Source organism: Streptodolium elevatio (assembly GCF_053592165.1).
In genome coordinates this window covers 155060-383818 of sequence record NZ_JBSFVE010000003.1, presented here as the reverse complement: position 1 = coordinate 383818, position 228759 = coordinate 155060, and the positions used below count along the sequence as shown (strand labels likewise).

The 228759-nt window shown below is 71.7% G+C and carries 203 protein-coding genes, 2 tRNA genes and 3 pseudogenes (2 of these 208 only partly in view); 140 read left to right on the top strand and 68 right to left on the bottom strand.

The window, feature by feature from the left end; translation table 11 throughout:
• From recR to ACWD12_RS09270, 7 genes are all read left to right on the top strand, one after another.
• A protein-coding gene (gene recR, locus ACWD12_RS09300) for a recombination mediator RecR (RefSeq protein ID WP_358350587.1) crosses the window boundary here: on the top strand, positions 1–188 show its 3' end. 412 nt of this gene lie to the left of the window's left edge; the window shows 188 of its 600 coding nt (coding positions 413–600); its start codon lies beyond the left edge, outside the window; the stop codon is at positions 186–188.
• Positions 181–810 (top strand): DUF5063 domain-containing protein, encoded by a 630-nt coding sequence (locus ACWD12_RS09295; RefSeq protein ID WP_358350585.1) that lies wholly within the window; start codon positions 181–183, stop codon positions 808–810. The genes recR and ACWD12_RS09295 overlap by 8 nt, the downstream gene beginning before the upstream one ends.
• Positions 811–1097: 287 nt before the next feature.
• Positions 1098–2366 (top strand): aspartate kinase, encoded by a 1269-nt coding sequence (locus ACWD12_RS09290; RefSeq protein ID WP_358350582.1) that lies wholly within the window; start codon positions 1098–1100, stop codon positions 2364–2366.
• A complete protein-coding gene (locus ACWD12_RS09285; RefSeq protein WP_358350580.1) occupies positions 2363–3439 on the top strand; it encodes an aspartate-semialdehyde dehydrogenase in 1077 nt (358 codons plus the stop codon). Before ACWD12_RS09290 ends, ACWD12_RS09285 begins: the two co-directional genes overlap by 4 nt.
• A 565-nt stretch (positions 3440–4004) precedes the next feature.
• Positions 4005–4523, top strand: a complete 519-nt coding sequence (locus tag ACWD12_RS09280) for a SigE family RNA polymerase sigma factor (RefSeq protein WP_358350577.1) — start codon at positions 4005–4007, stop codon at positions 4521–4523.
• Positions 4520–5611 (top strand): hypothetical protein, encoded by a 1092-nt coding sequence (locus tag ACWD12_RS09275; RefSeq protein WP_450098994.1) that lies wholly within the window; start codon positions 4520–4522, stop codon positions 5609–5611. The genes ACWD12_RS09280 and ACWD12_RS09275 overlap by 4 nt, the downstream gene beginning before the upstream one ends.
• 49 nt (positions 5612–5660) lie before the next feature.
• Positions 5661–6551, top strand: coding sequence for an SURF1 family protein (locus ACWD12_RS09270; RefSeq protein WP_450098993.1), 891 nt, complete (start codon positions 5661–5663; stop codon positions 6549–6551).
• A 64-nt stretch (positions 6552–6615) separates the two neighbouring features.
• On the opposite strand, the gene ACWD12_RS09265 is transcribed toward ACWD12_RS09270, so the two are convergent.
• Complete coding sequence (locus ACWD12_RS09265; protein ID WP_450098992.1) at positions 6616–8496, bottom strand: prolyl oligopeptidase family serine peptidase; 1881 nt, start codon at positions 8494–8496, stop codon at positions 6616–6618.
• Positions 8497–8762: 266 nt separating this feature from the next.
• Between ACWD12_RS09265 and ACWD12_RS09260 the strand changes: the two genes are divergently transcribed.
• Together ACWD12_RS09260 and ACWD12_RS09255 are read left to right on the top strand one after the other, a co-directional pair.
• Positions 8763–9875, top strand: coding sequence for an MBL fold metallo-hydrolase (locus ACWD12_RS09260; protein WP_450098991.1), 1113 nt, complete (start codon positions 8763–8765; stop codon positions 9873–9875).
• A 192-nt stretch (positions 9876–10067) separates the two neighbouring features.
• Positions 10068–10877 (top strand): SDR family NAD(P)-dependent oxidoreductase, encoded by an 810-nt coding sequence (locus ACWD12_RS09255; RefSeq protein ID WP_450098990.1) that lies wholly within the window; start codon positions 10068–10070, stop codon positions 10875–10877.
• Here ACWD12_RS09255 and ACWD12_RS09250 read toward each other — a convergent pair.
• Both ACWD12_RS09250 and ACWD12_RS09245 read right to left on the bottom strand, forming a co-directional pair.
• A complete protein-coding gene (locus ACWD12_RS09250) occupies positions 10867–11043 on the bottom strand; it encodes a hypothetical protein (protein WP_450098989.1) in 177 nt (58 codons plus the stop codon). The genes ACWD12_RS09255 and ACWD12_RS09250 overlap by 11 nt on opposite strands.
• 8 nt (positions 11044–11051) lie before the next feature.
• The gene (locus ACWD12_RS09245; RefSeq protein WP_450098988.1) at positions 11052–11504 is read right to left on the bottom strand and encodes a DUF6247 family protein; all 453 of its coding nucleotides are present in this window, start codon (positions 11502–11504) and stop codon (positions 11052–11054) included.
• A gap of 187 nt (positions 11505–11691) precedes the next feature.
• On the opposite strand from ACWD12_RS09245, the gene ACWD12_RS09240 reads away from it, so the two are divergent.
• On the top strand, positions 11692–12135 hold the full coding sequence (locus tag ACWD12_RS09240) for a PaaI family thioesterase (protein ID WP_450098987.1): 444 nt from the start codon (positions 11692–11694) through the stop codon (positions 12133–12135).
• A 152-nt stretch (positions 12136–12287) separates the two neighbouring features.
• Here the strand turns inward: ACWD12_RS09240 and ACWD12_RS09235 are convergent, their stop codons facing one another.
• On the bottom strand, positions 12288–13004 hold the full coding sequence (locus tag ACWD12_RS09235) for a TetR/AcrR family transcriptional regulator (RefSeq protein WP_450098986.1): 717 nt from the start codon (positions 13002–13004) through the stop codon (positions 12288–12290).
• 118 nt (positions 13005–13122) lie between these two features.
• On the opposite strand from ACWD12_RS09235, the gene ACWD12_RS09230 reads away from it, so the two are divergent.
• Positions 13123–13857 carry an SDR family oxidoreductase gene (locus ACWD12_RS09230; RefSeq protein ID WP_450098985.1) on the top strand — a complete coding sequence of 245 codons (735 nt, stop codon included), beginning with the start codon at positions 13123–13125 and terminating at the stop codon, positions 13855–13857.
• Positions 13858–13923: 66 nt separating this feature from the next.
• Here the strand turns inward: ACWD12_RS09230 and ACWD12_RS09225 are convergent, their stop codons facing one another.
• The 3 genes from ACWD12_RS09225 to ACWD12_RS09215 all read right to left on the bottom strand — a co-directional run bounded on the left by ACWD12_RS09225 (position 13924) and on the right by ACWD12_RS09215 (position 16213).
• The gene (locus ACWD12_RS09225; RefSeq protein ID WP_450098984.1) at positions 13924–14598 is read right to left on the bottom strand and encodes a GlxA family transcriptional regulator; all 675 of its coding nucleotides are present in this window, start codon (positions 14596–14598) and stop codon (positions 13924–13926) included.
• 572 nt (positions 14599–15170) lie between these two features.
• Positions 15171–15244, bottom strand: a tRNA-Pro gene (locus ACWD12_RS09220).
• Positions 15245–15316: 72 nt separating this feature from the next.
• On the bottom strand, positions 15317–16213 hold the full coding sequence (locus ACWD12_RS09215; RefSeq protein ID WP_450098983.1) for a metallophosphoesterase: 897 nt from the start codon (positions 16211–16213) through the stop codon (positions 15317–15319).
• A 111-nt stretch (positions 16214–16324) separates the two neighbouring features.
• On the opposite strand from ACWD12_RS09215, the gene ACWD12_RS09210 reads away from it, so the two are divergent.
• Positions 16325–16780, top strand: coding sequence for a GatB/YqeY domain-containing protein (locus ACWD12_RS09210; protein ID WP_358350530.1), 456 nt, complete (start codon positions 16325–16327; stop codon positions 16778–16780).
• A 92-nt stretch (positions 16781–16872) separates the two neighbouring features.
• Here the strand turns inward: ACWD12_RS09210 and ACWD12_RS09205 are convergent, their stop codons facing one another.
• Positions 16873–19197, bottom strand: coding sequence for a transglycosylase domain-containing protein (locus tag ACWD12_RS09205; RefSeq protein WP_358350527.1), 2325 nt, complete (start codon positions 19195–19197; stop codon positions 16873–16875).
• Between the two features lie 356 nt (positions 19198–19553).
• Between ACWD12_RS09205 and ACWD12_RS09200 the strand changes: the two genes are divergently transcribed.
• Positions 19554–19877 (top strand): WhiB family transcriptional regulator, encoded by a 324-nt coding sequence (locus ACWD12_RS09200; protein ID WP_358350524.1) that lies wholly within the window; start codon positions 19554–19556, stop codon positions 19875–19877.
• A gap of 266 nt (positions 19878–20143) precedes the next feature.
• Here ACWD12_RS09200 and ACWD12_RS09195 read toward each other — a convergent pair whose 3' ends face one another.
• The 4 genes from ACWD12_RS09195 to ACWD12_RS09180 form a co-directional block, all read right to left on the bottom strand.
• A complete protein-coding gene (locus ACWD12_RS09195; RefSeq protein WP_450098982.1) occupies positions 20144–21631 on the bottom strand; it encodes an ArsA family ATPase in 1488 nt (495 codons plus the stop codon).
• Positions 21628–22578 (bottom strand): ArsA family ATPase, encoded by a 951-nt coding sequence (locus tag ACWD12_RS09190; protein ID WP_450099067.1) that lies wholly within the window; start codon positions 22576–22578, stop codon positions 21628–21630. The genes ACWD12_RS09195 and ACWD12_RS09190 overlap by 4 nt, the downstream gene beginning before the upstream one ends.
• A gap of 345 nt (positions 22579–22923) precedes the next feature.
• Positions 22924–24159 carry a kynureninase gene (gene kynU, locus ACWD12_RS09185; RefSeq protein ID WP_450098981.1) on the bottom strand — a complete coding sequence of 412 codons (1236 nt, stop codon included), beginning with the start codon at positions 24157–24159 and terminating at the stop codon, positions 22924–22926.
• A 186-nt stretch (positions 24160–24345) separates the two neighbouring features.
• A complete protein-coding gene (locus ACWD12_RS09180) occupies positions 24346–25296 on the bottom strand; it encodes a tryptophan 2,3-dioxygenase (RefSeq protein WP_450098980.1) in 951 nt (316 codons plus the stop codon).
• A gap of 153 nt (positions 25297–25449) precedes the next feature.
• Between ACWD12_RS09180 and ACWD12_RS09175 the strand changes: the two genes are divergently transcribed.
• From ACWD12_RS09175 to ACWD12_RS09155, 5 genes are all read left to right on the top strand, one after another.
• Positions 25450–25905 carry an Lrp/AsnC family transcriptional regulator gene (locus ACWD12_RS09175; RefSeq protein WP_358350513.1) on the top strand — a complete coding sequence of 152 codons (456 nt, stop codon included), beginning with the start codon at positions 25450–25452 and terminating at the stop codon, positions 25903–25905.
• A gap of 11 nt (positions 25906–25916) precedes the next feature.
• Entirely contained in the window at positions 25917–26075 is a 159-nt protein-coding gene (locus ACWD12_RS09170) for a DUF4177 domain-containing protein (protein ID WP_231773247.1), read from the top strand.
• Entirely contained in the window at positions 26072–26545 is a 474-nt protein-coding gene (locus tag ACWD12_RS09165) for a RidA family protein (RefSeq protein ID WP_450098979.1), read from the top strand. Before ACWD12_RS09170 ends, ACWD12_RS09165 begins: the two co-directional genes overlap by 4 nt.
• A 403-nt stretch (positions 26546–26948) precedes the next feature.
• The gene (locus tag ACWD12_RS09160) at positions 26949–27794 is read left to right on the top strand and encodes an NUDIX hydrolase (RefSeq protein ID WP_358350507.1); all 846 of its coding nucleotides are present in this window, start codon (positions 26949–26951) and stop codon (positions 27792–27794) included.
• Between the two features lie 61 nt (positions 27795–27855).
• Positions 27856–28674, top strand: coding sequence for an MBL fold metallo-hydrolase (locus ACWD12_RS09155; protein WP_358350504.1), 819 nt, complete (start codon positions 27856–27858; stop codon positions 28672–28674).
• 184 nt (positions 28675–28858) lie between these two features.
• Here ACWD12_RS09155 and ACWD12_RS09150 read toward each other — a convergent pair whose 3' ends face one another.
• Positions 28859–29533: a Crp/Fnr family transcriptional regulator gene (locus ACWD12_RS09150; protein ID WP_235053408.1), complete on the bottom strand. Its 675-nt coding sequence runs from the start codon at positions 29531–29533 to the stop codon at positions 28859–28861.
• Between the two features lie 440 nt (positions 29534–29973).
• Between ACWD12_RS09150 and nth the strand changes: the two genes are divergently transcribed.
• The 3 genes from nth (at position 29974) to ACWD12_RS09135 (ending at position 32922) form a co-directional block, all read left to right on the top strand.
• The gene (gene nth, locus ACWD12_RS09145) at positions 29974–30777 is read left to right on the top strand and encodes an endonuclease III (RefSeq protein ID WP_358350501.1); all 804 of its coding nucleotides are present in this window, start codon (positions 29974–29976) and stop codon (positions 30775–30777) included.
• Complete coding sequence (locus tag ACWD12_RS09140) at positions 30774–31514, top strand: NUDIX hydrolase (protein WP_358350499.1); 741 nt, start codon at positions 30774–30776, stop codon at positions 31512–31514. Before nth ends, ACWD12_RS09140 begins: the two co-directional genes overlap by 4 nt.
• 223 nt (positions 31515–31737) lie before the next feature.
• Entirely contained in the window at positions 31738–32922 is a 1185-nt protein-coding gene (locus ACWD12_RS09135; protein ID WP_450098978.1) for a MarP family serine protease, read from the top strand.
• 634 nt (positions 32923–33556) lie between these two features.
• Here the strand turns inward: ACWD12_RS09135 and ACWD12_RS09130 are convergent.
• The 5 genes from ACWD12_RS09130 to ACWD12_RS09110 form a co-directional block, all read right to left on the bottom strand.
• Positions 33557–34477, bottom strand: a complete 921-nt coding sequence (locus tag ACWD12_RS09130) for an alpha/beta fold hydrolase (protein ID WP_358350494.1) — start codon at positions 34475–34477, stop codon at positions 33557–33559.
• Positions 34478–34602: 125 nt separating this feature from the next.
• The gene (locus ACWD12_RS09125) at positions 34603–35022 is read right to left on the bottom strand and encodes a phage holin family protein (protein ID WP_450098977.1); all 420 of its coding nucleotides are present in this window, start codon (positions 35020–35022) and stop codon (positions 34603–34605) included.
• Positions 35023–35137: 115 nt separating this feature from the next.
• Positions 35138–36484 (bottom strand): Na+/H+ antiporter NhaA, encoded by a 1347-nt coding sequence (gene nhaA / locus ACWD12_RS09120; RefSeq protein WP_450098976.1) that lies wholly within the window; start codon positions 36482–36484, stop codon positions 35138–35140.
• Positions 36485–36931: 447 nt separating this feature from the next.
• Positions 36932–37597, bottom strand: a complete 666-nt coding sequence (merB, locus tag ACWD12_RS09115; RefSeq protein ID WP_450098975.1) for an organomercurial lyase — start codon at positions 37595–37597, stop codon at positions 36932–36934.
• A gap of 116 nt (positions 37598–37713) precedes the next feature.
• Positions 37714–38250 carry a GNAT family N-acetyltransferase gene (locus ACWD12_RS09110; RefSeq protein ID WP_450099066.1) on the bottom strand — a complete coding sequence of 179 codons (537 nt, stop codon included), beginning with the start codon at positions 38248–38250 and terminating at the stop codon, positions 37714–37716.
• A 98-nt stretch (positions 38251–38348) separates the two neighbouring features.
• Here ACWD12_RS09110 and ACWD12_RS09105 point away from each other — a divergent pair, with 98 nt between their 5' ends.
• Positions 38349–38861 (top strand): protein-tyrosine phosphatase family protein, encoded by a 513-nt coding sequence (locus ACWD12_RS09105; protein ID WP_450098974.1) that lies wholly within the window; start codon positions 38349–38351, stop codon positions 38859–38861.
• Between the two features lie 100 nt (positions 38862–38961).
• On the opposite strand, the gene acs is transcribed toward ACWD12_RS09105, so the two are convergent.
• The 6 genes from acs to ACWD12_RS09075 all read right to left on the bottom strand — a co-directional run bounded on the left by acs (position 38962) and on the right by ACWD12_RS09075 (position 48938).
• Positions 38962–40932 (bottom strand): acetate--CoA ligase, encoded by a 1971-nt coding sequence (gene acs / locus ACWD12_RS09100; RefSeq protein WP_450098973.1) that lies wholly within the window; start codon positions 40930–40932, stop codon positions 38962–38964.
• Positions 40933–41038: 106 nt separating this feature from the next.
• A complete protein-coding gene (locus ACWD12_RS09095; protein ID WP_450098972.1) occupies positions 41039–41464 on the bottom strand; it encodes a hypothetical protein in 426 nt (141 codons plus the stop codon).
• 67 nt (positions 41465–41531) lie between these two features.
• Entirely contained in the window at positions 41532–43223 is a 1692-nt protein-coding gene (locus ACWD12_RS09090; RefSeq protein ID WP_450098971.1) for a HoxN/HupN/NixA family nickel/cobalt transporter, read from the bottom strand.
• Positions 43220–44719, bottom strand: a complete 1500-nt coding sequence (locus tag ACWD12_RS09085; RefSeq protein ID WP_450098970.1) for a tetratricopeptide repeat protein — start codon at positions 44717–44719, stop codon at positions 43220–43222. The genes ACWD12_RS09090 and ACWD12_RS09085 overlap by 4 nt, the downstream gene beginning before the upstream one ends.
• Before the next feature lie 70 nt (positions 44720–44789).
• Complete coding sequence (locus ACWD12_RS09080) at positions 44790–46286, bottom strand: DUF4331 domain-containing protein (RefSeq protein WP_450098969.1); 1497 nt, start codon at positions 46284–46286, stop codon at positions 44790–44792.
• A 192-nt stretch (positions 46287–46478) separates the two neighbouring features.
• Positions 46479–48938 carry a SulP family inorganic anion transporter gene (locus ACWD12_RS09075; protein ID WP_450098968.1) on the bottom strand — a complete coding sequence of 820 codons (2460 nt, stop codon included), beginning with the start codon at positions 48936–48938 and terminating at the stop codon, positions 46479–46481.
• Between the two features lie 508 nt (positions 48939–49446).
• Between ACWD12_RS09075 and ACWD12_RS09070 the strand changes: the two genes are divergently transcribed.
• Positions 49447–50766, top strand: a complete 1320-nt coding sequence (locus tag ACWD12_RS09070; RefSeq protein ID WP_450098967.1) for a hypothetical protein — start codon at positions 49447–49449, stop codon at positions 50764–50766.
• A 98-nt stretch (positions 50767–50864) separates the two neighbouring features.
• On the opposite strand, the gene ACWD12_RS09065 is transcribed toward ACWD12_RS09070, so the two are convergent.
• Positions 50865–51848 (bottom strand): ATP-binding protein, encoded by a 984-nt coding sequence (locus tag ACWD12_RS09065; RefSeq protein ID WP_450098966.1) that lies wholly within the window; start codon positions 51846–51848, stop codon positions 50865–50867.
• 185 nt (positions 51849–52033) lie between these two features.
• Here ACWD12_RS09065 and ACWD12_RS09060 point away from each other — a divergent pair, with 185 nt between their 5' ends.
• On the top strand, positions 52034–52855 hold the full coding sequence (locus ACWD12_RS09060) for an oxidoreductase (protein WP_450098965.1): 822 nt from the start codon (positions 52034–52036) through the stop codon (positions 52853–52855).
• Between the two features lie 595 nt (positions 52856–53450).
• Here ACWD12_RS09060 and ACWD12_RS09055 read toward each other — a convergent pair.
• A complete protein-coding gene (locus tag ACWD12_RS09055) occupies positions 53451–54269 on the bottom strand; it encodes an HAD family hydrolase (protein ID WP_358364410.1) in 819 nt (272 codons plus the stop codon).
• 1042 nt (positions 54270–55311) lie between these two features.
• Between ACWD12_RS09055 and ssd the strand changes: the two genes are divergently transcribed.
• The 7 genes from ssd (at position 55312) to ACWD12_RS09020 (ending at position 61945) form a co-directional block, all read left to right on the top strand.
• On the top strand, positions 55312–56412 hold the full coding sequence (gene ssd / locus ACWD12_RS09050) for a septum site-determining protein Ssd (RefSeq protein ID WP_450098964.1): 1101 nt from the start codon (positions 55312–55314) through the stop codon (positions 56410–56412).
• A gap of 783 nt (positions 56413–57195) precedes the next feature.
• A complete protein-coding gene (locus ACWD12_RS09045; RefSeq protein ID WP_450099065.1) occupies positions 57196–58359 on the top strand; it encodes a TadA family conjugal transfer-associated ATPase in 1164 nt (387 codons plus the stop codon).
• Positions 58360–58696: 337 nt separating this feature from the next.
• Positions 58697–59740, top strand: a complete 1044-nt coding sequence (locus ACWD12_RS09040; RefSeq protein WP_450098963.1) for a type II secretion system F family protein — start codon at positions 58697–58699, stop codon at positions 59738–59740.
• Positions 59728–60504: a type II secretion system F family protein gene (locus ACWD12_RS09035; protein WP_450098962.1), complete on the top strand. Its 777-nt coding sequence runs from the start codon at positions 59728–59730 to the stop codon at positions 60502–60504. Before ACWD12_RS09040 ends, ACWD12_RS09035 begins: the two co-directional genes overlap by 13 nt.
• Before the next feature lie 127 nt (positions 60505–60631).
• Entirely contained in the window at positions 60632–61156 is a 525-nt protein-coding gene (locus ACWD12_RS09030; protein WP_450098961.1) for a DUF4244 domain-containing protein, read from the top strand.
• Complete coding sequence (locus tag ACWD12_RS09025; RefSeq protein WP_450098960.1) at positions 61143–61559, top strand: TadE family type IV pilus minor pilin; 417 nt, start codon at positions 61143–61145, stop codon at positions 61557–61559. Before ACWD12_RS09030 ends, ACWD12_RS09025 begins: the two co-directional genes overlap by 14 nt.
• Positions 61560–61624: 65 nt before the next feature.
• Complete coding sequence (locus ACWD12_RS09020) at positions 61625–61945, top strand: Rv3654c family TadE-like protein (protein WP_450098959.1); 321 nt, start codon at positions 61625–61627, stop codon at positions 61943–61945.
• 434 nt (positions 61946–62379) lie between these two features.
• Here ACWD12_RS09020 and ACWD12_RS09015 read toward each other — a convergent pair whose 3' ends face one another.
• Positions 62380–64791: a DEAD/DEAH box helicase gene (locus tag ACWD12_RS09015; protein ID WP_450098958.1), complete on the bottom strand. Its 2412-nt coding sequence runs from the start codon at positions 64789–64791 to the stop codon at positions 62380–62382.
• A 108-nt stretch (positions 64792–64899) separates the two neighbouring features.
• Between ACWD12_RS09015 and bldG the strand changes: the two genes are divergently transcribed.
• The 5 genes from bldG (at position 64900) to ACWD12_RS08990 (ending at position 71287) form a co-directional block, all read left to right on the top strand.
• Entirely contained in the window at positions 64900–65241 is a 342-nt protein-coding gene (bldG, locus tag ACWD12_RS09010; RefSeq protein WP_358357365.1) for an anti-sigma factor antagonist BldG, read from the top strand.
• Positions 65242–65356: 115 nt separating this feature from the next.
• The gene (locus ACWD12_RS09005; protein ID WP_450098957.1) at positions 65357–65833 is read left to right on the top strand and encodes an ATP-binding protein; all 477 of its coding nucleotides are present in this window, start codon (positions 65357–65359) and stop codon (positions 65831–65833) included.
• A 535-nt stretch (positions 65834–66368) separates the two neighbouring features.
• Complete coding sequence (locus tag ACWD12_RS09000; protein ID WP_358357360.1) at positions 66369–68762, top strand: sodium-translocating pyrophosphatase; 2394 nt, start codon at positions 66369–66371, stop codon at positions 68760–68762.
• 189 nt (positions 68763–68951) lie between these two features.
• Positions 68952–69737 (top strand): hypothetical protein, encoded by a 786-nt coding sequence (locus ACWD12_RS08995; RefSeq protein ID WP_450098956.1) that lies wholly within the window; start codon positions 68952–68954, stop codon positions 69735–69737.
• A 65-nt stretch (positions 69738–69802) separates the two neighbouring features.
• On the top strand, positions 69803–71287 hold the full coding sequence (locus ACWD12_RS08990; RefSeq protein WP_450099064.1) for a DUF7059 domain-containing protein: 1485 nt from the start codon (positions 69803–69805) through the stop codon (positions 71285–71287).
• A 62-nt stretch (positions 71288–71349) separates the two neighbouring features.
• Here the strand turns inward: ACWD12_RS08990 and ACWD12_RS08985 are convergent, their stop codons facing one another.
• Positions 71350–72954 (bottom strand): MDR family MFS transporter, encoded by a 1605-nt coding sequence (locus tag ACWD12_RS08985; protein WP_450098955.1) that lies wholly within the window; start codon positions 72952–72954, stop codon positions 71350–71352.
• Positions 72955–73419: 465 nt separating this feature from the next.
• Between ACWD12_RS08985 and topA the strand changes: the two genes are divergently transcribed.
• From topA to ACWD12_RS08940, 9 genes and pseudogenes are all read left to right on the top strand, one after another.
• Complete coding sequence (gene topA / locus ACWD12_RS08980) at positions 73420–76281, top strand: type I DNA topoisomerase (RefSeq protein ID WP_450098954.1); 2862 nt, start codon at positions 73420–73422, stop codon at positions 76279–76281.
• 168 nt (positions 76282–76449) lie between these two features.
• On the top strand, positions 76450–79794 hold the full coding sequence (gene tmk, locus ACWD12_RS08975) for a dTMP kinase (RefSeq protein ID WP_450098953.1): 3345 nt from the start codon (positions 76450–76452) through the stop codon (positions 79792–79794).
• Positions 79795–79866: 72 nt separating this feature from the next.
• Positions 79867–81054 carry a DNA polymerase III subunit delta' gene (locus tag ACWD12_RS08970; RefSeq protein WP_450098952.1) on the top strand — a complete coding sequence of 396 codons (1188 nt, stop codon included), beginning with the start codon at positions 79867–79869 and terminating at the stop codon, positions 81052–81054.
• Positions 81055–81351: 297 nt separating this feature from the next.
• Positions 81352–82947 carry an alpha/beta hydrolase-fold protein gene (locus ACWD12_RS08965; protein ID WP_450098951.1) on the top strand — a complete coding sequence of 532 codons (1596 nt, stop codon included), beginning with the start codon at positions 81352–81354 and terminating at the stop codon, positions 82945–82947.
• Positions 82948–83064: 117 nt separating this feature from the next.
• Positions 83065–84678, top strand: a complete 1614-nt coding sequence (locus tag ACWD12_RS08960) for an alpha/beta hydrolase (protein WP_450098950.1) — start codon at positions 83065–83067, stop codon at positions 84676–84678.
• A 43-nt stretch (positions 84679–84721) separates the two neighbouring features.
• The gene (locus tag ACWD12_RS08955) at positions 84722–86389 is read left to right on the top strand and encodes an alpha/beta hydrolase (protein WP_450098949.1); all 1668 of its coding nucleotides are present in this window, start codon (positions 84722–84724) and stop codon (positions 86387–86389) included.
• A 172-nt stretch (positions 86390–86561) separates the two neighbouring features.
• Positions 86562–88073 (top strand): alpha/beta hydrolase, encoded by a 1512-nt coding sequence (locus ACWD12_RS08950; RefSeq protein ID WP_450098948.1) that lies wholly within the window; start codon positions 86562–86564, stop codon positions 88071–88073.
• Positions 88074–88128: 55 nt separating this feature from the next.
• Positions 88129–88202: transfer RNA gene (locus ACWD12_RS08945), tRNA-Thr, on the top strand.
• 125 nt (positions 88203–88327) lie between these two features.
• Positions 88328–88540, top strand: a pseudogene (locus tag ACWD12_RS08940) (hypothetical protein); the annotation flags it as partial.
• 107 nt (positions 88541–88647) lie between these two features.
• Here the strand turns inward: ACWD12_RS08940 and ACWD12_RS08935 are convergent.
• Positions 88648–88869 carry an NAD-dependent epimerase/dehydratase family protein gene (locus ACWD12_RS08935; protein WP_450098947.1) on the bottom strand — a complete coding sequence of 74 codons (222 nt, stop codon included), beginning with the start codon at positions 88867–88869 and terminating at the stop codon, positions 88648–88650.
• A gap of 49 nt (positions 88870–88918) precedes the next feature.
• A complete protein-coding gene (locus tag ACWD12_RS08930) occupies positions 88919–89875 on the bottom strand; it encodes an alpha/beta hydrolase family protein (RefSeq protein WP_450098946.1) in 957 nt (318 codons plus the stop codon).
• Positions 89876–90072: 197 nt separating this feature from the next.
• On the opposite strand from ACWD12_RS08930, the gene ACWD12_RS08925 reads away from it, so the two are divergent.
• Positions 90073–90663, top strand: a complete 591-nt coding sequence (locus ACWD12_RS08925) for a TetR/AcrR family transcriptional regulator (RefSeq protein WP_450098945.1) — start codon at positions 90073–90075, stop codon at positions 90661–90663.
• 12 nt (positions 90664–90675) lie between these two features.
• Here ACWD12_RS08925 and ACWD12_RS08920 read toward each other — a convergent pair whose 3' ends face one another.
• Both ACWD12_RS08920 and ACWD12_RS08915 read right to left on the bottom strand, forming a co-directional pair.
• A complete protein-coding gene (locus ACWD12_RS08920; protein WP_450098943.1) occupies positions 90676–90897 on the bottom strand; it encodes an excalibur calcium-binding domain-containing protein in 222 nt (73 codons plus the stop codon).
• A 362-nt stretch (positions 90898–91259) separates the two neighbouring features.
• Complete coding sequence (locus ACWD12_RS08915) at positions 91260–92897, bottom strand: ABC-F family ATP-binding cassette domain-containing protein (protein ID WP_450098942.1); 1638 nt, start codon at positions 92895–92897, stop codon at positions 91260–91262.
• A gap of 484 nt (positions 92898–93381) precedes the next feature.
• Between ACWD12_RS08915 and ACWD12_RS08910 the strand changes: the two genes are divergently transcribed.
• From ACWD12_RS08910 to ACWD12_RS08900, 3 genes are all read left to right on the top strand, one after another.
• Positions 93382–93912 (top strand): hypothetical protein, encoded by a 531-nt coding sequence (locus ACWD12_RS08910; protein WP_450098941.1) that lies wholly within the window; start codon positions 93382–93384, stop codon positions 93910–93912.
• Between the two features lie 193 nt (positions 93913–94105).
• Positions 94106–94444, top strand: a complete 339-nt coding sequence (locus tag ACWD12_RS08905; RefSeq protein ID WP_450098940.1) for a PadR family transcriptional regulator — start codon at positions 94106–94108, stop codon at positions 94442–94444.
• Positions 94444–95202, top strand: a complete 759-nt coding sequence (locus ACWD12_RS08900; RefSeq protein WP_450098939.1) for a SoxR reducing system RseC family protein — start codon at positions 94444–94446, stop codon at positions 95200–95202. Before ACWD12_RS08905 ends, ACWD12_RS08900 begins: the two co-directional genes overlap by 1 nt.
• A gap of 147 nt (positions 95203–95349) precedes the next feature.
• Here the strand turns inward: ACWD12_RS08900 and ACWD12_RS08895 are convergent, their stop codons facing one another.
• Positions 95350–96132 (bottom strand): SDR family NAD(P)-dependent oxidoreductase, encoded by a 783-nt coding sequence (locus tag ACWD12_RS08895; protein WP_450098938.1) that lies wholly within the window; start codon positions 96130–96132, stop codon positions 95350–95352.
• A gap of 42 nt (positions 96133–96174) precedes the next feature.
• Positions 96175–96957, bottom strand: coding sequence for a glucose 1-dehydrogenase (locus tag ACWD12_RS08890; RefSeq protein WP_358357319.1), 783 nt, complete (start codon positions 96955–96957; stop codon positions 96175–96177).
• Between the two features lie 284 nt (positions 96958–97241).
• Here ACWD12_RS08890 and ACWD12_RS08885 point away from each other — a divergent pair, with 284 nt between their 5' ends.
• Both ACWD12_RS08885 and ACWD12_RS08880 read left to right on the top strand, forming a co-directional pair.
• Positions 97242–97865: a TetR/AcrR family transcriptional regulator gene (locus tag ACWD12_RS08885; RefSeq protein ID WP_450098937.1), complete on the top strand. Its 624-nt coding sequence runs from the start codon at positions 97242–97244 to the stop codon at positions 97863–97865.
• Between the two features lie 130 nt (positions 97866–97995).
• Positions 97996–98403 (top strand): methyltransferase family protein, encoded by a 408-nt coding sequence (locus ACWD12_RS08880; RefSeq protein ID WP_450098936.1) that lies wholly within the window; start codon positions 97996–97998, stop codon positions 98401–98403.
• A gap of 98 nt (positions 98404–98501) precedes the next feature.
• Here ACWD12_RS08880 and ACWD12_RS08875 read toward each other — a convergent pair whose 3' ends face one another.
• Complete coding sequence (locus ACWD12_RS08875; RefSeq protein WP_450098935.1) at positions 98502–98936, bottom strand: hypothetical protein; 435 nt, start codon at positions 98934–98936, stop codon at positions 98502–98504.
• 300 nt (positions 98937–99236) lie between these two features.
• Between ACWD12_RS08875 and ACWD12_RS08870 the strand changes: the two genes are divergently transcribed.
• From ACWD12_RS08870 to ACWD12_RS08855, 4 genes are all read left to right on the top strand, one after another.
• Complete coding sequence (locus ACWD12_RS08870; RefSeq protein WP_450098934.1) at positions 99237–100184, top strand: hypothetical protein; 948 nt, start codon at positions 99237–99239, stop codon at positions 100182–100184.
• Between the two features lie 32 nt (positions 100185–100216).
• The gene (locus ACWD12_RS08865; RefSeq protein ID WP_450098933.1) at positions 100217–101104 is read left to right on the top strand and encodes a TIGR03854 family LLM class F420-dependent oxidoreductase; all 888 of its coding nucleotides are present in this window, start codon (positions 100217–100219) and stop codon (positions 101102–101104) included.
• A gap of 83 nt (positions 101105–101187) precedes the next feature.
• Positions 101188–101862: an HAD-IA family hydrolase gene (locus ACWD12_RS08860; RefSeq protein WP_450098932.1), complete on the top strand. Its 675-nt coding sequence runs from the start codon at positions 101188–101190 to the stop codon at positions 101860–101862.
• 133 nt (positions 101863–101995) lie between these two features.
• Entirely contained in the window at positions 101996–102718 is a 723-nt protein-coding gene (locus tag ACWD12_RS08855; protein ID WP_358357304.1) for a L,D-transpeptidase, read from the top strand.
• 175 nt (positions 102719–102893) lie between these two features.
• Here ACWD12_RS08855 and ACWD12_RS08850 read toward each other — a convergent pair whose 3' ends face one another.
• A complete protein-coding gene (locus ACWD12_RS08850; protein WP_450098931.1) occupies positions 102894–103814 on the bottom strand; it encodes a TIGR03619 family F420-dependent LLM class oxidoreductase in 921 nt (306 codons plus the stop codon).
• A gap of 58 nt (positions 103815–103872) precedes the next feature.
• Positions 103873–104757, bottom strand: a complete 885-nt coding sequence (locus tag ACWD12_RS08845; protein ID WP_450098930.1) for an SDR family NAD(P)-dependent oxidoreductase — start codon at positions 104755–104757, stop codon at positions 103873–103875.
• Between the two features lie 115 nt (positions 104758–104872).
• Here ACWD12_RS08845 and ACWD12_RS08840 point away from each other — a divergent pair, with 115 nt between their 5' ends.
• Positions 104873–105460, top strand: a complete 588-nt coding sequence (locus ACWD12_RS08840; protein ID WP_450098929.1) for a MarR family winged helix-turn-helix transcriptional regulator — start codon at positions 104873–104875, stop codon at positions 105458–105460.
• Between the two features lie 162 nt (positions 105461–105622).
• Positions 105623–106609: an LLM class flavin-dependent oxidoreductase gene (locus tag ACWD12_RS08835; RefSeq protein WP_358357293.1), complete on the top strand. Its 987-nt coding sequence runs from the start codon at positions 105623–105625 to the stop codon at positions 106607–106609.
• A 33-nt stretch (positions 106610–106642) separates the two neighbouring features.
• Here the strand turns inward: ACWD12_RS08835 and ACWD12_RS08830 are convergent, their stop codons facing one another.
• On the bottom strand, positions 106643–107401 hold the full coding sequence (locus ACWD12_RS08830; protein ID WP_450098928.1) for a hypothetical protein: 759 nt from the start codon (positions 107399–107401) through the stop codon (positions 106643–106645).
• Positions 107402–107554: 153 nt separating this feature from the next.
• Here ACWD12_RS08830 and ACWD12_RS08825 point away from each other — a divergent pair, with 153 nt between their 5' ends.
• The 3 genes from ACWD12_RS08825 (at position 107555) to ACWD12_RS08815 (ending at position 110434) form a co-directional block, all read left to right on the top strand.
• The gene (locus ACWD12_RS08825; protein WP_450098927.1) at positions 107555–108466 is read left to right on the top strand and encodes a metal-dependent hydrolase; all 912 of its coding nucleotides are present in this window, start codon (positions 107555–107557) and stop codon (positions 108464–108466) included.
• 135 nt (positions 108467–108601) lie between these two features.
• Positions 108602–109312, top strand: coding sequence for a DedA family protein (locus ACWD12_RS08820; protein ID WP_450098926.1), 711 nt, complete (start codon positions 108602–108604; stop codon positions 109310–109312).
• 168 nt (positions 109313–109480) lie between these two features.
• The gene (locus tag ACWD12_RS08815; RefSeq protein WP_450098925.1) at positions 109481–110434 is read left to right on the top strand and encodes a YncE family protein; all 954 of its coding nucleotides are present in this window, start codon (positions 109481–109483) and stop codon (positions 110432–110434) included.
• A 177-nt stretch (positions 110435–110611) separates the two neighbouring features.
• On the opposite strand, the gene ACWD12_RS08810 is transcribed toward ACWD12_RS08815, so the two are convergent.
• A complete protein-coding gene (locus ACWD12_RS08810; protein ID WP_231773328.1) occupies positions 110612–111103 on the bottom strand; it encodes an inorganic diphosphatase in 492 nt (163 codons plus the stop codon).
• Between the two features lie 303 nt (positions 111104–111406).
• Here ACWD12_RS08810 and dacB point away from each other — a divergent pair, with 303 nt between their 5' ends.
• The 11 genes from dacB to ACWD12_RS08755 all read left to right on the top strand — a co-directional run bounded on the left by dacB (position 111407) and on the right by ACWD12_RS08755 (position 122440).
• Positions 111407–112909 (top strand): D-alanyl-D-alanine carboxypeptidase/D-alanyl-D-alanine endopeptidase, encoded by a 1503-nt coding sequence (gene dacB / locus ACWD12_RS08805; protein WP_450098924.1) that lies wholly within the window; start codon positions 111407–111409, stop codon positions 112907–112909.
• A 103-nt stretch (positions 112910–113012) separates the two neighbouring features.
• Positions 113013–114122: a zinc-dependent metalloprotease gene (locus ACWD12_RS08800; RefSeq protein WP_450099063.1), complete on the top strand. Its 1110-nt coding sequence runs from the start codon at positions 113013–113015 to the stop codon at positions 114120–114122.
• A gap of 253 nt (positions 114123–114375) precedes the next feature.
• Entirely contained in the window at positions 114376–115356 is a 981-nt protein-coding gene (gene tilS, locus ACWD12_RS08795) for a tRNA lysidine(34) synthetase TilS (protein ID WP_450098923.1), read from the top strand.
• A 71-nt stretch (positions 115357–115427) separates the two neighbouring features.
• Entirely contained in the window at positions 115428–115994 is a 567-nt protein-coding gene (gene hpt, locus ACWD12_RS08790) for a hypoxanthine phosphoribosyltransferase (protein ID WP_358350229.1), read from the top strand.
• A gap of 439 nt (positions 115995–116433) precedes the next feature.
• Positions 116434–118509, top strand: a complete 2076-nt coding sequence (gene ftsH / locus ACWD12_RS08785; protein WP_358350227.1) for an ATP-dependent zinc metalloprotease FtsH — start codon at positions 116434–116436, stop codon at positions 118507–118509.
• A gap of 2 nt (positions 118510–118511) precedes the next feature.
• On the top strand, positions 118512–119120 hold the full coding sequence (gene folE / locus ACWD12_RS08780; RefSeq protein WP_435838997.1) for a GTP cyclohydrolase I FolE: 609 nt from the start codon (positions 118512–118514) through the stop codon (positions 119118–119120).
• Positions 119121–119443: 323 nt separating this feature from the next.
• A complete protein-coding gene (gene folP / locus ACWD12_RS08775) occupies positions 119444–120274 on the top strand; it encodes a dihydropteroate synthase (protein ID WP_450099062.1) in 831 nt (276 codons plus the stop codon).
• Complete coding sequence (locus tag ACWD12_RS08770; protein ID WP_358350224.1) at positions 120271–120738, top strand: nuclear transport factor 2 family protein; 468 nt, start codon at positions 120271–120273, stop codon at positions 120736–120738. Before folP ends, ACWD12_RS08770 begins: the two co-directional genes overlap by 4 nt.
• 300 nt (positions 120739–121038) lie before the next feature.
• A complete protein-coding gene (gene folB / locus ACWD12_RS08765) occupies positions 121039–121398 on the top strand; it encodes a dihydroneopterin aldolase (RefSeq protein WP_358350257.1) in 360 nt (119 codons plus the stop codon).
• Positions 121399–121421: 23 nt separating this feature from the next.
• Positions 121422–121952 (top strand): 2-amino-4-hydroxy-6-hydroxymethyldihydropteridine diphosphokinase, encoded by a 531-nt coding sequence (gene folK, locus ACWD12_RS08760; RefSeq protein WP_358350254.1) that lies wholly within the window; start codon positions 121422–121424, stop codon positions 121950–121952.
• Positions 121949–122440, top strand: a complete 492-nt coding sequence (locus ACWD12_RS08755; protein ID WP_358350221.1) for a DUF3180 domain-containing protein — start codon at positions 121949–121951, stop codon at positions 122438–122440. The genes folK and ACWD12_RS08755 overlap by 4 nt, the downstream gene beginning before the upstream one ends.
• 43 nt (positions 122441–122483) lie before the next feature.
• Here ACWD12_RS08755 and ACWD12_RS08750 read toward each other — a convergent pair whose 3' ends face one another.
• Entirely contained in the window at positions 122484–123650 is a 1167-nt protein-coding gene (locus ACWD12_RS08750) for an ABC transporter ATP-binding protein (RefSeq protein WP_450099061.1), read from the bottom strand.
• A gap of 200 nt (positions 123651–123850) precedes the next feature.
• On the opposite strand from ACWD12_RS08750, the gene ACWD12_RS08745 reads away from it, so the two are divergent.
• From ACWD12_RS08745 to ACWD12_RS08730, 4 genes are all read left to right on the top strand, one after another.
• A complete protein-coding gene (locus ACWD12_RS08745; protein WP_450099060.1) occupies positions 123851–124624 on the top strand; it encodes an ABC transporter permease in 774 nt (257 codons plus the stop codon).
• Positions 124621–125286 (top strand): ABC transporter permease, encoded by a 666-nt coding sequence (locus ACWD12_RS08740; protein ID WP_358350219.1) that lies wholly within the window; start codon positions 124621–124623, stop codon positions 125284–125286. The genes ACWD12_RS08745 and ACWD12_RS08740 overlap by 4 nt, the downstream gene beginning before the upstream one ends.
• A 12-nt stretch (positions 125287–125298) precedes the next feature.
• The gene (locus tag ACWD12_RS08735) at positions 125299–126246 is read left to right on the top strand and encodes an ABC transporter substrate-binding protein (protein ID WP_358350217.1); all 948 of its coding nucleotides are present in this window, start codon (positions 125299–125301) and stop codon (positions 126244–126246) included.
• A gap of 107 nt (positions 126247–126353) precedes the next feature.
• Positions 126354–127892: a hypothetical protein gene (locus ACWD12_RS08730; protein ID WP_450098922.1), complete on the top strand. Its 1539-nt coding sequence runs from the start codon at positions 126354–126356 to the stop codon at positions 127890–127892.
• A gap of 37 nt (positions 127893–127929) precedes the next feature.
• Here the strand turns inward: ACWD12_RS08730 and ACWD12_RS08725 are convergent, their stop codons facing one another.
• Positions 127930–129081: an NADH-quinone oxidoreductase subunit D gene (locus tag ACWD12_RS08725; protein ID WP_358350213.1), complete on the bottom strand. Its 1152-nt coding sequence runs from the start codon at positions 129079–129081 to the stop codon at positions 127930–127932.
• An 82-nt stretch (positions 129082–129163) separates the two neighbouring features.
• Here ACWD12_RS08725 and ACWD12_RS08720 point away from each other — a divergent pair, with 82 nt between their 5' ends.
• From ACWD12_RS08720 to ACWD12_RS08710, 3 genes are read left to right on the top strand one after another with little or no spacing between them, the layout of a single operon-like run.
• Positions 129164–129652 (top strand): PH domain-containing protein, encoded by a 489-nt coding sequence (locus ACWD12_RS08720; protein ID WP_450098921.1) that lies wholly within the window; start codon positions 129164–129166, stop codon positions 129650–129652.
• A 13-nt stretch (positions 129653–129665) separates the two neighbouring features.
• A complete protein-coding gene (locus ACWD12_RS08715) occupies positions 129666–131144 on the top strand; it encodes a PH domain-containing protein (RefSeq protein WP_450098920.1) in 1479 nt (492 codons plus the stop codon).
• A gap of 36 nt (positions 131145–131180) precedes the next feature.
• Positions 131181–132419 (top strand): CaiB/BaiF CoA transferase family protein, encoded by a 1239-nt coding sequence (locus ACWD12_RS08710; RefSeq protein ID WP_358350204.1) that lies wholly within the window; start codon positions 131181–131183, stop codon positions 132417–132419.
• 281 nt (positions 132420–132700) lie between these two features.
• Here the strand turns inward: ACWD12_RS08710 and ACWD12_RS08705 are convergent, their stop codons facing one another.
• The gene (locus tag ACWD12_RS08705) at positions 132701–133603 is read right to left on the bottom strand and encodes a hypothetical protein (RefSeq protein WP_450098919.1); all 903 of its coding nucleotides are present in this window, start codon (positions 133601–133603) and stop codon (positions 132701–132703) included.
• Between the two features lie 20 nt (positions 133604–133623).
• Positions 133624–134595, bottom strand: a complete 972-nt coding sequence (locus tag ACWD12_RS08700; protein WP_450098918.1) for an SAM-dependent methyltransferase — start codon at positions 134593–134595, stop codon at positions 133624–133626.
• 78 nt (positions 134596–134673) lie between these two features.
• On the opposite strand from ACWD12_RS08700, the pseudogene ACWD12_RS08695 reads away from it, so the two are divergent.
• The 3 genes and pseudogenes from ACWD12_RS08695 to ACWD12_RS08685 form a co-directional block, all read left to right on the top strand.
• Positions 134674–135021 (top strand): annotated as a pseudogene (locus ACWD12_RS08695) (DUF7134 domain-containing protein); the annotation flags it as partial.
• Between the two features lie 350 nt (positions 135022–135371).
• The gene (locus ACWD12_RS08690; protein ID WP_450098917.1) at positions 135372–136691 is read left to right on the top strand and encodes a sensor histidine kinase; all 1320 of its coding nucleotides are present in this window, start codon (positions 135372–135374) and stop codon (positions 136689–136691) included.
• The gene (locus ACWD12_RS08685; RefSeq protein WP_450098916.1) at positions 136688–137383 is read left to right on the top strand and encodes a response regulator; all 696 of its coding nucleotides are present in this window, start codon (positions 136688–136690) and stop codon (positions 137381–137383) included. The genes ACWD12_RS08690 and ACWD12_RS08685 overlap by 4 nt, the downstream gene beginning before the upstream one ends.
• A 48-nt stretch (positions 137384–137431) precedes the next feature.
• Here ACWD12_RS08685 and ACWD12_RS08680 read toward each other — a convergent pair whose 3' ends face one another.
• Positions 137432–138286, bottom strand: a complete 855-nt coding sequence (locus ACWD12_RS08680; RefSeq protein ID WP_358350190.1) for an SDR family NAD(P)-dependent oxidoreductase — start codon at positions 138284–138286, stop codon at positions 137432–137434.
• 172 nt (positions 138287–138458) lie between these two features.
• Here ACWD12_RS08680 and ACWD12_RS08675 point away from each other — a divergent pair, with 172 nt between their 5' ends.
• The 9 genes and pseudogenes from ACWD12_RS08675 (at position 138459) to ACWD12_RS08635 (ending at position 146939) form a co-directional block, all read left to right on the top strand.
• Positions 138459–138923 carry a 2,4'-dihydroxyacetophenone dioxygenase family protein gene (locus tag ACWD12_RS08675; RefSeq protein WP_358350187.1) on the top strand — a complete coding sequence of 155 codons (465 nt, stop codon included), beginning with the start codon at positions 138459–138461 and terminating at the stop codon, positions 138921–138923.
• Positions 138924–138985: 62 nt separating this feature from the next.
• Positions 138986–140212, top strand: coding sequence for a cytochrome P450 (locus ACWD12_RS08670; RefSeq protein ID WP_450098915.1), 1227 nt, complete (start codon positions 138986–138988; stop codon positions 140210–140212).
• A gap of 220 nt (positions 140213–140432) precedes the next feature.
• Positions 140433–140966 carry a hypothetical protein gene (locus ACWD12_RS08665; protein ID WP_450098914.1) on the top strand — a complete coding sequence of 178 codons (534 nt, stop codon included), beginning with the start codon at positions 140433–140435 and terminating at the stop codon, positions 140964–140966.
• A 60-nt stretch (positions 140967–141026) separates the two neighbouring features.
• The gene (locus ACWD12_RS08660; RefSeq protein WP_450098913.1) at positions 141027–141965 is read left to right on the top strand and encodes a Rossmann-like and DUF2520 domain-containing protein; all 939 of its coding nucleotides are present in this window, start codon (positions 141027–141029) and stop codon (positions 141963–141965) included.
• The gene (panC, locus tag ACWD12_RS08655; protein ID WP_358350177.1) at positions 141965–142897 is read left to right on the top strand and encodes a pantoate--beta-alanine ligase; all 933 of its coding nucleotides are present in this window, start codon (positions 141965–141967) and stop codon (positions 142895–142897) included. Before ACWD12_RS08660 ends, panC begins: the two co-directional genes overlap by 1 nt.
• Positions 142894–143289: pseudogene (gene panD, locus ACWD12_RS08650) on the top strand (aspartate 1-decarboxylase); the annotation flags it as partial. The gene panC and the pseudogene panD, both read left to right, overlap by 4 nt.
• Positions 143290–143504: 215 nt before the next feature.
• Positions 143505–145133 carry an L-aspartate oxidase gene (locus ACWD12_RS08645; protein ID WP_450098912.1) on the top strand — a complete coding sequence of 543 codons (1629 nt, stop codon included), beginning with the start codon at positions 143505–143507 and terminating at the stop codon, positions 145131–145133.
• Positions 145130–146011 carry a carboxylating nicotinate-nucleotide diphosphorylase gene (gene nadC / locus ACWD12_RS08640; RefSeq protein ID WP_450098911.1) on the top strand — a complete coding sequence of 294 codons (882 nt, stop codon included), beginning with the start codon at positions 145130–145132 and terminating at the stop codon, positions 146009–146011. The genes ACWD12_RS08645 and nadC overlap by 4 nt, the downstream gene beginning before the upstream one ends.
• Before the next feature lie 142 nt (positions 146012–146153).
• A complete protein-coding gene (locus ACWD12_RS08635) occupies positions 146154–146939 on the top strand; it encodes a type III pantothenate kinase (protein WP_358350168.1) in 786 nt (261 codons plus the stop codon).
• Here the strand turns inward: ACWD12_RS08635 and ACWD12_RS08630 are convergent.
• Positions 146915–147112 (bottom strand): DUF397 domain-containing protein, encoded by a 198-nt coding sequence (locus ACWD12_RS08630; protein WP_358350165.1) that lies wholly within the window; start codon positions 147110–147112, stop codon positions 146915–146917. The two genes, ACWD12_RS08635 and ACWD12_RS08630, sit on opposite strands and share 25 nt — an antisense overlap.
• The gene (locus tag ACWD12_RS08625) at positions 147109–147960 is read right to left on the bottom strand and encodes a helix-turn-helix domain-containing protein (protein WP_358350162.1); all 852 of its coding nucleotides are present in this window, start codon (positions 147958–147960) and stop codon (positions 147109–147111) included. Before ACWD12_RS08625 ends, ACWD12_RS08630 begins: the two co-directional genes overlap by 4 nt.
• Positions 147961–148082: 122 nt before the next feature.
• Between ACWD12_RS08625 and ACWD12_RS08620 the strand changes: the two genes are divergently transcribed.
• The 4 genes from ACWD12_RS08620 to ACWD12_RS08605 all read left to right on the top strand — a co-directional run bounded on the left by ACWD12_RS08620 (position 148083) and on the right by ACWD12_RS08605 (position 153039).
• On the top strand, positions 148083–148502 hold the full coding sequence (locus tag ACWD12_RS08620; protein ID WP_450098910.1) for an ATP-binding protein: 420 nt from the start codon (positions 148083–148085) through the stop codon (positions 148500–148502).
• Positions 148503–148734: 232 nt separating this feature from the next.
• Positions 148735–149352, top strand: coding sequence for a hypothetical protein (locus tag ACWD12_RS08615; RefSeq protein WP_450098909.1), 618 nt, complete (start codon positions 148735–148737; stop codon positions 149350–149352).
• A 200-nt stretch (positions 149353–149552) separates the two neighbouring features.
• A complete protein-coding gene (locus ACWD12_RS08610) occupies positions 149553–151271 on the top strand; it encodes an LAETG motif-containing sortase-dependent surface protein (protein WP_450098908.1) in 1719 nt (572 codons plus the stop codon).
• 307 nt (positions 151272–151578) lie between these two features.
• Positions 151579–153039 carry an LAETG motif-containing sortase-dependent surface protein gene (locus ACWD12_RS08605; RefSeq protein ID WP_450098907.1) on the top strand — a complete coding sequence of 487 codons (1461 nt, stop codon included), beginning with the start codon at positions 151579–151581 and terminating at the stop codon, positions 153037–153039.
• Positions 153040–153141: 102 nt separating this feature from the next.
• Here the strand turns inward: ACWD12_RS08605 and ACWD12_RS08600 are convergent, their stop codons facing one another.
• The gene (locus ACWD12_RS08600; RefSeq protein WP_450098906.1) at positions 153142–153993 is read right to left on the bottom strand and encodes an NAD(P)H-binding protein; all 852 of its coding nucleotides are present in this window, start codon (positions 153991–153993) and stop codon (positions 153142–153144) included.
• Positions 153994–154081: 88 nt separating this feature from the next.
• Between ACWD12_RS08600 and ACWD12_RS08595 the strand changes: the two genes are divergently transcribed.
• The 3 genes from ACWD12_RS08595 (at position 154082) to ACWD12_RS08585 (ending at position 156351) form a co-directional block, all read left to right on the top strand.
• Complete coding sequence (locus ACWD12_RS08595; protein WP_450098905.1) at positions 154082–154579, top strand: MarR family winged helix-turn-helix transcriptional regulator; 498 nt, start codon at positions 154082–154084, stop codon at positions 154577–154579.
• Positions 154580–154669: 90 nt separating this feature from the next.
• A complete protein-coding gene (gene lysX, locus ACWD12_RS08590) occupies positions 154670–156199 on the top strand; it encodes a bifunctional lysylphosphatidylglycerol synthetase/lysine--tRNA ligase LysX (RefSeq protein ID WP_358350146.1) in 1530 nt (509 codons plus the stop codon).
• A gap of 5 nt (positions 156200–156204) precedes the next feature.
• The gene (locus ACWD12_RS08585) at positions 156205–156351 is read left to right on the top strand and encodes a hypothetical protein (RefSeq protein ID WP_358350143.1); all 147 of its coding nucleotides are present in this window, start codon (positions 156205–156207) and stop codon (positions 156349–156351) included.
• Between the two features lie 202 nt (positions 156352–156553).
• On the opposite strand, the gene ACWD12_RS08580 is transcribed toward ACWD12_RS08585, so the two are convergent.
• Positions 156554–157591, bottom strand: a complete 1038-nt coding sequence (locus ACWD12_RS08580) for a M23 family metallopeptidase (RefSeq protein ID WP_450098904.1) — start codon at positions 157589–157591, stop codon at positions 156554–156556.
• Positions 157592–158084: 493 nt separating this feature from the next.
• On the opposite strand from ACWD12_RS08580, the gene ACWD12_RS08575 reads away from it, so the two are divergent.
• From ACWD12_RS08575 to ACWD12_RS08560, 4 genes are all read left to right on the top strand, one after another.
• Positions 158085–158465 (top strand): BlaI/MecI/CopY family transcriptional regulator, encoded by a 381-nt coding sequence (locus ACWD12_RS08575; protein ID WP_450098903.1) that lies wholly within the window; start codon positions 158085–158087, stop codon positions 158463–158465.
• Positions 158466–158681: 216 nt separating this feature from the next.
• The gene (locus tag ACWD12_RS08570; protein ID WP_450098902.1) at positions 158682–160217 is read left to right on the top strand and encodes a hypothetical protein; all 1536 of its coding nucleotides are present in this window, start codon (positions 158682–158684) and stop codon (positions 160215–160217) included.
• A 153-nt stretch (positions 160218–160370) separates the two neighbouring features.
• On the top strand, positions 160371–160874 hold the full coding sequence (locus ACWD12_RS08565; protein WP_358350134.1) for an amino-acid N-acetyltransferase: 504 nt from the start codon (positions 160371–160373) through the stop codon (positions 160872–160874).
• A gap of 144 nt (positions 160875–161018) precedes the next feature.
• Positions 161019–161357, top strand: a complete 339-nt coding sequence (locus ACWD12_RS08560; RefSeq protein WP_358350131.1) for a histone-like nucleoid-structuring protein Lsr2 — start codon at positions 161019–161021, stop codon at positions 161355–161357.
• Positions 161358–161467: 110 nt separating this feature from the next.
• On the opposite strand, the gene ACWD12_RS08555 is transcribed toward ACWD12_RS08560, so the two are convergent.
• Entirely contained in the window at positions 161468–162148 is a 681-nt protein-coding gene (locus ACWD12_RS08555) for an SCO3374 family protein (protein ID WP_450098901.1), read from the bottom strand.
• A 503-nt stretch (positions 162149–162651) separates the two neighbouring features.
• On the opposite strand from ACWD12_RS08555, the gene ACWD12_RS08550 reads away from it, so the two are divergent.
• Positions 162652–165183, top strand: coding sequence for an ATP-dependent Clp protease ATP-binding subunit (locus ACWD12_RS08550; RefSeq protein ID WP_358350125.1), 2532 nt, complete (start codon positions 162652–162654; stop codon positions 165181–165183).
• 109 nt (positions 165184–165292) lie between these two features.
• On the opposite strand, the gene ACWD12_RS08545 is transcribed toward ACWD12_RS08550, so the two are convergent.
• Positions 165293–165703: an ATP-binding protein gene (locus ACWD12_RS08545; RefSeq protein WP_450098900.1), complete on the bottom strand. Its 411-nt coding sequence runs from the start codon at positions 165701–165703 to the stop codon at positions 165293–165295.
• A 179-nt stretch (positions 165704–165882) separates the two neighbouring features.
• Between ACWD12_RS08545 and ACWD12_RS08540 the strand changes: the two genes are divergently transcribed.
• Both ACWD12_RS08540 and ACWD12_RS08535 read left to right on the top strand, forming a co-directional pair.
• Entirely contained in the window at positions 165883–166737 is an 855-nt protein-coding gene (locus ACWD12_RS08540; protein WP_450098899.1) for a DUF5753 domain-containing protein, read from the top strand.
• A 29-nt stretch (positions 166738–166766) separates the two neighbouring features.
• Entirely contained in the window at positions 166767–166961 is a 195-nt protein-coding gene (locus tag ACWD12_RS08535; RefSeq protein ID WP_358350118.1) for a DUF397 domain-containing protein, read from the top strand.
• Here the strand turns inward: ACWD12_RS08535 and ACWD12_RS08530 are convergent.
• Both ACWD12_RS08530 and ACWD12_RS08525 read right to left on the bottom strand, forming a co-directional pair.
• On the bottom strand, positions 166930–167853 hold the full coding sequence (locus ACWD12_RS08530; RefSeq protein WP_450098898.1) for an AMP-binding protein: 924 nt from the start codon (positions 167851–167853) through the stop codon (positions 166930–166932). The two genes, ACWD12_RS08535 and ACWD12_RS08530, sit on opposite strands and share 32 nt — an antisense overlap.
• Positions 167854–167995: 142 nt before the next feature.
• A complete protein-coding gene (locus tag ACWD12_RS08525) occupies positions 167996–170155 on the bottom strand; it encodes an MMPL family transporter (RefSeq protein WP_450098897.1) in 2160 nt (719 codons plus the stop codon).
• 111 nt (positions 170156–170266) lie between these two features.
• Here ACWD12_RS08525 and ACWD12_RS08520 point away from each other — a divergent pair, with 111 nt between their 5' ends.
• Together ACWD12_RS08520 and ACWD12_RS08515 are read left to right on the top strand one after the other, a co-directional pair.
• On the top strand, positions 170267–171106 hold the full coding sequence (locus ACWD12_RS08520) for a TetR/AcrR family transcriptional regulator (protein WP_450098896.1): 840 nt from the start codon (positions 170267–170269) through the stop codon (positions 171104–171106).
• Positions 171107–171255: 149 nt separating this feature from the next.
• Positions 171256–171636 carry a tetratricopeptide repeat protein gene (locus ACWD12_RS08515; protein ID WP_358350107.1) on the top strand — a complete coding sequence of 127 codons (381 nt, stop codon included), beginning with the start codon at positions 171256–171258 and terminating at the stop codon, positions 171634–171636.
• A 41-nt stretch (positions 171637–171677) separates the two neighbouring features.
• Here the strand turns inward: ACWD12_RS08515 and ACWD12_RS08510 are convergent, their stop codons facing one another.
• The 3 genes from ACWD12_RS08510 to ACWD12_RS08500 form a co-directional block, all read right to left on the bottom strand.
• The gene (locus tag ACWD12_RS08510; protein ID WP_450098895.1) at positions 171678–172421 is read right to left on the bottom strand and encodes a lysoplasmalogenase; all 744 of its coding nucleotides are present in this window, start codon (positions 172419–172421) and stop codon (positions 171678–171680) included.
• Positions 172418–173344, bottom strand: coding sequence for a sterol desaturase family protein (locus tag ACWD12_RS08505; RefSeq protein WP_450098894.1), 927 nt, complete (start codon positions 173342–173344; stop codon positions 172418–172420). Before ACWD12_RS08505 ends, ACWD12_RS08510 begins: the two co-directional genes overlap by 4 nt.
• Positions 173345–173506: 162 nt before the next feature.
• Positions 173507–174397, bottom strand: coding sequence for an A/G-specific adenine glycosylase (locus ACWD12_RS08500; RefSeq protein ID WP_450098893.1), 891 nt, complete (start codon positions 174395–174397; stop codon positions 173507–173509).
• Positions 174398–174579: 182 nt separating this feature from the next.
• On the opposite strand from ACWD12_RS08500, the gene ACWD12_RS08495 reads away from it, so the two are divergent.
• Positions 174580–175437, top strand: a complete 858-nt coding sequence (locus tag ACWD12_RS08495; RefSeq protein ID WP_358350098.1) for a hypothetical protein — start codon at positions 174580–174582, stop codon at positions 175435–175437.
• A gap of 60 nt (positions 175438–175497) precedes the next feature.
• On the opposite strand, the gene disA is transcribed toward ACWD12_RS08495, so the two are convergent.
• A complete protein-coding gene (gene disA / locus ACWD12_RS08490; RefSeq protein ID WP_358350095.1) occupies positions 175498–176604 on the bottom strand; it encodes a DNA integrity scanning diadenylate cyclase DisA in 1107 nt (368 codons plus the stop codon).
• Positions 176605–176711: 107 nt separating this feature from the next.
• Complete coding sequence (gene radA, locus ACWD12_RS08485; protein ID WP_358350092.1) at positions 176712–178091, bottom strand: DNA repair protein RadA; 1380 nt, start codon at positions 178089–178091, stop codon at positions 176712–176714.
• Positions 178092–178312: 221 nt separating this feature from the next.
• Here radA and ACWD12_RS08480 point away from each other — a divergent pair, with 221 nt between their 5' ends.
• Both ACWD12_RS08480 and ACWD12_RS08475 read left to right on the top strand, forming a co-directional pair.
• Positions 178313–179980, top strand: a complete 1668-nt coding sequence (locus tag ACWD12_RS08480) for a BACON domain-containing protein (protein ID WP_450098892.1) — start codon at positions 178313–178315, stop codon at positions 179978–179980.
• 234 nt (positions 179981–180214) lie between these two features.
• Positions 180215–181912 carry a BACON domain-containing protein gene (locus ACWD12_RS08475; RefSeq protein WP_450098891.1) on the top strand — a complete coding sequence of 566 codons (1698 nt, stop codon included), beginning with the start codon at positions 180215–180217 and terminating at the stop codon, positions 181910–181912.
• Positions 181913–181993: 81 nt separating this feature from the next.
• Here ACWD12_RS08475 and ACWD12_RS08470 read toward each other — a convergent pair whose 3' ends face one another.
• Complete coding sequence (locus ACWD12_RS08470; RefSeq protein ID WP_450098890.1) at positions 181994–182749, bottom strand: hypothetical protein; 756 nt, start codon at positions 182747–182749, stop codon at positions 181994–181996.
• A 365-nt stretch (positions 182750–183114) separates the two neighbouring features.
• Between ACWD12_RS08470 and ACWD12_RS08465 the strand changes: the two genes are divergently transcribed.
• The 8 genes from ACWD12_RS08465 to ACWD12_RS08430 all read left to right on the top strand — a co-directional run bounded on the left by ACWD12_RS08465 (position 183115) and on the right by ACWD12_RS08430 (position 192507).
• On the top strand, positions 183115–184047 hold the full coding sequence (locus tag ACWD12_RS08465) for a Ppx/GppA phosphatase family protein (RefSeq protein WP_358350081.1): 933 nt from the start codon (positions 183115–183117) through the stop codon (positions 184045–184047).
• Between the two features lie 227 nt (positions 184048–184274).
• Positions 184275–185093: a sugar phosphate isomerase/epimerase family protein gene (locus ACWD12_RS08460; protein ID WP_358350245.1), complete on the top strand. Its 819-nt coding sequence runs from the start codon at positions 184275–184277 to the stop codon at positions 185091–185093.
• Positions 185083–185736 (top strand): TetR/AcrR family transcriptional regulator, encoded by a 654-nt coding sequence (locus ACWD12_RS08455; protein WP_450098889.1) that lies wholly within the window; start codon positions 185083–185085, stop codon positions 185734–185736. The genes ACWD12_RS08460 and ACWD12_RS08455 overlap by 11 nt, the downstream gene beginning before the upstream one ends.
• A gap of 181 nt (positions 185737–185917) precedes the next feature.
• A complete protein-coding gene (gene ilvD / locus ACWD12_RS08450) occupies positions 185918–187771 on the top strand; it encodes a dihydroxy-acid dehydratase (protein ID WP_358350075.1) in 1854 nt (617 codons plus the stop codon).
• A 276-nt stretch (positions 187772–188047) separates the two neighbouring features.
• The gene (locus ACWD12_RS08445; protein WP_450098888.1) at positions 188048–189901 is read left to right on the top strand and encodes a TIGR03767 family metallophosphoesterase; all 1854 of its coding nucleotides are present in this window, start codon (positions 188048–188050) and stop codon (positions 189899–189901) included.
• A 137-nt stretch (positions 189902–190038) separates the two neighbouring features.
• Positions 190039–190968, top strand: a complete 930-nt coding sequence (locus tag ACWD12_RS08440; protein WP_450098887.1) for a proline dehydrogenase family protein — start codon at positions 190039–190041, stop codon at positions 190966–190968.
• 73 nt (positions 190969–191041) lie between these two features.
• Entirely contained in the window at positions 191042–191851 is an 810-nt protein-coding gene (gene proC / locus ACWD12_RS08435) for a pyrroline-5-carboxylate reductase (protein WP_358350063.1), read from the top strand.
• Positions 191848–192507, top strand: a complete 660-nt coding sequence (locus tag ACWD12_RS08430) for an HAD family hydrolase (protein WP_450098886.1) — start codon at positions 191848–191850, stop codon at positions 192505–192507. Before proC ends, ACWD12_RS08430 begins: the two co-directional genes overlap by 4 nt.
• A 144-nt stretch (positions 192508–192651) precedes the next feature.
• Here the strand turns inward: ACWD12_RS08430 and mscL are convergent, their stop codons facing one another.
• Both mscL and ACWD12_RS08420 read right to left on the bottom strand, forming a co-directional pair.
• Positions 192652–193095: a large conductance mechanosensitive channel protein MscL gene (mscL, locus tag ACWD12_RS08425; RefSeq protein WP_358350058.1), complete on the bottom strand. Its 444-nt coding sequence runs from the start codon at positions 193093–193095 to the stop codon at positions 192652–192654.
• A 146-nt stretch (positions 193096–193241) separates the two neighbouring features.
• Positions 193242–193883, bottom strand: a complete 642-nt coding sequence (locus tag ACWD12_RS08420; RefSeq protein WP_450098885.1) for a dihydrofolate reductase family protein — start codon at positions 193881–193883, stop codon at positions 193242–193244.
• Between the two features lie 240 nt (positions 193884–194123).
• Here ACWD12_RS08420 and ACWD12_RS08415 point away from each other — a divergent pair, with 240 nt between their 5' ends.
• Both ACWD12_RS08415 and pdxR read left to right on the top strand, forming a co-directional pair.
• Positions 194124–194327 (top strand): hypothetical protein, encoded by a 204-nt coding sequence (locus ACWD12_RS08415; protein WP_358350023.1) that lies wholly within the window; start codon positions 194124–194126, stop codon positions 194325–194327.
• 56 nt (positions 194328–194383) lie between these two features.
• Positions 194384–195847, top strand: a complete 1464-nt coding sequence (pdxR, locus tag ACWD12_RS08410; RefSeq protein ID WP_450098884.1) for a MocR-like pyridoxine biosynthesis transcription factor PdxR — start codon at positions 194384–194386, stop codon at positions 195845–195847.
• Positions 195848–195967: 120 nt separating this feature from the next.
• On the opposite strand, the gene ACWD12_RS08405 is transcribed toward pdxR, so the two are convergent.
• Both ACWD12_RS08405 and ACWD12_RS08400 read right to left on the bottom strand, forming a co-directional pair.
• Positions 195968–197452 (bottom strand): MFS transporter, encoded by a 1485-nt coding sequence (locus ACWD12_RS08405; RefSeq protein ID WP_450098883.1) that lies wholly within the window; start codon positions 197450–197452, stop codon positions 195968–195970.
• Between the two features lie 157 nt (positions 197453–197609).
• Positions 197610–198134, bottom strand: coding sequence for a cupin domain-containing protein (locus ACWD12_RS08400; protein ID WP_358350014.1), 525 nt, complete (start codon positions 198132–198134; stop codon positions 197610–197612).
• A gap of 238 nt (positions 198135–198372) precedes the next feature.
• On the opposite strand from ACWD12_RS08400, the gene ACWD12_RS08395 reads away from it, so the two are divergent.
• The 7 genes from ACWD12_RS08395 (at position 198373) to ACWD12_RS08365 (ending at position 205104) form a co-directional block, all read left to right on the top strand.
• A complete protein-coding gene (locus ACWD12_RS08395) occupies positions 198373–199686 on the top strand; it encodes an MFS transporter (protein ID WP_450098882.1) in 1314 nt (437 codons plus the stop codon).
• A gap of 9 nt (positions 199687–199695) precedes the next feature.
• Positions 199696–200883, top strand: coding sequence for an acetoin utilization protein AcuC (locus ACWD12_RS08390; RefSeq protein WP_450098881.1), 1188 nt, complete (start codon positions 199696–199698; stop codon positions 200881–200883).
• Positions 200884–200943: 60 nt separating this feature from the next.
• Positions 200944–201762 carry a phosphatase gene (locus ACWD12_RS08385; RefSeq protein ID WP_358350006.1) on the top strand — a complete coding sequence of 273 codons (819 nt, stop codon included), beginning with the start codon at positions 200944–200946 and terminating at the stop codon, positions 201760–201762.
• Positions 201763–201910: 148 nt separating this feature from the next.
• Positions 201911–202114: a helix-turn-helix domain-containing protein gene (locus ACWD12_RS08380; protein ID WP_358350004.1), complete on the top strand. Its 204-nt coding sequence runs from the start codon at positions 201911–201913 to the stop codon at positions 202112–202114.
• 289 nt (positions 202115–202403) lie between these two features.
• Complete coding sequence (locus ACWD12_RS08375) at positions 202404–202502, top strand: 30S ribosomal protein bS22 (protein WP_003948845.1); 99 nt, start codon at positions 202404–202406, stop codon at positions 202500–202502.
• 378 nt (positions 202503–202880) lie between these two features.
• A complete protein-coding gene (locus ACWD12_RS08370; protein ID WP_450098880.1) occupies positions 202881–203921 on the top strand; it encodes an NAD-dependent epimerase/dehydratase family protein in 1041 nt (346 codons plus the stop codon).
• Positions 203914–205104 carry a lysophospholipid acyltransferase family protein gene (locus ACWD12_RS08365; protein WP_450098879.1) on the top strand — a complete coding sequence of 397 codons (1191 nt, stop codon included), beginning with the start codon at positions 203914–203916 and terminating at the stop codon, positions 205102–205104. Before ACWD12_RS08370 ends, ACWD12_RS08365 begins: the two co-directional genes overlap by 8 nt.
• 165 nt (positions 205105–205269) lie before the next feature.
• On the opposite strand, the gene ACWD12_RS08360 is transcribed toward ACWD12_RS08365, so the two are convergent.
• The 3 genes from ACWD12_RS08360 to ACWD12_RS08350 all read right to left on the bottom strand — a co-directional run bounded on the left by ACWD12_RS08360 (position 205270) and on the right by ACWD12_RS08350 (position 208967).
• The gene (locus tag ACWD12_RS08360; protein WP_450098878.1) at positions 205270–206550 is read right to left on the bottom strand and encodes a DUF5667 domain-containing protein; all 1281 of its coding nucleotides are present in this window, start codon (positions 206548–206550) and stop codon (positions 205270–205272) included.
• Positions 206551–206695: 145 nt separating this feature from the next.
• Positions 206696–207478: an ECF subfamily RNA polymerase sigma factor, BldN family gene (locus tag ACWD12_RS08355; protein ID WP_450098877.1), complete on the bottom strand. Its 783-nt coding sequence runs from the start codon at positions 207476–207478 to the stop codon at positions 206696–206698.
• Between the two features lie 466 nt (positions 207479–207944).
• On the bottom strand, positions 207945–208967 hold the full coding sequence (locus tag ACWD12_RS08350) for an HAD family hydrolase (RefSeq protein ID WP_358361462.1): 1023 nt from the start codon (positions 208965–208967) through the stop codon (positions 207945–207947).
• 167 nt (positions 208968–209134) lie between these two features.
• Here ACWD12_RS08350 and ACWD12_RS08345 point away from each other — a divergent pair, with 167 nt between their 5' ends.
• The 7 genes from ACWD12_RS08345 to ACWD12_RS08315 all read left to right on the top strand — a co-directional run bounded on the left by ACWD12_RS08345 (position 209135) and on the right by ACWD12_RS08315 (position 217275).
• Entirely contained in the window at positions 209135–209407 is a 273-nt protein-coding gene (locus ACWD12_RS08345) for a glutaredoxin family protein (RefSeq protein ID WP_358361464.1), read from the top strand.
• A 161-nt stretch (positions 209408–209568) separates the two neighbouring features.
• Positions 209569–210330 (top strand): redox-sensing transcriptional repressor Rex, encoded by a 762-nt coding sequence (locus ACWD12_RS08340; protein WP_450098876.1) that lies wholly within the window; start codon positions 209569–209571, stop codon positions 210328–210330.
• 114 nt (positions 210331–210444) lie between these two features.
• Positions 210445–211833, top strand: coding sequence for a glutamyl-tRNA reductase (locus tag ACWD12_RS08335; RefSeq protein ID WP_450098875.1), 1389 nt, complete (start codon positions 210445–210447; stop codon positions 211831–211833).
• Between the two features lie 64 nt (positions 211834–211897).
• Positions 211898–212845 carry a hydroxymethylbilane synthase gene (gene hemC, locus ACWD12_RS08330; protein ID WP_450098874.1) on the top strand — a complete coding sequence of 316 codons (948 nt, stop codon included), beginning with the start codon at positions 211898–211900 and terminating at the stop codon, positions 212843–212845.
• Positions 212842–214449 carry a bifunctional uroporphyrinogen-III C-methyltransferase/uroporphyrinogen-III synthase gene (locus ACWD12_RS08325; protein WP_358361473.1) on the top strand — a complete coding sequence of 536 codons (1608 nt, stop codon included), beginning with the start codon at positions 212842–212844 and terminating at the stop codon, positions 214447–214449. Before hemC ends, ACWD12_RS08325 begins: the two co-directional genes overlap by 4 nt.
• A gap of 3 nt (positions 214450–214452) precedes the next feature.
• On the top strand, positions 214453–215451 hold the full coding sequence (gene hemB / locus ACWD12_RS08320) for a porphobilinogen synthase (protein WP_435839166.1): 999 nt from the start codon (positions 214453–214455) through the stop codon (positions 215449–215451).
• A 330-nt stretch (positions 215452–215781) separates the two neighbouring features.
• Positions 215782–217275, top strand: coding sequence for a hypothetical protein (locus ACWD12_RS08315; protein WP_450098873.1), 1494 nt, complete (start codon positions 215782–215784; stop codon positions 217273–217275).
• A 52-nt stretch (positions 217276–217327) separates the two neighbouring features.
• Here ACWD12_RS08315 and ACWD12_RS08310 read toward each other — a convergent pair whose 3' ends face one another.
• The gene (locus ACWD12_RS08310; RefSeq protein WP_450098872.1) at positions 217328–218665 is read right to left on the bottom strand and encodes a DUF2786 domain-containing protein; all 1338 of its coding nucleotides are present in this window, start codon (positions 218663–218665) and stop codon (positions 217328–217330) included.
• A gap of 193 nt (positions 218666–218858) precedes the next feature.
• Between ACWD12_RS08310 and ACWD12_RS08305 the strand changes: the two genes are divergently transcribed.
• Both ACWD12_RS08305 and ACWD12_RS08300 read left to right on the top strand, forming a co-directional pair.
• Positions 218859–219764 (top strand): DUF4328 domain-containing protein, encoded by a 906-nt coding sequence (locus tag ACWD12_RS08305; RefSeq protein WP_450098871.1) that lies wholly within the window; start codon positions 218859–218861, stop codon positions 219762–219764.
• A 120-nt stretch (positions 219765–219884) separates the two neighbouring features.
• On the top strand, positions 219885–221111 hold the full coding sequence (locus ACWD12_RS08300; RefSeq protein WP_450098870.1) for a DUF4328 domain-containing protein: 1227 nt from the start codon (positions 219885–219887) through the stop codon (positions 221109–221111).
• A 42-nt stretch (positions 221112–221153) separates the two neighbouring features.
• Here the strand turns inward: ACWD12_RS08300 and ACWD12_RS08295 are convergent, their stop codons facing one another.
• Positions 221154–221588, bottom strand: a complete 435-nt coding sequence (locus tag ACWD12_RS08295; RefSeq protein WP_358361484.1) for a Rieske (2Fe-2S) protein — start codon at positions 221586–221588, stop codon at positions 221154–221156.
• A 186-nt stretch (positions 221589–221774) separates the two neighbouring features.
• On the opposite strand from ACWD12_RS08295, the gene ACWD12_RS08290 reads away from it, so the two are divergent.
• A complete protein-coding gene (locus ACWD12_RS08290) occupies positions 221775–223337 on the top strand; it encodes a class I adenylate-forming enzyme family protein (RefSeq protein WP_358361486.1) in 1563 nt (520 codons plus the stop codon).
• Between the two features lie 210 nt (positions 223338–223547).
• Here the strand turns inward: ACWD12_RS08290 and ACWD12_RS08285 are convergent, their stop codons facing one another.
• Positions 223548–224165, bottom strand: a complete 618-nt coding sequence (locus ACWD12_RS08285; protein WP_450098869.1) for an isochorismatase family protein — start codon at positions 224163–224165, stop codon at positions 223548–223550.
• Positions 224166–224285: 120 nt separating this feature from the next.
• Here ACWD12_RS08285 and ACWD12_RS08280 point away from each other — a divergent pair, with 120 nt between their 5' ends.
• From ACWD12_RS08280 to ACWD12_RS08265, 4 genes are all read left to right on the top strand, one after another.
• Positions 224286–225527 carry an amidohydrolase family protein gene (locus ACWD12_RS08280; protein WP_358361492.1) on the top strand — a complete coding sequence of 414 codons (1242 nt, stop codon included), beginning with the start codon at positions 224286–224288 and terminating at the stop codon, positions 225525–225527.
• Positions 225528–225700: 173 nt separating this feature from the next.
• Positions 225701–226606, top strand: coding sequence for an SDR family oxidoreductase (locus ACWD12_RS08275; protein ID WP_358361494.1), 906 nt, complete (start codon positions 225701–225703; stop codon positions 226604–226606).
• 39 nt (positions 226607–226645) lie between these two features.
• A complete protein-coding gene (locus tag ACWD12_RS08270; RefSeq protein ID WP_450098868.1) occupies positions 226646–227833 on the top strand; it encodes an acyl-CoA dehydrogenase in 1188 nt (395 codons plus the stop codon).
• Positions 227833–228759: the 5' portion of an acyl-CoA dehydrogenase family protein gene (locus ACWD12_RS08265; RefSeq protein WP_450098867.1), read on the top strand. It continues 72 nt past the right edge of the window; the window shows 927 of its 999 coding nt (coding positions 1–927); its start codon is at positions 227833–227835; the stop codon falls past the right edge of the window. The genes ACWD12_RS08270 and ACWD12_RS08265 overlap by 1 nt, the downstream gene beginning before the upstream one ends.

Below are 228759 nucleotides of genomic sequence, written 5' to 3'. Positions count from 1 at the left end.
TCATCTTGGCGACCGACCCGAACCTGGAAGGAGAGGCGACGGCGACGTACCTGGCCCGCCTGTGCAAGCCGATGGGTCTCAAAGTGACCCGGCTGGCCAGCGGGCTGCCGGTGGGGGGTGACCTGGAGTACGCCGACGAGGTGACCCTCGGGCGTGCCTTTGAGGGGAGACGACTGCTCGATGTCTGACGACGACCTGACCGACTTCACCGCGGAAATCGCCGACCAGATCGAGAGCTTCGTGGTGGCCGTCACGGAGGTGGCCCGCGGCGAGGAGCCCGGGGCGGCCGTGTCGATGCTGCTGCTGGAGGTCTCGCAGCTGATGCTCGCCGGCGGCCGACTCGGCGCGATCGCCGACGTCGTGCCCGACGAGCGCTTCGAGCCCGATTCGGGCCCGGACCCCGACGTGGACGCGCTGCGCTCGTCGCTGTCCGTCCTGCTCGAACCGATCGACGTGTACTACGAGGTCTTCGACCCGTACACGCCGCGCCCCAAACCGGTCGCCTTCCGCATCTCCGACGACATGGCGGATGTGGTCACCGACCTGATGCACGGGCTCGCCCACCACCGGGCCGGGCGTACGACCGAGGCGTTGTGGTGGTGGCAGTTCTCCTACCTCGCCAACTGGGGTGCGACCGCCAGCGCGGTGCTGCGCGCGCTGCAGTCCGTCGTCGCGCACGCTCGCCTCGACGCGGCCTCCGCCGAGGGCCTGGAGTCGGCGGTCGACGACGCGCTGGGCGACGAGTTGGCCGACGAGCTCGCGGAGCAGCTGGACGACGCCGTCGTGCTCGGCGGCCCGCAAACTCCCTGAAACTCGCATAAAGCCCGAATAGCTCCCGGACAGCTCCCGAACAGCTCCAACGGCCCCTGACATTCGCCGGCGCGGGCCATCGGGGAACGGGACGGCAGGTCCTGGCAGCGGACGATCGGAACCGCAGCTTTTCGCGGTTTCGGTCGTCCGTACGCCACATTTGGCGGCCTTCACTCCACTCTGTTCAAAAAGTGATACGTACGTCTCACTATGTGAATAGAGGTTGGGTCCCCCGGCCGCCTCGTTAGACTGTGCCGACCGCAGCAAACACGAAACGAGGAGCGCACGTGGGCCTTGTCGTGCAGAAGTACGGAGGCTCCTCCGTTGCCGATGCCGAAGGCATCAAGCGCGTCGCCAAGCGGATCGTCGACACCAAGAAGCTCGGCCACGAAGTGGTCGTGGTGGTGTCCGCCATGGGTGACACGACGGACGAGCTCATCGATCTCGCGCAGCAGGTGAGTCCCATCCCTGCCGGCCGCGAGCTCGACATGCTGCTCACCTCGGGTGAGCGGATCTCGATGGCACTCCTGGCGATGGCGATCAAAAACCTCGGTGTCGAGGCCCGGTCGTTCACCGGCAGCCAGGCGGGTGTCATCACCGACTCCGTCCACAACAAAGCGCGCATCATCGACGTGACGCCCGGCCGCATCCGCTCCGCGCTCGACGAGGACGCCGTGGCGATCGTCGCCGGCTTCCAGGGCGTGTCGCAGGACACGAAGGACATCACCACCCTGGGCCGCGGCGGCTCGGACACCACCGCGGTCGCGCTGGCCGCCGCCCTCGACGCGCAGGTTTGCGAGATCTACACGGACGTCGACGGCGTGTTCACCGCCGACCCCCGCGTGGTGAAGAAGGCCCGCAAGATCGACCGCATCAGCTACCAGGAGATGCTGGAGCTGGCGGCGAGCGGTTCCAAGGTGCTGCACCTGCGGTGCGTCGAGTACGCGCGCCGCTACAACATGCCCGTCCACGTGCGCTCGTCCTTCTCCGGACTCGAGGGCACCTGGGTACGAAGCGAGTCCGAAGGGGACGACGTGGAGCAGGCGATCATCTCCGGTGTCGCCCACGACACCAGCGAGGCCAAGGTCACCGTGGTCGGGGTCCCGGACAAGCCGGGCGAGGCCGCGAAGATCTTCCGCACGGTGGCCGACGCCGAGATCAACATCGACATGGTCGTGCAGAACGTGTCGGCCGCGTCGACGGGTCGCACCGACATCTCCTTCACGCTGCCCATGACCGACGGACACAAGGCGATCGAGTCGCTGACCAAGGTCCAGGAGGGCATCGGCTTCGAGTCCCTCCAGTACGACGACCAGATCGGCAAGATCTCGCTGGTCGGCGCCGGGATGCGCTCGCACCCCGGGGTCACCGCCGAGTTCTTCGAGGCGCTGTCCAACGCCGGCGTCAACATCGAGCTGATCTCGACGTCCGAGATCCGCATCTCGGTGGTCTGCCGCGCCGACCAGGTGCCCACCGCAATCCAGGCCGTCCACACCGCATTCGGCCTCGACGCCGAGTCCGAGGAGGCCGTCGTCTACGGAGGTACCGGCCGATGAGCGCCGCCAGCAGTACCCGCAAGCCCACCCTCGCCCTCGTCGGCGCGACCGGCGCGGTCGGCACCGTGATGCTCGAACTGCTGTCGACGCGCCAGGACGTCTGGGGCGAGATCCGCCTCATCGCCTCCGCCCGCTCGGCCGGCAAGAAGCTCGTCGTACGCGGCGAGGAGGTCGAGGTCCAGGCGCTCTCCGAGGAGTGCTTCGAGGGCGTCGACGTCGCGATGTTCGACGTGCCCGACGAGGTGTCCGCACAGTGGGCGCCGATCGCCGCCGCCAAGGGCGCGGTCGCGGTCGACAACTCGGGCGCGTTCCGCATGGACCCCGAGGTCCCGCTCGTGGTGCCCGAGGTCAACCCGGCCGCGGCGCGCATCCGTCCGCGCGGCATCATCGCGAACCCGAACTGCACGACGCTGAGCATGGTCGTCGCCATCGGCGCGCTGCACGCCGAACTGGGGCTGCGCGAGCTGGTCGTGTCGTCGTACCAGGCGGCGTCGGGGGCCGGCCAGCCCGGCATCGACACGCTGCGCGAGCAGCTCGCCAAGGTCGCGGGCTCGGCCACGCTCGGCACGCAGCCGGGCGACGTACGCCGCGCGGTGGGCGAGTTCGGCCCGTTCCCGGCGCCGCTCGCGCTCAACGTGGTGCCGTGGGCCGGCTCGCTGAAGGACGACGGCTGGTCGTCCGAGGAGCTCAAGGTCCGCAACGAGTCCCGCAAGATCCTCGGCCTGCCGGACCTCAAGGTCTCCGCGACCTGTGTCCGGGTGCCGGTGATCACGACGCACTCGCTGACCGTGCACGCGGTGTTCGAGAACGACGTCACGGTGGCGCGCGCCCACGAGATCCTGGCCGAGGCGCCCGGTGTCGTGCTGTGCGACGACCCGGCCAACGGCGAGTTCCCGACGCCGGCGGACGTCGTCGGCACGGACCCGACCTGGGTCGGCCGCGTACGTCAGGCGCTGGACTTCCCGAACACGCTCGAGATGTTCATGTGCGGTGACAACCTCCGCAAGGGCGCGGCACTCAACACCGCCCAGATCGCCGAGCTGATCGCGGCCGAGCTGAGCGAGCAGGGCTGACCGAGCGGTCCTGCTCCTGACCGAGCGGGCCAGGCCCAGCAGGCCAAGGGCCAAGCCGGCAGGGCCGACCGCGTACGCGCGTACGACCGACGCCCCCGATCCCGCACCCGCGGGACCGGGGGCGTCGCGCGTGTCCGCCCGTCCGCCCGTACCGCGACGTCTCGACCCTCAAGAAGCCCCTCCCTGACGGGCCGTCACGCAGTAGCGTGTCTCCCCAGGCCGACAACCTGATTTTCCCGGAGCGACCCGGTGGTCCCCGACGACTTCCCGGGAACTTTCCGAACAACCTTCCGGGGCGACTGGGTGTCTAACGTTCGTGGCGGAGTTGGTGGGGGTGGAACCACGGGTCAAGCGGGGCGTCCGCCCTGCGCGCCCGCCTGTCGACGTGCCGGTCCCCGGGTCCGCGGCGGTCTTGCCGTCGGCCTCCGATCCGCCGGGGGGCGGATGGGAGTCCATGGACTCGCTGCTCGGGTACGCGGTTTCTGACGTGGCGTCCGACACCGTCCCCGACACCGCGCCGGAGGCCGGCCCCGGCCGATCCGCCGAAAGTCCGGAACGGAGAACCATGTCGGCCGCGGAGGCGTCCGACGGTGCGGGGGTCTCCGTTGATCTGCTGACCGAGACATATCGTGCGCACTACGGCACACTGCTCAGGCTCGCCGCGCTGCTGCTCGACGACCCGCACTCGTGCGAGGACGTCGTGCAGGAGGCTTTCGTCCGCGTCCATGTCGCCCGGCACCGACTGCGGGAACCGGACAAGACGCTGGCGTACCTGCGGCAGACTGTCGTGAACCTCTCGCGGTCGACGCTGCGCCGCAGGCTGATGGCCTTGCGTCTGATGCCCCGGCCCGCGGCGGACGAACCGGCCGCGGAGGAAGGTGCGCACAGTGTGCTGGAGCGCGATGCCCTGGTCAGGGTGCTGCGCGAACTGCCGAGAAGGCAGCGTGAGGTGATCGTGCTGCGCTACTACGCGGATCTGACGGAGGTTCAGGTGGCTGACCTGCTTGGACTGTCGGTCGGTTCGGTGAAGGCATACGGTTCGCGGGGGCTTGAGGCGTTGCGGGCCCGGATGGAGACGTCGTGAGCGCGATGAACGAGGACCGGGGGGCGGCCGGCGGGCGGTCCGGTGACGAGATGCCCGACGACGGCCTGCCCTTCGAGCTGCGCCGCAGACTGAACGACGCGGTGTCAGACATCCGTCCGGCACCCGACGCGCTGGACCGGCTGCGTGCCGCGGTGCCCGCGCGACGCAGGCGGCGCCGTGCGATGGTCCTGACCACGGTCGGCACCGTAGCCGTGCTCGCCGTCGCGACGCCGGTCGTGCGGACCGCGGTCATCACCGACCAGACGACCCAGAAGAGCGGTACGCAGGCCGATGCGGACTCCGGCGAAAACGACGTCGAAAACGCCAACGGCAACGGTGCGGACGACGACGGCGAGGGCAACAAGGACGGCCACGGGTCGCTCGGTTCGAGCAGCTCCGGCAAGGCCGACGGCGACAATCCGCCGGCGAGCGTGTCCACCCTGAACACGCCCTTGACGCCGACCGCGCTGCCCACGTTCGGCCTCATCCCGACACCGCCGGCCTCCGTGCCGTCCGCCACCGCCGGGCCGACGATCACGCCGACCACGGCCACCGCGACCGTCGGGCCGACCGGCGCCACCACGCCGCCTCCGGCACCCGCGTGCACCGTCAACGATCTTGAGCAGGGGCCGGCCACGGTGCTCGGCTCGCCGGGGGCCGACGGCATCGCGTACGGCGTCGTCGAGATCCGCAACACCTCGCGGCGCGACTGCTCGATCGGCGGTCCCGGCAACGTCATGGTCGCGGCCCCGCCCGGCAATCCGCCGATCCAGGTGTCGGTGATCGTGCACCAGAGCTCGGACCCCGCGGTACGCCTGCCGGAGGTGGCCGCTCCGACCGGACCGCTGACGGTGCGCAAGGGCGCGGCGTACGAGTTCCAGTTCGCGTGGCAGCCGACGGCCGGCACCGGCGCCGGGGGCAGCTGTACGCCCGGCGACCCGCCCGGTCCGCCGCCGCCCGTGCCCGCGCTCGGCTACGCCCTCGCGGACGGCGGCGTGAAGCTGGCCGAGGTCCGGCTGACGGCGGCGTGCGGCGGTGTGGTGTACCGCACGGACGTGTACCTGTCCGGGGCGTACCCCAAGGCCTGACCGGGACCCGAGGGACTGCGGACCCTCCCGCCCCGGTTACCGTGGTTGCGTGCACCGCTTCCTCTTGCAGCCGCGCTGGGTGGCCTTCCACGTCCTCGTACTGGTGGCCGTCCCGGTGTGCGCGGCGCTCGGGCTGTGGCAGTTCCAGCGGTACAACGAGCACAGCAAGTCCACCGAGAAGGCCGCCGAGACGAAAGTCTCGGCCGAGCCGGCGGTGGCGCTCGCGGACCAACTGCGCGGCGGCGTACGCGTGACCTCCGACGACCGCGGCCGCAACGTCTTCGTGGACGGCCGCTACGACGCGGCGAACCAGTTGCTCGTGCCGGGCCGCGAGATCGACGGGCGCGACGGCTCGTACGTCCTGACGCCCCTCGAACCGAAGGGCGGCGGCGACCGCCTCCTCGTCGTCCGCGGTTGGGTGCCCGGCGCCCCGCAGCCGGAGACCGTGCCGCCGGCACCGACGGGCGACGTCCGGGTGACCGGGCGCCTCGAACTGTCCGAGACCGAGCACGGGTCCGGGATCGACCGCCAGGTCGGGCTGCCCGCGGGACAGGTCTCCCTCATCAATCCGCCGGACCTGGTCAACATCCTTCCGTACCCGATCTACGACGGGTACGTGGCACTGAGCGCGCAGGAGCCGGCCGCCCCGGCCGGGCTCACCCCGGTGCCGCCCGCCAAGGCGCAGAAGGGCGGCGGCATTTCGGGCCGCGCCTGGCAGAACCTGGGCTACACCGCGCAGTGGTTCGTCTTCGCGGGTGCGTCCGTGTTCCTGTGGTGGCGGGTCGTGCGGCGGGAGATCGAGGAGCGCCGGGAGGCCGAGGAGGCCGCCGTGCTGCGCGAGTTGGGCCTCGAACCGCAGGAACAGGGGCAGGAACAGGGCCAGGGGCGGGAGCAAAGGCAGGACCAGGAGCAGAAGCAGGAGCCCCAGGTCTCCGCCTGACCGTTCCCCGGCGAGCGGTCGGACGGCCGCCGGTCCCGGCAGCCGTCCGCGAACCCCCGTCCGCTCACACGCTCTTGGGCATCTCCAGATGCCGCTTCACGAAGTCGAGTTCCTTGCGCACCTGCCGGATGCGCTCCTCGACGACCGCCGAGCCGTGTCCCGCCTCGTACCGGTAGACCTCGTGCACCGCGCCCAGTTCGCCGAGCCGCGCCACGTAGTTCTCGATCTGCCGGATCGGGCAGCGCGGGTCGTTGATGCCCGCGCTGATGAACACCGGGACACGCACGCGGTCCACGTACGTGATCGGCGACGACGCCGCGTACCGCTCCGGGACTTCCTCGGGAGTGCCGCCGACGAGCGTGCGGTCCATCGCCTTCAGGGCCTCCATCTCGTCCTCGTACGCCGCGACATAGTCGGCCACCGGCACGGCCGCGAGCCCCAGCGCCCAGTTCTCCGGCTGGACGCCCAGACCCAGCAGCGTCAGGTAGCCGCCCCACGAGCCCCCGGACAGCACGAGGCGCTCCGGGTCGGCGAGCCCGGACGACACGGCCCACTCGCGTACCGCGGCGATGTCCTCCAACTCGATGAGGCCGACCCGCTCGCGCAGCGCGTCGGTCCATTCCTTGCCGTAGCCGGTCGAGCCCCGGTAGTTGACCCGGACCACCGCGAAGCCGTGGTCGATCCACACCGCGACACCGGGCGCGAAGTGGTCCTCGTCGTGCGCGGTCGGGCCGCCGTGCACCTCGAACACCGTCGGGTACGGGCCCTCCCCGCCGGCCGGCCGCGACACCAGCGCGTGGATCACCCCGCCTGGCCCCGCCACCCACGCGTCCTCGACCGCCACCGAACCGGGGGCCCGGTCGCCGGGCGGCACCAGTACCGTGCCGCCGCCCGTCGAGCGCAGCTCACTCGGGCGTTCGCCGCTGGACCACAGGTATTCGACGCTCCCGTCCGGGCGCGCGGTGGCGCCCAGCACGGTGCCGGCCGGGGTGGCGAGGCGTTCGAGGGCGCCGGTCGCGAGGTCGTAGCGGTACAGCTCGGACCGTGCCTGGTGGTCGTGCTCGACCAGCAGCGCGCTCGCGTCCGGGTACCAGTCCACCCCCACGTCGCCCGGCAGCCCGAGGTCGATCTCGTGCTCCTCGCCGGTCAGCGGGTTCCAGATCATCGGCTCCCAGCGGCCGCGGCGCTGGTGCGACACGAGCACGCGGGAGTCGCCGAACACCGGGGCGAAGCCGGTGCAGGACAGGCCGGAGGCGGGGGCCTCGCCGGGTGGGCCGTCGTGCAGGTCGGCGACGAGCGACCCGTCCAGGCGTACCGCGCGCAGCGACGGGTGCATCGTGTCACCGTGCTCGCTGTGCTCGATCACGACGAGCGTGTCGTCCTCGGACAGCGCCGAGACGCCCGCCGACTCGCGGTGCCGGTAGATGGTGACCGGCTCGGCCCCGGAGCGTACGACGTGGACCGTCGACCCGTCCTCGTCCGTGGACCGGGCGACGACCGCGAGGCCGTCGGCCCCGATCGCCAGGCCCGCCGGGTACGACGGCTCCAGGCCGGGAGCCGCCTCGACGTCGGGGCCGCCGCCGAACGGCTGCCGCATCCACACGCCGAACTCGTCGCCGTCGGTATCCGCGAACCACCAGATCCATTCCCCGGTCGGATCGATCGAGGCCGTCGTGGTGCCGTTGGCCCGGTCGGTGACCTGCCGCTGCGCCCCGGTGCCGCGGTCCCAGGCGTAGATCTCGTACGTGCCCGACGCGTTCGACAGGAACACCGAACGGTCGGGGGCGTGTTCCGCCCAATCGGGGAGGCTCACCCGAGGAGCCCGGAAGCGCCTTTCCCACGCGGGCGCGGCATCGTCGAGGGGAACGGCGGAATCGGCGGTACCAGGGGTGTCTGCGGAATCAAATGGACCCACGGCAGCGACCGTGGACGCGGAGTCGGACATGCGCTCCATTGAACTACGCCCGCCCGCCGCCCGGCGTGTACCCGGTCCCTCCGGTCGCGACAGCGGCCCCAGGGGCATATCCGCGCACCACGGGCACCGCGGGCACCGCAGTCCGGACGGATGCCGGGAGAGAACGGCAACGACTCCGTGCGGCGCGGCACGGGGGAGCGTACGAAGAACGGGAACTCGGCATAACTGCGGGCACCCGCGGGAACACAGAGCGCCCTGCGGCGGTTGAACATCCAGGCGAACCGAGGAGCGACCCGATGGCAACACGAGCACTGCGCGGCCTGGTCACCGGCGGAGTGGCGCTGGCCGCCGCCGGGTGGGCGCTGCGCGACGTCCCGGCCGAGTTCGGCGGCAAGGCGAGCGGCGAGCGCCTGGCGCGGATGCGGCGGTCGCCGCAGTTCCGCGACGGGTCCTTCCACAACGCGGTGCCCGCGAGTGTGGTGTCCCCGACCAGCGCGCCGCAGATCATGCGCGAGATGGCGCGCAACCGTGCGCTGCGGCATCCGGCCGGCGACGTACCGCTCGTGTCCGCGCCGAGCGCCCCGGCGTCCGCCGACGGCGTGAGCGCGATTTGGTACGGGCACGCCAGTACGCTCGTCGAACTCGAAGGCCGCCGCATTCTGTTCGACCCCGTGTGGAGCGAACGCGTCTCGCCCTCGCAGCTCGTGGGCCCGCGCCGCCTGCACCCGCTTCCGGTGCCGCTCGGCGACCTCCCGGCGCCCGACGCCGTCGTGATCTCGCACGACCACTACGACCACCTCGACCGCGCCACCATCCGGGCGCTCCTCGCGGCGCACTCGGCGCCGTTCCTGGTCCCGCTCGGTATCGGCGCGCACTTGGCGCGCTGGGGCGTCCCGGAGGACCGCATCGTCGAACTGGACTGGGAGGAAGAGGCCGTCGTCGCGGGGCTGCGCTTCACGGCCACCGCCGCCCGCCACTTCTCCGGGCGTACGCTGCGGCGCAACGACACCCTGTGGGGCTCGTGGGTGGTGGCCGGTGACCGACACCGCGTGTTCTACGCGGGGGACTCCGGCTACTTCGACGGGTACGCCAAGATCGGTGCGGAGCACGGGCCGTTCGACCTCACGTTGATGCCGATCGGTGCGTACAGCCCGAGTTGGCCGGACATCCACATGGACCCCGAAGAAGCCGTCGCCGCACACCTCGACCTGGGCGGGCGCCTGCTCCTGCCGGTGCACTGGGCGACGTTCGACCTGGCCCCGCACCCCTGGGCGGAACCGGTCGACCGGCTGCTCCGCGAGGCGAAGGCGACCGGCACGACGCTCGCTCTGCCGCGCCCCGGCGACCGGGTCACGACCAGCCTGCCTGTGCAGACGCCTTGGTGGGAGAGCCTGGTCGCGACTCCCTGAACCGACACGGTGAACCGAGTTCCTGAACCGAGTTCCTGAACCGACTTCCCGAACCGGCACCGGGCGCAGCGCAAGGGCCGACGTTCGTCACCGGCCGCCGGCCCTTGCGCTCTGCGGTCGTGCGCGTCACGCTCCCTGTGGAAATACCGAAAGGCCCTTCGGTATATCAAAACTTACCCCCAGGAGGCGCCCATGACCGGCGGTTCTGACCCCTCGGACGTCTTCACCCTCCCGGGTAAGGCGGCCGTCGTCACCGGCGCCGCCTCGGGCATCGGCCGCGAGACGGCCGTGGTTCTGGCCGAGGCGGGCGCCGCCGTCGTGCTGGCCGACGTCGACGCCGCCGGGTTGGCCGTGACCGCGGAAGCCGTACGCTCCCGCGGCGGCCGCGCCGACGTCGTCCCCACCGACGTCACCGACGCCGCCCAGGTCACCGCCCTCGCGGAGCGCGCGGTCGCCGAGCACGGGCGCATCGACGTTTGGGCGAACGTCGCCGGCGTGATCCGCTCCGCGCCGGTGGTCGACACCTCCGAGGAGACGTTGGACCTGATCATCGGGGTGAACCTGAAGGGCACGTACTTCGGCTGCCAGGCCGCCGCGCGCGTGATGACCGCCCAGGGTTCGGGTGCGATCGTCAACGTGGCATCGGCCGGGGCGGACATGCCGGCGCCGGGGATCTCGGCGTACGCCCTGACCAAGGCGGCGGTGCTCATGCTCACGCGTACCCTCGCCGTCGAGGTCGGCCCGGCGGGCGTACGCGTCAACTCCGTCGCGCCCGGCTTCATCGACACGCCCATGGTCCAGGGCTATTGGACCGCCCCCGACGGCACCGTGGACGAGGACGCGCGCACCCGAACCATCGGGAACCGCGCGGCCCAGGCCCCACTTGGTGTCATCGGCGAGCCCCGCGACATCGCGCTGGCGATCCTCTACCTCGCCTCCGACGCCGCCCGCTTCGTCACCGGGCAGACCATCCGGCCCAATGGCGGCGTCGTCATGCCGTGACGCCCGCGGGTCGCGGGGGCGCGACGATCGCGAGCCCGACGGCGATGCCGGTGAGCGGCGGCAGGATCAGGTCAACCGCGCCGTACTGGACCGGATCTGCGACAAGTGGACGATGCTCGTCGTTGCCACGCTCCACGAACAGCGCGAGCAGGGCCGCCTTCGACACTCCGGCGGCTACTGCGGACCCAGGCGCTCGGTGACCCGGTAACCGAAGGCCAGGTAGCGCAGCGGGAGGTGGTCCAGCGTCACGGCGGCCTCCTCGGCGGCGTTCCGGAACGCCTCCTCGAACCGCACGATGATGGCCATCGCCTGGTTGCCGAAGGCGAACGCCGTGTGCCGGCAACAGGTTTCGTCCTGCGGGACGCAGTGCGCCTGATCGGCGTGTCCGGCCACCGTGTCGCGGTCGATTCGCGCCACGGCGGGGTCGCCGCCGGAGGCGATCCACCACCTTCGGACCACTTCGCTGAGCGGTTCCACGTCGTACGTCACGGCCGCCACGTGCAGCGCGTCGTGGAACTCCCGGTCGAACTTGCGCCGTTCTTCGTCGGGCAGGGCCGCGTACACCGCCGGTCCGGTCATCTCCAGTGGAATTGCCGCACCACGCTCCGTCGAGTGGGTCGCACTCATGGCCACCAGTGTGACCCGCCGCCGCGCCGCACGCGAGGGGGCCTTCCGCATGAGGGAGGTCAAATTCGCGTCGACTGCGGAGTTTCCGCACTCCGGGTCAAGTAGGGGACCCGGCAACGCATTTCGGCACGGCAATTCGCGGCGTCGTCACCCTGCCGGAGAGGGTGCTCGGGACTAGGGTCCCCCCATGACGACTCATGCGGAGAGGCAGGGCCCGTTCTGGGACGTCCTGGCGGGGCGTACCCCACCGCCGCCCGCGGCGGAGACGCTCGGGTGGGAACTGGTCGCGGTCGACCCCGAACAGGGCACCATCGAAGTCGCCTTCCAGGCCACCGAACGCTTCCTCAACCCGGCAGGCGTAGTCCAAGGCGGGTTCCTGGCCGCGATGTTGGACGACACGATGGGCCCGGCCCTCGTCGCGACCCTGCCCCACGGCCAGTTCGCACCGACGCTCGACCTGCACGTGCAGTTCCTGCGTCCGGCCCGCCCCGGCCGCCTGCTCGGCCGCGGGCGAATCGTCCAGCGCGGCAGGGAAGTCTGCTTCCTGGCCGGCGAACTCCTGTCCCCGGAAGGCAAAATCGTAGCCGTGGCGACCGCGACAGCCCGTATCCAGGGCGTCCCGGCGTCCTGAAATTCGACCGACCGGAATTACGACGGGACTTCACGTCGGGAATTCCGCCCACCGCCCGGTTTTCCGCCGGTAGTTGGTGGTCGCGCCGCGAACGTACGGGACGGCACGACCACTCCGCCCCGGATCCGGTCATTCGGTCTCCGGTCATCCGGTCATCGTGATCCGCTGCCCGTCATCCGGTCGAGCCACTTGAGGAGCAGGGCCGACTCCTCGGGCTCCAGTGCGTCGGCAGCGGCCAGTTGCAGTTGCGCGCGGAGTCGCCGCGCGGCCGCGCGTACCGGATCTTCGTCGTCGCGTGCCGCGTCGGACGCCGGGCTCTCGGTGAGGACGCGGGCGAACACCGCGTCGCGGAGTCGGTGCGAGCGTTCGACGCTGTCGAACCGCGCGGGTTCGGCGATGTGGTCGAGCGCGATCCCGACATTCGCGGCGAGCGCCATTGCGGCCGCCGCCCGTGGTTCGATCCGCAGCCTGCCGACCGCCGCACACCGCACCAGGGCCGCGACCAGGAGGTCGAACACCCGGTCGCGCGCTCGGGAGTGCGACCACGGGCGCGGCGCGAACATCAGCTGGTAGAGCGCCGGGTTGTCCCGGGCGAAGGCCATGTGGCCGTCCCAGCCGGCCAGCAGGTCGGCCACGGGATCGCCGGTCTGCTCCTGGGCCGCCTTCAGCTCGGCGTACCGCTCGTAGCCGTGGTCGGCGACCGCGTCGAGCAGGCCGCGCTTGTCACCGAACAGGCGGTACAGCACCGGCTGGGTCACGCCCACGGCCTCGCAGACCGACCGGGTAGCGATGTCGAAGTCCGGCGAGGCCGCCAACTGCCCCTCGGCGGCTTCGATCATCTGCGCCCTGAGCTGCTCCGTCTCCACCATGGAATCAATGATACGTGTCCGCGCTAGCGCCGGTACGAGCGCAGTGCTACCGTCAATACATAACGTCGATACGAGACATTCATATCGCCGATACAGCGGACCGAATCGGAGACTTCCCATGAACAGCGAGCGCGTCGCCGTCGTCAGCGGCGGATCCCGGGGGATCGGACGAGCCGTCGCCCAGACGCTGGGCGGCCAGGGATACGGGGTGGTCGTCGGCTACACGTCGGCGGCGGACGCCGCGGCCGAGGTGGTGGACGCCGTCACGGCGTCCGGCGGCCGGGCCGTCGCGGTTCGGGCCGACGTCGCCGACGAACAGGCCGTGGCGGCCATGTTCGATGCCGCCGAGCGGGAGTTCGGCGGCGTCGACGTCGTCGTGAACTCGGCGGGCCGGATGGCACTTTCGCCAGTCGCCGACCTCGACCTGGCCGACCTGGACGCCCAGTACCGTACGAACGTCCGCGGCGCCTTCGTCATGGCCCGCGAAGCCGCCCGCCGCATCCGGCCCGGCGGTGCCATCGTCACCTTCTCCACGTCGGTCGTCGGGCTGCGCTTCCCCGGCTATGCCGCGTACGCCGCCGGCAAGGCCGCGGTCGAGACGATGACGCAGATCCTCGCCCGAGAGCTCCGCGGCCGGGACGTCACCGCCAACGCCGTCGCCCCCGGCCCGACCGCCACCGACCTCTTCCTCGACGGCAAGGACCAGGACACGATCGATCGACTCGCCAAGCAGCCCCCGCTCGAACGCCTCGGCACACCCGAGGACATCGCCGAGGTCGTCGCCTTCCTCGCAAGCCCCGCCGGCCACTGGGTCAACGGCCAGACCATCCGCGCCAACGGCGGCATCATCTGACGGCAGCCGACAACCACGTCATCGGCGTCACAACCACCAGGAAACCGCCACGCACAACGCCGGCACTCAAGCCGTTTCCGCGCCGGGCGGCAGCGGCACGGACAGGAACGTGTCGCGGTACACGCTGGGCGGTACGCCGACACGGGCCTTGAAGAGCGTCCGGAAGTTGGCGGGCGTGCCCAGGCCGCAACGGCGTGCGACCGCCTCGACTGTCAGGCCACTGGTTGCGAGGAGTTCACGTGCGCGGGCGAGCCGCGCGTCCAGCAGCCACCGCATCGGCGGCAGGCCGGTGTCGGCGTGGAAGCGTCGGATGAGGGTGCGGCGGGACACGCCCGCCCGGCGTGCCAACTGCCCGACGGTCAGGGGATGGTGCAGGTTCTCCAGCGCCCAGTCGTACAACTTCGCGGAGCCGTCGGACGGTTGCGGCCGCATCGGCAGGTCGATGAACTGGGCCTGCCCTCCGGTGCGATGCGGTGCGGCAACCAGCAGGCGGGCCAACTGGTTCGCCACGCGGGGGCCATGGTCACGGTGGACGAGGTGCAGGCACAGGTCCAGGCCGGCGGTCACACCGCCCGAAGTAAGCACCCGCCCCTCGTCGATGTACAACTCCCCAGGGCGGACCGTCACTTGGGGGTACTTCCTGGCCAGCGTCCGCGCGTACAGCCAGTGCGTGGTGGCCCGGCGGCCGTCGAGCACACCGGCGGCGGCGAGGGCGAACGCACCCGTGCAGATGGACACCATGCGGGCCCCGCGCGCTGCCGCGCCGGCGAGTGCGGTGGTGACCGCGGCGGGGGTACGTCCGGCTCCAGGTAGCCGGGGAGGATCACGCTGTCGGCGGACGCCAGGCGGTCCAGACCGTGCGCGACGGACAGCGGCGGGCCGCCGTGCACCGGGACCAGGCCGGGGCGTTCAGCGCAGACCGTGAGCGTGTACGGGCCGTCCCGCCAACTCCCGAAGACCTGCCAGGGAACGGCCGGCGCCCGCTACACCGTCCCAGGCGAATTCCTCCGCGAACGCGGCGAGCCGGGCGCCGTAACAGCCCTCGAACTAGGCGCCCGGGCGGCCCGCTGGGGCTCCTGACGCAACACCGCGTTCCCCGCCGGACGGCAGCGGGCGCCTCTCACACACCAAAGCCCGCATCAGACGCCCAACCCAGCCTGCACGGACGGGAACACGTCGCCGCCACCGTCATGACCAACGCGCCGCCGTCCTCCACCCAGCAGCGACGCGTCCGCCCGCACGACCCACACAATGCACGGCAATACGCCAGAGGCCCTTCCGGAAGATCCGGAAGGGCCTCTGGTACATCAGCGTCGGGGTGGCGGGATTTGAACCCACGACCTCTTCGTCCCGAACGAAGCGCGCTACCAAGCTGCGCCACACCCCGTTGATGCGCGTTTAGCTTAGCGGACGGGGGGGCCCAGGCGAAATCCGGTTTTGGTGGGGGAGAAGGTGCAGGTCAGGCGGGGGTGAGGGTGAGGAGGGTGGCCTCCGGGGGGCAGGCGAAGCGGAAGCGGGCGTAGCGGGAGGTTCCGCATCCGGCGGAGACGTGGAGGTAGGTCTCGTTGCCGGCGGAGTCGTAGCGGGAGAGGCCCTTGGCGCGCTTGCGGTCGAGGTCGCAGTTGGTGGTGAGGGCGCCGTAGAAGGGGACGCAGACCTGGCCGCCGTGGGTGTGGCCGGCGATGACGAGGGGGTAGCCCTCGGCGGTGAAGGCGTCGAGGGCGCGGCGGTAGGGCGCGTGGACGACGGCGAGGGAGAGTTGCGCGGAGCGGTCGGGGCCGCCGGCGACGAGTTCGTAGCGGTCGCGGTCGATGTGGGGGTCGTCGAGGCCCACGAGTTCGAGTTCGAGGCCTTCCAGCTTGAGGCGTCCCCGCGCGTTGTTGAGGTTCTCCCAGCCGGCGCCGTCGAAGCCGTCGCGCAGTTCGGTCCAGGGGTTCTCGACGCCGAAGCGGCGGGTGCCGTCGTCGCGGCGGAGGTAGCTGGTGGGGTCCTTGGGGCGGGGGGCGAAGTAGTCGTTGGAGCCGAAGACGTACGCGCCGGGGAGGGTGAGGAGGGGGGCGAGGGCGTCGAGGGTCTCGGGCACGGCCTCGGGGTCGGAGAGGTTGTCGCCGGTGTTGAGGACGAAGTCCGGCTTCAGGGCGGCCAGTCGGCGCAGCCATTCCTGCTTCTTGCGCTGGCCGCACACCATGTGGATGTCGGACACCTGGAGCACCCGGAGCGGGCGTGTGCCGCGGGGCAGGACTGGGACCTCTACGCGCCGGAGCCGGAACGATCGGGCCTCGTAGGCGGCGGCATAGGTCAGGCAGGCGGCACCCGTGGCGGCGATCCCCAGTGGAAGCGCAAACTTCGTTCGCATTCTTCCCATGGTTCCAGAGGTCGGGCTCGGGCGGGGAGCCGCTGGTCTGTGAGGCGTAACGGGTGGCTAATTGGGTGGGGGCGCGTGCGGGGCGGCTGCGACACTGGGGGCATGGGTACCTTCAAGAGCCGCCTCCAGACCGACCTGACCGAGGCCATTCGCGCACGTGACGAGCTGCGTTCCTCGACGCTGCGCCTCACGCTGACCGCGGTGACCAACGAGGAGGTCGCGGGCAAGGAGGCGCGGGAGCTTTCCGACGCCGAGGTGCTGAAGATCGTGGTACGCGAGGCCAAGAAGCGCCGCGAGGCCGCCGAGGCGTTCGAGCTCGGCGGTCGCGCCGAGTCGGCGGCGCGGGAGCGTGCCGAGGGCGAGATCCTCGCCGAGTACCTGCCCAAGCAGCTCGACGACGCGGAGTTGAAGGGCATCGTGGCGGCGGCGATCGCGGAGACGGGTGCCTCGGGGCCGTCCGCGATGGGCCAGGTCATGAAGGTGGTCCGGCCCAAGGTCGGGGACCGCGCCGAGGGCGGGCGCATCGCGGCGGAGATCAAGAGCCAGCTGGGGAGCTGACAGCGGGGGACAGGAAACGTGTGAGGCCCGCCCCGGGATCGGGGCGGGCCTCACACGTTGTCCGGGACGGGATCAGACGGGATCGGACGGGATCAGCGGTCGTTGCCCGGCGGCCTCGTCGTACCCGGGAATCCGGGGATCCCCGGAATGCCCGGTGTTCCGGGATTGGTGGGCGTGCCGGGTCGGCTCGGGTCGGGCTTGTTCTGGTCGTCGTCCGGCTTGTCCTCGGGCTTCGGCGCGTGCTGCGGCGCGGGCGGCGGGATGACGCCGGCGGCCGGCGGGGTGAACCTCAGCTCCTGCTGGCCGGCCAGGGCCTTGGTCATCGCCTTCTGCCAGATCGGAGCCGGGACCGAGCCACCGAAGACCTGGGTGACGCGCTTGCCGCCGATCATGATGCCGCCGGACGGCTCCATGGTCTTCTGCGTCTTCGGACCGCCGACCCAGACCGCCGTGGACAGCTGCGGCGTGTAGCCGACGAACCAGGCGTTCTTCTTCTCGTCCGTGGTACCGGTCTTGCCGGCCGCCTCGCGCGAGATGTTCGCCTGCTTACCGGTACCGCGCTCGGTCACGCCGTTGAGCAGGAAGTTGATGACGTCGGCGTTCTCGGCCTTCATCACCTGGCGGCAGTTGCTGCCGTCGACCGCCGGGATCGGCAGCTTGGTGCCGTCGAGGCGGGTGACCTCGGTGATGGCGCGCGGCTCGCAGTACTTGCCGCGGGCGGCGAAGGTCGCGTACGCGTTGGCCATCATCAGCGGGGTGACGGTGTTGGTGCCCAGGGTCAGGCCGGGGAGCTGGTCGAGCGGCTTGCCGTTGCCCTGGGTGATGCCCATGCTCGCGGCGAGGGTGGCGACCTGGCAGAGGCCGACTTCCTTCGACAGCATCACGAAGTAGGTGTTGATCGAGAACTGGAGCGCGGTCTGCATGTCGTACGTGCCGAACTCGCTCTTCGACTCGTTCTTCAGACCTCCGCCCTTGATGTCCTTGCCCGTCCACGACTCCGCGTAGAGGGGCTGGTTCTCGCAGTTGGTGAACTTCTCCTTGTCGTACTTGATGATGTACGAGTCGGTCGTGTACGTCTGACCCGGCGAGAACCCGGCCTCCAGCGCCGCCGCGGCCGTTATGGCCTTGAACGTCGATCCCGGCTGGAAGCCGAACGCCGAGCCGCCCAGCGCCTTCTCCACGGAGAAGTTGATGACGGTCTCGTTCTTGACGTCCTCGAAGCCGTACGGCCGGCTCTGCGCCATCGCCTTGATCTTGCCGGTCCCCGGCTCGACCATCACGACCGCGTCGGCGACCTCCTCCTGCTGGAGCACGCCTTCGGTGGCCGCCTTGTACGCCGCCTCCTGCATCTTCGGGTCGAGCGTCGTCTTGATGCGCAGCCCGCCCGCCCGCCACAGGGCGTCGCGCTCTTCCTTCGTCTTGCCGAACACGGGGTCGTTCTTCATGACGTTGCGCACGTAGTCGCAGAAGAACGCCGACCCGTTGAACTTGTTGGCGACCATGCAGCCGTTCTCCAGCGTCTGCACGTTCAGGTTCAGCTCGGTGAGCTTGGCCTGGTCCGCCTCGACCTGCGGGACCGCGCCGACCTCGGCCATGCGCTGGAGCACGATGTTGCGGCGCGTCTTGGCGGCCTCGGGCTGCGCGATCGGGTCGTACTTGGTCGGCGCGTTTACGACGCCGGCGAGCAGGGCCGCCTGAGGCAGCGTCAGGTCGCGGGCCTTGACGCCGAAGTAGCGGAAGGCGGCGGCCTCGACGCCGAAGGCGCGCTGGCCGAACGGGATGATGTTGAGGTAGCGCTCCAGGATCTGGTCCTTGGTGAAGCGCTGCTCCATCCCGATGGCGTACTTGAGCTCCTTGATCTTGCGGGAGAGCTCCTGCTTCGTGGCGTCCGCGACCTTGGCCTGGTCGTCGCCGGCCAGCTCGACGAAGATGTTCTTGACGTACTGCTGGGTCAGGCTGGAGCCGCCCTGGACCTCGCCGCCGGACTGGTTCTTGACGAGGGCTCGCAGCGTGCCCTTGAGGTCGATCGGCCCGTGCTCGTAGAACCGCGAGTCCTCGATGGCCACGATCGCCTTGCGCATGAGCGGCGCGACGTCGTTGATGCCGACGAGGATGCGGTAACGGTCGTAGACGGTGGCGAGCTGGTTGCCCGCGGCGTCGTAGATCGTCGACGGCTGGGCCAGGAACGGCGCCTCCAACTCGTCGGGGAAGTCGTCGAAGTTCTCCGCGCCGGCCTTCGCGGTCAGACCGAGTCCGCCGACGATGGGCAGCGCGATGCCCGCGACGAGGGCGCCGGCCAGGATGCTGGCGCCGATGAAGGCCGTGAGGCGGCCGGTGAATCCTATGAACGACCGCGGGCGCGTGGGACCTCGACCCGGTGCGCCGGGGCGGGTCCTGCCGGAGGGGGTACGGGCCATGCGGGAAAGACTACGTGGCGAAACCGCCCGCAAGTCGGAGGGACTTCGCCTAGTCTGTAACAGCAGCCGGGGGACAGCTCCCCGCACCTCGTTCACCCTTTCGAGTGAATTCGGGTGAAGGCGGGACCTACCCGGCGGACCCCCGGCGGGGGACTACGGGCCATAGCCCCTGGTCGCGCAAGAGTTTTCACCCGGACGGGTGGGCCCATATTTGCGCATAGTCCGTCCGGGTCATTCATGACCGCCCAGTAGGGGCTGTTGCGCGCGCCTGTCTTTTCGTAGCGTCCTGCTTGGCAACGGGATTTCCCCGTTGCCGCCGTAGGGGGAGCCTCGAATCGGGAGAGGACGGCACCAGCATGAGCTGGGTTACCGACTGGAACGCACTGGCAGCGTGCCGCGCCAGCGATCCGGATGAGCTGTTCGTGCAGGGGGCGGCCCAGAATCGCGCAAAGGCCGTATGCACCGGGTGTCCGGTGCGTACCGAATGCCTGGCCGACGCCCTCGACAATCGGGTCGAGTTCGGTGTCTGGGGAGGGATGACCGAGCGGGAACGCCGTGCTCTGCTGCGCCGCAGGCCGACGGTCACGTCCTGGCGCAGGCTCTTGGAAACGGCCCGCGAGGAGTACGAGCGGGACATCCACGCCGACTACGACAACCTGGGGTTGCGCGCGGCAGGCTGACGGGCGCACTTCAGCACCACGCACCATCACCACCACGCACGACCACGACGCACCACAACGAGGCACCACCACCGACGCGCAGGCGTCCGACGCGCACTCATGGTCCACGGGCCCGGGAGTCAGGCCCCGGCTCGGGGACCCGGGTGCCGCGCCAGGCATCCGCGCGCCGGACACCCGCCATCCACCCGGGACTTCGCGGGGCGCGGCCTGTCAGGGGCGGCGCCCGGCACGCTGTCGGAGCGTACGGCCGCCGGCGCGCACGCGGGTCAGCCCAGGTGGCGGCCGATCGTCCGCAGCCCGTCGAGGTCGTGGACGTCGCCCGGCAGCGCGGGTACCTCGACCAGGGGGACGTCCGGGTGGATCGACGTGAAGCGCGTCCGTACGCGCTCCTCGCGCCCGATCATCCGCAGCCGTTCCGCGTGCAAGGTGAGCAGCCCGGCGACCAGCCGAAGGTCCTCCGCCGACGGCCCGTCCGCGCCGGGCTCACTCACTTGCCCGCCCGAGGCCGCGGGGTCGCCCGAGTCGGCGTCGGGGGCGATGTCCGGGTCGGCGTCCGAGTCGGTGTGGGTATCGGTGTCCGTGTCTTGGGGCGCACTGTCGTCCGGGGCCAAGTCGGGATCCGCGTCCGGGTCCAGGTCCGGATCCACGTCCGCGTCCGGGTCCGCGTCCAGCTCCAGGGCTTCTTCCAGCAGCGTTTCGGCCGCGGCCGCGCTGCGCTCCGCGGACAGTTGGCCCGCCGCGGTTTCGTGCACGCGGTTGAGCACCAGCCCCGCGAGCGGCATGGCCTCGGCGTCCAGCCGTTCGACGAAGTACGCGGCCTCGCGCAGCGCGTCCTTCTCCGGCGCCGCCACCACCAGGAACGCCGTGCCGTGCGCCTGCAGCAGCTTGTACGTGGCGTCCGCACGCTTGCGGAAGCCCCCGAACGTCGTGTCGAGCGCGGCCACGAAGGTCTGGATGTCGGTGAGCAGATGCGTCCCGACGACCTTGCTGAGCGCACCCGTCATGAGCCCCATCCCGGCCGACAGGAACTTGAGCGCACCCCGCCCGCCGACCTTCGCCGGCGCGGACAGTATGCGGATGAGGCGCCCGTCGAGGAAAGATCCGAGCCGCTGCGGAGCGTCCAGGAAGTCGAGGGCGGAACGGCTCGGCGGGGTGTCGACGACGATGAGGTCCCACGTACCCCCGGCGTGGAGCTGGCCCAGCTTCTCCATCGCCATGTACTCCTGCGTACCGGCGAAGCTCGACGACAGCGACTGGTAGAAGGGGTTCTCCAGGATCTGCCGGGCGCGCTCGCCGTCCGCGTGCTGTTCGACGATCTCGTCGAACGTGCGCTTCATGTCGAGCATCATCGCGTGCAGGCTGCCGCCCTTGGTCTCGTCGACCCCGGCCACCTGCCGCGGCGTGTTGTCGAGTTCGGTCAGCCCCATCGACTGCGCGAGCCGACGTGCCGGGTCGATGGTCAGTACGACGACGTCGCGCCCGCGTTCCGCGGCACGCAGGGCGAGCGCCGCGGCGGTCGTGGTCTTGCCGACGCCGCCCGAGCCGCAGCACACGACGATGCGCGTGGCCGGGTCGTCGATCAGCGGGTCGATCTCCAGCGTGCGGGTGCGGGCGGCCGCCCGGGTCGCGGCCGGGCTCGCGGAGCGGCTCGTGGGGCGGCTCGTGGGGCGGCTAGTCGAGCGGGTTGTGGACCGGCCTCCGGACTGGCTCGCGGACCGGGTGCCCCGCGCGGAGCCCTTGCTCGCGGAAGTCATGCCACCCCTTGCTCGCGCAGTGCGTCGGCCAGGCGGTACAGGCCGCCCAGGTCGACTCCGTCGGGGAGCAGCGGCAGTTCATACACCGGCAGCCCGAGGCCGCGGACGGTACGCCGCTCCTCGGTCTCCAGCGCGATCCGGCTCGCGTGCTCGTCGGCCTCGTCCAGCAGCGCCGCCACGAGGGCCTTGGTGGGACGTACGCCCGCCGCCCGCAGCCCCGCGTCCAGCAGCTCCGGGCCCAGTCTGCGCCCGGTGTCGGTCTCGTCGTCGGCGCGCAACGGCGGTCGGGCCATGTTGACCACCACCCCGCCGACCGGAAGCCCGGTGCCGCGCAGTTCGGCGACGCCGTCCACGGTCTCCTGCACCGGCATCTCCTCCAGCAGCGTCACCAGGTGCACCGCGGTCTCGGGGGAACGCAGCACCCGCATGACCGCCTCGGCCTGCGAATGGATCGGACCGAACCGGGCGAGCCCGGCCACCTCGGTGTTGACGTTGAGGAAGCGGCTGATGCGGCCCGTCGGGGGCGCGTCCATGACCACCGCGTCGTACGCCCATTGGCCGCGGTCGCCCTTGGCCCGGCGGCGTACCGACTCGCACGCCTTGCCGGTCAGCAGCACGTCGCGCAGGCCGGGGGCGATGGTGGTCGCGAAGTCGATAGCGCCCAGCTTCTTGAGGCCCTTACCGGTGCGGCCCAGGTGGTAGAACATGTCGAGGTAGTCGAGCAGGGCCTCTTCGGGGTCGATGGCGAGCGCGTACACCTCGCCCCCGCCCGGGGCGACCGCGATCTTGCGTTCCTCGTAGGGGAGTTCGGCGGTCTCGAAGAGCTGGGCGATGCCCTGCCGCCCCTCGACCTCCACGAGCAGGGTCCGGCGTCCGTCGTGGGCAAGGGCCAGCGCGAGCGCCGCGGCGACAGAGGTCTTGCCGGTGCCGCCCTTACCGCTGACCACGTGGAGGCGGACGCCCTCCCAATCGGTGTCCCCGTCGGATTTCGGGCCCGCCGTGCGGGGATTGTCCGGTTCAGTCACCTGGCTCACATTGTCGAGACTAACCACCCCTCGGGCGACCGAACCGCCCGCGGTCCGTGCGGGTGACCGGCATCACTCCCCCTGGCGTGCCCGAGGACCGCCGTCGGCTTCGCGCGGGCTCCGCATGCCGCCGCGGGCTTCCGCATGCGTCCGGCGGGCTCCGCACGCTTCCCGCGGGTTCGGTTACGCGTCCCGCGGCTTCTGTGCGGTCCGGCGGCTTTGTGCGCGTCGGGTGGGTTCCGTACGCGTCCGGCCGCTGTACTTCGGTCAGGTGACGGTCGCGCGCACTGCGAAGCGCGGGTCCCGGTGGCTGCCGGAGGCCAGGACGTCGCCGAGTGCGGCGGCGGCGTCGACGACGTCCGAGTAGGAGACATACAGCGCGTTGAAGCCGAACCGCAGGATGTCGGGCGGCCGTACGTCGCCGATCACGCCCCGCTCGATGAGCGCCGCCATGATCGGGTGCGCCTCGTCGTGCCGTACCGCGACCTGGCTGCCGCGGCGGGCGTGCTCGCGCGGGGTGGCGACCTCCAGGCCCAGTTCGTCGACGCACGCGATGAACAGGTCGGTCAGCGCGAGGCTCTTGGCCCGGATCGCGGCCATGCCGGTCTCCCGGAAGACGCCGATCGCGGACTCCAGGGCGAGCATGCCGAGGATCGGGGGACTGCCGATGCGGGCGCGCGCGATGCCGTCGGCGGGCCGGTAGCCGGGCTCCATCGCGAACGGCTCCTGGTGGCCGTGCCATCCGGTGAGCGCGGGGTCGAAGACGTCGTGCAGGCGGTGTGCGACGTACAGGAAGGCGGGGGCGCCGGGACCGCCGGACAGGTACTTGTACGTGCAGCCGACCACGAAGTCCAGGTCGTGCGCGTCCGCGTCGATCGGTACCGCGCCCGCGGTGTGGCAGACGTCCCACAGCGCCAGCGCGCCGGCGTCGTGGGCCGCGCGCGTGATTCCCGCGAGGTCGCGCAGTTCCCCGGTGCGGTAGTCGACGTGGTTGTACGCCGCCACCGCGACGTCCGCACCCTCCGCCCCGCCCAGGACGGCGGCGGCCTCGCCGGCGGGCACACGCCGTACCCTCGCGCCGCACAGCCGTGCCACCGAGTCGGCGAGGTAGCCGTCGGTCGGGAACGTGTCGGGGTCGGTGAGGATCACCGAGCGCCCCGGCCGCAGGCGTACGGCCGCGACCAGGGCGTTGAACAACTGCACCGACGTCGAGTCGCCGCACACGACCTGGCCCTCGGCGGCACCGATGAGCGGCGCGATCGCGGCGCCCACCCGGGTCGGCGCGTTCCACCAGTCGTTGTCGTTCCACGAGCGGATCAGGTCCACGCCCCACTGCCGCAGGACCACGTCGTCGAGGGCGTCCGGCACGTCGTCGGGCAGCGCGCCCAGCGAGTTGCCGTCGAGGTAGACGACACCCTCCGGGAGACGGAAGCGCTTGCGCAGCGGGGCCAGCGGATCGCGGGCGTCGAGGGCCAGGGCGTGGGCGCGGGACGTGTCGGACACGATCGGTTCCCCAAACGGATTCGGCAGGCGATTCGGGAGGAGGTTGCGGCGGACGGGCTCGGCGGGCCGGGTTCGGCGGGCCGGGTTCGGCGGTGCCGGGTTTGGCAGGCGGGTTCGGTGAGCGGATCAGGGAGGAGACTGCGGCGGACGACACGGGTCGTCGAACCCGTGCGGGCCTCGGGCGAATCAGATCACGGACGTGCGCATCGTCCACAGATCCGGGAAGACCCGGTCGCGCACCGTACGCTCCAGCCACTCCGCCCCCGAGGACCCGCCCGTGCCGGGGCGGTTGCCGAGCGCCCGCAGCGTGGCCGCGAGGTGCCGCTCGCGCCAGCGCGTCCAGCGCTCGGAGAGGTCGGTGAGCACCTCGCCCAGGTCGCGCAGGTCGGGGTACGCGGTGCCGGTGGCGAACACCTCGGCCCATGCCGCCTCGACGCCGGGATCCGGCTGGTAGGGGCGGGTCCGGTCGGCCTCCAGCGTGGCGGCGGGCACCGGCAGGCCGCGGCGGTGCAGGGCGGCGAGCGCGGCGTCGTACAGGCTCGGGGCGTGCAGGGCGGCGTCGAGTTCCGCGTGTACGGAGGGCACTCCGGCGTACAGGCGCATCACGTTCGCGCGCTTCAGGCCAAGCAGGAACTCCAACTCGCGGTACAGGTGCGACTGGAAGCCGGACGCCTCGCCCAGCGCCTCGCGGAAAGCCCCGAACTCGGCCGGGGTGAGCGTCGCCAGCAGGTCCCACGAGTCGACCAGGACGTCCGCCTGGCGCACGCTGCGCCGCAGTACGCGCGTCGCGTCGGCCACCTCGTCGCGGTCGAGCAGCCCGCGCGCGACCGTCCACTCGTGCTTGAGCAGCGCGAACAGCAGTTCCATCACCTGCGACGCGATGACGAACGACATCTCGGCCGGCTCGTCGGTGCGCGGGTGCTGGAGGCTGAGCAGGCGGTCCAGGCCGACGTAGTCGGCGTAGGGCGGCTGGTCGGCGTACGCGGTGCGCGGCTGCTGCGGCGTCGGCTGCGGTGGCTGCTGCGGCTGGGCCTGAGCGCGTGGCCCCGCCGTGCCGTTCGCTGCGCTGCTGCCGCCCATTCCCATGGGACAGATCCCGGACATGCCGACCTCTGTTCCCGCGGTCGCGCCGCCCATCACCCACCACCTCGCTGCCGGTCCTCTGCGTGCCTTATATCGAAGCGCCGCATCGAGGAGTTGTGAATGGATGATCCAAGGGCCTGAAGGCCGATCGTCTTACGATAGGAAAGCAAAGCAAACCACTGCTTGACGATCGAAAAGGTGCCTCGCATGGCGCTGGATGCGTCCGACCGGCGGCTCCTCGAGGAGCTCCAGCGAGACGCGCGCGTCTCGTACAACGAACTTGCGCGGCGCGTGGGACTGTCCCCGCCCACCGTCGCCGACCGGGTGCGCCGCATGGAGCGCGCCGGCGTGATCACCGGGTACCACGCGCACGTCGACCCCGCGGCGGCCGGGCGCGGCGTCATCGCTCTCGTACGCATGAACTGCTACGGCCCCGGCTGCCTGCTGCGCCGCGACGCGGACGAGGTGCGGGACTGGCCCGAGCTGCTGCAACTGCACCGGGTCACCGGCGACGCCTGCTGCCTGCTCATGGTGGCGACCCCGACGATGCACGACTTCCAGGTGCTGATCGACCGGCTGGCCGAGCACGGCACACCGTCCAGCACGATGGTCCTGTCGAGCCCCGTCCCGTGGCGTGCGGTCGACACCCCCGAGCCGCGTTAGAGTCCCGTCCCATGAAGAAGTGGGAGTACTTCACCGCGCCGTTGCTGATCCACAACACCAAGCAGATCCTCGACACCTTCGGTGAGGACGGCTGGGAGCTCGTCCAGGTCGTGCCTGGGCCGAACCCGGAGAACCTGGTGGCGTACTTCAAGCGGGAGAAGCAGTCGTGACCGACGAGTTCGTGCACCCGGAGGACCGGCTCGCCCAGCTCGGGCTGACCCTCCCGGGTGTGGCGGCGCCGGTCGCCGCGTACGTTCCGGCGCTGCGTACCGGCAACTACATCCACACCTCGGGCCAGCTCCCGATGGTGGAGGGCAAGCTGCCGCAGACCGGCAAGGTCGGCGCCGAGGTGACGCCCGAGGACGCCAAGGCGCTCGCGCAGCGCTGCGCCCTCAACGCGCTGGCCGCGGTCAAGGCGGAGCTGGGCGACCTCGCGCTGGTACGCCGCGTGGTCAAGGTCGTCGGGTTCGTCGCGAGCGACCCCGGCTTCACCGGCCAGCCCGCGGTGTTGAACGGCGCGAGCGAGCTGCTGGGCGAGGTCTTCGGCGAGGCGGGCAAGCACGCCCGCAGCGCGGTCGGCGTCGCGGTCCTGCCGCTGGACGCGCCGGTCGAGGTGGAGATCGTCGTCGAGGTCGTCTGATCCTTCCGCTTCGCTGACCGGGGACGCATTCCGGCGGTCCGTCGAGCCGGACCGGCCGTGGTGGGGCGTCGGGGCCGAGCTGTGCGGCGGCGCGACGAGGCCGGCTGCGCGGCGGTTCTTCGAGGGGCGGGTGTGTGCGCCGTGTGTTCGGTGCGTGCGCACCCGCCCTTTACGACGTCCTGGCCGTGTGCCTTGATGCCACGCACGATCCTGGGTTCTAGCTCAGGGAGGCTGCTGTGGGGCTTCCAGGGGGTGTCCGGGGGGGCAGTTCAGGACCAGTTCCGGGTCAGTTCCGGGGCAGCTCGGGGGCATTTTCGAGGAAGGCCCGGTGACGCCGGAACAGCGGCGTGCCGGAAAACTGACGACCTGTCAAAAGTTCTCGACGCCGCGTAGCATCCGCCGCATGACATCGCCCGGCTTCCCCGCGTCCTGGCTGGAGCGCGCCCGCGCCATTCTCGACGGTGACCTCGTGCCCGCCGAGCCGCGCCGTGCGGCCACCGTCGTCCTGCTGCGTCAGCGGCCGGAGGGGCCTGAGGCGTACCTGCTCCGGCGGCACGCGGGCATGAAGTTCGCCGCCGGGATGTACGCGTTCCCAGGCGGCGCGGTCGACCCGCGCGACGCCGACCACGAGGTGGGGTGGGCCGGCCCGGCCCCCGAGGACTGGGCGAAGCGCTTCGGGACGTCGCCCGCCGAGGCCCGGGCGATCGTCGCGGCGGCGGTACGCGAGACGTTCGAGGAGTCCGGCGTCCTGCTCGCCGGCCCCGACACCGACTCGGTTGTGTCCGACACCACGGGCGACGACTGGGAGGCCGACCGCGTGGCGCTGGTCGACCGTACGCTCGGCCTCACCGAATTCCTCGACCGGCGCGGCCTAGTGCTGCGCTCGGACCTGCTCGGCGCGTGGTCGCGCTGGGTCACCCCCGAGTTCGAGGACCGGCGCTACGACACGTGGTTCTTCGTCGCGGCGCTGCCGGAGGGGCAGCGCACGCGCGACGTGTCGGGCGAGGCGGACCGCGTGGCCTGGGCCCGGCCCGCCGACGCACTGGTCGGCCTGAAGGCCGGCGAACTCGGCATGCTGCCGCCGACGATCGAGACGCTGCGCAATCTCGCGGCGTACGACTCGCCTGCCGCGGCCAGGGACGCGTCCGCCGACCGCGACCTCGCGCCGATCATGGCCAGGCCGCGGTTGGACGGGGACCGGCTGGTCATCGAGTGGGCCGGCATCGCGGACCCGTTCGGGACGGCTTGAGCGGGCCGTCAAAACCGATCCCGCCCGAACGGACTCGAAAGCACTCGGAAAGACTGGGCACATGGACTCTTACCGCATCCCCGGGGACCCGCGGCAGGTCGTGGCGGGTCCGGCGACCACACGTACGACCTGTGTCCTGGCCCCCAACGCGAACCCGATGACGCTGGACGGCACCAACACGTGGCTGGTCGCCGAGCCGGACGCCGACCGCGCGGTGGTGATCGACCCCGGGCCGCTCGACGAGGGACACCTCGCGGCGGTGCTGGCGGCCGCCGAGCAGCGCGGGGTACGCGTCGCCGAGATCCTGCTGACCCACGGGCACCCGGACCACTCCGAGGGGGCCGCGCGGCTCGCGGAGCTGGCCGGGTGCGGTGTGCGGGCGCTCGACCCGGCCCACCGGCTCGGTACCGAGGGGCTCGTGGAGGGCGACGTGGTCACCACGGGCGGGCTCGAGCTGCGCGTCATGGCGACCCCGGGCCATTCGTGGGACTCGCTGTCGTTCGTGCTGCCCGCCGACGACCTGGTCTTGACCGGCGACACGATCCTCGGGCGCGGCACCACGGTGGTCGCGCACCCGGACGGCACGCTGGGCGACTACCTCGACTCGCTGGCCCGTCTGCGGGCGCTGGTCCAGACGGGTGAGGTGAGCCGTGTCCTGCCCGCCCACGGGCCCGTCCTCGACGACGCCCTCGGCGTCGTCGAGTTCTATCTCGAACACCGCGCGCAGCGCCTCGCCCAGGTCGAGGAGGCCGTGGCCCTGGGCGACACCACCGCCCGCGAGGTCGTCGAGCGGGTGTACGCCGACGTAGACAAGGGCCTGTGGTGGGCGGCCGAGATGTCGGTCCGCGCCCAGCTCGACTACCTCAAGCGACGCCAGTAGCCAGGCAAGGCCCTTAGCCAACAAGCAACACCACTAGCCGCGGCCTGCGGCCAGCGGGAGTGAGGCGTCCGCCCGCGAACGGTCTGGTGTGCCGAGCCTGGGGACATCCCCATGGCCAGGGAGGCGACCCCAAGGCAAGCGCCCCCGAAGCCGGAGCCCGAAACCCCGAAGCCGGACACCCGCCTCAGCGCGAGCGGCGCGAGAGACGCTCGACGTCGAGGAGCACCACGGCCCGCGCCTCCAGGCGCAGCCAGCCGCGGCTGGCGAAGTCCGCCAGCGCCTTGTTGACCGTCTCGCGCGAAGCGCCGACCAACTGGGCCAGCTCCTCCTGCGTGAGGTCGTGCGCCACGTGGATGCCTTCCTCGGCCGGCACGCCGAAGCGGCGTGACAGGTCGAGCAGCGCCTTGGCCACGCGGCCCGGCACGTCCGAGAACACCAGGTCGCCCAGGCTCTCGTTGGTGCGACGGAGACGCCGGGCTATCGCCCGCAGCAGCGACAGCGCGACCTTCGGCCGGCCGTTCAGCCACGGCTGGAGGTCCTGGTGTCCCAGGCCCAGCAGGCGTACGTCGGTCAGCGCCGTGGCCGTGGCGGTACGCGGCCCCGGGTCGAACAGCGACAACTCGCCGAACATCTCGCTCGGCCCGAGCACCGCGAGCATGTTCTCCCGGCCGTCGTTCGAGCTGCGGTGCAGCTTGATCTTGCCTTCGATGACCACGTACAGACGGTCGCCCGGGTCGCCCTCATGGAAGAGCGAGTCACCGCGCTCGAGCCCGACCTCGGTCATGGAGGCACGCAGCTCGGCGGCGTCCTCGTCCTCGAGTGCCGCGAACAGCGGCGCCCGCTGCAGAACGTCGTCCACGAGGGGTCCCTCCTTGCCGGTCCCGATCATCCGATCGGAGCCTGGCGGTCAAACAGTGCGATCGGTCACAGTCTGACGCACGCGGATCAGGTTTGTTCACGCGGGTGGTCCGACTCACTATCCGGAGGCTTCCGGGTGTCTCGGACATATCCCCTTGCGTGATCATGTGTATGCGTGGTGATACGAGGATCTCACCGACTCCGCGACGCCGCCTCCAGGGCCCCGACTCCGCCGCTCCATCAGCCGCCCCCACCCCGAATCGCCGCCGCACACCGCGCCGACAGGCCGCCGAAAGAGCCGCCGAAAAGCCGACGAGAAAGCCGCCGTACGCCGCTCAGCGCTCCTCAACGCCGCAGTACGCCGCGATTCGCCACCGTCCGCCGGAGGCGTCCGAAGGTCGCGCACCCCATGTGTAGCACCCGTCTGCGTACTCTGGCCGGGTGCCCGTGAAAAAGCAGGAGAGCCGCGTCGCTCTCGTCCGCCGCGCCCGTCGGATCAACCGGGAACTGGGGGAGTTGTATCCCGGTGCGCACTGTGAGCTGGACTACGACAACGCCTTCCAACTCCTCGTCGCCGTCGTGCTCTCCGCGCAGACCACCGACCGCAGCGTCAACAACGTCACGCCGACGTTGTTCGCGCGGTACCCGGATGCGGAGGCGCTGGCCAAGGCCGAGCCTGCGGAGCTGGAGGCGATCGTCAAGCCGACCGGGTTCTTCCGGGCGAAGTCCCGCTCGATCATGGGGCTCGCCCAGGCGCTGTGCGACAAGTTCGGCGGCGAGGTGCCCCGCAAGCACGCGGATCTGGTGACCCTGCCCGGGGTGGGCCGCAAGACCGCCAATGTGGTGCTCGGCGAGGCGTACGGCGTGCCGGGCATCAGCGTCGACACCCACTTCGGCCGACTGGCCCGCCGCTTCGGCTGGACCGCCGAGGAGGACCCGGTCAAGGTCGAGCACGAGGTCGGCGCGCTGTTCCCGAAGAAGGACTGGACGCTGCTCTCGCACCGGGTGATCTTCCACGGCCGCCGCGTGTGCCATTCCCGCAGGCCCGCCTGCGGGGCGTGCGGAATCGCGCCGCTGTGCCCGTCGTTCGGGGAAGGGGAGACCGACCCCGACAAGGCACGCAAGCTCTTGAAGTACGAACTGGCCGGGCAACCCGGCCAGCGCCTTCGGCCACCGGCGACGCCGGTGCTCGCGATCGGGGCCGCACCCGCCGACGGGGCGGCACCAGGAGAAGGGACCGTATGACCGAGACCGATCCGGTGACCCGTCAGGACGCGCCGATCGTCGAGGACGGACTGCCCGCGTGGCTCCGTCCGTTCGCCGACGCGGCCCGTGCCGTCAGCCCAGAGCAGCTCAGCCGTTTCCTGCCGCCCGAGCAGGGCGGCCGGCAGTCGGCGGTGCTGATGCTGTTCGGCGAGGGCGAGGACGGCCCCGACGTCCTGCTGCTCGAACGCTCCCACACGCTGCGCAAGCACGCGGGCCAGCCTGCCTTCCCGGGCGGCGCGATCGACCCCGAGGACGCCGGGCCGGTCGACGCGGCGTTGCGCGAGGCGCAGGAGGAGACCGGGCTGGACCCGTCGTGCGTGCAGGTGTTCGGCATGCTGCCGCCGCTCTACATCCCGGTCAGCAACTTCGTGGTGACGCCGATCCTGGCGTGGTGGCGGGACGACTGCCCGGTGGCGCCGGTGGACGCGGGCGAGGTCGCGCGCGTCGTACGGGTGCCGCTCGGCGACCTGACCGACCCGCTGCACCGGGCGCGCCTGCGGCATCCCACCGGCTACCTCGGGCCGGCCTTCCTGGTGGACGGCATGGTCGTGTGGGGGTTCACCGCGGGCCTGCTGGACCGCACCATCGCGCTGGCGGGGTGGGAGCGGCCGTGGGACCACGAGCGCGAGGTCGAACTCACCGAGGCGCAGTGGCGGCTGGCGCGGCGCGGGTACGACCGGTACGAGGAGACCGCGTCCGACCCGGCGTCGGGCTGACATACCCGGCTCTCGTACCAGACCGACGTACCAGACCGACGTATCGGGCTGACGTGTCGGGCACACGTGTCGGGCCGCGTACCGCGCTGACATCCCGTCACGACGGTTGGGGGCGACGGTCCGACGCGACCGCGCGCGGGGCGTGTGCCAGGCACGTCACACCACGTCGACGAGCCCGTCGCCACTGCGGACATCAGGTATCCCGCCGTGAGAACGTGACACGGTGAACGTCCTCGACCTGATCCTCATCGTCGCCGCAGTGGCGTTTGCGGTCTCCGGCTACCGGCAGGGCTTCATCGTCGGCGTGCTGTCGTTCGTCGGATTCCTCGGCGGCGGCGTGCTCGGGATGTGGCTCGTGCCGTACATCCTCGAGCACTTCGAGCCGGGGCTCGGCCCGTCGATCGCGGCGATTTGCGTCGTGCTCGTCCTGGCCACCCTGGCCCAGGCGATGGCGACGGCACTGGGCAGCAGACTGCGTCGCCACCTGACGTGGCAGCCCGCCCGGATCGTGGACGCCGCGGGCGGCGCGGTCGTGAGCGTGTCCGCGCTGCTGGTCGTGGTCTGGCTGATCGGCTCGTCGGTGGCCGGTTCGACGATGCCGACGGTCGCGCGCGAGGTACGCGGGTCGCAGGTGCTCGGCGGCGTGCAGAAGGTGCTCCCGCAAGGCGCCGACACGTGGTTCTCGTCGTTCAGCAACCTGCTCGACAGCAACGGCTTCCCGCAGGTCTTCAGCCCGTTCGTGCACGAGGACATCCCGCAGGTCCCGCCGCCGGACCCGGCGCTGCTCAACTCGCCTGCCGTGCAGAGCACGCGCGACAGCATCGTGAAGATCGTCGGCACCGCCAAGAGTTGCGGCAAGGTCATCGAGGGCTCGGGCTTCGTGTTCGCGCAGAACCGCGTCATGACCAACGCGCACGTGGTCGGCGGCGTGCGCAAGCCGACCGTGCAGATCGGCGGCGAGGGCAAGCAGTACGAGGCCGAAGTCGTGCTGTACGACTGGCGCCGCGACATCGCGGTCCTCGCGGTGCCCGGACTCAAGGCCAAGCCCCTGGAGTTCGAGCAGAAGGCGCCGCCGGGCTCGGACTCCCTGGTGATCGGCTTCCCGGAGAACGGCGCCTTCCACGTCGAGGCGGCGCGCGTGCGGGCGCAGATCAAGGCCGGCGGACCGGACATCTACAAGCGCGGAACGGTCAGCCGCGACGTCTACTCGCTGTACGCCAAGGTCCGCCAGGGCAACTCGGGCGGCCCGCTGATCTCCCCGGAAGGCAAGGTCTACGGCGTGATCTTCGCGAAGTCGCTGGACGACGACTCGACCGGATACGCGCTCACCGCCGAGGAGATCCGCGAGGACATCACGGCCGGCATTCGCAACACCAAGCCCGTCGACACGCAAGGGTGCGCGCTGTAGCGGTACGCACCCGCCGACCGCCGACCCGCCCCCGCGGGTCCGCGGCAGCACGCCCGCGACAGCAATCCGCAGCCGCAAGTCCGCACGCGCGGCTGCGTGGTCGCGGCCGTACGGTCGCCGTGGTGCGTCCGCGCAGGCGTGCATGTACGCCGCCTGGCGGCAGTGGTGTGCGGATGCCTGGGGCCGAGGCCTACCGGGCGCGTATCCGCAAAGAAAGCCAGCGCACGCGCCGGCGCAATATGGCGACCAGTCCCGCGAGATGCCCCGCGCGGTCGGGGGACGTCCAGTGGTACGTCCGGCTCATGTCCCGGCGCCTACCCAGGCGCTTCAGCGGATAACCGCGCGATGCCATGCGCACAGGATTTCACGGGTACGGCTCGTCCTGGTTTGTAGATAACTGCCAGGAATTCCCGCTCAGTTGATCGAGATGATCTAGTGCGGGTGGCGCCCGCCGCACCGCCTCCACCACCCACGGATCACCGTGTCCCGGTTCACCCCGAGCCTTCACCCGACCGGAACGCCCCGACCGGAACGTTCGACCGCCCGGAACGCCCGGCCGCTCTGAACGCCTGCCCGACCGGGAGACCCGATCGGGACACCCGACCGGACCCCGCCCGACCGGCGGCACCGGCACTCAGCGTTCCGGCTCCGGGTCCTTCAGCCAGTTCAGCAGCTCGTGCGTGAACGTGTCCGGGGCTTCCTCGTGCGGGAAGTGCCCGACGCCGTCGAGCAGTCGCCAGCGGTACGGGGCTTCGACGTACCGCCCCGAACCCGCCGCCGTGCGCGGCAGGATGGCGGTGTCGAGCGCACCGTGCAGATGCAGGGTCGGCACCCCGACCGGTGTTTTCATGCGCGCGGCGTACTGCAGGCCGTCGGGGCGCGGCAGAGAGCGCATCAACCACCGGTAGTGCTCGGCGGCGCAGTGCGCGGTGCCCGGGATCAGCATCGCGCGCCGGTAGCGCTCGGCGACCGCGGCGTCCGGCCAGCCGGGCGCCGCCCACTCGCCCATGAGGTCCTCGACCATGGCCGCGTCGTCGCGCACGAGTTGCCGCTCGGGCACCCACGGGCGCTGGAACGAGAAGATGTGCCGGCTCGCGGCGATCTGGTGGCGGTCCGTCAGCAGCGCGGTGCGCAGGCGGCGCGGGTGCGGCATCGAGACGGCGACCAGGCGGCGTACGAGCTTGGGACGCAGCACCGCGGCGGTCCACGCGAGCGAGGCGCCGACGCCGTGCCCGGCGACGATCGCGTCCGGTTCGCCGAGCGAGCGGATGACGCCGGTGACGTCGAGGGCCAGGGTGATGGAGTCGTAGCCGCGCGGCGGCCGGTCACTGCCGCCGTACCCGCGCAGGTCCATCGCGACCGCCCGGAACCCGGCGCGCGCGAGCGCCTCCATCTGGTGGCGCCACGTCCACCAGAACTCGGGGAAGCCGTGCAGCAGCAGGATGACCGGCCCCTCGCCGAGTTCGGCGATATGGAAGCGCGCACCGTTCGCCGAGATGTCCCGGTGTGTCCAGGGACCGTCGATATTGACCGCAGAGCTCTCGGGAACCGTCACGTCAGCAGACTTGCACACATCGCGGCGCGTCCGGTGGAGCCCTGCGCGCCCGGTAGGTCACATGTGTTCCGCGGCCCCGTGCCGCCTCGCCGACCAGGCGCGCTGCCGCCGCGCGTCCCGGCGCATCAGCCGACGTTCTTGAGTGCCGCCACCGTCTCCTGCGTGGACCGGATAGTGCGCTGCGGCGGTCGGACCTTCTTGAACGACATGACGCCGAAAAGCCCCAGCAGGACCGCGAGCAGCAGGTAGGCGCCGCCGACGATCAGGAACGACCAGCCGAGGCCGAGTCCGAGCGCGTGGATGCCGTACGCGATCGCGACGCTAAGGAACGGGAACGCGAAGAACGCCAAGGCGCCCGCGACGATGAACGCCCCGCTTCCCTTGGCCGCGTGGACGACGTTGATCTTGATCTCGCTCTTGGCGAGCTCGATCTCGCTGCGGACCAGCGTGGACATGTCCCGCGTCGCGTCGGAGAACAGCTCGCCCAGGGACCGCTGGCTGTCGACGGGCACGTCCTGCGCGCGGGGCCTCTCGGTGCCTGACATGCTCTCTCCTCGTCGTGCTACCGGCGTGTAGCCCCGATCATGCCCTGCCTCGGCGCCCGCTATCCAGCGGGGCGCGGCGTACGGGTGTGACAGATGTGTCGCGTTTCGCCCGGCGTCAGTCGCCGGAGGTGCCGCCGAACCCCTTCGGCGCCTGTTTGAGCTTCGCGTCGTGGGCGCGGCGGGCGTCCTCCTGGTAGATGTCCGGGATGCCGTCGCCGTCGTCGTCGCGGTCCTCGGCGTCGATCAGCGCGCGGTACCGGTTGTTCCTTATCCGCAGCAGAACGGCGGCGCCGAGCGCGGCGAGCAGCGAACCGGTGAGCACGGCGGCCTTGGCCTGGTCGGTCATCCCGGGGTCGGTGTCGAACGCGAGTTCGCTGATGAGCAGCGAGACGGTGAACCCGACGCCCGCGAGCATCGCGAGGCCGAGGACGTCCGCCCAGGCAAGGTCCTCGTTGAGCTCCGCACGGGTGAACCGGGCAGCCAGATAGGTGCCGCCGAAAATGCCGACGGCCTTGCCCAACACCAGGCCCAGGACGATGCCGAGAGGCATGCGGTGGGTGAAGACGTCGCCGAGCGCGGTCGCCGACACCGCGACGCCGGCGGAGAAGAGCGCGAAGACGGGGACCGCGATGCCGGCCGAGATAGGGCGTACGACGTGCTCCAAGTGCTCGGCGGGCGACGCCTCCTCGTCCTTGTCCGGGAGCACGCGCATCAGCAGGCCCATCGCCACGCCCGCGACGGTGGCGTGCACGCCGCTCTCGTGCACGAGCACCCAGATGACCAGGGCGAGCGGCACGTAGAACCACCAGCCCCGTACCCGGTGGCGCTGCAGCAGGTAGAAGACCACGAGCCCGGCGACGGCGATGCCGAGCGCCCAGAACTTGACCTGCTCGGTGTAGAAGACCGCGATGACCAGGATCGCGAGCAGGTCGTCGACGACGGCGAGTGTGAGCAGGAACGCGCGCAGCGCCGAGGGCAGGTTGGTGCCGATGACCGCGAGCACCGCGAGGGCGAAGGCGATGTCCGTGGCGGTCGGGATGGCCCAGCCGTCGAGGTTGTCGCCGCCCGCGTTGACCGAGAAGTAGAAGAGCGCGGGCATCGCCATGCCGCAGACCGCCGCGATGACCGGCAGTGCGGCGGCCGAGGGCGAGCGCAGTTCGCCGACCACCAGTTCGCGCTTGAGTTCGATGCCCGCCACGAAGAAGAAGACGGCCAGTAGGCCATCGGACGCCCACGATCCGAGCGAGAGGTTCAGGTGCAGCGACTCGGGACCGAGGCGGTAGTTCTTGAGGTCCTCGTAGGCGTCGCTCCACCCGGAGTTCGCCCAGATGAGGGCCACGACCGCGGCGATCAGCAGGAGCGCGCCGCCGACCGTCTCGGTGCGCAGCGCGTCGGCGACGAAGTTCCGCTCTGCGAGGGTGGACGGCCGCCGAAGGAAGGTACGGCGGAGGGCGGAACGCACGGATGGGCCTCCTGGTCGCGACGGCTCGCAGGCCTATACCGCACTGCGAATCGGACAAAACTGGTGGATACGTGATGTATCCCGCCGACCAGGCTTCCCGGCATGCCTCCTGGCGAGGGAGGCCCTTTGTACGTCGGGCGCCGATGCCGCCTCGCGTGCCGACGGCACCGCGCGGGCGGCTGGGGCCACGGTCGTTCGTCCGCACCGTGGGCAGCCCGAAAACAACCCCGAACGCCGTCAGTATATCGACAAGAGTTTCCCCTCAGGCCGATGATCGGCGCCGCGGAACCGGGCGGTGACGCTGGGGCCGTGACGCGGTGGCCGCGCCCGGTGTCTCGCCTGGTGGCCGTGTCCGATCGCTGTGTCCGATCGCTGTGCCCGGTCGCTGTGCCCGGTCGCTTTGCCCCGGCCGGGTCTTCGGTCGAAGCTCCGAGCCGCGGCTTCGGATCACAGGCCCCAGAAGGCGCCTTGCAGGCCGACGCCGCGGAAGTACTCGGCGGCCTCGGCGGGTTCGCGGCGGCGGTAGCCGGGGCCGAGGCGGCCGGCGTACCAGCCGCGTGCGAGCTTCCACAGGGTCGCGAGGTCCATGACGTACCCGCGTGTGTCGCCGGTCGCCTTCAACCACGCGTCGACGCAGAGCGGGCGGCAGAACAGCCGCTGGTTGCCGCATGTGCGGACGACGTCGTCCCACATGCGCGCGGTCGGTACCAGGAAGTGCGCGACGTGGTCGCCAGGTGGGGGCGCGTCGCGGTCGACCACCCAGGCCAGGGCCGCGCCGCAGCCGGGGCAGCGCGTCGAGACCAGGACTTCGGGTTCGCCGCCCACGAGGTGCGGGATCGCGAACGCGTCCCACGCGCAGCCGCCCCACCACAGGGTGTGCGAGCCCATCACGGAGAACCCGAGGGGGATCGAGGAGAACGGGTGCGCCATGGCGATCGTGCCGTCGGAGGCCAGGACGATGTGGCGCTGCTCGTGCAGCGTGCGCAGTCCCGCGCGTACGGCGCCCTGGTCGGTCGCGAAGCGCACGGCCAGTTCGGCGGGGGTCGGCGCGCGGCCTTTTGTGGCGAACGCGTCGTACACGGCGATCCGCAGCGCCTCGGTGTCCGGGGTCATGCCCGGCATTGTGCCCCGCCCGGGCGGGGAACGCCCGTGTTCCGGAGTACTTCTGGTGGTACGTCAGATCCGGAGCGCGGCACTCCGCCCCAGCTCGGGAAACCCCATGCCGGCGGTCACGGCCGCGGGTCGAACGTCAGGATCACCCGGTCCTCGACCGGTTCGTAGCCGATCTTCCGGTAGATGCTGTTGCTCGTCGGGTTTGCGAGATCGGTGAACAACAGGACCTCGTCCGCGCCGGCGGCGAGGGCGGCCTCGGTGCGCGCCGCGGTGACCGCGGCCCCGTAGCCCCGCCCCCGGTGCTCCGGAGGCGTGTATACCGGCCCGATGTGCGCGCATTCACCGAAAGGGCCGCCGGGCCGACCGCCTCGGCGAGCGCGTCCGCGAGCGGCGCGAGCGAGGCGTCGGGGGTGCGCGCGAGGAGGACGGGAAAGGGCGGCGTGTGTACGAACGCCCCTGCGACGGCCCCGGATTCGTCGGTCCACCGGCCGAAGCGCGGGGGTTCGGGAGCGAAGGCGTGCGGGCCGCGCTCGCGCAACGCGTGGAGGACCGTCAGGTTCTGGGTGTGGGTCACCGGATCGGCAAGCAGGAAGGCGTCGGCGGCGGTGTCGAAGGCGCCGAGGTCGTCGGTGAGAGTCCGGGCCATGGACCATCATCACGGGATGAAAGGAAGCCGCGCGATTGTTTTTCCGTCGCCGGGAGCGGTGGTGCGCGGGTAGCGTCGCGAGCGCCGAAGGCGAGGGGAGACGCTGTGAGGGTCCGCCAGAGGGACCGCAACACGCCGGGGCCGGACAGTCCGTGGAACGAGATCATCCACAACCTGTGGATGGGCGGGCACTTCTACCGGTCGCCGTGGGGCGAGTACGAACCGGCCGTCGTACGCAACCAGTTCGACGTGGTAGTCAGCCTGTACGAGGCGGAGGGCCACGGCCCGGCCCCCGGTGTCGACCACCACCGCGCGGTCATACCCGACGACCCGCTCAACCCCGCGCAGATCGCGGTGGTCGAGTCGATGGCTGCCATCGTGCGCGGCGCACTGCGCGACGGCCGGCGTACGCTCGTCCGCTGCCACGCGGGCTACAACCGCTCGGGCCTGGTGGTCGCCCAGACCCTTGTCGAACTCGGCTACGACGCCCCGACCGCGATAAAGATCATCCGTGAGCGCCGTTCGCCGTTCGCCCTCAACAACGAGGTCTTCGTCGAGTACCTGGAGGCCGGCCTGAACGTGGCCCGCCTCCTCACCGGGCTCGACGCCCCGGCGTGACGGCCCGCGGGCGGCAGACGCGGACGGGCCCGGGCGGAGCAACTCCGCCCGGGCCCGCGGCCGTTCCCGGGGGCTGACGTCCGTCAGCCCCCGATTTCCGTCAGTCCTCCGACGCGGCCGACGGCAGCTTGGTCTGGATCAAGTCCATAACGGACGCGTCGGTCAGCGTCTGGACGTCGCCCAGTTCACGGTTCTCCGCGACGTCGCGCAGCAGGCGGCGCATGATCTTGCCGGACCGCGTCTTCGGCAGCTCGGGCACGATCAGGACCCGCTTGGGCTTGGCGATCGGGCCGAGCGTCGCGCCCACGTGGTTGCGCAGTTCGTCGACGATGCCCTCCGCCTCCGCGGCGCTGCCGCGCAGGATGACGAACGCCACGATCGCCTGCCCGGTGGTCGCGTCCGTCGCGCCGACGACCGCCGACTCGGCGACCTTCGGGTGCGACACGAGCGCCGACTCGACCTCGGTCGTCGAGATGTTGTGGCCGGAGACGAGCATCACGTCGTCGACACGGCCGAGCAGCCAGATGTCGCCGTCCTCGTCCTTCTTGGCGCCGTCGCCCGCGAAGTACAGGCCCTCCCAGCGCGACCAGTAGGTGTCCTTGAAGCGCTCGTCGTCGCCCCAGATCGTGCGCAGCATCGACGGCCACGGCTCGGTCAGCACGAGGTAGCCGCCGCCTCCGTTCGGGACCGGCCGGGCGTTGTCGTCCACGACGTCGGCGGCGATGCCGGGCAGCGGGCGCATCGCGGATCCGGGCTTGGCCTCGGTGACACCCGGCAGCGGGCTGATCATCATCGCGCCGGTCTCGGTCTGCCACCACGTGTCGACGATCGGGCAGCGGTCGCCGCCGATGTTCTTGCGGTACCACATCCACGCCTCGGGGTTGATCGGCTCGCCGACCGAACCGAGGACGCGCAGCGACGACAGGTCGAACTTCGCGGGGATGTCGTCGCCCCACTTCATGCACGTGCGGATCGCGGTGGGGGCGGTGTAGAGGATCGTGACGCCGTACTTCTGCACGACCTCCCACCAGCGGCCCTGGTGCGGGGTGTCGGGGGTGCCCTCGTACATGACCTGCGTGGCGCCGTTGGAGAGCGGGCCGTACACGATGTACGAGTGGCCGGTGACCCAGCCGATGTCGGCGGTGCACCAGTAGACGTCGGTCTCGGGCTTGAGGTCGAACACCGCGTGGTGGGTGTACGACGCCTGTGTCAGGTAGCCGCCCGACGTGTGCAGGATGCCCTTCGGCTTACCGGTGGTGCCGGAGGTGTAGAGGATGAACAGCGGGTGCTCGGCAGCGAACGCGCGCGGGGTGTGCGTGTCGGGCTGCGCGTCCACCACGTCGTGCCACCACACGTCGCGGCCCTCGGTCCACGCGACGTCCTCGCCTGTCCGGCGGACCACGAGCACATTGCGTACGTCGGGACACGACGCGAGCGCGTCGTCGATGGCCGGCTTGAGGGCGGAGGGCTTGCCGCGCCGGTAGCCGCCGTCCGCGGTGATGACGATGCGCGCGTCGGCGTCCTGGATGCGCGACGAGACGGCGTCCGCCGAGAAGCCGCCGAAGACGACCGAGTGCGGCGCGCCGATGCGCGCGCACGCCAGCATCGACACGACCGCCTCGGGGATCATCGGCAGGTAGATGGCGACGCGGTCGCCGGCCTCGACGCCGAGCCCGGTCAGCGCGTTGGCGGCCTTGGAGACCTCGCGCTGGAGCTCGGCGTACGTGATGGCGCGGCTGTCGCCCGGCTCGCCCTCCCAGTGGATCGCGACGCGGTCGCCGAGGCCCGCCTCGACGTGGCGGTCCACGCAGTTGTAGGCGACGTTGAGCTCGCCGTCGGCGAACCACTTCGCGAACGGCGCGTTTGACCAGTCCAGCGTCTCGGTCGGGGCGGTCGCCCAGGAGAGGCGCGCGGCCTGCTCGGCCCAGAAGCCCAGCCGGTCGGCGTCCGCCGCCGCGTACGCCGCGGCCGTCACATTGGCCGAGGCTGCGAGCGCGGGGGGCGGCGGGAAGCGGCGCTCCTCTTTGAGCAGGTTGGACAATGCGTCGCGGTTCTCGGCTGCGTCACTCACGCGTTTTCCTCCGTCAAACAGACTTTGCGTGACATCTTCTATCGCCTGTAGCGAATCAGTGACGGGGCGGGGCTGACAAGGGGCCGAAAGAAATTGGTTTAGACCTTTAGGGGGCCGCTGCCTCCGGGTCTTCCATGGGCTCCGCGGGAGGTTGTCCACTGCCCCCGAGATCCGGTGCGATCAGCCCCGGATCGGCGCCGAAGCCGAGGAAGAGATCGGCCCAGCGCTTGTCGAGGTCGGTTGCCGCCTTGCCGTCGCAGAAGGGCTTCAGGCCGTTGGCCGTGTAGTGGCGGAGCATCTCGAACACCTTGCCGGTGTCACCCTCCTCCTCCGACGTGTACTCGACACCGGGCTCGTTGCGCTGGTGCTCCTGGCAGGCGGCGGTGCCGGGCGCGGGAGCGAACGCGCCGTCCCCGGCGGCGGGTGCGGCCTTCTTGCCGCCGCCTCCGGAGCACGCGGTCAGCAGGGCGAGGGCGGACGCCGCGGCGGCTATGGCGAGCCGTCGCCGGATCGTGCTCGTGGTGCGGGTCATGGCTGGTTCCTCTCACTGGAGCGGACGGGTGGGATCCGGTGCCGTGGTCGTCCCGGGCAGGGCCGGTTCATCCGAAGGCGGAGGGTGAAGACAGTCCGCGCCACGCGAGGACGAGCCCCACGGCGACGACGAACAGGGCGGTGAGGGCAGGTGCCCGGCGCAGGACAGGCCGGGTCAGCCGGGCGAGGCGGGAGGTGCCGGGCAGGCGTCGGCGTACGCGCTCGCGCACCCGTACGAGGAGCAGCCCCGCGGCCGTCAGCACTGCCGCCATGCCCAGGCCGTACGCCAGCACGAGCAGCACGCCGAAGGCGGTCCGGCCGAGAGCGATGGCACCCAGCAGGACGACGAGCGCGGACGGGCTCGGTACAAGTCCGCCGGCTATGCCCATGCCGACCAGAAGGCGGCGTCGGGGGCGGGCGGTCGACGTCTCGGGACGTGTCGCAGGCGTGTGAGAGTGGGCCGGGGTCTGGGCGTCGGCGTGCGTGTGACCGTGCTCGGCGGTGTGTCCGGCGGCACTGGGCTGTGCGCCGTGTCCATCGTGGTGCGGCGCGGCAACGGCCGCTGCGACGAGGACGCGTTCGTGCGCGTGGCCGTAGTGCGCGTGGCCGTCGTGCGCGTGGTGGCCGTCGCCGTGCTCGTGCGCGTGGCCATGGGCGAGCCCCTCGCCCCGCAGCGCCGCGCGCAGCAGGCTCACCCCGACCGCCACCACCAGAACGCCGCTTGCGGCGCCCAGGTAAGCGATCACCGTGTCGCCTGTCAGCGATGCCGAACCGGTCAGCAGCAGCCCCAGCACCAGGACCCCCGCAGTATGCGTCAGCGTGACCGTCGCCCCCACGGTCACCGCGTCGCGTACGCCCTGCCGCCGCCCGTCCGCACCCCGCAGTGCCAGGTAGGCGGCCATCACCGTCTTGCCGTGGCCCGGCAGCGCCGCGTGCGAGGCACCGAGCAGCAGGGCCAGCAGTACGGCCGCGACACCCGCGCCCACCGTGATGCGGTCGGCGCCGACCAGGTTGTGGAACGTGTCCTGCACCGCGCCGTACGCGTCCTCGACGAAGACCGGGAGCGGCCCGTCCGGCGCGGCCGCCTTGCCGGGCGCCGCGTCCGTACCCGGACGCGTTTGCAGATCGATCGCGCGTACGTCGAGCGGGGAGCTGAGCAAGTCCGTTGGGTAGGAACGCAGTTGCGTGCTCGCACTGACCCGCGGCGTACCGTCGTCCGGCAGCGCGACGCCGTCTCCGACAGCGGTGAACTCGCGCCACCCCACGCGGTCGCCGAGGTGGGAGGTTGCCACCTTGAGCCGGGCTTCCCGCGTGAGGTCCACCGGCGCGGTCAATTCGCACTCGACTCGGGTTGTGGCCAACCCACCGCTGCCGCGCGGCTGCTCGGCGCGGGCGGCGATGACGCGGACGGAGGACGGGCGGTCGTCGACGGTGATCCGCAGGTCACCCGCGACGCCTGCGCATGTCCGGCCCGCGTACGCGGCGAGTTCCGCGGGTGCGGCGGTGCCGTCGCGGTCGGTGTCGATGCGCTCCCGCTCCTGGAGCGTCGGGATCTCGGCGAGGTCCACCACTGCGAAGTCGTCGACACGGTCCGGCCGCACGGTCAACCCGTGGTACTGGTTGACGCTCAGATTCCCGAGCGGGTGCGCGGACGCGGCCGGACCGGCGGCGAACTGCCCGGTGACGGCCAGTGCGAGGGCCCCGAGGACCACGGCCGCGCGCCGCCGCCATGTCCCCTGCCCGGCAGCCGTGGATGTCATGCCGCACCTCCGCGCGCCTGCGCCTGCGCCTGCGCCTGCGTCTGTACCTGCGCGTGCGCCTGCGCCTGCGTCTGCGTCTGCGTCTGGGCTGGGACTCCGGCCTGCGCCTGCGCATTCGTCGGCTGTGCCCGCCGGGCGACGGCCGCCTCGACGGCTGCCAAGTGCCCGACTGGCAGCGGGTCGCGCCATCCGCCGGAGACCGCGCGCCGGGCGTACTCCAACGCCTCGCCGTCACGGCCGTTGCGGTGCAACGCCCATCCGAGCGCGTCCGCCGCGAAGACGGACGGCGCGCGTCCCCACTCGGCTTCGGCCCGCCGCAGTGCCTCGGCAGGGTCGCCGTGATCGGCTTCGAACTGCGCGCGGGCGAGGTCGTCGCGTGCTCCGTTGGCCTCCAGGAGGGCGAAGGACGCCGCGGCGAGGTCGTATTGCGTACGGGCTTCGGCGGGGCGGCCGGTGGAATCCAGGAGTTCGCCGTACTCGACCAGGAGCCCCGGCACGGGCAGCGCGGCGGTTGCGGCGGCGTACTCCGCGAGCGCCTCTTCGCGGCGGTCGACTGCCGTGAGCGCGGCCGCGCGTCCCGCACGCAGGGCGGGGTCACCGGGTGACGCGAGCAGCCCTGCGTCGAAGTGGGCCACCGCGCCCGCCGGATCGCCGGTACGCCGGGCGAGTTCGCCGAGGTAGCGACGGCAGAACGCGATCTCGTCCGACGTCGCCGCGATCTCCAGCGCGCGTTCCAGCGCGGCTTTCGCGCCGGCCGTGTCGCCTCGCAGTTCGAGGTCGTAGCTCGCCCGCGTGAAGGACGCGACGGACGGGCGCAGATCAAGCATGCGCTGTACTGCGGCCGTCGCCTCGGCGGCGGCCCCCAACTGCGTCAGTGCGTCCGCGAGAGCCCCGTGGGCGGCCGCGTCGAAGGGCTCCGCCGCCACGGCCCGCGCGGCGAACCCCCGTGCCGTCACGAAGTCGTGGCGGGCGTTCGCGAGGGCGGCCAGTCCGACGAGCGCCGGTACGTGCGCGGCCGAACCGGGCGTGCTCGACGCGAGCGCCCGCGTCAGCGCTTCCTCGGCGCGCGGGTAGTAGGCGGGGTCGCCGGTCACGCGGGCCTGCTCGACGTACGCCGCGCCCAGCGTTGCCAAGGTGCGTGCATCGTCCGGGGCGTTCCGCAAGTTGCCCTGCGCCGCCGCGATCACGGCGTCGAGCGAACCGCGGCCGGAGGATGCGTCCGGTACGGGCGGCACCGCGGCGGAGGGCGCCGCCGGGGCCGACCTGCCGTCCGGGAGGGTCAGCAGGGCCGGGACGCCGATCAGGAGGGTCGCGGCGGCGGTGGTCGCGGCCAGCAACCGGAGCGCGCGCGTGCGGCGTTCGCGCGGAGGCGCGTCGGGCTGTGCGGCGGACTGCGCGCCAGGCCGTGCGCCAGGATGCGCGTCGACCGGCCCGCCGGTCCGCGTGGTGGCACGGTTCGTACCGTCGGACCTTGTGGTGGTCACCTGCTCGGTCATGCGTGCTCCCCCCAAGGAGCCCGGCCGGGGGCGGTCGCCCCCGAGCCGGTGTCCGTCGAAGAAAGTCGGGTCAGCTCTTGGGCAGCGCGCGATTGACCGGCCAGTACTCCGGCAGTCCCACGTACGGAAACGAGTTGCCGAAGCCCTTGTTGTTGACGTCGACCATGTCGCCCTTGGCCAGTGCCGGCACGAGCTTGCCGGTGGCCGCGGCGCCTTCCAGGGCCTGGAGTTCGATGTCCAGGACGTCGTCGGTCAGCCTGCGCCCGTTCGGGAAGCCGGCCAGGTCGCCGCCGAGCACGCCGAGCCTGTTGGGCTTCGCGGCGGGCGGCACCGACATGTTCAGCCGCAGTTCCTCCGCGGGCACGAACTTCTTCGGGTCGACGTCCTTGTTGAGGAGCTGGGAGTTGAGGTCCGCCTGGATCGGGCCGTTGGTGGCCTTGGCGATGCCGGTCAGGAAAATCTCCACCAGGTCGGCGCGCGGCGTGGCGGGGGCCTTGAGGCCGTAGATCTTCTCGATCAGCTGCGGCACCTCGGGGTTGTTGACCCGGTCGACCAACTCGGGCACCTTCGCGTCCTGGTCGGGAGTCAGGGCGTTGAAGCGGTCCTTGAGCGCGGCCGGTACGACGACCTCGTTGACCAGCGGGTTGCCGAGCCGGGAGACCTGGACGAACTTGCCCCAGTCGCGGTTCTTGCCGTCCTCGGTGACGATGTCGAAGCCGCGGCGCTCGGTGGTGCTCCAGATGCCGATCACCGGGTTGCGGGCCGCGTCGCCGTTCAACGCGAGGGTGTTCTTGGGGAGTTGCAGCGCGATCGTGTTGACGTTGTAGCCGGCCACGGTGTCCTGGCCGACCTCGCTGAGGTCGCCGCCGTACAGCAGGTCGAAGACGCGCAGGTCGAGGAAGAAGGGGTCCTCGGTCTGACCCGCGAACACCTTGCCTCCGCCGGGCACGTCCGTGAGCGCCGCGTCGCGCAGTGCGCCGTAGTTCGGCATCGACGCCTTGCCGACGTTGGACGGCGCGGCGACCGCGTTCTCGACGAGCTTGCGCGGGGCCTTGCCGGGGCGGATCTCCTCGACGGTGTACGTCTGCCGGAACAGCAGGTTCTCGTCGTCGAGCGAGGTGACCGGCCCGTTGTTGTACAGGAACGTGCTGGTGCCGCGCTTGTCCTGGTTCTTGAAGGTGAAGCGGTACGTCACGTCCGGCTTCGCGTCGCCGTCCGCGTCGACGTTGAGGTTGTAGCGCGCGTCGGCGGCGAACGGGTAGAAGTTCGGCCCGCCGTTGGGCTCCTGGAACGGTACGAAGTTCGCGATCAGCGTGACCGAGTCGGTCTTGTCGGGGCTGACGAACGCGTACACGTCGGTGTTGTCCAGCTGCGGGCTGGTGGCGATCAGCGGCGCCTCGCGGTGGCTGGACGCCCCGGCGGGGCCGCTGCCCGGCAGGGCGACGGTCGCGGTGGCGAGGAACGCCCCGGCGCCCAGCAGCGCGACGGCGGGTGTCAGGCGCCGTCGCGGCGCGGATATGTGCGCGGCCGTGCCGGGACGTCCGGCCGTGCCGGTGGTACGGATCATGTCGAATGTGCCCCTTCGGTCCTGGGGACGGTTCCGCGCCCGCCTCGCGGCAGGCGCGGAACCGTCAGGTCGGACCGGGTCCCCGGTGCGCACCGCCACGACGCCTAGGTCGTCCTGCGTGGCGGTGCGTGTCTGTGCTCACCCCTCTTTCGGAGCCGGACGGCCGGAGGTTGGGCGCGAATTCGGATTTCCTCAGGGCCTTCCCGCGGCGGCCGCTTCGAGGGCCTCCTCAGGCTGTGCGTCGGGCGCATTCCGGCTCGCGGGCCGGTCCAGCGGCGCGACGACGGGCTCGAACTGGCCGGTGGCGGCGTCGTGCACGTACATCTGCGCCGATGCCAGGTCGAAGTACAGCCCGAACAGGCGGAGTTGGCCGTCCTCGACGGCGCGGTGCACGACCGGGTGGCCGAGCAGGTTGTCGAGCTGTTGCAGCACGTTGGTGAGGCAGAGCTGCTCGACGGGCGATGGCGCGTACCCGGACAGCGTCGGGGCCGGCCGCTGCGTGTAACGCTCCACGCTGGTACGGCCGTTGACGAGCCAGCGGCGCAGGTGCGGGGTGTGGTCCGGGAGGCCCTGCGCGGCAGGGGCGGCTTCTGCGTCCTCGGCGTCGCCACGGGACGCCTTGCCCGCGTCCGCGGCTGCCTCCGATGTCGTGGCGGCGGTGTCCGCGGGCACGCGGTCCGCGGCCTCCTCGCCCCGGTCCGACGCTCCCGCGAGGAGCGCCTGCATCGCGCCGCAGCCCGAGTGGCCGCACACGGTTATGCTGCGGACGCCGAGGACCGAGACCGCGTACTCGATGGCGGCGCCCACCGAGTCGTCGGCGCCCCCGTGTGTCTCCGACCCGTGCGGGTGCGGGGGCACGAGGTTGCCCACATTGCGCACGGTGAACAGGTCGCCGGGTCCGCTCGCGGTGATCAGGTTGGGGACGATCCGCGAGTCCGCACAGGTGATGAACAGCTGGGCGGGGTTCTGCCCTTCGAGGGCCAGGCGTTCGAGGAAGGGTTGGACGAGCGGTGCGGTACGCAGCTGGAACTCCCGGGCGCCGGCGACCAGCGGGTGCGCTGGCGGGCGGCCGCGCCGCGGGTGCAGGCGCTGCCAGTGCCACCACGGTGCGAACCAGCGCGCGGACGGGGTCGGCCCGATGCGGCGCGAGCCCGGCTGGCCGCCGGCGGCCCGGCCGTAATGGTCGTCGTGGATCTCCTCGATCTCGACCTGCCCGCCGCGCGCGACATAGGCGTTGCGCCACGTGTGCACGGCCTCGAACGCGGCCTGGTCGAGGTAGTCGACGGTCAGGTCGAGCACGACGTGTTCGCCCGTCGGCAGTTTGTCGAGGACGCGCGAGAGGCGCGGCACCGACAGGAAGGTGAGTGCGCCGTGCACCTCCACGTGCAGCGCGCCGTCGCGCTCGTACGTGTGCACCGTGCTTCGGCTGAGCCGCAGCAGCGCCATTACGACGGCCGCGATGACGCCGAGGGCCACACCCTCCAGCACGCCCGCGACCACGACGCCGACCACGGTCGCGACGTACGCCGGGAATTCACGGTGCCGGTGCACGTGGCGGATGTGCGCGCGGTTGACCATCTGCATGCCGACGACCATGACCAGCGCGGCGAGTGCGGCCAGCGGGATGCGCTCGACCATGCCGCCCAGGAGGCCGACGAACAGGAGGACCCACAGGCCGTGCATGATCGTGGCGGAGCGCGTGGTGGCGCCCGCACGGACGTTGGCCGTGGAGCGGATGGCGCCGCCCGAGATCGGGAAGCCGCCGACCATGCCGGAGACCACGTTGCCGACGCCTTGGGCGGCGAGTTCGCGGTCGAGGTCGGAGCGCTTGCCGTGGTGGAGGCGGTCGGTCGCCACCGCGGACAGCAGGGACTCGACGGCGCCGACGACGGCCACCGTCACCACGGCGGTGACCAGGCCCGCCCAGCCGAAGCCGACCGGGACCGAGGGCAGCGCCAGGGCGGCACCGGGCAGGTCCACGCGTGCGACGTCCAGGCTCGCCAGGGTGGCGACCGCGGTGGCGAGGGCCACGGCGACCAGCGGGCCGGGTACGCGCCGCAGCGCGTTCAGCCGCTTCGGCAGCAGCGGCCAGGCCAGCAGCACGGCCACCGTCAGTACGCCGACGGTCAGTTCGGGCATGCGCAATGCCGCCAGCTGGCCGGGGAGTTCGTGCAGATTGTCGAGCGCCTCGCTCTGCGGCGAGCCGCCGAGGACCACGTGCAGCTGCGCGATGGCGATCACGATGCCGATTCCGGCGAGCATGCCGTGCACGATGGCGGGGGACAGCGCCAGCGCGGCGCGGGCGACCCTGGCGAGGCCGAGCAGGATCTGCAGGAGCCCCGCGACCACGGTGATCGCGCAGGTGACGCGCCAGCCGTAGATCGGGACCAGGCCGGCGACGACGACGGTCAGGCCCGCGGCGGGGCCGCTGATCTGGAGTGGCGCGCCGCCGAGGGTGCCGACGACGAGGCCGCCGACGACCGCGGCGATGATGCCGGAGGTCAGCGGGGCGCCGGCGGCAAGGGCGATGCCGAGCGAGAGCGGGATCGCGATGAGGAAAACGACCAGGGATGCGCCGAGGTCGTGGCGGACTACTGCGTGGGCACGCAGTGCGGTGCGGGCCGCCTTGGGCGGGCGCGTGGGGAGGGTCATGATCCCGTCTCCTCCGGGTGGTCAGCCGCCGCGGCCGGGGATCGGCTCGGGCGGTTGGTCAGGCGGTGGACTGGCGGGTGGCCGGGTGGCGGACGCCTTGTGGGCGGGTGCCTTGAGGGCAGGGTTGCCGTACGGCCGTGTTGCCTGGTGGGGGCGCGTCGGCGTTGCGGGCGGCTGGGCACGCGGCAGCCGAACGCCAAGATTGCACTAAGTAGTCTTTACGCTACCTTCAGTTTCTCATCGAGAAACGGTAAAAATCCCGCTCAAACGGGTGAAACAATTGCGCGCGTCGTCTCCGTGACCTTTCGGTCCACGTGCTAGTTGTCACCTACGGTGATGTGCTTTGCTTCACATCACCCGGTGGTGATCATTGCCATTTGCCGGGTATGCGGCGGTGGTTGCCGATAGTCCGTGCAACCGAAGCGGCTCCGGGGTGCGTGTCTGTGGGCAAGTGGTCGTGCCAGATGCGTCCCAAACCGCGGGGTCCTGCCAACAAATGAGGTGAACTGTGCGTTCTGTCCGAGGTGCCGCCGTCCTTGTGGTCGTGGCGGTGCTGGCCGCCATCGGCTTCGTCGTGTTCGCCAAGAGCGGTGACGACAAGGATTCCGGTGCCTCGCCGGCCAAGAACTCCGGCGCAGGGCCCAACGGCGGCTCCGGTTCGGACTCGCCGTCACCCACCGGCCCCCGCGAGGGCAAGCCGATCGGCGACGGGTCGACGAGCGACACCGGCCCGCAGCCGAACCAGCCCAAGGTGGAGAAGCTGAAGCCGGGGGAGAAGCCGCCGCAGTTCGTGGTCTTCTCGTGGGACGGCGCGGCCGAGATGGACGGTGTGAACCTCGTCTCCCGGTTCCGCAAGGTGGCGCGCGAGAGCAACGCGTACATGACGATGTTCCTGTCCGGGATCTACGTCCTGCCCGAGTCGAAGAAGTCGCTCTACCAGGGACCCAAGCACGGTCCGGGGGCGACCGACATCGAGTTCCTGCTCGACAAGAACGAGCGCGCCACGCTGCAGCAGATGCGTGAGTCGTGGCTCGAGGGCGACGAGATCGGCACCCACTTCAACGGCCACTTCTGCGGCGCCAAGGGCGGCGACAGCTGGTCGGTGGAGGAGTGGAAGAAGGAGATCGAGCAGGCCTACTCCTTCGTGCAGAACTGGCGTACCAACTCCGGCTGGACCGACATCCCGTCGCTGCCGTTCGACTACAAGAAGGAGCTGATCGGCGGCCGGGCCCCGTGCCTGGAGGGGCAGAACACCCTGATCCCCGCCGCGAAGCAGTTCGGCTGGCGGTACGACGCCAGCTCGAAGGGCGGTCTCCAGGTCTGGCCGAAGAAGAAGGACGGCCTGTGGGACCTGCCGCTGCAGTCGCTGCCCTGGCCCGGGCCGGGCGGCAAGTCGCAGCTGTCGATGGACTACAACATCATGTTCCAGCAGACCAACGGCAAGAAGGATGCGCCGCAGTCGCAGTGGCCCGCGCTGGAGCAGCAGGCGACCGACTTCTACATGGGCGGCTTCGACCGCGCCTACAACTCGAACCGCGCGCCGCTGTTCATCGGCAACCACTTCGAGACCTGGAACGGCGGCGTCTACATGAACGCGGTCGAGAACACGATGCGCGGCGTCTGCAAGAAGGACGGCGTGCGCTGCGTCTCCTTCCGGCAGTTCGTCGACTGGCTGGACGCGCAGGACCCGGGCGTCGTCGCCAAGCTCCAGGGCCTCGGCGTCGCCCAGACGCCCGCCGACTGGGGTACGGTCACCGGCGGTTCCCAGGCCCCGGTCAACCCCGCGGGCTCCGCGCCGTACATCGCGCCCCCCGCGCGCCGCGACTGAGCATTCCCGGACGGCCGGGCTACCGGAGTCCCTGCAACGCCGGAGAGGGCGGACCCGCATAGTGCGGGCCCGCCCTCTCCGGTTGCGGGAGGGCGTGGTCAGACCCGCGCCGCAAGCGCCGCCGGGCCGAGCACGAACTCCGGGTCCACCTGGGTCGTCAGGTCGACACCGGTCTTCGAATTGGCCCAGCTGTGCGCGTTCTTGATGTGGAACTCGACCATCTGCGCGGTGTAGCGCTGCCAGTCGCGGTGCTCGTACGTCGCGTCCACCGCCTCGCGCATGCGCTCCAGCGCCGCGCGATTGTCCGCTTCGAGCAGCTCGAAGCCGGGGGCGCGGCCCTTCTCGACCTCGCGCACGAACTCCGACTGCCCGGTCCAGGTCAGCAGGTCGGCGCCGACGTGCTCGCGCAGGAACGCCAGGTCGTCCGGGCCCTGCACCTTGTTGCCGACGACGGCGAGGGAGATGTCCCAGTCGCGCGCGTACTCGCGGTACTGCCGGTAGACGCTCACGCCCTTGCGGGTCGGTTCGGCCACCAGGAACGTCATGTCGAAGCGCGTGAACAACCCGGAGGCGAAGGCGTCCGAGCCCGCGGTCATGTCGACGACCACGTACTCGCCGGCGTCGTCCACGAGGTGGTTGAGCATCAGCTCCACCGCGCCGACCTTGGAGTGGTAGCACGCCACACCCAGGTCGCCTTCCTCGAAGGGACCGGTGGCCATGATGCGCATCCCGCTGCAGCAGCTGCCGACGGGACGGCGGCAGGCGTCGTAGACGGGGTTGTCCTCGTCCAGCCGCAGGAGCCGCGAACCCTGCCCGGGCGGCGTCGTCTTGATCATTTCCGCCGCGGACGCGATGCGCGGGTTGTCGCCGCGCAGGTAGTCCTTGATGAGCCCGAGGTGGGCGCCGAGCGGCGGGATGGCGGCGGCCTTCGCGTCGGTGAGCCCGAGCGCGACGCCGAGGTGCTGGTTGATGTCCGCGTCGACGGCGAGGACCGGGAGGCCGGCGGCGCCCAGGTGGCGGACGAAGAGGGACGAGAGCGTCGTCTTGCCGCTGCCGCCCTTGCCGACGAAGGCGATCTTCACGCGGTCGGTCCTTCCGTGCGGGGAGCCACGTTGTCGAGAGTGACAATCGTTTTCGACAAGGATCATCCGTTGCGCTTCGTGTCCGCGTCAATCGGAGCGTGAGAGCGCCCTCGGAGGGGCCGCCGGGCCCGGCGAGCGCCGGGGGGCGTACGCGCGGGGGCGCGCGTTGCGCGTAGGGTCGGCGGGTGGACACCCGAGACCCGTTCGCCGCCGTCGCCGCGCTGCCCGGCGTGCCCGAGGCCGTCGAGACCGCCCGCAAGGCCGTCGACGCCCTGCTGGGGCACCGCACGATGCGCCGCCGCAGCCCCGAGATCAGCGCCGAGTCCGCCCTGCGCGGGGCGCGCGCGAGCGCCGCACTCGAGGGCGCGGACTGGTCCCTCGAAGAGGTGCGCCGCCGCACCGACTACTCGCGCACCGACGACGCCGAAGCCGGCATCGTCGGGGGCGCACTGCGGCTCTCCGCGGAGTACGGGACCCTCGTCGACATCTGGCGCCGCAGCCCCCTCCAGGTCCTCGCGCGCCTGCACATGGTCGCCGCCGCGGACGTCGTGGCGGCGGACGCGCTCGGCCGCCCGCGCCTGGCCGGGGAGGACGTGGCGGTTCGCCCCGACCCCGGCGTCCTGCCCGGCGCCGACGAGGTGACCGCACGCCTGGACGGCCTGGCACGGCTGCTCATCGAGCCGAGTGAGGCACCGGCGATCGTCGTCGCCGCACTTGTACACGGCGAAATCCTGGCGCTCCAGCCGTTCGTGTGGGGCAACGGCCTCGTCGCGCGCGCGGCGCAGCGCATTGTGCTCATCACGCGCGGGCTCGACCCGAAGTCGGCGGTCGTGCCGGAGGTGGGACACCTCGACCTGGGGGCGGACGCGTACGAAAAGGCGCTGCGTGGCTATGTGTCCGGTACGCCGGAGGGTGTCGCGGGGTGGGTCGGGCACTGCGCGGAGGCCGTGACGCTGGGGGCGCGCGAGAGCGTTGCGGTGTGCGAGGCGGTCATGCGCGGGATGTGAGTGCGCGTGGCGGGTGCGGTCTGTGGTTCGCGGTTCGCGGTCGGTGTCGTGCTGCTGTGCTGCTGTGCTGCTGTGCCACCGTCCCGCAGTGCCACGGTGTCGGCGGGTTGCGGGCGCACAAAAATTGGCGGCGCCCACGGGGAGGACGCCGCCACTCGTCACGTACAACGGGGTACCAGAGCGTGCACCGTTATGACGGCCGGCCCGGGGCGAGCCCCGGTGGTCCGGCGCGTTCGGCCCCTACGAGGGTCGGTCGCGCGTGGGTTCCCGATGTCCGTGCTCGGTCCGTGTGGCCGTCTGCCTCGGTGGGGTGTCGCCACCCCGCCCGGAGGCGGTCCCGCGGGCCGTTGATCCCCTTTCTACTGGGTTGCCGGAGTCAGCGGAACCCTTCGCCCAAGATCTTTACCTTTCGGGTCGAAGGTGATCAATCGGGCGCCGTTGCGGCCTGGTTGCGGCGTGTTTTTGCGGCGTGTTTGCGGCGCGGTTCGGTGTCGCTTCGGCTGCGGTTCGCCGGGCAGTTCGCGCACAGGTGTTGCTTGCCAGTGCCTGCCTGCCGGCCTGCTTGTCTTGCCGGTTCGGCTCGTGCCCGGCCCGGTCAGCGCCTCCGCTTCGCGGCGTACCAGACCAGGCCCGCGGCGGCGGCGCCCGCGCCGAGTGCCGTCGCCGCCAGCACGGACCGGGAGGGGACGGGCAACGTCGGGACGCGCTGGCGCAGTTGCACGGGTCGGTTGAAGGTCAGCACCGGCCAGCCGCGCGCGACGGCCTCGCGGCGCAGACCCCGGTCCGGGTTGACGACGTAGGGGTGGCCGACCGCCTCCAGCATGGGCAGGTCGGTGACGGAGTCGCTGTACGCGTAGGAGCGGGTCAGGTCGTAGCGCTCGCTGTCGGCGAGTTCGCGCACCGCGTTCGCCTTGTTCTCGGCGTACGCGTAGTACTCGATCTCGCCGGAGTACCGCCCGTCCTCGACCACCATGCGCGTCGCGACGACCCGGTCCGCGCCGAGCATCTCCCCGATGGGCTCGACCACTTCGGCGCCCGACGAGCTGACGATCACCACGTCGCGGCCGGCCGCGTGGTGCTCCTCGATCAGCGACGCGGCCTCGTCGTAGATCAGCGGGTCGATGAGATCGTGCAGCGTCTCCGCCACGATCTCGCGCACCTGCTGCACATCCCAGCCGCGGCACAGCGCGGAGAGATACTCGCGCATGCGCTCCATCTGGTCGTGGTCGGCGCCGCCCACGAGAAACACGAACTGGGCGTACGCGCTCTTGAGCACGGCCCGGCGGTTGATCAGACCGCCTTGGTAGAACGATCTGCTGAACGCCAGCGCGCTGGACTTGGCGATGATGGTCTTGTCGAGATCGAAGAACGCTGCGGTCCGCTTGGGTACGTGGTTTTCCACGTACCTGAGGATAGGGGGAGCCATTCGGCGTAAACTCAGGCACACGGGTTTGCCCGAGAAGCCTCTCGGGTACATCCTGGAAGCCACGGATCGTTCTGCGACCGTGCTAACCCGGTCCGGCTCCTCCCCCCCGAGTCGGCCGTGGAGACGACCCCCGCTCTCCCCCCCGGCGGGGGTCGTCGCTTGTCCGAGACGGTTTCGCGCGGACGCTTCGGCGGTGGGTTCCCGTAGTGGTACCGCAGGTGATCCCTGCTTGTCGGGGCGATTTCCGGGCCCTACGGCGGCGGCTTCCGTCCCGAGGAGGAAGACCTTCCGGCCTTGTCGAGCGGGTGCGCGACGTGCGCGCGCGGGGCCGTACGGGGGCTCGTACGCAAGCTTGTGGCGTGGCGCGTCGGCGCGCTCGACCGCTGCTCGCCGCCGACTCTTCCGCTTCGTGCTATCCGCTCGCTAACAGCTTGCCCGCCCCGGACTTACCCGCTTGTGCCATCCGGTGCCCCTCCCCGCGTGGCGACTTGACATCGGCGGCGCGTCGGGCGATCCGGTCGGATTTCTTCGGGTTCTCTTGGGTTCCGTCAAGTTCCTTCTGGTTTCTTCGAGTTGGTTGTTCGTGTCGGTGGATCGGAGAGTTCCGCGCGTAGTTCCGCGATTTCCGTCACATCGCCCGCACATATGCACTCGATCGTTACTTCACCATCCCTCAAAAGGGTGATTCCGTTATCCACAGGGCGGGGTTATCCCCAGCTTTGCTCCACCCGCTCGGCCGAACCCCCGGGGTGCCCGAAGGTTGAGGCAGACCTTCGGGAGGCCGCACACCGGACAGCACCACCGCACCGCGACGCTCCACCGCACGACCGACGCACGACCCCAACGCGCAGCTTTGAGGCCCCGCTTCGAGCCGCCGTCGGAGTCGGGCACCGCGTGGGAGCCGCGCGCCCGGATGACGTGGCCCAAGCCTCTGTGAACCCATGACGCGAACCGACCTCCCGAGCACATCCGACCGAGCCGGCGCGCCTGCGCGTGCGGCGGCCGGTCCACGTACCTCGGGAGCTCGGCCATGTCCTCGTTGTCACCACCACGCCCGGTCGGTCCGCCGCGTCCGCTGCTCGTCACCGGTGATCCGCGCCTCCTGGACGAACTCTTGCGCCTGTGCGCGGTCACGGGCATCGAGCCCGAGGTCTGCGCCGACGCCGGGTCGGCCCGCGCGGCCTGGGGCGCGAGCCCGCTGGTGATCGTCGGCGACGACCTCGCCGACGAGGCCGCCCGCTGCGGACTCCCGCGCCGCGACGACATCGTGCTGCTCGGCTCCGACCTCGACGACGGCGAGGTCTGGCGGCGGGCCGTCGCGGTCGGCGCCGACCATGTCATCTTCCTGCCCGACGCCGAGGCCTGGCTCGTGGACCGCTTCGCCGACATCGCCGACGGGGCCACCAGCGCCGCGCTGTCCGTCGCGGTGGTCGGCGGGCGCGGGGGAGCGGGGGCGAGCACTCTCGCCTGTGCGCTCGCGGTCACGGCGGCGCAACGCGGGCGCACCGCCGCCCTGATCGACGTGGACCCGCTGGGCGGCGGCATCGATGTTCTGCTCGGCGGCGAGGCCGTCGGCGGGCTGCGCTGGCCCGATCTGCGGGGCGCACGGGGGCGCGTCGACGGAGGTGCCCTGTCGGCCGCGCTGCCCCGCCTGCACGGGCTCACGGTGCTGTCCTGGGACCGCGGCGCCCCGGGCGGGGTTCCGCAGGACGCGATGCGCGCGATCGTCGGCGCGGTCCGACGCCGCCACGAGGTGGTTGTCGTCGACATGCCCCGGCGCCCGGACGCCGTATCGGAGGAGGCCCTCGCTCAGTGTGGGACGGGCCTGGTCGTCATCCCGGCCGAGCTGCGCGCGATCGCCGCCGCGGCGCAAGTGGTCTCGCTCGTCCGACCGGTGGTCCGCGATCTGCGCGCGGTCGTCCGTACCCCGTCACCGTCGGGACTCGACCCGGACGAGGTCGCGGCCAACGCCGGTCTCCCGCTGGCCGGCGAACTCCGGCACGAGTCCGGCCTCGTCGAGTCGGTCGAACGCGGTGAAGCCCCCGGCACGAAGTCGCGCAGTCCGCTCGCCCGCTTCTGCCGCGACTTCCTGGACCGGGCCATGCCCACACCCCACTCGGAGGTCGCGTGAACCGCCCCACAGGCAACACGCAGCGCCCCAGCCCCCGTTGCCCCACCCTTCAGTGCGGTGTCGCGGCGACCCTCACTGCGGATCACAGGGTCGGCGGTTCTGTGCAATCCGATCAAGCGATCCGCGCGCAGGTCGATCCGAGCAGAGGTCGATCCGCGGATCGTCCCGCACAGCCGATTCGCATAGGCCGATCCGATGCGCTTGATCCGATGGGCCCGATCTGACCGCCAACGCAGCGACCGCCAACGCAGCCGCTCGCTCGCAGCCACTCACCTGACGCCGCATCCGAAGCCACTCACCTGACGCCGCATCCGAAGCCACATCAACCACAGGTCACTTCCACCGGCTCCGGCGCCTCAGCGGCCGTCTTACTGCCGGCTGTTCCACCACCCCGTGTCCCAGCACCACCTGCCCTACCACCCGTCCGACCGGCACCCGGTCGACCAGCGCCTGTCCCATGCCAAGGAGTCGCTCATGAGCCCCAGCACCGCCGCCCGCGCGCAGACCGGCGTCTACCCCGCACACCCCCTGCTGCCGCCCACGCACACGACGCTCCAGGGCATTCCGACCACACCCGAAGCCGACAGCAGCCGTCCCCGCCCCCGCCCGCTCGCGAGCGCCGCGGCTCCCGTCGCTCCGGCCCCGCGGCATCCGCTCGCGCCGCGACCTCCGAGCGCGCCGCCGCCCCCGACCACACCCTCGGTGCCACCCGTTCCGCCCATGCCGCCGCGGCCGCCCGCACCTCCCGGGCCCGCGGGGCCACCCGACTTCCCGCCCACCGACATGCCGATCGATCCACAGCTTGTCGACGGCGTGCGCGCCCGCCTCGCAGCCGAGGGCCGCGATCCCACGCACGCCGCCGTCGCCGAAGCGCTCCGCGCCCAAGGCCGGGTACTGGGCGACGCGACCGTCATGGCCGTTCTGCGTGCCCTGCGTTCCGAAATCGTCGGTGCCGGCCCCCTCGACGCGCTCCTCGCCGACCCCGAGGTCACCGACGTCCTCGTCAACGCACCCGACGAAGTGTGGATCGACCGCGGCGCGGGGCCGCAGCGTACGCGGGTGACCTTCCCCGACGACGCCGCGGTCCGACGTCTCGCGCAGCGACTCGCCACCTCGGCGGGCCGGCGCCTGGACGACGCCTCGCCCTACGTGGACGCGCGCATGCCGGACGGCGTCCGCCTGCACGCCGTCCTCAAGCCCATCGCGGTCCGCGGCACCTGCCTCTCGCTCCGGGTGCCCCGCCGGACCACGATGTCGCTGAACGACCTGGTCACCTGCGGGGCGTTCCCACCCGAGGCGGCCGAGATCCTGCGGGCGATCGTCGCCGCCCGGTGCGCATTCCTGATCTCCGGTGGCGCGGGAACGGGCAAGACCACGCTGCTCGGTGCCCTCCTGGGGACCGCGCACCCGGCCGAACGCCTCGTCCTGATCGAGGACTCGGCCGAGCTGACTCCCCGACACGCCCATGTCGTCCGACTGGAGTCCCGGCCGCCCAATATCGAGGGGGCGGGCGCCGTCAGCCTCCGGGACCTCGTCCGTCAGGCGCTGCGCATGCGTCCGGACCGCATCGTCGTGGGCGAGGTGCGCGGCACCGAAGTCACCGAGTTGCTGGCCGCTTTGAACTCCGGCCAGGAGGGAGGAGCCGGCACGATCCACGCGAACTCGGCAACGGATGTGCCCGCGCGTCTCGAAGCCCTCGCCTCCCCTGCCGGCCTCACCCGCGACGCCCTGCACAGCCAACTGGCCGCCGCCCTTGACGTGGTCGTCCATCTCGTACGCGACCGGGACGGACTCCGCCGGGTCGCCGAAATCCACGTTTTGGAACGCAATCCGCGAGGCCTCGTGCATCCCGTGCCGGCGCTGCTCCTCGACCGCACGGCCCCACACCGCCAGGGCCCCGGCTTTCCGCGCCTGGCCGCCCGCCTGGCGGGCTGGTGGCGCCCCTGACCACCGCGCCCCGGCCTGTGCGAGGGCGGACCTTCGTGCTCGGTCCCCTCGCGGCGCCGACTCGCGGCCTCGCACCCACGTCGGAGAGCTCCGGCGCCGGGCTGCCTCGCCACACCCAGCGCGTCCGCAACCACAAGGCGCAACCCCGCAGCTCGTCCCCGGTGGCCTTCAGTCACCTTCAGGCGCCTTCGGTCGGGACTCGACAGGGAGTCGGCGACACCGTTCCCCAGAGGGCCGTCGGGGCCCGGCGGTGTGCCAGGCGTCGCGGGCGCGGCGCGAGTTTGAAGACACGCCCATCACCTCGGTCAGCCTTGGCGATCCAGACAGGCGGCTCCACATGACCTACCTCGCAACCTCCCTCACCACTTCGGCGTCTTCGACGCCACCGCCCCTTGCCCCCGCGACGCCGTTCCCGACCTCCTTGGCCGTCGGCACCCTTCTGGCCCCGGTCCTTGCCGCCGGTGCGATCTGGATCGCGGGCACCCGCGTGGGCCGGGCGCGAGTCCGCGACCTCGCGGCCCCCGCGCCGGTCGGGGGCAGGGGACTCGGCGGAGTCCACGAACCTCACGGGCCTGGCGGGTCAGAGGGGCTAGACGGGCCAGACGGGGCACGTGCCTTCACCGTCCCGGCCAGCCGAGCCGCCAAGGCCGGCAACAGACTGCGGGCCGCCGTCCTCGCCCGCGAGGCACGTACGACCGTGGTTCTCCTGGGGTGTTCGATGCTCCTCGCCGCCACGACCGCATCCCTGGTCCCTCTGGTGCTCGCGTTACCGGCGTCCGTGTACTCGGTGCGGCGGCGCGCCCGGGCAGAGGCGTTGCGCGCCGCCGTCGAGCGGCGCTCGGGCATCGCGGAGCTGGCGACCGCGATGGTCGGCGAACTGCGGGCCGGGCAGCCGCCGTCCGAAGCGTTCACGGCGGCCGCCCAGGTCCTGACCGGACCCGTCCGCAGCTGCCTCACCGAGGCGGTGGCCGTCGCCCGCGTCGGCGGCGACGTCCCCGACGCTCTCGTGCGAGCCGCCGCGGCGCCGGGCGCCGACGCCCTCGCGCGCATCGCCGCCTGCTGGCGAGTGGCCGCCGAACGCGGGGCGGGTTTCGCGCCCGCCCTCGACCGGATCGCCGTCGGCCTGCGCGCCGAGGAGTCCGGACACCGTGAATTGGAAGCCGAGTTGTCCGGCGCCCGCACCACCGCCCGCCTTCTCGCGGCCCTGCCGCTCGTGGGCCTGCTGTTGGGGCAGGGCGTCGGTGCGAACCCGCTCGACGTACTCCTGCACACGCCGCTCGGCATCGGCTGCCTCACCTTGGGACTGATCCTCATCGCCCTCGGTCTGGACTGGACGGACCGCATCGCCCGGGACGCCCGGGGACCACGATGGACGGCGTAGCCGCGACGCCGGGTCTGCTGGTCGTCGGCGTACTCGCGGCCTGCGCCGCGTGGTTCGCCGTCCCGGCGCCTCGAACCCGCGGCCGTGATCGATTGAAGGCCGCCGTTGGCACCCGTCACGGAGGGCGGCCCGCCGCGCCGGACACGCGCGAGGCCCGCAAGGCCCGGGTACGCCGCGCAACAGCAGCCGCACTTGCGGGGCTGGCCGCCGCGCTCGTCGTCGGCGGACTCCCCGGAGTCGTCGCCGCACCGCTCGTCGGTCTTGCCGTGGACCGGCAACTCGGGCGCATAGCCCCGGCTGCCGATCGTCTCCGGCGTGAGCGCATGGCGGCCGACCTTCCGACCGCGGCCGATCTGCTGTCGGCCTGCCTGGCCGCGGGTGCGCCTCCCGTCGAGGCGGTGACGGCGGTCGCCGACGCGATCGGCGGTCCGCTCGGCAGCGAACTGCGGGCCGCGGCAGCCTCGGTACGTCTCGGCGGTGATCCGGCGCGCAGTTGGTCGGCCCTCGCGGCGTCCCGCGAACTGGCGCCGCTGGCCCGTGCGCTGTCCCGTTCCGGTGAGGGCGGCGCGCCGCTTGCGGAACGGATCGCGCACGTCGCCGACGAATGCCGCGACCGCCGACGAAGTGACCTGACCGCAGCCGCGAGACGCACGGCCGTACGCGCCACCCTGCCGCTCGGCGTGTGCTTCCTGCCCGCCTTCCTGCTGATCGGAGTGCTTCCCGTCGTCGTCGGCCTGGCGACGCCGTTGCTCGCGCAGACCTGACGCCGACCCCGACGCTGGCTCCCGCCTTGACTCCGACTCCGACTTCGGCTCCCGCCCCGACTCCGAGACCACTCCGACTCCGACCCCAACCCCGGACGCCCGGCCCACGAACAACTGGAGGACCTCCATGTCCGACACCACCACCGTCACACCGACCGACGCAACGACTTCCCCTGTCACGCCGACCGCTACCTCCGCAACCTCCACCGTCTCGACGGCCTTGGCGACGACCAGCGCCGCAACCGCCGCAACCGACGCTGTCCCGGACCCGGTCGCCACGACCCTCGCGGCACCGCCCGCGCCGACCGCGACGCCACCGAACGGCCACCCGGCCGGGGCCGACCACCCGGCCGGGGCCGATTACCCGACGGAAGCCGACCACCCGCAGGCCTTCGCGGAGCCGTCGTCCGCCAAACGGAAGCCCGGTATTCCGCGCGTTCTCGTGCTGCGCATGCGGAAGCGAAGTGGCCCACTGTTCCGCCGACTTGGACGGCTTCTCCGGCGTGACGACGGAATGTCCACGGCGGAATACGCGGTCGGCACCGTAGCGGCGGTCGCATTCAGCGCGGCGCTCTACAAGGTGGTCACCAGCGATGTCGTGACGGACGCGTTGAGCGCGGTCATCGGAAAGGCGCTCAATGCGACTTTCTGACGCGCCCGACCCGCCGGTGGCGCCGACGAAGCGAAAACCAAAACGGAAGTTCGGCTCCTCCGACGGGGGATACGTGACCGCGGAATCGGCAATGGCGCTTCCGGCTATCGCGTTGGTCCTGCTCGCACTCACGACTGTCGTCGGCGCCGTGGCGCTGCAAATCCGTTGTGTCGACGCCGCGCAGGCCGGTGCGCGGGCGCTCGCACGAGGGGAGGCGCCTGCGGATGCCCTGGCTGTTGTGCACGAACTGGCACCACGCAGGGCGGTCACCGAACACACGAAGCGGGACGGGCGTGTGCGGGTCCGCGTGACTGCCGACGTACCGCTTCCCGGGCCGTGGCACCGGCTGCGGATTCCTGTCCATCACACGGCAGTTGCCGTGGACGAGGCGGCACCCCCGTGACGGGGCCCGCGGGACCGGCGCTTCCCGGTCGATTCCGGGTCGAGCGACACGGAGAGGAGGGTTCCGTGACCGTCTGGGTGGCGGTCTGGTCGCTACTACCGGTGTGCCTGGCGATGGTCATGCTGGCGTACGGCGCGGCCGTGGCGACGCGACACCGCGCCGCAGCGGCTGCGGACTCGGCGGCGTTGTCCGCCGCGGCTCACGCGGCAGTAGGGCAGGGCAACGCGTGTGCGGAGGCCCGTCGGACGGCCGAGGAACAGGGGGCATCGCTGGTCATGTGCGTGCTCAGGGGCGAGTTCGTCGACGTCGTCGCCGAGTCACGTCCACCACTGCTCCTTCGTCCGTTCGGCAAGGCTCAGGTAGCCGCGCGCGCAGGCCCCCGGTGACCCGGTTGTGCGGCCCCGGCGAACCGGGGCCGCACAACCCCTGGACCGGTGCTCGGCTCGGACAACGCAGCCCTGCCGCCGCCCCCAGGCCGTGCGGATCACCTGTCGTCGACCGCTCGCGTCGGCTCCGATCCCGATCCCGATCCCGATCCCGATCCCGATCCGATCCCGATTCCAAGTCCGGTTTCCGGTTTCCAGCCCCCGGCCCCGAATGCGAACCCAATCGCAACCCCGACCCCAACCTCAGTCCCGATTCCGGTCCGAGTCCACTGCCGATCACGATCTCGCTCACATGGCCGGACACTCGATCAACACAATCCACCGCACTCGATCCCGAATACACGATGCACAGCCCTGATTCCGCACTCGGTCGGTCGGTGGGCGCGCCAGGGGATCACTTGGTCCCGTCGGTTCCATCGGTCGCGCCCGTCCGCCTACTGCTCGGACTTGTCCGACTCCGCCTGTGCCTGCCCCTCCAACTCGCCCTCGCGGCCCTGCAGCAGCACGGTGAGCAGTCTGATCGCACCGGGCTTGTCGAGCGGGAAGTTGCCGTTCCCGCACTTGGGGGACTGCACGCAACTCGGGCAGCCGGCCTCGCATTCGCATGCGGCGATGGCGTCGCGGGTGGCAGCGAGCCAGGAGGGGGCTGTGGCGTAGGCGCGTTCGGCGAAACCCGCGCCACCCGCGTGGCCGTCGTAGACGAACACCGTCGGCAGGCCGGTGTCCGGGTGCAGGGCGGTCGAGACTCCGCCGATGTCCCAGCGATCGCAGGTCGCGAAGAGGGGAAGGAGGCCGATCGAGGCGTGTTCGGCGGCGTGCGCGGCGCCCGGCAGGTCCGTGTCGTCGAGGGCCGCGTCGGCGACCTGGTCGGGGGTGACCGTCCACCAGACCGCGCGGGTACGCAGCGAGCGTTCCGGGAGGTCGAGCTTGTGCTCGCCGAGCACTTCGCCGGTCATGATGCGGCGGCGCTGGTAGGACACCACGCGGCTGGTGACCTCGACCGAGCCGAAATGCAGGCGGCCTTCGCCCCACGGCTCCGCGCGCACCTCTTCGAGGATCCGGATGTCGGTCGTCTCGCGGGCGGAGGTCGTCCAGTCGGGCGCGGCGCGGCGGACGAGGGCGACGTCGTCCGCCAAGTCGAGCAGACGCACCAGGTACGTGTCGCCCTGATGGAGGTGGACGGCGCCTTGGTGGACCGCGCTGTGCGCGGCGGCGGCGTCGACCGTGCCCAGCACTCGCCCGGTGTCCTCCTCGACGACGCGCACGGCCTGGCCGCCGGCGCCGCGGATGTCGGTGAGATCGGTCGCGCGCTCGGGACTGGTCCAGAACCAGCCCGAGGGGCGTTTGCGCAGCAGGCCGCGCCGGACCAGGCCGGGGAGCAGTTCGGCGGCGACCGGCCCGAAGAGCGGCAGTTCGCTTTCCTCCAGCGGGAGTTCGGCGGCGGCCGCACACAGGTGCGGAGCCAGCACGTACGGGTTGTCCGGGTCGAGGACGGTCGCCTCGACCGGGCGGTCGAAGAGCGCCTCCGGGTGGTGCACGAGGAACGTGTCGAGCGGGTCGTCCCGGGCGATCAGGACGGCGAGTGCGGCCTGCCCGGCGCGGCCCGCGCGTCCGGCCTGCTGCCACAGCGACGCCCGCGTGCCGGGGTAGCCGGCCAGCAGGACGGCGTCCAGGCCGGAGACGTCGACGCCGAGTTCGAGTGCCGTGGTGGCGGCGACACCGAGCAGGCGGCCGTCGTGCAGCGCGCGCTCGAGCCCGCGCCGTTCGTCGGCGAGATAGCCGGAGCGGTACGTCGCGACACGCTCGGCCAGCCCGGGGTCGATGCGTTCGAGTTGGTCGCGGGCCATCACGCGGACCACCTCCGCGCCGCGCCGGGAGCGTACGAAGGCCACCGTGCGCACGCCGTCGACCACGAGGTCGGTCAGCAGGTCCGCCGCCTCCGCGGTCGCGGTGCGCCGCACCGGGGCGCCGCGTTCGCCCTTCAGGTCGGTCAGCGGCGGCTCCCACAGTGCGAAGGTGAGTGCCCCGCGCGGGGACGCGTCGTCGGTCACCGCCACGATGTCGTCCGGCTCAGCGCCGATGAGCCGGGCCGCGGCACCGCCCGGATCGGACACCGTCGCGGACGCCAGGATGAACACCGGGTCGGAGCCGTAGCGGCGACACACCCGGCGCAGACGCCGGATCACTTGGGCGACATGCGAGCCGAACACGCCGCGGTAAGTGTGGCACTCGTCGATCACGACGTACCTGAGTGCCTTCAGGTACGCCGACCACGTGCGGTGCGCCGGGAGCAACGACCGGTGCAACATGTCCGGGTTGGTCAGCACGTACGCCGCATGTCCCCGCACCCAGCGCCGCAGATCGACGGGCGTGTCGCCGTCATAGGCCGCCGCGCGCACCGGATCAAGTCCCGTTTGCGCGGCGCGCAACTCGTCCACAGCCCGGATCTGGTCGGCTGCGAGCGCTTTCGTGGGGGACAGATACAGCGCGGTGGCACCACGGCCGTTCGGAGCCCGGGTACCCTCCAAGAGGGCGGTGAGTACCGGCAGAAGGTAGGCCATGGACTTGCCCGAGGCGGTGCCGGTCGCCAAGACGACTGATCGGCCCGACGCGGCTGCCGATGCGGCAAGCGCCTGGTGTTCCCAAGGGTGGTCGACACCGACCGCCCGAAAAGCGTCCACGACTTCCGGGCGCGCCCAATCGGGCCAGATGGTCGGCCTGCCCCTTCGCGGGGGTATGCGCCGAACGTGTGTCACTCGATCGGGTCGCCCGTGGGCCGCGATCAAGCGGTCCAACAGGTCTTCCTGGGAGTGTGGATTGGGCGACATCGGGCACCAGTCTCGCATCGAAAGTCGTGGGATTCATCGTCCTGTAGCGCCCATAAGTGGTTGAATGCCTTGGCGGCTGCCGATCCTTGGGGGGCGACCGCTCGATAGCAAGGTGCTGGAGGATCCGTGGACCTGTCCCTGTCGACCCGAACCGAGGGCGGCCGTACGGTCGTCGAGGTGGGCGGCGAGATCGATGTGTACACCGCCCCCAAACTGCGCGAGCAATTGGTGGAACTCGTCAACGACGGGAGCTACCACCTGATCGTGGACATGGAGGGTGTGGACTTCCTGGACTCGACCGGTCTGGGCGTCCTGGTCGGCGGTCTCAAGCGCGTTCGCGCGCACGAGGGCTCGCTGCGCCTGGTGTGCACTCAGGAGCGCATCCTGAAGATCTTCCGTATCACCGGTCTGACCAAGGTGTTCCCCATCCACACCTCGGTGGAGGAAGCCGTCAACGCGACGGACTGAGCCGCGCCCGTCCGTCTCGCGGAGGGGCGCTCCGCCCGCCACCGCTTCAACCAGGTAGCGCTTCGCACCGGACAGCCCGCCGGTCGGAACGTCGGCAAGTACGGCTGGGGGATCTATGGCCATCGTCGAGCTGCGCTTCACCGCGCTGCCCGAACACGTCCGTACGGCGCGGCTTGTCGCCGCCGCCGTGGCCCGCCGGGCCGGTGTCGCCGAGTCCGTGCTGGACGAGGTACGCCTTGCCGTCGGCGAGGCGTGCTCGCGCGCGGTCGGTCTCACCCGCCAGGTGGGTGCGGACGAGCCGGTGACGGTGACGCTCGACGACGGCGACGGGCGGTTCTCGATCGAGGTGCGCGACGCCGTTCCACAGCCCGCGGTGGTGGGCGCCGGCGAGCCCGGCGGTTCCGTCGGCCTGCCCGGCCCCTCGGGGACGAACGGCATGAGCCTGGACGTCGCGGAGAGCGAGTTGGGCCTCGCCGTGATCCTGGGCCTGGTCGACGAGTTGGACGTCCGCGCGGGTGCCGACGGCGGCAGTATCCGTATGTCGTGGCCGTCCGAGAAGGGCAAGATCGGGGACGACCCGCTGGGGTTGTGACGCAGGTGGGTGCGCGCTGGGGCGAGCGTCCCGCTGCCGTGCCGGCAGACGCGTCGACCGCTGTGTCCCGCGCTGCTCCGACCGCCGCCCCGACTACTGCTCCAAGCGACTGAATTATCCGCGAACGGCGGGCCTTCCATACGGAAGGCCCGCCGTTCGCTTTCGCTTTCTCCGCTGGTGACCGGCCGCGGCCAGTAGTCGCGACCACTTCGCCTGCACTTCGCCTGCCACTCCGTAGGCAAGTTCGTAGGCCTCCGTAGGCCAGTTCGCCCGCCAGTTCGTCGGCCAGTTGTGGCTTCGACGGGAGGCCGCAACGTCGGCTTCTATCCCGATTCCGGCGGCGCAAAACCTGTTTACCCGGGGATTGCCCCGAATCGCGGCGTAGTGCGCGTATTTTATGCATAATTCGATATGATCATGAAGATTACCGTGGTGTGTTCTTGATCATTTGCATACACTCCCATTCACGTTGTAAAAGATCGTCTAGCGCCCGTCTGAGAAGCCAGTCCGAAACATCCCTCGCGATGGAGGACGCATGTCCGGGCTCCAACTCACCGAACTCGCCACTGTCACCGCAGCACCGGGGACCGCCGAGGTCGCCGGGACCGATCTGACGTACGTCGTGGTGGTCGCGGTCATTGCGCTCGGCGCCCTCGCCGTCGCCGCGGCCCTGGTACGCCAGGTGCTCGCCGCCGACGAGGGCACCGCGAAGATGAAGGAAATCGCCGGTGCCGTCCAGGAAGGCGCCGCGGCCTACCTCACCCGCCAGTTCCGCACCCTGGGGCTCTTCGCCGTCGGGGTCTTCTTCCTGCTGATGCTGCTTCCGGCCGAGGGCTGGGACGAACGCATCGGCCGCTCGGTGTTCTTCCTCGTCGGCGCGGTGTTCTCCGCGATCACCGGCTACACCGGCATGTGGCTCGCGGTCCGCAGCAATGTGCGCGTGGCCGCCGCGGCACGTGCCGGCGGCACCGGCCCCGAGGCCTCGCACACCGCCATGCGGATCGCGTTCCGCACCGGCGGCGTCGCCGGCATGTTCACCGTCGGCCTCGGCCTGTTCGGCGCCGCACTCGTGGTGATCATCTACCGCGAGGACGCGCCCAAGGTCCTCGAAGGGTTCGGCTTCGGCGCGGCCCTGCTGGCCATGTTCATGCGTGTCGGCGGCGGCATCTTCACCAAGGCCGCCGACGTCGGCGCCGACCTGGTCGGCAAGGTCGAGCAGGGCATCCCCGAGGACGACCCGCGCAACGCCGCCACCATCGCGGACAACGTCGGCGACAACGTCGGCGACTGCGCGGGCATGGCGGCCGACCTGTTCGAGTCGTACGCCGTGACGCTCGTCGCGGCGCTCATCCTCGGCAAGGCCGCGTTCGGCGACGCCGGCCTCGTCTTCCCCCTGATCGTCCCCGCGATCGGCGTCATCACCGCGGTCATCGGCATCTACGCGGTGTCGCCGCGCGCCGGGGACCGCAGCGGCATGACCGCGATCAACCGCGGGTTCTTCCTGTCCGCGGTGATCTCGCTCGCACTCGTCGGCGTCGCCGCGTTCGCGTACCTGCCCGACAAGTTCTCCGAGCTCGAAGGCCTGTCCAACACGACCGCCACCGGCAAGGAGATCCTCGAACACTCCGGTGACCCCCGGGTGTTCGCCCTCGTCGCGGTCCTCATCGGCATCGTGCTGGCGGCCGTGATCCAGCAGCTGACCGGCTACTTCACCGAGACGTCGCGCCGCCCGGTCCGGGACGTCGTCAAGACGTCGCTCACCGGTCCGGCGACCGTCATCCTGTCGGGCATCTCGCTCGGCCTGGAGTCCGCGGTGTACGCGGCCGTGCTCATCGGCATCGCGGTCTACGGCGCGTACCTGCTCGGCGGCGGCATCATCATGCTGGCGCTGTTCGCGGTGGCCCTCGCCGGCACCGGCCTGCTCACCACGGTCGGCGTGATCGTCGCGATGGACACGTTCGGTCCGGTCTCCGACAACGCGCAGGGCATCGCCGAGATGTCCGGCGACGTCGAGGGCGAGGGCGCGCAGGTCCTCACCGACCTGGACGCGGTCGGCAACACCACCAAGGCCATCACGAAGGGCATCGCCATCGCGACCGCGGTGCTTGCCGCGACGGCCCTGTACGGCTCGTACCGCGACGCCGTCGAGACCGCCCGGGTGGAGGTCGGGGAGGGCGCGAACGAGAGTATGTCGCGCCTCGAGGCGCTGTCGTTCAACCTCGACATCTCCCAGCCGAACAACCTGTTCGGGCTGATCCTCGGCGCCGCGGTCGTGTTCCTGTTCAGCGGCCTGGCCATCAACGCGGTGGCGCGCGCCGCGGGCGCGGTGGTGTTCGAGGTACGCGAGCAGTTCCGCACGAAGCCCGGGATCATGTCCGGCACGGAGAAGCCGGACTACGGCCGCGTCGTCGACATCTGCACGCGCGACTCGCTCCGCGAACTCGCCACCCCGGGCCTGTTGGCGGTGATGGCACCGATTGCGGTCGGCTTCGCCCTCGGCATCGCACCGCTGGGCGCGTACCTGGCCGGCGCGATCGGCGCGGGCACCCTCATGGCGGTGTTCCTCGCCAACTCCGGTGGCGCGTGGGACAACGCGAAGAAGACGATCGAGGACGGCACGTACGGCGGCAAGGGTTCCGACGCGCACTCCGCGACCGTCATCGGCGACACCGTGGGCGACCCGTTCAAGGACACCGCGGGCCCCGCGATCAACCCGCTCCTGAAGGTCATGAACCTGGTCGCACTGCTGATCGCCCCCGCGGTGGTCAAGCTCACCATCGGCGCGGACGCCAGCGACGGCCTGCGCGCGGGCATCGCGGTCTTCGCGATCGTGGTGATCATCGGCGCGGTCTGGTGGAGCAAGCGCAAGTCCATCGCCGTGGGCACGCCGAACAACGAACCCAAGGACGCCACTCCGGTAGGGGGCTGACCTGCGGCGGGGCGTACCACCCCGCTGACCGGACGGGCCGGGAGACGGTCCGCCGGCATTCGGGACGGAGGGCGATGCGGTGGACCGCGTCGCCCTCCGTCCGTGTCGTATGCCACCCTCGGACTGCCGCGGGGCCCCGCCGCAGGGGCCTTGCAGACGCGGTACGGCGATGCGAACACGGAGACGAGCGTGGCACGTAAGACCCCGGCGATATCCCCCGCACTCGCGGCCCTGGCCGCCGCCGTGGTGGTCGTGACCGCCGGATGCGGCGGCGACGACGGCGACGACAACACCAAGAAACTCGCCGACTGGGCGGGCAAAGTCTGCACCACAGACGTCACCGGCCGCATCGACGCCTCCAAGAAGGCGCTCGACGACATAGGCACCGTGGTTTCCAATGAGACCCCCGAGGCGCTCAAGGCCCGGCTCGCCGCCGATGTCGCCAAACTCGCCGAGGCCAACACCGCGTTCGCCGCCGCCCTCGACCGGGCCGGCCCGCCGGAGATCAAGGACGGCCGGGCCCAGATGCAGGTGCTGACCGGCGACCTGCGCGCCACCGCCGCCGGGTGGACGGCCGTCACCACCAAGCTGGAGGAACTGCCGACCGGCGACCAGAAGGCGTTCGCGGACGCCCTGCGCGCGCTGGAGCCCACCATCTCCAGCTCCCTCACGGTCTCGCGCGCCGCGCTCGACAAACTCCACCAGGGCGCACTGGGCAAGGCCCTGGCCGGAGTTCCGGGCTGCGTGAGCGGCCCCGCCGCGTCGCCCGGCGCGCCGTCCGACGCCACGCCGGAGACGTCGCCCGCCCCGCCGGCGGACCCGGCGACGGCGCCGCCCGCCTCGGCTCCCGTACCGCCCGAGGGCTCACCGTCGGCCTCCGCCTCGGTGTCCGGCTCCACTTCGCCGTCGGCGTCGTCCTCGGCGTCGGCGTCGGCGTCGGCATCGTCGTCCGCCTCGGCGTCCGCGAGGCCTTAACCCCGCCGGACACCCCGTGGCGGTCCGGAAGACCGGTCGGCACAAGGCAGGATGGTCCTGTGACCATGCACGACTCCTCCCAGGTGACCCGGCTCCGCGAAGCGCTGGCCGACGCGGACTACACCGTCGACGGGTGCCTCGACGCGCTCGGGCCGCAGGCGTACGGTGCTCTGTCGCGCAGCGAGACCGTCCCCGCCCTGCGCTCCTTGCGCGGCGACGGCGGGCCGCTCGCGACCTTGATCCGGCTTTTCCTGCTCCAGACGCGGGTGCCCCTCGCGCAGGCGCGCACCGCGCTGCCCTTCGACGAGGCGGTCGCGGGCGGCCTGTTGGCACGCGACGGCGACGAGGTGCACGCGCTCGTCGACATCCGGCCGTACGGCGAGGCCGACACCGACTGGTGGGTCGTCTCCGACCTCGGCAGCGGCATCGGCGGGGTGTCCGGTTCGGTACGCCCCGACCACGTCCTGGGCATCGGCGGCGCCTCGACCACGCTGGCCGGGATCACGGTCCGCGAGCAGGCCGACCGCGTCCTCGACCTCGGAACCGGCTGCGGCGTCCAGGCCCTGCACGCGTCGCGGCACGCCCGAGCCGTCACCGCGACCGACGTCAACCGCCGCGCGCTGGACCTGACGCGCCTGACGATGGCGCTGTCCGGCATCGCCAACGTCGGTCTCGCCGAAGGGAGTCTGTTCGAGCCGGTCGAGCGCGAGACGTTCGACCTCATCGTCTCGAACCCACCCTTCGTGATCTCGCCGAAGGGACGCTTCACCTATCGCGACGGCGGCCTGCCCGGTGACGAGATCTGCCGCCGCCTGGTCGCCGAGGCACCGGCGCACCTCGCGGACGGCGGCTACTGCCAGCTGCTGGCCAATTGGCAGCACGTCAAGGGGGAGGACTGGCAGGACCGCCTCCGCGAGTGGCTGGCGCCCACCGGCTGCGACGCGTGGGTCGTGCAGCGCGAGGTCCAGGACCCCGCGCAGTACGCCGAGTTGTGGCTGCGCGACGCCGGCGACCACCAGAGCGCGGAGTACGCCGCCCGGTATGACGCGTGGCTGGACGCGTTCGAGCGCGACGGCGTGGAAGGTGTCGGCTTCGGCTGGATCTCGCTGCACAAGTCGGGCAGCGAACGGCCGGTGGCGCACATCGAGGAGTGGCCGCACGCGGTCGAGCAGCCGCTCGGCGCCGAGATCGCCGCGTGGTTCCGCCGCCAGGACGCCCTGCGCTCGCACGACGACGCGGCACTCCTCGGCACCGCGTTCCGCCTCGCTTCCGCGGTGCTCCAGGAGCAGACCGGGCAACCCGGCGCCGAGGACCCGGAGTACGTCGTGCTCCGCCAGCAGCGCGGCATGTGCCGCGCGGACCGCGTCGACACGGTCGGCGCCGCGCTGGCGGGCGCGAGCGACGGGCGCCTGACCGCGGGGGCGATCGTCGACGCGATCGCCGAACTGCTCGGCGAGGACCAGGTGGCCCTGCGGGACGCCGTACCCGGTCCGCTGCGGTCGCTGATCGCCGACGGATTCCTGCTGTTTCCGGAGACCCCCGCTCCCTGACCCGAGCCGCACCCGAGCGTCCCTGACCCGAGCCGTCACCCGGGTGCTTCTGACCCGGACCGCTACTTGACCCGCACCATCCGGCGCCGCTTCCCGCGTTCCGCCCGCGCCTCGACCGGCAGGCGCGTGTCGCGCATCGACGCCGCCGCCGCGAGGCCGAGCAGGACGCAGGGGAGCACCACGATGTAGACCGTGCTCATGCCGGCCGAGTACGCGTCGTGCACTGCCCCCTGGAGGCCCGACGCATACTCCCCCACCCGCTCCGGGTGAGCCAGCGTCGCGTCCGCCCCGCCGGGCGGCAGCTGCGCCTCGGCGACCCGGTGCTCGGCCAGCTCGCCGGGCAGGGTGTCGGTGAACCGCCGGGCGATCACCGCCCCGAAGACCGCCGTGCTGATGGTGCCGCCGAGGGTGCGGAAGAAGGCGATGGACGACGTCGCGATGCCCAGGTCGCGGCGTTCCACGGTGGCCTGCGCGGCCAGGATCAGCACCTGCGAGGTGAACCCGATGCCGATGCCCGACACGACCATCGCCGGCCACAGCGCGGGCGCGGGTGCCCCGAGGACCTGCCACGCGAGCAGCGCCGCGGACACCGCCGAGAGCGCCATGCCGATCATCGGGAAGACCTTGACCCGCCCGGTGCGCGCGATGAGCCGCCCCGACGTCGTGGAGCCCACCAGGTTCGCGGCGATGAACGGCAGCATCAGCAGCCCGGCCTCGGTCGCCGTGAAACCGCGCCCGAGCTGGAAGAACTGCGGCAGGAACACCATGGACGCGTACATCGTCGAGCCCATCAGGAAAGCCGCCGCGCACTGCGCCGTGAACGACCGGCTGTGGAACAGCCGCGGCGGCCACAGCGGTTCGCGGGCCCGCCGCTCCCACCACCCGGTCGCCACGAGCAGCGCGACGGCCGCGGCGCCGAGCCCGTACGCCGTCGCCGACGTCCACGCGAAGCGCTGCCCGCCGAACGACACCAGCAGCAGGAGCGCGCTGACGCCGGCGACCAGCAGCAGCGACCCGAGGTAGTCGACCGACACCTGCGAGCGGCGCCGCGGCAGCGTCAGGCTGCGCTGGATCACCACGAACGCGACCGCGGCGAACGGCAGCATGGAGAAGAAGCACCAGCGCCAGCCGATGGTGTCCACGAAGACCCCGCCGAGCAGCGGACCGAGGGCGGTCGACGACGCGAAGGAGGCGCCGATCCAGCCCTGGTACCGGCCGCGCTCGGCCGGCGAGATGATGTCGCCGATCACCGCCTGGCAGAGCGTGATGATCCCGCCGACCCCGGCGCCCTGCACCGCGCGGAACGCGATCAGCTGCCAGATGTCCGTCGCCACCGCGGAAAGCGCGGTGCCGGCCGTGAACACGCCGATGGCGGTGAGCAGCAGCGGCTTGCGTCCGTAGAGGTCGGACAGCTTCCCCCACAGCGGGGTCGCGGCGCAGTTGGTGAGAAGATGCCCGGCGACGACCCACGCCACCTTGTCGACCCCGCCGAGTTCGCCCGCTATGGTCGGCAGGCCGGTGGTGATGATGGTGCTGGCAAGCGCCGCGATGAACATCGAGATGAGCAGGCCGGTGAAGACGGTACGCCGCTGAGCTGCGCTGATGTCGGCGTACGGGGGCGCTGCCGCCGCATCGTCCAGGGGCTCTCCGGCTGTCTCGTGCTCCATGCCTGGCCCCGCTTCCGTGCCGATCTGACGGTCCATCAGAGATAACGACCTGTGGCCGAGGAAGCAAGATGTACCGGGCACTCATCGTTTTGTCCGTCGCCCTTGACCGGCCCCCGCGGCCGTTCGGGAGCGGCTCGGGCGGGGGAGGGTTAGCGGCCCGGGAAGCGGGAACCGTTGGGTGCGCGTTACCGTTCGAGTGGCATCGGGCCGATCCGTGTCGTATACCGGGCAGGGCCGGTTTGACATCGGGGGCTGGGATACCGTCACACTCCGCCACACGGCAGCTACATTCCCTGACGGGCGTCGGCCGCCCGGGCAACGCCGGAGCAAGGCCGGAGAAACGCCGGCGCAAGGCCGGACCGGTACCGGACGGAGCAACGGCGCAGCAGTGCCGCAGCAACGCAGCAACGCCATAGCAGTGCCCCCGCAGTGCCCCACAGCAGCAATCTGGAGAGAAGAGCGAAGGTGTCCCCGAGCAGCGAGACCGCGCGCGAAGGCAGTCGACTCGTCATCGTCGAGTCGCCTGCCAAGGCGAAGACGATCAAGGGCTACCTTGGGCCCGGTTACGTGGTCGAGGCCAGTGTGGGTCACATCCGCGACCTCCCGAACGGCGCTGCCGAGGTCCCGGCCGCGTACGAGGGCCAGTCCTGGGCGCGCCTCGGGGTCAACGTCGAGGCCGACTTCGAGCCGATCTACGTCGTCAACGCCGACAAGAAGCAGCAGGTCGCGAAGCTCAAGAAGCTCCTGAAGGACGCCGACGAACTCTTCCTCGCCACCGACGAGGACCGCGAGGGCGAAGCCATCGCGTGGCACCTCCAAGAGGTCCTTCAGCCCAAGGTGCCGGTGCGGCGCATGGTGTTCCACGAGATCACCAAGGACGCCATCCAGTCCGCCGTCGCCAACCCGCGCGAGCTCAACCAGCGCCTGGTCGACGCCCAGGAGACCCGCCGCATCCTCGACCGCCTCTACGGCTACGAGGTGTCGCCGGTCCTGTGGAAGAAGGTCGGCCCCAAGCTGTCCGCCGGCCGCGTGCAGTCGGTCGCGACGCGCCTGGTCGTGGAGCGCGAGCGCGAGCGCCGCGCCTTCCGCTCGGCCTCGTACTGGGACGTGCTCGGCACGTTCGACACCGGCCGCGCCGGCGACGCCACCGACCCGCGCACGGTCAACGCGCGCCTGGTCAACCTGGACGGCAAGCGTGTCGCCACCGGCCGTGACTTCGGCTCCGACGGGCAGCTGAAGGGCCGCGACGTCCTGCACGTCGACGAGGCCGGCGCCCGCGCGCTCGCCGCGGCACTGGAGTCGGCGCAGTTCGCGGTGCGCGCGGTCGAGCGCAAGCCGTACCGCCGCTCGCCCTACGCGCCGTTCCGCACCACCACGCTCCAGCAGGAGGCCTCGCGCAAGCTCGGCTTCGGTGCCAAGGCGACCATGCAGGTGGCACAGAAGCTGTACGAGAACGGCTTCATCACGTACATGCGTACCGACTCCACGACGCTGTCCGACACCGCGGTCGCCGCGGCCCGGGCGCAGGTCCGCGAGCTGTACGGCGCCGAGTACCTGCCCGACGCGCCGCGCTCGTACGCCGGCAAGGTCAAGAACGCGCAGGAGGCGCACGAGGCGATCCGCCCCTCCGGCGACCGCTTCCGCACCCCCGCCGAGACCGGCCTGACCGGCGACCAGTTCCGCCTCTACGAGCTGATCTGGATGCGCACCGTCGCCTCCCAGATGAAGGACGCGATCGGCCAGTCCGTCACGGTCCGTATCGGCGGCACCGCGGCGGAGGCCCCCGGCCTGCCCGGCCGCGACGCCGAGTTCACCGCGTCCGGCAAGATCATCACGTTCCACGGCTTCCTGAAGGCCTACGTCGAGGGCTCCGACGACCCCGAGGCCGAGCTCGACGACCGCGAGCGCCGCCTGCCGATGGTCGAGGAGGGCGACGCGCTCACCGCCACCGAGCTGACCCCCGAGGGCCACGCCACCAAGCCGCCCGCCCGCTACACCGAGGCGTCGCTCATCAAGGAGCTGGAGGAGCGCGAGATCGGCCGCCCGTCGACGTACGCGTCGATCATCGGCACGATCCTCGACCGCGGCTACGTCTTCAAGAAGGGCACCGCGCTGGTTCCCTCCTTCATCGCGTTCGCCGTCGTCGGCCTCCTGGAGAACCACTTCGGGCGCCTGGTCGACTACGACTTCACCGCGAAGATGGAGGACGACCTCGACCGGATCGCCCGCGGCGAGACCGAGTCGGTGCCGTGGCTGCGCCGCTTCTACTTCGGCGAGGACGCACCCGCGGGCGGCGCGCAGGCGGGCGACCACCTCGAAGGTCTCAAGGACCTGGTGACCGACCTGGGCGCGATCGACGCCCGCGAGGTCAACTCGTTCCCGGTCGGCGACGGCATCGTGCTGCGCGTCGGCCGCTTCGGACCGTACGTCGAGCGCGACGACAAGCGCGCCGACGTGCCCGTCGACCTGCCGCCGGACGAACTCACCGTCGAGAAGGCCGAGGAACTGCTCAACAAGCCGAGCGGCGACTTCGTGCTCGGCACCGACCCGGCCACCGGGCACCTGATCGTGGCGAAGGACGGCCGGTACGGCCCGTACGTCACCGAGGTGCTGCCCGAGCCGGAGACGGCCGCGTCCACGGCCGAGTCCGCCACGCCCGAGCCGGCGGCCCCGGAGGGCGGGACCGGAACGGGCGCGGCGAAGAAGACGACTGCGAAGAAGACCCCGGCCAAGAAGACCGCGAAGAAGGCCGCCGCAAAGGGACCGAAGCCGCGCACGGCGTCGCTGTTCAAGTCGATGGCGCTCGACACGGTCACGCTGGAGGACGCGCTCAGGCTGTTCTCGCTGCCGCGCGTCGTCGGCGTCGACCCGGCGAGCGGCGAGGAGATCACCGCGCAGAACGGCCGCTACGGCCCGTACCTGAAGAAGGGGACGGACTCGCGGTCGCTCACCACCGAGGACCAGCTGTTCACGGTGACCCTCGACGAGGCGCTCGCCATCTACGCGGAGGAGAAGCGGCGCGGCCGCGCGGCCGCCAAGCCGCCGCTGAAGGAACTCGGCGAGGACCCGGTGAGCGGAAAGCCGGTCGTGGTGAAGGACGGCCGCTTCGGCCCGTACGTCACCGACGGCGAGACCAACGCCACCCTCCGGGCCGCCGACAGCGTCGAGGAGATCACTCCCGAGCGCGGCTACGAACTCCTGGCGGAGAAGCGAGCCAAGGGCCCCGCGCCCAAGAAGCGCGCCGCCGCGAAGAAGGCCCCGGCCAAGAAGGCCCCCGCGAAGAAGACCGCGGCGACCAAGAAGGCCCCGGCGAAGAAGGCGACCTGAGGTTCGCTGGTACGAGGGCCGCCGGAACTTCCTCCGGCGGCCCGTCCGCGTTTGCCCGGAACGGCGCCGATTGGTGTGCCCGGGCAACCGCGCGAAGTCCGGCGACGACCGGGAAACGCCGGTTTGAACGTCGTTTCCCTCGGCGCCCACACGGTTAGGGTTGACGGCATGACGCAAGCCGAGCAGCACACGTCCGGGGCGGCGATACCGCCCCGGACCCCGGATCCCGTCACCGGCATCGGGGGCGTCCTCAAGATCGCCCCGTTCCGGCGCTTCTGGACCGCTATCGCCGCGTCCGCCCTGGCGGACTGGCTCGGCCTGCTCGCCCTCACGTCGGCCGCGCTGTGGACCGTCGAGGGCGACTACCTCGACTTCGCGGCGGCGGTCGCCGCGGTCTTCGTGCTGCGCCTGCTGCCCGCCGCGCTCGTCGCGCCGCTGGCCGCGCAGATCGTCGACCACCTCGACCGGCGCTGGACGATGGCCGTCTGCGACATCGTGCGGTTCGGACTGATCGCCTCGGTGCCGTTCGTCGACGAGTTGTGGTGGATCCTCGCCGCGACCGCGCTGGGCGGCATCGCCGGAGCCTTCTGGGGGCCGGCTCGCGACGCGACCGTGCCCAATTTGGTGCCGCGCCAACGCCTCGCGACCGCGGCCCAGTTCAACTTGGTGACCGGCTACGCCGCCGCGCCCGTCGCGGCCGCGGTCTTCATCGTGCTGGCGCTGGTCAACCAGTTGCTCGCGCCGTCGTTCGACACGCTCGCCAAGCACCCGTCCGACATCGCGCTGTTCGCGACGGCCGCCGTGCACCTCATCTCGGCGCTGTACGTGTACATGCTGCGCATGCCTACGCGCGGGCGCTCGGTCAGCACCCGGCGGCCGAACCCCATGCTCGTGGTCGCCGACACGCGCCGCGTCTTCAAGCACTCGCGCACCACGCGCGGCCTCGTCATCGGCATGCTCGCGCTGTTCCTCGGGGGCGGCGTGCTGGTCGGCCTCACGCCGCTCTACACGGCGGAACTGGGCGCGGGGAACGCCGCATACGGCACGGTCTTCCTGACGTTGCTCGCCGGTGCCGCGCTCGGCCTCCTGTGCGGTCCGCGCGTCGTCCCGACGTTCAGCCGCCGGCGCCTGTTCGGTATCGCGGTCGCGGCCGCCGGTCTCGTGCTGCTGATGACCGGACTGTTCGCGAACGTCGCCGTCGTCGTGGTACTCACCGGCGTCCTCGGCGTGCTGTCCGGGATCGCCTGGGTCACCGGCTACACGCTGTTCGGCCTGGAGGTCGGCGAGGACCTGCGTACGCGCGCCTTCGCGTTCGTCCAGGCCGCGGTCCGCGTCGTGATGCTCGTCGGACTCGCGGCGGGTTCGCTCGTCGCGGGGGCGATCGGCCTGCACTCCTGGACGCCCGGCGACCACTACGTCTTCACGTACAACGGCTCGGCGCTGACCCTCATGGGCACCGGCGTGCTGGTGATCGCGATGGGCCTGTTCGTGCTGCGTGCGGTCGACGACCGGCGCGGCGTCCCGCTGGTCCGCGACCTCGTCGAATCGGCCCGCAACGTCGACCACGTCTCGGGCCGCCCGGCGGGCGCGCCCGGCTACTTCATCTCGCTCGAAGGCGGCGAGGGCGTCGGCAAGTCGACCCAGGTCGAGGCGCTGGCCTCCTGGATCCGCAGCAAGGGCCACGACGTCGTGGTGACCCGCGAGCCCGGCGCGACCGAGATCGGCAAGCGCCTGCGCGCGATGCTGCTCGACGTCAACAACACCGGCATCGACCCGCGCGCCGAGGCACTGCTGTACGCCGCCGACCGCGCCGAACACGTCGCCACCGTCATCCGCCCCGCACTCGAACGCGGCGCGATCGTCATCACCGACCGGTACATCGACTCGTCGGTGGCCTACCAGGGCGCCGGGCGCGAGCTGGGCACGCGCGAGATCGCCCGCGTCTCGCGCTGGGCCAGCGACGGCCTGCAGCCCGACCTGACGATCCTGCTCGACCTCGATCCCGAGGTCGGCCACGGCCGCTTCACCGAGGTCCCGGACCGGCTGGAGTCCGAGCCGCAGAGCTTCCACCACCTCGTGCGCGGCGCGTTCCTCGACCTCGCCGCCGCCGACCCCGACCGCTACCTCGTCGTCGACGCCGCCCAGGAACCCGACGCGGTCACCACCGCGATCCGCCACCGGCTCGACCGCGAACTGCCCGTCTCCGAGCAGGAGAAGCGCCAGGCCGAGGAACTGGCCCGCCGCGAGCGCGAGGAGGAGGAGCGCCGCAAGGCCGAGCGCGCCCAGGCCGAGGCCGAGAAGCAGGCGCTGATCGCCCGCCTGCGTGCGGAGAGCGAGGAGCGCCAGCGGTACGCCGAGCAGCAGCGCCTCGCCGAGGAGGCCGCGCACCGTGCCGAGGAGGAGCGCATCCGGGCCGAGGAGGAGGTGCGCCGCCGGGCCGAGGAGCAGGAGCGGCTCGCCGCCGAGGCCGTGCGCCTCGCCGAGGAGGCCAAGCGCCGTGCGGAGGAGGAGCGCGTACGCCTCGAGGAAGAGGCCGCGCGCCGGGCCGCGGAGCAGAGGCGCCTCGAAGAGGAGGCCGCGCGCCGCGCCGAGGAGCACCGGATCCAGGCCGAGGAAGAGGAGCGCATCCGCCGCGAGCAGGCGCGGCGTATCGAGGAGGAGTCCGCGCTGCGGGCCGAGCGCGACCGCGTCGCGGCGGAGGAGGAGCGGGCCGCCGAGTCCGAGCGCCGCCGCCGTGCCGAGGAGGAGCGCCGCCGCCGCGAGGAGGAGGCCGCCGCCGACACCAAGCGCCGCCGCGAGGAGGCCGCGGTCCGGGCCGCCGAGGCCAAGCGCCGTGCCGAGGAGCGGGAGAAGGCCGAGGAGGCGTTGCGCCTCGCCGAGGCGGAGCGCCGCGCGGCCGAGGAGGATGCCGCTCGTGCGGTCGTCGCCGCCGCTGCCGCTCAGGCCCGTGCCGCGAAGGAGGCCGCGGCGCTCGCCGCCGAAGCCGGTGGCGCGGACGCGCCCGTGGCCAACGGCTCGACCCGTGCGTCGGGCGAGGTGCCGTCGGGAACGATCGCCGCCGACGCGCCCACCGCGGCCACCCGGGTCGTTCCCGCGGTCGACCCGCAGGCGGCTGCCCCGACGACGGCTGCCGGGGCCTCGTCCTCGGCGCCCGCGTCGTCCGAGTCTCCGTCGGGCGGGTCTTCGCCTTCCGGTTCGTCCGCGTCGTCGGCTTCGTCGTCGGCCCCCGCGCCGGCCGACGTCGAACCGGACACCGCCGAGCTGGAGATCGTCCGCCCCCGTCCGGTCGAGGAGCCCCCGCCGGGCTCCGAGGACGACACGCAGAAAATCCCCAAGATCCGCATCGACGAGACCACGCGCCTGCCCGTCGTCGCGACCGGCGACGGCCACGACGACCCGCACACGCTCGCCGACGACCTGCTCGGTCCGTGGGCCGGGCAGCCGCCGGAGCCGGACACCCCCGCGGAGCCCGCCCCGGAGGCGCGCAAGAGCCGCTGGCGCCGCAAGCCGTAGGTTGTCCGTTCCGCCCGGTACGGTCGTACTCGTCGGGCCCGAACCATCCGCAACTCCGAGGAGCACGCCGCCGTGACCGTGTGGGACGACCTGGTCGGCCAGGACCGCGTCGTCGGCCAGCTGCGTGCCGCGGCGTCGGCCGGCCGGGCCGTGCTCGCCGGTGAGGCGGGCGGCGGCATGACCCACGCGTGGCTGTTCACCGGCCCGCCCGGCTCCGGCCGGGCCACCGCGGCCCGTGCCTTCGCCGCGGCGCTCCAGTGCGTGAGCCCCGACCTGGCCCTGGGCGCCGAGCCCGGCTGCGGCCACTGCGACGGCTGCCACACCGCGCTGACCGGCACGCACGCGGACGTCGACGTGATCGGCACCGAGCTGCTGTCCATCGGTGTGAAGGAGACACGCGACCTGGTCCGCCGCGCCGCGATGTCCCCGGCGAGCGGACGCTGGCAGGTCATCGTCATGGAGGACGCCGACCGGCTCACCGAAGGCGCCGGCAACGTCCTGCTGAAGGCCATCGAGGAACCGGCGCCGCGTACGGTGTGGATGCTCTGCGCGCCGTCCGTCGAGGACGCGTTGCCGACGATTCGGTCGCGCTGCCGGCACATCGCGCTGCGTACGCCGCCGGTCGACGCGGTCGCCGACATGCTCGCCCGGCGCGACGGGATCGACCCGGCGATGGCCGCGTACGCCGCCCGTGCGACCGGCGGACACATCGGGCGCGCCCGCCGCCTCGCCACCGACGAGCAGACCCGGACGCGCCGCGCCGAGGTGCTCAAGCTGCCCACCCAACTCGGCGACATCGGCAGCTGCATGGCCGCCGCGCAGCGACTGGTCGACGCGGCCGCCGCGGACGCGAAGGAGATCACCGAGGAGCAGGACGCGCGCGAGACCGAGGAGTTGCGCAATGCGCTCGGCGCGTCGACCCCGGGCGGCCGTTTGCCGTCCGGTACGGCGGGGGTCGTCAAGGAATTGGAGAACCGCCAGAAGAAACGCGCGACGCGCACCCAGCGCGACTGCCTCGACTTGGCGCTGATCGACCTCGCGGCCTTCTACCGCGACGTCCTGGCGGTCCAGTTCGGGGCCCAAGTCCCGCTGGACAACGAGCAGATGCGTCCCGCGCTGGACAGCGTCGCGCGCTCGGCGACCCCCGAGACGACGCTGCGCCGCATCGAGGCGATCCTCGCCTGCCGGCGCGCGATCGACACAAATGTCGCGCCGTTGTTGGCCGTCGAGGCAATGGCGCTGACCCTTCGGGCCGGCTGAGCGGGAACCCGGAGCGGCGTCCGAGGCGTCGACATGGGAGAGTTCCCCACGGCGGACCAGCCGCCTCCCGGGTCACTGTGATCCCACCACCGGTCCTCCGGCGGTACTCACGGGCGACCCTTTGCCATTGCTCCAGGGATGTACCCCGGGACGTCCGGCCCGGAGAACCACCGCGGCAACTGCCGCCGGACGTGCAACCGGAAGCACAACCGGAATCACGGCCGGAGACAGAGCAAGAGACAGAGCCGGAAACAGAGCCAGAACTACTGCCAAGGACGGTGCAAGTCGGTGCGACCGGTGCGGAAGGCACTCAAGGCCCTGCTGATCGCGGCGACGACGGGCTTCGCCGTCACGTACCTCCTGCGCACGCAGGGCGCGAAGCTCCAGCGACGCGCGGCCGGCGGGGCCGGGCCGGAACCACGCGTTCCGCAACGCGACTTCGCCGGGGAGCCGGTACGCCCCCCTGCCCTCACCGGGCGCGGTGGCGGCCCGAACGGCGGGTACGGGGGCCGCGGCACGGATGACGCAGACGACACACCTGTGTCGACTCCCGTCGTCCCCGCACCGCACCGCCCGCGCACGGCGCCCATGCCGCCGCCCGCGGTCACGCCGGTCACCCGGGTCGTCCCGGGCGCTCGGGACACTCTGGGTACTTCGGCTGATGCGGCCGCCGGGGCCGCCGCGGCCGGGCCGGTTGCGGCGGACGTACCACCTGGTGCCCGCGAACAGGCCCCCCAGATCGTCGAGATCGACCCCGACGAGCTCACACCGCTCGCGGTTATCGGCCCCGAGCCGGAGCGTCCTGCGCGTACCCGGCGCCCCCAACTCGTGGTCGGCGGCATCGCCTTGGCGTTCGTGGTGGCCGCGGGCGCCGTGGGGGCCCTGGCGTACGACAGCCTGAAGGGCGGGGACGACGAGAAGACGTCCCCCGCCGCCGCCACCAGTTCGGCGGCCACGCCGCGCCCGTCCACCAGTGCCACCACCGGCGCCCTGGCACCGCTCGGCCCCCAGCAGTTCCAGTCGCTCGGCACCCGCTCCGGCGGCGTGCTGAACCACCTCGAACTCGCGGGCCGCCGCTCCGGCGTGACGTCCGACGTGTGGGTCTGGCTCCCGCCGCAGTACTCGCAGGAGAACATGCGGAGCAAGAGCTTCCCGGTTCTCGTCGTGCACTCGGCGTACCCGGGTGTGGGCGCCAACTCGATGCTGGAGCCCGGGATGGGGCTGCTCGCGGACCTGACCGACGGCATCACGAGCGGCACGCTGCCGCCGTTCGTGATCGTGGCACCGGAGTTGACGCCGTATCAGCAGAGCGAGATCAACGCGCTCGCCGACCCGGCCGAGATCGACACCGAGTGCAGCGACATACCGGGCAAGCCGAGCATGGCGACGTTCCACAACGAGGACGTGCGCGAGGCGGTGGCCGCCACCTTCCGTGTGTCGACCGACCGCGCTTCATGGGGACTGCTCGGCGAGGGCGCCGGCGGCCTGTGTGCGACGAAGTACGCGCTGCAGTACCCGCAGTACTACGCCGCTTCGGCCAGCATGTCGGGTCCGCTGGAACTGACTTCGCCGCTGTGGCCGTCGGCGCCGGGCGTACGCGAGGCGCAGCAGCCCAAGGCACTGCTGGCCAAGAACCCCGACGTACGCGTGTTCATCTCCAACGCGACCTCCGCCAACGCCGCCCGCCAGCAGGCGATCTCCTTCAAGGCCGCCGCCAAGGCCCCGACCGTCGTCGAGAACTCCGTCGCGGCCGGCATCGTCGCCAAGCAACTCCCCGCCGCCCTCGAGTTCCTGGACCGCAACGTCACGGACAGCACGGAGAAGTCCCCGTCCTCCACATCGACCGCCACCACAGGCACGGGCACCGGCGGGACGTCGACACGTCGGCCCTGACGGGCCATCAGCACCCTGACCGCGGGGGTGACGGAGCGACGTGATAGTTGTTCCACCGTGACCGCCCCTGACGCGCATAGACGCGCCCTCGTTCGCCGCGGAATACCCGCATTTGCCGTGACCGCGGCCCTACTTGCGGGTTGCAGCCCGGGAGGCGGTGGCACCGCCGGCAACGTCGCCGACGCGAAGCCCTCCGGCTCCCCGGCCCCGGCCGGTACGCCTACCGCCGACCCCGGCACGCCTCTTCCGCCGCCTCCGCCCAAGGGACAGGACGATCCGGCGCTCAAGGACTTCTACGCCCAGAAGTTGGCGTGGAAGGCGTGCAAGGACGACCCGGAGACCGAGGAAAAGGACGAAGCCGAGTTCCAGTGCGCGACGCTCCGCGTGCCGCTGGACTACGCGAATCCCACCGTCCGCTCGATCGAGGTCGCGCTCATGCGCCACCAGGCGGCGAACTCCGAGGCCCGGGTCGGCACGCTGCTGGTGAACCCCGGCGGGCCGGGCGGCTCGGGCAAGGATTGGCTGAAGTACGCGTACGGGCGCTTCGACGGCGCCATGCACGACCGCTTCGACATCATCGGCTTCGACCCCCGCGGCGTCGGAGAGAGCAACCCGATCCAGTGCCTCGACGACAAGGCCAGGGACCGGGACAACGCGGACGACGGGCCGGACCCGAAGGACCACGCGGCGAGCAACGCGTACTCCGAACAGAAGAGCAAGGAGTTCGCCGACGCCTGCCAGGCCAAGTCCGGCGACCTCCTGCCGTTCGTCGGCACCCGCAATGTGGCGCGCGACATGGACGTCCTGCGCGGCGTCGTCGGCGACTCCGAACTGCACTACCTGGGCTACTCCTACGGCACCTACCTCGGGTCCCTCTACCTTGAGGAGTTCCCCGACAAGGCGGGCCGCCTCGTCCTCGACGCCGCCGTCGACCCCGCCGAGGACCCGCTGGAGAAGTCGGTGAACCAGCAGATCGGGTTCGAGCAGGCGTTCACGCGCTTCGCCAAGGACTGCGCCGCGCGCGCCGGCTGCCCTCTCGGTCGCAACGCCGACAAGGCGGCCCTGGTGGGCGTCGACTTCCTCGACGGGTTGCGCACCAAACCGCTGACGACCCGCGAACGGGGTCGCAAGCTGACGTCCAGCCTCGGCTGGACCGGCATGATCAGCCTTCTCTACGGCGACGCGGAGCGCTGGAAGTGGCTGCGGGATGCCTTCACCTACGCGATGCGCGACGGCGACGGATCCGCCCTGCTCTACTACGCCGACAATTACAACGGCCGCAATGAAGAGGGCAAGTACGACGGCTCGATGGACGCCCTCCCGGCCGTCCGCTGCGCCGACGGAGCGGCCGCGGCGCCGTCACCCGAACGGGTCCAAGAGGTCCTCGCCAAACTGCGCAAGGAGGCCCCGCTGTTCTCACGGGACACGGTCGCGGAGGACTTCGACGGTCCCGGGTGCGAGTTCTGGCCTTACAAGACCCCGGAGAAGGCCCACACGATCAAGGCGCCCGCGGACAGCCCGGTGCTGGTGATCGGTACCACCGGCGACCCCGCGACGCCGTACGCGGCCTCCGAGCGCCTCGCAGAGGGGCTCGGCAACGCCACCCTCCTCACCCTTGAGGGTGAAGGCCATGCGGCGTACGGCAAGGGCAACGCGTGCATCGACGACGCCGTCGACAAGTTCTTCCTCGACGGCACGATGCCCCCGGCCGGGACCCGCTGCGTGCAATAGTCCGACCGAACACCAAACCCGGGCGCGTGGTAGGCATGACAGGGTGAGGATCTCCAGCCGCCACGGCGCCCGTCTGCGCGGGGCCATACCCGCCGCCCTCGTCACCGCCGTTCTTGTCGCGGGGTGCTCGTCGGGCGGCGTGGCGTCCAAGGTCAAGGACTCGGCGGGCAACCCGGGGGCAGGCGCTCCCGGGGCGGCCCGCGGGCCCGGCCTCGACACGACGCCGATTCCCGGTGCCAAAGGGCAGAACGACCCGTCGCTGACGGCGTTCTACACGCAGCAGCCGGACTGGAAGGCCTGCGCGGACGACCCGGAGACGGCCGCGGACGAGGGCGAACTCGAGTGCGCGTCGCTGCGCGTACCCCTCGACTACGCGAACCCGGGGACCAAGGCCATCACCATCGCGGCCATGCGTTATCCGGCGAGCGCGAGCGGGAGTGCGCGAATAGGTTCGCTGCTCACCAATCCCGGCGGGCCGGGCGGCTCGGGTCTCGACTACCTCAAGGGCTCGTTCGAGAGCACCGACCCGGCGATCCACAAGGCCTTCGACATCGTCGCCTTCGACCCGCGCGGCGTGGGGGAGAGCTCACAGGTCAAGTGCCTCGACGACGCCGAGCGCGACCGGCGCGACGCGGAGGACGGGCCCGACCCGAAGGACATCGCGGCCAGCACCGCGTTCGACGACCAGCGCAGCAAAGAGTTCGCCGAGGGCTGCGAACGCAACTCCGGCGACCTGCTGCCGTTCGTCGGCACCCGCAATGCCGCGCGCGACATGGACATCCTGCGCGTGATCGTCGGCGACGCGCAGCTGAACTACCTCGGCTACTCGTACGGCACCTACCTTGGGGCCCTGTACGCCGAGGAGTTCCCGAACCGCACCGGCCGCCTCGTCCTCGACGGAGCCGTCGACCCGGCGGCCGATCCGCTCGACGACTCGATCGCCCAGCAGGTCGGGTTCGAAAAGTCGTTCACACGCTTCGCCGAGGACTGCGCGACCCGCCCCGACTGCCCGCTCGGCAGCGACCCCGCGAAGGCCGCCCTGGTCGGCGTCGACTTCCTGGACGGCCTGCGCACTTCCCCGCTGCCCACCCGACTGACCGACGGCCGCCGGCTCACCTCCAGCCTCGGCTGGACCGGCACGATCCGGCTCCTGTACGCCGACGAGGCCCAGGGCTGGCGCGCGCTGCGCGAAGCGCTCACCGCCGCCATGGAGCGCGGCGACGGCACCCCTCTGGTTCTCTACGCCGACGACTACAACGGCCGCGACGAGAACGGGAAGTACGACGGATCGATGGACGCCCTGTCCGTCATCAGCTGCGCCGACGGCATGTCCGAAGCGCCTTCCCCGCAGCGGGTCCAGGAGGTCCTGGACCGGCTGCACCGCGAGGCCCCGCTCTTCTCCCGCGACACCGTCGCCGAGGATCTGGACGGCCCCGGTTGCGAGTTCTGGCCGTTCCGCACGACCGAGAAGCCCCACGCGGTCAAGGCGGCCGGCAGCAAGCCGATCCTGGTGATCGGCACGACCGGCGACCCGGCGACCCCGTACGCCGCCTCCGAACGCCTTGCCGAGGGCTTCGAGAACGCCACGCTGCTGACGCTGGAGGGCGAGGGCCATACGGCGTACGGCCGCGGCAACGCGTGCATCGACGACGCCGTCAACGCCTACCTCCTCGACGGCACGATGCCCGCCCCCGACACACGCTGCTCCTGACCTCTCCCGCGCGCGGGCCAAGCCCCCGGGCACACCCCCGGGCCCCCTCGCACGCCTCACCGCGGCACCCCTCAAGTCGCCGTCAACGCACGGTCCTCAGCCCCCGGCCGGTTACGCTCAAGGCGACGGTCGGCCCCGCGCGGCCGAGGGGCGAGGCAAGGGGCTGGTACGTGTGAGGCGACGCGTCGGCGCGGCATTGGCGGCCGCACTCCTGCTGGCGGGGTGCTCGGACGGCGGCGACGGCAAGAAGGCCGCACCGCCGCCCACCGCGAACGGCGGGGCGACCTCCGTCCCCATGCCGGACGCCGACAAGATCGACTGGGGCCGCTGCCCCGAGGGCGGCAACTTCGAATGCGGCACCCTCTCGGTGCCCGTCGACTACGCCGACGCCGACGGCCCCAAGGTCGACATCGCGCTCCTGCGCAAGAAGGCGACCGGCGACGACCGCATCGGAGCCCTCGTGGTCAACCCGGGCGGCCCCGGCGGCTCCGGCATCTCCTTCGCGCGCTACGCCGCCTCCGCCTTCCCCAAGGACATCCGCGAGCGCTACGACATCATCGGCTTCGACCCGCGCGGCGTCGGACGCAGCGCGCCGGTGAAGTGCCTGTCGGACACCGAGATGGACGCGTACACGCAGATCGACCAGACCCCCGACACCCCCGACGAGGAGAACGCCGCCGTCGACGGCGCCGCCGGGTTCGGCAAGTCCTGCCAGGAGAACACCGACCAACTCCTGGGCCACGTCAGCACCGCCGAGGCGGCCCGCGACATGGACCAGATCCGGGAGGCGCTCGGCGACGACAGGCTCAACTACCTCGGGGCGTCGTACGGCACCTTCCTCGGCGCGACCTACGCCGAACTGTTCCCCGACAAGGTGGGCCGCTTCGTCCTCGACGGCGCGATCGACCCGAGCCAGAACGCCGCGACCGCCAACCGCGTGCAGGGCGGCGGCTTCGAGACCGCGCTCGTCGCGTACGTCGACGACTGCCTGGCCGGCGGCTCCTGCTTCCTCGGCGGCGACCGCGAGGCCGCCCTCGCCCGCATCCGCGGCCTCCTCGCCACCCTCGACGCCAACCCCATCCCCGGCGACGCCAAGCGGCAGGTCAACGAACCGATCGCCACCACCGGCATCCTCTCCCCGCTCTACTCGCGCGACCAGTGGCCCGAACTCACCCGCGCCCTCCAGTCCGCCTTCCGCGGCGACGGCGGCCCCCTCCTCGACCTCAGCGACATGTACTACGAGCGCGGCGCCGACGGCCGCTACGCCAACCTCATGTACGCCAACGCCGCCGTCAACTGCCTCGACAGCCCCCCGGCCGCCACCACCCCCGACCAGGTCAAGGCCCAGGTCGCCGAGTTCGAGGCGACCTCCCCGACCTTCGGCCGCGCCCTCGCCTGGGCCGGCCTCACCTGCGGCACCTGGCCCCTCTCCGCCACCGGCCGCCCCCACGAGATCAAGGCCGCCGGCGCCGCCCCCATCCTCGTCGTCGGCACCACCCGCGACCCGGCCACCCCGTACGCCTGGTCCCAAGCCCTCGCATCCCAGCTCGAGTCCGGCCACCTCCTCACCTACGACGGCGACGGCCACACCGCCTACCTCCGCGGCAGCACCTGCGTCGACTCCGCCGTCGACAGCTACCTCCTCACCGGCTCCCCGCCCCCCGACAACAAAACCTGTAATTGATCACCCCGCCCCCTGTGTATGCTTGTCGCCGTCCCCACCACCACGGTGAAGACACGCCGCCTTAGCTCAGTCGGCCAGAGCGACGCACTCGTAATGCGTAGGTCAAGGGTTCGATTCCCTTAGGCGGCTCAGCAATGAGGGCCAGGTCAGGTAGACCCTGACTTGGCCCTCATCTGTTTCCTGTACGAGCGCGTCCCCATGGGCGTGTGCGTCGTCACAGGGACGGTTCCTCTGAAAGACGAGGAGAGCCGATGATGCGGATCGGAATCACCGGGCATCGTGGTCTGACCGGCGCCGTGGCGGACGCGGTGCGGCGACGGCTCGTGGAAGCGGTCGAGGCGCACAACCCCGCCGAACTCGTGGGTGTCTCCTGCATCGCCGACGGGCCCGACGCGTGGTTCGCCCGCGCTGTACTCGACTACGGAGGCACGGTCGAGGTCGTGATCCCGGCGGAAAAGTACCGGGACTGAGAGCGGGCGGCCCTCGACCGGGTGATGGGCCGTGGATCACAAGGCCATGGGCGGACGCCGCGGCGATGGCGGGCGGCGGGCGTACGTCGAGGGCTCAGGCCTTGTTACCGGCGCGTAGCCAGGTGATGTAGTCGGCGGCGGCCGATCGCGAGCAGGGCGTCGCGGTCGGCGACGTCCGCCTGCTCCACGGCGACTCGGCCTCCGGTGAGCATGGCCGGCAGGCTGCGGGGCCGGCGCTGGACCACCACGCAGTCTTCGCCCAGGTCGAGCAGTGCGCGTACGGTGTGGGACCCGATGAAGCCGAGGCCCCCGGTGACGAGGATCATCTCCCGTCCCTTCTACGGTGGTTCCGGATCGGTGCGGTGGGCGGGTGTGTCACTTGCTCCGCAACTTGCCGAGCGGGTGCGGGTCTTGCTCCAGGGCCGTGGCGGCGGCCTTCCAGTCGGTGTTGTCGTTCCGCAGAACGCTGTCCAGGTACGCGGTGGTGACCTGCTGGATCAGCGCGACGCGGGCGGGGCTCTCGTCCGTGGTCTCGGCGACCTCGTAGCCGGGGATGCCGCCGAGTGAGTGCTCGCCTCCGAAGAGCGTCAGGAGGCTCTTGGCACCCGGGCTGTACGTGTACGGATCGGTGAACCAGTCCGGCCCGCGCGTGGACAGGTGCGATTGGTCCTTGTCCCCGGCGACGACCAGGGCAGGGGCGGTCATCGTGTCGAAGCGCGGCCGCATGAACGGGAGATGCTCGGCCGCGAACGGAGTCAGGTCGTCGCCGAGACCGGTCAGGGCCAGGAGTACGCCGGCCCTGACGCGCGGGTCGGACAGGTCCTCGCCGGGTACGCCCGCGGCGTCCAGGACCCGCGCGCCCAGCAGGGTGCTCACGGTCTGGGCTCCCCACGAGTGGCCGGCCACGGCGATGCGGGTGCGGTCGACGCGGCCGCCGAGCCCCGGTACGGCGGCTTCCAGCACGTCGAGTTCGTCCAGTACACGCGTGATGTCGTCGACGCGGATGCGCCAGATGTGCGGCGTACGGGGGTCCTCGGCGGGAATGCCGAGCGTACGAGAGTCAAGGTGGGTGGGCTGGACGACCACGAAGCCGTGTGCGGCCCAGTGGTCCGCGAGCGGGGCGTACCCGTTCATCGACGAGCCGAAGCCGTGCGAGAAGACGACGACCGGCAGGTCGACACCGGTCGCGGGGGCGGATACGCGGACCTGAAGGTCCTCGCCCCGGCTGCCTCCCGACGCGGGCAGGACGACCGGCTTTGCGGATATCACCACGGCGGCCCGACTGACGGACCGCGCATTCACGGTGTCGGATGCAGGGCTGAAATCGGACATGGCAGGGCCTTTCGATCAGGTTCGTCGGTTCCGGGGGGGCGGCGCGCGCCAGGCCGCGAGGCGAGTAGGCGGGACACGGGCGGCGACCTGGCCGCAGGCGTCCCGGTCTGCCATCATGAATGAAGCGGAACGTTGCTCCACTTACAATATGGAACACTGCTCCGCTTTGCAAGCCCAGCCATGGAAGGAGTGCCGCGGTGCCCGACAGCAGCTCTCGGCAGGGGAGTTCCGCCGCGTCCAAGCGCAAGGACGCCCGGCGCAATCAGCAGACCCTGCTGGACGCGGCCGCCGCGGTCTTCGTCGCCTCGGGCGTGGACGCCCCGGTACGCGAGATCGCCGCCGAGGCAGGCGTCGGCATGGGCACGATCTACCGGCACTTCCCCACCCGTGCCGACCTGATCGTCGCCGTCTACCGCCACCAGGTCGACACCTGCGCCGAAGCCGGGCCCGCCCTGCTGGCGGCCGAGCCGACCCCGCATACCGCACTCGAACGCTGGACCGACCTGTTCGTCGACTTCCTGGTCACCAAGCACGGCCTTGCCGCCGCGATGCAGTCCGACAACGCGGGGTTCGAGACGCTGCACGCGTACTTCCTCGACCGGCTCGTACCTGTCTGCGCCGCACTCCTCGACGCGGCCGCGGCCTCCGGCGAGATCCGCCCGGACATCGAGGCGTACCAGCTCATGCGCGGCATCGGAAACCTCTGCATCGGCGCCGACAGCGACCCCCGCTACGACGCCCGCCGCCTCGTCGCCCTCCTCGTGGCAGGCCTGCGCCAACCGCAGTAGCCACCGGTCACCTCACTCCACCGGCCCGCTCGTCGTGGACGGCGCAATTTCCGGGCTCGGCTCACAGGCGGTGCCGTCCTTGTCCTGGTCCAACTCGTCGCGATAGCCGGGTTCACCGCGCTCGATCGGCGCCTCCCCGGCCTCCCAAGCCTCCGCGCATCGCTCGAAGTACAGCGGGCCCCGCCCCGACGGTGGCGTCGTCGTGCCCGACAGCACGGTCAGGTCGTAGTGCATTTCGTCATGTGGTGTTTGACACTTGCGCATACGAACTCGCGAACGTGCTGCCGCCGAGGGCCCACGCACGCGCGTAGTCGCGCGCGTTGACGGCGTCGAAGTACGCGTGCACCACGCTCAGCGGCGCGGGCGGCACCGATGTCGGAACAGGTGGCGGCGGTGCTGGCGTCGACGGAACCGGCGGCGGTACGGCAGTCGTGGGCGGTGCAGGCAGCGTCGGCGGCGGGGCGGTCACGGTCACCGTCTGCGGTCCGGGTGCCGTTGAAGTCGGCGGCGACAGACCGCTCGGCGAGGCGGTCCCGCGGCCCGCGCCTTCCCCGCAACCGGCGAGGAGTCCCGCCGCGAGTGCCGCCGGCGGGGCGTCAGGTCGGGGTCTCGGGTTCTTCGACGATGCCTTCGCCTCGCTCGATGCGGAGTCTTCTTGTGATGCCGATCGTGGCGAGGAAGGGCTCGTCGTGGCTGACCACGAGCAGCGCGCCCTGGTAGGCGGCGAGCGCCTGTTCGAGCTGGCGCACCGACGCCAAGTCGAGGTTGTTGGTGGGTTCGTCGAGGATCAGGAGGTGCGGCGGTGGCTGCGCGGACAGCAGGGCCGCCAGTACCGCGCGGAAGCGTTCGCCGCCGGACAGCGTGCCGACCGGCTGTTCGGGGCGGTTGCCGGTGAACAGGAAGCGCGCCAGGCGGCCGCGCAGTTCGGAGTCGGGGGAGTCCGGGGCGAAGCGGCGCACGTTCTCCAGGACGCTCGCGCCGTCGTCGAGGATGTCCAGCCGCTGCGGAAGATGGCGTACGCCGTCCACGCCGATCCGCACCTCGCCCCGCGCCGGCTCCGCCGCACCGGTGATCAGGCGCAGCAGCGTCGACTTGCCCGCGCCGTTGTCGCCGACGAGGGCGATCCGCTCGGGCCCGCGTACGACGAGGTCCAGGCCGTCCGGACCGTACAACTCGTCCGCGGTGTTCAGCCCCTCGGCGGTGAGCACGGTACGCCCGGCCGGAACTTCCGTCTCGGGCAGCGCGATGCGGATCTCCTTGTCGTCCCGCACCGCGTCCTTGGCCTCGGAGACGCGGGTGCGCGCGTCCTCTAGGCGGCCCTCGTGCATGCCCTTGTACTTGCCGGCCGTGACCTGCGCAGCCTGCTTGCGGCCGTTCGCGACGATCTTCGGAACGCGCTTCTCCACCTGGGCCTTTCGCCCCGTGCGCATCCTGCGGGCGAGCCGTACCTGCGCGTCCGCGAGTTCTTTCTTCTGCTTGCGCAGGTCGGTCTCGGCGGCGCGCACCGTTCGCTCGGCGCTTTCCCGCTCCACCTCCAGGAGTTCCAGGTACTCGGTCAGGTTGCCGCCGTACGTCCGGGCCGTCCCGGTGCGCAACTCCACGATCTGGTCGACGAGATCGAGCAGCACGCGGTCGTGGCTGACCACGACCAGGACCCCGGCGTACCCGCCGACCGCCGCGTACAGCCGTTCGCGCGCCGACCGGTCGAGATTGTTCGTCGGCTCGTCGAGCAGCAGGACCTCGGGACGGCGCAGCAGCAGCGCCGCGAGCCCCAGCAGCACCGACTCGCCGCCGGACAGCGTGCCGACGGTGCGGTCCAGGTCGACGTGTGGCAGCCCGAGCCGGTCGAGTTCCGCGCGGGCGCGCTCCTCGACGTCCCACTCGTCGCCGACCGTCTCGAAGTGCCGTTCGTCGACGTCGCCGCTCTCGATCGCCAGTAGTGCCTGCCGGGTGGCGGCGATGCCGAGGACGTCGTCCACCCGGCGGTCGGCGTCCAGCGGCAGGTGCTGCGGCAGGTAGCCGACCTCGCCGACCGCGGTGACGGACCCGCCGGCGGGCGGCAGTACCCCGGCGATCAGTTTGAGCAGCGTGGACTTGCCGGCTCCGTTCACGCCGACGAGGCCGGTACGTCCGGTGCCGATGGCGAGGTCGAGGCCCTCGAAGACGGGCGTGCCGTCCGTCCAGGCGAAGGACAGGTCGGAGCAGACGATTGCGGGGGTTGTCGGAAAAGACATGGAGCGGCTCCCGAAGACGCGTGGCGGCAAGGACGCGTATGGACACCGCAGCGCGATGACGGGGAACCGAGGTCTGACCGGAAAAGCGGCCCGGAAATGCGAGAACGCCCGGGACGGTCACACCGAGGTCGGAACGCAGCCGCGAGCTCGTGGGCTCAAGCGGTGCGGTGTCCAGACCTCAGATGCGCAATGGACCATCCAGACGGGCGACAATGTGACCGGATGATCTTAGCCTCATGGCCGGCCGACTGGCAAGCGAGGTCTTGTCGGCGGCACTCGATCAAGTTGGCCGATTCGGCGTACTCGGAGCCGACCGCCTCGCTACCTTGTTCGACACGTGACGGGGGTGCCGGGGCGGGGCAGGGGGTGTCCCCGCGGTACACGAAATGTCTTGGGGCGTCCAAGCTTTCGCGGCGGCGCGGCCTGTTCGGCGGCCCGCCGAGGATCCCGGTCATGCAGTGTTTCTCCGCTCAAGAGAGGCAGCATGAACCGCATACGAATAGCCGCGGCGGTGTTCGTCGTTCTCGGGTTGGCCGCGTGCGCGCCCGAGTCCACGCAGGTCGAACCGGACGCCAAGGCAGCCGGAACCCTGGCGGCGGCCCCGCTCGCCCCCGGCGGCGGCGGGCCGACGGCGACCGCGACAAGCGCATCGCCGACACCCACACCCACCCCGACACCTACGCTCGCGGCCCCGACGCCGCCGGTGGCTCCGCCCCCGCCGCTGCCCCCGCCCCCGGCCGTGCCGACGGCGGTCCCGCCGCCCCGTGTTCCCGCGCCGCCTGTGGCGCCCGCGCCGACCCGGGCGCCCGTGCCGCTCCCGGCGACCAGCCGTCCGGCGCCGCCCGTCCCGCCGGCACAGGGCGGCAGCTGCGAGATCGTCTCCAACGCCGGCAACTGCTACAACGACGGCCAGTTCTGCCGCAAGGCGGATCTGGGGCGTTCGACCCACGACCGCGACGGCGAGTGGATCACCTGCAAGCGCGACGGCACGGTGAATCGCTGGATCGCGGGATAAGCCGAGGGGCCGAATCGCCCCCGCGCTGAGCCGCCGGGACCGGTCGCCCGGACCTCGCGTACGTCGGGCAGTCGAGGGGCGCCCGGGCCGAAGGACGAAACCGGCTCGGGCGTCCTGCCGTTTTGCGGCCCGGGCCGGCAGTCGTATGGCTAGCTAGGTTGCATTGCTACCTATCACGTGATGTCATCTAGGTATGAGTACCGACCGTCGTGCCAGCTGGCTCAAGGGCGTGCTGGACCTGGCCGTGCTCTCCTGCCTCGTGGACGGGGAGAGCTACGGCTACGAGATCGCGAAGACGCTGGACGAAGCCGGGCTGGGCCAGATCCGTGGCGGCACGCTCTATCCCGTGCTGAACCGACTGGAGGAGGCGGGGTTTGTGGAGGCGGAGTTCAGGGCGGCGGAGCGCGGGCCGGGGCGGCGCTACTACCGGCTGACCACCTCCGGGCGTGAGGCCCTGCGCGAACAGGGCGCGGCATGGCTGGAGTTCCACGATGCGGTACGCGCCGCACTGGCGAAGGGAGGTGTGGCCTGATGGCGCCGACGAGCTACTTCGAGCAGCTGGCGGCCGCGCTGCACGCACGCGGGGTTCCGGAGGCACGGGTGGCCATGACGGTCGAGGAGGTCGCGGGCTACGCGGCCGACGCCGGGGCCGACCCGTACGCCGAGTTCGGGCCGGTCGAGGAGTTCGCCGCCCGGCTCGCCGGGACGGGTGGCCCGGGGGAGCCGGAGGCCGGCGCGGAGCGCTGGGTGTGGACCGCGGACGCGTACCTCGACCAGCGGATGATGAACCGCTTCGGTGCGCAGGGCTGGGAGATCCAACGCGTGGACGGCCTCGGGCGCTTCGTGAGCCGCCGTCCCCGGGAGAGCACGCTGCGCTGGGAGTACCGGCGTGACGTGGTCGAGCGGCGGGATCGCGCGTCGCACGCGGCGGAGCTGGCTCCGGAGGGCTGGGAGCCGTGCGGGCACTGGATGTTCCTCGCCTACTACAAGCGCCCGCTCGCGGCCGTCGAAGGCCCGGCCGCCTGGCTCGCCGATCCGCCTCGGCACCCGGAGCGCAGCGTGTACTTCACGCGTCGGGCCTACGCGGCGCTGGCGGTACCGGTGCTGGTCATCGCGGCCCTCGTGGTCATGGCGGTGCTGGGCGAGCCGATCGGCCCCGGATCGCTCGACGCGGCCACCGCCGCGGGCATGGCCTGCGGCGCGGTCGTGGGATTCGGCGTCGCGGCGTTCTTCCTCCGCAGGATGCGGCAGGAGTTCCGGCAGGCGTCACGCTTCCCGCCGGTCGGCTGACGACGCGTCAGTCTCCGCCTCCCACCTCGGGGCCGCCGCACGCCTCAGACCCGCCTCAGACCCGCCTGAGGCCCGTCGCAAGGCGCGCATTCGGGCGCGGATCAAGGCACGGATCAAGGCCGAACCGGAGCCGGACCATGACGCGGATCACGGCCTCCCGCCGTCGATGCGGAGCACCGTGCCCGTGGTCCAGGCGGACGCGGGCGAGGCCAGGTAGACGACCGCCGCGGCGATCTCGTCGGGAAGGCCCGCGCGTCCCATGGGGATGGCGTCGAACACGGCACGTACCTCGGCCGCGCCGAGCGCCGCGGTGAGCAGGCCGGTGTCCACCGGACCCGGCTCGATGGCGTTGACCCGCACGAGCGGGGCGAGTTCGGTGGCCAGCAGGCGCGTGAGGTGGCTGAGCGCGGCCTTGGCGGTGCCGTACGCGATGCGCCCCGGCCCGGTCGACGACGCCGCCCGGGACGACATCATCACGACCGAACCCCCGTCGCCGGCCTGGAGGTGCGGGAGTGCGCGCCGGGTCAGGTCGTACGCGGTCGTCACGTTCAAGTGGAACGCGGCGTCCAGTCCGTCGGCGTCAAGTGCGTTGATTCCCCCGGCTGTTCCCCCACCCACGTTGTTCACGAGGACGTCCACGGAACCGAACCGCGCCACCGCGCTCTCGACGATCTCCTGGCGATGGGGGGCGGAGAGGATGTCGCCGACGACGACCGCAGTTCCGGAGCACCCCTGCCGCTCCTCCCGAGTCCCGCCGGCCTCGGCCGCAATCTCGTCGGCGACTCCGGCCAGCGCGGATGCGTCGCGCGCGGCCAGGACCACCGACGCCCCGGCGCGGGCGAGTGCGATCGCGGTGGCGCGCCCGATGCCGCGGCTCGCGCCCGTGACGATGGCGCACTTCCCGGTCAGCACCGCCATGCTGCCACCCAAAGTCCCTCCCTCAACCGCGACTTCGCCATCCGGCCGCCCCGCTCAGTGGAAGAGCACCGGCCGCTCCGGGCGCGGCGCCGCGCGCGGTCCCGCGGTGAAGCCGCCGTCCACGACGAAGTCGGCGCCGGTCGTGTACGAGGCACCCGGCGACGCGAGGAACGCGACCATGTGCGCGATCTCCTCGGACTCGCCCGCGCGTCCGAGCGGGAGCCCGTCGAAGCGCGTGTCGCGCTCGGCGCCGGACCGGTCCTCGGTGAGCATCCCACTGCGGATCGCGCCCGGCACGACGGCGTTGACCCGGATACCGAGCGGCCCCAGTTCGATGGCGGCGGTACGCGTCAGCCCGCGTACGCCCCACTTCGACGCCGAATACGCCGACGCCCACGCCTGCGCCTGGGTGCCGCTGATGGACGCGACGTTCACGATCGATCCGCCGCCGGCCGCACGCATCGCCGGCACCACGGCGCGGATCCCGAGGAATGTGCCGGTGAGGTTGATGTCGACGATGCGCCGGAACCCCTCGGCCGATTCCTCCTCGATGGGGACCAGCCGCATCGCCGCCGCGTTGTTCACCAGCACGTCGAGGTGGCCGAATGCGTCGTGCGCGCGGGAGACGGCGGCGGCCCAGTCGGACTCGTCGGAGACGTCGAGGCGCTGGAACACCGCGGCGTCGCCCAGCTCGGCGGCCACCGCCCGGCCCGCCTCCTCCTGTACGTCGGACACCACCACGCGGGCGCCGCACGACGCGAACAGCCTGGCCTCCGCGGCTCCTTGGCCCTGCGCCGCGCCGGTGACGAGCGCGACCCTGCCGGTCAGGTCGTACATGTAGCGAGCCTCTCGGGTGTGGTCGCGCGGGGTACGGCGGCCCGCCGACGCCGCTGTTTCATAGCCATGATGCCTATCATGGCTATGAAAAGGGGGCAAGCGCTCTGTTCCCGCCTGGGCGCCCGCCGGTCAGGTCGACAGCGGTCGAGGTCCGCTCCGTCCTCGAACACATGGACGGCTGCCGGACCCGACCCGCTCTCCGGAGCCGCCGCGGGCATCGTGTCCGCGGCGGCTCCGGGTCGGGGTCAGACCGTTTCTGTAGTGACTGCTATAGCCTGGGTGTCATGACGCGCACGCCCCCCGACCAGACCACCGCCAAGCGGGGGCGCCCGCGTGCCTTCGACCGGGACGCCGCCCTCGCAAAGGCCACGCAGCTGTTCTGGCAGCGCGGCTACGAGGCGACCTCGATCGGCGAGCTGACCCGCGCCATGGGGATCAACCCGCCGAGCCTGTACGCGGCATTCGGGGACAAGAAGGCCCTGTTCCTGGAGGTCGTGTCGACGTACGGCGAGACGTACGGCGCGTTCACCCGGCAGGCGCTGGATGAGGAGCCGCGTGCGTACGACGGCATGGCCCGGCTGCTGCGCGAGGCGGCCGTGTCCTTCACCGATCCGACGCACCCGCGCGGTTGCCTGGTCATCTGCGCCGCGACCAATGTGACCGAGCAGAGCAGCGACGTCGAGGCCGACCTGCGGGCCCTCCGTGCCGGCAACATCGCCGAGTTCGAGCGCCGGTTCCGGGGCGCCGTGGAGGCGGGGGAGACCGCGCCCGACGCCGATCCGCACGCGATGGCGAACTTCTACGCCGCGGTCTTCCAGGGCATGTCGCAACGTGCCCGGGACGGCGGCACCACCGACGAACTGCGGGCCGTCGCCGAGATGGCCATCGCGGCCTGGCCGAAGCCGTGACCGCCGCCGATACCCGCTGACAGAGCCGGTCGTCGGAGTCCCTGGCAGAATCCGCCGCGCGGTCTTCTCCTTGTGCCGACAGCCCCCACCGGCAGCCCCACTGAGCGAGCCCCCGGCGCAGAATGTGACCATGCGGAAATCGAGCGCCGCGCTGGGCAGTTCGCTCTTCTTCGCGGCCGCGCCGGGCGTGGTGGCCGGAGTGGTTCCCCGGCTGCTCACCCGCTGGCAGCCCGGCCACGCGTCCGCGAGTTGGGGCGTCCCGGTACGCGTGGCGGGCGGGGTCCTGCTGTCCGCCTCGGCCGCGGTGCTCGTACATGCGTTCGTGCGCTTCGTCGTCGAAGGGATCGGCACGCCCGCGCCGGTGGCTCCGACGGGCCGCCTGGTGGTGGGCGGCCTCTACCGGTACGTCCGCAACCCGATGTACCTGGCCGTCACCGGAGCGGTGGTGGGCCAAGCACTGCTGCTATGGCGTCCGCTTGCGCTGCTGCCATATGCGGCGGGGTTGGGCGTGCTGTTCGCCGTTGTTCGTACGCGCTGACGAAGAACCCGCATTGCGACGGCAGTTCGGGGCAGAGTACGAGAGGTACCGCGCCGCGGTCCCCGCGTGGCGGCCGCGGGGGCGGGCCTGGCGGGGCGTCACGCCGCCCGCAGGCCCCGACCGCGTTTGAGGGTGTGGCGCAGGCGGTGGCGTACCGGAGTCGGGGCCGGCCTGCGGGCAGGAGCCGTGACGGGTTGCAGCGGGATCGGGCTGGTCAGCAGCGCCACGGGTGCCAGGACTACAGGGGATTCCAGGGCCACGGGCTTCAACACCGGCTCAGGATCCGGCTGCGGCGGTGTGGACTCGGCGGCGGACGCCTCGGGAACCGGCGCGGGGGCCGGCCGTGCGGTGTCCGTATCGGCGACGCGCACGGCGGCGGGGAGTTCGGCGGGGAGTTCCGGCTTGGCGCGCGGCGTGCGCGGTACCTCTCTGTCGGCAACGGCAGGGCCCAGCATCCGGTCCTCGAACCACGTGAGACCCGATATGAGGCCGAACATTCCGATCGGAGCCAGGAGGGCGAAGACAAGATACATGTGCGCCGCCTGAGGTCGGGGGGTGAAGGCCGGGCTGGAGGTCTGCGACGTCCTCGCGGCGGCCTTTGAGCCGTGCCGTTACTTCTGACGGCTAACCGGGATCGACTAGGCCAAACGCGTCGACTGAGCCGAGCCGAATCCCGGATAGCGCTCATGTGTTGATCGAATTCGATCGTAAGCGGACACGCCTGATCTTTCCTGGCGAGACGGTCCCTCCCGGGTAATCCGCCGAGGGTGTCGACGGAGCGTAGGGACCGTGATCACTTAGCGTGAAGTATGACCGTATTGTGTGGTAAAGGTGTGCGGCGTCTGCGCGTGCTCCTGGCGGCCTTCGTCGCCACGGCCCTCCTGACCGTGGTGCCGTCCGCGACCGCTCGGCCGGGACTGCCGCCGCCGGCGCCGGTCGACCTGTACGACATGGTCCGCCGGGACCTCGGCATCCTCCCCGACAGGGGCTACACCCGGCCGGGGGAAGACGTACGCGCCGCGCTGCGTACCGGCCTCGATCGCGTCGTGGCGCGGGACTGGCAGGCGGTCGACGACGCGCTCCGCCCGCACCACTATTCGGGTACGACGCAGGCCGATTCCCCGAGCGGAGTGTTGTTCGGGCGGGTGTTCCCGCTCGACCACCCCAACGCGGGCCGGGGCGCCGCGTACGTCATGGGCGAGGGCACGTCCGTCGCGGTCCATGTCCCGCATCCCGTCTGTGAGCCGGGCGTGGACCGGCTGGGTGTCGAAGTGGCCCGCGGCGCCAAGGACTCCGTGCTGCTGGTGGCCGGCGCGAAGCGGTTCGCGGGCGGACCGGGAGCGGGCTGCGCGCACCCCGGGAAGGAGCCGCTGCCGGTGGACTGCGAGGCGGCGTCGGATCCATGGGTCTGCGACCAGACGGTCTTCCACACATGGAGCGAGTACCTGCGTGGGCGTTCGCTGCCGGCGGTGAGTCTCGTCGGTCTGGCCACGGACCGCGCGGTCGCCGACGTCGAGGTGGACGTGCCCGACGGGTCGGCCAGTTCGTTCGGGGAGGCGATCGCGGTGTCGGCCGAGCAGGCGGGCTTCACGGTGTGCCGGTCGTGGGTGGACACGTGCCCTGGCGCCGACGAGGGCAGCCGGTCGCGGCAGGCGCTCGCGTACGGGGGTACGCGGGCGGCGTTTGCGGCGGTCCAGGTACGCCAGTCCGTGCTGGACAACGCGGAGGAGCTCGTGCAGGTGGCGAAGGCCGTCGCCGCGGCAGCCGGCGCCCACCATTGACGCGGCGTCAGTAACGGGGTGACGGTGGGTCGGTGAAGATTCGCATTGGCATCGGCATCGGGCCCCGCGCCCACGACGACGGCACGACTTTCGCGAACGTCGTCGACACGTGCGAAAAGCTCGGCATCGACTCGCTCTGGCTGCCCGACACGATCACGACCGACCTCCCCGACCCACACGTAGGCATGGCCTACGCCGCCGGGCGCACCGCACGTCTCAAGCTCGGCACCGGCGTCTCCGTGCTCCCCGGCCGCAACCCCGTCGCCGTCGCCAAGGAGCTGGCGACGCTCGCCGAACTGGCCCCGGGCCGCATCCTCCCCGCTTTCGGCGTCCAGCACGCCCGGGCCTTCGAACGCCCGCTGTTCCCCATCCCGGGCCGCCGTGGGGCGGTGTTCGACGAAGCGCTGACCCTGGTGCGCAGACTCCTGTCGGAGACTGAAGTGTCTTTCCAGGGCGAGTACTTCGGCTGCGAGGGGATCACCGTACGGCCGCAGCCCGAACGCCCTCTCGACATCTGGCTGGGCGGCAGCGGCCCGGCCGCTCTCAGCCGCATCGGCCGCCTCGCCGACGGCTGGCTGGCGGCCAACGTCACCGCCGCCGAGGCCGCGAGCGGGCGTACCGCGATCGAGGCCGCCGCACGCGAGGCCGGACGCGCGATCGACGACGACCACTACGGCCTCAGCCTCGCGGTCGCTTTCGGCGACTACCCCGAAGCCCTGCTGCGCGCCCTGCGCGAGCGCGCTCCCGAGACCGACCCGGCCGCGTTGATCCCGAACGGCTGGGAGGCCACCCGGAAGCTGATCCGCGCCTTCATCGACAGCGGCATCAGCAAGTTCGTCGTTCGCCCGGCCACGCCGCCCGCCAACTGGGCGGCCTTCATGGATGAGTTCACCCAGGAACTCATGCCGCTGGAATCCTGACGCCCGGCCGCCCGCGAGACGATCTCCCGCGGCACACCGCGGTGTTCGAGGATCAGTGGGTTTTCCGACCGGAAAGAGAGTTTGTGGACGAGACGGCCGGCGTGGCCCGACTGCGGTGTTCGGCAGTGCTTTTCGATCTTGACGGAGTGCTGGTCGATTCGCATCCGACGATCGAACGCATTTTGCGGGAGTGGGCAATTGCCAATGCGGTGGATCCGGATGTGGCGGTTGCGGAGTCGCAAGGACGTCGCGATGTCGATTTGGTGGCCTTGGTCGCCCCGCATCTGAATGCCGAGGAAGGCGCGCGCGAGTTGATTGCCCGCGAGGCCGCCGATTTCGACGGGATCCGCGCCCTGCCGGGTGCCGCGGAGCTGTTGGCTGCGCTGCCCCCGGGGTCCTGGACCGTGGTGACGTCGGGAGCCCGCGCGGTGGCCCGGGGACGTCTCGCCGCGGCGGGCCTCCCGGTCCCGGAGGACTTCGTCGCGGCCGAGGACGTCGCCGACGGGAAACCGGATCCGGAATGCTATTTGCGCGGTGCGCGGCTGCTCGGCGCCGATCCCGCCGACTGCCTGGTGGTCGAGGACGCCGAAGCCGGGCTGCTGGCCGCCCGGGCCGCCGGAATGCGGGCGATTGCGGTGGACAAAGGCGCGGTTGGCCCGCGCGTACTCGGGGAAGGCCGGATAGACGATCTTCGGCAGTTGGCCGTGGAGGCGGCGGAGACCGGCGGCTCCGGCTTCGTGGTGAAGACGGCACGGTGACACACCTGAGACAAACGGGGTGCAACCCCGGTTACTCCCGGCGGCGTCAATCGGGCAGTGAAGTACCTCGGGTGGCAAATAGTCGTGCTGGGCACAGAAGGGCTGGAAGGAATTGAAGAAGACGCGCATAACCGTGGCTGTCGCGGTGGCCGTGGTGTTGGCCGCCTCGGCATGTGAGTCGGGGTCGTCGTCGGACAGCAGCGACGCAAAGGGCAAGCCTGGTACGAGCACTTCCGCAGCCCCCTCCTCGTCGGCCCCGGCCTCCGCGACGCCGCCGGCCCCGGAGACCACGAGCGCGGCCCCCAGCACCTCGCCGTCGGCCGTACCCAGTACGACGGCCCCCAGCAGCACCCCGCCCACCTCGGCGAAGCCCTCCACGTCGGCGACCTCCAAGAAGCCGCCGACGAGCACGAAGCCGAGCACCAGCAAGCCGGCGACCTCGAAGCCGCCGACCACCAGCAAGCCGCCGAAGCCGGCCGGCAACCTGGACCCGCGCTGCATGACCGGGCGCGCGATGTGCGTCGACAAGACCACGCGCAAGCTGACCTGGGTCATCAACGGGGTGCCGCAGTACTCGTTCGAGGTCCGCTTCGGCTCGAAGGAACTGCCGACGCGTGAGGGCACGTTCTCGGTCCAGTCGAAGTCTCGGGACCACGTCTCGACGCTATACCACACGCCGATGCCGTACGCGATGTTCTTCAGCGGCGGCCAGGCCGTGCACTACTCGCCCGACTTCGCCGCCAACGGCTACAACGGCGCGTCGCACGGCTGCGTCAACGTCCGCAACAAGGCGCTCGTGCAGAAGCTCTTCAACGAGTCGCGCATCGGCGACAAGGTGATCGTCTACCGCTCGTAGCGGCGGCAGCGTCGCGGTCGCCTTGCGGCCGTGCCGCGGTCGGACGAGCGTTCGGCCCAGGCCGGCAGCACACCCGAAGACCCGAACACACGTGTGGGCGGCACCGAGAAGGTGCCGCCCACACGTGTTGTTGACCTCGTTCACCTTGTTCGCCGGGCCTGGCGCCCGGGCCGCGTCAGCGGCCGAGTGCCGCGTCGAAGAGCCTGCGTGCCTCGGCGAAGAACGCGGGAGCCTCCTTCGGCCCCGGGCAGAACGCCTGGATCGGCAGCTGCAGTGCGGTCGCGCCCGCAGCCACCACCTCCGCGGCGTTGTCCATGGTCCGGGCGAGGTCGAACTTGCCGTCGTCGCCCTTCGCCATCGGGATCGGCCCTTGTACGCGCAGCGCCGCGGGGTCGCGGCCCGCGTCGGCCAACGCCTGACGGATCGTCACGACATCGCGGGCCATGTCCTCGGTCGACAGTCCCATGATTGGGATCCACCCGTCGCCGGACTCGACGATGCGCGCCAGGTTGCGCTTGTTGAGCGTGCCGCCGATCCACAGCGGCACACCACCCGGCTGCACGGGCTTCGGCATCAGGTACGTGTCGCTGAAGTTGACCGTCTCGGACGCGAACGCCGCCGGGGTCTGCGTCCACAGCGCCTTGCAGGCCGCGATCGTGTCGGTCAGCAACTGCCCGCGCAGGTCCCAGTCGAGGCCGGCCGCGTCGTACTCCTCACGCTGCCACCCGGTCCCGACGCCGAGTTCCAGGCGCCCGCCGCTGATCTGGTCGAGCGTCGCGGCGGTCTTGGCCAGCAGGGTCGCCCCGCGCAGCGGCGCGACCAGGATGCCGGTGGCCAGGCGGATGCGCGACGTGACGGCGGCCATGCCGGAGAGCAGCGTCAGCGGCTCGGACCACGGGGCTTCCGGCGGCGTGGGGAAGCGGCCCCAGACGTACTTGTCGGTGTTCGGGCCCATGACGACGTGGTCGACCAGGACGACGCGGTCGATGCCCGCGTCCTCGGCCGCACGCGCGACGTCCACGAAGCCGCGCCAGTCGCCGTCCGGCCAGGGGCCGAAGTTCGGCAGTCCGATGGACAACTGCACGTCGTCTGTCATTCGTTTCTCCATTCGTTCGTTCGGAGACGGTGCCGGGACTTCGGCGCTCGGGTCGGCGTCAGCCCGCGGCGGGCGGGGTCTGGGGGATGCGTCCGGCGAGGGCGGCGTCCACGGCCTCGTCGCCGACCGTCGCGCGCGCCAGCTTCTCGAACGACGGTGCCGCCCGCAGCTCCTGGCCGCCGTCGACGGCGATGCTCTGGCCGGTCGTCCAGGACGCCTCGGGCCCCGCGAGGTACCGGACGGCCTCGGCGATGTCGCGCGGCGCGCCGATGCGGCCCAGGGGCTTGTTGGCGAGGTACGCCGCGATCAGCTCCTCGTTGCGGAAGATCCGGGCGTCCTCCTGCGACTTCACCAGCCCGGGGCGTACCGCGTTGACCCGCACGCCGAGCGGCGCCAGCTCGTCCGCGGCGACCCGTACCAGGGCTTCGAGCCCGGCCTTGCCCGACGCGTAGCCCGCGAGGTACGGCCACGACAGCTTGGCCGCGTTGGTCGAGATGAGCACGATCGAACCGCCGCCCGCCGCGGCGATGGGCGGGGTCGCGTACTTGATCGCCAGGAATCCGCTGACGGTGTTGCGCCGCAGGTCCTCGACGAACTGCCCGTCGTCCATGGCCAGCAGCGGTGCGACCTTGCCGCCGCCGACGGTGGCGACGCAGATGTCGAGGCGTCCGCCGTCGCGCGTGGCCAGGTCGACGGCCGCGCGCACGCCCTCGGTCGTGCACGAGTCGCCCGCGATGTACCTGACCTCGGCGCCTTCCGGCGCCACCGCGCGCAGCCGCTCGGCGGTCGCGGCCAACTCCGGCTCGCGCCGCGCGGTGAGGGTGACCGAGCATCCGTCGCGCAGCAGCCGCTCGGCGCTCGCCGACGCGATTCCGCCGCTGCCGCCGGTGACCAGGGCCATGCGGCCGGCCAGGGGACCGGCCGGGGGGACGGGAGTGGTCATGCTTCGGTCTCCGTTCTCAGCCGGTTGATCTGACGAGCCGTCAGTCCGCGAGACCGTTATACCGGAAAACATTCGAGCTGTAATCTTTCGGGCTCGCACGATAGGGTTCGGAGCCATGGACACACGGGGAGGCGGACGGCGCACCGGCGCCTCCGCGGGCGAGGGCGGGTCCGCGGTCGCGCGGCACGAAGCGCGGGAACCCGGGCGGGAAGCCGAGCGAGAAGCCGCGCCGGACCGCACGGAGACGGAAGCGGGCGCGCGCCGCACCGTCCGAGGCGCCGCCGACATCGCCGGACTGCCCGGCCTCACCCCGCTCCTGTACGAGGCGACGGCCCGCCTCGACGCGCACTTCGCCTCCTGCGCCGCGGCCGTGGGGCTCACCGCGTCGCAGGCCAACGCCGTCTACGAACTCGCCGAACCGGCCGGCATGCGCGAGCTGGGCCGCCGCATGTGCTGCGAACCGCCCAATGTCACCTTCGTCGTGGACCGCCTCGAAGAACGGGGCCTGGTACGCCGCGGCCCACTCCCCGGCGACCGCCGCGCGAAGCAGGTGGAGCTGACCGAGGACGGCCGCGCCCTGCGCCGCGACCTGCTCGACCGCCTCGCCGTCGACCCCCCGCTGCGCGGCGGACTCGGCGACGACGAGCGCCGTACGCTCCGCACCCTGCTCGCCCGGGCCCTCGCCGACCCGGACCCGGCGTAGCCCGGCCGCGGCCCGGCAGCGCGGTCCCACGTGCGCCCGTCGTGAGACAAAGTCGTGGATTGTGTCCTGCATCTGGCTCTCGCCGCCCCCCGACACTAACCTGACGGTCCATCAGGCACGGGGCGTCCGCAGGCTGCGGGCGTGGGATCCAGGAGACTACGCATGGCAGTTTTCGCGCTTCGCTTCGACTTCCGCAATCCGGCCTTTGCCGGGACCACCATGGGCGAGCGGTACGGAGCGGCGCTGGACATGGTCTCCTGGGCGGAAGAGCGCGGCTTCATGATGGTCGTGCTGTCCGAGCACCACGCGTCCGAGGACGGCTACCTGCCGCGCCCGCTGCCGATGGCCGCCGCGGTCGCCTCGCGCACCAAGAACATGATGGTCAACATCGCCGCGATCCCCGCGCCGCTGCACGACCCGCTGCACATGGCCGAAGAACTCGCCGTCGTGGACCTCATCAGCCAGGGCCGCGTGAGCGTCGTCCTCGCCAACGGCTACGCCGCGCACGAGTTCGACATGTTCGACCGCTCCCTCAAGGACCGGGCGAAGCTCACCACCGAGATGGTGCACACGCTGCGCGCCGCGTGGACCGGCGAGCCCTTCGAGTTCCGCGGCCGCACGGTCCGGGTGACCCCGACCCCGTTCCAGCCCGGCGGCCCCGCGATCGTGCTCGGCGGCAGCGTCGAGGCCGCCGCCCGCCGCGCGGCCCGCATCGCCGACGGCTTCATGCCGTCCAACCCGGGCCTGTGGGAGTTCTACCGCGACGAGAAGCTCAAGCTCGGCCAGGAGGACCCGGGCCCGTACTTCGGCGGCGACACCGGCTTCCTGCACCTGTCCAAGGACCCGGACGCGGACTGGGAGCGCATCGCCCCGTTCGCGATGCACGAGGTCAACGCCTACGGCGCGATGATGGCCGAGGCGGGCACCGCCGGGACCGACGCGGGCGGCTACGAGCCGGTCGGCAGCGCCGAGGAGCTGAAGAAGACCGGCCAGTACCGCGTCATCACGCCGGAGCAGTACGTCGACGAGCTCAAGGCGATGGGCGACGCCGCGTTCGGCCTCTTCCACCCGATGATGGGCGGCATCCCGCCGCAGCTGGCCTGGGAGAGCCTCAAGCTCCTGGAGACGGACGTCATCCCCAACCTCTGACCGACACCGGTCCGGTGCCCCCGCCGCCACGGCTCATCCGGTGCTGGGGGCGCCGCCGATCATGTCCTTGACCCGGTCCCACGCCGTGCGTTTGCCCGGCGGGAACCGCTTCACCGCCTTGGCACGCTTGTGTGAGCCCGCCGGGTAGCGCCAGCGCGCCCAGGGCGAGTCGGGCTTGGCGAGCCGGAACGTGGAGACCATCGCGACGACCGGCACCAGCACGCCGATGAGCCCCGTCGCCACCTTGCCCTTGAAGATCGCGGCGAGGGCGAACACCAGGTTCATCAGCGCGACCACCGCCCCGACCGGTGCGCTCTCGCCCGGGCCGATGTCGAACGGGTTGGCGCCGAGCATCACCAGCAGCCCGACCCCGGCCGCGATCAGCACCGCGTCCACCGACTTTCGGCCCTCGGCGGACCAGTAGACGTCGTCCATGTGGAACCACAGCGCGTACTCGTCGAGCGTCAGGGCGGCCCCCGCGCCGAAGACCGCGGCGAGGACCGAGCGCGCGACGCCGCCAGGCTCGTACGCGAACTCCGCCGCGCCCGCGATCAGCATCAGGAAGATGCCGTACACCTGGTGGTGCACGTGCAGACCGCCGGAGAACGTCACGTTGCGGAACGGGCCCTTGCCCGCCCGGATCATGCGGGTGATCATGCGCGTCAGCAGGAACGTGACGATGAACGCGATCAGCATCCAGCCGATGGCGCGGCGGATGGGCTCGGGCTGCTCCTCGGTGTCCGGTGGCGCGGTCGCCGCCCACCGGAACAGGTCATACGCGTCGTACGCCATGCCTCGCCTTGTCCGGAGTTTCCGATCGGGTGCGCTTCGTACATGATCGACCGTGCGAACCGTCCGGCCCGGGAACCCGGCGCCGAAACACGGTCGCGATGCGCGAAAGACCACCGAAGGACGCGCGAAAGACGACCGAAGGAGTTGCCGGGCATGTCCCTCCCCACCGCCTCGACCACCGTCGGCTACCCCGCGGGTGACGTCGCCGGCACGTCCCCGGTACTGGCCGTCCCGGTCCTGCCCGACGGTCGCTGGGCCGTCGTGGTGGCGGACACGCCCTTCCACCCGCTCGACCACACCTGGCCCGACCAGCCCGCCGACACCGGCACGCTGACCGTGGCCGGACGCGCGTACCCGGTCGTCGACTGCCAGACCGGGGGAGTGGGGCCGGACGGCGCGTTCGCGGTGGCAGGCGACATCCCGGTGCGGCGCGGCGACGAGTCGTGGGTCTGGCTCGTGCTGCACGTCGTCGACCCCGCCGAGGGCGTCGACCCCGCGTCGCTGGTCGGTGAGGAGGCCGTGCTCGCCGTCGACCCCGCCCGGCGGGCCGCGCTGAGCGCCGCGCACACCGCGTGCCACCTGATGGCCTTCGCCCTCAACGAGGCCCTGGCGGATCGGTGGCGCAAGGAGGTCCGCACGGACGCCCTCGGACGGCCCGACTTCGACAACCTCGCGATGGACACGTCCCGCATCGGCGAATGGACGAGCCGCGACGACTACCGGATCGGCAAGTCGCTGCGCAAGAAAGGCTTCGGGAGCGAGGGCCTCGCCGACGACCTGGCCGCCGTCCAGGAGCGGGCCAACGCGACGCTCGCGGAGTGGGTCGCCTCGGGCGCGGCGGTACGCATCGAGGTCCCCGACACCGCCCTGACCGCCCGCCGCGTGTGGCACTGCGCGCTGCCGGACGGCGACGCGCACATCCCGTGCGGCGGAAGCCACGCGCACAGCCTCGCCGACCTCGCGTCGGTCGTCGTCGCACTCGACCTGTCGGCGGACGGCACGGAGTTGACCGCGCGTACGACCGTCACCCCCGCGCCGTCCGCGTCCGGCATTTCCCCGACATAAGTCCGCGGATTCCGGGAACCGGGGCCGACATGATCCGCGTTACTCTTGGGAGACCGTTCCTTTGCACTCCCATGACCTGGTGCCTCTGTGCCCGGACGTGGACCGGCTCCTGTCACCCATCGGAAGGCCGCCGCCGTGACCACCCTCGCCCTCGGGCCCTCATGGCTCGATCCCGAGTACCTGATCTCGACGTTCGGCCTGATAGGCATCCTCACAATCGTCTTCGCCGAATCCGGCCTGCTCATCGGCTTCTTCCTGCCGGGTGACTCGCTGCTGTTCACCACCGGCCTGCTGGTGGCCGACGGCGAGTACCTGACGCAGCCGCTGTGGCTCATCTGCCTCCTGCTGGTCGTCGCGGCGGTCGTCGGCGACCAGGTCGGCTACCTGTTCGGACGCAAGGTCGGCCCCTCGCTGTTCAACCGGCCCGACTCACGCCTGTTCAAACAGGAGAACGTGGTCAAGGCGAACGAGTTCTTCGAGAAGTACGGCCCGCGCTCGATCATCCTGGCCCGCTTCGTGCCCATCGTGCGCACCTTCACGCCGATCATCGCGGGCGTCGCCGGCATGAAGTACCGCACGTTCGTCGTCTACAACGTCATCGGCGGCGTGCTCTGGGCCTGCGGCGTGACGGTACTGGGTTACTTCCTCGGCCAAATCGCGTTCGTGCGCGACAACATCGAGTTCATCCTCATCCTCATCGTCGCGCTGTCGGTCCTGCCGATCGTGATCGAGGTGCTGCGCGCCCGCGCGGCCGACCGGCGGGCCGCGGCCCGCGCGGAGGACGAGGAGGGCCGCGACCGCGCGGATGCCGGCGACCAGGGTGGCCGCGGGCGCCACGCGGCCTGAGCCGGGACCGAGTTCGGGCCTGGCGGGACCCCGGGACCCCGGGCCCCCGGTCGCCCACGGCCGGGGGCGGAGGCCGGGGCGAGCCCGAGCGCGAACCGCCCGCGGTGTTCGCACACCCGTCCGGACCGCCGTGCGTACGAACAGGGCCCGCGGCGGTAGCGTCTGCCCATGCGTCCTCACCTCGCCGCGCAGACCTCTCTGCCGCCCTTGTGGAGCCTCGACCGGGTGCCCGGCGCGTCGGTATGGCTGGCGCACACCGAAGACGGCGAACTGCTCGTGCTGGACGACGCGCTCGAGGTGCAGCGCACCGTTCCGCTCCCGAGTGAGTGGAAGGGCGGCCACGCCGTCGCGCCGGACCTGTCGTTCGTCGCCGCGTCCGGTCCCGACCGGGTGTGCGTCCTGGACATGACCGGCCGTCAGGTCTGGTCCCACCCGCACGCCGACTGGGAGTTCGAGGAATCCGGGTCGTGTGTGGTCACCACCGACGCGCGGGGAGTGTGGGCGGTGCTGCGCGCCGGCGACTCCGACCACTGCGTGCTGTTCGACGCGGCCGACGGGCAGGTGCTGCGTACCGCGCCGCTGCCCTCGCCGACCGTCGGCTCCGAGCTGCTGCCGCACCCCGACGGCATCCACGTGGGCATCGCGGCCGGGCACGGGGACGACGTGTACCGGGTGTTCCTCGTGGCGTCCGACGGCGTGGGTCCGGCCGTCGAGATCACCCCCGGCGATTCGCGGATCCTCATCGACATCCAACCGGGCTCGGGCCTGATGCTGACGACGCCGTACGGTCCGGGTCCGCTCGCCCTGCTGCGCTCGCCGGACGGCGGGATCGTCGCGGCCCGGCAACCCGACCCGCTGCTCCCCGGCGACGACGAACTGTTCGACTTCTACGCCGGGTTCCTGGGACCGGACCGGGTCCTCGCGGCTTCGTCCGAGCAGCGGCACGTCGTCTTCTCGGTGCCCGACCTGCGGCCGATCGCCGAGGTGGAGTACCCGGACGACGCCGAGCGGGCGTGGCTCGTGGTGCGCCACGACGGCACCTGGGTGACCGCCGACCCCGACTCGGGGCTGGTGCGGCTGTGGCACGCGGCGACTCCCGGCGTGTTCGGCCACCAGGGGTAAGTCGCTGTGCCCTGTACTGCGATGGTCATGTCGTGTAACCAGCGTGACGAGCGCGATCACCGCCCGTCCGCCTCGGGTCCATCGGCGGCATGTTCTCCATGGGCACACACCGCACGCAAGAAGGGCGGCCCGCGGCTCAAGCCGCAGGCCGCCCTCGCGGGCCCACCGACACACCGGTCAGTGGTGGCCCGACTCCTTGAGGCGCTTGAACGACGCCTCGACCTCGGCTTCGGCCTCGACGCGGCCGACCCAGTCGGCGCCTTCGACGGACTTGCCGGGCTCGAGGTCCTTGTAGACCTCGAAGAAGTGCTGGATCTCCAGGCGGTCGAACTCCGGAACATGGTGGATGTCGCGGAGGTGCTCCATGCGCGGGTCCGTCGCCGGTACGCACAGGACCTTGTCGTCGCCGCCGGCCTCGTCGGTCATGCGGAACATGCCGATCGCGCGGCAGCGGATGAGCACACCCGGGAAGGTGGGCTCCTCCAGGAGCACCAGGGCGTCCAGCGGGTCGCCGTCCTCACCCAGGGTGTCCTCGATGAAGCCGTAGTCGGCCGGGTACCGCGTCGAGGTGAAAAGCATGCGGTCGAGCCGGATGCGGCCGGTCTCGTGGTCCACCTCGTACTTGTTCCGCGAACCCCGAGGGATCTCGATGGTGACGTCGAACTCCAAGGCTCCTCCATCCATTGTTCGGCCGGGATCGTTAGGGTCTGTCCGTGAAGTCCGCGGTGCTCCGGAAGGATCCCGACATGACCCCTCGCGGACATCGGACACCCGCACCGGGCCAAAGCCCGGCCTTCCGCCGCGCAGAACACGGTGGACGGTGTTTCGGTGGGAGCGTCCCGCACCCCCATGAGGGTGACGGGAGTCCTGCCGGAGTCCCGAACAGAACCTAGTCTGCTGACAGTGTCTCGCATGCCCGTCCGGGCTGCCGAAGTGGATCTGTCGAAACGGTGTGAGAGGGGTTGGTCGCGCGTGCCCAGGGTGAGGACGGCGGCCCTGGCGGCGGCAATCTTGGGGATCCTCCTCGCGGTCCTCGCGGTATGGGCGGCGGGCCCGTGGAAGGACGGCTACCGCGTCGCCGAGCGGCACGGCGACAAGAGCGGCGGCGTCCAGTCGGCCGTCGGTGCGGACGGCTCCGGTAACGGCGGCACGGCCGCGGGTGAGAGGCGAATCACACCGCCGGTGCTGCTCCCGGTGGGCGTGGACCCCGCCGGGCCGGCCCCGACCGACGCGGGCGTGAAGGCGATCCTCGACCCGCTGCTCGCGGACAAGTCCCTGGGCGGCAGCACCGCTGTCTCCGTCGTCGACGCGGTGACCGGGCAGCCGCTCTACGGCGTGGGCGCGGACCGCGGCGCGACCCCCGCGTCCACCACCAAGATCGTCACCGCCGTCGCGGCGCTCTCCGCGCTGCCCCCCGACATGCGGCTCACCACCCGCGTCGTCATGGGCGCCGACCCCGGCACCATCGTGCTGGTCGGCGGCGGCGACCCGACCCTCACCGCACTCGACGGGACGCAGTACGCCGGGAGCTACGCCCCCGCGCGCCTCGACCAGTTGGCGGAGGCCACCGCGGCGGCGCTGCGGGCGGCCGGCGTCACCTCGCTGAAGCTGGCGTACGACAACTCCCTTTACAGCGGCACCGCGCAGCACCCCATCGGGCCGAACGAGAACATCGCCCTGGTCGTCCCGCTGACGACGGACGAGGGACGCGTCGACGGCAAGATCGCCGAAGGCCCGGGCAAGCGGGTGGCCGACCCGTCGGCCAAGGCGGCCCAGCAGTTCGCGCAACTGCTCGCCAGGCAGGGCATCGCGGTCAACGGCACGCCCGCGCCGGGCAACGCGCCCCCGACCGGCGCCGAGGGCGCGCCCACCGCGCCCGGCACCCAGCTGGCGGCCGTCCAGTCGCCGCCCGTCCCCGAGTTCGTCGAGCAGATGATGACCGCGAGCGACAACGACATGGCCGAGGCCCTGCTGCGCCACATCGCGGTGGCCAAGGGCAAGCCGGCCTCGTTCGAGGGCGGCGAGCAGGCGGTGCGCGAGGTCCTGGGCGGTCTCGGCGTCAACCTCGGGGCGCTGGACCTCAACGACGGCAGCGGGCTCGACAACCAGAACAAGATGCCGCCCGCCGTGCTCACCCAGACGATCACCCTCGCGGCGTCCCCGGCCCGGCCCGAACTGCGCCCGACGCTCACCGGCATGCCGATCGCGGGCTTCACCGGCACCCTCAAGGACCGCTTCGACGACCGCGGCTCGCTCGCCGGCGCCGGGCTCGTCCGCGCCAAGACCGGCTCGCTGACCAACGTGAGCACGCTCGCGGGCCTGGTCCGCGACAAGGACGGACGCCTGCTCGCCTTCGCGTTCCTGGCGGACGGCGTCAAGGGCGCCCCGGACGTGGCACGCCCGGCCCTCGACAGCCTCGCCACCGCACTGGCCGGCTGCGGTTGCGGTACGCCCGTCGTCGCCGCGGCGGGCTGACCGCGGGCGTATCCGCACAGCCTTTCGGTCGCTCCTTTGCCGTCCTACGCAGCGCGGGGACCGCAGTTGCACGTACGGTGGCCGTATGACGAGCGGTGCGGACATGATCGACTGGGACCTGGCCGTCTCCACGGCGAACCGGCTGGTGCGCCCGGGGCCCGAGGTGAGTCGCGACGAGGCCCGCGCCGTCGTCGCCGAGTTGCGGGTGCACGCCGCCGATTCCGAGGGGCACGTCCGCGGTTTCACGGGGCTCGACACGCGTGGCAACGACACCCCGGTGCTCATCGTCGACCGGGCGGGCTGGGTCCAGGCCAACGTGCAGGGCTTCCGGCACGTCCTGCGGCCCCTCCTCGACAAGGTCAACGAGCGGCGCGACACGATCCCCGGCGGCAACGCGCTGTCGGGCGTGGGCAGCAAGGTGACCGGCATCGAGCTGGGCACGCTGCTGTCGTTCCTGTCCGCGCGCGTGCTCGGCCAGTACGAGACCTTCGCCCCCGGTGCCGCCGACGCCGCGCCGGGCAACGCCGGCCGGCTGCTGCTGGTGGCCCCCAACATCGTCCAGGTCGAACGCGAACTCGACGTCGACCCCACGGACTTCCGGCTGTGGGTCTGCCTGCACGAGGAGACCCACCGCACGCAGTTCACCGCCGTCCCCTGGCTGCGCGACCACCTCGAACAAGAGGTGCACGCCTTCCTCACCGAGACCGAGGTCGACCCGGCCGCGATGATGCGGCGGTTCCGCGAGGCGGCCCAGGCGCTGGTGGCCGGACGCCGCGGCGACGAGGGCGCCGAGGCGAGGAACGGCAACGACGGCTCGCTGGTCGAGATGGTGCAGACGCCGGTCCAGCGCGAGATCCTGCACCGCATCACGGCGGTCATGTCGCTCCTGGAGGGCCATGCCGACTACGTGATGGACGGCGTCGGCCCCCAGGTCATCCCGACCGTCGCGGAGATCCGCGAGAAGTTCCAGCAGCGCCGGGCGCGCGGCACCGGGCGGCTCGACCTCGCGCTGCGCAAGCTGCTCGGCATGGACGCCAAGCTCCGGCAGTACCGCGACGGCGAGCGCTTCGTCCGCAACGTCGTCGACCAGGTGGGCATGGAGGGCTTCAACCGGGTGTGGACCTCGCCCAACACACTGCCGACGCGCGGTGAGATCGCCGACCCGCAGACCTGGGTGGACCGGGTGCACGGGACGCGTCCCGGGACCAGCTGACCGGCGGTTGGCCGAGGGGTTCGCGGGGGTTCCGGGGCCACCGGGGAAACACTGAGAGTATCCGCCTGACTACTTTCCGGTGCGACACTCCGAAAGCTTCACGCGGTCGGGCCAGTGCGTGCCGTAACTTTGTTGCAGGCTCGGGCGTGCCTTTTCGCCCGTATGGACCGGCCCGCCTGGACCTTGGAGTGCGCAAGCCGCGGCCCGGTTCCCGGCCCGCCCGCTCGGAGCCCGCCAACCCCAGGAGGAGAGCGTGGGACCGCACCCCGCCGTCGCCGCGACCCGCGTCGCCGTCCGTGAAATATTGCACCCGCTCAACCCGGGCGACCTCGTTCTCGTCGCCTGCAGCGGCGGCGCCGACTCGCTCGCGCTTGCCGCCGCCACCGCCTTCGAGGCCCCCCGGGCCGGCATCCGGGTCGGCGCCATCACCATCGACCACGGCCTGCAGCCCGGTTCCACCCGGCGCGCGGTCGACCTCGTCGCCCGGCTGCGCGACATGGGCCTGGACCCGGTCGAAGCCCTGGGGGTACGCGTCGGCAGGCGCGGCGGCCCCGAGGCCGCGGCCCGTTCCGCCCGCTACGAGGCGCTCGACATCGCCGCCGCCCGGCACGGCGCCAAGGCCGTTCTGCTCGGCCACACCCTCGACGACCAGGCCGAGACCGTCCTGCTCGGCCTCGCGCGCGGCTCCGGCGCACGTTCGCTCGCCGGCATGGCCGTCGCCATGGGGCACTACCGCCGGCCGCTGCTGGGCATCGACCGCGACACGACCCGGGCCGCGTGCGACGCGCAGAACCTCGCGACCTGGGACGACCCGCACAACGCGGACCCGGCGTACTCCAGGGCGCGCGTACGCCACGACGTGCTGCCGATCCTGGAGAAGGCCCTCGGCCCGGGCATCAGCGAATCGCTCGCCCGCACCGCGCGGTTGTTCCGCGACGACGCCGACGCGCTGGACGCGTGGGCGGAACGGGTGCAGGCCGATCTCACCCTCGACGACGGCGGTCTCGACGTCTTCGCCCTGGCCGAACTGCCCGCCGCGATCCGGCGCCGCGTGCTGCGCCGCAGCGCGGTGAGCGCGGGCTCCCCGCCCGGCGACCTGTTCGCGCGGCACGTCGACATGGTCGAGCGGCTGGTGATTTCGTGGCGGGGGCAAGGGCCCATCAACCTGCCGGGCGGCGTCGAGATACGTCGGCGATGTGGAAAGCTTCTCTTCCACCGGCCCTCGCAGCTTTGACTCGCGGCGTGCTCGGCGCCGGGGCCCCCACCTCGGGGACTGCACAGGACACTCGTTAGGGAAGAGCACTGGTGGACGAGAAAGACATGGGCACCGACCTCGCGCGCGTGCTGGTCACCGAGGAAGAGATCAACGCCAAGCTGCGCGAGCTTGCCGAGCAGATCGACCGCGACTACGAGGGCCGCGACGTCCTGCTCGTGGGTGTGCTCAAGGGCGCCGTCATGGTCATGGCCGACCTGGCCCGCGCCATGCACTCGCCGGTCAAGATGGACTGGATGGCGGTGTCGTCCTACGGGTCGGGCACCAAGTCGTCCGGGGTCGTCCGCATCCTGAAGGACCTCGACACCGACATCGTCGACCGGCACATCCTGGTCGTCGAGGACATCATCGACTCCGGCCTGACGCTTTCGTGGATGCTCGCGAACCTCGCGTCCCGCGGCCCCGCCTCGCTCGAGGTGTGCGCGTTCTTCCGCAAGCCCGAGGCCGCGAAGGTCGACATCCCGGTCAAGTACCTCGGCTTCGACATCCCCAACGAGTTCGTGGTCGGCTACGGCCTGGACTACGCCGAGCGCTACCGCAACCTGCCCTTCGTCGGCACCCTCGCGGAGCACGTGTACGCCGGGGCCAAGCCGCACTGACCCGGCCGCCGTACGCCCGCCCGGTCCCGCACCGGCAGCCACACCCGCAAGCGGCACCGGCAACCGGCACCGGCAACCCGCACCGGCCGCCGACCGGCACCCGCCGCCCGCAGCCGGGTCCGGTCCGGGCCCGGTCACCGAGGCCGCCCGCTGCCCCGTACGCTCGAATCCCCGGTTACCCCGTGCTCGTGCCGGGAACCGGGAACAACGGAACACACCCCCCACGTTGGACGGGTCGGTGGGAGTCGTCTCCGCGCCGCGACGCCGTAGGGCGCGCGCGGCGCGGTGCCTGGGCGACCGCCGGTGTACCTTCATACGCAGTGGCGCACAAGCGGTGACACTTCGTGGGCGACATCGGAGCAGGGCAGTGAGCCTGGGGCCATCAGGTCCCCGGGTAAGGAGCTGGCAGGAGGGACGGGGCGGCTATAGCCCCGCATGAATGGACGTCAAGCGCATTTTCCGCGGGCCGATCATGTGGGTCGTGCTGGCCGTACTTGCTGTCTTCGTCCTGATGCAGCTCGTCGGCGGGTCGAGCGGCTACAAGGGCGTCGACACGAGCCAAGTGATCGAGGCGATCAACAAGGACCAGGTCCAGAGCGCCAAGATCATCGGCGGTAACGACCAGGCGGTCGAGCTGTCGCTGCTCAAGAAGGGCCCGGACGGCAAACAGGTCAAGATCGAGGGCAGCGGCAAGATCAAGTCCTCGTACCTCAACGACCAGCAGGGCGACACGATCGCCGACCTGCTGACCCAGAAGGCGTCCGAGGGCAAGATCCCGGACGGCTACACGGTCAAGATCGGCAAGCAGAGCGCACTGGTCAGCATCCTCTTCTCGCTGCTGCCGTTCGCCCTGATCGTCATCGTCTTCCTGTTCCTGATGAACCAGATGCAGGGCGGCGGCTCCCGGGTCATGAACTTCGGGAAGTCCAAGGCCAAGCTCATCTCCAAGGACACCCCCAAGACGACGTTCGCCGACGTCGCGGGGGCCGACGAGGCCGTCGAGGAGCTCCACGAGATCAAGGAGTTCCTCCAGGAGCCGGCCAAGTTCCAGGCGGTCGGTGCCAAGATCCCCAAGGGCGTACTGCTGTACGGCCCGCCCGGAACCGGCAAGACGCTCCTCGCGCGTGCCGTGGCCGGTGAGGCCGGCGTGCCGTTCTACTCGATCTCCGGTTCCGACTTCGTCGAGATGTTCGTCGGTGTCGGCGCCTCGCGTGTCCGCGACCTGTTCGAGCAGGCCAAGGCCAACGCCCCCGCGATCGTGTTCGTCGACGAGATCGACGCCGTCGGCCGGCACCGCGGTGCGGGTCTCGGCGGCGGCCACGACGAGCGCGAGCAGACCCTCAACCAGCTGCTGGTCGAGATGGACGGCTTCGACGTCAAGGGCGGCGTGATCCTGATCGCGGCCACCAACCGGCCCGACATCCTCGACCCGGCGCTGCTGCGCCCGGGCCGCTTCGACCGGCAGATCGCCGTCGAACGCCCCGACCTGGAGGGCCGCTTCTCGATCCTCAAGGTGCACGCCAAGGGCAAGCCGGTCACCGAGGACGTCGACCTGCGCGCGGTCGCCAAGCGCACCCCGGGCTTCACCGGTGCCGACCTGTCGAACGTGCTGAACGAGGCCGCGCTGCTCACCGCGCGCGGCAACGAGAAGCTCATCGACAACAAGGCGCTCGACGAGGCGATCGACCGCGTGGTCGCCGGTCCGCAGAAGCGGACGCGTCTGATGAGCGACAAGGAGAAGAAGATCACCGCGTACCACGAGGGCGGCCACGCCCTGGTGGCGCACGCGCTGCCCAACACCGACCCGGTGCACAAGATCACGATCCTGTCCCGCGGCCGGGCCCTGGGCTACACGATGGTGCTTCCGGAGGAGGACAAGTACTCCACCACGCGCAACGAGATGCTCGACCAGCTGGCGTACATGCTGGGCGGGCGCGCGGCGGAGGAGCTGGTCTTCCACGACCCGACGACCGGTGCCTCGAACGACATCGAGAAGGCGACCGGCCTGGCCCGCGCGATGGTCACGCAGTACGGCATGACCGAGCGGCTGGGTGCCATCAAGTTCGGCACGGACGGCTCCGAGCCGTTCCTCGGCCGTGAGATGGGCCACCAGCGCGACTACTCGGAAGAGGTCGCGGCTATCGTCGACGAAGAGGTCAAGAGGTTCATCGAGGCGGCGCACAACGAGGCGTGGGAAATCCTCGTCGAGAACCGCGACGTGCTCGACAACCTCGTCCTCGCCCTGCTGGAGCGGGAGACCCTCGACCGCCACGAGGTCGCGGAGATCTTCGCTCCGGTCACCAAGCGTCCGGCCCGCCCCGCGTGGACGGGGTCGAGCCGCCGTACGCCCTCCAGCCGTCCGCCGGTCATGACCCCCAAGGAACTGACCGTCAACGGCAGCGGCGCGGTGCTGAACGGGGGCGGGGCCGCCACCAGCGGGACCACCACCGGAACCACCGGCGGGACCACCGGCACGGCCGTGCCAGAAGGCCCGTCTGACGCTGCGGAGAACTGAACGTGACGATCGACCCGGTCACCCTCGACGGCGGAGGCGCCGTGGGTGAGTTCGACCAGGACCGCGCGGAGCGGGCGATACGCGAGCTGCTGATCGCGGTCGGGGAGAACCCCGACCGCGAGGGGCTCAAGGACACGCCCGCCCGCGTCGCCCGGTCGTACCGCGAGATATTCGCCGGACTGCGGCAGAACCCCGAGGACGTCCTCACCACGACGTTCGACCTCGGCCACGACGAGATGGTGCTCGTCAAGGACATCGAGGTCTACAGCTCGTGCGAGCACCACCTCGTGCCGTTCCACGGCGTCGCCCACGTCGGCTACATCCCCTCCGAGGACGGCCAGATCACCGGCCTGTCCAAGCTCGCCCGCCTGGTGGACGTGTACGCCAAGCGGCCGCAGGTCCAGGAGCGCCTGACCACCCAGGTCGCGGACGCCCTGGTGCGCATCCTGCGTCCGCGCGGCGTGATCGTCGTGTTCGAGTGCGAGCACATGTGCATGACCATGCGCGGCATCCGCAAGCCGGGTGCGAAGACCGTCACTTCGGCGGTGCGCGGCCAGCTCCTGGACGCCGCGACGCGCGCCGAGGCCATGAGCCTCATCCTGCAGCGCTGACCCTCGAACCGGCGTAGGTCCGGGCCACCGCCCGGAAGCGCCGCCCGGCACCTGCCGGTCCCAGGGCGGCGGCCTCGCGGCGCTGACAGTCCGTCAGGCCGTCGGGGGCGGCCCGAAGAGGCCCCGTACGCCCCAGGAGTCGCCACGCACACCGGGCACATGCCCGGTGTGTTGTGCTTTCCGGCTGTTTACGCCCCGCGCCGCACCGTGGCGCCTGGGCTGAGCGGCAGGCCTTTGCCCCTACGCTTGGGGCCATGACAGCGACGACCAAGTCCGAGGGGGGCACCGGCCGGGGCCTTGAGCGGGATCCGAGGCCACCAACCGTGCGAGGACTCCCGGACTTCGGCCGCTGCGCGGTCATGGGCGTGGTCAATGTGACCCCCGACTCGTTCTCCGACGGCGGCATGTGGTTCGACCCGGCCGAGGCGATCGCCCGCGGCCACGCACTCATCGCCGAGGGCGCCGACCTGATCGACGTGGGCGGCGAGTCCACCCGCCCCGGGGCCGAGCGCGTGCCGCTGGACGAGGAACTGCGGCGGGTGGTCCCGGTCGTCCGGGAGCTGTCCACGGCGGGCGCGATCGTGAGCGTCGACACCATGCGCGTCGAGGTGGCACAGGCCGCGGTCGAAGCCGGGGCCACGGTCGTCAACGATGTCAGCGGCGGCCTCGCCGACCCCGCGATGGCGGCGTTCGTCGCCTCGACCGGGGTGCCGGTGGTCGTGATGCACTGGCGCGGGCACTCGCGCGACATGCAGGACAAGGCGCACTACGACGACGTCGTCGCCGACGTCCGGGCGGAACTGGCCCGGCGCATGGACCGGGTGGTCGACGCGGGGGTCGACCCCGAGGCGGTCATCCTCGACCCGGGTCTGGGGTTCGCGAAGAACGCCGAGCACAACTGGGCGCTCCTCGCCGGGCTGCCGGAACTGACCGGGCTCGGCCGCCCGCTGCTGGTGGCCGCGTCCCGCAAGGCGTTTCTCGGTCGGCTGCTGGCCGACGACCAGGGGCTGCGCCCGCCGCGCGGCCGTGACGACGCGACCGCCGCGGTGACCGCCCTCGCGGCGGCGTCCGGCGCATGGGGGGTAAGGGTGCACGAGGTTCCGGCCTCGCGGGACGCGGTTCGGGTTGCGGCGGCCTGGCAGGCGGCCCGATGACCGGCCCGGAGGACGAGCTGCTGTCCCCCGACCAGGCCGAGGTACGCGACCTCAACCTGGCGCTGTGGACCGCCGTGGAGGAGGGCGACCTCGACCGCCTTGGCGCCATATGGGCCGACGGCCCGGAGGCGGCCGGCATCACCTGCGTGCACCCCGGGTGGCCGGTGCTGCGCGGCCGCGCCGAGGTGCTGCGGTCGTACGCCCTGATCATGGCCAACACCAGCTACGTGCAGTTCTTCCTCACCGACGTGCAGGTGACCCTGGACGGCGACGTGGCGATCCTGTCCTGCACCGCGAGTCTCCTGACCGGAATGGGCGAGGAGGACGGCGGCGACGACACCGGCTTCGCGGGCGGCCAGGCGGTGGTGACGAACATTTTCCGCCGGAAGGACGGCGACTGGCGGCTGTGGCTGCATCACGCCTCCCCGGTCCTGGCCGAGGCGGACGCCGAGGACGAGATCTAGACCACATGTCGCCTGCCGACGGCCCGGCCGCGTCGCCCCTGGAAAGGGGCCTCGCGGCCGGATTTCCGGGGCCGGGCGTGAACAGTCGGTGCCCTGGGGAACACCGGGTGGGGTACGGCGGTTGGCATTTTGCGTATCACTGCGCCCGGAGGCGCCCGACGGCACCCCACCCGGGGAGTCGCGTCGGTGTGCATGGGTACATTCGTAGGGCACCAAGGCGATCGAGGACCTGACGAGGACCAGCGTGAAGCCCCCGAGTGCGCCGGAAGAGAGTAGAGCGCCGAGGAGGGCGACCTGATGCTGGACCGCGTCGCTTTGCGGGGCCTCAAGGCCCGCGGGCACCACGGGGTGTTCGACCACGAGCGCGAGGAGGGTCAGACGTTCATCGTCGACCTCGTGCTCGGCATCGACACCCGGCCGGCGGCCTCCGGCGACGACCTGGAGCGCACCGCGCACTACGGTGTCATCGCCGAGCAGGTTGTCGCCGTCGTGCAGGGCGAACCGGTGAACCTCATCGAGACGCTGGCGCAGCGGATCGCCGACGCCTGCCTGGAGCACAAGCAGGTCGAGGAGGTCGAGGTGGTCGTGCACAAGCCCGACGCCCCGATCACGGTGCCGTTCGACGATGTGACCGTGACGATTGTTCGGAGTCGTGTGTGACGGATCTGGGAACGGACACTCTCATGCGGTTGCAGGCCGTCAGCGGCCCGCACCGCGCCGTGCTGGCGCTGGGCAGCAACCTGGGCAACCGCAGAGAAAACCTGCAGGGCGCGATCGACGCGCTCGCCGACACCCCGGGCATCCGGGTCAACGTCGTCTCACCGCTGTACGTGACCGAGGCGGTGGGCGGCCCCGAGGAGCAGCCCGCGTACTTCAACGCGGTGATCCTGGTCGACACGTTCCTGCCCCCGGAGATGCTCCTGGAGCGCGCCAACGCGGTCGAGGAGGCCTTCCAGCGGGTGCGCACCGAGCATTGGGGTCCGCGCACGCTGGACGTCGACATCATCGTCTACGCCGACCGGGTCTCCGACGACCCGCAGCTGACGATTCCTCACCCGCGGGCCCACGAGCGGGCCTTCGTGCTCGCCCCCTGGGTCGACGCGGATCCCGCCGCGGAGATCCCGGGCCAGGGACGCGCGGCGGACCTGCTCGCGAAACTCGGCCGCACGGGTGTCGAACGCCGCGACGACCTGGAGTTGAGGCTCCCCGAGTGAAGCCGACGCGCCCCGCAATCCTGCTCGGCCTGGCCCTGGCCACCGGGGCGCTCTCGTACGGCGCCGTCGACCTGTGGCTGACCCGGGGCACGCCGCCCGGCGTACCGGTGCTCGCGCCGTTCGTGCTGCTGCTGCTCGCGGTGGTGGCCCTCTCGACGGGCCTCTCGCTGCGCACCCGGTTCAAGGCGCAGCGCGAACGGCGCCGCGACGCCCGGCCTGTGGACCCGCTGACCGCCGCCCGCGCGGTGGTCTTCGCGAAGGCCAGTTCGCTGGTCGCCGCGCTCATCGCGGGCCTGTACGGCGGCTACGGCCTGTACCTGTGGATGCACCTCGACAACGACGCACGTCGCGAACAGGCGGCGCGCTGCGGCTTCTCGGTCGCGGCGGCAGTGCTGCTGATCCTCGCCGCGCTCTTCCTGGAGAAGGTGTGCCGCGTGCCGGAGGACCCGGACGAGCCGGGCGGCACCACGGGAGCGGCACCCCGCTGACCCGGGACCACCGGCCCGGTCGACCGCCGCTCCGGTCGACCGCCTAGTCGATGATGGAGTCGATCGTCTCCAGCACGACGTGCTCCGGGGGGATGCCCGCCTCTTCGGCCCCGACCGAGCGCCGCAGCGCCTCGTGCAGCCGCTGCGGGGTCAGCACGCCGAGGAAGCGCCCGCCGTCGACGACCGCGATCCAGCCCGCGTCGTACTGCAGCATCATGCCGAACGCCGCCTTCAGTGAACTGTCGGCCGGCACCCACGCCTCCATGCGCCGCGCCCGGTCGCGGACCGTGCCACTGCCGGAGATCGGCTCTCGGTCGTCTATCCACCCGTGCAGGTCGCCCTGGGTGTCCAGCACGACCGCCCAGCGCGCGTCCGCCGCGCGCAGGGTCTGGCGGGCGTGCGTGAGGCTGTCGTCGAGGCGCACGACCGGGGGCTGTTCGAGGTCGTCGGGGGTGATCGGGGTGACGGCCAGGCGCTTGAGGCCGCGGTCGGCGCCGACGAAGTCGGCGACGTAGTCGTTGGCGGGGGAGCCGAGCACCGCGAGCGGGGTGTCGTACTGCTCGATCCGGCCGCCGGGCGCGAAGACCGCCATGCGGTCGCCCATCCGGACCGCCTCGTCGATGTCGTGCGTCACCAGCAGCACGGTCTTCTTCAGCTCCGCGTGCAGGCGCAGGAACTCGGTCTGCAGCCGGTCCCGCACCACCGGGTCCACGGCGCCGAACGGCTCGTCCATGAGCAGGACGGGCGGGTCGGCGGCCAGCGCCCGGGCCACGCCGACGCGCTGCCGCTGGCCGCCGGAGAGCTGGTGGGGGTAGCGGTCCGCGTACGTGTCCGGCTCCAGGCCGACGAGTTCGAGGAGTTCGCGGCCCCTGGCCTTGGCCTTGCGGCGGTCCCAGCGCAGCAGCGACGGCACGGTGACGGTGTTGTCCAGGACCGTGCGGTGCGGCAGCAGGCCGCCGGACTGGATCACGTACCCGATGCCGCGCCGCAGCTTGACCGGGTCGCGCCGGGTGATGTCCTCGCCGTTGATCAGAATGCGGCCCGAGGTCGGCTCGATGAGCCGGTTGACCATCTTCATGGTGGTCGTCTTGCCGCAGCCGGACGGTCCGACCAGGGTCACCAGGTCGCCTTCCGCGACGTCCAGCGACAGGTCCTCGACGGCGCCGGTGCCGTCCGGATAGCGCTTGGAGACCCGGTCGAGCCGGATCATCACCGGACGTTCGCCCTCCGCGGCGCCGTCCGTCGGCGGGTTCGTCTCGTGCGAGCTGGGCATGCGGTCGCCTTCCCGGTGCGGTCCGGGTGACCAATACCCCGTGCACGCACGGCCATGCCGTGGCGCATGTGACACCGGGGAATATGTGTGTGAAGGGGCAGGGCGCGGGTAACGGTGCGGCCGTGACGGCATCGGACATGGCGGCCTCGTCGGGGGACTGCCTGGAACGGAACGCGTGGATCTGCGGCGAGTACGTCGGTGAGTACTGGCCGGACATCTCCACGGCGCTCCGCGCGCACGTGGTGCTCACCGTCGTGTCAGTGGTGCTCGGCATGCTGATCGCGTTCCCGCTCGCGCTCGTGGTGCGCCGCTGGCCCAGGACCGGGATCCCGGTGATCGGTACGACGACCGTGCTCTACACGATCCCGTCACTCGCGATGTTCGCGATCCTCCAGCCGTTCTCCGGCCTCGACCCGTCGACCGTGGTGATCGGCCTGACGCTCTACTCGCTGACCATCCTGGTCGGCAACACCCTCGCGGGACTGCGCGCGGTGCCGGCCGACGCCGTCGAGGCCGCGCGCGGCATGGGGTACGGCCCGGTCCGCCTGCTCTTCGGCGTCGAACTCCCGCTCGCGCTACCGACCATCATGGCCGGGCTGCGGGTGGCCACCGTCTCGACGGTGGCTCTGACGACGGTCGGCTCGGTCGTCGGGTCCGGCGGCCTCGGCAACCTGATCCAGGCGGGCATCGACACGCAGTTCAAGGCGCAGGTGCTCACCGCGTCGGTGCTGTGCGTGCTGCTCGCGGTCGCGTTCGACCTCCTGCTGCTGCTCGTGCAGCGGCTCCTGACGCCGTGGGAGCGCGCGGGGGCGAAGAAGCGGCGGTGGAAGCGGGGCTCGCCGTTCGTGCCCGGCCCGACGGCCGACGTCGGGATCGACGACACCCACGCACACCCCAAGGCGGTGGCGTGAACACCATCGAGTCCGCATGGGACTGGCTGACCGACGGCGCGAACTGGTCGGGCAGCGACGGCGTGTGGCAGCGCCTGCTGGAGCACGTGCTGCTCACCGTCGGCTGCCTGGCCGTCGCCGCGGCGATCGCGCTGCCGGTCGCGCTGTGGCTCGGCCACATCGGCAAGGGCGGCGCGCTCGCCGTCAACATCTCCAACATCGGGCGTGCGGTGCCGACGTTCGCGGTGCTGGCGCTCCTCGGCCTGAGCCCGCTGGGCATGGGCACGACGACGACCGTGGTCGCGCTGGTGCTGTTCGCGATTCCGCCGATCCTGACCAACGCGTACGTCGGCATGCGCGGCGTCGACCGCGAGGTGGTCGAGGCCTCCAAGGGCATGGGCATGTCCGGGACGCAGACGTTGTGGCGGGTCGAACTGCCGCTCGCGCTGCCCCTGGTGGTCACCGGGCTGCGTACGTCGGCCGTCCAGGTCGTGGCGACCGCGACCCTCGCGGCGCTCGTCGCCGGCGGCGGCCTCGGGCGCATCGTGACCGCGGGCTTCCAACTCCAGGACCAAGGGCAGGTGGTGGCCGGGGCGTTCCTGGTCGCGGTGCTCGCCCTGGTGGTGGAGGGCGTGTTCGCGCTGGCGCAGAAGGCCGTGGCACGCACGCCCCGGCAGGGCTGAGGGGAGCGGGACTTGTTGTCGACCGACCGCGTACGGCGGGGCATCCGCCGCCGTGCCGCCGCGCTCGGCGCCGTCGCGGCCCTGCTCTGCGGCGTGACCGGGTGCGGGCTGCTCGACAAGGCGGTCGGGACCGGCGGCAGCGGGATTGCGGTGGGCTCGTCGGGGTTCACCGAGAGCCGCATCCTCGCCGAGCTGTACCGGCAACTGCTGGAAGCGGGCGGTGTCGACGCGTACGTGAAGACCGTCAGCAACCGTGAACTGCTGGAGCCCGCGCTCGCGAAGGGCGAGGTCTCGGTCGCCCCCGACTACGCCGCGACGCTCGCGGAGTTCCTCAACCTGAAGGAGAACGGCCCGGACGCGGCACCCGTCGCCTCGCCGGACATCGGCGCGACGATGGAGGTGCTCAGCCGCCTCGCCGCCGAGCAGAACCTGCGCGTCGGGGTGCCGACGCTGGCCGTGGACCAGAACGCCTTCGCGGTGACCCGGGACTTCGCTGCGAAGAACAACCTCAAGACGCTGTCCGACCTGGGGGCCTCCGGGATCCCGGTGACCATCGCGGCGGGCGAGGAGTGCAAGGTGCGGCCGTTCTGCGCGCCGGGTCTGGAGAAGACGTACGGCATCAAGGTCAGCGGCGTCGACCCGCTCGGTGTGGGCACGGCGGCGTCCAAGCAGGCGGTGCAGCAGGGGCGCGACCAGATGGCGCTGGTGACCACGACCGACGCGACGCTGGACCGGTACGACCTCGTGCTGCTCGCCGACGACCGCAAGCTCCAGAACGCGGACAACATCGTGCCGGTCGCGTACGAGGGCGACGCGGCGAAGGTCCTGCCGATTCTGGACAAGCTGTCGCCGGTGCTGACGACCGAGGACCTCGCCGAGATGAACAAGAAGGTGGACCAGCAGCGCCGCCGGCCGGCCACGGTGGTCAAGGACTACCTGACGGAAAAAGGCTTGATCTGACCGCTGCGCGCCGTTCGTCGCAAAACGAGGTTTGATTTGTCGATACATCATCAGAATCCGGTGTGGCGCCATGCGTTCGTGTAGGCGTCCGCGTTAGGGTCACATCTATGCCTCGTGGACGTCACCGCCAGTCCTCCGCCCTCATGCGCATATCCGTGCTGGCCGCGGCACTTGCCCCTGCGCTGATAGCGGTCATTCTCGCGGCAACAGGCAGCGGGGCGGGGGTGCTTCGCGTCGCGGTCATATGCGCGGTGGTGTCCGCGGCGGTTGTCGTCGCGCTGCTGCGCCAGAGCCGGATCGGGTACGGCAAGGATCTGGCCGCCCGCCGCCGCGAGCGCGAGCGTCTCGACGAGCAGCTCGGCGAGGCCCGCGAGGCGCACGCCGACACCATGACCCGGCTCGCCGGCCGGGAACGGGAACTGGCCACAGTCCGCGAACGCGAGACGCGACTGCGCGAGGGCGAGACCCGGCTGCGCGAGCGGGTCGCCAAGCTGGAGGCCCGCGCCAAGGCACTCGAAGCCCGCACCGACGAGGCGGAGGGCCGGGCCAAGCGGGCGGAAGGCCGCGCTGCCGAGTCCGAGGCCCGCGCCGCCGCCGCCGAGAAGCACGCCGCCGAGCTGGACGCCCTGGTCTGGGACCTCCCGTCGCGTCCTCCGGTACGCCTGACCCGGGATCTCCTCGTACGCGGTGCGGCGTCCCTGCGGAACCTGGAGCGCGGCAGCGGCGAGCGGGCCGCGACCCCGGCTGGCACGTCGGCGCAGGCCCCGACTTCGACCCCGACCGCGACGCCTGCTCCGACCCCGGTGCCTGCCTCGACGCCGACCCCGGCCCCGATTCCGGCGCAGGCCGCGGCTCCCACCGAACCGGCCGAGCGGACCGAACCGAGCGAACCGGTCGCACCTGCCGCACCGGACGTCGCCGAGCCCGTCGAAGCCGCGCCGGCTCCGCCCGAGATCCCCAACGTCCGGCACCGCCCCATCACCGTCGAGGGTCTGGTGCCCGCGTACGCCGCCGCGATGTACGGGCTCCGGTCCGCCGAACCGGCCGCTCCGGCGGATCCGATCGCTCCGCGTCCCGAACTCCCCGCCGCCCGGCTCCCGATCCGGCGTCCGCCCGCCGAGGTCGCCGTACCGCAGTCGGCCGTACCGGAAGCGCCCGTGCTCGACCTCGGCGTCGGATCCCTCGAACCGGCCGTGGCCGCGCTGCCCGCCGACGACGCCGTCGCCCGCGTGCTGCGCGACGTCGCGGACACGGTGCGCGCCACGAACCAGCGCATGTCCCGTCCCGAGAACACGAGTTCGTTCGACTTCTTCGGACGTCAGCTGACCGGGGCCGAGGCCGGCGGACCCGACACGACCACATCCGCCGGGACGGCCGCCGCGCCGACGGACGCCAGCGCTTCCACGCCCGCCCAGTCCGGCGCTGCCGCCAAGTCCCCGGAATCCGCCCAAAGTTCGGCGCCGGCGGCCGCCACGCGACCCGCCACGCGCGCCCCGCGCGACGCCGGGCCCCGGGTCGTCGAGGCGGGGCCGCGAGCGCTGGTGACGCACGAGCCGCGCACCGGCCGCCCCATCCCGGTCGACCTGACCGCGCACGACGACACCGAGCAGCTCCCCAGGATCGTCGACGAGCGCCGCCGCGCCTGACCCGCCTGACCCACGGTCCGCCGCGGCGGTGCGCCGCTCACTTGTCGATGTCGCCGACCACGAAGAACATCGAGCCCAGCACCGCCACCATGTCCGCGACCAGGCAGCCCGGCAGCATCTCCGAAAGCACCTGCACGTTGTTGTAGGACGCCGAGCGCAGCTTCATGCGCCACGGCGTCTTCTCGCCGCGCGACACGAGGTAGTAGCCGTTGAGCCCGAGCGGGTTCTCCGTCCACGCGTACGTGTGCCCCTCCGGTGCCTTGAGTACCTTCGGCAGCCGCAGATTGATGGGCCCGGCCGGCAGCGCCTCAAGACGGTCGAGGCACGCGTCCGCGAGGTCGAGGGAGTTGTCCGCCTGGTCCAGCAGGCACGAGAACCGCGCGAGGCAGTCGCCTTCCGTGCGGGTCACCACCTTGAGGACGTCGGCGAGTTCGGCGTACGCCAGGTACGGCTCGTCGCGCCGCAGGTCGAAGTCCACCCCCGAGGCCCGCGCGATCGGCCCGCTCACGCCGTACGCCCGCACCATCTCCGGGGACAGCACCCCCACGCCTTCGGTCCGCGCCCGGAAGATCTCGTTGCCGTGCACGAGGTCCCGCAACACCGGTACGCGCGAACGCACTTCGGCCACCGCGTGGCGGGCGCGCCCGAGCCATCCCGCGGGCAGATCCTCCTTCAGCCCGCCGACCCGGTTGAACATGAAGTGCATGCGCCCGCCGGAGATCTCCTCCATCACCGTCTGGATCTCCTCGCGGTCCCGGAACGCGTGGAAGATTGGTGTGATGGCGCCGAGTTCGAGCGGGTAGGAGCCGAGGAACATCATGTGGTTCAGCACGCGGTTCAGCTCCGCGAGCAGCGTGCGCGCCCAGACCGCGCGTTCCGGCACCTCCATGCCGAGCATGCGCTCGACGGCGAGCACGACGCCCAGCTCGTTCGAGAAGGCCGAGAGCCAGTCGTGGCGGTTCGCGAGGACCAGGATCTGCCGGTAGTCGCGTACCTCGAACAGCTTCTCCGCGCCGCGGTGCATGTAGCCGACGATCGGTTCGGCGCTGAGGATCATCTCGCCGTCGAGGACCAGGCGCAGCCGCAGGACCCCGTGCGTCGAGGGGTGCTGCGGACCGATGTTGAGCACCATGTCGGTGGTGTCGAGCTGGTCCGCGCCGATCCCGACGCCCAGGGTGGCTTCTGTCATGCGGCAGATTTTGCCAGGCTTCCGGGCGCCTGCCCGGATTGTGTGCCCACTGTTCGGAACGGGGCCGCATACGCTGAAAGGCATGGATCACGCCCTGGCACCTCCCGAGCAGCCGTGGCATCCCGTCTCCGAGCAGTTGTTCCGTGTGCGGCGGTTCCTCCTGGTGGGCGCCATGGTGCCGATCGCGGTTGCCGGCGCTGTGCTCGCGGCGCTGTTCGTGGCGGCCTGGCTGGGCGCGCTGATCGTCGCCGCGGTGCTGGTGGGGCTGGTGTGGGGGGTGATCGCGCTGCGCCGCAACCAGCGCTCGTGGCGGTACGCGGAACGCGCCGACGACCTGCTGATCGCGCACGGCGTGCAGTTCCGCCGGCTGACCGTGGTGCCTTACGGCCGCATGCAGTTCGTCGACGTCACGGCCGGGCCGGTCGAGCGGCGCTTCGGCATCGCCACCATCAAGCTGCACACCGCGTCGGCCGGCACGGACGCGGTCATCCGGGGCCTGCCGCCGGAGGAGGCGGCCCGCCTGCGGGACCGCCTCGCCGAACGCGGCGAGGCCCGCTCGGCAGGGTTGTGAGGCGGGACGCGCCATGACCATAGACCACCCCGAGCGCGGTACGGCGCGGCCGGGCCCGCCGTCGCCCGCCGTCCCGTCGGACCGTCGGGACCGTCCGGACAGCGCGGACAGCACCCACGACGCTCACGGCACTCACGACACCCAGAGCCCCCACGGCGCCCACGGCTCCGACAGCGCGCAACCGCGCCGCCTGCACCCCCTGACCCCGGTGGCGAAGGGGTGGAAGGCGATGGCGGTGGTCATCGCGATCTTCGGCCAGCACGCCGCCCGCACCCAGGAGACCCGGCTCGGCGTGATGGTGGCCGGTTCGGTGTTCCTCGGGGCGCTGCTGTGGGGGCTGCTCAGCTGGGCGTTCACCGTCTACCGCATCGAGGACGACGACCTGCGGATTGATTCCGGCGTGTTGTTCCGGCGGACCAGGCACGTGCATCTGGGGCGCCTTCAGGCGGTCGACGTCGTACGCCCGTTCATCGCCCGCCTGCTGGGCCTCGCGGAGCTGAAGCTCCAGGTCGCGGGCGGCGATTCGGCCGAAGGGTCGCTGGCGTACGTCCGCGAGTCGGACGCTTCCCTGCTCCGCGCCGAACTGCTCGCCCGCGCGGCCGGAGTGCGCCCGGACGCGGGGGAGGCGCCGGAGCACCCGCTCGTGGTCGTGCCGATGCCGGTGCTGATCGGGTCCGTGCTGCTGTCGTTCGCCGCGTGGGCCTTCCTGGTCCCGACGGTCGGCCTGGTGGTCGCGGGCGTCGTGATGGGCAACGAGGCGCTGCTGCTCGGCTTCATCCCGTTGTTCATCGCGGCCTGGCAGTTCACCGCGGGGCGCGTGCTGCGCTATTTCGACTTCACGCTGTCCGAGTCGCCGGACGGCCTGCGGCTGGCCCACGGTCTGATCGAGCACCGCCACCAGACCGTGCCGCCGGGCCGCGTACAGGCCGTCCGGATCGTGCAGCCGCTGCTGTGGCGCTGGAAGGGCTGGGTGCGGGTCGAGGTCAACGTCGCCGGCTACGGGGCGCAGGAGGACGGCACCGACCACCACGAGTCGACGCTGCTGCCGGTCGCCCCGCGCGAGGTGGCGCTCGGCGTGCTCGGACGCATCCTGCCCGGGGTCGACGTCGGGTCGGTGCCGCTGACCCCGGTGCCGAAGCGGGCCCGCTGGCACAGCCCGGTACGTCGCCGCCGGATGTTCTGCGGCGCCGACGACCGGGTGTTCGTGGTGCGGCGCGGGGTCTTCCAGCGGGAGACGGATGTCATCCCGCACGCGAAGGTGCAGAGCGTACGCCGCACCCAGGGGCCGATCGAGCGCCTGCTCGGTCTGGCGACCGTGCACTTGGACTCGACGCCGGGTCCGGTACGTGTCACCGCCCAGCTCCGGGACGCCGACGAGGCGTCGCAACTGGTGGACGAACAGGCTGAAAGGTCTCGTATCGGACGTCGAGGAGAGGGGCCTCACAGGTGGTCGGCGCACTCTGGGGGTTCCCCTGAAAGGATCGATCGCTAATATCTGACGCATCGTCATATTCCCCTGGAGGTCACGATGAGTCAGGTGCCAGCGCCGCTGGCCGGTGTCCGCATCATCGAATGTTCGATGCTCGGCCCCGCCGCGATCACCTCGGCCCTGGTCGACCTCGGTGCCGAGGTCATCAAGATCGAGCCGCCGAACGGCGACTACATCCGCGACATGACGTGGCCGATCGTCGAGGGCGTCTCGCTGATGCACCTCCACATCAACCGGGGCAAGAAGTCGCTGGTCCTGGACCTGCGCAAGCCCGAGGCCGTGGCCACGTTCAAGGAACTGGTCAAGGACGCGGACGCGGTCATCGAGGCCATGCGGCCGGGTGGTCTGGCCAAGCGCGGTATCGGGTTCGACGACCTGAAGGAGATCAACCCGAAGATCGTCTTCTGCACCATCTCCGGCTACGGCGCGACCGGTCCCTACCGCGACATGCCGTCGCACGGTGTGGCGTACGACACGTGGGCGGGCGTCGTGAAGCCGGCGTTCACCGACGAGGGCCACCCGTACACGCCGGAGCACGCGTCGATCGGCATCCACGCGGGCCCGCTGTTCGGTGCGCTGGGTGTGCTGGCCGCGATCATCCGCGCCCGCGCCACCGGCGTCGGCGGGCAGATAGACATCGCGCAGTCCGACGCGGCGGCGGCGATGGACTGGCTGCGCAGCGAGACGTACAAGGCGTACGAGCGTCCCGAGTCCGAGGTCACCGGCAACAAGACGGACAACTACGTCCGCCGCGCGCCGGGCACCGCGGGCATGACCGAGGGCGTGCGCTACCAGATGTACAAGTCCTCGGACGGCTACATCCTGTTCATGGCGTCCGAGCAGTCGCTGTGGAAGAACTTCTGCGAGGCCGTGGGCCGCCCCGACCTGTTCGAGAAGTGGCCGGGCTCGACGTACGCGGACCACGCGGTGGGCAACCTCGAACTCCGCGAGGAGCTCACCAAGATCTTCGAGACGCGCACCTCGCTCGAATGGCTGGCCTTCGGCAACGAGGCGAACACCCCCATCGCCCCGGTCAACGACCCGAAGACCATCGCGGACGACCCGCAGTTCCAGCACCGCTTCACGTGGTTCCCGAAGGAGGAGCTGGGCTCCGACCAGCTCTCCAGCCCGATCCACTTCGTCGGCGAGGAACTGCCGCGGCCGTTCAAGGCGCCGACCATCGGCCAGCACAGCGGCGAGGTCCTGAAGGACCTGCTCGGCTACGACGACGCGAAGATCGCCGAACTGCGCGAGGCGGGCGTCCTCGGCAAGAGCTGAACCCGAGAGCAGGCCCGCGGTCAGAGGGAACAGGCCGCGGGCCGCAAGCGGACCGACGTGGGCGGGGCAAGGCAACTTGCCCCGCCCACACGCTTGCCGGCGCCGACCGGAGCCACCCCCGGATATGGCCAAGCGGTCTCGGGGAACTCAAGTGCGCTTCCGGGTTGTCCAGTGCGTGCTACCGCAAGGCGCGGGACCGAAGCTCGTACTCGCAAGGTCCCGCAACGCCGCGAGAGTGCGTGCTGGGCCGCGCGGAAGTGTGCCCCAGTTCCCGCGGTCGCTTAGCTCTTGTCGAGGCGCTGCTCCAAGGCCGCCCCGGCGTCCACGCCTATGCCCATGTCCATTTCGGACACCACCTCGACGCTGTTGACCTCCTCGGGGGCGACATCGCGCGAGGAGTCGAAGGCCATGGAGGTCATCCCCGCCGCCGCGATCTTGGCCGCCGAATCCATGCCCGCGCCCGGCGACATGGCCGGCTCGAAATCCATGCCCGCGGAAGCCGAGTTGACTTCCGGGGCGGCTGAGCTGAACTCCGCCTCGGGCTGCCAGTCGTCCCGGGACCGTGTCTCGGCCACCGCCGACGGGGGTTCTGCCGTCGCGTGCTCGATCAGTTCCGGTTCGGGTTCGGGTGTCGGTGCCGCCGCTGGCGGTTCCGCGGCCGGGGCGGCCGCCGGGGTGGGGGCGGGCGTCGGGGCCGGAGCCGGGGCGGGGGCCGGGGGAGGCGTCGGTGCGGCACCCGGCCGAGTGCCGGTCGGTCGGGCGCCCGGTGCGGCGTTGCCTTGGATCTCGGCCCGCATGTGCGCGGTTTCCCGCTGGATCTCCGCACGAAGTTGCGCGGTTTCCCGCTGGATCTCGGCCTTGAGGCCGGCAGCGTGGGCGGCGACCGACTCGCCGCCGCGGTGCTCCCGGTAGTCCGGGACCTGGTAGTGCGGGACCTGGTAGTCGGGGACGTTGTAGTCCCGTCCTTGGATTCGCGATGCCTGGGCGCCCGCCAGGCGTTCGTAGTCGGCCTGCTGCGCTTTCATGCGGGCGGCCAGCATAGACATGAGGTATTCGAGGTCGGCCGAATTCGTGAGGCCTGGCCCCGCGGGCGCCGCCGTCGGTCCGGAGGCGTTCGCCGCCTGTCGGCCCCTGCCGGTGACCTTGGTGAAGGCCGCGCGGGCGAAGTCGCCGAATCTCGACATTCGCCACCGCCTTCACGAAGTCACTCGAGGATGGGAGGGACCCCCGAATTCACACCCTGCACTACCCACCGAAAACTGCCTAGGCCGTCGAGCGCGGTGATTTCGCCCGCTTCGCCCGCATCGCGCAACGCCGCCAGATAGCCGCGCGGATCGGCGCGCGCCTGCTCGTACGGTGGACGCTTCCCGCTCACGCCGAGCGCATGCAGCGCGGCCCGCTGGCTCGACAGCCTGGTCCCGGTCGCCCCCGCGGCCTCGCCCGCCGCCGCGATCGCGTCGACGGCGACGTGCGAGGTGACGTCGCAGGTGCCGTCCGGAATCGGAGGCACCGCGCGCCCCTGCCGGTAACCCGCGAGCGTGCCGAACGGCGGCCGCGACGCGCGCTCGTGCCCGTAGTCGATCGCCACCGCGAGCCCGGACGACAACGCCCCGACGGCCGCCGCCCACGCCTCGTCGCGCGGTACGCCCACCTCCGCCCGCAGGCCGGGCTCCGCCCCCTTGAGCGGCCACCACCGGTCGAGCCACGCGGCATCCGTACCGCCGGCCTCCGCTCCGAGGCGTTCGCGCCCGGTGCCCGACTCGACCTCGACGATGCGCGGCACGCCGTGCCCGTCCACTTCGACGACGTCCACGGGCACGTTGTCCAGCCACTCGTTGGCCACCAGCAGTGCGGACACGTCGCCCGGCACCTCCGGCGACCAGCCGATCGACGGCGGCAGCGCCTCCGGCCGCCCGGCCACGTCGACACCGTGCAGCGTCAGCGCCGGATCGATGCGGCGCAAGGCGATCAACAGCTCGCCGCGGCCCGCGCCGACGTCCACGACCGTGGTCAGGCCGGCCTCGCGGGCCAGCCGGGCCAGCGCGCCGGCGAACAGCGGCGAGGCGTGGACCGAGGTGCGGAAATGCCCCGCGGGACCCTCGGGACGCAGATAGAAGCCCCCGGTCCCGTACAGGGCCCGGTGCGTGGCGTCCCGCCAGGTGGACCAGGTGTTCATCGCCGACGACGCTACCGCCCCGGGGCATCCGGCGTAGCTGGACCGGGCGGCCCGAGATCAAACTCTTAGGGTTGATATGTGCAATACGTCTATGCCTGGCTTCGGGCGCGTCCCCTGTACGTCGACATCGCGTGGGCGCTGCTCCTGCTGGACCTGAGCCTGCTGGAGATCCTGACCGACACGCTGGCCGGCGACTCCGGCACCATGTACTTCGCGCTGGCCCTGCTGTGCGGTGCGGTCGCGCTGCGCCGGCGCTTCCCGGTCGGCGCACTGGCCGCCACCGTCGTGGCGGGGCTCGCGCAGCTGATCGGCGACGTGCCGCCCGCGACCATGGACTTCGCGATGCCGGTCATCGTCTACCCGTCCGCGGCGTACGCGCCGCGCTGGGCCGCCCGCACCGCACTGGCCGCCTGCGTCGCCGCGCCGCTCGCCGCCGCGGCCCGCTGGTGGGACCTGCCGAACACCACCTTGATGCACACGGTGTTCCTGCGGCGGGTACCGCGTCACCGCCGTGCTCCCGCTGAACGTCCCGGCGGACGGCCCGGTCGCCCCGGTCTGACCGCCCACGACCCCGTCCTCGTCCCTGTCCCCGACCGCGACCCCGACCACGCCCCCGAGTCCGCCCCTGACTTCGCGGTCCGTCACCTCGTCGCCGCGGACGAGACGCCGGGTCGTCGCCGTCCACCCGGACCGCCCAGCCCTGATACCTACGTCGTACAGGCCATTCCCCATGCAGGCGGACGCCGCGCCGCACCCGGGTGCCTAGTGTCGAACGTATGCAGACTCTGTATGAGTGGTTGCGAAGGCACCCGTTCGCCGTGGACGCGTCGGGTGCCTTCGTGCTGCTCATGCTCGGGTCCATCGCGGTGCTGGGCGAGAACGCCCGCGAGGAGGCGATGGCCAACGGGTTCATCACCTTCATCCTGTGCGCGTCGATGGCCGTCCGCCGCAAGCACCTGACCGTCGCCGCCTTCGGCGCGATCGCCGGCGGGCTGATGCAGATCGCGGCCGGCATGCTCCCGCTCGTCGCGGACGCCGCGATCATCGTCGTGCTGCACTACGCCGCGAAGTCCGGGCCGCGGTGGATGTCGCGGCTCGGCCTTGTGCTCTCCTTCGTCGGCCCGGCGCTGCTGGCACTGCGCATCGAGCCTGAGGAGCCGGGCGGCTACCGCGAGCGGTTCTTCTTCTTCGCGTTCGTGTCGTTCATGCTCGTGATCGCGTGGGTGCTGGGCGACTCGATGCGCACGCGCCGCGCGTACTACGCCGAGCTGGAGGACCGCGCGGCCCGCCTGGAGCGCGAGCGCGACGCCCACGCGGAAGTGGCCGCCGCCGCCGAACGGGCCCGCATTGCGCGGGAACTGCACGACGTGGTGGCGCACAATGTGTCGGTGATGGTCGTGCAGGCGGACGGTGCCGCGTATGCCATCGACTCCGCCCCGGACCGCGCCCGCGACGCCCTCGGCACCATCTCGACCACGGGCCGCGAGGCACTCGCCGAGATGCGCCGCCTGCTCGGCGTGCTGCGCTCCGACGCCGACCGGGGGCCGTACGCGCCGCAGCCCGGCGTCGAGCAGCTCGGCGACCTCGTCGACCGGGTGCGCGACGCGGGGCTGCCCGTCGACCTGCGCATCGTCGGCGTGCCGGTGGAACTGCCGAAGGGTGTGGCGCTCGCGTCGTACCGCATCGTGCAGGAGGCGCTGACCAACACCCGCAAACACGCCGGGCCGACGGCCAACGCATCGGTGCTGCTCGGCTACGGCGAAGATGTCCTGGAGATGACGATCACCGACGACGGCCGCGGCGCGGACGCGCCCGGCGACGGTATGGGCCACGGCCTCGTCGGCATGCGCGAACGCGTCGCGATGCTGGGCGGCCGGATCGAGACCGGCCCCGCACCCGAGGGCGGCTGGCGGGTGCGGGCCGTGCTGCCGTACGTCGCCGACGCCGGGCCGACCACGGTGCCGTCCGCGAGCGGCCGTGCCCCGGCCGGCCGGCCCACCCGAGACCACGCCGCCGCCTTCGCGGCGCGGACCACACCCGCTGTACCCCCTGTACCGCCCGCCCCCACCGCACCCACCGCACAAGGAGCCGCATGACCATCCGGGTGATGCTGGTCGACGACCAGGAACTGCTGCGTACCGGATTCACGATGGTGCTCCAGGCGCAGCCCGACATGGAGGTGGTCGCCGAGGCCGGGAACGGGGCCGAGGCGATCGACAAGCTCCGGTCGACCGCGGTGGACATCGTGCTGATGGACGTGCGCATGCCGCGCATGGACGGTGTCGAGGCATGCCGCCGCATCTGCGACGACGGCCCCGACGCCATCAAGGTCCCGTCGGGCCGCGAGCGCCCCAAGGTGCTGATGCTGACGACGTTCGACCTCGACGAGTACGCCTTCGCCGCGATCAAGGCGGGGGCCAGCGGCTTCCTGCTCAAGGACGTCCCGCCCACCGAACTGCTGTCCGGCATCCGCGCGGTGGCGTCCGGCGACGCGGTGGTCGCGCCCAGCACCACGCGGCGCCTGCTCGACCGCTTCGCACCGATACTGCCGAGCGAGACGGACGCCAAGCCGGAGGCCGTCGAGCTGCTGACCGAGCGCGAGCACGAGGTTCTGCTGCTGGTCGCGCAGGGTTTGTCGAACGCGGAGATCGCCGAGCGGCTGTTCCTGTCCGAGGCGACGGTCAAGACGCACGTCGGGCGCATCCTGATGAAACTGGGGCTGCGCGACCGCGTGCAGGCGGTGGTCCTCGCGTACGAGACGGGCCTCGTCCGCGCCCGCGGCGCCTGACGGCCCGCCGGTCCGGCCGGTCCGCGCGGCGCCGGGCGCGTCCTCGGATCAGTCGGTGTAGAAGCCGCCGTCCGGGTGCAGCATCTCGCCGGTGAAGTACGACGACTGCTGGCTGGCCAGGAACAGCGCCGCGTCCGCGACCTCGCGGGCGGTGCCCATGCGTCCGAGCGGGACGTTGGCCAGGAGGCGTTCCTCCAGGTCCGGGAGTCCGCGTACCACCGCCGTCATGTTGGTCTCGATGAAGCCGGGGCCGATCGCGTTCACCCGGATCCCGGCCGGGCCCAGCACGCGGGCGGCGTACTTGGTGAGCATCCAGACCCCGGCCTTGGACACCGAGTACGCGGGCGCGCCGGCCTCCGGGTGCTTGGCCGCGATCGACGCGATGGTGATGATCGAACCGCGCTTCTTGAGGTCGAGCATGACGCGTGACGCCGCCTGCACGGCCAGCAGCGTGCCGGTCAGGTTGACGTCCAGGACCTTCTGCCACTCCGCGAGCCGCAGTTCGGTGAAGCGGCGCATCGGGTCGGGCTGCTCGCGGGCGTGCTTGGCGGCCTTGCGGGCGACGATCTCCGGTTTGTCGCTGCGGTAGTCCGCGGTCGAGATCCCGGCGGCGGTCACCAGGATGTCGATGCCGCCGAAGACGTCGACGGCGTGCTGCATGACGGTCTCGTTGTCGGTCGGGCTGCTCGCGTCCGCGTGCATGTACGCGGCGCGGCGGCCCTTCTTCTCGACCGCGGCGATGGTGTCTATCCCCTGCTCGTCGAGGATGTCCGCGACGACGACGTCCGCGCCCTCCTCGGCGAAGCGCTCGCAGCACGCCCGGCCGATGCCGTTGGCACCGCCCGTGACCACCGCGACCTTGCCGTCCAACAGGCCGCGCGTGCCGCCCTGACCCTGCCCCATGTGCCGTACCCCTCCCGATACGCGCGCCCGATGCCCCCGGCGGCGTCCGCCGCGCGCGTACCGACCCATCCTCCCCCTCCGGATCAGTACTCCAAACCGGACCTCGAAACCGATGGCCCCCTGAGGCATGCTGTTACACCGTTACAGAAATGACGCAGCATCAGGAGGCACCATGACCACCCTTGCCGACGGCCCCGACCTGTCGATCCACATCGGAGCGGACGACCTGCCCTTCGTCGAGATCGGCGGCGGCAACAAGCTGAAGGTCCTCTGCGTCAAGCCGCAGGAAGGCCTGTGGATCGTCGAGAACGTCTTCCAGGCGGGCTTCCAGGCCCCGATTCACCGGCACACCGGCCCGGTCTACGCCTACACGACCGCCGGGGCGTGGAAGTACGCCGAGTACGACTACGTCAACCGCGCCGGGTCCTTCCTCTACGAGCCCGCGGGCTCGGTGCACACCCTCACCTGCCTCGAGGCGGACACCCGGGTGTGGTTCCAGATGTACGGCGCCAACCTCAACCTGGCCGCCGACGGGACCACGATCGAGTCGGTCACGGACGGCCCGGGAACGCTCCGCGCCTACTACGCGCTGTGCGAGGCTCAGGGCTTCGGCCGTCCGAACGTCCTCGTCGCGTAACCGCCGACACCCGACAGCCGCCGACGCTGCCTCCCAGCCGCCACCAAAGGGGTCCCCCTGCGATGACCACGACCGTCCCGGACATCTACACGCCCGACCTGTACATCGCCGGCCCGCCGCACGAGCTGTTCACCGAACTCCGCCGTACCCAGCCGGTGTTCTGGCAGGACATGCCCGGCGAGCCGGGCTACTGGGCGGTGCTCAAGCACACCGACGTCGAGTACGTCTCCCAGCACTCCGAGCTGTTCTCGGCCGAGCGCGGCGGCATCGTCCTGGAGGACCTGGACGAGGCGCGCCTGGCGGCGCTGCGCGGCAGCCTGCTGGCCATGGACCCGCCGCGCCACCGGCAGTACCGCAAGCCGCTGGTGAAGTCCTTCACCGCGAAGGTCGTCGGCGGTATGGAGGCCCGTATCCGGGAGATCTGCCGCGAGATATTCGCCCGGCTCGACGGCGACGTCGAGTTCGTGCACGACGTCACCTCCAGCCTCCCGACGCAGGTCATCGGCGAGCTGATGGGCCTGCCGCAGGAGGACTGGGACTACATCCACCGGCTGGCCGAGCGGAACACCACGGGCCAGGACCCCGAGGTCGGCGGCACCGAGGAGGACGGCTACGGCCCGGGCGCGGCGTCGATCGAGATGGCGAAGTACGCCATCGGCTTCGCCATGAAGCGTCGGTCGGAGTTGGACAGCGCCGAGGAGCCGCCCGAGGACCTGACGACGCTGATCCTGGAGTCGGAGTTCGCCGGGAAGCGGATGTCGGACCTCGACTTCGGCATGTTCTTCGTGCAGCTGGTGACGGCCGGCAACGACACCACCAAGACCATGCTGGCGGCCGGCCTGCACGCGCTGCTCACCCATCCGGACCAGTTCACGGCCCTGCGCGAGGACCCGTCGCTGGTGCCCGGCGCGGTCGAGGAGATCCTGCGCTGGGCGAACCCGCTGCACTACTTCCGCCGCACCGCGACCCAGGACGTCGAACTGCGCGGCGTGCGGATCAAGGCGGGCGACAAGGTCGCCATGTACTACACGTCGGCGAACCGCGACGAGGAGGTGTTCGAGGACGCGCAGAGCTTCGACATCTTCCGCCGCCCGAACCCGCATCTGTCGTTCGGCTTCGCCGAGCACTTCTGCCTGGGCGTGCACATCGCCCGTTTGGAGGGCCGGGTGTTCTTCGAGGAGTTGCTCGCCACGTTCCCGCGCATCGAACTGACCGGCGAACCCCGCCGCGTCCGCTCGAACCTCAACAACGCCCTGGCGGAACTGCCGGTACGCCTGCACCGCGCCTGAGCCGCCCGGCGGACCGCTGCGCCCTCCCGTCCGCGGGAGCGCGCAACCCCGCTCGCCCGGCCGACTTCCCCGGTGTACCGGTTGCCGAGCCGACCTCCACGCCGAACCCCCGGACCGCCCCGTGCGGTCCGGGGGTTTCGTTTTCTCCTGCTGGGAACTGTGAAATGAGCCGATATGCGCGATATCAGGCGGTATGTTCCCCTGGGGGTCGGAGGTTCACATGCGCAAGCTCATGGCTCGCGTGGCCCTCAGGTCCGCGCTCGCGATATCCGCGGTGGGCATCGTCACCGCCACGGGGGTGTTCGGTGGGGACTCGAACAGGAGTACCCCCGACGGCCCGCGTCATTCCGCACAAGTGCGCGCCGCGGCGTACGGCACCGCCGACACCGCATCCGACAGTGCTCCCGGCACCTCTTCCGGTGCGGCCCCCGCCGCCGACGGCCTGCGTGCCGAACCCGCCGGCCGCGGCGCCTCCACCTACACGCTGCGCACCGAGAACGGCCCCCGCGCGGCCCTCGCCGCCCGCATAGTCACCGCGACGCTGCTGCTCACGGGCCTGGTCCTCACCGGCCTCGGCGCCGTCGGAATGCGCGGCCCCAGCCTGCTGCGCCGCCCGGCGGCCGGCGCGGAGCCCGCCGCGGGCGACGTACTCCCGTACGCCGCGGGGCCGGGGCACCCCGCTGTGCCGGTGTATGCGCCCCTCCACGTCCCCCGGCCAGGAGGCCACCCGCGATTCGGCCCGCCCCCCACCTGAGTACGCTGATCAGGCCAGTACTCGTCCGGTACCCACCGCGGACTGGAACGGAAGGCCATCGTGAACGACAACGACCCCCTCGCCGTACCTCAACGGCGACCCCGCCCCACGGACCCCGCGGACCGACCCGCCCGCCTGGCGGTCGGTGTCGTCGGCGCGGGACGCGTCGGCGCACCCCTTGCCGCCGCCCTCGCCCTCGCGGGCCACCACGTCGTCGCCGCCTCCGGCGTCTCGGACGCGTCCCGCCGACGCGTCGAGGACCTGCTGCCGGGCGTACCGCTCACCACACCGCAGGACGTGATCGCGCGCGCCGACCTCGTCCTGCTCACCGTCCCCGACGACGCACTCCAGGACCTGGTGTCCGGACTGGCGTCCACCGGTGCGCTCAAGCCCGGCCAACTGCTCGTGCACACGTCCGGGCGCTTCGGCGTCTCCATCCTCGAAGAGGCGGCGCGCGCCGGGGCGTTGCCCCTTGCGCTGCACCCGGTCATGACCTTCACCGGTACGTCCGTGGACGTGCAGCGGTTGGTCGGCTGCTCGTTCGGGGTGACCGCCCCCGAGGTGCTGCGGCCGGTCGCCGAGGCGCTGGTCGTCGAGATGGGCGGCGAGCCCGAGTGGATCGACGAATCCGCCCGCCCGCTCTACCACGTCGCCCTCGCCAACGGCGCGAACCACCTGGTCACCCTCGTCGCCCAGTCGCGCGACCTGCTCGCGGCGGCGGGCGTACGCGCCCCTGACCGCATGCTCGGCCCGCTGCTCGGCGCGGCGCTCGACAACGCGCTGCGGTCCGGCGACCTCGCGCTGACCGGCCCGGTCGCGCGCGGCGACGCCGGGACGGTCGCGGCGCACGTCGCCGAACTGCGCCGCGTCGCCCCCGAGGCGCTTGCCGCGTACATCGCGATGGCCCGCCTCACCGCCGACCGCGCGCTGACCGCCGGGCTGCTCAAGCCGGAGGCCGCCGAGGCGCTGTTGGACGTGCTGGCGGAAGGGGGCGCGTGATGGGGTTCCTGAGCAGGCGGGGCCGCGACATCCCGGTCGCGCGGAGCCTCGCGGAGTTCCAGGAGTTCCGCGAGAACCTGGTCATGCCGCCGCGTCCGTGGGCGGTCGTCATGACGATGGGCGCGCTCCACGACGGGCACGCCGCGCTCGTGCGGGCGGCCCGCGAACGGGTGGGGAAGCACGGACAGGTCGTCGTGACCGTCTTCGTCAACCCGCTCCAGTTCGGCGCGAACGAAGACCTCGACCGCTACCCGCGCACGCTCGACGCCGACGTCGACGTGTGCCGTGACGCGGGCGCGAGCATCGTGTTCGCGCCGACGGTCCAGGACGTCTACCCGGGCGGCGATCCGCAGGTGCGCGTCACCGCCGGGCCCATGGGCACGGTCCTCGAAGGGGCGTCCCGGCCCGGCCACTTCGACGGCATGCTGACCGTGGTCGCCAAGCTGCTGCACCTCACGGCGCCGATGGTGGGCCATCCCCACATCGCCGCGTTCTTCGGCGAGAAGGACGCGCAGCAACTCGCCCTGATCCGCCGCATGGTCGCCGACCTCAACTTCGACCACGAGATCGTCGGCGTCCCGACCGTCCGCGAGCCCGACGGCCTCGCGCTGTCCAGCCGCAACCGCTACCTCTCGGACGCCGATCGCGTCACCGCCCTCGCGCTCAGCCGCGCCCTGCGGGCCGGGGAGGCGGAGGCGACGGCAAGTCGCGGCCCCCAGGCGGTCCATGACGCCGCGTCAGCCGTCCTCGGGAAGGCCGCGACCGCGTCCCCGCCCCTCGAACTCGACTACCTCGCGCTCGTGGACCCCGCCACGTTCACCGAGGTGCCCGAGCACCACTCCGGCCCGGCCGTCCTCGCCGTCGCCGCACGGGTCGGCACGACCCGCCTGATCGACAATGTCCCCCTGGTCATCGCAGGAGCACGGTCATGATGCGCACGATGTTCAAGTCCAAGATCCACCGGGCCACCGTGACCCAGGCGGACCTGCACTACGTCGGTTCGGTCACCATCGACGAAGACCTGCTCGACGCCGCCGACCTGCTGCCCGGCGAACTGGTCCACATCGTCGACATCGACAACGGCGCCCGGTTGGAGACGTACACGATCGCGGGCCCGCGCGGCACCGGGATCATCGGCATCAACGGGGCGGCGGCGCGGCTCGTGCACACCGGCGACCTGGTGATCATCATCGCGTACGCGCAGGTCACCGACGAGGAAGCGCGCGACATGAAGCCGCGCGTGGTCTTCGTCGACGGCGCGAACCGGATCACCGGGACGGGCCACGACCCGGCCGAAGTCCCGTCCGGGAGCGAGTTGGTGCGGGGCGACGTACCGGCGCAGCGCGACGGCGGGGCTGACGCCGAGGCCGCGGTGACTGCGAAGGCCGCGAAGGTGGCCGACAAGGCTGCCGAGAAGGCTGCCAAGAAGGCTGCCGAGAAGGCCGCGAAGAAAGCCGCGAAGGCTGCTGTGTCCTCCGGGGGTTCGTCCCCGGGCGGGAAGTCGTCTACGACCGCTGGGGTCTCAGAAGCGGCGACCCGGTGACCACCTACCCGACCCGCCTCGCCGCGCAGGCCCCCGGCTGGACCACGTACGCCGACGTCATCGTCGTCGGCTCCGGTGTCGCGGGCCTGACCGCCGCGCTGCGCGCCCGCGCCGTGGGCAGCGTGCTCGTGGTGACCAAGGCGGTCCTCGACGAGGGTTCGACCCGCTGGGCGCAGGGCGGCATCGCGGCCGCGCTCGGCGACGGCGACACCCCCGAGCAGCACATGCAGGACACCCTCGTCGCGGGGGTCGGGCTGTGCGACGAGGAGGCCGTGCGGGCCCTGGTGACCGAGGGGCCCGACGCGGTACGCCGACTCATGTCGGTCGGCGCGGAGTTCGACCGCGACGCCGAGGGCCGGATCCTGCTGACACGTGAAGGCGGGCACCTGCGCAACCGGATCGCGCACGCGGGCGGCGACGCCACCGGTGCGGAGATATCGCGCGCGCTGGTGCACGCGGTGCAGGACGCGGGCATCGAGGTCATCGAACACGCCCTCGTGCTCGACCTGTTGCTGGACGACGAGGGCCGCGCGTGCGGTGTCACACTGCACGTCATGGGCGAGGGGGCGCGGGACGGCGTGGGCGCCGTGCACGGGCGCGCGGTCGTCCTGGCCGCCGGCGGCATGGGCCAGATCTTCTCGTCCACCACCAATCCCCACGTCTCCACCGGCGACGGCGTCGCGCTCGCGATGCGGGCCGGCGCCGAGGTGACCGACCTGGAGTTCGTGCAGTTCCATCCGACGGTGCTGTGGGTCGGCTCGGGGGCGGAAGGGCAGAAGCCACTCGTCTCCGAGGCGGTGCGCGGCGAGGGCGCGCACCTCGTCGACGCCGACGGCACACGGTTCATGACGGGTCGTCACCCGCTCGGCGAGCTGGCCCCGCGTGACATCGTCGCGAAGGGCATCATGCGCCGGATGGCCGAGACGGGCACCGAGCACATGTACCTGGACGCACGGCACTTCGGCGAGCGCATGTGGGCCGAGCGCTTCCCGACGATCCTGGCGGCCTGCCGGGCGCACGGGATCGAACCGGCGCACCAGCCCATCCCGGTCGCGCCGGCGGCGCACTACGCGAGCGGCGGCGTGCGTACCGACCTGGACGGGCGTACGTCCGTGCCCGGCCTGTACGCCTGCGGCGAGGTCGCCTGCACCGGCGTGCACGGCGCGAACCGCCTGGCCTCCAACTCCCTCCTGGAGGGCCTGGTCTTCGCCGAGCGGATCGCCGCGGACCTGGCCCGCGACCTGCCGCCGCGCCGCGAGCCCGCCGAACCGGTGGGCGAGGCGGCGCTGTTGGACCCGGGCGTACGCCTGCCGCTGCAGCGCGCGATGACCGCGGGCGCCGGGGTGCTGCGCAGCCGCGACAGCCTGCGGGAGACGAAGCGCGTGCTGGACGAACTCGCCGCCCGCACCGGGTCCGACCCGTGCACGGAGGCGTGGGAGGCGACCAATCTGCACACGGTCGCGAGCGCGCTGGCCGCGGCGGCGTACGACCGCGAGGAGACGCGCGGCTGCCACTGGCGCGAGGACTTCCCGGACGCCGACGACAAGGACTGGCTGGGGCACGTCGTGGCCACGATGACCGGCGGCCGCCTCGACCTGACGTACGAGCCGAAGGAGAAGCCGTGACCCTCACCCCGGACCTCACGTCCCGCCTGGCCAAGGCCGGTCTGGACCCGGCCGCGGTCGAGGCGCTGGTGCGCGCGACCGTCGCCGAGGACCTGGACGGCGGCGTCGACGTCACCTCGGTCGCGACCGTGTCGGCGGACGCGCGCGGGCATGCCGACTTCACCGCGCGTACCGTCGGCGTCGTCGCCGGGATCCCGGTCGCCGAGGCCGTCGTCGAGGCCGTCTGCGGCCCGGACGTCACCATCGAGCGCTTTGCCGCCGACGGCGACCGCGTCGCCCGCGGCCAGGTGCTCTTCACCGCCACCGGCGCGACCCGCGACCTGCTGACCGCCGAACGCTCCGCGCTCAACCTGCTGTGCCGCCTCTCCGGCATCGCGACCCTGACGCGCGAGTGGGTCGACACCGTCGCGGGCACCGGCGCGGCGATCCGCGACACCCGCAAGACCACCCCCGGCCTTCGGGCGCTGGAGAAGTACGCGGTGCGCTGCGGCGGGGGCGTGAACCACCGCATGTCGCTGTCCGACGCCGCGATGGTCAAGGACAACCACGTGGTGGCGGCGGGCGGCGTGGCGGAGGCCTTCCGGGCCGTACGCGAGGCCTTCCCGGATGTCCCCGTCGAGGTCGAGGTCGACCACCTGGACCAGATCCCGCCGGTGCTCGACGCCGGGGCGGACCTGATCCTGCTGGACAACATGACGCCGCACCAGCTGCGCGAGGCGGTGGCCCTGGTCGCCGGCCGCGCGCGCCTGGAATCCAGCGGCGGCCTGACCCTGGACACCGCCCGCGAGGTGGCCGCGACCGGCGTCGACTACCTCGCGGTCGGCGCGCTCACCCACTCCGCGCCGATCCTCGACATCGGCGTGGACCTCCGCGACTGACTTGCCCGCTCCTCCGCGAGGTACTCTGCACAGTTCCGCCCCCCGGGTCCCGGCAGTCCCCACCGGTCCCGTCCGACCCCTCGCTCCCGCCCCGCTCCCTCGCCCCGACCGCGACCACCGCCACAGCCAAGGACACGCGACGATGCTCCTGACGATCGACGTAGGCAACACGCACACCGTGCTCGGCCTGTTCGACGGCGACGAAATCGTCGAGCACTGGCGCATCTCCACCGACGCGCGGCGTACCGCCGACGAGTTGGCGGTCGTGCTGCAAGGCCTGCTCGGACAGCATCCGCTCATCGGCGCGGGCGGCGTCGACGGCATCGCCGTCTGCTCGACCGTGCCCTCGGTGCTGCACGAGATGCGGGACATGTTCCGTCGGTACTACGGCGACATCCCGGCCGTGGTCGTCGAGCCGGGCGTCAAGACCGGGGTCCCCGTCCTCATGGACAACCCCAAAGAGGTCGGCACCGACCGCATCATCAACGCGCTGGCCGCGATCAAGCTGTACGGCGGCCCGTGCATCGTCGTCGACTTCGGCACCGCGACGACCTTCGACGCGGTCAGCGCCAAGGGCGAGTACATCGGCGGCGCGATCGCCCCCGGCATCGAGATCTCCGTCGACGCGCTCGGCGCCCGGGGCGCCCAGCTGCGCAAGATCGAGCTGATGCGCCCGCGCAGCGTCGTCGGCAAGAGCACCGTCGAGGCGATGCAGGCCGGCATCCTGTACGGCTTCGCCGGCCAGGTCGACGGCGTCGTCAAGCGCATGGCCGCGGAGCTGTCCGACGACCCGGAGTCGGTCACCGTCGTGGCCACCGGAGGCCTGGCCACCCTGGTCCTCGGCGAGGCGTCGGTCATCGACATCCACGAGCCGTGGCTGACGTTGATCGGCCTGCGAATGGTCTACGAACGCAACGCCGGAGCCTGAACAAGCCCCACGGCGCGCTCCCACGCCCCCGCCGAGAAGGCAAGGCACCCACCACCGGGCACCTTGCCGTCCCGGACCAACACCTCACCGGGTGGGGCCGGTGCGACCTCGACGCACTGCGTGTTCTGCGCGGAGTAGCTCGACTTACGCCAGTTCGGCTGCCAATGCTTCACAGGGTCTTCCGCCTTTGCTCGATCAGTCGGAACGAGTCGTCCTCAGACAATGTCTGCCGCAAGACGTGATCGAACAAGCGCTGATATCGACTGATCTCGCGATCGGTGTCGAGCAGAGTGGTGCCGCCTTGGTATTCGAGGAAGACCATGCTCGGATCGCCGGTCTGCGCGAAGTGGAACAGGGTGACACCGCCGACGTACGCGCCTCCGGTGGCCGCGAACGGCAGCACCGAGAGTGAGACATTGGGCAGTTCGGCCCGCTCCAGCAGGTGAGCGAGCTGCCCGCGCAGCACCGCGGCGCCACCGACATGTTGGTGCAACGCGGCCTCGGGCACCACGGCCGTCAGCCGGACCGGAGCCTCGTCGGTCAGAACGGCCTGACGGCGTCCGCGCACCAGGACGAGCCCGTCGACGTCGTCAGGGTCGGTGATGAACGGCCCGGCGGTGATCACGGCTCGCGCGTAGTCCGGTGACTGGAGCAGGCCCGGGATGATGCTGAAGTTGACGTCCTGGATGTGCGACGCCTCCGCCTCGTAGGCGATGAACTCCTGGTAGGCGACGCTGATCAGGTCGGCGTAGCGCATCCACCAGCGACGCTCGGTTCCGTCCAGCACCAAGGCGTCGAGCGCCGCCCGTGTCGCCGCGTCGGCCTCGTACAGGTCGAGCAGCGAGTGCAGGTCATGGCGCCGCAGGCCGACGCGCGCGAGCTCGATGCGACTCAGCTTCGCCTTGTTCCAGCCGACGTGCTCGGCCACGTCTTCGAGCCGAAGTCCCTTGGCGTCGCGAAGCTTCCGCAACTCGGTGCCGAGGCGTCGGCGACGCAGGGAAACGGTGCTCTTGGGTGGCATGGCCGCATCCTCCCGCAATGAAGAGCTCTGATGTCACCGACTGTTGAGAGTCGCTTGCAGAATGAATACAGCGAACCACATACTCATCGTGAAGGGGCAATCACACCACGCAAGGAGGTCCGATGTCCGAAACCGCTCCGGAGGCACCGCCGGACGGCACTCACGTCGTCACCGTCATCTGTGCCGCGGTCCCGGAACTCGCCAAGCCTGTCCGGGACTTCGTCGCGGCCGTCCTCGGACTCCACGGTGACTCCGAGGTCACCGAGACCGGCCGCCTGGTCTGCTCCGAGCTGTTCGGCAACTCGGTACGGCACGTGCCCGGTTCGCGTACCGAAGTGACGGTGCACCACGACAAGGAGCGTCCGGCCGTCGTCATCGCGGTCGCCGACGAACACCCGAAGGTGCCCGCTCCCCGCGCGCTCCCGCCGCTCGCCGAGGACGGCCGCGGGTTGGCAATCGTCGCCGCCGTCTCGCAGGCTTGCGGCACGCACGCGTTCCCCGACGGCAAGCGCGTCTGGTCCCGACTCGGCCTCACCGTCTGAAGCCCGAGGAACCGCAGGTCCGGCCGCCACGCGCCTGGAACCGCCCGTCCCAGGCGCCCTCCATGCCAAGCGCGTGGCGTCTACCCGAACTCCCTCCGCTTGCCGTCGGCCACCGGCACCACGTTCGGTACGTGCGAGGCGCGCACTCGGGGCCTTGATCCGGTCGGGTACAGATGCCGGGCGACGGCGGCGGTTCCGCTTCCGGGCCGGGCCGTCGACGTATCGTTCGGATATGCCGATGCCGCATGGGGACCACGGGCTGGCCTTTGCCATGTCCGAGGTCGGCGTGCTGCGGAGGGCGCTGCTGCTGGCGATGAAGTCGGAATGTCCGCGGCGGCCCGGGGATCCGGAGCCGGTGGACTACTGGCTGCTGGACCGGGCCATCGGCGAGGCGGACGCCGAGCGCCACCGGTTGCGCGCGTTCCATCTGGCGGAGCTGGCGCACCAGCGGGCGGCACTGCCGGGGAGCGGGACGACGTACCTGAGCAGCCTCGAACACGCCGTCGCCGGATACCGCTACACCCCTACCGCCGACGACCTCGCCGCGCTACGCGGCCTTGCGGACCAACCCTGCGGCGCCCGCGAGCAGGACCGCCGCGAACGCCTCCTCACGCACTGCACCCAGCTCGCCGAACGAGCCCTGGACCGCCGCCTCGCCGAAAAGGCCCGCGAACGCCAGGAGTCCCCCGCGCCGCTCGACCTGCTGGTCCCCGTACAGCTCACGTTCGTGGCCGACGACTCGGCCACCGGTTGCGCCGATCCGCCGTCAGACGCATCGCCGGACGCGTCGACGAGCGCCGGGCCGGACGGATCACCGAAGACCAACTCGACTGGGACCCAAGCACTCTGACGGCTATTCAGCATCAAGTCGACGCGTCGGCCATGACCCGATGTGACGGTTCACTGACGGACAATCGACGTAACCGAATCGTTGCCGGAATCGCTGGTTGGCATTGAGGTCCATACCAATAAGCTCACGTCCCTCAGCGATCACACGCACGGCCGACAGGCCTTTGATCGCCGCGGGGGAGGCGTTAGTGGTGGGGCGCCATGGCCCCTGACCGCACCGCACTTGTCGGTGAACTCGCCTTCGTCCCGAGCACGCGAGGTTTGATGTCCCTGTTCCACATGCGGCGGCGCGCCGGTCTCCTCGGCGCGGCCGCGGCAACCATCGTGGTTGTCGGTCCTGCTGCGGTCGGCGCGAGTGCCGACGAGTACGACAACTTCGTGGATTTCTCCGCGCCGTACCAGTTCTCGGTCCTCAGCGCCCCCGACACGGGTGCCGCGAAGGCACGAACCCTGAACCTCTCGATGTACAGCCAGGGCCCGGCCGACGGCAAGGACGTCGTGGTGACCCTGGACATCAAGAAGCTTGCCGGGGTGGCCGACGCGTCGTTCCCCGACTACTGCAAGACCGCCGGAACTGTCGTCACATGCAGCGTCGGAACGGTGCCCGTGCATCAGCCCGACACGTGGCGCCCGACTGTCACTCTGCCTGTCGAGCTCCGCGGCGCGAAGAACGCCAAGCCCGGCGCCAAGGGCCAGTTGGACTACGTGAGCGTGGCGCAGTCGAACGGCAAGTTCCGCGCCGACGCCGGCTTCACCGAGATCACCGTCTCCAGCGGACACGACCTCGTGCCCGGCCCGCTCCCGGAGATCGTGCGGGCGGAGCCCGGGGACATCGTCGACATGCCGGTGTCGCTGACCAACGCCGGCAACGAGAGCGTGAAGGGCGTCTTCCTCCGCATGTCCGGGATGGACGGCGCCGAGTTCGTCACCCGATACAGCAACTGCCGGTACGGCGAAGCGAACTTCTACGGTTCCGAAGCGACTTGCCTCTTCCCCGACGTCACGGTCGAGCCGGGGGAGACATACGCTCTGGCGGCCTCCGAGAAGTTCCGGGTCATGCCCGCGGCGACGCGCGCATACGCGAACTACACGGTCGGCGGCGTGGTGGACTGGCCCGAATTCTCCTCCGGCTCGCCAACCGACGGCGTCCCGGGTGGCGGACCGGAGCTGCGGCTTGTGCGCAAGACGTCGGCGTCCTCGAAGATCGCCAAGGACATCGACCCCGCCGACAACTTCGCCGGTCTGTCGATCCACACAAGTCTCACGACCGATCTGGCCGCGGTCGGCGCCGGCGTGCCTGGCGCGGTCGGCACCACCGTGCGGGCGTCCATCGGCATCGAGAACCTCGGCCCCGGCCGCTTCACGGACCGCTCGGGCGGCGAGACGGACTACTCGGTGAAGGTGGTCGTGCCGGAAGGCGTCACCGTCACCAAGGTGCCCGAGGACTGCCGCCTGTCCGATGGCAAGGACCTGGGCCTCGACCAGAAGACCCCGCGCTTCCCCGGCCTTGAGGCGAATGGGCGCCCTGCGTACGTATGCAAGTGGCAGGGCGACTACTTCGCGTACCCGGTCGGCTCGAAGGGCCTGTTCACCTTCGACCTGAGGATCGACAAGGTGGTCCCCGACGCGAAGGGCGCCATCCAGATCACCAGCGCGAGGCTCGACAAGAACGCCGCCAACAACCGTGCGGAACTTGTCGTCAACCCGACGAAGCCTCCCGCGGGCGGAACGGGCGGCACCACCGGCGGTGCCGCCACCGGGCCGCAGCAGCCTGATGACGCGGGGCCGGAGTTGGCGGAGACGGGTGGGTCGTCGTCGACGCCGTTGATCGCGGGTGTCGCGGGCGGTCTGCTGGCCGTGGCGGCCGGTGCGTTCGTGGTCGTCCGCCGTCGCAAGGGCGCAGGCGCCGCCACGGCGTGATCGCAACCGCTCGGCGCCGCACAGGCCGCCGGACCGGGCGGGCCCTCGTGCCCGCCCGGTCCGCGGGGCCGCGACGGCACGAGCGATCTCAACGGCGTGGTCTCTCCCAACTCCCTGAGAGTGAGGTTTCATGCAGTCTGCGCGAGCAAGAGGACGCCTTGGCGGGGCGGCCTTGGCCGCAGTCGTCTCCAGTGCAATTGCCGTGGTCGGCCTGGCCGGTACGGCGCACGCTGAGCGTGCCAAGTTGCGGGTCTTCGTGTGGCCCGAATCGGTGAGCCTGCCCCTGCCTCCGCCGGGTGGGGGATCGGTGAACGGTGCCGTGGTCTCGCCGTACATCTCGTATGAGTCCGCCGGCGACCCGGTGAAGAACGTGGTGGTCACCTTCGACGGCGCGGGCATTGCCGACTTCGCCGAGTTCGAGAAGCCCTACCCGGTGGACTCGCCGTGTGTGACCACGCCGACGAAGATCACCTGTACGTTCCCGACACTTGAGCAGTACACCTATGTGCCCGGCTTCCGCATCAACGCCAAGCAGACGGCCGTCGAGGGTGACCACGGCAGCGTCAAGGTCACCGCGACCGCCGACAATGCGGATGTCAGCGTGGCCACACCGGAGATCGAGGTCGGCGCCGGCGGACCGGACCTGAGCATCGACGCTCCCGAGCCCGTCACCGGTCTCCAGGGCGGAGGCACTCTGAACGTCCCGTTCTCCGTCCGGAGCAACGGGGCCGACCCGGGCAAGTTCGTGCTCCGCATCGACAACGGGCGCGCGCAGTGGCGGTTCCTGGAGCAGTTCAAGAACTGCCTGTACTCGGACTACGGCATGGTCTGCGTTCTCGACCAGCCGCTGACCAAGGGGGTCAAGTACACGGTGGCCACGCCGGTACAGGTCAGGGTCCCGGATGCAGTAGCAATCGACGAGTTCTCCCTGGGCGTCGATGTCTACGACGAAAAGCAGTTCGACGAGTTCGTGCGGTCGCAGGGCTACGTCCCGGGCACCGGGTCGAAGACCTTCGGGCTTGCCCAGCAGCCCAGCGCCAAGGCCCTCCCCGACAACAGCCCGTGGAACAACTGGGACAGGCTTCGCCTGGAGACGGTCCTCTCGGCGGACCTGGCGCTCGACAACGGTCGCGTCGTGGACGCGGGGACGCCCGGCCAGTGGGTTCTCACGGCCGGCCTGCGGAACCTGGGGCCGGGTGCCGTCTACGAGAGCGTCGACACCCGCCCGTTCGTGCGGGTGGATCTGCCGGCCGGCGCGCGCCTCGTGGAAGGCCGCACCGACATGTGCAGGACGTCGGTCAAGGGTGCGAACTACGGCTCGCTGGGAACGGGCGACGGTGTGTTCCTGGTCTGCTGGACGACCGAGTACCTGCCGCTTGAGGCCGCCAATCCGTGGCAGGTCAGGCTCACACTGGACGCGGCTTCGGTGCCTGCGGGCTCCAGCGCGAAGATGACCCTGTCGACGGCCGCGTACGACAAGAACCACGTTAACCAGACCATCACGGTTCCGTTGGCGCTCACGGCCCCGGGCGGCACGACCGGAGGAACCGGTACGCCGAGCGCCGGCCCGTCCGCAAGCCCAGGTGCTTCGACCGGCGGTGCCGCCACTGGGCCGCAGCAGCCTGGTGACATGGGGCCGGAGTTGGCGGAGACGGGTGGGTCGTCGTCGACGGCGTTGATTGCCGGTGTTGGGGGCGGTTTGCTCGTGGTGGCGGCCGCGGCGTTCGTCGTGGTCCGGCGGCGCAGGAGTGGGGACGTCGCGGTCTGATCGACTAGCAATGCGTGATGCGCGGTGGGCGGGGCCTTTGGGCCCCGCCCTTTGCGTGCGGCGACTGCCGGGCCGGGGTGTCCGGCGGCGGTGTCAGGCGTCTCAGGAAGGGCCGTCCGCGCTGAACAGGTGGGTGTTCTCCTCGGCCCATGCGCGGAAGCTGCGGGCGGGGCGGCCGAGGAGGCGTTCCACCGTGTCGGTGGTGGGGCCGGGGTGTTGGGCGTAGTCGGCGAGGGAGCCGAGAAGGCGGTCGGGGATTTCGTCGGGGAGGCCCTGGGTGAGCATCGCCGACCGCACGGCCTCGGCCGGCAGTTCCACGAACGACAGCGCTCGGCCCAGGGTTTCGCCGATGATGCGGACCTTGTCGTGCTGGGCGAGCGACTCGGGGCCGGTGAGCACGTAGGCGCGCCCCGAGTGCGCGTCCTTCAGCAGGGCTTCGACGGCGATCTCGGCGATGTCGCGCTCGTGGATCGGCGACGTCGACGCCTTGGCGTACGCGCCCCGCACCACGTCGCCGCTCCGTATCTGCGGCGCCCAGGCGGCGGAGTTCGCGGCGAAGTCGGCGCAGCGCAGGTACGTGTAGGACAGTGAGGACTCCCGCGCTGCGGCCTCGACGGCCTCGAAGTGCCGGATGAAGCGCGGGTCGCCGACCGGGTGGTCCGCGGTCGCGGCGGACAGGACCACCACGTGCCTGGCTCCGAAGCCGCCGGCCAGCGACAGGAGTTCCGCCGCGGCGTCGCCGACGGCGCGGGGGCTCAGAAGGACGGTCTCGGCCCCGTGCAGGGCGTCGGCCAGCGTGGCCGGGCGGCTGGGGTCCGCCACGACGGTCCGGGCGCCGTCGGGGATTTCCGCCTCGGGGTTGCGCGTGACGGCGGCCACCTCTTGGCCTGCCTCCAGCAGGAGCCGGACCGCGGTCCGGCCTACGGTTCCGGTTGCTCCGACGACCACGTGCATGGCATGCCTCCGTACGTCGACGGCAGCCGTTCTTTGGCTGCCGTAAAGTACGAGAACCGTAACATATTTGATTTGAGAGGCAGATATTATGAGTTCCGTAGTTGATGGCGAGGGCGGCCGAACGCCGCGGGGCCGCAAGCAGGCGACCGCCGCCGTCAAGCAGGGGCTGCGCGAGCTGAGCCTCCAACTCGGCCGGTTGAACCGCCAGGTGGGCAGCCGCCTCGCCCTCAAAGACGTCGACCTCGACTGCCTCGACCTCGTCAACACCCATGGCCCCGTGGGGCCGAGCGCGCTCGCCCGGCTCGCCGGCGTGCACCCCGCGACCCTCACCGGAATCCTCGACCGGCTCGAACGCGCCGGGTGGGTGGTCCGTGAGCGCGACCCCGCGGACCGCCGCGGCACCCTCGTACGCGCGCTGCGCGACCGCAACGGCGAGTTGCTGGAGCTGTTCGCCGGCATGAGCGCGTCGGTGGAGGCGATTTGCGCCGAACACGACCCGGCGGAGCTGGCCCTGCTCGCGGAGTTCCTGAGGCGTACGGCGGAGGCCGGGCGCCACGCGTCCGCGCAGCTCTCGGAGCGTTCGTGACCGTGTGACGGCGGCCGCGGCGAGCGACGCTTGACCGCGACGGCGGTATTCGGGTACGGACCCGGACAGGGGCGCGGGTAGCCTTGCCTGGTGACCGAGAACGCCCAGGCCAACGTTGCGCAGACCAGCGAGCCGAACTCCGTGCAGGCCGATGACCTTCCCGAGCAGATGCGGGTGCGCCGCGAGAAGCTCGACCGGATGCGGGGGGAGGGCGTCGATCCGTACCCGGTCGGGTTCCCGCGGACCACGAGTGTGGCGAAACTCCGCGAGGAGTTCCCCGCGCTGGAGCCGGACACGCAGACCGGCAAGCGGGTGGGCTTGACCGGCCGGGTCCTGCTGGCGCGGACCGGCGGCAAGCTGTGCTTCGCGACGCTGCGCGACGGCAGCGGCGACCTCCAGGTGATGGTGTCGCTCGACAAGGTGGGCGCCGAGTCGCTGGCGGCCTGGAAGTCGGACGTCGACCTGGGCGACCACGTCGGCGTCGAGGGCGAGGTCATCACGTCCAAGCGCGGTGAGCTGTCGATCATGGTCGACTCGTGGGCGATCACCGCCAAGTGCCTGCGGCCGCTCCCCGACAAGCACAAGGGCATGACCGACCCCGAGGCGCGCGTCCGCATGCGGTACGTCGACCTCATCGTCAACGACGAGTCCCGCAAGATGCTGCGCACCCGCAGCGAGATCGTGCGCGCCGTGCGCACGTGGTTCAATGCGCGCGACTTCCTCGAGGTCGAGACGCCGATGCTGCAGCCGGTGCACGGCGGTGCCACGGCCCGTCCCTTCGTGACGCACATCAACGCGTACGACATGGACCTCTACATGCGCATCGCCCCAGAGCTGTATCTCAAGCGGCTCGTGGTCGGCGGTGCCGAGAAGGTCTACGAGATCAACCGCAACTTCCGCAACGAGGGCGCGGATTCGACGCACAACCCCGAGTTCACGATGCTCGAGGCGTACGAGGCGTACGGCGACTACAACACCATGGCCGAGGTCACGCGCGAGGTGTACCAGTACACCGCTCAGCAGGTCTTCGGCACGCACGTCTTCGCCTGGGACGGCAAGGAGATCGACATCTCCGGCGAGTGGCCGGCGATCACCGTCTACGGCTCGGTCTCGGAGGCGGTCGGCGAGGAGATCTCCCCGGCCACCCCGATCGAGCAGGTCCGCAAGCTGGCCGACGCCCGCGACATCGGGTGGGACCCCGCGTGGGGGCAGGGCAAGCTCGTGCAGGAGCTGTTCGAGGAGCTGGTCGAGCACACGATCGTGCAGCCCACGTTCGTACGCGACTACCCGATCGAGACGTCGCCGCTGACCCGCCAGCACCGCGAGCTGCCGGGGCTGGCCGAGAAGTGGGACCTGATCGGCTTCGGGATGGAGCTCGGGACCGCGTACTCCGAGCTGGTCGACCCGATCGAGCAGCGCAAGCGCCTCACCGAGCAGTCGCTGCTCGCCGCAGGCGGCGATGCCGAGGCGATGCAGCTCGACGAGGACTTCCTGCGGGCCCTCGAATACGCGATGCCGCCCAGCGGCGGCCTCGGCCTCGGTATCGACCGCATGGTGATGGCCTTCACCGAGCGGAACATCCGCGAAACCATCCTCTTCCCGCTCGTGAAGCCGGAGTAGTCACCATGGACGCTGTTGCCGCCCTCATCCCTTCCGCCGTCGTCGCCGCGATGTTCGCCGGGGTGATGATCACGATCTTCCGGGGGACCGACGCGCGGCGCTCGCGCGGTGACGCGGGCGCCGACTCCGGCGACTCCGGCGGAGGCGAGTGACACTCAGGGGTGCGTGACGGCCGGGTACGCGTCACAGCACGCGGCGCCTCACGGCCGAGGCGCGTGACAGCAAGAGGCGCATGATTGCCGGGGTGCGGGCGGGCTCCGTCGTCGTCGAGCAATGCCGCAGGGCGGGAGTTCCATGGGGAACTCCCGCCCTGCGGCATTGTTCTGACTCTAAGTCAGGCGCTGTTCGGGGGTGTCAGACGGCGACGCCCTTGGAGCGCAGGTACGCGATCGGGTTGATGTCCGAGCCGTAGTTCGGGCCGGTGCGCACCTCGAAGTGCAGGTGCGGGCCGGTCGAGTTGCCGGTCGAGCCGGACAGGCCGATCTGCTGCCCGGTGGTCACCTTCTGGCCCGCCGAGATGGAGAACTTGGAGAGGTGCCCGTACTGCGTGTACTTGCCGTCCGGGTGCTTGATGACGACCTCGTTGCCGTACGCGCCGCCCCAGCCCGTCTTGACGACGGTGCCGGAGGTCACGGCCTTGACCGAACTCCCCATGCCAGCCGAGAAGTCCTCGCCGGTGTGCCCGTGCGACCACAGCGAGCCGGAGCGGCCGTAGCTGCCGTGGCCGGCGCCCGCGACGGGACGGACGTACCCGGAACCCGAGGCGGCCGGGGCGGAGGCGGCCGGCGCCGACACCGCGGGGGCGCTCGGCGCGGGAGCCTGTGCCCGGGCTGCGGCCGCGGCAACTGCGGCTGCCTGGTCGGCCGCCGCACGCTCGGCGGCGGCGCGGTCGGCCGCGGCCTTCTGCTCGGCCTCCACACGCGCCCGCTCGGCGGCCTCGGCGGCTGCCTTCTGCTCGGCGGCGGCCAGCGTCTCCTGGGCCCGCGTGTGCTGCTTGGCGGCAAGCACGTCCGACACGTCGGACAGGTTGGAGGCCTTGGACGAGTCGGCAGCGCCGGGCGCGTCGCCCGCCAGCGGTGCACGGGCCTGGCCGCGTGCCGCGGCCGCGTCCCCGCGCTCGGCCGCGGCCTGGGCGGCGGCGACGGCGTCGGCGGAGGTGCCGGGCGTACCGGCGGCCTGCGCGACCGCTGCGATGTGCGAGTCGTCCGCGGCCGGAACGCCCGAGGCGATGCCCATGCCGGTGGCCGTGGCCAGCGCGGCGATCCCGGCGACCATGACGAGGGGCCGGGTCGGCCGGCGCAGGGCGCGCAGACGGTCGGCGCGGTGCTTCGGCGCGCGGTGCTTGGCCGGGCGCGACTTGGGCGTGCGGGAGTTGTCGATGGGGTTCTGCACGGGTACCTCGGGGTGTTCGACGGCATGCTCGCGCCCCCGTGCGGCAGAACCGCCGGATGGAGATCGGGCGCGCCCGGGCAACGGCCGGATCGGCCTTGTGCGGGCGGCTGCGGGCGCCGCGGCGTCGATGCGGCGCGGCACTCGCTGCGGAGCGGGACGCGGACTCGAACGTCCTCGTACGAATCCGCCGGCCCGAAGCTCTGGCGCTGGAGTGCGCGGGGTTCGCCTTCGTCGGCGGGACCCGGCGTCGGGGCCGGCTCAACAGTGGTAACAGACCGGTTCACCGCGGAGCCAACCTGTCACCGTGCGGTCACTACGACGCGCGGTCGTAGTGCGGTGCCGACAATGTGAGATATGCCGGTTTTGCCGCATCGAGGCTCTACTATGGCGGCTAGGAGGCGCTGAAACCCCTGTGCTTCAGATCACAAATTCCGCAGGTTTGATTCCGGCTAAACCCGCAGAGGTCGTGAATTTCCGGCGGGAAGGGGCGCTCATGACCCGCTTCGGAGAACTTGAGGAGCAAGTGATGCTCCACCTGTGGGCGGCACACGAACCGCTCGCGGTACGCGAGGTGCGCGACGCGCTGCTTCCGGAACGGGACCTCGCCTATACGACGGTGATGACCGTGCTCGACAACCTCTATCGGAAGGGCGCGGTACGCCGGGAGCTCGACGGGCGGGCGTATCGCTACGAACCCGCGCTTTCCCGCGAAGCGCATACCGCGGGCCTCATGCGCGAGGACTGGCTTTCCGGCGGAGGGCGCGCGGGGGCTTTGGTCCATTTCGTGGAAGCGATGAGCCCCGAGCAGCACGACGCGCTTCGCGATGCCCTGCGAGTGGCGCTGCCGGAGGTTTCCGAGGGGCCGGACCCGTGATCCCGGCGGGATCCGCCTGATCGACCCGCCTGATCTATCCGCACGCCGGGCCGCCCGCCGACCTGCCGGTCCCACAGCTGGTCCGGCCGGGTGAAATCACCGGTCTGTTCGGAGTGTTGCCCCCACTCGTTCCGCTGAATGCGCTCACCTTTTGGAGGGGTGAAACATCCGCTTATCGGACTGGTGATGCGCCGAACGGAGTGAGGTGGGCGCCACATGACCCGGAACAGGTCGGCCCATGCCCGGGCGCGCTCCCGTCCGCACTCCCGTCCGCAGAGGGTGGCGCGGCCTGTCCTCACCGCGCTGGCGACTGCCGCCGCCCTGGTCGTGGTTCAGCTGGCGGTGGCCGCCGGGCGGGACGTACGCCCGCACTTCGCGCTGGATCTCACGCTGGGCACGCCGGTCGCCGCCGACGGCGAGACCGTCACGGCCGTCGTACGCCTGACCATGTCCGACACCAAGCCCGGCGACCACGTCACGGTCGCCGGACGACTGACCGGCGGTCTGCGTACGGTCGGCGCCGACCCGTCGCGCGGCGGCTTCGACGGGCCGTCAGGTGTCTGGACGGTGCCCACTGCCCCTGGTCGTAATGAGGCCGTCCTCGTGTGGCGGATCCAGGCCACCGCCAAGGCCGCAGACGCGGTGGAGCGCGTACGCGTGTCCGTCACGTCGCCGCGCACGCGGGCACACGGCGTGGTCGTCTCGGGCAGTCCGTCGCCGCGCCCGTCGGCAAGCAGCGCCACCGGATCTGCCGGCTCCGCCAAGCCGGGCAAGCCGTCGGCCTCCGGAAAACCCGTCACCGCCACGCCCACCGGCGGCAAGCCCACAAAGCCCGTCGAGCCCACAAAGCCGGTTGCGCCCACAAGGCCCACGGAGCCCACCACGCCGAATGGGCCCACCGAATCGCCCAAGGCCCCGCCGCCGTCCCCGTCGACATCGCCGGGCGCGGCGTCCACGAAGCCCACCGCAATTCCCGGCCCGGCGGCCAGCCCCACGTCGACTCCGACTCCGACCCTGACGGCCAAGCCGACTCCGCCGACCCAGCCGACCCCGACTTCCAAGCCCGCGCCCACCATCAGCCCCACGCCGACCGCCAAGCCGACACCCACCACGCCCAAACCGCCGTCATCCCCGCCGCCGCCACCTCCGCCGCCGCCACCCGCGTCCGAGGTCGAGGTGCCGACAGCCCAACGCTGCGCCCACGACGCGACCGCCGCCTGCGCGGACCTCCGCTTCGGCAAGCCGCGACTCACCCTGGCCCGGACCGTCGACACCACCGACGCGCGCCCCGGCCAGACCCTGACGCACACCGTCACCGTCACCGATTCGGGCAACGCCGCCGCGCTGTTCGCGAACGTCCGCAACAGCCTCCCGGCCGGTGCCCCGCTGCTCTGGGGCGCGCTGTCGCAGGGCACGTACGACGTCGGCACGGGCGTCTGGCAGACCGGCCGCATCGCCGCCGACGGGCGGGCGACCCTGACGCTCGCGGTCCGCGTACCGGATCCGGCGGCCGGAACGGTGATGGCGGCGCGCTCGGATTTCGTCGCGTCGTCGGATCCCGCGCCGACCGTCACCGGGCCCTGTGCCGATGATCCGGACGCGGCCTGCAGCAGCACCCGAATCGCGGCACGTGACGCGCGTTCCCGTGCGCAGATCCCGAACGCGCACGATGCCGCGGACCGACCTCTCAACAACCCCGAATGGGGTGATTCCGGAGCCCGTTCCGGTGCCCCGCAAATGCATGCCGACTAGATACCCACCGGTTGTCGGTCCGGTGTGTCGGCGAGTTGTCGGCAAAGGTTGTGTCCGCATTCCGGGCGACCGGCGCCGGAGTGTTCGCCGGATGTTCACAGGGGCTGCCGGGGTGCCTGCGACCGCCTCGCGTGATCGCGATACCTTCACGACATGGAAGTCACGATCCGCCGGGCCAGAACCTCGGATGTCACGGCCATTCGCCGGCTGGTGGACGACTACGCGGGCAAGCGCATCCTCCTCGACAAACCGACTGTGACACTGTTTGAGGACGTGCAGGAGTTCTGGGTCGCGGAACGCGACGCGGACGGACTCGTCGTCGCGTGCGGCGCGCTGCATGTCCTGTGGGAGGACCTCGCCGAGGTCCGCACCCTCGCCGTGGACACGTCCTGCCGGGGCCACGGAGTGGGCCACCGGCTCCTTGCCAAGTTGTTGGAGACGGCGCGTTGGCTCGGCGTACGGCGGATATTCTGCCTGACCTTCGAGGTCGACTTCTTCGCCCGGCACGGCTTCGTGGAGATCGAGGCGACACCGGTGGATCCGGAGGTCTACCGCGAACTACTTCGTTCGTATGACGAAGGCGTCGCGGAGTTTCTGGACCTGGAACGCGTGAAGCCCAACACCCTCGGCAACACGCGGATGCTCCTTCACCTGTAGCGCACCGCCCGAGCCACATGGTCTATCCACAGTCAAACGCATTGCCGGGGCGTTCGGTTCCGCTTCCCCGGGTTTGAATTTTTCCCGGAAAAGCGGTTTCCTTTTCATGGTTGGTGGCGATCCCTCCCGATGAAAGGGAAACCGGTGGCACAGAAGGTCCAGATTCTTCTCGTGGACGACCTCGACGGCGGGAAGGCCGACGAGACGGTGACGTTCGCCCTCGACGGTGTCTCGTACGAGATCGACCTCAGCGAAGCGAATGCGGGCGAGCTCCGCAACGCTCTCGCCACCTATGTACAGGTGGCTCGCAAGACCGGTGGCCGGGTCGGCCGCCGGGCCGCGCGGGGGACGGCAAAGTCGGCCGGCGCGGGTGCGGACACGGCGCTTGTGCGCCAGTGGGCGAGGGACAACGGATATGAGGTGAGCGAGCGCGGTCGCGTGCCCGCGAACATCCGCGAGGCGTACGACAAGGCTCACGCCTGATCGACGACAAAGGGCGGCCCTGTCACTTCTTGCCTTCGATGAAGAAGTGACAGGGCCGCCCTTTGCTGATTTATGTCCCTTTTGTAGATATATCTGAAGGGCAGGCCGGGTCAGGCTTCCCGGTGGCACCGCTGCCGGGGGAGCAGTCGCACTTGCTGGCAGGCGTCGGCGAGGCCGCTCAGCAGCCGTGTGACGTCCGGGAAGCGCACGTCCACCCTCATCAGCGGCTCCGCCCGCGCTCCGGCCGCACAGCGCAGCCGAGAGGCCGCGGGGGCACGCATCCAGCGGGCCGACTCCCACGCCCGGGGCCACGGCGCCAGCCACGTGGCCGGCCACGGCGACGGGGCCGGTACGGAGTCGCCCGCCCCGAACGCCCGCAGGTCCAGGTCGAGATCCGACCAGTCCAGCCAGTCCAGCAGCGCGGGCAGATCCTCCGCGACGCCCGGCGCGACGAAGAACTGCACCCGGCCGGCGGCCGTCGCTGCGACCGGCCCGAGCGGCAGGCCCAGGCGCTCGGCCCGGCGCAGCGCGCGGGTCCCGGCGGCGCCCGGTACGTCGAGGACGTCGAAGTGCACGCCCGCGGCCAGCCGCACAGGCCGCCGGGGCGCGGTCCGCCACCAGTGCAGGATCACGCCGGGATCGGTGCTGCCGAGGACGCCGTCCGGCTCCGCGCGGTCCACCTCGCCGGGCAGCACCGGCCACCCGAGGGCGCGGGCGTACCACAGCGCCTCGTCCTGCGGCCCGGGGACCATCGCCGCCGAGCGAGGGGCGAAAAGGAGTGTCGCTGTCATAGCGTGTTCAACTCCGGGAGTGGATGCCGGTTACGAGAGGTGATTGATCGATTGCGCTACGTACACGCGCCTACTGTAATCCGCGTTGCGGGCGGTCCGCCGGAAGCCGTGCCACCTGCGGACTTCCGTGTGCCGGATGGTGGTCGGCGGGCGTATGCCCCGCACGGCCGTGGGTATGAGCCGGTCAGGACCGCGATCGAGGGGGCGCATGTGCGAGGTGGGGTGAGGCTTGAAGGGGGCGCGGTCCGCAGGGGCCGGGCCTTCGGAGTCGTCGTCGAACCGCCGCGTTCGCTTCTGGCGTACTCGCAATCGGTCACTCTGCTTGGTTCGGGGGAACACTGCCCCGCACTATCAGGTTTGACTAGGTGTCCGGAGCGGCCCGCAACACGTGGGTCGCACGTCCATGTGGACGAAGTGAGCGGTCCCGCGTGCGGGACTAGCATGCGGAAGGACAGGGAGGGGACCGTCCCCGAACTGCACGACCGCTCTGAGGAGCGATAACGATGTTCGAGAGGTTCACCGACCGCGCGCGGCGGGTTGTCGTCCTGGCTCAGGAGGAGGCCAGGATGCTCAACCACAACTACATCGGGACCGAGCACATCCTCCTCGGCCTCATCCACGAGGGTGAGGGCGTGGCCGCGAAGGCGCTCGAGAGCCTCGGGATTTCGCTCGAGGCGGTCCGTCAGCAGGTGGAGGAGATCATCGGCCAGGGCCAGCAGGCCCCGTCCGGGCACATCCCCTTCACTCCCCGTGCCAAGAAGGTCCTGGAGCTCTCGCTGCGCGAGGCGCTTCAGCTTGGCCACAACTACATCGGCACCGAGCACATCCTCCTGGGCCTGATCCGCGAGGGCGAGGGCGTCGCCGCCCAGGTCCTGGTCAAGCTCGGCGCGGATCTGAACCGGGTGCGGCAGCAGGTCATCCAGCTGCTGTCCGGGTACTCGGGCGAGAAGACCGCCTCGCCGGGCGGCGCCGGGCAGGAGGGCACCCCGTCCACCTCGCTCGTGCTCGACCAGTTCGGCCGCAATCTCACGCAGGCTGCCCGCGAGGGCAAGCTCGACCCGGTCATCGGGCGTGAGAAGGAGATCGAGCGGGTCATGCAGGTGCTGTCCCGCCGCACCAAGAACAACCCGGTGCTGATCGGCGAGCCCGGTGTCGGCAAGACCGCGGTCGTCGAGGGCCTGGCCCAGGCGATCGTCAAGGGCGAGGTCCCCGAGACGCTGAAGGACAAGCAGCTGTACACGCTTGACTTGGGCGCCCTGGTGGCCGGCTCGCGCTACCGCGGTGACTTCGAGGAGCGCCTGAAGAAGGTGCTCAAGGAGATCCGCACCCGCGGCGACATCATCCTGTTCATCGACGAGCTCCACACCCTGGTGGGTGCGGGTGCCGCCGAGGGCGCGATCGACGCCGCCAGCATCCTCAAGCCCATGCTCGCCCGCGGCGAGCTGCAGACGATCGGTGCCACGACGCTCGACGAGTACCGCAAGCACCTGGAGAAGGACGCCGCGCTCGAGCGCCGCTTCCAGCCGATCCAGGTCGCGGAGCCGTCGCTGTCGCACACCATCGAGATCCTCAAGGGTCTGCGCGACCGGTACGAGGCGCACCACCGCGTCTCGATCACCGACGCCGCGCTGGTGGCCGCCGCGACGCTGGCGGACCGGTACATCTCCGACCGGTTCCTGCCGGACAAGGCGATCGACCTCATCGACGAGGCCGGCTCGCGCATGCGCATCCGCCGTATGACCGCGCCGCCGGACCTGCGCGAGTTCGACGAGAAGATCGCGAACGTGCGCCGCGAGAAGGAGTCCGCGATCGACGCGCAGGACTTCGAGAAGGCGGCCTCGCTGCGCGACAAGGAGAAGACCCTCCTTGCCGACAAGGCGAAGCGCGAGAAGGAGTGGAAGGCCGGCGACATGGATGTCGTGGCCGAGGTCGACGAAGAGCTGATCGCCGAGGTGCTGTCCACGGCGACCGGCATCCCGGTGTTCAAGCTCACCGAGGAGGAGTCGGCCCGTCTGCTCCGCATGGAGGACGAGCTGCACAAGCGGGTCATCGGCCAGAAGGACGCCATCAAGGCGCTCTCCCAGGCGATCCGCCGTACCCGTGCCGGTCTGAAGGACCCGAAGCGCCCGGGTGGCTCGTTCATCTTCGCGGGCCCGTCCGGCGTGGGTAAGACCGAGCTGTCCAAGACGCTCGCCGAGTTCCTGTTCGGGGACGAGGACGCGCTGATCCAGCTCGACATGTCGGAGTTCTCCGAGAAGCACACCGTGTCGCGGCTGTTCGGCTCGCCTCCCGGCTACGTCGGGTACGAGGAGGGCGGCCAGCTCACCGAGAAGGTGCGCCGCAAGCCGTTCTCGGTCGTGCTGTTCGACGAGGTCGAGAAGGCGCACCCGGACATCTTCAACTCGCTGCTGCAGATCCTGGAGGACGGTCGCCTGACCGACTCGCAGGGCCGGGTGGTCGACTTCAAGAACACCGTCATCATCATGACCACCAACCTCGGAACCCGGGACATCTCCAAGGGCTTCGGGCTGGGCTTCACCGGCAACTCGGACGTCAAGACCGGGTACGACCGGATGAAGGCCAAGGTCAACGAGGAGCTCAAGCAGCACTTCCGGCCGGAGTTCCTCAACCGTGTCGACGACACGATCGTGTTCCACCAGCTGTCCGAGGAAGACATCATCCAGATCGTCGACCTCATGATCGCCAAGGTGGACGAGCGCCTCAAGGACCGGGACATGGGCCTGGAGCTCACCCCCGCGGCCAAGAAGCTGCTCGCGAAGAAGGGCTACGACCCGCTCCTGGGCGCGCGTCCGCTGCGGCGCACGATCCAGCGGGAGATCGAGGACAACCTGTCCGAGAAGATCCTGTACGCGGAACTGCGGCCCGGCTCGATCGTCGTGGTCGGTACCGAGCCCGACGGCGAGGGCGGCGAGAAGTTCACCTTCGTCGGTGAGGAGAAGGCCGCGCTGCCGGACGTCCCGCCGGTCGAGGCCGCGGGCTCCGGCCCGGACCTGACCAAGGGCGAGGCGTCCTGACGCAGGGCATCGCGCGCGACCCGCGCGACTGACGGAGGGCCGCCCCCGGGAAACCGGGGGCGGCCCTCCGCCGTTTCCGGGTCCTGCCCGGTGCCGGTCCGCGGAGGGCTCAGACCGGTACCGGGAAGCAGGCGCACAGCGCCTTGCGGTCGGCCATCACCAGCGTCTCGACGCGCTCGGCGAGGGTCCGGGCGATGAGCAGCCCGCGGCCGCGCTCGCGCTCCTCGCCCGGGTCCCGGACCTGGTCGAGGTCCGGGACGAATTCCGGTGCGAAGTCCACCACTTCGATCCACAGGTAGCCCGGATCCACGGAAACCCACACCTCTATTCCGCCGCACATGCCGGCGTGCTCCACCGCGTTGCCGGCGAGTTCGGACACCACCTGGACCGGCGCGAAGCTGTCCACGCCGAATTTGTGGCACAGACCCTCCACGTGTTCGCGCGCGGTCGCGACGGAGCTGGGGAGGGGTGGCAGCCGCACGATATAGACGGGCTCCGAATACGCGGCGGTGGCGTGCACAGCTCTCCCTGGGGGCCGCGCGGTGCGACTTCGGCATCGCGGTGATCGTCGCTCTTGGTGTTGACTCAAGAGCGGTGTGTAGTCAAGATGAGTGAAGCACTCACGAAACTGCACGTGCAAGTAGATGCCGAAAAGTCGCACAAGAATCATGAATCGTCCTCCGGGGAAGGCGAGTACCGATGGCGACCGACTCTCAGCACACCCTGAAGCGCAAGCGCCTCGGATATGAGCTCCGCAGACTCCGTGAAGAGCGAGAAATCTCCCGCAACGCCGCAGCCGAGGCCATCAAAGGCGACCCGACGAAGATCAGTCGGATGGAGCTGGCGCGCGCCTATGTCAGCCCGCACGATCTCGAAGCGCTGTGCCGTCTCTATGAAGTCCCGCCCCAACTGCAGTTCGAGCTGCAGCAATTGATCGTCGAGAAGCGTCCGCGGCATTGGTGGCGTGAGCACGACGCGGTGATGAACACCCATCTCACGGAGTTCGTGGCACTGGAGGACGAGGCCGCGGAAGAACGCGAGTACCAGCCGTTGGTCATCGGAGGCCTTCTGCAGACCGCCGAGTACAGCTCGGTCATCATGGCGACCGGTCTGCTCGCGCTGGGCGCCGATCAGATCGAAAGCCTGAGTGCGGTACGCCGGGGGCGGCAGCGCAGGCTCTTCGACGAACCCGTGCTGCGGTACCACGGCATCGTCACCGAAGCCGCGCTGCACTTCGAGATCGGCGGCCCCGAGGTCATGCGTGCGCAATTGCTCCATGTGGTGGAGATGGCACGTCTGCCGAATGTGATCGTCCAGGTGGTGCCCTTCAGTGCCGGCCGCCAGGCGGCGCACTCAGGGGGATTCGTCACCCTGGGATTCACCCGCCCGGGGGATCCCGCCGTCGCGTTCCTGGAAGGGATCGGCGGTATGATCTCGCGAGACAGCGAGCGCGAAGTCCGGCGCCTCGAAAGGCTTTTCACCAGCATCGAGGCTGCGGCACTGTCACCCGAAGACACCATCGCGCTGCTTCTGGAGCGAGCAGAAAGTCAGTGATGGACAAGTCCTCCCTGTACCTGACGGATATGACTGACGCTGTTTGGGTCAAGTCCACAATCTCCGACCAGGCGGGGTGTTGCGTCGAACTCGCGGAGATCCCCGGCGGTATTGCCATGCGCGACTCCATGGACACCGGGCGACCCGCGCTCTGCTACACGCGCGAGGAGCTTGCGGCCTTCGTCGCGGGAGTCAAAGCCGGGGAGTTCGACCGCTTCCTGTGAGCCCCGCCGTTCCCGCCTCCGGGCGATGCGTCCGCGCGCGCAGCGACTCCGAGCGTGCTGTTTCCGAGCGCGCCGCTTCTGAACGGACCTGTTCCGAGCGCACCGGCTGCGAGCGCACCGCTGCCGGGCGCTGCGTCTCCGGGTGCACCAGACGGCAGCCGCTCCGCAGCCACGGCACCACAACCTCGGGGAAGTCCGTCGGACAGGTGGGGCCCGGCGCGTTCGTGAGTGTGTCCCCGGTGACCTCGGCACCGGCGTCCCGCAGATCCCGGTGCCGGTAGGGGATTTCGCCGTCGCAGGCGGTCCACAGCAGCGCCGCCCGGTCGTCGGCCCGCACGCGTTCGCGGGCCAGATAGGCGGCGGGCTCGTCCGGGGCCGGTACGGCGGAATCCAAGTCGACCGCGCCGTCCGGCACTTCGGGTCCCCATGCCAGTACGGTCGGGAAACACGGCAGTGCCACCGCCACCGCCGCGGCGCGGTAGCCGCCTATGCGGGTGCTGGTGACGATGGTCCGGGCCCCGCCGCGGCGCGCGCGGTACGTCATGGTCCGGTCACGCAGACTCACCGCCAGCGGCATCGCCGTCGCGCCGATGCGCCAGCACGCCAGGCCGGCCTGCACCAGCTCGACCCCGGCGGGCAGTTGGATCGCCACGGTGTCGCCGCGGCCGACGCCGTGCCCCAGCATCAGCGCCGCCAGCCGGTCGACCTCCTGGTCGAGGCGGCTCCACGTCCATTCCTCGGGCCCGCGTCCGGTCAGCAGGTGGATGTCGGGCGGATCGGCCACCGCGGGGTCGTCCGGGTGCAGCGCGACCCGGTCCCGTAGGAGGCAGTCGAGCGTTTCGTCGCCCCACTGCCCGTGAGCGGCGGCAACTACCTCAGGGTGATTGGCCATTGCACCCACGGTAGTGGTTGGTTCCGGACAGCGGGAGAGGGCCGCGCGTATCGCGCGGCCCTCTCGCGTCGGCGGGACCGTGGAGCCTGGCCCCGGCCGGCCGTCCCGGTCGGCCGACCGGGAGTCGTTGCCGGTCGGGCCGTCAGCCTTCGCTGACGCCGACCTTCTCGTGGACCTGCCGCATGGCCTTGGGCGCGTACCACGCCGCCGGGCCCAGCAGCTTCATCGTGGCCGGCACCAGGATGCCGCGGACCAGCGTGGCGTCGATCAGGATCGCCAGCGCCGCGCCCAGGCCGAACAGTTGGAGGAAGCTGACGGAGCTGGTCATGAAGGCCACGAAGGTGACCGCGAGGAGCACGGCCGCGGTGCTCACGATGCGGCCGGTGCGCGCCAGGCCGTGGGTGACCGCCTCCTCGCCCGAGTAGCCCTGGTCGTGCAGTTCCTTGATGCGGCTGATCACGAACACCTCGTAGTCCATGGACAGTCCGAACGCGATGCAGAAGAGCAGCACGGTCATGGAGGTGTCCATCGGCATCGGGGTGAAGCCCAGGAAGTCCGCGAAGTGGCCGTCCTGGAACACCCACACGGTGACGCCCATCGCCGCCGCGATGCTCAGGCCGTTCAGGACCAGCGCGCGCAGCGGCTGCACGATGCTCCCGGTGAACAGGAAGAGCAGGATGAACGTGGTGAGCGCGATCAGCCCGGCGGCGAGCGGGATGCGGTCGGCGATCGCGTCCTTGGTGTCGACGAGTTGGGCGTCGTCGCCGCCGACGAGGGTGCGGGTGTCCGGTGCCCCGGGGACCGCGCGGATGTCGCGGACGAGGTCCTGTGCGGCGTCCGACTTCGGTGCCACCGTGGTCACGACGGCCAGCATCTGGGCGTCGGGACGTGCCATCGCCGGGTTGGGGCGCCCGCCGGCCGGGTTGCCGGACGCGTAGCTCGCGGCGGCGGTGTCGACGCGGGCGACGCCGGGCAGTGCGGAGACCTCGGTGGCGTACGCCGCCACGCCGCCGTTCGCGCCCGCGCCGGTGATCACGATCTCGAGGGTGTTCTCCTCGTTGCTCGCGTAGTCCTCGCGCAGCGAGTCGCCTACCTGGTGCATGGCGCTGTCCTTGGGCAGCACGCGCTCGTCGGGCGTGCCGAACTTGACGCCCAGCAGCGGCGACGCGGCGAACAGCAGCACCGCCAGCACCGGCAGCGCGGCGAGGACGGGACGCTTGGCGACCCCGCCCGCCAGGCCGGACCAGAACGGCGTCTCGGCGCCCTGCACGCCCTTGATGCCGCGGATACGCCCGGCCTCGACGCGCGGGCCGAGGACGGCCAGCAGGGCCGGGGCGATGAAGAGCGCGCCGAGGGCGGAGATGATGACGACGCCGATGCCCGCGTACGCGAAGGACCTCAGGAAGTACATCGGGAAGACGAGCAGCACCGCGAGGGCGGCGGCGACGGTCGCGGCCGAGAAGACGATGGTGCGGCCCGCCGTCTGCACGGTGCGGACGACGGCTTCCTCGACGGTGGCGCCCCCCGCGAGCAGTTCGCGGTGCCGGGCGACGATCAGCAGGCCGTAGTCGATGGCCAGGCCGAGGCCCAGCGCGGTGGTCAGGTTGATCGAGAAGATCGACACGTCGGTGATGCTGCCGAGTACGAACAACTCGCCGAACGTGCCCAGGATCGCCACGAACCCGATCGCCAGCGGCACCAGCGCGGCGACCACGCTGCCGAACGCCAGCACGAGCAGGATGAGCGTGATCGGTACGGCGATCGCCTCGGCTATCGCGAGGCTCTTGCCGACCTGCGCGTTGACCTCGGGGCCGAGTGCCGCGCCGCCGCCCAGCCGGACCGAGATGGTGCCGTCGGGGGCGAGGTCGGCGGCGATCGCGTCGCGCACCGACTGGGGCAGTTCGGAGACGTCCTCGTCGGTCTGTGCGATGACGAGGGCCTTGGTGCCGTCCTCGGACTTGAGTGCGGGAGCGCCGGTCGACCAGTAGGAGATGGCCCCCTTGAAGTCCTCGGCGCCGCCGAGTGCCGTGGTCAGGCGCCGGCCGGCGTCGACCACGGCCGGGTCGTCGACGGACTGGCCTCGGGCCCGTACCTCCACGACGAGGCTCGGTGACTGGCCGAACGTCTGCTCGATGAGCTGGTCGGCCTTGTACGACTCGGAGGCCGGGTCGTCGAAGCCCTCGCCCTTCAGCACGCCGAAGGCGCCGAACCCGGCGACCGCGGCGGCGATCAGGAGGAGCAGGGAGGTGACGAGGACAGTACGTGCGCGGTGTGCGGCGATCTTGCCGATGCGTTCGAGCATGGCCCACCATCCGGGATGTTTATGCCGTCAACATTGTTTGCACTGATAACTTGGCATCCAATGTTGTCGCTGTCAACATGGGGGAGGAGATCAAGTTCGGAGGCGGTAGGAGTGACCCCACGGGATCGGGCGGATCGGGCGGACGAGCGGGACACGGACCAGGGCGTGGGCCAGAGCGCGGGCGGGGCCGTCGGCAAGCCGGTCGACACGGCAGCCGACAAGGCGGTCGGCGAGGGCGTCGACAGGGTGGGGCGTACCGCGGCGCCGCGTGGCACGCGCCGCGCGTACCACCACGGCGACCTGCGCAACGCCCTCGTCGAGGCGGGCATGGAGCTCGTGCGCTCCGGCGATCCCGACGCGCTCGTGCTGCGCGAGGTGGCCCGGGCCACCGGGGTCTCGTCGACCGCCGCGTACCGGCACTTCGAGAACCACGGCGACCTGGTCGATGCGGTCAAGCACGAGGCGACCCGGCTGATGGCCGGACGCGTCCGCGCCGAACTGGAGGCGAAGCCGCCCAGCCCGGACCCCGTCGACGAGGCCCTGCGCCGCATCGCCGCGGCCGGGGCGGGCTACGTGCGCTTCGCGGTCGCCGAACCGGGCCTGTTCCGGCTCATTTTCCGGAAGAGCAAGAACGCCGGCCGGACCGCGCTCGCGCTGGCCGCCGAGGACGCCTCGCCGGCCAAGGAAGGCGACGAGTCGTACATGACGATGGCCGACGCCCTGGACACGCTCGTCGCGGAGGGCGTGCTCGCCGCCGAGCGGAGGCCGTACATGGACATCGCGCTGTGGGGCTCGGTCCACGGCATCGCGATGCTGCTGATCGACACCAACCTCGCCGAGCTGCCGCAGGAGGCGCAGGACGCGGCGATCGAGCGGTCGTTCGACGTGGCGTTCCACGGCATCGTGCCGCGGGGGCAGGTGGGGCGCGACATCAAGTCGCCGTACGCCTGACCTGCGTGCACCCGACCCGCGTACGCAAGTTCCGCGCGCCCGAGGGCACAAATCCGTTGCGGAACAGAACCGGCCGCGATTCGGTTGACGCCCGTGTCCCGAACACCTTGGGAGGGCCGTCCGGCCCGGGTGCGCTGAAAGGAGCGAACGTGACGACGCAGATGTCCGGCATGACCGTGGAGAACTACCGTTGGGCGCAGGAACTCGTCGACGCCCGCGACCCTCTCGGCGCCCTCAAGCTGATCGAGCCGTCCCTCGAGGCCGAGCAGGACAACCTGTCCGTGCAACTCCTGGCCGCCCGCGCGTACTTCGGATCGGCGCAGCTGCGCCACGCGGAGGCCACGCTGCGGCGCGTCATCGAGCTGGACCCGCGTGACGCGTGGGCGCTGCACGCGCTCGGGCGCACGCTGGAGCGCGCGGGGCGCGGGGCCGAGGCGGGGCCGTACTTCCGGCTGGCCGCGGCGATGTGTCCCGAGCCCGAGTACGTCACGGCGGCATGGCGCTACATGCCGGCGCCGCACGAGGACTGAGCGGCCGCGCGCGGTCGGCGTAGCGGCTGACCTGCGGTGGATCACACGGCGGCGGACCCCTGGTCCGCCGCCGTCGCGCGTCCTGTGCCGTGGCGCGGGACGCCGTCCGTGCCGTTCTCCCGGCTCCCGAACGGCCACCGCGCCCACGACGTCGTCAACAGCAATTGCGCTGCCACGTAGAGCGGCATGACCAGCCCGTCCTGCCCGGGGAACGCGTCGACGTCGGCGATCCCGAAGGCGATGAGCGTGTCGGACAGCAGGAACAACGCCCCGCCCAGCGCCGTCCGCCCGTCGAGTCCGGCCGCGAAGACCGCCATCGCGGTGAGCAGCAGGCTGTAGCCGAGCACCGGCACGAGCAGGTCGTCCAGTCCGCCCCACAGCACGGCGATCGTGGCCGCCCACGCCGCGCCGTACGCGACGGGCACCCACGGCTTCGCCGCGAGCCGCGCCCGCGCGCCGGCCCGGTCGAACGCCCGGATGTACGCGACGTGTCCCACCGCGAACCCGGCCATGCCCACCATGAACAGCGCCTCGCGGTCCGGCAGCAGTCCCACGTCGCCGACGAACCCGCCGGCCAGCGCGATCAGCGGCAGCCGCAGGTCGGCGCCGCGCCGGGCCGAGGCCACGACGTACGCCGCGAGCAGCGGCATCAGCAGCGGCTTCGTCGCCCAGCGCACCGCCCCCACGTCCGCCGCGGCGAGCACCGAGTCGACCACGCCGACCGCGAGGTACGCCGCCACCAGCCCCTTGGGACCGATCCGCCGGAACACCCGGGCCAACTTCACGCGACGACCCCCGCGGACGCCTGCGACGCACCGGGCAACGACGCCTGCGTACCACCCGGTACCGGCGCGCCGGACAGCGGTGACTCCGGTTCCGGGCCCCGGTCGGCCGCCGGGCGCCACCCCGGACCGCGCAGCACGCGCCCGAACCGCTCGCGCCACGAGGCCGCGTGCCGCACGTCGTGGCCGATCGCCCAGTACTCGTGGAACGCCACCCGCAGCGGGTTGTACGTCGAGATGTTCTTGGTCAGCCCGTAGTCGACCTTCTCGCGCTCCGGTTCGAACGAGCGGAACAACCGGTCCCAGACGATCAGGATCCCCCCGTAATTGCGGTCCAGGTACTGGCGGTTGGACCCGTGGTGCACGCGGTGGTGCGACGGTGTGTTGAGCACGTACTCGACCGGCCGCCACAGCCTGCCGATCCGCTCGGTGTGGATCCAGAACTGGTAGATCAGGTTCACCGAGTACGCCGCGAACACCATCGCGGGCTCGAACCCCAGCAGCGCGACCGGCGCCATGAACACCAGGTGGTGCGCGCCCGTCCAGCTCTGCCGCAGCGCGGTCGAGAGGTTGTAGTGGCGGCTGGAGTGGTGCACGACGTGACTCGCCCACAGCAGGCGGATCTCGTGCATCGCGCGATGCTCCCAGTAGTAGAAGAAGTCCACCGCGAGCACGGCCAGCGCCCAGCCCCACCACGTGCCGGGCACGTCGAGCGGCGTCGCCTCGAAGGCCGCCGACCAGACGAGGATCGCCAGCAGGCCCCAGCCCAGATTGGCGGCGATGCTGCCGATGCCCATCGAGAGGCTGGTCGCGGTGTCCTTCGTCTCGTACCCCCGGCGGTCGTCGTCGGGGGTGAAGCGGTACGCCAGGATCTCCACGGCGAGCAGCAGCACAAAGGCCGGTATCGCATACGTCGTGAGGTCCATGAATCGGAGATTACTCGCGGGTAGGGTACGAGGGAAGACCGTCGGCCGAGACGTGTTACCGCGGGTAGGTTGGGCCGTCTCGGACGCCGTGGGGCACCTTGTCGGCTCTACCGTCGCGAACTCAGGTGGGGCGCACCGGGCATGGCCGCCGAGGGCGGCCGGTCAGGACGAAACGGGCGCGCCCGTGGGGAGGCGGTATACGCCGTCCGCCACCGGTTCCACCAGGCCGTCGGCGACCAGGCCGTCCAGCGCGCGGGCGCGCTGGACCGGTTCGTCCCACACCGCGTCCAGCCGGGCCCGCGGGACCGGCCCGTGTGCCTCACGCAGGACGGCGAGGAGCTTGCCGCGCACCTGGCGGTCGGTCCCGGCGTACGTCTGGCCCCGGCGCGGCGGACCGGCGTACGCCGGCTTCCCGGCCAGGCGCCACGCGCACATGGCCGCCACCGGGCAGTCGGCGCAGCGCGGAGTACGCGCGGTGCAGACGAGGGCGCCCAGCTCCATGACGGCCACCGCCCAGGTCGCGGCGGTCTCGTCGGCGAGCGGCATGGCGTCGGTCGCGGTCCGGCGTTCGGCGGCCGTGGTGGACTGCGGCGGGTACTCGGTGCCGTCGACCGTGCGGGCGAGCACCCGGCGCACGTTGGTGTCGAGCACCGCGTGCCGCTGCCGGAACGCGAAGGACGCCACCGCGGCGGCGGTGTACTCGCCGACGCCCGGCAGCGCGAGCAACTTCTCGTGGTCGTCCGGGACCTCGCCCTTGTGGCGGTCGCGGATCGCGGTCGCGGCGCCGTGCAGGCGCAGCGCGCGGCGCGGGTAGCCGAGCCGGCCCCACGCGCGTACGGCCTCGCCCGGCTCGTCGTCGGCGAGCGCGGTCGGGGTGGGCCAACGGGTCAGCCATGCCTCGTACATCGGCAGGACGCGGCTGACGGGCGTTTGCTGGAGCATGAATTCGCTGACCATGACGGCCCATGCGGAGGCGTCGGGGGTGCGCCACGGCAGATCGCGGGCGTGTTCCGCGTACCAGGCGATCACCGGGTCGTTGAGTGCGTGCGGCATGACGGGACCGATCCTCCCACGTTCCGGGCGGTCACTCGTACGAGGGAACCCGGCAACACCCGGGAGGCTTGCGGGGGTTTGCCGGAAAGCGTCCTCGCGAAGTCGTCTCAACATCCAAAATCCCACGTCGGAACCGGCGCGGCTGCGCCAGACGGCGTAACCGCGACACATAGAGTTGCCAAGTGGAATCTGTGACCCGCCCTGTTGGCCACCTTCCCCCGTCCGTGTACTGGCGCCGACGGGCGATCGTGTTGGTCGGCCTCGCCGTTCTGATCGCGCTCGTGGCGTGGGCGTGCACCGCCGGGGGCGGGGACGGCGACGACAAGAAGAACACCTCCGCCGAGAGCACCGCGCCCACGGGCTCCGGTTCGCCGGCGCCGATCGGGCCCGGCCCGACCGACGGCACGGCCACGGGCGGCCAGGCCACCGGTTCCCCCGGCGCGACCGGCCCCACCGGCGGGACCGCCCCCGGTACCGGCGGCAACCCCGGTGCGAGCGGAAGTCCCGGCGCGGCCAACGGCGGTACCGCCCCCGGTGCCACCCCGGGCACGAGCCAGGCCCCGCCGCCCGGCCAGCAGCCCGGCGCCGGCAACCCGCCCGGTTCGACGGTGAACGGCATACTGGCCTGCCAGTTCCCCGGCAACGCGAACCTGGTGGTGACCGGAGACCGCCCGCAGGACACCAAGTTCCGGGTCGGCGAGCAGGTGAAGCTGACCCTGGAGGTCCGCAACACCGGCTCGGAGACCTGCGCCGTCGACATGTCGCAGCGCGCCGCCACCGTCGAGGTCCGCTCCGGCAGCGACCGCATCTGGTCGCCCGCCGACTGCGCCCCCGGCACCCCGGAGATCACCCAGATCCAGCCCGGCAAGTCGGTCAGCCGCACCTGGACCTGGAACTGGACCCGCAGCGACCCCGCACGCTGCAGCGGCACCCCGCCGACCCTGAACACCCCGCCGCCCGGCGCGCTCTTCGCCGCGACCGGCAAGGTCGCGGGCATGCAGTGGGCCAGCCAGCCGTTCAAGTGGCTCGTCACGCAGTAGGCACGACGTGAGAACGCCCCCACCGGAGCCGGTGGGGGCGTTCTCACGTTGCGGGTCGGGTCAGACGTACCGCTCCAGGATCGAGGACTCCGCGAGGCGCGACAGGCCCTCGCGGACGCTGCGGGCCCGGGCCTCGCCGACGCCGTCCACCGCCTGGAGGTCGTCGACGCTGGCCGCCAGCAGCTTCTGCAGGCCGCCGAAGTGCTCCACCAGCCGCTCGATGACCACCGGTGGCAGGCGCGGCACCTTGGCGAGCAGGCGGTAGCCGCGCGGACTGACCGCCGAGTCGAGGACCTCGGCGCTGGAGGTGAAGCCGAGCGCCCGGGCCACCGTCGGCAGGTCCAGCAGGTCGGTGTGGGTCAGGCCGTCGAGCTCGTCGAGGACGTCCGTCTCGGTACGCCCCCGCTTGAGCGCGCGCTCCGGGATGTAGTCGCGCGACACCAGCGAGCGGTCCGGCTCGACACCCGCGATCAACTCCTCGAGCTGCAGCGAGAGCAGGCGGCCGTCGGTGCCCAACTCCGTGACGTACCCGTCGATCTCACGGGCGATCAGACGCACCATCTCCAACCGCTGGGAGACCGCGCACACGTCGCGGACCGTGACCAGGTCCTCGATCTCCAGTGCGGAGAGCGTGCCCGCCACCTCGTCGAGCCGGAGCTTGTAGCGCTCCAGGGTCGCCAGCGCCTGGTTGGCCCGGGACAGGATGGCCGCCGAGTCCTCCAGGACGTAGCGGCGGCCGTTCACGTACAGCGCGATCAGGCGCATCGACTGGCTCACCGAGACGACCGGGTACCCGGTCTGCTTGTTGACGCGCTCGGCCGTGCGGTGCCGGGTGCCCGTCTCCTCGGTGGGGATCGACGGGTCGGGCACCAGCTGCACGCCGGCCCGCACGATCTTGGTGAAGTCCTTGTCGACCACCAGGGCGCCGTCCAGCTTGCACAGCTCGCGCAGCCGGGTCGCGGAGAACTCGACGTCCAGCACGAACCCGCCGGTGCACAGCGATTCGACCGTCTTGTCGAAGCCGAGGACGATCAGGCCGCCGGTGTTCCCGCGCAGGATGCGTTCCAGGCCGTCGCGCAGGGCCGTGCCCGGCGCCACGGCCATCAGCGAAGCCCGTACCAGGGCCTGGTCGGTCGCGCCCTTGTCGGTCCGGTCGTTCGTTGCCACAGAACTCCCCGTGGTCGTTGCCGTCCCCGGCTGCGGCGGCCGGGCATCGTCCGGAGGGTGCCCCGGGCGCCTGCCCTGCCGCCGCTGAGAAAGATCGGTGGAAAAGTCTACCGGTGAGACACAAGGGAGAATGCGCGCAGCGCCTCGGAGATGTCCGCCACTTCCGTGACGCGCATGCCGTCGGGCACCTTTCCGGGGTCCGGGGGCACCAGCGCGTGCGTGAATCCGAGCCGGTGCGCCTCCGCGAGCCGCCGCTGCACGCCGGTCACCCGGCGCACCTCGCCGGCGAGCCCGACCTCGCCGATCGCGACCAGTTTGGCGGGCAGCGGATGGTCGGCCGCCGCCCCCGCGAGGGCCAGCGCGGCGGCCAGGTCGGCGGCGGGCTCGGTCAGGCGTACGCCCCCGACTGTCGCGGTGTAGATCTCCGTCTTGTCCAGCCGTACGCCGCCGCGCCGCTCCAGCACGGCCAGGACCATCGACATGCGCGCCGAGTCCAGGCCCGAGGTCGCCCGGCGCGGCGTGGGGATCTGGGACGGCGCCACGAGCGCCTGCACCTCGGCGACCAGCGGGCGCTTGCCCTCCAGCGTGACCGTCACGCAGGTGCCGGCGACCGGCTCCTTGCGCTGCGTCAGGAACAGCCCGCTCGGGTCGGCCAGGCCCTTGATGCCCTCGTCGTGGAGCTCGAAGCAGCCGACCTCGTCGGCCGTTCCGTACCGGTTCTTGATCGCGCGGACCAGCCGCAGCCGGGCGTGCCGGTCGCCCTCGAAGTGCAGCACGACGTCGACGAGGTGTTCGAGCAGCCGCGGGCCGGCGATCGAGCCGTCCTTTGTGACGTGCCCGACGATGATCGTGGCGATGCCGCGTTCCTTCGCGATCCGGATCAGCCCGCCCGCGACCTCCCGCACCTGCGACACGCCGCCCGGCGCGCCGTCGATCTCCGGTGACGCGATCGTCTGCACCGAGTCGACCACCAGCAGCGCGGGCTTGACCGCGTCGACGTGCCCGAGCAGCGCCGACAGGTCCGTCTCGGCGGCGAGGTACAGGTGCTCGTTGAGCGCGCCGATGCGTCCCGCCCGCAGCCGTACCTGCGACGCGGACTCCTCGCCGGTGATGTAGAGCGTCGGGGCCCCCGGGGTGGCGAACGAGCTTGCGACGTCCAGCAGCAGCGTGGACTTGCCGACCCCGGGCTCGCCGGCGAGGAGGATCACCGCGCCCGGCACCACGCCCCCGCCGAGCACCCGGTCGAGTTCGTCGACCCCGGTCGTGTGGAAACGGGCCGCCTCGACGTCGATGCGCCCGATCGGCAGCGCGGGCGAGGTGACGGGCCCCGCGGTGACGGTACGGAGCTTCGACTGCGCGCCGAACTCCTCGACCGTGCCCCAGGCCTGGCACTCGGGGCAGCGGCCCAACCACTTGGGCGTGGTCCACCCGCACTCGGTACAGCGGTACGAGGGTCGCGCCTTGGCGGACGACGTGGTCTTGGCCATGTGCGGCACGGTAGCCCCCCGCACCGACACCGCGTCCCCGACACGGTCCGGCGCCGACGGCGCGCACCACCCGGATCGCGCGAAACGCCCGCATTTCGGGGCGCGGAAGGCGCGCGCAGGGTCGCGGAAGAGTCAAGGGATTGTGACAGGAAGACTGGAATCGGGTGGTCGTCCGCCAAAACCGTAGTGGCGCGGTCCGTGCGTGCGTACGGTGTGGCCTCATGCATGGTGGGGGAGCGCCGGTCGTGGGGGCCGGGCTTGCCGTTGCGCTTGCGCGCGGCCACGAGAAGGGGACGCCCGAGGGCGTCGCGGAGCTCTATGACGTGTACGCGGACGGCCTGTTCGCGTACTGCCGCACGATGACCGGCGACGAACGCGTGGCCGGGGAAATCGTGCACGACACAGTGGTGGTCGTCCGCTCGCGGGCGGCCGGGCTGAACGACGAGGCGCAACTACGCGCACTGATGTACGCGGTCGCCCGGAGCGAGTGCGTGCGGCACGGGGGAGCACGGCCGCACGGCACCCGCACGGCGTCGCCGGCGGCGGATTCCGGTCCGGTCTGGCGGCCCAACGTGGTGGTCCTGGGGGCGGTACGCGACCGCGCCCGGCTCCTCCCGCTGGTCCCCGTCGCGCTGGCCGGCGTCGACGCGCTCGAGCGCGAAGCGCTGGAACTGTCCGTCCGGCACCGCCTGGCACCCGCCGAACTGGCCCGCGTGCTGGGCGTGTCGGAGCGCCGGGCGGAGCAGCTGGTGGACCGCGGGCGCGAGCAGTTCGCGGCGTGCCTGCGCGTACATGCCGTGTGCGTGCACCCGGACCAGGAGTGCGCCGAGCTCGCGGTGCTGCTGCCGACCGGCGTGGTGTCGGGCGCGACGCTGCCCGAACCGGTCGAGCCCGGCCTGCGGGTGCCGGCCGTGCTGCACATCGACTCGTGCGCGTCCTGCACGCCGTTCCGGCCCGAACTGGCGGCGGGCGACCCCGATGTCCTGGACGCGCTCGTGGCCACCGGGCCCGCGCGCCCGGCGCCGCTCGCGGTACGTGCGGCGCTGCTGCGCACCTCGGCCCAGGGCGCGCGCGGCGCGCACGGGCACGGGCTGGTGGTCGCGCGCGCCGTGCGTGCCGGGCGTGACGGGTTCCCGCGTACGCGCCGACGCAAGCGCGCGCCGCTCGCGACGGCCGCGGTCGCCGCCGCGGCGGGGCTGCTCATGATCGTCGCCCTGGTCGCCTCGGACGGTTCGGCCGACTCGGGCGACCAGGGCAACACGCCCGTCGCGCTGGTCTCGGCACCGCCGTCGATACCCGGGGCGATACCCGAGCCCGGCATCGCCGGCGCGGGGGTTCCGGGCGCCGCGGTCGAGGCGCCGACCTCGGCCGCCGCACCGAGCACCTCCGCTTCGTCGGCCGGGAAGCCTTCGACGACCGCATCGCGCACGCCGGGCGCCTCCGGTACGCGGACTCCGCCCTCGGGCGGCCCCAAGGGCACCGGCAACGGGCCGCAGAACGGCCCGGGCGGCGGGCCGGGGAACGGCCAGGGGACCGGCCAAGGGGACAGTCAGGGCGGGGCCAGGATCGCCGGTGCGGACGACGACGGCGGACCCGGATCCGGAGGGCCGCAGGTGGTCGTGCTCACCCCGGCCCTCGCGTTCACCTCGGGCAATTCGTCCGGGACGCTGCGCCTTTCCGCTATCGGCGGACAGGTGACCTGGTCGCTCGGCGTGTCGGCGCCCTGGGTGACGGTCTCGCGGACGTCCGGAACGCTGCGGTCCGGCGGCACCGTCTCGGTCACCGTGTCGTGGGACCGGAGCAAGGCGCCGGCGGGGCGTACGGCCACCGCGGTCCTCACGGTCGGGCCCGGGGGCCAGACGGTCACCGTCACGGGGCCCGGCAGGTAGCCGCGGGCGCGCGGGGAGGGCGCGCACAGAAGCCACAGGGGGACAGCCGGACGGATATCGGGGCGTGCGGCGGGCGTGCGTCAGGCGGACGCGCGGGGGAGAACGGTCCGACTTGACCCGATACGCGGCACCAGTGACGCCGATTCACTCGGAAGTGTGATTATCGATCCCGAAAGACGTATGAAAGTGCAATTCACCTGAGTTCCGGGGTGTGCGCCGCCTACGTTCGCCCGTGTGACGGAATCGGTGACGACGGGAGCGGCCCCTGCGGCGACGCCCCACGCAGCACAGTCTTGGGGACGGGCGGCCTACGACGCATATGCGGAGGGGCTCTACACGTACTGCCTGTCGGTGTTGCGCGACCACTCCGCCGCCTCGTCCGCGCTGCGCAGCAGCTTCGTCCTCGCCGACCGCCACATCGGGCGCCTGCCGGACCTCGGCCTGCTCAAGCCGTGGCTGTACGCTTTGGCCCGCTACGAATGCCTGGTGCGCCTCGACGGCGGCGGCCCCGTCGCGCTGCCCGTCCCGGCGCCCGAGCCCGACCCCGCCGACTTGTCCGCGCCCGGCGTGATCCCGGTCCAGGGCCGCCGCGCCGCGCGCGAGCGGTCCGAACTCGCGCTGCTCGCCTGGCCCGAGTCGGTCGGTCTGGACGCGGAGCACCGCGAGGCGCTGGAACTGTCCGTGCGGCACGGCCTGGAGCCCCGCGGGCTCGCGGCGGTGCTCGGCTGGGAAGAGGACCACGCCCGGCGCACGCTCCTGCACGCCGGGCGCGAGGTGGACCGTACACGCGCCGCGCTCGAGGGCGCGGGCGCCGCCGTGAGCTGTCCCGACGGCCCCGGCCTCGCCGCCGACGTCGCGAGCCCGGGAGTACGCGACCGCCTGGTGGACCACGTCGACGCCTGCCGCCGCTGCCGCCCGCACGTGCGCCTTGCCGCCGCACGCCTGGTGCCCATCGTCGGCGCCGCCGCGGACCCGCACCCGCTGCCCACGATCACGCCGCCCGACGAACTGCGTACTCAGGTGCTCGGCGACGTCGGTCGTGGCCGGTCGGCCCATCGTCCTGCCGAACTGACGCGCAGGGTCGCGGAGTTCGACCGGGCGGGCTTCCCCGTCTTCCGTTCCCGGGCGGGGCGCGGGCGGCCGGGGCGCCGCCGCATGACCGCGGTCGCGGCGGCCGTGCTCGTCATCATCGCGGCGGTGCCCGCCTTCGCGCTGTGGCAGGCCGTGCACCGCAACGACGACACGAAGGTGCGGGCCACGACCATTTCTGCGGCGCGCGTCACGACGGTCGGACCGGCGTACGGCGACGAGGCGACACGCGAGCCCACGGGGGCCGGGAGCACCCGGCAGGGGCAGCTCGGCAGTCCGGCGAACCGCCCCCTCCCGTCGTCGGTGGCGCCGCCGGCCGCGCCGCAGCCCGGCGGCAGGTCGGGTGTGCAGGCAGTGCAGTCCCCGGCGGTGCCGGGCCCGGCCGCGGCCGGGCCGGTGGCTCCGCAACCGGTCGCGCCGCCCCCGGCGGTCGGCGACCGGCCCGCCCCGACCGGCGGCGGGCCCGAGCAGGCCCCGACGCCGCCTCGCGTCGAGGTGGCGCACGACCGCGACAGCACGGTCGTCACGTTGCGCAACACCGGCCCCGTCCCGGTCGATTGGACGGCGGAGACGGCGGCGGCCTGGCTCCGGCTGAGCCGCACCTCGGGCACCCTCGCTCCGGGCGAGACCGCGACCTTGACGGTCACCGTCGACTCGGCGAAGGCACCCAGCGGTTCGTGGACCGCGAACATCCGGATCCAGCCGGGGAGTTCGCAGGTGACGATCGAGGGCAGCACCGACCCGGGCGGGGAGCCGTCCACGTCCCCGAAGCCCAGCGGCTCCGGCACGCCCGGTCCTACGGCGTCACCGACGGCGTCGGCCACCGCGTCCGCGCGGCGCTGAGTTCCGGGCCCACCGGCGCGGCGCCGGGCCGAGCCGGGCCGGAAACCCGGCTCGGGTCCCGGCCGCGAAGCCCGCGGGACGTCAGGCGGGGTCCGCCGGGTGCGATGCGTACCGCGACGCCATGTGCGCCTCGCACGCCTTCGCCAGCTCCTCGTACGCCGGGTCGCCCATCAGCTCGCGCAGCTCCGGCGCGTACGACACGTAGACCGGGTCCCCGCCCACGTGGGCCTCGGTCGCCCCGGTGCACCACCAGTGCAGGTCGTGCCCGCCCGGGCCCCAGCCGCGCCGGTCGTACTCGCCGATGCCGACCAGCAGCACGCGCGTGTCGTCCGGGCGGTCCACCCAGTCGAAGGTGCGCCGGATCGGAAGCTGCCAGCACACGTCGGGCTTGGCCTCCAGCGGATGCCGCCCCTCGCGCAGCGCCTGCGCGTGCAACGCGCAGCCCTCGCCGCCCGCGAAGCCGGGGCGGTTGAGGAACAGGCAGGCGCCGTCCACGCGGCGCGTGCGCGGCTCGTCGTCCTCGTCGGGCTCGGTCACGCCGTCGGCGGTGCCGGTCGCGTGGTGCTGCCATGTCTCGGGGGTGAGCCGGTCGACCCACTCCATGACGCGCTTCTCGTCGTCGTCGTCCGACCAGTGCGCGCCGAGCGTGCAGCAGCCGTCGGCGGCCCGGCCCGCGACGATGCCCTGGCAACCGCTGCCGAACACGCAGGTCCAGCGCGACGTCAGCCAGGTGAGGTCGCAGCGGAACACCTGCTCGGCGTCCTCCGGATCCTCGCGCGGTGCGGGGTCGGAGAACTCGAACCAGGCTCGGGGGAAATCCAGACTTACTTCGGGCACGGGCCAAGCGTAGACGTGTGTCCGTCGCTCTCTTCGCCACCTCACCGGGAGCGGGCCGACGCGTCGTCGCGCCGGCGGGCCCGCGCCGCCGGCGGGCGCGGCCCACTGCCGCCGATCCCGAGCCCACCGCGCCCGCCCGGTCCTCGCACGCGCCCCCGGGTTGCGCATCCGGCGCACCCCGCCCGTACGCCCCCGACCACATGCTCTGCCCCCATACACTCCGGCTCCGCAAGGCCGGGCGAGTACGATCGGTGCCGAGCTGCGGCCCTGCGCGTTGCCTTCGCACGCACGCAGAACGGGCCGCCGGGGCCCGGCGCGACGCGACCCACCCGGCAAGATCCGAACGAGAGGTCCTGGCGTCGAACATGCGACTCGGTGTACTCGACGTGGGCTCCAACACAGTCCACTTGCTCGTGGTCGACGCCCATCCGGGCGCCCGGCCGCTCCCGGCGTACTCCCACAAGACCGATCTGCGGCTCGCCGAGCTCCTGGAGCCGGACGGCCACCTCGGGGAGCCGGGGGTGGAGCGCCTGGTCGAGACCGTCGCGGACGCGCTGGAAGTGGCCGAGGACAAGGGCGTCGAGGACCTGCTGCCGTTCGCGACGTCCGCGCTGCGCGAGGCGCCCAACGGTGAGGACGTGCTCGCCCGGGTCCGCCGCGAGACCGGCGTCGACCTTCAGGTGCTGACCGGCGCCGACGAGGCCCGGCTCACCTTCCTCGCGGTACGCCGCTGGTTCGGCTGGTCCTCCGGCCGCCTTCTGGTCCTCGACATCGGGGGCGGCTCGCTGGAGGTCGCCGCCGGGATAGACGAGGAGCCGGACGCCGCCGTCTCGCTGCCGCTCGGCGCCGGGCGCCTGACCCGCGCGTGGCTGCACGGCGACCCGCCCGGAGCCGACGAGGTACGCGTGCTGCGCAAGCACGTCCGCACCGAAATCGCCCGCACCGTGGCCGAGTTCGCCAGGCTGGGCCGTCCCGACCACGTCGTGGCCACCTCCAAGACCTTCAAGCAGCTCGCCCGGATCGCGGGGGCTCCGGCGTCGAGCGAGGGGCCGTACATCAAGCGCGTGCTGACCCGGGCCTCGCTGGCCGAGTGGCTGCCGCGTCTGGCGGCGATGACCTCGGACGAGCGCGCCGCGCTCCCCGGCGTCTCCGAGGGCCGGGCCTCGCAACTGGTGGCGGGCGCCGTCGTCGCCGACGCCGCGCTGGACCTGCTCAACGTGCAGCAGTTGGAGATCTGCCCTTGGGCGCTGCGGGAGGGCATCATCCTGCGGCGGCTGGACTGGATGGCGGGCCACTGAGGGACCGGTTCCGGGGGCTCCGCAGCCCCGGGCGGAACGGGACGTTCCAGGTCAGCGCGCGCCGAACGTGCGCGTAGGGGGTCCCGACGCCGTTCACGCGTTCTACTCTTGGCGACGTGGCCGACCCCAGGGATCCCCTCGATCACTACGCGCACCGCCCAGCCAACGGGCTCGCGGTGCCGACGGTCGCGGCCGTGCCCGCCACGGAAGCGCGCGTACCGGACGCCATCCTGCGTGTCCCGGACGCCAAGATCGCCCTGTCCACCGCGTCCGTCTACCCCGACACGACCGCCGACGCCTTCGAGATGGCGGCGCGGCTGGGCTACGACGGCGTCGAGGTCATGGTCTGGACCGACCCCGTCAGCCAGGACATAGAGGCCCTGCGGCGGCTCTCCGACCACCACGGCGTCCCGGTGCTCGCGGTGCACGCGCCGTGCCTGCTGATCACCCAGCGCGTGTGGGGCACCGACCCCTGGGACAAGCTCGTGCGCGCCCGTGTCGCGGCGGAGCGCCTCGGCGCGCGGACCGTCGTCGTGCACCCGCCGTTCCGCTGGCAGCGCGGGTACGCCCGGGACTTCGTCCGTGGCATCCACCGCATGGCCGACGAGACCGACGTGATGTTCGCGGTGGAGAACATGTACCCGTGGCGGTACCGGGACAAGGAGGTCGCCGCGTACGCGCCCGACTGGGATCCCACCGATGAGGACTTCCGGCACTTCACCCTCGACCTGTCGCACACCGCCACCTCGCGCGTCGACGCCATGGCGCTGGCCGCCAAGATGGACCGCCGCCTCGGACACGTGCACCTCGCCGACGGCAGCGGCTCGATCAAGGACGAGCACCTCATCCCCGGCCGCGGCACGCAGCCGTGTGCCGAGCTGCTGGAGCGGCTGGCCCGGCAGTCGTTCGCCGGCACGGTCGTGCTGGAGGTCAACACGCGCCGCATCACCTCGCGCGCGGAACGTGAGGCGGACCTCGCCGAGGCGCTCGCCTTCACGCGCCTGCACCTCGCGGCGCCTGCCGAGGTCCCCGGATATGGCCGGTGACCTGCCCGGCGGGCCGGGCGACGCCGCCGAGCCGGACGGCTTCCCGCGCCGTCGCGGCCCCGGCCGCCCGGCGGGCCGCCGCAGTGGTGCGGCCGACACCCGGCGCCTGATCCTCGACGCCGCACGGTCCGAGTTCGCCCGGGCGGGCTACGCGGGCACCTCGGTACGCGGCATCGCCCGTACCGCGGGCGTCGACCCCGCCCTCGTGCACCACTACTTCGGCCCCAAGGAGAGCGTGTTCGTTGCGGCCCTGAACCTGCCGTTCGACCCGGACAGCCTGGTGCCGGACGTGCTTGCCGGGGGACCGGACGAGATGGGCGAGCGCCTGGCGCGCTACTTCTTCGCCCTGTGGGAGGACCCGGAGATCCAGCCGCGCCTGCTCGCGCTGCTGCGCACGGTCCTGTCGGGCGATGCCGCGGCCGGCGTGATCAGCGACTTCATGACCACCGAGCTGGTCCGCCGGCTGGCCCGCGAGCTGGACGCCCCCGACGCCCTCCTGCGCGCGAACCTGTGCGGCGCGCAGCTGATGGGGCTCGCCTTCACGCGGTACGTCCTGTGCATGGAGCCGGTCGCGAGCACCGACGTCGACACCCTCGTGGCGTCGGTCGGCCCGACCCTCCAGCGCTACCTCTGCGGGGACTGACCGCCCTCGCGGGCCCGCCGCGCCACGACCGCGTCCCGGCCGCGTCATGGTCGCATCCTGGACGTCCCCCACAGCCTTCGCGGCACGGACGTAAGCTCGGAGTACCGCAGTCGTCGGAAGCCCGGCCCCACGGTCCCCGGGCGTGCCGTCGACCAGGACTACGAGCGAGAGGGTGTGCCCAGTGCCGCAACTGAGGTCTCGGACGGTCACCCACGGCCGCAACATGGCGGGCGCCCGCGCGCTGCTGCGCGCCGCGGGCGTCGAGCGCGAGGACTTCGGGAAGCCGATCATCGCGGTCGCGAACAGCTTCACCGAGTTCGTACCGGGCCACACCCACCTCGCCCCCGTCGGCCGCATCGTGTCCGAGGCGATCAAGGCCGCGGGCGGCATTCCGCGCGAGTTCAACACGATCGCCGTCGACGACGGCATCGCGATGGGCCACAGCGGCATGCTCTACTCGCTGCCGTCGCGCGAGCTGATCGCCGATGCCGTCGAGTACATGGTCAACGCGCACCAGGCGGACGCCTTCGTGGCCGTCTCCAACTGCGACAAGATCACCCCGGGCATGCTGATGGCCGCCATGCGGCTCAACATCCCGACCGTGTTCGTGTCCGGCGGCCCGATGGAGGCCGGCAAGGCCGTCATGGTCGACGGCACGGTCCGCGCGCACCTCGACCTGATCACCGCGATCTCCGACTCCGCGTCCGACGCCGTCTCCGACGAGGACCTGGAGCGCATCGAGGAAGCCGCGTGTCCGACCTGCGGCTCCTGCGCGGGCATGTTCACCGCGAACTCGATGAACTTCCTGGTCGAGGCCATGGGCCTGGGCCTGCCCGGCAACGGCTCGGTGCTCGCCACGCACACCGCCCGCAAGGCGCTGTACGAGCAGGCCGGCGCCACCGCGGTCGAGCTGTGCAAGCGCTACTACGACCAGGACGACGAGACCGTCCTGCCGCGCAGCATCGCCACCCGTGACGCGTTCGAGAACGCCATGGCGCTCGACATCGCGATGGGCGGCTCGACCAACACGATCCTGCACCTGCTGGCCGCCGCGCAGGAGGGCGAGGTCGACTTCGACATGGGCGACATCGACGCCCTGTCGCGCCGCGTGCCGTGCCTGGCCAAGGTCGCCCCCAACAACGCGCCGTACCACGTCGAGGACGTGCACCGCGCCGGCGGCGTCCCGGCGCTGCTGGGCGAGTTGCAGCGGGCGGGCCTGCTGCACGAGAACGTGCACGCGGTGCACGCCGACTCGCTCGCCGAGTGGCTCAAGACGTGGGACGTGCGCGGCGGTTCGCCGTCGCCCGAGGCCGTCGAGCTGTTCCACGCCGCCCCCGGCTGCGTGCGCTCGGCCACCGCGTTCAGCCAGTCCGCACGCTGGGAGACGCTGGATCTCGACGTCGAGAAGGGCTGCATCCGCGACGCCGCGCACGCGTACAGCAAGGACGGCGGCCTGGGCATCCTGGTCGGCAACCTGGCCGTGGACGGCTGCGTCGTGAAGACCGCGGGCGTCGACGAGTCCATCTGGACCTTCTCCGGCCCGGCGGTCGTCGTCGAGTCGCAGGAGGACGCCGTCGAGGCGATCCTCACCAAGCGGGTCAAGGAGGGCGACGTGGTCGTCGTCCGCTACGAGGGCCCCAAGGGCGGCCCCGGCATGCAGGAGATGCTCTACCCGACGTCCTTCCTGAAGGGCCGCGGTCTCGGCGCCAAGTGCGCGCTGATCACCGACGGCCGCTTCTCCGGCGGCACTTCGGGCCTGTCCATCGGCCACGTCTCCCCGGAGGCGGCGGCCGGCGGGGTGATCGCCCTGGTCGAGGACGGCGACACCATCTCCATCGACATCCCGAACCGCTCGATCTCCCTCGACGTCTCCGACGCCGAGCTGGACGCCCGCCGCGAGAAGCTGCTCGCCACCCTCGGCAAGTACCGTCCGGTGAACCGCGACCGCGAGGTCAGCACGGCCCTCAAGGCCTACGCCGCGATGGCCACCTCCGCCGACAAGGGCGCCGTCCGCGACGTCTCCCTGCTCGACTGACCCGACCACCACGCCATGGCCCCGCCCCTCCCCGGAGGAAGCGGGGCCGCCGCGTTGTGGTCGGAGGAGTAGGCGTGCAGGGCCGTCGCCGCGCGCGGGTTGCGTTGTGGCCGCAGTTGCGCTGGGTGCCCTGACCCTGCGCCGCCGCACCGGGTAGAACTGTCGGAGCAAAACCCGCCGGTAATCACGCACTGGTCACCGGCCGGTTGTGCGTGCAGCTTGTCGAGCCGTCATGTCGACCGGGCATGTCGCAACAACATCAGGGGAGGCCGCGCCATGGGTGTGAGTCGGCGGGAAGTCCTGCGGTACACCGCGGTGGGAGCCGCGGCCGTGGGCGGCGGCGCAGCGCTCACCGGCTGCTCGGACGACGACGACAAGAAGGACCCGCCGAAGGACGGCACTCCCGGCTCGCAGCAGCCCGCCGGCCCGCCAGTCGAGCCCAACGGATGGGCCACCACCGTCGAGCGCACCCTCGTGCTCGGCCCGGAGGGTGCGGGCGGCTACCGCAAGGTCGTCGAGGGGCCGGGCGAGCCGTACGTCCTGCGCGGCGACCTGGTCGCGCCCGACGCGGCGGGAGAGGCCGCGGTCAAGGCGCGTGCCGCGACGCGCAAGCCGGTCATCGCGTTCACGCAGCTCAGCGACCTGCACATCCTCGACTGCCAGTCGCCCGCGCGGGTGGAGTTCCTGGACCGGAACCGCGACCCCGGCGAGCCGTTCGCGGCGCTGCTGCCGGTCGAGGGGGCGTACCGCGCACAGGAGATGCTGTCGGCGCAGGTCGCCGAGGCGATGGTGCGGGCGGTGAACAAGATCGAGAAGGGCCCGGTGACCGGCGCTCCGGTCGCCTTCACGATCGTCACCGGCGACAACACCGACAACGTTCAGTACAACGAACTGCGCTGGTACATCGATGTGCTGGACGGCGGCAAGGACGTCCGCCCGGACTCCGGCGACCTGAACAAGTACGAGGGCGTCGCGGACCACATCGCCTACGACGAGCGCTACTGGCACCCCGACGGCACCCCGCCCGGCGCCGCCGACGACGTCGCGCGTGCCAAGTACGGCTTCCCGACCGTGCCGGGCCTGCTAGACGCCGCCCGCAAGCCCTTCAAGGCCACCGGCCTCAAGACGCCCTGGTACAGCGCGTACGGCAACCACGACGGCCTCGCGCAGGGGAACCTGCTGCCCGGCGAGGCGATCATGAAGGCCGCGGTCGGCGACCGCAAGGTGACCGGCCTTGCGCCGGGCGTCAACCTCGTGGGGCTCCTGGTCCAGGTGCAGGGCGGCAACCAGCAGGCCGTGCAGACGCTGCTGTCCGGTCCGTCGCGCCCGGTCGCCGCCGACCCGGACCGGCGCCCGGTCACGCGCACCGAGGCGGTCAAGGAGCACTTCCGCACGGCCGGAAAGCCCGAGGGGCACGGCTTCACGCAGGAGAACGTCAGCGCGGGCACCGCGTACTACGCCGTGGACCACGACCGCGTGCGCTGCATCACGCTCGACACCGTCAACACCAACGGCGGCTCCGAGGGGTCGCTCGACGCGGCGCAGTACGCGTGGCTGGAGGGCCAGCTCAAGGCCAACAGCTCGCGCTACCTCGACGAGCAGGGCAAGGAGGTGCAGAACCCGGTCCAGGACAAGCTGTTCGTGGTCTTCAGCCACCACACGTCCACGTCGATGGACAACGCCAACGGCCCCGACCGCGTGCTCGGCCCGAAGGTGGTCGAACTGCTCAAGCGCTTCCCGAACGTCGTCGCGTGGGTGAACGGCCACTCGCACCGCAACACCGTGCGCCCCCACGCGCGGGCGGCCGGCAGCCCGGCGCCGGGCGGGTTCTGGGAGGTCAACACGGCCGCGCACATCGACTGGCCGCAGCAGGCGCGCATCGTCGAGATCGCCGACAACGGCGACGGCACGCTGTCGGTCTTCGGCACGATCGTCGACAGCGCCGCCCCGGCCGACCTGGCCCGCCGCATCGACGACCCGCTGGCGTTGGCCTCGCTGTCCCGTGAGCTGGCCGCCAACGACTGGCAGGAGCGCGAGCGCAAGGACCCGGCCGAGGACGGCAAGCGCGGCAAGGCGTCGGACCGCAACGTCGAGCTGCTGCTGGCGGCGCCGGCCTGGGTCAGGAGCTGACACCAGGACCCGAACGGATCCGGCAAATCGGACGCATTCGGACTTACTGTGGGGACGTGGGAGGCCGCACCGGCCGACCGCGTCCCCACGCCGTTGCGAGGCGCCGCCCGTCCGGCGCCGTCCCGAAGCGAGGTCCCGTGCTGCGCCAGGTCCTGCTTTCCGCGTCCCGGAGCGACAAGGTCAAGAGCCTCGTCGAGACCGCTCCCGTCACGCGCTCCCTCGTCCACCGGTTCGTCGCGGGCGAGCGTACGTTCGACGCGGTGCGCGTGACCGAGCACTTGGCCGCGCAAGGCCTGTACGCCAGCATCGACCACCTCGGCGAGGACACCCTCGACCCGGCGCGCGCACGGGCGACGCGCGACGCGTACGTCACCCTCCTCGGCCGCCTCGACGACGCCGGACTCGCGGGCCACGCCGAGGTGTCCGTGAAACTGTCGGCCATCGGCCGCTACCTGCCCGGCGACGGCGAGGCCATCGCGCTCGACCACGCGCGCGCCATCTGCGAGGCGGCCAAGACGTGCGGCACGACCGTCACACTCGACATGGAAGACCACGCGACCACCGATGCGACCCTGGCGGCGCTGCGCGAACTGCGGGCGGACTACCCGTGGGTCGGGGCGGTGCTCCAGGCGTACCTGCGGCGCACCGAGGGCGACTGTCGGGACCTCGCGGGCACGGGATCGCGCGTGCGTCTGTGCAAGGGCGCGTACGACGAGCCCGCCTCCGACGCCTACACCCACCGCGCCGACGTGGACCGCAACTACGTGCGCTGCCTCAAGGTCCTGATGGCGGGCGGCGGCTACCCCATGGTCGCCACCCACGACCCCCGCATCATCGAATTGACCGGCATGCTCGCCGCCCGCAACCGCCGCGAACCGGGCACCTACGAGTACCAGATGCTGTACGGCGTCCGGCCCGGTGAGCAGACCCGCCTGGCCGCCCAGGGCGAAAGAGTGCGCGTGTACGTGCCGTACGGTGACCAGTGGTACGGGTATCTCATGCGCCGTCTGGCCGAGCGGCCCGCCAACATGACGTTCTTCCTGCGCTCCCTCGCCGGCCGGGGATAGCCCGGTCGGCGGAGGCGCGCGGTCGCGTGGACAAGCACGCGGACCGGGATTCGGAGAGACAGAGGTGGAGCACATGACCCAGCGGGTCGCGGTGATCGGCGCCGGCAAGATCGGCGAGGCACTGCTGTCCGGCATGCTGCGCGGCGGCAAGCGCCCCGGCGACCTCATGGTCACCGCGCGCCGCCCGGAGCGGGCCAAGGAACTCCACGACCGCTACGGCGTCGAGGCGGTGGGCAACGCGGAGGCCGCGGAGGCCGCCGACACCCTCATCCTCACCGTCAAGCCGCAGGACATGGGCGCGCTGCTCGACGAGTTCGGCGCGCAGGTCCCGGCGGACCGCCTGGTCGTGTCCGGCGCCGCCGGCATCCCGACCGCGTACCTGGAGGCCCGGCTCGCGCCCGGCACGCCGGTCGTCCGCGTCATGACCAACACCCCGGCGCTGGTGGACGAGGCGATGAGCGCGATCTCGGCGGGCGCGCACGCCACCGAGGACCACCTCAAGCGCACCGAGGAGATCTTCCAGGGCGTCGGCAAGACGATCCGCGTCCCCGAGAAGCAGCAGGACGCCGTCACCGCGCTGTCCGGCTCGGGCCCCGCGTACTTCTACCTCCTCGTCGAGGCGATGACCGACGCCGGAATCCTGCTCGGCCTGCCGCGCGCCGCCGCGCACGACCTCATCGTGCAGGCCGCCGTGGGCGCCTCCGTGATGCTCCGCGACTCAGGCGAGCACCCGGCGCTGCTGCGCGAGGCGGTCACCTCGCCGGCCGGCACCACCATCGCGGCGATCCGTGAACTGGAGAACCACGGCGTACGTGCGGCCCTGCTCGCCGCCCTCGAAGCCGCCGCCAACCGCTCGAAGGAGTTGGCGGAGGGCCTCAAATGACCCGGGTTCCCCGTCCCGGCCTGGTGATCTTCGACAACGACGGAGTCCTCGTCGACAGCGAGCGCATCGCCAACGCCGTCATGGCCGACCTCCTCACCGGCTACGGCGTGCCGACCACCACCGAAGAGGCGATCCGCGACTACATGGGCGGATCCATGGCCCTGGTCCGCGCGAGGGTCCGCGAACGCCACGGCAGCGACCTCCCGTCCGCGTTCGAAGACGCCTACCACCAAGCAGCGTTCGCCGCCTTCCGCGCCGAGCTCGTCGCGGTGGCAGGGGTGTCCGACCTCCTCGACGCGCTGGCCGCGGCGGACATCCCCCACTGCGTCGCCTCCTCCGGTACGCACGAGCGCATCCGCCTCACGCTCACCACCACCGGCCTCATCGACCGCTTCGCCGACGCGGTCATCTTCAGCAGCCAGGACGTGGCGCACGGCAAGCCGGCGCCCGACCTGTTCCTCCTGGCCGCCGAGAAGATGGGATTCGCGCCCGAGGACTGCGCGGTGATCGAGGACAGCCCGCTGGGCGTGACCGCCGCCCGCGCCGCCGGAATGCGCGTCTACGGCCACACCGCCCTGACCCCGCCCGGACGCCTCGCGGATGCCGACGCGCTCTTCGCCGCGATGACCGAGGTCCCGGCCCTCCTGGGCCTGTGACGGCCTGAATTTCGGGGCGGTTCGGATTTCCCCCGTTCGGGCGGATCCCGAAGCCGGGCCCGAAACGGCCAACGGGTGGTTTCCGCGAGCCCCGAACCGGGGCCTGCGGAAACCACCCGCGCTACCGCCTGCGGTCAGCCGGCGTCAGGGCGCGACCGTCGCCCGGGCCTGCGCGGGGAACCCGGGGCGGCCGGCCAGTTCGCTGGTGCAGTGGGCGCAGCGGACGGCCGCCGAGGGGATGCTGCTCAGGCAGTCCGGGCACTTCGTCTTGACGGCTGCCTTGTCGCCGTCCAGCCGGGCCTGGAGCCTGGTCACCGGCATGACCACGACGAAGTAGATCACCGCGGCGACCAGGACGAAGCTGATCAGCGCGTTGAGGAAGGCGCCGTACGGGAAGTCCGTGTCCGCCACGGTGAAGGTCTGCTTGCTGAAGTCGCCGACCGCGCCGGTGGCGACGCCGATCAGCGGGGTGAGGAACGCGGTGACGAACCCTGTGACGACGGCCGTGAAAGCCGCGCCGATCACGATGCCGACCGCCAGGTCGACGACGTTGCCGCGCAGGAGGAAGTTGCGGAATCCCTTGAACACCGGGGGCTCCAGATTGTCGGGGTGGAGTGCCGGCGCCGATCGGGGCCAGGCCGACGGATCATGCTGCCGATTCCCGGGGTCCGATTCCACCTCGGCAACACCCAGGAGTGATTCGTCGTATTTCCACCGGACTCCGTGACGCGACCTCAGCCGCGCACCACGCCCCGGTCGGGTTCGCTCATGTCCCCGGTCCCGGGCGTCCCGTCGGCGACGCCGTAGCGCAGGTACACGGTGCCGCTCGGGCCGGCCGCGGGCGGTTCGAGGAGGGTGACGTTGGTCGGCACCGCGCCGCCGTCGAACACCTTCTTCCCGCTGCCGAGCAGGATCGGGTGCACCCAGAGGTCGAGGCGGTCGAAGAGCCGCTCGCGCAGGAGGGTCTGCACGAGGTTCAGGCTCCCGACGACCTTGATGTGCTCGTGCCGGTCGCGGATCTCGCGCACCGCGTCGGCGAGGTCCGGACCGAGCTGTTTGGACCCGGCCCACGAGAGGTCGGGCGTGCCGCGCGAGGCCACGTACTTCGGGACGCGGTTGAACAGCTCGGCGATCTCGTTGTCCTGACCGCCCTCCTGGTGCGGCCAGTATGCGGCGAAGATGTCGTACGTCCGCCGGCCGAGCAGGAGGGCGTCCGTGCCCTCGTACGCGGCGTAGACCTGCGCCCCGGAAACGTCGTCCATCAGCGGCGCCTGCCAGCCGCCGAACGCGAACCCCTCCGGGTCCTCCTCGGGCCCGCCGGGCGCCTGCCCCACGAGGTCGAGGGTGGCGAACATCTCGATGTGAATGAGGCCCATGGCGTGCTCCCGCCGAGTCGATTGCCCCGTCGAAAGATAGACCTGACGGGGCGGGCGAACTCATCGGCGATCACCCGGGGGATTTGCGGCGGGCGTGTCCCGTCCGACGCACATCCGGCGGGACACGCCCTGGTCCGGCGGGGTTCCGGCCGGGCCGGAAGTCCGGGCCAGCCGTCGGCGTCGCCCGCGTCGGCGCAGGCCCTGCGGGGCTCCCGGCGGCGCTGGCGTTAGCCTGCGGGGATGGGCTCAGAACGGATCACGATCGTGCTGACCGGTGACGAGGCGCTGGTGCTCGCGGACTGGCTGCGCCGGTCGGACGCGGACGACGCGGTCCGCGTGCCGGTCGCGCAGGTCCTCGACGCGGTGGAGCGTCGCATGGGGTCGGCGGAGGAGACCGCGGAGCAGGTGCGCGCGGCGCGCGACCGGCTCGCGGCGGAGCGGTAGGGCCCGGACGGCGCGGGTTAGCCTGGCGGAATCGACCGGGTGGAAGGCGCAGGTCCATGGCACGAGCTCAGGTCAATTCCGACCACGACGGCGGCGCCGACCTCTATCTGGAGCTTGCTCCCACCGGGCCACGGCGCGCGGCCCTCGCGGCCGCGCTGCGGGAGGCGGTGCGGTCGGGGCGGCTGGCTCCCGGGACGCGCCTGCCGCCGTACCGCGCCCTTGCCGTCGATCTCGGGGTCGCGCGCAACACCGTGGCCGACGCGTACGCGGAACTCGTCGCCGAAGGGTGGCTGACCGCACGCCAGGGGTCCGGGACGCGTGTTGCGGAACGAGCGGCCGCCGTACGACATCGGGCCGCCCGGAAGGCCGTCGGCGGGCAGGCGGCGCAAGCCACGCACAATCTGCGCCAAGGGCAGCCCGACGCGGCGTCGTTCCCGCGTACCGCATGGATCGCCTCGGTACGCCGGGCCGTCGTCGCGGCGCCGACGGACGCGTTCGGGCCCGGAGATCCGCAGGGGCGACCGGAGCTTCGGCACGCACTCGCGGACTACTTGGCGCGCGTGCGCGGCGTACGGACCGCGCCCGAGCACATCGTCGTCTGCTCCGGCTTCGCCCATGGACTGCGGCTGCTCTTCGAGGGCGGAGTGCTGCCGGGGCCGCTCGCGGTCGAGCCGTACGGGCTGCCGTTCCATCGCGGCATCCTGGCGCACGCCGGAGTACGCACGGTCGCGCTCGGACTCGACGAGCGCGGCGCCCGCACCGATCGACTGGCGGTCGATCCCGCGACCACCGCACGGCACGGGCCGCGCTCCGTACTGCTCACCCCTGCCCACCAGTTCCCGGTGGGTGGCCCGCTGCACTCCGCTCGCCGCAGTGCGGCGGTGGACTGGGCGCGGACGCGCGCGGGAGTGGTGCTGGAGGACGACTACGACGGCGAGTTCCGCTACGACCGCGAACCGGTGGGCGCGATACAGGGGTTGGACCCCGAGCACGTCGTGTACATGGGGTCGGCCGGCAAGAGCCTGTCCCCGGCGATCCGACTGGGCTGGATGGCGCTGCCGCCGCGCCTCGTGGACGGCGTACTCGCGGCCAAAGGGCTACGCGAGGCGTGGGCGGGTGTGGGGGACCAACTCGCCCTGGCCGACTTCATCGAGTCCGGGCAGTACGACGCGCACATTCGGCGCATGCGCAGGCGCTACCGCACGCGCCGAACCCAACTCGTCGCCGCGCTGGCCGAACGCGCCCCGCACATCACCGTCACCGGCATCGCGGCCGGACTGCACGCCGTACTGCGCCTGCCGCCGGGGACCGAGGCGCCGACGGTCGCCGCGGCCACGCGGATGGGCATCGCCCTGGACGGCCTTGCCCTCTTCCGCCACCCGGAGAGCCCGGAGCCCCACGTCGACGGCCTGGTGGTCGGGTACGCCACCCCGCCCGACCACCGTTACCAGGCCGCCCTCGACGCGCTGTGCCTCGCGCTGCCCCCGCAACCGGACCCGGGCACCGGCGGCCCGGCCTGACCGGGGTACCGGAGGCTGACGGGGTGTCATGAAGGGTTCGCCAACAGGCTCACGTCGGCGCCGAACGCACAAATGCGTTGTGCCGCCCGGGGAGCGGGCGGCACAACGCGTTCGGGTCGGTCAGACGTGGGCCACAGGGCGGGACTTCGGCTCTGTCGGGGCCCGGTGCTCGGCGATCGACCGTGTCGCCGGCTTGCGGAGGCCGAGGGCCACCAGGGCAGTTGCGCCGATCCCCGCCGCGGCGATGAAGACCGCCGTACGCAGGCCGTCGGTCGTCGCCGAGCGCAGGGCCTCACCGCCGAGGCCGTCCAGGCCCGAGTTGGCCACCGCGACCAGCAGCGCGAGGCCGACCGCGCCGCCGACCTGCTGGCTCGTGGACGCGACGCCCGAGGCGATGCCCTGGTCCTCCGCCGCGACACCCAGCGCGGCGGCACCGAACATCAGTGTGTAGCCCGCGCCTTGGCCGACGCCCAGCACGATCAGGCCCGGGATCAGTGCGGCATACGACGCGTCCGTCGCCATCGTCGCACCGACGACCACCGCTCCGACACCGCCGACGACCAGGGACAGGACCATGATCGGGCGGATGCCGTACCGCGTCGCGAGCCGGCCGGCGGACTGCGAGCCGATCGCAATCGCGACCATCGGCACCAGGAACGCCAGACCCGTGGTCAGTGCGTCGTAGCCGTGCACGCCTTGGAAGTACACGGTCAGGAAGTACAGCAGCGTGCCGAAGGTGCCCATGTAGAGGAACGTCACGACCGCGCCCACGCTCAGGTTGCGGTTGCGGAACAGGCGGAGCGGCAACAGCGGGTCGGCGCTGCGGAGTTCGACGGCGACGAAGGCGGCGAGCAGGACGGCGCCGGCAGCCGAGGCGGCCACCACCGACGGCGATCCCCAGCCCGACTCCGGGCCCTGGACGAGCGCGAAGACCACCGCGGTGACACCGATCGTCGAGGTCAGCGCCCCCGCCAGGTCGAACGAACGGCCCTTGGCGCGCGGTGCGTCCGGGGCTATCAACCAGAAGGCCAGCACGGCCGCCAGACCCGCGAGCGGCACGTTGACGAAGAAGACCGACTCCCACCCGAACGCGTCCGTCAGCACGCCGCCGAGCAGCGAGCCGAGGATCATCCCGCTGCCGCCCGCGGTGCCCCACACCGCGAACGCCCGGTTCCGCTCCCGCCCTTCGGCGAAGCTCGTGGACACCAGCGTGAGTGTCGCGGGGAAGAGGAACGCGCCGCCGACACCTTGGACCGCGCGAGCCGCGATCAGCGTGCCGGGGGAGGCGGCCATCCCGCCGAGCAGGGACGAGACCGCGTACAGGCCGAGACCGAGGGCGAACATCCGGCGCGGGCCGAAGAGGTCGCTCGCCCGGCCGCCGAGGAGGAGGAAGCCGCCGAAGGCGACGGCGTACGCGCTGATCACCCATTGCAGGTTCTGCGCCGAGAAGCCCAGGCCCGAGCCGATCTCGGGCAGCGCGACGTACACGATGTTGTAGTCGATCGAGATGATCAGCTGCGCGAACGCGAGCAGGGCCAGGGTGAGTCCGAGGCGGCGGCGCGGAGGCGCGGTGACGTCTGGCGAGGGCGGTCGGTTCGAGGGCATGGCAAAGCCTGCTTTCGGGGAAGGCGGGGGAGGGGTACGCGGCGGGAGGACCGCGCGGCAATCGGCGGGCCCGCACCCGGGTGTGGTGGTGGGCCCGGGCGCGGGGGCGGCTGTGCAGGCCGGGGCGGTCGACGCGGAGGCCGGGCAAAGCCGCGGCTCAGCGCTCGGTGAGCGCCTTCTGCCACACCGGGCTCTCGAAGTAGTGGTTGTCGTACAGCTCCGAGCTGTCGCGGATGTCCTGCACCGTGGCCTCGCCGCGATAGACGCGCTCCAGCAGGCGGTAGTAGTCGAAGCGGTGCAGGCCCGGCGTGAACACGACCAGCATCTCGGCCTCGGTGCCCGGCGCCGGGGCGAACGCGTGCGGAACGGTCGGCGGGACGGTCAGGAAGTCGCCCTTGCCGAGCAGCACGACCTCGTCCCGGACCAGGATCCGCATCGTGCCTTCGAGCACGAAGAACATCTCGGTCGCCTTGGTGTGGAAGTGCGCGGGGGCGCCCGGCGAGCCCTTCTCGAACGTCGCCTTGTTGGCGGTCAGCGCCCCGCCCGTGGCCCCCGCGTCGGCGAGCAGCGTGATGAGGCTGGTCGCGCCGTCCTGGATGGCTTCGGCGTTCTCGGCGCGGACGAGGACCGGGTTCGCGGCGGGGGTGTTCGCGGCGGCAGAGGTGTTCGCGGAGGTGTTCATTTCTTGGCTCCTGTGCAGGTGGGCCGGGGTTTCGGCCGGTCCGTCCGGTGCTGACGGACAAGAATCTATGCGGTGGAAAGACCTGTCATATGGTGCATTCAATGCCCAGTTTCATGGGTCAATTCGGGATGCCCCGAACACCGTGGCCGACCCCTGCTCCGGCTCCCGATCAACGTCCGGCAAAAGATCGCCCGCGCCCCTCGCCGTCGCGCCCAACCCGCCAGTAACGTCCCGCCACATGCAGGCCACCGAACCGCGCGATCCCGCGGAACCCGACGCGCTGTCCGCCCCCGGGCCGGAGGCCGTACGCCGGGCCCGGCTCGCCGTCCTGGCCTGCTTCCTCATCCAAGGCGCGTCGTTCGCGGTCCTGGTCACCCGCGTCCCCGCCATCCAGGACCGCTACCACCTCGGCGACGGCGCGCTCACGATCGTCCTCTCCCTGGTTCCGATCGTCGCCGGCGTCGGCAGCCTGCTCGCCGAGAAGCTCGCCGCGCGGTACGGCAGCCACCACGTCCTGCGGACCGCCCAGCCCGTCGTCTGCGCCTCGGTCCTCGGCGTGGGAGCGGGCGACGCGGTGTGGCAACTGGCTTCTGTACTGGTCGTGTTCGCGCTTGCCCTCGGCGCGGTGGACGCGACCATGAACATGCAGGCCATCGGCATCCAGGCACGCCAAGGCCGCAGCGTCATGAACGGCTTCCACGCCGCCTGGAGCCTCGGCGGCATCGCCGGCGCGGGCCTGGCCACGTTCGCCGACCACAAAGACGTGGCCCTCGTCGTCATGTACGCCCTCAGCGCCGCCATCACCGCCCCCGCCGCGCTGCTCATCGGACGCCACTACCTGCCGACCGCGACCACCACCGAAACGGCGACGGCGACCCAACCCGAAACCGCGGCGGCAACCGCCCCCAAAACGGCGGCCGCAACCGCAAACGAGAGCGGCTCCGCCGCCAAAACCACCCCCACCCTCCCCTGGCGCACCATCTTCCCCCTGTGCGCCGTCATGGCCTTCGTCTACATCGGCGACTCCGCCGTCTCCTCCTGGGGCGCGGTCTACGCCGAGAAGGCCCAGGACATGGACGACAACACGGCCCTCCCGTACCTCGTCTACATGGTCACCGCACTCCTCGGCCGCGGCCTCGGCGACCTGGGCGTACGCCGTTGGGGCGCGCTACCCGTCGTGCGCGCCGGCGCGCTCACCGCGGCCGCCGGATTCGCCGCCGTCGTCGCCGCACCGAACCCCGCGGTCGCGCTCGCCGGATTCACCGTCCTCGGCCTCGGCATAAGCGTCCTCGTCCCGCAGACGTTCGCCGCCGGCGCCGAGACCAGCCCCGACGACCGCGACACCGCGATCGCCCGCCTCAACCTCTTCAACTACGCGGGATTCCTCATCGGCACCCCGCTCGTCGGAGTCGTCGGCGACCTCGCCGGCTTCCGCGCCGCGATGGCGGTGCCGCTCGTCCTGGTGCTCGCGATCCTCCCTCTGGCGCGCGCGTTCGCGCCCCAGGGTGAAGCCGGTCACGGCATAGGCCGCCGGACGGGGTCCGGGCGGTAGCCTCCAGCCATGAGTCAAGCCGTACAACTCCTTTGGGACAACCGGATGACCGGGTACGACTTCGGCTCCTGGCACCCCATGAAGCCGATCAGGCTCCAGCTCACCATCGACCTGATCCGCGCGTACGGCCTCGACGCCGGGGACGGCCTGGACATCGTCGCGCCGACCGTCGCCAGCGACGAGCAGCTGCGGCTCGTGCACACCGCCGACTACATCGCCGCCGTACGCGCCGCCGCCGCCGACCCCGCCTGCGCGGACGTCTCGTGCGGCCTCGGCACCGACGACACCCCCGCCTTCCGCAACATGCACGAGGTGTCGGCGCTCATCGCGGGCGGCTCGCTCGCCGCCGCCGACGCCGTGTGGCGCGGCGAAGCCCCGCACGCCGTCAACTTCGCCGGCGGGCTGCACCACGCGATGCCCGGAGCCGCCGCCGGGTTCTGCGTCTACAACGACGCCGCCCTCGCCGTCGCCCGGCTGCTCGAACTCGGCGCGGAGCGCGTGGTGTACGTCGACATCGACGTCCACCACGGCGACGGCGTGCAGACCGCGTTCTGGAACGACCCGCGCGTACTGACCATTTCGCTGCACGAGAGCCCGCGCTTCCTCTACCCGGGCACCGGCTTCCCCGACGAGACCGGCGGCCCCGACGCCGAGGGGTACGCCGTCAACGTCGCCCTCCCGCCCGGTGTCGCCGACGCCAAGTGGCTGCGCGCCTTCGACGCCGTCGTGCCCCCGCTCGTCGAGGCCTTCCGGCCGCAGGCGATGGTCACGCAGCACGGCGCCGACACACACGTCGAGGACCCGCTGGCGCACCTCGCGCTGACCGTCGACGCGCAGCGGCTCGCCGCCGTCGCGCTGCACGGCCTCGCGCACCGGTACTGCGACGGACGCTGGATCGCCACCGGCGGGGGAGGGTACGCCGCCACCGATGTGGTCCCGCGTACCTGGACCCACCTCGTCGCCGAAGCCGCGCACGCGCCGATCGACCCCGAGTCGGAACTGCCGTTCGAGTGGCGCGAGCAGGTCCGCATCATGACCGGCGACCAGGGGCCGTTCCGCATGACCGACGGCGGCACCCCTTCGTTCCGGCCGTTCTCGGCGGGCTACGACCCGGCCGACCGGCTCGACCAGGCCGTGCTGGCGACCCGCCGCGCGGTCTTCCCGGCCCACGGCATCGAACCGCTGTACGACCTCTGACGCCGCATCGCGCCGCCGCACCCGGTCGGCCGCCTCACCACGACGAAACGGCAGGTGGACGTGACGGAAGTGAGCCACGGCAAGGTCCCCGACCGCGCGCAGTTGCGCGCTCACCTGGTGCGCGCCCGGATCGCCGGTGACGTCGCCACCCCGCGCGAGAACAACCTGCGGCACTTCCGCCTGATGAGCGAGCGGCACCCGGCCTACCTCTTCGGCCTCGAACCGGACGGCACCTGGACCCCGGAGGAGGTCCTCGCGCTGATGGTCCGCCGTTGCGGAGTCGTGGCGGACCCCGCCCACCTCAACGGCCAGGACACCATCGACCCGGACCTGACGATCGCGGCCCTGGACGACTACGCCGACCGCCTCGCCCTCGCCGGCCGACGCCGCGAGCGCGTCGTCGTCGCGACGGGTCACCCGGACGGGCTGCTGGACTACTACCGGGCGCTGGCGCGCGCGCTGCGCGAGGCCGGGTGTACGCTCCTGCGCCCCGCGCGCGACTGGACGTACAAGACACCGGCCTCCGAAGGGGCCAAGGCCCGTTCGATCGACTACCGCGGCCCCGTGGCCGTCGTCGTGGACGACGTCGGCGAGCCCAGGCACACGCACTCCGCGCGGCCGATACGGGCCATGCTCGCGAGCATCGTCGACGACGGCGGCGAACTCCCGGACCTGGTCGTCGGCGACCACGGCTGGGCGGGCGGCGCGGGCCAGGCCGGCGTCGACGCGATCGGCTTCGCGGACTGCAACGACCCGGCACTTTTCGTCGGCGCGGAGGAGGGCAGCGTGGTCGCGGCGGTTCCGCTCGACGACAACGTGCAGCCCCATCTGTACCGTCCGCTGCTGGCGTACGTACTGGATAGGGCGGGACTGTCCTGAAACAAGCCGGATGGGCGAAACGGGACGGATAACTGCTCCTCTTCCCCACTGGTACCACCCGCCACTACCCTGAAAGGACGCACGTGCGTGTGGATGTCACCGGAGGGGAAGCCGGTGCCCGTCGCGTGCTGAATGGTTCAGGTGCGGCATGGCTTCTGCAGATCGGCCTCTGAACGAGGTCAATTTTCTGACCGTGGCCGAAGTGGCTGCGGTGATGCGGGTGTCCAAGATGACCGTGTACCGGTTGGTACACAGTGGCGAGATGCCCGCCATCAGGGTTGGACGGTCCTTCCGGGTTCCGGAGCAGGCTGTCCACGACTATTTGCGGGACTCGTACGTAGAGACCGCATAGCGCCGCGCAGGCGCGCGGCACGACCGGAGTACGGCAGTCAGCCGGCCCCGGGCGCCCGCATGGCACGATGTGCGCCCGGGCACTGCCGTGGGACAACTCCCGAACAGTGCGCTCACACGTCCGAGGGCTCCTCATTTCGGGGCGCCCGGGAACGGCGAGTAGGCTAGGGCCAGACGTGCGGGCTGACTCGGCTCCGCGCAGTGGAATGCGCCCCCGCGGCTTGCGGTGGGCGGTCCGTTCTCTCCGCGCAGGCGGGGTCGTCCGTATGTACACGTGAGCGAGGGTTTCCGTGGGCTCTGTCATCAAGAAGCGTCGTAAGCGCATGGCGAAGAAGAAGCACCGCAAGCTGCTGAAGCGGACGCGAGTCCAGCGTCGCAACAAGAAGTAGCCGACGCCGACCCGCGCTCGCGGGTTGCTGCCGTGCTTTCGATGCCCCGCGCACGCGGGGGTCTTCTTTGGCGCTCCCCGTGCACGCGGGGTCTTTGAGCGCGGTCCCTGTTCAGGCCGCCGCCCCCGCCGTCACGGCGTGAGGCGGCGGCCTGACGTGCTTGCGGAGGTCCGCCGTCCGCGGCGCGGCACTCCGCCACCTGGAGGGTTTCGATCCTCCGTACGGTGTGAACGACTGGTTAACCCTGTCGTGGCCGGTCCCGACAGGTGTCGGTGACTACTAGGTTGAGACCGTGACCCGACGTACCCGGCCCGGCGTACCCGGCCGTGCTCCGGGCGCGGTCCGACCGAATCGGGGTGATCGGGGGTGAAGGCACCGATGAGCAAGGTCGTGCTGGTGACCGGGGTGACCCGGGACCTCGGCAGCCGCTATGCGCGCATGATCCTGCGCACTCCCGGGATCGAGCGCGTGATCGGCGTCGACGCGGTCGAGCCGCGCCACGAGCTGGACGGCGTCGAGTTCGTGCACGCCGACATCCGCAACCCGATGATCGCCAAGGTCGTCGCGCAGGCCTCCGTCGACACCGTCGTACACCTCAGCCCCGCCGAGACCCCGCCGAGCGGGTACGCGGGGACCTCGACGTCGGCCAAGGAGACCAACGTCATCGGCACCATGCAGCTGCTCGCCGCGTGCCAGAAGGCACCGTCGGTGCGCAGCCTCGTGGTCCGCTCGACGACCGCGGTGTACGGCGCCTCGCCGCGCGACCCGGCGATCTTCGAAGAGGACATGGAGCCGCGCGTACCGCCGACCTCCGGGTGGGCCAAGGACGCCGTCGAAGTCGAGGGGTACGTACGCGGCTTCGCGCGCCGGCGCCCCGACGTCCCGGTGACCGTCCTGCGGTTCGCGCCGATCCTCGGCCCGACCATCGAGTCGCCGATGGCCGACTACTTCGGCCTGATGCTGCTGCCCACCGTGCTGGGCTACGACCCGAGGCTGCAGTTCCTGCACGAGGAGGACGCGCTCGACGCGCTGCGCGTGGCGATGGCCGCCGGCGAGCCGGGCACGTACAACATCGCCGCCGACGGCATTCTGCTGCTGTCGCAGGCCGCCCGGCGGCTCGGTCGGCCGGTGGTGCCGGTGCCGTCACCCGCGATCGGGGTGGTGAGCCAGGGGCTGCGCGGCGTCGGGTCGGTCAACCTGTCCGCCGAGCAGATCCGGCTGCTGACCCACGGGCGCGTGGTCGACACCACCCGGGCGCGCGAGCGCCTGGGGTTCGCGCCCCGGCGTACCACCGCGGAGACCTTCGAGGATTTCGCGCGCGGCCGAGGGCTGCGCGGGTTGCTCGACCCGGAGCGCGTCGGCGGCGTTCCCGACCGCATCGCGTCCCTACTGCTCACCAGAAGGAGTCCCGATGGGTGACGCCCGGATCATCCCGTTCGACGGATCCGCGGGCGGCTCGCGGGGTCCGGCCGGCCGGGGGGCCCGTCGGCAGAACCGCACTCCGCGCCAGGGCGCGGCGCCGGGCGGGAACGAGGCGTACGAGGACGACATCCCGGTCCGGGAGCGCCGCCGCACCGGCCGCTCCGGCGCACGTGCGAACGTGCGCGCGATCGGTGCCGTCCCCGAGCCCGACGGCGATTCGTCCGCCCGGCGCGACGGGGGTGCCGCCCCCGGCGGTGGCACCGGCCTCGGCGCGCTGGCGGGTGCGCTGGGCGGGCTGGTCGGCGGGGCCGCACGCGGCCTGGCCGACGGGCTTGCCGGGCCGGGGTGGGAGGACAAGGCCGCCGACCGCCTGGCGTTCGTGCGGCGGCGGATCACCGGCGACTACGAGGTGGACGAGTTCGGCTTCGACGAGGAGCTGACCGACGCGCTGATCATGTCGCTGCTGCGGCCGCTGTACGAGAAGTACTTCCGCGTCGAAGTGCGCGGCATGGAGCACATCCCCGACAAGGGCGGCGCGCTCATCGTCGCGAACCACTCCGGGACGCTGCCGCTCGACGCGCTCATGACGCAGGTGGCGGTGCACGACCACCACCCCGAGTCGCGGAACCTGCGGCTGCTGGCCGCCGACCTCGTCTTCCAGATGCCGCTGGTGGGCCAGGTCGCACGCAAGAGCGGGCACACGCTGGCACATCCCGCGGACGCCGAACGGCTGCTGTCGCACGGCGAGTTGGTGGGCGTCTGGCCGGAGGGCTACAAGGGGCTCGGCAAGCCGTTCAAGGACCGGTACAAGCTCCAGCGGTTCGGGCGCGGCGGGTTCGTGTCGTCCGCGCTTCGCACCGGGGTGCCGATCGTGCCGTGCTCGATCGTGGGTGCCGAGGAGATATACCCCATGATCGGGAACGTGCGGACGCTGGCGCGGCTGCTGGGTTTGCCGTACTTCCCGGTGACGCCGACGTTCCCGCTGCTCGGGCCGCTGGGTCTGCTGCCGCTGCCGACGCGCTGGCACATCGAGTTCGGCGAGCCGATCCGCACCGACTCGTACCCGTCGCAGACGGCCGACGACCCGATGGTGGTGTTCAACCTGACGGACGAGGTGCGCGAGACGATCCAGCACACGATTTACCGGGTGCTGATGCAGCGGCGCTCGGTGTTCTTCTGAGTCCTTCCGAGTCCGGGCGGATCCGTGCGGGTCCGCCCGCTCGGCCGAACAAATGACGGTGCCCCGGCCTTCGCGGCCGGGGCACCGTCATTTGTCGTTCGGATGAATCAGGTCGTCCAGGGTCTTGCGGTCGTTCAGCTGTGCAGTTGTGCGGTGTTCCGAGGACTATTCCCCGTCCGGAGCCTGCGGGGCGCCGCCGATGGTGATGCCGATGCCCGGAAGACCGGGCAGCAGCGGCGGGACGTTCAGCCCCACGGGAGGCAGCACCGGCGCCGGGACGTCGACGCCCACCGGGCTCGGGCTCTGCGAGGGAGGCGAGCCCGAGTCGGTCTTCGTCGGCTCCAGCAGCGGCACGTTGACGTGTGGCAGCAGACCGGCGGTCGACGTCGCGGCCGGCGTCGGCGAAGTGCCGTTGCCGGGAGCGCCGGTGGCGGCCTGCCCGACCACCGGCGGGACGATCCCGACGACGCCCGGCAGCGCGGCGGGCGCCTGCGGCAGCCCCCCGGGCAGTGCGGGGCCGACGGTACTCGGCGGGTTGCGCTTGCCGGGTCCGACCGGGAGGGCGGAGTCCATCTCGCCGGCGTCGTCCGGGGCGAGCGCCCCCGGGATCGGCGAGACCTGCTTGCGGATGTCGTACAGCAGCTGCCAGACCATGTCGCGCTCGACGGCCACTTCGCCGGGGAGCCGGTCGGCCATGCGCTCCATGCGTTCGGTGCCCGACTTCGCGAACTGCGCGAGGTCCTTCATCGGGCCGACCTTGGTCTGGTTGTCCTGGTAGGACTCGGTCAGGAGGGCACGCCCCCGTGCCGTCTCCTCCCGCGCGTCGTCGAGCACGCTGCGCAGGTGGCCGATGGTGCTCTTGCCGATCGCACCGCCGCCCTCGCGGTCGAGCAGCCGCTCCGCCTCGGCCAGCCGGGTGCGGGCCTGTTCGAGGTAGCGCTCGCCGCGTTCGCGGTCGGAGCCGGCCATCGAGATCTGGATGTCCTCGACGGCCCGCTTGACGTTGTACGTCATGTCGCCGGGCAGAGCGTCGGAGCTGGCGACCGCGATGCCGCCGAGGCCGCCGGCCGTGATGACCAGTGCGCTGCCCGCCACGGCACACCGCCTGCGCCAGCGGACGGCGCGCGGCTTGGGGACGGGGGCGGGGCGCCGGTGCGCGCCGCGCGGTGCCGGGACGGATGCCGCCGCGGCCGGGAGCGCGGACGCCTCGTCGAGCAGTCTGCCGCGCAGGGCCGCCCGGAAGTCGGCGGTCGGAGTGGGGCCTGCCGCCGCCTCGTCGTGCAGCTTGGCCGCGGTCCGCAGAGCCGCGGCGACCACCTCGTCCCCCTGGCCGTCCCCGTGGGTCGCCCCCCGGCTCGGCGCGGGGCCGGATCCCATCTGTTCCAGCTGTTCCAGTGCCTCGGCGAAGGCCAACACACGTCGCCGGTCCACAACCGCGATGCTCACGGGCCGCACCTCCTCTCCCCGGATGCCCGTCCAGGGACGTCTACGGGTCGGGGGCCGTGATTCGGCTCCCCGCCGCGCCGCGCCCCCGAGGGGCGCGCTATCTGGGAGAACGAGCCGAGGCCCCCGGGGGTTACGGAAGTGTGATTCACCGCACGTCCTCCGGGAGCAGCCGGGCGAGGGTGCGGACCGCGCGGTACTGGAGGGTTTTGATGGCGCCCTCGTTCTTGCCCATGATGCGGGCGGTCTCCGCGACGGACAGGCCTTGCAGGAAGCGCAGGGTGACGCACTCCTGCTGCTGCGGGTTGAGGCGGCGTACGGCGTCGAGCAGCGCGGCGTTGGACAGCGATTCGAGCACGCAGTCCTCGGGACTGGGCTCGACCTCGTTGGCGTCGAGCATTTCGCCGGTGGTCACTTCGAGGCGGAACCGGCTGGACTTGAAGTGGTCGGCGACGAGGTTGCGCGCGATGGTCACGAGCCAGGCCCCGAAATCGCGGCCTTGCCACGTGAACGTGCCGATGCGGCGCAGCGCGCGCAGGAACGTCTCGCTGGTGAGGTCCTCGGCGATGGCCCGGCCGCCCACCCGGTAGTAGATGTAGCGGTACACCGTGTCGAGGTAGTTGTCGTACAACTGGGCGAACGCCTCGCCGTCCCCGTCCTGGGCGAGTTCGACCAGGGCCATGATGCGGCCCGCCTCGCCCTCGCGCGCGGTGCCGTAGCCCGACGACCCTCGGGCCGGGCGGGCGGGTTCGGTGGTGCCGGTACGGGCGGTGCGGCCGGCCACACCGGTGTACGCGCGTTCGCGGCGGGCGGGCCCGGTGTCCGCGACGGCGGCGAGAACGAGGTGGTTGGGCCAGGGGTCGAGCGCGGCGACCACCGCCGCCCGAAGCGTCGCCAGCCCGGTCACGTCAACCCGGACGATTCGGTGCACGGGACTCCCTGTTGCGTCGGCATCATCATCGGCGTCATGACTTACTGTGCGGGGACGATCACCCATCGTAGGGACAATGGGGACTGCTGTGCGCCGATCGAGAATAACGCTTAGTAAAGGAAGGGATACCAAGTGTGCTCATCGGCGATGCGAAGCTACCCGCATGGCCAGCCGAAGTGTGCTGTTTGGGCCATTCCCGGGACGCGGTGACCGCCGAGTGCTATAAGCCGCACATCTCCGCGTGTTGGGCGTGTCAGGACATCGCGTGGCACGCGTGGACACGTGCGGACGCGCGCGAACGCCCCCGCGCGTCCGGGTCCGCGGAGCGGAACGCACGGGAGAGGTCACACGAAGGGGCCCGGTCGGCCGGACAGGTCACCCTGCCGAGTGCGGCCGACCGGCCGTGCGCGTCATTCGGCCAGGCGCGTGCCGTTCGGCCGCCCGCGTCGTTCGGCCACCGTGCCGTTCAGCCGAGTGCGGCCCGTCGGCGTACGGCCGTTCCCGCCACGAGCGCCCCGGCGACCGCGCCGATGCCGGCCGCCGCGGGGATGCCGATCTTGGCGGCCTTGCGTCCGGTGCGGTAGTCCTTGACGCGCCAGCCGTGTTCCCGGGCGTGGCGCCGCAGCTTCGCGTCCGGGTTCACCGCGCAGGGGTCGCCGACCAGCGACAGCATCGGGATGTCGTTCGACGAGTCGCTGTACGCCGAGCAGTCCGCGAGATCGAGGTTCTCGTGCGCGGCGAGTCCGCGCACCGCCTCGGCCTTCGCCTCGCCGTGCAGCAACTCGCCGACCAGGCGCCCCGTGTAGACCCCGTCGCACGTCTCGGAGACGGTGCCGAGCGCGCCGGTCAGGCCGAGGCGGCCGGCGATCGTCCTGGCGATCTCGATCGGTGCGGCGGTGACCAGCCAGACCTGCCGGTCGGCGTCGAGGTGCATCTGGGCGAGCGCGCGCGTGCCCGGCCAGATCTTGTCGGCCATGTACTCGTCGAAGATCTCCTCGCCCAGGGCGGTGACTTCGTCGATCGAGTGGCCCTTGACGAACGAAAGCGCGGTCTCCTGCGCGTCGCCCACGTGGCCCATGTGCTCGCCGCCGAGCCGGAAGCGGGCCTGCTGCCAGCCGAAGCGGGCGATGTCGCGCTTGTCGAAGAACCGCCGCGCGTACAGGCCGCGGGCGAGGTGGAAGATCGACGCGCCGCGCATCACGGTGTTGTCGAGGTCGAAGAACGCCGCCCCGAGGACGGGCGGTTCCTCCGGTCCGGCGGTGTCCGCGGCACCGTCCGCGACGCCGGTCGCGTCCGCGCTTGTGAGGTCTGGCGGGCCCGCCGCAGCCCCGTCCGCGCTGCCGTTGAGCGTGCGGTCCGCGCGTCCCGCTATGTCGCGGGCGGCTGCGTCGGGGTGCGCCGAGGCATGGGCGGCCGCTGCCGCGGCCTCACCCGCCGTGACGGCGCGCGTCAGGGAAACATTTCGGACACTCCGTCGCAGCAGAGCCATATCGCGAGCGTAACGGCCTCGCGTTGCGACTGTGTGGCGGCGCCGTGGCGGTCTGTCGTCAAGCTCGCGTAATGCTTCTGATCCGGAGGTGCCCGGTCCGCAACGTGCGCGTGATCAATGGGCAAACAAGCGACGGAGGCGTGGGCCGGACGGAGGACAATCGAAGAGTGAGTCTTTTCCGACGGCGGGGTGCCGCCACACCGTCCGAGCGCCGGGTGACCATGTTGAGTCGCCCGGGCTGCCACCTGTGCGACGACGCGCGCGCGGTGATCGTGCGTGTCACCGGCGAGTTGGGCGTGCCCTTCGAGGAGGTGGACATCACGACCGACGCGAAGTTGGAGGAGGAGTACCGCGAGCAGATCCCGGTGACGTTCGTCGACGGTCGCCAGCACGATTTCTGGCGGGTTGACGAACGGCGACTGCGTGCTGCCCTCGCGTGAGCACGGGGTCACCACTTGTGATCGACTTCACAGAACTTCGCGGGAACCGTCGCGTGATGCATGTCACGGCGTGTGCACAAAACGGACACCAGCTTTGTGCACACGTTCACAAAAGCCTAACCTGGCATTCCGAAACCGCAGGTCCCACCCACAGGAGCACCGTGGCTACAGGCCGTACCGAGCGACCGGCGCACCGGGGACGCGGTATTCCCGAGGCGACGGTGGCGCGGCTTCCTCTGTACCTCCGGGCGCTGAGCGCGCTCTCGGATCGCGGTGTCCCCACCGTGTCATCCGAGGAACTCGCCGCCGCCGCCGGGGTCAACTCCGCGAAGCTGCGCAAGGACCTGTCGTACCTGGGGTCGTACGGCACGCGCGGCGTCGGCTACGACGTCGAGTACCTCGTCTACCAGATCTCCCGCGAACTCGGTCTGACGCAGGACTGGCCGGTCGCGATCATCGGCATCGGAAACCTGGGCCACGCGCTCGCCAACTACGGCGGGTTCGCGTCGCGCGGCTTCCGGGTCGCGGCGCTGCTGGACGCCGACCGCGCCGTGGCGGGCCAGCGCATAGCCGGGATGGTCGTGCGGCACATGGACGACCTCGAGCAGATCGTGCGCGACGACCACGTCTCCATCGGGGTCATCACCACTCCCGCGCCTGCCGCGCAGGGGGTGTGCGACCGCCTCGTGGCGGCCGGAATCACGAGCATCCTGAACTTCGCCCCGACCGTCCTCTCCGTCCCAGAGGGCGTCGATGTGCGCAAGGTCGATCTGTCGATAGAGCTGCAGATCCTGGCCTTCCACGAGCAGCGCAAGTCCACCAGCGACGGCGCTGCCCCCAACCTTCCCCCCGCCGCACCCGGCGCCGCGGCCTCCCGGGCCGGCGACGTGGGCGGCGACCTGCCCGAGGTGATGCCGGCGTGAACGCCCGGAGCACGTACGTCTGTTGCCAGGGGGCGACATGAACGAGCGCAGCGAGCGGAACAGCAGAGGGATGCGTTTCGCGAATGCGGCACCCTCGCGTACCGAGGAGGCCGCATGAGCGTCCTCGTCGTGGGGCTCAGCCATCGCACGGCCCCGGTCAGCCTGTTGGAGCGCGTCGCCGTGGCCGGCGATGGCCAGGCCAAGCTGCTCCAGGACATGGCCGCCGCGGAGTCGGTCGCCGAGGCGTTCCTGCTGTCGACGTGCAACCGCGTCGAGCTGTACGCCGACGTCGACCGCTTCCACGGCGGCGTCTCCGACCTGTCCGGGCTGCTGGCCCGGCACACCGGCGTACCCCTCGAAGAGCTGACCCCCCACCTGTACGTGCACTACGAGGAGCGGGCGGTCCACCACCTGTTCTCCGTGGCGTGCGGCCTCGACTCGATGGTGATCGGCGAGGGCCAGATCCTCGGCCAGCTCAAGACCTCCCTCGCGCTCGCCCAGGAGTACGACACGGCGGGCCGTGTCCTCAACGACCTCGTGCAGCAGGCGCTGCGGGTCGGCAAGCGCGCGCACAGCGAGACCGACATCGACCGTGCCGGCCAGTCGCTGGTGACCGTCGGTCTCGAACAGGCCGAGCTGGTCGGCGGCCACGTCGGCGGCACCCGCACCCTCGTGGTCGGCGCCGGCTCGATGAGCGCGCTCGCCGCGACCACGCTGCAGCGCCAGGGCGCCGGCACGATCCTCATCACCAACCGCACGTACGAGCGCGCCGAGCACCTGGCCGACCAGGTCGGCGGCCGGGCCGTGCCGATGGCCGCCCTCCAGGACGCGCTGACCTCCGCCGACCTGGTGATCTCGTGCACCGGCGCGACCGGCCTGGTGGTCACCGCGGCCGACATCGAGGCGGTCCTCGAAGCCCGCCGCGAGCGCGGCGTCGACCGTCCGCTCGTGCTGATCGACCTGGCGCTGCCGCGCGACGTCGACGCGCGGGTGCGCGACATGGACGGCGTGCACCTGATCGACCTCGAAGTCCTCGCGGACGTCGGCACCGGCGCGCACGGCACCGTCGACGTCGACGTCGTGCGGCGCCTGGTCGGCGACGAGGTGGCCGAGTTCGCGGCCGCGCAGCGCGCGCAGGCGGTGACCCCGACCGTGGTCGCTCTACGCGCGATGGCCGCCGATGTGGTGCGCGGGGAGCTGGAGCGACTGGCCGGGCGTACCCCCGACCTGGGCGCGAAGGAGCGCGGCGAGGTCGAACTGACCATCCGCCGCATCGTGGACAAGCTGCTGCACGCGCCGACGGTGCGGGTCAAGCAGCTCGCGGGCGAGCCGGGCGGCGCGTCGTACGCCGAGGCGCTGCGCACGCTGTTCGACCTCGGCCCCGGCCCGATGGCCGCGGTCAGCCGTGCCGATGTCGGCGCGGACGCCGACATCGACGTCGCCCAGGTACTCGACGCGGATCTCTCGTCCGGTGCCTCCGCAGGAGAGGCAGGTGCGGCATGAGCGAGCGAATCGACAAGAAGGTGCGTTTCGCGGATGCGGCCGCCGTGCGAATCGAGGTGGCGGCATGAGCACGGAGACCGCCCTGCGCCTTGGCACCCGCCGCAGCGCGCTGGCCATGGCCCAGTCCGGCCATGTGGCCGAGCAGGTCACGAAGTTGACGGGTCGTCAGGTCGAGCTGGTGGAGATCACCACGTACGGCGACACCTCGCGCGAGCACCTGGCGCAGATCGGCGGCACGGGCGTCTTCGTCTCCGCGCTGCGCGACGCGCTCCTGGACGGGAGCATCGACTTCGCGGTCCACTCGCTCAAGGACCTGCCGACCGCGACGCCCGACGAGTTCGCGCTCGCCGCGGTGCCGCCGCGCCACGACCCGCGCGATGCCCTCGTGGCCCGCGACGGGCTGACGCTGGGCGAGCTGCCGGCCGGCTCGCGCATCGGCACCGGATCGCCGCGCCGGGCCGCGCAGTTGCTCGCGCTCGGCCTCGGCCACGAGATCGTGCCGATCCGCGGCAACGTCGACACCCGCATCGGGTACGTCACCTCCGGTGAGCTCGACGCGGTCGTCCTCGCCAAGGCGGGCCTGGCCCGCCTCGGCCGTGCGGACGAGGCCACCGAGGTTCTCGACCCGCTCCAAATGCTGCCGGCCCCCGGTCAGGGGGCTCTGGCCGTCGAGTGCAAGTCTTCGGACCCCGCACTCGTCGAACTGCTCGCCGTGCTCGACGACCCGGACACCCGGGCCGCCGTGCTCGCCGAGCGCATGCTGCTCGCCGAACTGGAGGCCGGTTGCTCGGCTCCGGTGGGCGCTCTCGCGGACGTGTCCGTGGGAGAGTCCGACGGCGAGGAGGTCACCGAGCTGTACCTGCGGGCGGTCGTCGCCAACGGCGACGGATCCCATAGCGTACGGTTGTCCGCCACCGGACCCCTGGACGAGGCGGCGTCTCTAGGCCGAGAGCTGGCCAAGGAGATGCTTGCCCGGGGTGCCGCCGGTCTTATGGGGGAGCGCGTCCCTTGAGCCCCAGAGCGAAGAAGAAGCCAAGCGGAACCGTCACCTTCGTCGGTGCGGGCCCCGGCGATCCCCGACTCCTGACCCTGCGCGCCGTCGAGGTGCTGGCCGAGGCCGACGTCGTCGTCGCCGACGCGGCCACGCGTGCCCAGGTGCTGTTCCACTGCCGTGCCGACGTCGAGGTCGTCGACCCCGCGGGTGCCGAGGACGGTGAGCCGCTCGCGGCCGCCGGCCGGGCGAAGCTGATCGTCACGGCGGCCCGTGCAGGCCGCGCCGTGGTGCGCACCGTGGACGGCGACCCGGTCGTGGACCACGGCGTCGTCGACGAGATCACCGCCGTCGCCAAGGCGAAGGTGCCGTTCGAGGTCGTCCCCGGGGTACCGGTGTCGACCGCGGTCCCGGCGTACGCCGGTGTGCCGCTGACCGGCCCCCGCGCGGGCGGCGGGGTACGCGTGCTCGACACCGCGGAGCCGTCCGTGGACTGGGCGACCGTCGGCGCGACCGACGGCACGCTCGTGCTGCGCGGCGCGGTGGACCAGATCGCCGAGATCGCGCAGGAGCTCGTCGCGGGCGGACGCAAGCCGGCCACCCCGGTGGCGGTGACGACCCAGGGCACGACGACCGAGCAGCGCACCATCTGCTCGACGCTGGCCGCGGTCGCCGCCGACCTCAAGGCCGCGCGCGTCACGCTCCCGGCCGTCATAGTCGTCGGCGAGGTCGTGGGCCAGCGGGACATCCTGTCCTGGTTCGAGACCAAGCCGCTCTTCGGCTGGCGGGTCCTGGTGCCGCGCACCAAGGAGCAGTCGGCCTCGCTGTCCGAGCAGTTGCGCTCGTACGGTGCGGTGCCGCACGAGGTGCCGACCATCGCGGTCGAGCCGCCGCGTACCCCGCAGCAGATGGAGCGGGCCATCAAGGGCCTGGTCACCGGTCGCTACGAGTGGGTCGCGTTCACCTCGACCAACGCGGTCAAGGCGGTACGCGAGCGCTTCGAGGAGTACGGGCTCGACGCGCGCGCCTTCGCGGGCATCAAGGTGGCCGCGGTCGGCGAGCAGACCGCCCGCGCGCTCATCGACTTCGGCGTCAAGCCGGACCTGGTGCCGTCGGGCGAGCAGTCCGCGGCCGGGCTCCTGGAGGACTGGCCGCCGTACGACCCGGTCTTCGACCCGATCGACCGCGTCTTCCTGCCGCGCGCCGACATCGCCACCGAGACACTGGTGGCCGGTCTGGTGGAACTCGGCTGGGAGGTCGACGACGTCACGGCCTACCGCACCGTCCGGGCGGCGCCCCCGCCCGCGGACACCCGCGAGGCGATCAAGGGCGGCGGCTTCGACGCCGTGCTCTTCACGTCGTCCTCGACGGTCCGCAACCTGGTCGGCATCGCGGGCAAGCCGCACGCGGTGACGGTCATCGCGTGCATCGGCTCGGCGACCGCCAAGACCGCGGAGGAGCACGGCCTGCGGGTCGACGTGATGGCCCCCGAGCCGTCGGTCGCCGCCCTCGCCGAGGCCCTCGCGGAATTCGGCGCGGCCCGCCGCGCCTCACTCATCGAAGCAGGCGAACCGGTGACGAAGCCCAGCGAGCGCCGTCCCGGATCGCGGAGGAAGGCGAAGTAACCCATGTCTGACGCGCTGTCAGGGTCCGGCGGGTTCCCTCTGGTTCGACCGAGGAGGCTGCGCCGGACCCCGGCGGTGCGCCGACTGGTCGCGGAGACCCGGCTGCACCCGGCCGACCTGATCCTGCCGCTCTTCGTACGCGAGGGCGCCACCGAGCCGGTGCCGATCTCCTCGATGCCCGGCGTCGTCCAGCACACCCGCGACACGCTGCGCAAAGCCGCTCACGAGGCCGTCTCGGCCGGTGTGGGCGGCTTGATGCTGTTCGGGATCCCGTCGGCGAAGGACGCCTGCGGCAGCGCCGGCACCGACCCGGACGGGATCCTCCAGGTCGCCTTGCGCGACGTCGCGGCCGAAGTCGGCGACGACACGGTGATCATGTCGGACCTGTGCCTCGACGAGTTCACCGACCACGGCCACTGCGGCGTGCTGCGCGAGGACGGCACCGTCGACAACGACGCCACCCTCGACCGGTACGCCGAGATGGCCGTCGTGCAGGCCGAGGCGGGCGCCCACATGCTCGGCCCGAGCGGCATGATGGACGGTCAGGTCGCGCACGTACGCCGGGCGTTGGACGCCGCCGGCCACACGGACGTGTCGATCCTCGCGTACAGCGCCAAGTACGCGAGCGGCTTCTACGGCCCCTTCCGCGAGGCCGTCGAGTCCACGCTGCAGGGCGACCGCATGAGCTACCAGCAGGACCCGGCCAACGCCGACGAGTCCCTGCGCGAGGTGCTGCTCGACATCGCCGAGGGCGCCGACATGGTGATGGTGAAGCCCGCGATGTCATACCTCGACATCGTGCGGCGCATCGCCGACGAGGTCCATGTCCCGGTCGCCGCGTACCAGGTGAGCGGCGAGTACGCGATGGTCGAGGCCGCCGCCGCCAACGGCTGGATCGACCGCGACCGGGTGATCCTGGAGACCCTCACCGGCATCCGCCGCGCGGGCGCGACCAGCATCCTCACCTACTGGGCCGCCGAGGTCGCGCGCAAGCTCCGCTGACCCGCGAGCCGCCACGGGCGTGCGTCACAAGCTGCTTCGAGCCGCGCGTCGCGCGCCTAGGACGGCGAACCGTGCCGCGCGACAATGCGCCGAACGTAAAGAACACCCTTGACTATGAGGTTGCGGGTGTCCCACTGTGCAGTCGTTTTCCTATCATGCGAAACGCTCCTGTAGGACGACGAAGGATCGGGCGACCGCATGACGGACGGGATCCGAGGATCATGGTTCCGGGACAGGCGAAACCTCCGGTGGAGCGCGCAGCAGACGGACCTTGACTCCCAGGTCCTGAGAGACGCCCTGCACACGGCAGTCGGCGGAGTGCGGCGGGTATTGCGGGACACCCCGCCCGAGTGGCGGGCGAGCGCGGCCTACAGCCGCGTGCTCTGCCAACTCGCGGGGCACGGCGTGGTGGTCGGCCTGCGCGATGGACTGCTGGACGTACCCGTGCAGTTGCCCCGGCCCCCGGACCACGGGCAGGCCTGGGCCTCCCGTACGATCCTGCACCGCATGGTGCGCGAGCTGGCGATCGACGAGGCCCTGCGCGGGCTGCTCGGCGACCTGTCGGACGTCGTCGGCGACGACGGGCTCGACGAGGTGATGGCCGAGGCGGGTCTCCTGGGGGCCGACACGGTGTGGCGTACCCGGGTCGCCGAACCCCTGGAAAAACTGGACGCGTTGTGGGCCACTGCCACGCGCGCGGTGCTGTGCCGCGAACCGTCCGGCGAACTCCTCTGGCAACTCGACATGTTGCTGCCGTCCTCGGTGGGCGTGAGTGCGGTGCCAAAGTCGCCGGGTGACCACCTGGAGGCCCTGCATGCCCGGGTCACCGAAGGGGACATCGCCTGGGGTTCCATCGAAGGCCCTTATGAACAAGGGAAGTTGAGCGCGGCGCTGGTCGACGGGCAGGCCCCGGCGGCGACCGCGGAGAACCCGTGGCTGACGAACGCCACCGCGGCCGCGGACATCTCCGTCGCGTCGACGGGTGCCACGGAGCCCGCGCACTTGCCGGTTGCGGCGGACCAAGCGGTTCCGGCGGATCAGGCCGGTCCGTGCTCGGCGACCGCCGCCGCCACAGGGGTCGTGGCGCTCTTCTGGGACTGGACGCGGGGGCTGTGCCTGCGCCTGCACGCGTGCGTGGTCTCGGGTCTCATGCCCGTCGCGGCGTCGATCTACTGGGAGGCCGTGGCGCGGGCACTGGCTCTGTTCGCCCCCGCTGCCCCCGCGGCACCTGCCCCCGCTACCGTCACCGCCACTTCCGCCGCCCCCGCCGCCCCCGCCGCCCCCGCCGCTCCCGTCGACGAACGCGCCGAAGCCGAGACGCCGCTGCCCCTCCCGGCCCCGCGTGCTGCTTCCGTCGACGTTCTCGCCGGCGATGTTCCCGTTGGCGACGTACCCGCTGCCGACCTTCCCGCAGGCGGCCCGGCTGCCGTCGACACCGCTGCCGTCGGCCCGGCTGCCGTCGACCCGGCCGTCGTCGACGCTCCGTCCGTCCGCATCCCCGCCGTCGGGACCCCGGCCGCGCCCCGGTTGGTCGATCCCTTCCCGTCGGCGCCGCCCGCGTCCGCTCCGACGCCGCCGGAGAAGGATCGAACACCACTGCCCGCGAAGGGAGTTCCGGCACCCGCCGAAGCGGCGGCGCCGTCCGGACCGCCGAGGCCGACCGCCGAGGTGCATGCGCCCGAGACCGCCGGATCGCGTTTGTCCGTCCCGGACTCGGCATCGGTGAACACGGACCTCCGGGACATGATCGACACGATTGCCCGGACCATGTCCCCGATCGCCGCCGCGGCCGACCGGTCCCGGCGCTCGGTCCGCCGGGCGTGACGGCGGCGTGACAACCGGCGGCGAGCCGAGTGTCGCCGCCGACCGCGGTACGTCAGGCGTTGCCGATCGGGCGGGGCTGCAACCGCGCCCGGTCCGCGGCCGCCTTGCCGTGGATCCAGCCTTCCTCGTCGCGGATCCGGACCCGGTGCGTCGTCAGGTTCGGGAACATCTCCTCGGCGGCCTCGCGTACGGCGACGTCCCGAGCGGCGAGCACCGGCAGGAGCGCGTCGTCGGAGCCGGCCGGGCTTGCCGCGCCGTCGGCGTCGACCCGCCCCGCCCCTGCTTCCGCCGCCGCTTCGGCCGCCGCCTCACGGGCGGCTTCGCGTTCGGCCCGCAGTGCGGCCGCCGAGAGGCGTTCGCCGATGCGGCCCGCGTACGCAATGAGGAACGACTGCCGGAAGTCGCGTGAACCCGACCGGTTGCGCCCGCCGCGCGAGCGGCCTCCGGCGCGCGTCATCGCCGCGGTGGCCTGCACGAGCAGCGACGTGTAGAGGAGTTCGACCGCGTCGACGTCGGTGTCGAAGCCGATGACCGTGGAGAAGCCGAAGTCGGGGGACCAGACCGTACGGCAGCGGTTCGCCTCGGCGACCGCGTCCAGCAGCATCGCCTTGGCCTCGTCGTAGGGCGCGTCCACGCCGACCCGGACGGCGGTGGGCCGTACGCCGGGTGCCGCACCCGGGCCGGCCGCGAGCAGCGCCTCGTCGATGCTGTGCCGGGCCATGAGTTCCTGGGCCTTGGCGGACAGCGCCTCGGCCTCCTCGGGGAACTCGGTCGACTCCGCCTTGGCGAGCAGCGCGCGGATGCGTCCGAGCATGCGCGGCGGCTCGGCGCCGGTGCCGCGGCCGTTCGCGGCGGCCGGATCGGCGCTGTGCCGCGGCCCCGGTTCGGCGGCCTCGGCGTGCAGCGGCACGATGCCCGGGAGACGGGCGAGCACCCGCAGGACTTCGAGCACGTAGCCGGCACAGGTGAAGCGGGTCACGTTCATCCGTGCGGCCAGTCCGGGCAGGTACGCGTCGTCGCCGTCCCACCACACGTCCGCGTCCAGCTCGCGTATCTGCCGCTGCCACCGGGGTCCGCCCGCGGCCGCGGACTCGCGGCGCTGCGCCGCGGCGACGACGTCGACGGCGATGCGGACGTGCCGGTCGGCCGGGCGCTCGTCGGCGAAGGCGCGGTCCACCATGCGTACGACGTCGGCGGGCTGCCATCCGCGGGCCCAGCAGCCGGCCGCGACGCGTTCCGCGAGGGCGAGGTACGCCCTGCTCATGTCCGGCCACCGCGCGGCCGACTCGGCCAGCCGCGACGCCCCGGAGTCGACCGCGAACTGCACGGCGTCCTCGTCGGGCGCGCCGATGAGGCCGTGCAGGATCTCGTCCAGGAGTGCGGAGGGCATCCGTCCATTGTCCGGTACGCGGCGGCAACCGCGGTCCGCCGAGTCGGCGCACCCCGCGTGCGCGGCCGGCTGGTGCGGTTCCCGGACAAGGCGGGTGACCTTGATCGTCCGGCACGGCATGATGCCCGCTACGCCATCCGCCCCGGCCGCGTTCCGTCGCAGGCCGGCACCACGGCCTCACCGGGGGTCCCTCTTGCTGTGCCCTGACTGCGGCGCCGAGTCCGCATTCGCGACCCGCTGCACCGACTGCGGAGCGCCGCTGCCCGGCCCGGTCGACCCGCGGCCGCCGACCTCCGACGGCTGGCAGTTGTGGCGGATCAAGCCGCTCGTCCGCCTGGCGGTCGTGCTGTACGTCCTGCTCGGCGCCACCGTGATCGCCTTCGCCGTCTCCGCCGCGGCGTACCTCCACCGGGCCGAGCGCGTGGACGATTTCTTCCACGGCGACCCGAAGGCCAGGTCGTTCGGCGACCTGAAGGCGATTGCCGCGGCGGACGACTTCGTCGTCGTGAGCACGACGGTCTCCACGGTCGCGCTGGCGGTGACGGGGGCCGTCTTCATCGCCTGGTTCCACCGGGCCCGGCGGAACGTGATGTGGATGGGACCGGACCGCCCGCGGCTGGGCCCGGGCTGGTCGGTCGGCGGATGGTTCTGCCCGGTGGTGAACCTGTGGTTCCCGGCGCGTATCGCGCACGACATCTGGACGGGGAGCGACGGGTCGCGGGGCGCCCGGCAGACCAGCGGTCCGGTCGGACGCACGGTCCTGATCACCTGTTGGTGGGTTCCGTTCGTCCTCGCCGTGTCCGTGGATCGGCTCGTCGCGGGGTTCGGGGCGGTCGCCGACCGGTTCCACATCCTCCCGTTCGACGACGGCATCGACGGGTTCCTGCTGTGGAGCCGGATCGCGGCGGCGTCGGGGCTGCTCATGGTGGTCGCCGGCGCGTTCGCGATTCCCCTGGTGCACCGCGTCACCGCGCTCCAGACGGAGCGGACCCGGCAGTTGTGGGCGACGCACGGATCGCCGCCGCGATGGCGTACGACCGCCGCGGCCTCTATCGCGCCCCTCCCGAGGTCTCCGTGGGCCGGGGCGCCGCGGGACTGAGCCCATTGCGGGGCCGGAAATCACGCGTGACCTTGTTGCCCCGACGCGGCATGATGCGCGCTACGTCAATCGGTTGCGCCGTCCCGCGCGCCGGATTCACGACCATTTCGGGGGGTTCCTTTGTTGTGCCCGGATTGCGGTGCGACCTCGACGCTTTCCACGCGTTGCACGAACTGCGGGAGACCCGCGGCCGGTCCGGGCGCCGACCCGTGCCGGCCCGGCGGGGGTGCCGACGACCGCGCCGACGACCACCGAGGCGACCGCCCGGACGACCGCCCGGACGACCGCGACGAAGCCGCTTGGAGCTTCGCGGAGGACCGCGGTGACGACTCGTGGCGGTCGACGGCGGACACGGTCGGCAGACTTGAGTCCGCCAAAGCGGCCCGCGCGGCCTGGGACACCACCGCGCCGACCCCGGCCGCCCAGGGCTGGCAGCTGTGGCAGCTCAAGTCCGTCGGCGGCCTGGCGATCGCGTTGTACGCACTGCTCGCGGCCTCTATGGCGGTCTCGGTGGCCGTCGCCGTGGCGAGTTTCCGTCGGGCGTCGCTGGTCGGGGACCTGCGCGACGCCGATCCGTTCGACGTCGACCCGTTCAGCGGTGAACTGGGCGGCGTGAGCCCGGACGACTTGGCGTCGGCGGACGACTTCGTCCTCGTCGCCTCTGGGCTCGACATGATCGTGTTCATCGCCACGGCCGTGGTGTTCGTCGTCTGGTTCTTCCGAGCCCGGAAGAACGTCGAGATGTTCGGCCTGCACCGGCCGCGGCTCGGCTGCGGGTGGGCGATCGGCGGATGGATCTGCCCGGTGGTCAACATGTGGTTCCCGGCGCGGATCGCCAGTGATCTGTGGAAGGGCAGCGACACGTCCAAGGGCGCCGCCGACATCGGCAACCCGTTGGGCCGCGTCACGCTGATCGCCAGTTGGTGGGTGGCGTTCTCGGTGGCCACCGTGATCAACCGGGTCGGCACGGCTCGAGCCCCGGACGGGTACAGCCCGGACGACACCGGGACGCTCGACGACGTCATCGCGTCGGACCGCCTCGGCGCGCTCACGGGCGTGCTCTTTGTGATCGCCGGGGTCTTCGCGATCCTGCTGGTGCGGCGGATCACCGCACTCCAGAACGAGCGCACCGCGCAACTGTGGGCGATGAGCGGCCCGCAGGCGATGTGGGGTGCGCCGCCGACGTCCGGCGGTTTCCCGGTCCCGGCGCCGCCGCGGGCCCCGCTGCCGCCGGGCTCCGAGCCTTCGGCGCAGCCCGGGCAGCCCTCGCAGCCCGCACCGTCCGAGACGTCGAACTCGCAGCCCTCGCAGCCCTCGCAGCCTTTGGAGTCCGAGCCGCAGTCCTGACGACCGTTCGCCGACAGCAGGCCGCCGCCGATGTCCAACTGCTCAGACGTCGGCCGCCGTACCGTCCCCGCACTTGCCGCGCCGGGCGTCGCGCGGCGAGCGTGCGGCGGTGTCGACGTACACGGTCCCGTCGACCGTCACCACCGGGTACGTCCGCAGCGCGCGGCAGGAGAACTCGCCCGACGACTTGCCCGTGTCGACCCGGAAGACGGTCCGGTGCGACGGGCACGTCACCGAGTCGCCGGAGACCTTGCCGCGGGACAGCAGGGCGCCCGCGTGCGGGCAGCGGTCCTCAAACGCGTGCACGGTGCCCCCGTGCCGCAGCACCGCGATCGGCGGCCGGTCGTGCACGCGCCGTGCGGCGCCCTCCGGCACGTCGGAGAGCGGCCCCACGCGTACGGCCCCGTCGGGGACCGCGGCGGGTGCGGCCGCCGCGTGCGTGGTGCCGGAGCGGTCCCGGCGGAACGGCACCTTCATACCGGGCAGGGTAGGCATACCTCATCGGGAATGACAGGCGATCGGTGATCGAATTCACCCGCGTGACCTCGCCCACCCTTCCGGCGCGGACCTCTTCTGACGTACCGTCAGGTCGGCATGTTGTGCCCGTCGTGCAGGCGCGGAAAACAGCGGCCGGGTTGGCGAACCATCTCACGTGGAGGGCACGTGTCTGATCCGATCTACGACGCCAGGACGCTCTGGGAGCTGGTCGAGCGCCGTGCCGCGGCGTCGCCGGACACCCCGATGCTGCTCGACCCGGAGGACCGCAAGGTCACCTTCGGCGAGTTCAAGGCGTGGGCGGAGCGGGTCGCGGCCGGCTACCACGCTCTGGGGATCACCGCCGGCACGCGTGTGACCTGGCAGCTGCCGACCCGCATCGAGTCGATCGTCGCGGCCACCGCGCTCGCGCGCCTCGGTGCCGTGCAAAACCCGATCATCCCCTTCTACCGGGAGAAGGAGGTCGGCTTCTGCCTCCGGCAGACCGACGCCGAGTACTACATCACCCCGGGCACCTGGAAGGGCTTCGACTTCGTCGCGATGGGCGAGGCGCTGGCCAAGGAAGTGCCGGGCGGCCTCACCGTGTTGACCGCGTACGACAACCTCCCCGAGGGCGACCCGGCCACGCTCCCGCCGGCCCCGGCCGACGGCGACGGGGTGCGCTGGCTGTACTACACGTCCGGCACGACGTCCGACCCGAAGGGCGTGCAGCACACCGACGGCACGCTCATCGCGGGCGGCATCGGGCTGGCCAAGGCGCTCGACATGTCGGAGACCGACGTCGGCTCGATCGCGTTCCCGTACGCGCACATCGCCGGCCCCGACTACGTCAACACGCTGCTGATCACCGGCTTTCCGGCGGTCATCATTGAGACGTTCGACCCGGCCGGGGTCATCCCGGTGTACGCGCGCCTCGGCGTCACCATGGTCGGCGGCTCCACCGCGTTCTACGTCGCGTTCCTCAACGAGCAGCGCAAGCAGCCGGGCGTCAAGATCATCCCGACGCTGCGCATCGTCTCGGGCGGCGGCGCGCCCAAGCCGCCGGAGCTGTTCCGCGAGGTCGTCGACGAGATGCAGGCGGTGCTGTGCCACGGGTACGGCATGACCGAGTGCCCGATGATCGCGCAGGGCGGCCCGAACGACTCCGAGGACCAGCTCACGTACAGCGAGGGCAAGCCGGTCTTCGGCATCGAGGTCCGCATCGTCCGCGCCGACGGCACGCTCGCCGGCCCCGACGAGGAGGGCGAGGTCCGGCTGCGCGGCCCGATGGTGTTCAAGGGCTACACCGACCCGGAGCTCACGAAGGACGCGTTCGACGCGGACGGCTTCTACCACACGGGTGACCTGGGCAAGCTGCGTGCCGACGGCCACCTGTCGCTCACCGGGCGGCTCAAGGATGTCATCATCCGCAAGGGCGAGAACATCTCCGCGCGGGAGATCGAGGACCTGCTCTTCGCGCACCCGAAGGTCGCGGACGTCGCGGTCGTGGGGCTGAACGACCGCGAGCGCGGCGAGCGCGTGTGCGCGGTGGTCGAGCGTCAGCCGGGCGAACCGGACCTGGAGTTCGCGGAGATGGTGCAGTACCTGAAGGACGCGGGCCTGATGGTGATGAAGGTCCCGGAGCAGTTGGAGATCGTGGACTCGCTGCCGCGCAACGAGACGCTGCGCAAGGTGCTGAAGTTCAAGATCCGCGACGAGTACAACGCCAAGCCCTGGGCGCCGCAGAGGTAGTTGCCGACGTCTGCGGCCGAGGACGCGAGTTCACGCGAGTTGCCGCGACCGGACACGACGGGACGCAACGGGACGCAACGGGACGCAACGGGAGGCGCCGAGAGGCGACGAAACGCGACGAAACGCGACGAGGGGCGCCGCGCGCGAGCGCGGCGCCCCTCGTCGATGTTCGGGCCGGTGGACGGAAGATCGTCCCTTATGTCCGGCTCATCAGGTGCGCCAGGCGGTGGCCACGGCCTCCATCGTCGTGATGGTCGCCACAGCGCTCAGCGTGTTGGCGAGCACCGCTTCGGCGTATTCGGGAGGGAATCCCGCCACCGCGTCGCGCGGGACCACGAACTGGAATCCGGCGTTCACCGCGTCCATCGCGAAGTTGACCATGCCCACGTTGAGCGACACGCCGACCCCCACGACGGTGGTCACGCCGAGGTTCCGCAGCACCGACGCAAGACCGGTATCGGCCATTGGCCCCAGTCCGTGATACCTCGTCAGAACCAGGTCGGAAGGCGCCACTTCGATACCGTCCGCGACCTCCGCGGCCGCCGATCCGGGCGTGAGCTGCACGGATGCCTTGGCCGCGGCGCCGAACATGCGCGCGTTCCGGTTCGCGCCCTGCCCGTCCTCGCGGCGCAGCGCGAGGCAGTGCAGCACCGGGACGCCCGCCGACCGGGCCGCACGGCACAGTTGGTCGATGGCCGGAATCAGACCCTGGGTCTGCTCCGCCAGCGCCGGGAAGACGGCGTTCTTTCCGATCACCCCGTTCTGGCATTCCTGGGTGACCAGCGCGGTCGTGCCCGGGGCGAGCAACGTGCCCGGATCAAGTGCCATGTGAGTCTCCTGACTGACCATCGGCTTGCTGTTGCCTGCGGGGAGAGATTACGCTAAATCTGACGGTCCATCAGATTCAGTCCGTAGCGGTCCATCAGATTCAGTCCGTAGGAGGGGCCGATGAGCGCCAACCTGCCCGAGCAGGACGCCACCGAGTCCGGCAACAGCTTCGGGGAACTCCCGAAGATCATCAGTGTCGATGACCACGTCATCGAACCGGCGCACCTGTTCGAGCGTTGGCTGCCGGCCAAGTACCAAGACCGGGGTCCCAAGCACGTCCAGACGGGTATCGGGCAGCTCGAGTACACCGGTGCCAGCTACAAGATCACGACCGACCCCGACGGCCCGCTCGCGGACTGGTGGTTCTACGAGGACCTGCGCTTCCCGTACAAGCGGAACATCGCGGCCGTCGGCTTCAGCCGCGACCAGATGACCCTTGAGGGCATCACGCGCGAGGAGATGCGCCCGGGTCTGTACGACCCCAAGGAGCGCCTCAAGGACATGGACCTCAACCATGTCGAGGCCTCCCTGTGTTTCCCGACCTTCCCGCGCTTCTGCGGCCAGACCTTCTCCGAGGCGAAGGACAAGGAGGTCGCGCTCGCGTGTGTCCGGGCGTACAACGACTGGATGGTCGAGGAGTGGTGCGGTGACTCCGGCGGCCGCCTGATCCCGCTGATCATCATCCCGCTGTGGGACGTCGACCTCGCCGTCGCGGAGATCATCCGCAACGCCGACCGCGGCGTGCACGCGGTGTGCTTCTCGGAGATCCCGGCGTTCCTGGGCCTGCCGAGCATCCACACCGGCTACTGGGACCCGTTCTTCCGCATCTGCGAGGAGCGCGAGGTCACCATCAACATGCACATCGGGTCGTCCTCGACGATGCCGGCCGCGTCCCCGGACGCGCCCGCCGCCGTGCAGGCCAGCCTCAGCTTCAACAACGCGATGGCGTCGATGGCGGACTTCATCTTCGCCGGCATCCCCGCCCGCTACCCGCGCCTCAAGCTGGCGTACTCCGAGGGCCAGATGGGCTGGATCCCGTACGCGCTGGAGCGCATGGACGACGTGTGGGAGGAGCACCGCGCGTGGGCCGGCGTCGGCGACGGCCTGCCCGAGCGCCCGTCGTTCTACTTCCACCAGAACATGTTCGCCTGCTTCTTCCGCGACCAGCACGGGGTCAACTCGCTCGATGTCATCGGCGTGGACAACGTGACGTTCGAGACCGACTACCCGCACGTCGACTCGACCTGGCCGCACACCAAGAAGGTCGCCGAGGAGCACCTCGCGGGGCTCGACGCGGGCACGGTCTACAAGATCATCCGCGGCAACGCGATCCGCATGCTCAACCTGGACCACGACAAGTAGGTCCGGTGGGGCCGTCGTCGACGGCCCCGCATTCTCGGGCGGCCCACCACGACGCGGAAGCGAAGCGTCCGGTGGGCCGTCTCCGGGTATTTGACTAGTCGTCATTTGATTGGCCGTCAGATCTAGACTCCAGGGCGAAACCGGACCAGGGGTACTTCAAAAGGGGTAGAGGCGTGGGTATCTGCGAGGGACGCGTTGTCATCGTCACCGGTGCGGGGGGCGGCATCGGACGCGAGCACGCACTGGCGTTCGCCCGCGAGGGCGCGCACGTCGTCGTCAACGACATCGGCGCGTCGCGGCAGGGCGACGGCCGCTCGCCCGGCCCGGCCCAGCAGGTCGTCGACGAGATCGAGGCGATGGGCGGCAAGGCCGTGATCAACGCCGACGACGTCGCCGACTGGGAGGGCGCCGCGCGCCTGGTACAGACCGCGATCGACACCTTCGGCCGCCTCGACGTGCTGGTCAATAACGCGGGCTTCCTGCGCGACCGCATGCTCGTCTCGCTCGGCGAGGACGAGTGGGACGCGGTCGTCCGGGTCCACCTCAAGGGCCACTTCGCGACCATGCGGCACGCCGCCGCGTACTGGCGCGCGGAGGCCAAGGCCGGCAACCCGGTCGACGGCCGCATCATCAACACCAGCTCGGGCGCGGGCCTCATGGGCTCGGTCGGCCAGGGCAACTACGCCGCCGCCAAGGGCGGCATCCTCACCCTGACGCAGATCGCCGCCGTCGAGTTCGGCCGCTACGGCGTCACGGTCAACGCGATCGCCCCCGCCGCCCGCACCCGCATGACGGAGGAGGCCATGCCCGACATGGTCGCCGCCCCGACCGACGGCTCGTTCGACTTCTATGACCCCGCGAACGTCTCGCCGCTGGTCGTCTGGCTCGGCTCCGCCGAGTCCAAGGACGTCAACGGCCGGGTCTTCGAGGTCGAGGGCGACAAGGTCTCGGTCGCGGTCGGCTGGCAGCACGGCCCCGAGGCCAAGGCCGGGCGCCGCTGGAACCCGGGGGAGCTCGGCCCCGTCGTCGCGAAGCTGATCGACGAGGCCCCGACCCCCACGCCGGTCTACGGCGCCTGAGCGCCGCCGCAGTCGAGCTGTCGAGAAGGGGCCAGGACCATGGACCTGAGGTACACCGAGGCGGAGGAGAGCTTCCGCGCCGAGCTGCGCGCGTGGCTCGACGAGGCGCTGCCCAAACTGCCGGCCAAGCCGGACCGCAACGACTGGCCGGGGCGCCGCGCGTACGACACGACGTGGCAGCGCATGCTCTTCGACGCCGGGTACGCCGGCATCCACTGGCCCGTCGAGGCCGGCGGCAAGGGCGCGACCCCGACCGAGCACCTGATCTTCCTGGAGGAGACCGAGCGTGCCGGGGCGCCGTACGTCGGCGCCAACTTCGTCGGCCTGCTGCACGCCGGCCCGACGATCAATGCGGCCGGCAGCGAGGAGCAGCGCCGCAAGTACCTGCCGGGCATCCTGTCCGGTGACGACGTGTGGTGCCAGGGCTTCTCCGAGCCGGGCGCGGGCTCCGACCTCGCGTCGCTGCGCACGCGCGCGGTGCGCGACGGCGACGATTACGTCATCAACGGGTCGAAGATCTGGACCTCGCACGCCGAGGTCGCGGACTACTGCGAAATGCTCGTGCGCACCGACCCGAACGCGCCCAAGCACAAGGGCATCACCTGGCTGATCGTCCCGATGGACACCCCCGGCATCACGATCCGTCCGCTGGAGACGGTGATGGGGACCTCGGAGTTCGCCGAGGTGTTCTTCGACGACGTGCGCGTGCCGGTCGCCAACCGCGTGGGCGAGGAGAACGACGGCTGGCGCGTCACCATGGTGACCCTGTCGTTCGAGCGCGGCACGGCGTTCGTGAGCGAGGTCGTCGCGTGCCAGCGCCTGCTGCACGAACTGGCCGAGCTGGCCAAGAAGGTCACCCGCCGCGACGCCACCGCCTGGGACGACGTCGCGCTGCGCCGTGAACTGGGGCACCTCACCGCCGAGTTCGAGGCGCTGTGGGCGCTCACCAAGTGGAACGTCTCGGAGGCCGCCCGCTCCGGCGTACCCGGCATCGGCGGCTCGGTGTTCAAGCTGCGCTTCTCCGAGACCAAGCAGAAGGTGTACGAGCTGGCCCACCGCCTGCTCGACCGCGCCGCGCTGGTCGTCGAGGACGTGGCGGGGCTGCCGAGCGGCGACCTGATGGACGAGCGGTTGTCGTCGCTGTCGTACACGATCGCGGCCGGCACCTCGCAGATCCAGCGCAACATCGTCGGGGAGCGCATCCTCGGCCTGCCGAAGGAGCGCTGATGGACTTTCAGCTGAGCGAGGACCAGCGCGACCTGGCCACCGGCGTACGCGAGTTCTGCGAAGGCCGGTTCGACCGCGACCGCATGCGCGACCTGGTGGACAAGAACCGCGTCGCCGGCATGGTCGACAAGAAGCTGTGGGCGGAGCTCGCCGAGACGGGCTTCTTCTCGCTGCGCGTCGCGGAGGACGAGGGCGGCGTGGGCCTCGGGACGGCCGAAGCCGCGCTCGTGTACGAGGAGGCCGGCCGCGCGCTCCTCCCCGGGCCGCTCGTCGCGACCCACCTGGCCGCCTCCCTGGGCGGCGAGGCGGCCGCGGGCCTGGCCGCGGGTGCCGCGTCCGGCGAACTGGTCGTGGGGCTCGTGGCAGGCGACGCGTCCCCGATCCTGGTCGAGCACCTGGACGCCCTCGACGTCCTGCTCGTCCTCGACGACGACGGCATCCGCCGCGTCTCGCCTCCGTCGGTGGCCGGAACCCCGGTCCGCACGCCGATGGACCCGTTCACCCCGCTGCACCACGTCGAGGCGCTGCCCGAGGGCGAGTTGATCGCCGACGCGGAGACGGCGGCGCGGTTCCGCCGGGAGGGCGCGGTGCTCACCGCCGCCGTGCAGCTGGGCATCGCGGGCAAGTTGACCGAGCTGTCGACGCAGTACGCCAAGGAGCGTGAGCAGTTCGGCCGCATCATCGGCAGCTTCCAGGCGGTCAAGCACCTGTGCGCGGACATGCTGGTGCGTACCGAGATCGCCCGTGCGGCGGTGTACGCGGCGGCTGTCACGCTGGACGACCCGGTCGTGGGCGACGCCGCCGTGGTGGTGCCCACCGCCAAGCTGATGGCGGACGACGCGGCCACCCGCAACGGCAAGGACGCCACCCAGGTGCACGGCGGCATGGGCTTCACCTGGGAGGTCGACGTCCACCTGTACCTCAAG

What these genes read in the sequence shown, in the direction of transcription:
- ACWD12_RS08575 (WP_450098903.1), top strand. Translation starts at nt 158,085, where the DNA reads ATGACCCGCTTCGGAGAACTTGAGGAGCAAGTGATGCTCCACCTGTGG.
- ACWD12_RS09260 (WP_450098991.1), top strand. Translation starts at nt 8,763, where the DNA reads ATGGCAACACGAGCACTGCGCGGCCTGGTCACCGGCGGAGTGGCGCTG.
- ACWD12_RS09015 (WP_450098958.1), bottom strand. Translation starts at nt 64,791, where the DNA reads ATGCGAGACTGGTGCCCGATGTCGCCCAATCCACACTCCCAGGAAGAC.
- ACWD12_RS08335 (WP_450098875.1), top strand. Translation starts at nt 210,445, where the DNA reads ATGAGCGTCCTCGTCGTGGGGCTCAGCCATCGCACGGCCCCGGTCAGC.
- ACWD12_RS08850 (WP_450098931.1), bottom strand. Translation starts at nt 103,814, where the DNA reads ATGACAGACGACGTGCAGTTGTCCATCGGACTGCCGAACTTCGGCCCC.
- ACWD12_RS09230 (WP_450098985.1), top strand. Translation starts at nt 13,123, where the DNA reads ATGAACAGCGAGCGCGTCGCCGTCGTCAGCGGCGGATCCCGGGGGATC.
- ACWD12_RS09285 (WP_358350580.1), top strand. Translation starts at nt 2,363, where the DNA reads ATGAGCGCCGCCAGCAGTACCCGCAAGCCCACCCTCGCCCTCGTCGGC.
- ACWD12_RS08705 (WP_450098919.1), bottom strand. Translation starts at nt 133,603, where the DNA reads ATGTCGAGATTCGGCGACTTCGCCCGCGCGGCCTTCACCAAGGTCACC.
- ACWD12_RS09225 (WP_450098984.1), bottom strand. Translation starts at nt 14,598, where the DNA reads ATGGTGTCCATCTGCACGGGTGCGTTCGCCCTCGCCGCCGCCGGTGTG.
- ACWD12_RS09235 (WP_450098986.1), bottom strand. Translation starts at nt 13,004, where the DNA reads ATGGTGGAGACGGAGCAGCTCAGGGCGCAGATGATCGAAGCCGCCGAG.
- ACWD12_RS09030 (WP_450098961.1), top strand. Translation starts at nt 60,632, where the DNA reads ATGTCCGACACCACCACCGTCACACCGACCGACGCAACGACTTCCCCT.
- ACWD12_RS08585 (WP_358350143.1), top strand. Translation starts at nt 156,205, where the DNA reads ATGGACGCTGTTGCCGCCCTCATCCCTTCCGCCGTCGTCGCCGCGATG.
- ACWD12_RS08750 (WP_450099061.1), bottom strand. Translation starts at nt 123,650, where the DNA reads ATGATCCGGCTCGACCGGGTCTCCAAGCGCTATCCGGACGGCACCGGC.
- ACWD12_RS08465 (WP_358350081.1), top strand. Translation starts at nt 183,115, where the DNA reads ATGCGACTCGGTGTACTCGACGTGGGCTCCAACACAGTCCACTTGCTC.
- ACWD12_RS08930 (WP_450098946.1), bottom strand. Translation starts at nt 89,875, where the DNA reads ATGTCCGATTTCAGCCCTGCATCCGACACCGTGAATGCGCGGTCCGTC.
- ACWD12_RS08840 (WP_450098929.1), top strand. Translation starts at nt 104,873, where the DNA reads ATGGACACACGGGGAGGCGGACGGCGCACCGGCGCCTCCGCGGGCGAG.
- ACWD12_RS08770 (WP_358350224.1), top strand. Translation starts at nt 120,271, where the DNA reads ATGACCGGCCCGGAGGACGAGCTGCTGTCCCCCGACCAGGCCGAGGTA.
- ACWD12_RS09280 (WP_358350577.1), top strand. Translation starts at nt 4,005, where the DNA reads ATGTCGGCCGCGGAGGCGTCCGACGGTGCGGGGGTCTCCGTTGATCTG.
- ftsH (WP_358350227.1), top strand. Translation starts at nt 116,434, where the DNA reads ATGGACGTCAAGCGCATTTTCCGCGGGCCGATCATGTGGGTCGTGCTG.
- ACWD12_RS08675 (WP_358350187.1), top strand. Translation starts at nt 138,459, where the DNA reads ATGACCACCCTTGCCGACGGCCCCGACCTGTCGATCCACATCGGAGCG.
- ACWD12_RS08725 (WP_358350213.1), bottom strand. Translation starts at nt 129,081, where the DNA reads ATGACAGAAGCCACCCTGGGCGTCGGGATCGGCGCGGACCAGCTCGAC.
- ACWD12_RS09160 (WP_358350507.1), top strand. Translation starts at nt 26,949, where the DNA reads ATGACATCGCCCGGCTTCCCCGCGTCCTGGCTGGAGCGCGCCCGCGCC.
- ACWD12_RS08540 (WP_450098899.1), top strand. Translation starts at nt 165,883, where the DNA reads ATGGCGACCGACTCTCAGCACACCCTGAAGCGCAAGCGCCTCGGATAT.
- ACWD12_RS08550 (WP_358350125.1), top strand. Translation starts at nt 162,652, where the DNA reads ATGTTCGAGAGGTTCACCGACCGCGCGCGGCGGGTTGTCGTCCTGGCT.
- ACWD12_RS09005 (WP_450098957.1), top strand. Translation starts at nt 65,357, where the DNA reads ATGGCCATCGTCGAGCTGCGCTTCACCGCGCTGCCCGAACACGTCCGT.
- hemB (WP_435839166.1), top strand. Translation starts at nt 214,453, where the DNA reads ATGTCTGACGCGCTGTCAGGGTCCGGCGGGTTCCCTCTGGTTCGACCG.
- ACWD12_RS09085 (WP_450098970.1), bottom strand. Translation starts at nt 44,719, where the DNA reads ATGACCGAGCAGGTGACCACCACAAGGTCCGACGGTACGAACCGTGCC.
- ACWD12_RS08445 (WP_450098888.1), top strand. Translation starts at nt 188,048, where the DNA reads ATGGGTGTGAGTCGGCGGGAAGTCCTGCGGTACACCGCGGTGGGAGCC.
- ACWD12_RS08715 (WP_450098920.1), top strand. Translation starts at nt 129,666, where the DNA reads ATGACCATAGACCACCCCGAGCGCGGTACGGCGCGGCCGGGCCCGCCG.
- ACWD12_RS09205 (WP_358350527.1), bottom strand. Translation starts at nt 19,197, where the DNA reads ATGGCCCGTACCCCCTCCGGCAGGACCCGCCCCGGCGCACCGGGTCGA.
- ACWD12_RS09210 (WP_358350530.1), top strand. Translation starts at nt 16,325, where the DNA reads ATGGGTACCTTCAAGAGCCGCCTCCAGACCGACCTGACCGAGGCCATT.
- ACWD12_RS09080 (WP_450098969.1), bottom strand. Translation starts at nt 46,286, where the DNA reads ATGATCCGTACCACCGGCACGGCCGGACGTCCCGGCACGGCCGCGCAC.
- ACWD12_RS08830 (WP_450098928.1), bottom strand. Translation starts at nt 107,401, where the DNA reads ATGGCGTACGACGCGTATGACCTGTTCCGGTGGGCGGCGACCGCGCCA.
- folK (WP_358350254.1), top strand. Translation starts at nt 121,422, where the DNA reads ATGCGGTTGCAGGCCGTCAGCGGCCCGCACCGCGCCGTGCTGGCGCTG.
- pdxR (WP_450098884.1), top strand. Translation starts at nt 194,384, where the DNA reads ATGGCACGAGCTCAGGTCAATTCCGACCACGACGGCGGCGCCGACCTC.
- ACWD12_RS08530 (WP_450098898.1), bottom strand. Translation starts at nt 167,853, where the DNA reads ATGGCCAATCACCCTGAGGTAGTTGCCGCCGCTCACGGGCAGTGGGGC.
- ssd (WP_450098964.1), top strand. Translation starts at nt 55,312, where the DNA reads ATGTCCTCGTTGTCACCACCACGCCCGGTCGGTCCGCCGCGTCCGCTG.
- ACWD12_RS08525 (WP_450098897.1), bottom strand. Translation starts at nt 170,155, where the DNA reads ATGCTCGAACGCATCGGCAAGATCGCCGCACACCGCGCACGTACTGTC.
- ACWD12_RS08405 (WP_450098883.1), bottom strand. Translation starts at nt 197,452, where the DNA reads ATGCCCTCGAACCGACCGCCCTCGCCAGACGTCACCGCGCCTCCGCGC.
- proC (WP_358350063.1), top strand. Translation starts at nt 191,042, where the DNA reads ATGACCCAGCGGGTCGCGGTGATCGGCGCCGGCAAGATCGGCGAGGCA.
- ACWD12_RS08680 (WP_358350190.1), bottom strand. Translation starts at nt 138,286, where the DNA reads ATGGGGCAGGGTCAGGGCGGCACGCGCGGCCTGTTGGACGGCAAGGTC.
- ACWD12_RS08835 (WP_358357293.1), top strand. Translation starts at nt 105,623, where the DNA reads ATGGCAGTTTTCGCGCTTCGCTTCGACTTCCGCAATCCGGCCTTTGCC.
- ACWD12_RS08270 (WP_450098868.1), top strand. Translation starts at nt 226,646, where the DNA reads ATGGACCTGAGGTACACCGAGGCGGAGGAGAGCTTCCGCGCCGAGCTG.
- ACWD12_RS09175 (WP_358350513.1), top strand. Translation starts at nt 25,450, where the DNA reads ATGGCGCTGGATGCGTCCGACCGGCGGCTCCTCGAGGAGCTCCAGCGA.
- ACWD12_RS08565 (WP_358350134.1), top strand. Translation starts at nt 160,371, where the DNA reads ATGGAAGTCACGATCCGCCGGGCCAGAACCTCGGATGTCACGGCCATT.
- ACWD12_RS08295 (WP_358361484.1), bottom strand. Translation starts at nt 221,588, where the DNA reads ATGAAGGTGCCGTTCCGCCGGGACCGCTCCGGCACCACGCACGCGGCG.
- ACWD12_RS08885 (WP_450098937.1), top strand. Translation starts at nt 97,242, where the DNA reads ATGACGCGCACGCCCCCCGACCAGACCACCGCCAAGCGGGGGCGCCCG.
- ACWD12_RS08505 (WP_450098894.1), bottom strand. Translation starts at nt 173,344, where the DNA reads ATGGACCTCACGACGTATGCGATACCGGCCTTTGTGCTGCTGCTCGCC.
- ACWD12_RS09295 (WP_358350585.1), top strand. Translation starts at nt 181, where the DNA reads ATGTCTGACGACGACCTGACCGACTTCACCGCGGAAATCGCCGACCAG.
- ACWD12_RS09245 (WP_450098988.1), bottom strand. Translation starts at nt 11,504, where the DNA reads ATGAGTGCGACCCACTCGACGGAGCGTGGTGCGGCAATTCCACTGGAG.
- ACWD12_RS08500 (WP_450098893.1), bottom strand. Translation starts at nt 174,397, where the DNA reads ATGCCGCACGCACTCAACGACCCGGTGATCGCCTGGTACGCGGAACAC.
- ACWD12_RS08455 (WP_450098889.1), top strand. Translation starts at nt 185,083, where the DNA reads ATGGCCGGTGACCTGCCCGGCGGGCCGGGCGACGCCGCCGAGCCGGAC.
- ACWD12_RS08430 (WP_450098886.1), top strand. Translation starts at nt 191,848, where the DNA reads ATGACCCGGGTTCCCCGTCCCGGCCTGGTGATCTTCGACAACGACGGA.
- ACWD12_RS09045 (WP_450099065.1), top strand. Translation starts at nt 57,196, where the DNA reads ATGCCGATCGATCCACAGCTTGTCGACGGCGTGCGCGCCCGCCTCGCA.
- radA (WP_358350092.1), bottom strand. Translation starts at nt 178,091, where the DNA reads ATGGCCAAGACCACGTCGTCCGCCAAGGCGCGACCCTCGTACCGCTGT.
- ACWD12_RS08990 (WP_450099064.1), top strand. Translation starts at nt 69,803, where the DNA reads ATGCACGACTCCTCCCAGGTGACCCGGCTCCGCGAAGCGCTGGCCGAC.
- ACWD12_RS09090 (WP_450098971.1), bottom strand. Translation starts at nt 43,223, where the DNA reads ATGACATCCACGGCTGCCGGGCAGGGGACATGGCGGCGGCGCGCGGCC.
- ACWD12_RS08570 (WP_450098902.1), top strand. Translation starts at nt 158,682, where the DNA reads ATGACCCGGAACAGGTCGGCCCATGCCCGGGCGCGCTCCCGTCCGCAC.
- ACWD12_RS08915 (WP_450098942.1), bottom strand. Translation starts at nt 92,897, where the DNA reads ATGTCTTTTCCGACAACCCCCGCAATCGTCTGCTCCGACCTGTCCTTC.
- ACWD12_RS08620 (WP_450098910.1), top strand. Translation starts at nt 148,083, where the DNA reads ATGTCCGAAACCGCTCCGGAGGCACCGCCGGACGGCACTCACGTCGTC.
- ACWD12_RS09155 (WP_358350504.1), top strand. Translation starts at nt 27,856, where the DNA reads ATGGACTCTTACCGCATCCCCGGGGACCCGCGGCAGGTCGTGGCGGGT.
- ACWD12_RS09240 (WP_450098987.1), top strand. Translation starts at nt 11,692, where the DNA reads ATGACGACTCATGCGGAGAGGCAGGGCCCGTTCTGGGACGTCCTGGCG.
- ACWD12_RS08390 (WP_450098881.1), top strand. Translation starts at nt 199,696, where the DNA reads ATGAGTCAAGCCGTACAACTCCTTTGGGACAACCGGATGACCGGGTAC.
- ACWD12_RS08710 (WP_358350204.1), top strand. Translation starts at nt 131,181, where the DNA reads ATGAGTCAGGTGCCAGCGCCGCTGGCCGGTGTCCGCATCATCGAATGT.
- ACWD12_RS08845 (WP_450098930.1), bottom strand. Translation starts at nt 104,757, where the DNA reads ATGACCACTCCCGTCCCCCCGGCCGGTCCCCTGGCCGGCCGCATGGCC.
- merB (WP_450098975.1), bottom strand. Translation starts at nt 37,597, where the DNA reads ATGACCCCGGACACCGAGGCGCTGCGGATCGCCGTGTACGACGCGTTC.
- ACWD12_RS08875 (WP_450098935.1), bottom strand. Translation starts at nt 98,936, where the DNA reads ATGTATCTTGTCTTCGCCCTCCTGGCTCCGATCGGAATGTTCGGCCTC.
- ACWD12_RS09215 (WP_450098983.1), bottom strand. Translation starts at nt 16,213, where the DNA reads ATGCGAACGAAGTTTGCGCTTCCACTGGGGATCGCCGCCACGGGTGCC.
- ACWD12_RS09170 (WP_231773247.1), top strand. Translation starts at nt 25,917, where the DNA reads ATGAAGAAGTGGGAGTACTTCACCGCGCCGTTGCTGATCCACAACACC.
- ACWD12_RS08480 (WP_450098892.1), top strand. Translation starts at nt 178,313, where the DNA reads ATGCATGGTGGGGGAGCGCCGGTCGTGGGGGCCGGGCTTGCCGTTGCG.
- ACWD12_RS08600 (WP_450098906.1), bottom strand. Translation starts at nt 153,993, where the DNA reads ATGCACGTGGTCGTCGGAGCAACCGGAACCGTAGGCCGGACCGCGGTC.
- ACWD12_RS08635 (WP_358350168.1), top strand. Translation starts at nt 146,154, where the DNA reads ATGCTCCTGACGATCGACGTAGGCAACACGCACACCGTGCTCGGCCTG.
- hemC (WP_450098874.1), top strand. Translation starts at nt 211,898, where the DNA reads ATGAGCACGGAGACCGCCCTGCGCCTTGGCACCCGCCGCAGCGCGCTG.
- ACWD12_RS08400 (WP_358350014.1), bottom strand. Translation starts at nt 198,134, where the DNA reads ATGAACACCTCCGCGAACACCTCTGCCGCCGCGAACACCCCCGCCGCG.
- ACWD12_RS08365 (WP_450098879.1), top strand. Translation starts at nt 203,914, where the DNA reads ATGGGTGACGCCCGGATCATCCCGTTCGACGGATCCGCGGGCGGCTCG.
- ACWD12_RS08285 (WP_450098869.1), bottom strand. Translation starts at nt 224,165, where the DNA reads ATGGCACTTGATCCGGGCACGTTGCTCGCCCCGGGCACGACCGCGCTG.
- ACWD12_RS08535 (WP_358350118.1), top strand. Translation starts at nt 166,767, where the DNA reads ATGACTGACGCTGTTTGGGTCAAGTCCACAATCTCCGACCAGGCGGGG.
- ACWD12_RS09255 (WP_450098990.1), top strand. Translation starts at nt 10,068, where the DNA reads ATGACCGGCGGTTCTGACCCCTCGGACGTCTTCACCCTCCCGGGTAAG.
- ACWD12_RS09095 (WP_450098972.1), bottom strand. Translation starts at nt 41,464, where the DNA reads ATGACCCGCACCACGAGCACGATCCGGCGACGGCTCGCCATAGCCGCC.
- ACWD12_RS08815 (WP_450098925.1), top strand. Translation starts at nt 109,481, where the DNA reads ATGCGTCCTCACCTCGCCGCGCAGACCTCTCTGCCGCCCTTGTGGAGC.
- ACWD12_RS08985 (WP_450098955.1), bottom strand. Translation starts at nt 72,954, where the DNA reads ATGGAGCACGAGACAGCCGGAGAGCCCCTGGACGATGCGGCGGCAGCG.
- ACWD12_RS09075 (WP_450098968.1), bottom strand. Translation starts at nt 48,938, where the DNA reads ATGACCCTCCCCACGCGCCCGCCCAAGGCGGCCCGCACCGCACTGCGT.
- ACWD12_RS09195 (WP_450098982.1), bottom strand. Translation starts at nt 21,631, where the DNA reads ATGACTTCCGCGAGCAAGGGCTCCGCGCGGGGCACCCGGTCCGCGAGC.
- ACWD12_RS09180 (WP_450098980.1), bottom strand. Translation starts at nt 25,296, where the DNA reads ATGGGCGGCGCGACCGCGGGAACAGAGGTCGGCATGTCCGGGATCTGT.
- ACWD12_RS08310 (WP_450098872.1), bottom strand. Translation starts at nt 218,665, where the DNA reads ATGCCCTCCGCACTCCTGGACGAGATCCTGCACGGCCTCATCGGCGCG.
- ACWD12_RS09125 (WP_450098977.1), bottom strand. Translation starts at nt 35,022, where the DNA reads ATGTCAGGCACCGAGAGGCCCCGCGCGCAGGACGTGCCCGTCGACAGC.
- ACWD12_RS09035 (WP_450098962.1), top strand. Translation starts at nt 59,728, where the DNA reads ATGGACGGCGTAGCCGCGACGCCGGGTCTGCTGGTCGTCGGCGTACTC.
- ACWD12_RS08370 (WP_450098880.1), top strand. Translation starts at nt 202,881, where the DNA reads ATGAGCAAGGTCGTGCTGGTGACCGGGGTGACCCGGGACCTCGGCAGC.
- ACWD12_RS08595 (WP_450098905.1), top strand. Translation starts at nt 154,082, where the DNA reads ATGAGTTCCGTAGTTGATGGCGAGGGCGGCCGAACGCCGCGGGGCCGC.
- ACWD12_RS09265 (WP_450098992.1), bottom strand. Translation starts at nt 8,496, where the DNA reads ATGTCCGACTCCGCGTCCACGGTCGCTGCCGTGGGTCCATTTGATTCC.
- ACWD12_RS08280 (WP_358361492.1), top strand. Translation starts at nt 224,286, where the DNA reads ATGAGCGCCAACCTGCCCGAGCAGGACGCCACCGAGTCCGGCAACAGC.
- ACWD12_RS08610 (WP_450098908.1), top strand. Translation starts at nt 149,553, where the DNA reads ATGGCCCCTGACCGCACCGCACTTGTCGGTGAACTCGCCTTCGTCCCG.
- ACWD12_RS08555 (WP_450098901.1), bottom strand. Translation starts at nt 162,148, where the DNA reads ATGACAGCGACACTCCTTTTCGCCCCTCGCTCGGCGGCGATGGTCCCC.
- tmk (WP_450098953.1), top strand. Translation starts at nt 76,450, where the DNA reads ATGACGCAAGCCGAGCAGCACACGTCCGGGGCGGCGATACCGCCCCGG.
- ACWD12_RS08395 (WP_450098882.1), top strand. Translation starts at nt 198,373, where the DNA reads ATGCAGGCCACCGAACCGCGCGATCCCGCGGAACCCGACGCGCTGTCC.
- ACWD12_RS08415 (WP_358350023.1), top strand. Translation starts at nt 194,124, where the DNA reads ATGGGCTCAGAACGGATCACGATCGTGCTGACCGGTGACGAGGCGCTG.
- ACWD12_RS08420 (WP_450098885.1), bottom strand. Translation starts at nt 193,883, where the DNA reads ATGGGCCTCATTCACATCGAGATGTTCGCCACCCTCGACCTCGTGGGG.
- ACWD12_RS08730 (WP_450098922.1), top strand. Translation starts at nt 126,354, where the DNA reads ATGCCTCGTGGACGTCACCGCCAGTCCTCCGCCCTCATGCGCATATCC.
- ACWD12_RS09200 (WP_358350524.1), top strand. Translation starts at nt 19,554, where the DNA reads ATGAGCTGGGTTACCGACTGGAACGCACTGGCAGCGTGCCGCGCCAGC.
- ACWD12_RS08615 (WP_450098909.1), top strand. Translation starts at nt 148,735, where the DNA reads ATGCCGATGCCGCATGGGGACCACGGGCTGGCCTTTGCCATGTCCGAG.
- ACWD12_RS08900 (WP_450098939.1), top strand. Translation starts at nt 94,444, where the DNA reads ATGGCGCCGACGAGCTACTTCGAGCAGCTGGCGGCCGCGCTGCACGCA.
- ACWD12_RS08910 (WP_450098941.1), top strand. Translation starts at nt 93,382, where the DNA reads ATGAACCGCATACGAATAGCCGCGGCGGTGTTCGTCGTTCTCGGGTTG.
- ACWD12_RS08350 (WP_358361462.1), bottom strand. Translation starts at nt 208,967, where the DNA reads ATGGCTCTGCTGCGACGGAGTGTCCGAAATGTTTCCCTGACGCGCGCC.
- ACWD12_RS08935 (WP_450098947.1), bottom strand. Translation starts at nt 88,869, where the DNA reads ATGATCCTCGTCACCGGGGGCCTCGGCTTCATCGGGTCCCACACCGTA.
- panC (WP_358350177.1), top strand. Translation starts at nt 141,965, where the DNA reads ATGGGGTTCCTGAGCAGGCGGGGCCGCGACATCCCGGTCGCGCGGAGC.
- ACWD12_RS08720 (WP_450098921.1), top strand. Translation starts at nt 129,164, where the DNA reads ATGGATCACGCCCTGGCACCTCCCGAGCAGCCGTGGCATCCCGTCTCC.
- ACWD12_RS09040 (WP_450098963.1), top strand. Translation starts at nt 58,697, where the DNA reads ATGACCTACCTCGCAACCTCCCTCACCACTTCGGCGTCTTCGACGCCA.
- ACWD12_RS08690 (WP_450098917.1), top strand. Translation starts at nt 135,372, where the DNA reads ATGCAGACTCTGTATGAGTGGTTGCGAAGGCACCCGTTCGCCGTGGAC.
- ACWD12_RS08700 (WP_450098918.1), bottom strand. Translation starts at nt 134,595, where the DNA reads ATGAACACCTGGTCCACCTGGCGGGACGCCACGCACCGGGCCCTGTAC.
- ACWD12_RS09110 (WP_450099066.1), bottom strand. Translation starts at nt 38,250, where the DNA reads ATGGTCCATGGCCCGGACTCTCACCGACGACCTCGGCGCCTTCGACAC.
- ACWD12_RS09025 (WP_450098960.1), top strand. Translation starts at nt 61,143, where the DNA reads ATGCGACTTTCTGACGCGCCCGACCCGCCGGTGGCGCCGACGAAGCGA.
- ACWD12_RS08745 (WP_450099060.1), top strand. Translation starts at nt 123,851, where the DNA reads ATGGCGGCCTCGTCGGGGGACTGCCTGGAACGGAACGCGTGGATCTGC.
- ACWD12_RS08665 (WP_450098914.1), top strand. Translation starts at nt 140,433, where the DNA reads ATGCGCAAGCTCATGGCTCGCGTGGCCCTCAGGTCCGCGCTCGCGATA.
- ACWD12_RS08685 (WP_450098916.1), top strand. Translation starts at nt 136,688, where the DNA reads ATGACCATCCGGGTGATGCTGGTCGACGACCAGGAACTGCTGCGTACC.
- ACWD12_RS08800 (WP_450099063.1), top strand. Translation starts at nt 113,013, where the DNA reads ATGATCGACTGGGACCTGGCCGTCTCCACGGCGAACCGGCTGGTGCGC.
- ACWD12_RS08920 (WP_450098943.1), bottom strand. Translation starts at nt 90,897, where the DNA reads ATGCACTACGACCTGACCGTGCTGTCGGGCACGACGACGCCACCGTCG.
- ACWD12_RS08670 (WP_450098915.1), top strand. Translation starts at nt 138,986, where the DNA reads ATGACCACGACCGTCCCGGACATCTACACGCCCGACCTGTACATCGCC.
- ACWD12_RS08880 (WP_450098936.1), top strand. Translation starts at nt 97,996, where the DNA reads ATGCGGAAATCGAGCGCCGCGCTGGGCAGTTCGCTCTTCTTCGCGGCC.
- ACWD12_RS08905 (WP_450098940.1), top strand. Translation starts at nt 94,106, where the DNA reads ATGAGTACCGACCGTCGTGCCAGCTGGCTCAAGGGCGTGCTGGACCTG.
- ACWD12_RS09000 (WP_358357360.1), top strand. Translation starts at nt 66,369, where the DNA reads ATGTCCGGGCTCCAACTCACCGAACTCGCCACTGTCACCGCAGCACCG.
- ACWD12_RS08825 (WP_450098927.1), top strand. Translation starts at nt 107,555, where the DNA reads ATGTCCCTCCCCACCGCCTCGACCACCGTCGGCTACCCCGCGGGTGAC.
- ACWD12_RS08890 (WP_358357319.1), bottom strand. Translation starts at nt 96,957, where the DNA reads ATGTACGACCTGACCGGCAGGGTCGCGCTCGTCACCGGCGCGGCGCAG.
- ACWD12_RS08380 (WP_358350004.1), top strand. Translation starts at nt 201,911, where the DNA reads ATGGCTTCTGCAGATCGGCCTCTGAACGAGGTCAATTTTCTGACCGTG.
- ACWD12_RS09140 (WP_358350499.1), top strand. Translation starts at nt 30,774, where the DNA reads ATGACCGAGACCGATCCGGTGACCCGTCAGGACGCGCCGATCGTCGAG.
- ACWD12_RS08625 (WP_358350162.1), bottom strand. Translation starts at nt 147,960, where the DNA reads ATGCCACCCAAGAGCACCGTTTCCCTGCGTCGCCGACGCCTCGGCACC.